This window comes from Janibacter indicus (genome assembly GCF_900176385.1).
Taxonomy (GTDB): Bacteria; Actinomycetota; Actinomycetes; order Actinomycetales; family Dermatophilaceae; genus Janibacter; species Janibacter indicus.
Genome location: NZ_FWXN01000006.1, coordinates 54,080 through 274,835 on the forward strand (window position 1 = coordinate 54,080; position 220,756 = coordinate 274,835).

At 71.4% G+C, this 220,756-nt stretch carries 207 protein-coding genes, 3 tRNA genes and 1 pseudogene (1 of these 211 only partly in view); 117 read left to right on the forward strand and 94 right to left on the reverse strand.

What is annotated here, in order from left to right; genetic code table 11:
- Window positions 1-1,048, forward strand: the 3' portion of a protein-coding gene (locus B9B60_RS08290; RefSeq protein ID WP_084450839.1) for an LLM class flavin-dependent oxidoreductase. The gene continues 116 nt to the left of window position 1, outside the view; only the last 1,048 of its 1,164 coding nucleotides appear in the window; its start codon lies beyond the left edge, outside the window; it ends in the stop codon at window positions 1,046-1,048.
- Entirely contained in the window at window positions 1,045-1,686 is a 642-nt protein-coding gene (locus B9B60_RS08295) for an FMN reductase (protein ID WP_084450841.1), read from the forward strand. The genes B9B60_RS08290 and B9B60_RS08295 overlap by 4 nt, the downstream gene beginning before the upstream one ends.
- Before the next feature lie 146 nt (window positions 1,687-1,832).
- Here B9B60_RS08295 and B9B60_RS08300 read toward each other — a convergent pair whose 3' ends face one another.
- Both B9B60_RS08300 and B9B60_RS08305 read right to left on the reverse strand, forming a co-directional pair.
- Window positions 1,833-3,317, reverse strand: coding sequence for a hypothetical protein (locus tag B9B60_RS08300; protein WP_084450843.1), 1,485 nt, complete (start codon window positions 3,315-3,317; stop codon window positions 1,833-1,835).
- 31 nt (window positions 3,318-3,348) lie between these two features.
- The gene (locus B9B60_RS08305) at window positions 3,349-4,269 is read right to left on the reverse strand and encodes an NAD(P)H-dependent flavin oxidoreductase (RefSeq protein WP_143445505.1); all 921 of its coding nucleotides are present in this window, start codon (window positions 4,267-4,269) and stop codon (window positions 3,349-3,351) included.
- A 39-nt stretch (window positions 4,270-4,308) separates the two neighbouring features.
- Here B9B60_RS08305 and B9B60_RS08310 point away from each other — a divergent pair, with 39 nt between their 5' ends.
- Together B9B60_RS08310 and B9B60_RS08315 are read left to right on the forward strand one after the other, a co-directional pair.
- A complete protein-coding gene (locus B9B60_RS08310; RefSeq protein WP_084450846.1) occupies window positions 4,309-4,980 on the forward strand; it encodes a peptidylprolyl isomerase in 672 nt (223 codons plus the stop codon).
- A 25-nt stretch (window positions 4,981-5,005) separates the two neighbouring features.
- Complete coding sequence (locus B9B60_RS08315; RefSeq protein WP_084450848.1) at window positions 5,006-5,341, forward strand: MGMT family protein; 336 nt, start codon at window positions 5,006-5,008, stop codon at window positions 5,339-5,341.
- 66 nt (window positions 5,342-5,407) lie between these two features.
- Here the strand turns inward: B9B60_RS08315 and B9B60_RS08320 are convergent, their stop codons facing one another.
- The 3 genes from B9B60_RS08320 to B9B60_RS08330 form a co-directional block, all read right to left on the reverse strand.
- Window positions 5,408-6,916: a DHA2 family efflux MFS transporter permease subunit gene (locus B9B60_RS08320; RefSeq protein ID WP_084450850.1), complete on the reverse strand. Its 1,509-nt coding sequence runs from the start codon at window positions 6,914-6,916 to the stop codon at window positions 5,408-5,410.
- 66 nt (window positions 6,917-6,982) lie between these two features.
- Complete coding sequence (locus B9B60_RS08325) at window positions 6,983-7,162, reverse strand: hypothetical protein (RefSeq protein WP_084450852.1); 180 nt, start codon at window positions 7,160-7,162, stop codon at window positions 6,983-6,985.
- Between the two features lie 102 nt (window positions 7,163-7,264).
- On the reverse strand, window positions 7,265-7,825 hold the full coding sequence (locus tag B9B60_RS08330; protein ID WP_084450853.1) for a nucleotidyltransferase family protein: 561 nt from the start codon (window positions 7,823-7,825) through the stop codon (window positions 7,265-7,267).
- A gap of 136 nt (window positions 7,826-7,961) precedes the next feature.
- Between B9B60_RS08330 and B9B60_RS08335 the strand changes: the two genes are divergently transcribed.
- From B9B60_RS08335 to B9B60_RS08370, 7 genes are all read left to right on the forward strand, one after another.
- Entirely contained in the window at window positions 7,962-8,630 is a 669-nt protein-coding gene (locus tag B9B60_RS08335; protein ID WP_084450855.1) for a TetR/AcrR family transcriptional regulator, read from the forward strand.
- Window positions 8,627-9,526, forward strand: coding sequence for an ABC transporter ATP-binding protein (locus B9B60_RS08340; protein ID WP_084450857.1), 900 nt, complete (start codon window positions 8,627-8,629; stop codon window positions 9,524-9,526). Before B9B60_RS08335 ends, B9B60_RS08340 begins: the two co-directional genes overlap by 4 nt.
- Window positions 9,523-11,103, forward strand: a complete 1,581-nt coding sequence (locus B9B60_RS08345; RefSeq protein ID WP_084450859.1) for an ABC transporter permease — start codon at window positions 9,523-9,525, stop codon at window positions 11,101-11,103. The genes B9B60_RS08340 and B9B60_RS08345 overlap by 4 nt, the downstream gene beginning before the upstream one ends.
- Before the next feature lie 933 nt (window positions 11,104-12,036).
- Window positions 12,037-13,287, forward strand: a complete 1,251-nt coding sequence (locus B9B60_RS08355; RefSeq protein WP_084450863.1) for a beta-propeller fold lactonase family protein — start codon at window positions 12,037-12,039, stop codon at window positions 13,285-13,287.
- Window positions 13,288-13,297: 10 nt separating this feature from the next.
- On the forward strand, window positions 13,298-14,191 hold the full coding sequence (locus B9B60_RS08360; RefSeq protein WP_084450864.1) for a diacylglycerol/lipid kinase family protein: 894 nt from the start codon (window positions 13,298-13,300) through the stop codon (window positions 14,189-14,191).
- 202 nt (window positions 14,192-14,393) lie between these two features.
- Complete coding sequence (locus B9B60_RS08365; protein ID WP_084450865.1) at window positions 14,394-15,458, forward strand: phosphotransferase family protein; 1,065 nt, start codon at window positions 14,394-14,396, stop codon at window positions 15,456-15,458.
- Window positions 15,459-15,489: 31 nt separating this feature from the next.
- The gene (locus B9B60_RS08370; RefSeq protein ID WP_084450867.1) at window positions 15,490-16,248 is read left to right on the forward strand and encodes an SDR family oxidoreductase; all 759 of its coding nucleotides are present in this window, start codon (window positions 15,490-15,492) and stop codon (window positions 16,246-16,248) included.
- Window positions 16,249-16,326: 78 nt separating this feature from the next.
- Here B9B60_RS08370 and B9B60_RS08375 read toward each other — a convergent pair whose 3' ends face one another.
- On the reverse strand, window positions 16,327-17,286 hold the full coding sequence (locus B9B60_RS08375; RefSeq protein ID WP_084450868.1) for a helix-turn-helix transcriptional regulator: 960 nt from the start codon (window positions 17,284-17,286) through the stop codon (window positions 16,327-16,329).
- A 127-nt stretch (window positions 17,287-17,413) separates the two neighbouring features.
- Between B9B60_RS08375 and B9B60_RS08380 the strand changes: the two genes are divergently transcribed.
- The 3 genes from B9B60_RS08380 to B9B60_RS17140 are packed head-to-tail and all read left to right on the forward strand — an operon-like array spanning window position 17,414 to window position 18,852.
- Window positions 17,414-18,004, forward strand: a complete 591-nt coding sequence (locus B9B60_RS08380) for a mycothiol transferase (protein WP_084450870.1) — start codon at window positions 17,414-17,416, stop codon at window positions 18,002-18,004.
- Window positions 18,005-18,011: 7 nt separating this feature from the next.
- Window positions 18,012-18,650 carry a VOC family protein gene (locus tag B9B60_RS08385; RefSeq protein ID WP_084450872.1) on the forward strand — a complete coding sequence of 213 codons (639 nt, stop codon included), beginning with the start codon at window positions 18,012-18,014 and terminating at the stop codon, window positions 18,648-18,650.
- A 43-nt stretch (window positions 18,651-18,693) separates the two neighbouring features.
- Window positions 18,694-18,852 carry a hypothetical protein gene (locus B9B60_RS17140; protein WP_159451176.1) on the forward strand — a complete coding sequence of 53 codons (159 nt, stop codon included), beginning with the start codon at window positions 18,694-18,696 and terminating at the stop codon, window positions 18,850-18,852.
- Here B9B60_RS17140 and B9B60_RS08390 read toward each other — a convergent pair.
- Entirely contained in the window at window positions 18,824-19,801 is a 978-nt protein-coding gene (locus B9B60_RS08390; protein ID WP_084450873.1) for a glycosyltransferase, read from the reverse strand. The two genes, B9B60_RS17140 and B9B60_RS08390, sit on opposite strands and share 29 nt — an antisense overlap.
- A gap of 170 nt (window positions 19,802-19,971) precedes the next feature.
- Between B9B60_RS08390 and B9B60_RS08395 the strand changes: the two genes are divergently transcribed.
- Both B9B60_RS08395 and B9B60_RS08400 read left to right on the forward strand, forming a co-directional pair.
- Window positions 19,972-20,484: a MarR family winged helix-turn-helix transcriptional regulator gene (locus B9B60_RS08395; RefSeq protein WP_084450875.1), complete on the forward strand. Its 513-nt coding sequence runs from the start codon at window positions 19,972-19,974 to the stop codon at window positions 20,482-20,484.
- Window positions 20,481-22,169 (forward strand): MDR family MFS transporter, encoded by a 1,689-nt coding sequence (locus tag B9B60_RS08400; protein WP_268766714.1) that lies wholly within the window; start codon window positions 20,481-20,483, stop codon window positions 22,167-22,169. Before B9B60_RS08395 ends, B9B60_RS08400 begins: the two co-directional genes overlap by 4 nt.
- Window positions 22,170-22,349: 180 nt before the next feature.
- Here B9B60_RS08400 and B9B60_RS08405 read toward each other — a convergent pair whose 3' ends face one another.
- Complete coding sequence (locus B9B60_RS08405; protein ID WP_084450877.1) at window positions 22,350-23,273, reverse strand: pseudouridine synthase; 924 nt, start codon at window positions 23,271-23,273, stop codon at window positions 22,350-22,352.
- 9 nt (window positions 23,274-23,282) lie between these two features.
- Window positions 23,283-23,807 (reverse strand): hypothetical protein, encoded by a 525-nt coding sequence (locus B9B60_RS08410; protein ID WP_143445507.1) that lies wholly within the window; start codon window positions 23,805-23,807, stop codon window positions 23,283-23,285.
- A gap of 91 nt (window positions 23,808-23,898) precedes the next feature.
- On the opposite strand from B9B60_RS08410, the gene B9B60_RS08415 reads away from it, so the two are divergent.
- A complete protein-coding gene (locus tag B9B60_RS08415) occupies window positions 23,899-24,921 on the forward strand; it encodes a pirin family protein (RefSeq protein ID WP_084450880.1) in 1,023 nt (340 codons plus the stop codon).
- Window positions 24,922-25,029: 108 nt separating this feature from the next.
- Window positions 25,030-25,878, forward strand: a complete 849-nt coding sequence (locus tag B9B60_RS08420; RefSeq protein ID WP_084450882.1) for a hypothetical protein — start codon at window positions 25,030-25,032, stop codon at window positions 25,876-25,878.
- 23 nt (window positions 25,879-25,901) lie between these two features.
- On the opposite strand, the gene rsgA is transcribed toward B9B60_RS08420, so the two are convergent.
- On the reverse strand, window positions 25,902-27,032 hold the full coding sequence (gene rsgA / locus B9B60_RS08425; RefSeq protein WP_084451152.1) for a ribosome small subunit-dependent GTPase A: 1,131 nt from the start codon (window positions 27,030-27,032) through the stop codon (window positions 25,902-25,904).
- A gap of 76 nt (window positions 27,033-27,108) precedes the next feature.
- Window positions 27,109-27,612, reverse strand: a complete 504-nt coding sequence (locus tag B9B60_RS08430; RefSeq protein ID WP_084450884.1) for a hypothetical protein — start codon at window positions 27,610-27,612, stop codon at window positions 27,109-27,111.
- 169 nt (window positions 27,613-27,781) lie between these two features.
- On the opposite strand from B9B60_RS08430, the gene B9B60_RS08435 reads away from it, so the two are divergent.
- Entirely contained in the window at window positions 27,782-28,522 is a 741-nt protein-coding gene (locus B9B60_RS08435) for a thermonuclease family protein (RefSeq protein ID WP_234993804.1), read from the forward strand.
- Here the strand turns inward: B9B60_RS08435 and B9B60_RS08440 are convergent, their stop codons facing one another.
- Window positions 28,523-29,002: an ATP-binding protein gene (locus tag B9B60_RS08440; RefSeq protein WP_084450887.1), complete on the reverse strand. Its 480-nt coding sequence runs from the start codon at window positions 29,000-29,002 to the stop codon at window positions 28,523-28,525.
- Between the two features lie 99 nt (window positions 29,003-29,101).
- Between B9B60_RS08440 and B9B60_RS08445 the strand changes: the two genes are divergently transcribed.
- The 4 genes from B9B60_RS08445 to B9B60_RS08460 all read left to right on the forward strand — a co-directional run bounded on the left by B9B60_RS08445 (window position 29,102) and on the right by B9B60_RS08460 (window position 33,165).
- Complete coding sequence (locus tag B9B60_RS08445) at window positions 29,102-29,983, forward strand: DUF5926 family protein (protein WP_084450889.1); 882 nt, start codon at window positions 29,102-29,104, stop codon at window positions 29,981-29,983.
- Between the two features lie 2 nt (window positions 29,984-29,985).
- Window positions 29,986-30,687, forward strand: a complete 702-nt coding sequence (locus tag B9B60_RS08450; protein WP_234993805.1) for a glycosyltransferase — start codon at window positions 29,986-29,988, stop codon at window positions 30,685-30,687.
- Window positions 30,684-32,198, forward strand: a complete 1,515-nt coding sequence (locus B9B60_RS08455; protein ID WP_084450891.1) for a glycosyltransferase family 87 protein — start codon at window positions 30,684-30,686, stop codon at window positions 32,196-32,198. Before B9B60_RS08450 ends, B9B60_RS08455 begins: the two co-directional genes overlap by 4 nt.
- A gap of 97 nt (window positions 32,199-32,295) precedes the next feature.
- Window positions 32,296-33,165 (forward strand): hypothetical protein, encoded by an 870-nt coding sequence (locus B9B60_RS08460; RefSeq protein ID WP_084450893.1) that lies wholly within the window; start codon window positions 32,296-32,298, stop codon window positions 33,163-33,165.
- Between the two features lie 14 nt (window positions 33,166-33,179).
- Here B9B60_RS08460 and B9B60_RS17515 read toward each other — a convergent pair whose 3' ends face one another.
- Complete coding sequence (locus tag B9B60_RS17515) at window positions 33,180-35,333, reverse strand: alkaline phosphatase family protein (protein WP_234993806.1); 2,154 nt, start codon at window positions 35,331-35,333, stop codon at window positions 33,180-33,182.
- Between the two features lie 54 nt (window positions 35,334-35,387).
- On the opposite strand from B9B60_RS17515, the gene B9B60_RS17520 reads away from it, so the two are divergent.
- Genes B9B60_RS17520 through pheA form a run of 3 tightly spaced genes read left to right on the forward strand, consistent with a single transcriptional unit; the run spans window position 35,388 to window position 37,999 of the window.
- Window positions 35,388-36,632 (forward strand): glycosyltransferase 87 family protein, encoded by a 1,245-nt coding sequence (locus B9B60_RS17520; protein ID WP_234993807.1) that lies wholly within the window; start codon window positions 35,388-35,390, stop codon window positions 36,630-36,632.
- Entirely contained in the window at window positions 36,629-37,036 is a 408-nt protein-coding gene (locus B9B60_RS08475) for a DUF4446 family protein (RefSeq protein ID WP_084450897.1), read from the forward strand. Before B9B60_RS17520 ends, B9B60_RS08475 begins: the two co-directional genes overlap by 4 nt.
- A gap of 30 nt (window positions 37,037-37,066) precedes the next feature.
- Window positions 37,067-37,999: a prephenate dehydratase gene (pheA, locus tag B9B60_RS08480; RefSeq protein ID WP_084450899.1), complete on the forward strand. Its 933-nt coding sequence runs from the start codon at window positions 37,067-37,069 to the stop codon at window positions 37,997-37,999.
- Window positions 38,000-38,182: 183 nt separating this feature from the next.
- Here pheA and B9B60_RS08485 read toward each other — a convergent pair whose 3' ends face one another.
- The 12 genes from B9B60_RS08485 to B9B60_RS08540 form a co-directional block, all read right to left on the reverse strand.
- Complete coding sequence (locus B9B60_RS08485) at window positions 38,183-39,103, reverse strand: alpha/beta hydrolase (RefSeq protein ID WP_143445508.1); 921 nt, start codon at window positions 39,101-39,103, stop codon at window positions 38,183-38,185.
- Between the two features lie 29 nt (window positions 39,104-39,132).
- Window positions 39,133-40,161, reverse strand: coding sequence for a 1-acyl-sn-glycerol-3-phosphate acyltransferase (locus tag B9B60_RS08490; protein WP_084450903.1), 1,029 nt, complete (start codon window positions 40,159-40,161; stop codon window positions 39,133-39,135).
- Window positions 40,158-40,985, reverse strand: a complete 828-nt coding sequence (locus B9B60_RS08495; protein ID WP_084450905.1) for a patatin-like phospholipase family protein — start codon at window positions 40,983-40,985, stop codon at window positions 40,158-40,160. The genes B9B60_RS08490 and B9B60_RS08495 overlap by 4 nt, the downstream gene beginning before the upstream one ends.
- A 10-nt stretch (window positions 40,986-40,995) precedes the next feature.
- Window positions 40,996-42,081 carry a transglutaminase family protein gene (locus tag B9B60_RS08500; protein WP_159451177.1) on the reverse strand — a complete coding sequence of 362 codons (1,086 nt, stop codon included), beginning with the start codon at window positions 42,079-42,081 and terminating at the stop codon, window positions 40,996-40,998.
- A complete protein-coding gene (locus B9B60_RS08505; protein WP_084450909.1) occupies window positions 42,078-44,672 on the reverse strand; it encodes a circularly permuted type 2 ATP-grasp protein in 2,595 nt (864 codons plus the stop codon). Before B9B60_RS08505 ends, B9B60_RS08500 begins: the two co-directional genes overlap by 4 nt.
- A 146-nt stretch (window positions 44,673-44,818) precedes the next feature.
- The gene (locus B9B60_RS08510) at window positions 44,819-45,178 is read right to left on the reverse strand and encodes a hypothetical protein (RefSeq protein WP_084450911.1); all 360 of its coding nucleotides are present in this window, start codon (window positions 45,176-45,178) and stop codon (window positions 44,819-44,821) included.
- A gap of 5 nt (window positions 45,179-45,183) precedes the next feature.
- Entirely contained in the window at window positions 45,184-46,329 is a 1,146-nt protein-coding gene (locus tag B9B60_RS08515) for an IS110 family RNA-guided transposase (protein WP_084450912.1), read from the reverse strand.
- Between the two features lie 96 nt (window positions 46,330-46,425).
- Window positions 46,426-47,439 (reverse strand): endonuclease/exonuclease/phosphatase family protein, encoded by a 1,014-nt coding sequence (locus tag B9B60_RS08520; RefSeq protein ID WP_234993808.1) that lies wholly within the window; start codon window positions 47,437-47,439, stop codon window positions 46,426-46,428.
- Between the two features lie 588 nt (window positions 47,440-48,027).
- Window positions 48,028-49,191 (reverse strand): acyl-CoA dehydrogenase family protein, encoded by a 1,164-nt coding sequence (locus B9B60_RS08525; protein ID WP_084450913.1) that lies wholly within the window; start codon window positions 49,189-49,191, stop codon window positions 48,028-48,030.
- Between the two features lie 124 nt (window positions 49,192-49,315).
- On the reverse strand, window positions 49,316-50,158 hold the full coding sequence (locus tag B9B60_RS08530) for a CoA transferase (RefSeq protein ID WP_084450915.1): 843 nt from the start codon (window positions 50,156-50,158) through the stop codon (window positions 49,316-49,318).
- Between the two features lies 1 nt (window position 50,159).
- Window positions 50,160-52,367 (reverse strand): 3-hydroxyacyl-CoA dehydrogenase NAD-binding domain-containing protein, encoded by a 2,208-nt coding sequence (locus B9B60_RS08535; protein ID WP_084450917.1) that lies wholly within the window; start codon window positions 52,365-52,367, stop codon window positions 50,160-50,162.
- A gap of 35 nt (window positions 52,368-52,402) precedes the next feature.
- Window positions 52,403-53,623: an acetyl-CoA C-acetyltransferase gene (locus B9B60_RS08540; RefSeq protein WP_084450918.1), complete on the reverse strand. Its 1,221-nt coding sequence runs from the start codon at window positions 53,621-53,623 to the stop codon at window positions 52,403-52,405.
- A 114-nt stretch (window positions 53,624-53,737) separates the two neighbouring features.
- On the opposite strand from B9B60_RS08540, the gene B9B60_RS08545 reads away from it, so the two are divergent.
- From B9B60_RS08545 to B9B60_RS17525, 3 genes and pseudogenes are all read left to right on the forward strand, one after another.
- On the forward strand, window positions 53,738-54,310 hold the full coding sequence (locus B9B60_RS08545) for a TetR/AcrR family transcriptional regulator (protein ID WP_159451178.1): 573 nt from the start codon (window positions 53,738-53,740) through the stop codon (window positions 54,308-54,310).
- A gap of 392 nt (window positions 54,311-54,702) precedes the next feature.
- The gene (locus B9B60_RS08550; RefSeq protein WP_084450921.1) at window positions 54,703-55,251 is read left to right on the forward strand and encodes an NYN domain-containing protein; all 549 of its coding nucleotides are present in this window, start codon (window positions 54,703-54,705) and stop codon (window positions 55,249-55,251) included.
- Window positions 55,252-55,319: 68 nt separating this feature from the next.
- Window positions 55,320-55,520 (forward strand): annotated as a pseudogene (locus B9B60_RS17525) (dihydrofolate reductase family protein); the annotation flags it as partial.
- Window positions 55,521-55,741: 221 nt separating this feature from the next.
- Here the strand turns inward: B9B60_RS17525 and B9B60_RS16875 are convergent.
- Window positions 55,742-55,945 carry a hypothetical protein gene (locus tag B9B60_RS16875; protein WP_143445509.1) on the reverse strand — a complete coding sequence of 68 codons (204 nt, stop codon included), beginning with the start codon at window positions 55,943-55,945 and terminating at the stop codon, window positions 55,742-55,744.
- A gap of 128 nt (window positions 55,946-56,073) precedes the next feature.
- Here B9B60_RS16875 and B9B60_RS08560 point away from each other — a divergent pair, with 128 nt between their 5' ends.
- On the forward strand, window positions 56,074-56,940 hold the full coding sequence (locus B9B60_RS08560; protein ID WP_084451156.1) for a M23 family metallopeptidase: 867 nt from the start codon (window positions 56,074-56,076) through the stop codon (window positions 56,938-56,940).
- Here the strand turns inward: B9B60_RS08560 and B9B60_RS08565 are convergent.
- The 4 genes from B9B60_RS08565 to B9B60_RS08580 all read right to left on the reverse strand — a co-directional run bounded on the left by B9B60_RS08565 (window position 56,922) and on the right by B9B60_RS08580 (window position 62,911).
- The gene (locus B9B60_RS08565; RefSeq protein WP_084450923.1) at window positions 56,922-57,758 is read right to left on the reverse strand and encodes a hypothetical protein; all 837 of its coding nucleotides are present in this window, start codon (window positions 57,756-57,758) and stop codon (window positions 56,922-56,924) included. The two genes, B9B60_RS08560 and B9B60_RS08565, sit on opposite strands and share 19 nt — an antisense overlap.
- 391 nt (window positions 57,759-58,149) lie before the next feature.
- Window positions 58,150-60,756: a GIY-YIG nuclease family protein gene (locus tag B9B60_RS08570; protein ID WP_200811196.1), complete on the reverse strand. Its 2,607-nt coding sequence runs from the start codon at window positions 60,754-60,756 to the stop codon at window positions 58,150-58,152.
- Window positions 60,753-62,321 (reverse strand): Eco57I restriction-modification methylase domain-containing protein, encoded by a 1,569-nt coding sequence (locus B9B60_RS08575; protein ID WP_084450927.1) that lies wholly within the window; start codon window positions 62,319-62,321, stop codon window positions 60,753-60,755. The genes B9B60_RS08570 and B9B60_RS08575 overlap by 4 nt, the downstream gene beginning before the upstream one ends.
- Complete coding sequence (locus tag B9B60_RS08580) at window positions 62,318-62,911, reverse strand: DNA methyltransferase family protein (RefSeq protein ID WP_200811197.1); 594 nt, start codon at window positions 62,909-62,911, stop codon at window positions 62,318-62,320. Before B9B60_RS08580 ends, B9B60_RS08575 begins: the two co-directional genes overlap by 4 nt.
- Window positions 62,912-63,615: 704 nt before the next feature.
- Between B9B60_RS08580 and B9B60_RS08590 the strand changes: the two genes are divergently transcribed.
- Window positions 63,616-63,954, forward strand: a complete 339-nt coding sequence (locus B9B60_RS08590; protein WP_234993809.1) for a M23 family metallopeptidase — start codon at window positions 63,616-63,618, stop codon at window positions 63,952-63,954.
- Window positions 63,955-64,013: 59 nt separating this feature from the next.
- Here B9B60_RS08590 and B9B60_RS08595 read toward each other — a convergent pair.
- Both B9B60_RS08595 and B9B60_RS08600 read right to left on the reverse strand, forming a co-directional pair.
- Window positions 64,014-64,096: transfer RNA gene (locus B9B60_RS08595), tRNA-Leu, on the reverse strand.
- Window positions 64,097-64,174: 78 nt separating this feature from the next.
- A complete protein-coding gene (locus B9B60_RS08600; RefSeq protein ID WP_084450934.1) occupies window positions 64,175-64,807 on the reverse strand; it encodes a MerR family transcriptional regulator in 633 nt (210 codons plus the stop codon).
- 84 nt (window positions 64,808-64,891) lie between these two features.
- Here B9B60_RS08600 and B9B60_RS08605 point away from each other — a divergent pair, with 84 nt between their 5' ends.
- Window positions 64,892-65,389, forward strand: coding sequence for a DUF4188 domain-containing protein (locus B9B60_RS08605; protein WP_084450935.1), 498 nt, complete (start codon window positions 64,892-64,894; stop codon window positions 65,387-65,389).
- Between the two features lie 122 nt (window positions 65,390-65,511).
- Here the strand turns inward: B9B60_RS08605 and B9B60_RS08610 are convergent, their stop codons facing one another.
- Window positions 65,512-66,426 (reverse strand): LysR family transcriptional regulator, encoded by a 915-nt coding sequence (locus B9B60_RS08610; RefSeq protein WP_084450937.1) that lies wholly within the window; start codon window positions 66,424-66,426, stop codon window positions 65,512-65,514.
- A 545-nt stretch (window positions 66,427-66,971) separates the two neighbouring features.
- On the opposite strand from B9B60_RS08610, the gene B9B60_RS08615 reads away from it, so the two are divergent.
- From B9B60_RS08615 to pknB, 6 genes are read left to right on the forward strand one after another with little or no spacing between them, the layout of a single operon-like run.
- A complete protein-coding gene (locus B9B60_RS08615) occupies window positions 66,972-67,901 on the forward strand; it encodes an FhaA domain-containing protein (protein WP_223277702.1) in 930 nt (309 codons plus the stop codon).
- A gap of 28 nt (window positions 67,902-67,929) precedes the next feature.
- Window positions 67,930-68,439, forward strand: coding sequence for an FHA domain-containing protein FhaB/FipA (locus B9B60_RS08620; protein WP_072623326.1), 510 nt, complete (start codon window positions 67,930-67,932; stop codon window positions 68,437-68,439).
- A 2-nt stretch (window positions 68,440-68,441) separates the two neighbouring features.
- On the forward strand, window positions 68,442-69,677 hold the full coding sequence (locus B9B60_RS08625) for a Stp1/IreP family PP2C-type Ser/Thr phosphatase (RefSeq protein ID WP_084450938.1): 1,236 nt from the start codon (window positions 68,442-68,444) through the stop codon (window positions 69,675-69,677).
- Entirely contained in the window at window positions 69,674-71,050 is a 1,377-nt protein-coding gene (locus tag B9B60_RS08630; protein WP_200811198.1) for an FtsW/RodA/SpoVE family cell cycle protein, read from the forward strand. The genes B9B60_RS08625 and B9B60_RS08630 overlap by 4 nt, the downstream gene beginning before the upstream one ends.
- The gene (locus B9B60_RS08635; RefSeq protein WP_084450942.1) at window positions 71,047-72,501 is read left to right on the forward strand and encodes a peptidoglycan D,D-transpeptidase FtsI family protein; all 1,455 of its coding nucleotides are present in this window, start codon (window positions 71,047-71,049) and stop codon (window positions 72,499-72,501) included. Before B9B60_RS08630 ends, B9B60_RS08635 begins: the two co-directional genes overlap by 4 nt.
- 46 nt (window positions 72,502-72,547) lie before the next feature.
- Window positions 72,548-74,440 carry a Stk1 family PASTA domain-containing Ser/Thr kinase gene (pknB, locus tag B9B60_RS08640; RefSeq protein WP_084450944.1) on the forward strand — a complete coding sequence of 631 codons (1,893 nt, stop codon included), beginning with the start codon at window positions 72,548-72,550 and terminating at the stop codon, window positions 74,438-74,440.
- Between the two features lie 257 nt (window positions 74,441-74,697).
- On the opposite strand, the gene B9B60_RS08645 is transcribed toward pknB, so the two are convergent.
- From B9B60_RS08645 to B9B60_RS08655, 3 genes are read right to left on the reverse strand one after another with little or no spacing between them, the layout of a single operon-like run.
- Window positions 74,698-75,681, reverse strand: coding sequence for a YihY/virulence factor BrkB family protein (locus B9B60_RS08645; RefSeq protein ID WP_084450946.1), 984 nt, complete (start codon window positions 75,679-75,681; stop codon window positions 74,698-74,700).
- A 17-nt stretch (window positions 75,682-75,698) separates the two neighbouring features.
- Window positions 75,699-76,355 (reverse strand): aminodeoxychorismate/anthranilate synthase component II, encoded by a 657-nt coding sequence (locus B9B60_RS08650; RefSeq protein ID WP_084450947.1) that lies wholly within the window; start codon window positions 76,353-76,355, stop codon window positions 75,699-75,701.
- Window positions 76,356-76,371: 16 nt separating this feature from the next.
- Window positions 76,372-77,148, reverse strand: a complete 777-nt coding sequence (locus tag B9B60_RS08655) for a DUF881 domain-containing protein (RefSeq protein ID WP_084450949.1) — start codon at window positions 77,146-77,148, stop codon at window positions 76,372-76,374.
- A 79-nt stretch (window positions 77,149-77,227) separates the two neighbouring features.
- On the opposite strand from B9B60_RS08655, the gene B9B60_RS08660 reads away from it, so the two are divergent.
- Entirely contained in the window at window positions 77,228-77,593 is a 366-nt protein-coding gene (locus B9B60_RS08660) for a cell division protein CrgA (RefSeq protein ID WP_234993810.1), read from the forward strand.
- 162 nt (window positions 77,594-77,755) lie between these two features.
- Here the strand turns inward: B9B60_RS08660 and B9B60_RS08665 are convergent, their stop codons facing one another.
- The gene (locus tag B9B60_RS08665) at window positions 77,756-78,676 is read right to left on the reverse strand and encodes a rhomboid family intramembrane serine protease (protein ID WP_084450950.1); all 921 of its coding nucleotides are present in this window, start codon (window positions 78,674-78,676) and stop codon (window positions 77,756-77,758) included.
- 4 nt (window positions 78,677-78,680) lie between these two features.
- Window positions 78,681-79,202, reverse strand: coding sequence for a peptidylprolyl isomerase (locus B9B60_RS08670; RefSeq protein WP_084451161.1), 522 nt, complete (start codon window positions 79,200-79,202; stop codon window positions 78,681-78,683).
- 122 nt (window positions 79,203-79,324) lie between these two features.
- Here B9B60_RS08670 and B9B60_RS17150 point away from each other — a divergent pair, with 122 nt between their 5' ends.
- Window positions 79,325-80,332 (forward strand): hypothetical protein, encoded by a 1,008-nt coding sequence (locus B9B60_RS17150; protein WP_084450952.1) that lies wholly within the window; start codon window positions 79,325-79,327, stop codon window positions 80,330-80,332.
- A 123-nt stretch (window positions 80,333-80,455) separates the two neighbouring features.
- Here the strand turns inward: B9B60_RS17150 and B9B60_RS08680 are convergent, their stop codons facing one another.
- The 8 genes from B9B60_RS08680 to gyrB all read right to left on the reverse strand — a co-directional run bounded on the left by B9B60_RS08680 (window position 80,456) and on the right by gyrB (window position 88,946).
- Window positions 80,456-81,670 (reverse strand): IS30 family transposase, encoded by a 1,215-nt coding sequence (locus tag B9B60_RS08680; RefSeq protein WP_456152091.1) that lies wholly within the window; start codon window positions 81,668-81,670, stop codon window positions 80,456-80,458.
- Window positions 81,671-81,930: 260 nt separating this feature from the next.
- Window positions 81,931-82,761, reverse strand: coding sequence for an alpha/beta fold hydrolase (locus tag B9B60_RS08685; protein WP_084450956.1), 831 nt, complete (start codon window positions 82,759-82,761; stop codon window positions 81,931-81,933).
- Between the two features lie 545 nt (window positions 82,762-83,306).
- A tRNA-Ala gene (locus B9B60_RS08690) sits at window positions 83,307-83,379 on the reverse strand.
- A 13-nt stretch (window positions 83,380-83,392) separates the two neighbouring features.
- Complete coding sequence (locus B9B60_RS17155) at window positions 83,393-83,566, reverse strand: DLW-39 family protein (RefSeq protein ID WP_159451180.1); 174 nt, start codon at window positions 83,564-83,566, stop codon at window positions 83,393-83,395.
- Between the two features lie 23 nt (window positions 83,567-83,589).
- A tRNA-Ile gene (locus B9B60_RS08695) sits at window positions 83,590-83,666 on the reverse strand.
- A gap of 85 nt (window positions 83,667-83,751) precedes the next feature.
- Window positions 83,752-84,087 carry a DUF3566 domain-containing protein gene (locus B9B60_RS08700; RefSeq protein ID WP_234993811.1) on the reverse strand — a complete coding sequence of 112 codons (336 nt, stop codon included), beginning with the start codon at window positions 84,085-84,087 and terminating at the stop codon, window positions 83,752-83,754.
- Window positions 84,088-84,221: 134 nt separating this feature from the next.
- Entirely contained in the window at window positions 84,222-86,792 is a 2,571-nt protein-coding gene (gene gyrA, locus B9B60_RS08705) for a DNA gyrase subunit A (RefSeq protein ID WP_084450958.1), read from the reverse strand.
- A 72-nt stretch (window positions 86,793-86,864) separates the two neighbouring features.
- Window positions 86,865-88,946 carry a DNA topoisomerase (ATP-hydrolyzing) subunit B gene (gene gyrB, locus B9B60_RS08710; protein ID WP_084450960.1) on the reverse strand — a complete coding sequence of 694 codons (2,082 nt, stop codon included), beginning with the start codon at window positions 88,944-88,946 and terminating at the stop codon, window positions 86,865-86,867.
- Between the two features lie 257 nt (window positions 88,947-89,203).
- Between gyrB and B9B60_RS08715 the strand changes: the two genes are divergently transcribed.
- Window positions 89,204-89,914, forward strand: a complete 711-nt coding sequence (locus B9B60_RS08715; protein ID WP_084450962.1) for a hypothetical protein — start codon at window positions 89,204-89,206, stop codon at window positions 89,912-89,914.
- Window positions 89,915-89,957: 43 nt separating this feature from the next.
- On the opposite strand, the gene B9B60_RS17160 is transcribed toward B9B60_RS08715, so the two are convergent.
- The 9 genes from B9B60_RS17160 to B9B60_RS08760 all read right to left on the reverse strand — a co-directional run bounded on the left by B9B60_RS17160 (window position 89,958) and on the right by B9B60_RS08760 (window position 98,173).
- Window positions 89,958-90,827 carry a hypothetical protein gene (locus tag B9B60_RS17160; protein ID WP_084450964.1) on the reverse strand — a complete coding sequence of 290 codons (870 nt, stop codon included), beginning with the start codon at window positions 90,825-90,827 and terminating at the stop codon, window positions 89,958-89,960.
- Window position 90,828: 1 nt separating this feature from the next.
- The gene (locus B9B60_RS08725; RefSeq protein WP_084450967.1) at window positions 90,829-91,692 is read right to left on the reverse strand and encodes a hypothetical protein; all 864 of its coding nucleotides are present in this window, start codon (window positions 91,690-91,692) and stop codon (window positions 90,829-90,831) included.
- A gap of 118 nt (window positions 91,693-91,810) precedes the next feature.
- Complete coding sequence (locus tag B9B60_RS08730; protein ID WP_084450969.1) at window positions 91,811-93,268, reverse strand: aldehyde dehydrogenase; 1,458 nt, start codon at window positions 93,266-93,268, stop codon at window positions 91,811-91,813.
- A complete protein-coding gene (locus B9B60_RS08735) occupies window positions 93,265-93,519 on the reverse strand; it encodes a tautomerase family protein (RefSeq protein WP_072623311.1) in 255 nt (84 codons plus the stop codon). The genes B9B60_RS08730 and B9B60_RS08735 overlap by 4 nt, the downstream gene beginning before the upstream one ends.
- Window position 93,520: 1 nt before the next feature.
- Window positions 93,521-94,306: a 2-keto-4-pentenoate hydratase gene (locus B9B60_RS08740; RefSeq protein ID WP_084450971.1), complete on the reverse strand. Its 786-nt coding sequence runs from the start codon at window positions 94,304-94,306 to the stop codon at window positions 93,521-93,523.
- Window positions 94,306-95,382 (reverse strand): 4-hydroxy-2-oxovalerate aldolase, encoded by a 1,077-nt coding sequence (gene dmpG / locus B9B60_RS08745; RefSeq protein ID WP_234993812.1) that lies wholly within the window; start codon window positions 95,380-95,382, stop codon window positions 94,306-94,308. Before dmpG ends, B9B60_RS08740 begins: the two co-directional genes overlap by 1 nt.
- A complete protein-coding gene (locus B9B60_RS08750) occupies window positions 95,379-96,359 on the reverse strand; it encodes an acetaldehyde dehydrogenase (acetylating) (protein ID WP_072623308.1) in 981 nt (326 codons plus the stop codon). The genes dmpG and B9B60_RS08750 overlap by 4 nt, the downstream gene beginning before the upstream one ends.
- Before the next feature lie 11 nt (window positions 96,360-96,370).
- Window positions 96,371-97,162 carry a 2-keto-4-pentenoate hydratase gene (locus B9B60_RS08755; protein ID WP_072626042.1) on the reverse strand — a complete coding sequence of 264 codons (792 nt, stop codon included), beginning with the start codon at window positions 97,160-97,162 and terminating at the stop codon, window positions 96,371-96,373.
- Between the two features lie 204 nt (window positions 97,163-97,366).
- The gene (locus B9B60_RS08760; RefSeq protein WP_084450973.1) at window positions 97,367-98,173 is read right to left on the reverse strand and encodes an IclR family transcriptional regulator; all 807 of its coding nucleotides are present in this window, start codon (window positions 98,171-98,173) and stop codon (window positions 97,367-97,369) included.
- Window positions 98,174-98,235: 62 nt separating this feature from the next.
- On the opposite strand from B9B60_RS08760, the gene B9B60_RS08765 reads away from it, so the two are divergent.
- Window positions 98,236-99,000 (forward strand): IclR family transcriptional regulator, encoded by a 765-nt coding sequence (locus tag B9B60_RS08765; protein ID WP_084450974.1) that lies wholly within the window; start codon window positions 98,236-98,238, stop codon window positions 98,998-99,000.
- Between the two features lie 35 nt (window positions 99,001-99,035).
- Here the strand turns inward: B9B60_RS08765 and B9B60_RS08770 are convergent, their stop codons facing one another.
- The 6 genes from B9B60_RS08770 to B9B60_RS17165 all read right to left on the reverse strand — a co-directional run bounded on the left by B9B60_RS08770 (window position 99,036) and on the right by B9B60_RS17165 (window position 104,069).
- Entirely contained in the window at window positions 99,036-100,133 is a 1,098-nt protein-coding gene (locus B9B60_RS08770; RefSeq protein WP_084450976.1) for an NADH:ubiquinone reductase (Na(+)-transporting) subunit F, read from the reverse strand.
- Window positions 100,134-100,249: 116 nt separating this feature from the next.
- On the reverse strand, window positions 100,250-100,576 hold the full coding sequence (locus tag B9B60_RS08775) for a phenol hydroxylase subunit P4 (RefSeq protein ID WP_084450977.1): 327 nt from the start codon (window positions 100,574-100,576) through the stop codon (window positions 100,250-100,252).
- 1 nt (window position 100,577) lies between these two features.
- Window positions 100,578-102,146, reverse strand: a complete 1,569-nt coding sequence (locus B9B60_RS08780; protein ID WP_084450979.1) for a YHS domain-containing protein — start codon at window positions 102,144-102,146, stop codon at window positions 100,578-100,580.
- 97 nt (window positions 102,147-102,243) lie between these two features.
- Entirely contained in the window at window positions 102,244-102,558 is a 315-nt protein-coding gene (locus tag B9B60_RS08785; protein WP_068319621.1) for an MmoB/DmpM family protein, read from the reverse strand.
- A 12-nt stretch (window positions 102,559-102,570) separates the two neighbouring features.
- On the reverse strand, window positions 102,571-103,578 hold the full coding sequence (locus tag B9B60_RS08790) for a ferritin family protein (RefSeq protein ID WP_084450981.1): 1,008 nt from the start codon (window positions 103,576-103,578) through the stop codon (window positions 102,571-102,573).
- Between the two features lie 38 nt (window positions 103,579-103,616).
- Window positions 103,617-104,069, reverse strand: a complete 453-nt coding sequence (locus B9B60_RS17165) for a hypothetical protein (protein WP_072623301.1) — start codon at window positions 104,067-104,069, stop codon at window positions 103,617-103,619.
- 243 nt (window positions 104,070-104,312) lie between these two features.
- On the opposite strand from B9B60_RS17165, the gene B9B60_RS08800 reads away from it, so the two are divergent.
- Entirely contained in the window at window positions 104,313-105,260 is a 948-nt protein-coding gene (locus tag B9B60_RS08800) for an AraC family transcriptional regulator (RefSeq protein WP_159451181.1), read from the forward strand.
- Window positions 105,261-105,270: 10 nt separating this feature from the next.
- On the opposite strand, the gene B9B60_RS08805 is transcribed toward B9B60_RS08800, so the two are convergent.
- The 9 genes from B9B60_RS08805 to dnaA all read right to left on the reverse strand — a co-directional run bounded on the left by B9B60_RS08805 (window position 105,271) and on the right by dnaA (window position 114,135).
- Window positions 105,271-105,702 carry a GlcG/HbpS family heme-binding protein gene (locus tag B9B60_RS08805; RefSeq protein ID WP_084450986.1) on the reverse strand — a complete coding sequence of 144 codons (432 nt, stop codon included), beginning with the start codon at window positions 105,700-105,702 and terminating at the stop codon, window positions 105,271-105,273.
- Window positions 105,703-105,704: 2 nt separating this feature from the next.
- Window positions 105,705-106,634 carry a catechol 2,3-dioxygenase gene (locus B9B60_RS08810; RefSeq protein ID WP_084450988.1) on the reverse strand — a complete coding sequence of 310 codons (930 nt, stop codon included), beginning with the start codon at window positions 106,632-106,634 and terminating at the stop codon, window positions 105,705-105,707.
- A gap of 2 nt (window positions 106,635-106,636) precedes the next feature.
- Window positions 106,637-107,005: a 2Fe-2S iron-sulfur cluster-binding protein gene (locus B9B60_RS08815; protein ID WP_072623297.1), complete on the reverse strand. Its 369-nt coding sequence runs from the start codon at window positions 107,003-107,005 to the stop codon at window positions 106,637-106,639.
- Window positions 107,006-107,157: 152 nt separating this feature from the next.
- Complete coding sequence (locus B9B60_RS08820) at window positions 107,158-107,712, reverse strand: LURP-one-related/scramblase family protein (protein ID WP_084450990.1); 555 nt, start codon at window positions 107,710-107,712, stop codon at window positions 107,158-107,160.
- 14 nt (window positions 107,713-107,726) lie between these two features.
- On the reverse strand, window positions 107,727-108,299 hold the full coding sequence (locus tag B9B60_RS08825; protein WP_084450992.1) for a DciA family protein: 573 nt from the start codon (window positions 108,297-108,299) through the stop codon (window positions 107,727-107,729).
- Window positions 108,296-109,501: a DNA replication/repair protein RecF gene (gene recF, locus B9B60_RS08830; protein WP_084450993.1), complete on the reverse strand. Its 1,206-nt coding sequence runs from the start codon at window positions 109,499-109,501 to the stop codon at window positions 108,296-108,298. The genes B9B60_RS08825 and recF overlap by 4 nt, the downstream gene beginning before the upstream one ends.
- A 142-nt stretch (window positions 109,502-109,643) precedes the next feature.
- Window positions 109,644-110,708, reverse strand: a complete 1,065-nt coding sequence (gene gnd / locus B9B60_RS08835; RefSeq protein ID WP_084450995.1) for a phosphogluconate dehydrogenase (NAD(+)-dependent, decarboxylating) — start codon at window positions 110,706-110,708, stop codon at window positions 109,644-109,646.
- 50 nt (window positions 110,709-110,758) lie between these two features.
- On the reverse strand, window positions 110,759-111,892 hold the full coding sequence (dnaN, locus tag B9B60_RS08840; RefSeq protein WP_084450997.1) for a DNA polymerase III subunit beta: 1,134 nt from the start codon (window positions 111,890-111,892) through the stop codon (window positions 110,759-110,761).
- A gap of 740 nt (window positions 111,893-112,632) precedes the next feature.
- Window positions 112,633-114,135: a chromosomal replication initiator protein DnaA gene (gene dnaA, locus B9B60_RS08845; RefSeq protein ID WP_072623292.1), complete on the reverse strand. Its 1,503-nt coding sequence runs from the start codon at window positions 114,133-114,135 to the stop codon at window positions 112,633-112,635.
- Window positions 114,136-114,587: 452 nt separating this feature from the next.
- Between dnaA and rpmH the strand changes: the two genes are divergently transcribed.
- The 8 genes from rpmH to B9B60_RS08885 all read left to right on the forward strand — a co-directional run bounded on the left by rpmH (window position 114,588) and on the right by B9B60_RS08885 (window position 120,384).
- On the forward strand, window positions 114,588-114,725 hold the full coding sequence (rpmH, locus tag B9B60_RS08850; protein ID WP_072626039.1) for a 50S ribosomal protein L34: 138 nt from the start codon (window positions 114,588-114,590) through the stop codon (window positions 114,723-114,725).
- 11 nt (window positions 114,726-114,736) lie between these two features.
- Window positions 114,737-115,111, forward strand: a complete 375-nt coding sequence (rnpA, locus tag B9B60_RS08855; protein ID WP_084450999.1) for a ribonuclease P protein component — start codon at window positions 114,737-114,739, stop codon at window positions 115,109-115,111.
- Entirely contained in the window at window positions 115,108-115,440 is a 333-nt protein-coding gene (yidD, locus tag B9B60_RS08860; protein WP_084451000.1) for a membrane protein insertion efficiency factor YidD, read from the forward strand. Before rnpA ends, yidD begins: the two co-directional genes overlap by 4 nt.
- Window positions 115,437-116,477, forward strand: coding sequence for a membrane protein insertase YidC (yidC, locus tag B9B60_RS08865; protein WP_084451002.1), 1,041 nt, complete (start codon window positions 115,437-115,439; stop codon window positions 116,475-116,477). Before yidD ends, yidC begins: the two co-directional genes overlap by 4 nt.
- A 54-nt stretch (window positions 116,478-116,531) precedes the next feature.
- A complete protein-coding gene (locus B9B60_RS08870; RefSeq protein ID WP_084451003.1) occupies window positions 116,532-117,179 on the forward strand; it encodes a Jag family protein in 648 nt (215 codons plus the stop codon).
- Between the two features lie 30 nt (window positions 117,180-117,209).
- On the forward strand, window positions 117,210-117,854 hold the full coding sequence (gene rsmG, locus B9B60_RS08875; RefSeq protein ID WP_084451005.1) for a 16S rRNA (guanine(527)-N(7))-methyltransferase RsmG: 645 nt from the start codon (window positions 117,210-117,212) through the stop codon (window positions 117,852-117,854).
- Between the two features lie 287 nt (window positions 117,855-118,141).
- Window positions 118,142-119,233, forward strand: coding sequence for a ParA family protein (locus B9B60_RS08880; RefSeq protein ID WP_327078577.1), 1,092 nt, complete (start codon window positions 118,142-118,144; stop codon window positions 119,231-119,233).
- Window positions 119,230-120,384 carry a ParB/RepB/Spo0J family partition protein gene (locus B9B60_RS08885; RefSeq protein WP_084451007.1) on the forward strand — a complete coding sequence of 385 codons (1,155 nt, stop codon included), beginning with the start codon at window positions 119,230-119,232 and terminating at the stop codon, window positions 120,382-120,384. Before B9B60_RS08880 ends, B9B60_RS08885 begins: the two co-directional genes overlap by 4 nt.
- A gap of 96 nt (window positions 120,385-120,480) precedes the next feature.
- On the opposite strand, the gene trxA is transcribed toward B9B60_RS08885, so the two are convergent.
- The 8 genes from trxA to B9B60_RS08925 all read right to left on the reverse strand — a co-directional run bounded on the left by trxA (window position 120,481) and on the right by B9B60_RS08925 (window position 129,692).
- Window positions 120,481-120,804: a thioredoxin gene (gene trxA / locus B9B60_RS08890; protein WP_084451009.1), complete on the reverse strand. Its 324-nt coding sequence runs from the start codon at window positions 120,802-120,804 to the stop codon at window positions 120,481-120,483.
- A gap of 54 nt (window positions 120,805-120,858) precedes the next feature.
- A complete protein-coding gene (gene trxB / locus B9B60_RS08895; protein ID WP_084451011.1) occupies window positions 120,859-121,878 on the reverse strand; it encodes a thioredoxin-disulfide reductase in 1,020 nt (339 codons plus the stop codon).
- A gap of 134 nt (window positions 121,879-122,012) precedes the next feature.
- Window positions 122,013-122,774: a hypothetical protein gene (locus B9B60_RS08900; RefSeq protein ID WP_084451013.1), complete on the reverse strand. Its 762-nt coding sequence runs from the start codon at window positions 122,772-122,774 to the stop codon at window positions 122,013-122,015.
- A complete protein-coding gene (sigM, locus tag B9B60_RS08905; RefSeq protein WP_072626030.1) occupies window positions 122,771-123,397 on the reverse strand; it encodes an RNA polymerase sigma factor SigM in 627 nt (208 codons plus the stop codon). The genes B9B60_RS08900 and sigM overlap by 4 nt, the downstream gene beginning before the upstream one ends.
- Before the next feature lie 11 nt (window positions 123,398-123,408).
- Entirely contained in the window at window positions 123,409-125,421 is a 2,013-nt protein-coding gene (locus tag B9B60_RS08910) for a hypothetical protein (protein ID WP_143445510.1), read from the reverse strand.
- Between the two features lie 93 nt (window positions 125,422-125,514).
- On the reverse strand, window positions 125,515-127,191 hold the full coding sequence (gene murJ / locus B9B60_RS08915) for a murein biosynthesis integral membrane protein MurJ (RefSeq protein WP_084451017.1): 1,677 nt from the start codon (window positions 127,189-127,191) through the stop codon (window positions 125,515-125,517).
- A 3-nt stretch (window positions 127,192-127,194) separates the two neighbouring features.
- On the reverse strand, window positions 127,195-129,237 hold the full coding sequence (locus tag B9B60_RS17170) for a DUF6049 family protein (RefSeq protein ID WP_084451019.1): 2,043 nt from the start codon (window positions 129,235-129,237) through the stop codon (window positions 127,195-127,197).
- The gene (locus B9B60_RS08925) at window positions 129,210-129,692 is read right to left on the reverse strand and encodes an NUDIX hydrolase (RefSeq protein ID WP_072626027.1); all 483 of its coding nucleotides are present in this window, start codon (window positions 129,690-129,692) and stop codon (window positions 129,210-129,212) included. Before B9B60_RS08925 ends, B9B60_RS17170 begins: the two co-directional genes overlap by 28 nt.
- Window positions 129,693-130,050: 358 nt before the next feature.
- On the opposite strand from B9B60_RS08925, the gene B9B60_RS08930 reads away from it, so the two are divergent.
- The 16 genes from B9B60_RS08930 (at window position 130,051) to B9B60_RS09005 (ending at window position 151,426) form a co-directional block, all read left to right on the forward strand.
- A complete protein-coding gene (locus B9B60_RS08930; protein WP_084451021.1) occupies window positions 130,051-131,517 on the forward strand; it encodes a CCA tRNA nucleotidyltransferase in 1,467 nt (488 codons plus the stop codon).
- 110 nt (window positions 131,518-131,627) lie between these two features.
- Entirely contained in the window at window positions 131,628-132,941 is a 1,314-nt protein-coding gene (locus B9B60_RS08935; protein WP_084451023.1) for a hypothetical protein, read from the forward strand.
- A gap of 67 nt (window positions 132,942-133,008) precedes the next feature.
- Window positions 133,009-133,485 carry a hypothetical protein gene (locus tag B9B60_RS08940; protein ID WP_084451025.1) on the forward strand — a complete coding sequence of 159 codons (477 nt, stop codon included), beginning with the start codon at window positions 133,009-133,011 and terminating at the stop codon, window positions 133,483-133,485.
- A gap of 16 nt (window positions 133,486-133,501) precedes the next feature.
- A complete protein-coding gene (locus B9B60_RS08945; RefSeq protein WP_072626022.1) occupies window positions 133,502-133,975 on the forward strand; it encodes a hypothetical protein in 474 nt (157 codons plus the stop codon).
- A gap of 5 nt (window positions 133,976-133,980) precedes the next feature.
- Window positions 133,981-134,811 carry a PP2C family protein-serine/threonine phosphatase gene (locus B9B60_RS08950; protein ID WP_234993814.1) on the forward strand — a complete coding sequence of 277 codons (831 nt, stop codon included), beginning with the start codon at window positions 133,981-133,983 and terminating at the stop codon, window positions 134,809-134,811.
- Between the two features lie 2 nt (window positions 134,812-134,813).
- A complete protein-coding gene (locus B9B60_RS08955; protein WP_084451028.1) occupies window positions 134,814-137,051 on the forward strand; it encodes an FHA domain-containing protein in 2,238 nt (745 codons plus the stop codon).
- Between the two features lie 7 nt (window positions 137,052-137,058).
- Complete coding sequence (locus B9B60_RS17530) at window positions 137,059-138,756, forward strand: serine/threonine-protein kinase (protein ID WP_234993815.1); 1,698 nt, start codon at window positions 137,059-137,061, stop codon at window positions 138,754-138,756.
- Between the two features lie 5 nt (window positions 138,757-138,761).
- Window positions 138,762-139,250: a hypothetical protein gene (locus B9B60_RS08965; protein WP_084451030.1), complete on the forward strand. Its 489-nt coding sequence runs from the start codon at window positions 138,762-138,764 to the stop codon at window positions 139,248-139,250.
- The gene (locus B9B60_RS08970; protein ID WP_084451032.1) at window positions 139,250-139,966 is read left to right on the forward strand and encodes an FHA domain-containing protein; all 717 of its coding nucleotides are present in this window, start codon (window positions 139,250-139,252) and stop codon (window positions 139,964-139,966) included. The genes B9B60_RS08965 and B9B60_RS08970 overlap by 1 nt, the downstream gene beginning before the upstream one ends.
- Before the next feature lie 7 nt (window positions 139,967-139,973).
- Window positions 139,974-141,392 carry a PQQ-binding-like beta-propeller repeat protein gene (locus B9B60_RS08975; protein ID WP_143445512.1) on the forward strand — a complete coding sequence of 473 codons (1,419 nt, stop codon included), beginning with the start codon at window positions 139,974-139,976 and terminating at the stop codon, window positions 141,390-141,392.
- A gap of 13 nt (window positions 141,393-141,405) precedes the next feature.
- Entirely contained in the window at window positions 141,406-142,374 is a 969-nt protein-coding gene (locus B9B60_RS08980; protein WP_072626016.1) for an AAA family ATPase, read from the forward strand.
- Between the two features lie 19 nt (window positions 142,375-142,393).
- Window positions 142,394-143,812, forward strand: coding sequence for a DUF58 domain-containing protein (locus B9B60_RS08985; protein ID WP_084451036.1), 1,419 nt, complete (start codon window positions 142,394-142,396; stop codon window positions 143,810-143,812).
- Window positions 143,809-146,238: a transglutaminase domain-containing protein gene (locus tag B9B60_RS08990; protein WP_084451038.1), complete on the forward strand. Its 2,430-nt coding sequence runs from the start codon at window positions 143,809-143,811 to the stop codon at window positions 146,236-146,238. Before B9B60_RS08985 ends, B9B60_RS08990 begins: the two co-directional genes overlap by 4 nt.
- 5 nt (window positions 146,239-146,243) lie before the next feature.
- A complete protein-coding gene (locus B9B60_RS08995; RefSeq protein WP_143445513.1) occupies window positions 146,244-150,647 on the forward strand; it encodes an FtsK/SpoIIIE domain-containing protein in 4,404 nt (1,467 codons plus the stop codon).
- A gap of 182 nt (window positions 150,648-150,829) precedes the next feature.
- Window positions 150,830-151,102 (forward strand): WXG100 family type VII secretion target, encoded by a 273-nt coding sequence (locus B9B60_RS09000; RefSeq protein ID WP_159451182.1) that lies wholly within the window; start codon window positions 150,830-150,832, stop codon window positions 151,100-151,102.
- A gap of 45 nt (window positions 151,103-151,147) precedes the next feature.
- Complete coding sequence (locus tag B9B60_RS09005; protein WP_143445515.1) at window positions 151,148-151,426, forward strand: hypothetical protein; 279 nt, start codon at window positions 151,148-151,150, stop codon at window positions 151,424-151,426.
- Window positions 151,427-151,510: 84 nt separating this feature from the next.
- Here B9B60_RS09005 and B9B60_RS09010 read toward each other — a convergent pair whose 3' ends face one another.
- Window positions 151,511-151,729, reverse strand: coding sequence for a biotin/lipoyl-binding carrier protein (locus tag B9B60_RS09010; RefSeq protein ID WP_072626011.1), 219 nt, complete (start codon window positions 151,727-151,729; stop codon window positions 151,511-151,513).
- Window positions 151,730-151,869: 140 nt separating this feature from the next.
- Here B9B60_RS09010 and B9B60_RS09015 point away from each other — a divergent pair, with 140 nt between their 5' ends.
- Window positions 151,870-152,991: a cytochrome P450 gene (locus B9B60_RS09015; RefSeq protein ID WP_200811199.1), complete on the forward strand. Its 1,122-nt coding sequence runs from the start codon at window positions 151,870-151,872 to the stop codon at window positions 152,989-152,991.
- Between the two features lie 99 nt (window positions 152,992-153,090).
- Here the strand turns inward: B9B60_RS09015 and B9B60_RS09020 are convergent, their stop codons facing one another.
- On the reverse strand, window positions 153,091-154,185 hold the full coding sequence (locus B9B60_RS09020; RefSeq protein ID WP_072626009.1) for an inositol-3-phosphate synthase: 1,095 nt from the start codon (window positions 154,183-154,185) through the stop codon (window positions 153,091-153,093).
- Complete coding sequence (locus B9B60_RS09025; RefSeq protein WP_234993816.1) at window positions 154,182-154,790, reverse strand: PadR family transcriptional regulator; 609 nt, start codon at window positions 154,788-154,790, stop codon at window positions 154,182-154,184. The genes B9B60_RS09020 and B9B60_RS09025 overlap by 4 nt, the downstream gene beginning before the upstream one ends.
- Window positions 154,791-154,975: 185 nt before the next feature.
- Between B9B60_RS09025 and B9B60_RS09030 the strand changes: the two genes are divergently transcribed.
- The 8 genes from B9B60_RS09030 (at window position 154,976) to B9B60_RS09065 (ending at window position 163,164) form a co-directional block, all read left to right on the forward strand.
- Window positions 154,976-157,351 carry a transglycosylase domain-containing protein gene (locus tag B9B60_RS09030; protein WP_084451165.1) on the forward strand — a complete coding sequence of 792 codons (2,376 nt, stop codon included), beginning with the start codon at window positions 154,976-154,978 and terminating at the stop codon, window positions 157,349-157,351.
- Window positions 157,351-158,691 carry a hypothetical protein gene (locus B9B60_RS09035; protein ID WP_084451044.1) on the forward strand — a complete coding sequence of 447 codons (1,341 nt, stop codon included), beginning with the start codon at window positions 157,351-157,353 and terminating at the stop codon, window positions 158,689-158,691. Before B9B60_RS09030 ends, B9B60_RS09035 begins: the two co-directional genes overlap by 1 nt.
- 170 nt (window positions 158,692-158,861) lie before the next feature.
- Window positions 158,862-159,149 (forward strand): 30S ribosomal protein S6, encoded by a 288-nt coding sequence (gene rpsF, locus B9B60_RS09040; RefSeq protein ID WP_084451046.1) that lies wholly within the window; start codon window positions 158,862-158,864, stop codon window positions 159,147-159,149.
- A 73-nt stretch (window positions 159,150-159,222) separates the two neighbouring features.
- On the forward strand, window positions 159,223-159,843 hold the full coding sequence (locus tag B9B60_RS09045) for a single-stranded DNA-binding protein (RefSeq protein WP_084451048.1): 621 nt from the start codon (window positions 159,223-159,225) through the stop codon (window positions 159,841-159,843).
- A 95-nt stretch (window positions 159,844-159,938) separates the two neighbouring features.
- Complete coding sequence (gene rpsR / locus B9B60_RS09050; RefSeq protein ID WP_007925814.1) at window positions 159,939-160,175, forward strand: 30S ribosomal protein S18; 237 nt, start codon at window positions 159,939-159,941, stop codon at window positions 160,173-160,175.
- 27 nt (window positions 160,176-160,202) lie between these two features.
- Complete coding sequence (gene rplI, locus B9B60_RS09055; RefSeq protein ID WP_084451050.1) at window positions 160,203-160,649, forward strand: 50S ribosomal protein L9; 447 nt, start codon at window positions 160,203-160,205, stop codon at window positions 160,647-160,649.
- A 185-nt stretch (window positions 160,650-160,834) separates the two neighbouring features.
- Window positions 160,835-162,487: a DUF3352 domain-containing protein gene (locus tag B9B60_RS09060; protein WP_084451052.1), complete on the forward strand. Its 1,653-nt coding sequence runs from the start codon at window positions 160,835-160,837 to the stop codon at window positions 162,485-162,487.
- A gap of 65 nt (window positions 162,488-162,552) precedes the next feature.
- The gene (locus B9B60_RS09065) at window positions 162,553-163,164 is read left to right on the forward strand and encodes a hypothetical protein (RefSeq protein WP_084451053.1); all 612 of its coding nucleotides are present in this window, start codon (window positions 162,553-162,555) and stop codon (window positions 163,162-163,164) included.
- An 86-nt stretch (window positions 163,165-163,250) separates the two neighbouring features.
- Here B9B60_RS09065 and B9B60_RS09070 read toward each other — a convergent pair whose 3' ends face one another.
- Window positions 163,251-164,594, reverse strand: coding sequence for an MATE family efflux transporter (locus B9B60_RS09070; protein WP_084451055.1), 1,344 nt, complete (start codon window positions 164,592-164,594; stop codon window positions 163,251-163,253).
- A gap of 166 nt (window positions 164,595-164,760) precedes the next feature.
- Window positions 164,761-164,943, reverse strand: a complete 183-nt coding sequence (locus B9B60_RS17175) for a hypothetical protein (RefSeq protein ID WP_159451183.1) — start codon at window positions 164,941-164,943, stop codon at window positions 164,761-164,763.
- 32 nt (window positions 164,944-164,975) lie between these two features.
- Between B9B60_RS17175 and B9B60_RS09075 the strand changes: the two genes are divergently transcribed.
- The 7 genes from B9B60_RS09075 (at window position 164,976) to B9B60_RS09105 (ending at window position 172,209) form a co-directional block, all read left to right on the forward strand.
- Entirely contained in the window at window positions 164,976-167,054 is a 2,079-nt protein-coding gene (locus tag B9B60_RS09075) for a discoidin domain-containing protein (RefSeq protein ID WP_084451057.1), read from the forward strand.
- A 110-nt stretch (window positions 167,055-167,164) separates the two neighbouring features.
- A complete protein-coding gene (locus B9B60_RS09080) occupies window positions 167,165-168,157 on the forward strand; it encodes an AAA family ATPase (protein ID WP_084451059.1) in 993 nt (330 codons plus the stop codon).
- Window positions 168,158-168,164: 7 nt separating this feature from the next.
- The gene (locus B9B60_RS09085; protein ID WP_084451061.1) at window positions 168,165-169,046 is read left to right on the forward strand and encodes a DUF58 domain-containing protein; all 882 of its coding nucleotides are present in this window, start codon (window positions 168,165-168,167) and stop codon (window positions 169,044-169,046) included.
- Window positions 169,036-169,509, forward strand: a complete 474-nt coding sequence (locus tag B9B60_RS09090) for a hypothetical protein (RefSeq protein ID WP_084451062.1) — start codon at window positions 169,036-169,038, stop codon at window positions 169,507-169,509. Before B9B60_RS09085 ends, B9B60_RS09090 begins: the two co-directional genes overlap by 11 nt.
- Window positions 169,509-170,492 carry a VWA domain-containing protein gene (locus B9B60_RS09095; RefSeq protein ID WP_143445516.1) on the forward strand — a complete coding sequence of 328 codons (984 nt, stop codon included), beginning with the start codon at window positions 169,509-169,511 and terminating at the stop codon, window positions 170,490-170,492. Before B9B60_RS09090 ends, B9B60_RS09095 begins: the two co-directional genes overlap by 1 nt.
- Window positions 170,489-171,472, forward strand: a complete 984-nt coding sequence (locus B9B60_RS09100) for a vWA domain-containing protein (RefSeq protein ID WP_143445517.1) — start codon at window positions 170,489-170,491, stop codon at window positions 171,470-171,472. The genes B9B60_RS09095 and B9B60_RS09100 overlap by 4 nt, the downstream gene beginning before the upstream one ends.
- Complete coding sequence (locus tag B9B60_RS09105; protein WP_084451068.1) at window positions 171,469-172,209, forward strand: hypothetical protein; 741 nt, start codon at window positions 171,469-171,471, stop codon at window positions 172,207-172,209. Before B9B60_RS09100 ends, B9B60_RS09105 begins: the two co-directional genes overlap by 4 nt.
- A gap of 19 nt (window positions 172,210-172,228) precedes the next feature.
- Here the strand turns inward: B9B60_RS09105 and B9B60_RS09110 are convergent, their stop codons facing one another.
- Entirely contained in the window at window positions 172,229-172,960 is a 732-nt protein-coding gene (locus B9B60_RS09110; protein WP_159451185.1) for a GntR family transcriptional regulator, read from the reverse strand.
- Window positions 172,961-173,101: 141 nt separating this feature from the next.
- On the opposite strand from B9B60_RS09110, the gene B9B60_RS09115 reads away from it, so the two are divergent.
- The 11 genes from B9B60_RS09115 to B9B60_RS09165 all read left to right on the forward strand — a co-directional run bounded on the left by B9B60_RS09115 (window position 173,102) and on the right by B9B60_RS09165 (window position 185,603).
- On the forward strand, window positions 173,102-174,136 hold the full coding sequence (locus B9B60_RS09115; RefSeq protein WP_084451069.1) for a Gfo/Idh/MocA family protein: 1,035 nt from the start codon (window positions 173,102-173,104) through the stop codon (window positions 174,134-174,136).
- A 2-nt stretch (window positions 174,137-174,138) separates the two neighbouring features.
- Complete coding sequence (locus B9B60_RS09120; RefSeq protein WP_084451071.1) at window positions 174,139-175,122, forward strand: TIM barrel protein; 984 nt, start codon at window positions 174,139-174,141, stop codon at window positions 175,120-175,122.
- Window positions 175,122-176,084 carry a 5-dehydro-2-deoxygluconokinase gene (gene iolC / locus B9B60_RS09125; RefSeq protein WP_084451073.1) on the forward strand — a complete coding sequence of 321 codons (963 nt, stop codon included), beginning with the start codon at window positions 175,122-175,124 and terminating at the stop codon, window positions 176,082-176,084. Before B9B60_RS09120 ends, iolC begins: the two co-directional genes overlap by 1 nt.
- Window positions 176,081-177,001, forward strand: coding sequence for a Cgl0159 family (beta/alpha)8-fold protein (locus B9B60_RS09130; protein WP_084451074.1), 921 nt, complete (start codon window positions 176,081-176,083; stop codon window positions 176,999-177,001). The genes iolC and B9B60_RS09130 overlap by 4 nt, the downstream gene beginning before the upstream one ends.
- A complete protein-coding gene (gene iolB, locus B9B60_RS09135; RefSeq protein ID WP_084451076.1) occupies window positions 176,998-177,972 on the forward strand; it encodes a 5-deoxy-glucuronate isomerase in 975 nt (324 codons plus the stop codon). The genes B9B60_RS09130 and iolB overlap by 4 nt, the downstream gene beginning before the upstream one ends.
- The gene (iolD, locus tag B9B60_RS09140; RefSeq protein ID WP_084451077.1) at window positions 177,969-179,933 is read left to right on the forward strand and encodes a 3D-(3,5/4)-trihydroxycyclohexane-1,2-dione acylhydrolase (decyclizing); all 1,965 of its coding nucleotides are present in this window, start codon (window positions 177,969-177,971) and stop codon (window positions 179,931-179,933) included. Before iolB ends, iolD begins: the two co-directional genes overlap by 4 nt.
- A 79-nt stretch (window positions 179,934-180,012) precedes the next feature.
- Window positions 180,013-180,987, forward strand: coding sequence for a substrate-binding domain-containing protein (locus tag B9B60_RS09145; RefSeq protein ID WP_084451079.1), 975 nt, complete (start codon window positions 180,013-180,015; stop codon window positions 180,985-180,987).
- A gap of 7 nt (window positions 180,988-180,994) precedes the next feature.
- On the forward strand, window positions 180,995-182,035 hold the full coding sequence (locus B9B60_RS09150; RefSeq protein WP_084451080.1) for an ABC transporter permease: 1,041 nt from the start codon (window positions 180,995-180,997) through the stop codon (window positions 182,033-182,035).
- Window positions 182,032-182,916, forward strand: coding sequence for an ATP-binding cassette domain-containing protein (locus B9B60_RS09155; RefSeq protein ID WP_084451082.1), 885 nt, complete (start codon window positions 182,032-182,034; stop codon window positions 182,914-182,916). The genes B9B60_RS09150 and B9B60_RS09155 overlap by 4 nt, the downstream gene beginning before the upstream one ends.
- A gap of 58 nt (window positions 182,917-182,974) precedes the next feature.
- Window positions 182,975-184,000, forward strand: coding sequence for a Gfo/Idh/MocA family protein (locus B9B60_RS09160; protein WP_084451083.1), 1,026 nt, complete (start codon window positions 182,975-182,977; stop codon window positions 183,998-184,000).
- Between the two features lie 94 nt (window positions 184,001-184,094).
- The gene (locus tag B9B60_RS09165; RefSeq protein ID WP_084451085.1) at window positions 184,095-185,603 is read left to right on the forward strand and encodes a CoA-acylating methylmalonate-semialdehyde dehydrogenase; all 1,509 of its coding nucleotides are present in this window, start codon (window positions 184,095-184,097) and stop codon (window positions 185,601-185,603) included.
- Between the two features lie 327 nt (window positions 185,604-185,930).
- Here the strand turns inward: B9B60_RS09165 and B9B60_RS09170 are convergent, their stop codons facing one another.
- Window positions 185,931-186,740, reverse strand: coding sequence for an alpha/beta hydrolase (locus B9B60_RS09170; protein WP_084451086.1), 810 nt, complete (start codon window positions 186,738-186,740; stop codon window positions 185,931-185,933).
- A gap of 139 nt (window positions 186,741-186,879) precedes the next feature.
- On the opposite strand from B9B60_RS09170, the gene B9B60_RS09175 reads away from it, so the two are divergent.
- Both B9B60_RS09175 and B9B60_RS09180 read left to right on the forward strand, forming a co-directional pair.
- On the forward strand, window positions 186,880-188,994 hold the full coding sequence (locus B9B60_RS09175; protein WP_234993817.1) for a HelD family protein: 2,115 nt from the start codon (window positions 186,880-186,882) through the stop codon (window positions 188,992-188,994).
- Between the two features lie 31 nt (window positions 188,995-189,025).
- Window positions 189,026-190,249 carry an NAD(P)/FAD-dependent oxidoreductase gene (locus B9B60_RS09180; RefSeq protein WP_084451090.1) on the forward strand — a complete coding sequence of 408 codons (1,224 nt, stop codon included), beginning with the start codon at window positions 189,026-189,028 and terminating at the stop codon, window positions 190,247-190,249.
- Between the two features lie 21 nt (window positions 190,250-190,270).
- On the opposite strand, the gene B9B60_RS09185 is transcribed toward B9B60_RS09180, so the two are convergent.
- The 3 genes from B9B60_RS09185 to B9B60_RS09195 are packed head-to-tail and all read right to left on the reverse strand — an operon-like array spanning window position 190,271 to window position 193,244.
- On the reverse strand, window positions 190,271-191,296 hold the full coding sequence (locus B9B60_RS09185; protein ID WP_084451092.1) for a Gfo/Idh/MocA family protein: 1,026 nt from the start codon (window positions 191,294-191,296) through the stop codon (window positions 190,271-190,273).
- Window position 191,297: 1 nt separating this feature from the next.
- A complete protein-coding gene (locus tag B9B60_RS09190; RefSeq protein WP_084451094.1) occupies window positions 191,298-192,068 on the reverse strand; it encodes an SDR family oxidoreductase in 771 nt (256 codons plus the stop codon).
- 9 nt (window positions 192,069-192,077) lie between these two features.
- Window positions 192,078-193,244: a phytanoyl-CoA dioxygenase family protein gene (locus B9B60_RS09195; RefSeq protein WP_084451096.1), complete on the reverse strand. Its 1,167-nt coding sequence runs from the start codon at window positions 193,242-193,244 to the stop codon at window positions 192,078-192,080.
- Between the two features lie 137 nt (window positions 193,245-193,381).
- Here B9B60_RS09195 and B9B60_RS09200 point away from each other — a divergent pair, with 137 nt between their 5' ends.
- Both B9B60_RS09200 and B9B60_RS09205 read left to right on the forward strand, forming a co-directional pair.
- A complete protein-coding gene (locus B9B60_RS09200) occupies window positions 193,382-193,645 on the forward strand; it encodes a type II toxin-antitoxin system VapB family antitoxin (RefSeq protein WP_084451097.1) in 264 nt (87 codons plus the stop codon).
- A complete protein-coding gene (locus B9B60_RS09205) occupies window positions 193,642-194,034 on the forward strand; it encodes a type II toxin-antitoxin system VapC family toxin (RefSeq protein ID WP_084451100.1) in 393 nt (130 codons plus the stop codon). Before B9B60_RS09200 ends, B9B60_RS09205 begins: the two co-directional genes overlap by 4 nt.
- A gap of 9 nt (window positions 194,035-194,043) precedes the next feature.
- Here the strand turns inward: B9B60_RS09205 and B9B60_RS09210 are convergent, their stop codons facing one another.
- Window positions 194,044-195,564 (reverse strand): multicopper oxidase family protein, encoded by a 1,521-nt coding sequence (locus B9B60_RS09210; protein WP_084451168.1) that lies wholly within the window; start codon window positions 195,562-195,564, stop codon window positions 194,044-194,046.
- Entirely contained in the window at window positions 195,561-195,992 is a 432-nt protein-coding gene (locus tag B9B60_RS09215) for a hypothetical protein (protein ID WP_084451101.1), read from the reverse strand. Before B9B60_RS09215 ends, B9B60_RS09210 begins: the two co-directional genes overlap by 4 nt.
- A 172-nt stretch (window positions 195,993-196,164) precedes the next feature.
- On the opposite strand from B9B60_RS09215, the gene B9B60_RS09220 reads away from it, so the two are divergent.
- A complete protein-coding gene (locus tag B9B60_RS09220; protein WP_234993818.1) occupies window positions 196,165-196,947 on the forward strand; it encodes a MerR family transcriptional regulator in 783 nt (260 codons plus the stop codon).
- Between the two features lie 86 nt (window positions 196,948-197,033).
- On the opposite strand, the gene B9B60_RS09225 is transcribed toward B9B60_RS09220, so the two are convergent.
- A complete protein-coding gene (locus B9B60_RS09225) occupies window positions 197,034-197,648 on the reverse strand; it encodes a DUF5701 family protein (protein WP_084451105.1) in 615 nt (204 codons plus the stop codon).
- Window positions 197,649-197,830: 182 nt separating this feature from the next.
- Between B9B60_RS09225 and B9B60_RS09230 the strand changes: the two genes are divergently transcribed.
- The 5 genes from B9B60_RS09230 to B9B60_RS09250 all read left to right on the forward strand — a co-directional run bounded on the left by B9B60_RS09230 (window position 197,831) and on the right by B9B60_RS09250 (window position 201,977).
- Window positions 197,831-198,223 (forward strand): YciI family protein, encoded by a 393-nt coding sequence (locus tag B9B60_RS09230; RefSeq protein ID WP_072625978.1) that lies wholly within the window; start codon window positions 197,831-197,833, stop codon window positions 198,221-198,223.
- Window positions 198,220-199,476: an RNA polymerase sigma factor gene (locus B9B60_RS09235; RefSeq protein ID WP_084451107.1), complete on the forward strand. Its 1,257-nt coding sequence runs from the start codon at window positions 198,220-198,222 to the stop codon at window positions 199,474-199,476. Before B9B60_RS09230 ends, B9B60_RS09235 begins: the two co-directional genes overlap by 4 nt.
- A gap of 86 nt (window positions 199,477-199,562) precedes the next feature.
- Complete coding sequence (locus tag B9B60_RS09240; protein WP_072625976.1) at window positions 199,563-199,907, forward strand: ArsR/SmtB family transcription factor; 345 nt, start codon at window positions 199,563-199,565, stop codon at window positions 199,905-199,907.
- A 32-nt stretch (window positions 199,908-199,939) separates the two neighbouring features.
- Window positions 199,940-200,425, forward strand: a complete 486-nt coding sequence (locus B9B60_RS09245) for an SRPBCC family protein (protein ID WP_072626392.1) — start codon at window positions 199,940-199,942, stop codon at window positions 200,423-200,425.
- 109 nt (window positions 200,426-200,534) lie between these two features.
- Window positions 200,535-201,977, forward strand: a complete 1,443-nt coding sequence (locus B9B60_RS09250; RefSeq protein WP_084451108.1) for an alkaline phosphatase PhoX — start codon at window positions 200,535-200,537, stop codon at window positions 201,975-201,977.
- A 76-nt stretch (window positions 201,978-202,053) separates the two neighbouring features.
- Here B9B60_RS09250 and B9B60_RS09255 read toward each other — a convergent pair whose 3' ends face one another.
- Window positions 202,054-202,356, reverse strand: coding sequence for a sulfurtransferase TusA family protein (locus tag B9B60_RS09255; RefSeq protein ID WP_084451110.1), 303 nt, complete (start codon window positions 202,354-202,356; stop codon window positions 202,054-202,056).
- Entirely contained in the window at window positions 202,357-202,845 is a 489-nt protein-coding gene (locus B9B60_RS09260; protein ID WP_084451112.1) for a glutathione peroxidase, read from the reverse strand.
- A 76-nt stretch (window positions 202,846-202,921) separates the two neighbouring features.
- Here B9B60_RS09260 and B9B60_RS09265 point away from each other — a divergent pair, with 76 nt between their 5' ends.
- From B9B60_RS09265 to B9B60_RS09275, 3 genes are read left to right on the forward strand one after another with little or no spacing between them, the layout of a single operon-like run.
- Entirely contained in the window at window positions 202,922-203,581 is a 660-nt protein-coding gene (locus B9B60_RS09265) for a lysoplasmalogenase family protein (RefSeq protein WP_084451114.1), read from the forward strand.
- A complete protein-coding gene (locus B9B60_RS09270) occupies window positions 203,582-204,625 on the forward strand; it encodes a LacI family DNA-binding transcriptional regulator (protein ID WP_084451120.1) in 1,044 nt (347 codons plus the stop codon).
- The gene (locus tag B9B60_RS09275) at window positions 204,622-205,839 is read left to right on the forward strand and encodes an MFS transporter (protein ID WP_084451122.1); all 1,218 of its coding nucleotides are present in this window, start codon (window positions 204,622-204,624) and stop codon (window positions 205,837-205,839) included. The genes B9B60_RS09270 and B9B60_RS09275 overlap by 4 nt, the downstream gene beginning before the upstream one ends.
- A gap of 124 nt (window positions 205,840-205,963) precedes the next feature.
- On the opposite strand, the gene B9B60_RS09280 is transcribed toward B9B60_RS09275, so the two are convergent.
- Window positions 205,964-207,412: a DHA2 family efflux MFS transporter permease subunit gene (locus B9B60_RS09280; protein WP_084451170.1), complete on the reverse strand. Its 1,449-nt coding sequence runs from the start codon at window positions 207,410-207,412 to the stop codon at window positions 205,964-205,966.
- A gap of 97 nt (window positions 207,413-207,509) precedes the next feature.
- Here B9B60_RS09280 and B9B60_RS09285 point away from each other — a divergent pair, with 97 nt between their 5' ends.
- The 10 genes from B9B60_RS09285 to B9B60_RS09325 all read left to right on the forward strand — a co-directional run bounded on the left by B9B60_RS09285 (window position 207,510) and on the right by B9B60_RS09325 (window position 220,554).
- On the forward strand, window positions 207,510-207,785 hold the full coding sequence (locus tag B9B60_RS09285) for a DUF2277 domain-containing protein (protein ID WP_072625968.1): 276 nt from the start codon (window positions 207,510-207,512) through the stop codon (window positions 207,783-207,785).
- 373 nt (window positions 207,786-208,158) lie between these two features.
- Window positions 208,159-210,828 (forward strand): replicative DNA helicase, encoded by a 2,670-nt coding sequence (locus B9B60_RS09290; protein ID WP_084451123.1) that lies wholly within the window; start codon window positions 208,159-208,161, stop codon window positions 210,826-210,828.
- Window positions 210,829-211,156: 328 nt separating this feature from the next.
- A complete protein-coding gene (locus B9B60_RS09295; protein ID WP_084451125.1) occupies window positions 211,157-211,777 on the forward strand; it encodes a TnsA-like heteromeric transposase endonuclease subunit in 621 nt (206 codons plus the stop codon).
- 2 nt (window positions 211,778-211,779) lie between these two features.
- A complete protein-coding gene (locus tag B9B60_RS09300) occupies window positions 211,780-214,098 on the forward strand; it encodes a DDE-type integrase/transposase/recombinase (protein WP_143445518.1) in 2,319 nt (772 codons plus the stop codon).
- A complete protein-coding gene (locus B9B60_RS09305) occupies window positions 214,095-215,204 on the forward strand; it encodes a TniB family NTP-binding protein (protein WP_084451129.1) in 1,110 nt (369 codons plus the stop codon). The genes B9B60_RS09300 and B9B60_RS09305 overlap by 4 nt, the downstream gene beginning before the upstream one ends.
- The gene (locus B9B60_RS09310; protein ID WP_084451131.1) at window positions 215,201-216,646 is read left to right on the forward strand and encodes a TniQ family protein; all 1,446 of its coding nucleotides are present in this window, start codon (window positions 215,201-215,203) and stop codon (window positions 216,644-216,646) included. Before B9B60_RS09305 ends, B9B60_RS09310 begins: the two co-directional genes overlap by 4 nt.
- Window positions 216,636-218,282 (forward strand): TniQ family protein, encoded by a 1,647-nt coding sequence (locus tag B9B60_RS09315; RefSeq protein ID WP_159451184.1) that lies wholly within the window; start codon window positions 216,636-216,638, stop codon window positions 218,280-218,282. Before B9B60_RS09310 ends, B9B60_RS09315 begins: the two co-directional genes overlap by 11 nt.
- The gene (locus B9B60_RS09320) at window positions 218,279-219,094 is read left to right on the forward strand and encodes an abortive infection family protein (RefSeq protein WP_084451134.1); all 816 of its coding nucleotides are present in this window, start codon (window positions 218,279-218,281) and stop codon (window positions 219,092-219,094) included. The genes B9B60_RS09315 and B9B60_RS09320 overlap by 4 nt, the downstream gene beginning before the upstream one ends.
- A gap of 407 nt (window positions 219,095-219,501) precedes the next feature.
- A complete protein-coding gene (locus B9B60_RS17845) occupies window positions 219,502-219,846 on the forward strand; it encodes a DUF6153 family protein (RefSeq protein ID WP_223277693.1) in 345 nt (114 codons plus the stop codon).
- A 90-nt stretch (window positions 219,847-219,936) separates the two neighbouring features.
- Window positions 219,937-220,554 carry a DUF305 domain-containing protein gene (locus B9B60_RS09325; protein ID WP_084451136.1) on the forward strand — a complete coding sequence of 206 codons (618 nt, stop codon included), beginning with the start codon at window positions 219,937-219,939 and terminating at the stop codon, window positions 220,552-220,554.
- The last annotated feature ends 202 nt before the right edge of the window (window positions 220,555-220,756 follow it).

Genomic DNA, 220,756 nt, shown 5'->3' on the forward strand with positions numbered 1-220,756 from the left:
GGTCGGGCTCGACGTCTTCGCCACGGGTGAGCACCACAACCCGCCCTTCGTCCCCTCCGCGCCGACGACCCACCTCGCCTACATCGCCGCCAAGACCGAGCACCTCAAGCTCTCGACCGCGACGACCCTCATCACGACGACCGACCCGGTGCGCATCGCCGAGGACTACGCCTTCCTCCAGCACCTGTCGGGCGGGCGCGTCGACCTGATGATGGGCCGCGGCAACACCGGCCCGGTCTACCCGTGGTTCGGCAAGGACATCCGCCAGGGCATCCCGCTGGCGATCGAGAACTACCACCTGCTCCGCCGCCTGTGGCGCGAGCAGAACGTCACCTGGAAGGGCCAGTTCCGCACGCCGCTGCAGGGCTTCACCGCCACCCCTGCGCCACTGGACGGCGTCGCCCCCTTCGTCTGGCACGGCTCGATCCGGTCCACCGAGATCGCCGAGCAGGCCGCCTTCTACGGCGACGGGTTCTTCCACAACAACATCTTCTGGAACATCGAGCACACCGCCCAGATGGTCGGCCTCTACCGGCAGCGCTTCGAGCGCTACGGCCACGGCGACGCAAGCCAGGCGATCGTCGGGCTCGGCGGACAGGCCTTCATGGCCGACAGCGAGGCCGAGGCCAAGCGGATCTTCCGGCCCTACTTCGACAACGCGCCGGTCTACGGGCACGGGCCCTCGCTCGAGGACTTCACCCGCCAGACGCCGCTGACCGTCGGCACGCCCGAGATGGTCATCGAGCGCACCCTCTCCTTCGCCGACCACGTCGGTGACTACCAGCGCCAGCTCTTCCTCATGGACCACGCCGGCTTGCCGCTCGAGATGGCCCTCGAGCAGGTCGAGATCCTCGGTCGCGAGGTCGTGCCGGTGCTGCGAAGGGAGTTCGAGGCACGTCGTCCCGAGGGCGTGCCGAGCGAGCCGCCGACCCACGCGTCGCTGGCGGCGGAGGGGCCCGACAGCCCGCACCGTAAGGTCGTCACCAGCCCAGTCGCCATCGCCGAGCAGGAGGCGGCAGCGCAGCGCGAGGAGGTCGCCACCCGATGAGCAGGTCCGTCGTCGTCATCACCGCTGGGCTGTCGTCGCCCTCGAGCACCCGGCTGCTCGCCGACCAGCTCGCCGACGCCATGCGCGCTGCCGTGGGCGGGCGCGGCGAGTCGGTCGACGTCGAGTTCGTCGAGCTGCGCGAGCTGGCCGTCGAGATGGCCCAGACAATGGTCTCGGGCAACCGGCCGACGCCCGGCCTGGAGACCGTCCAGGCCAAGGTCGTCGCCGCCGACGGCTTGATCGCCGTCACGCCCGTCTTCACCGCGAGCTACTCCGGCCTCTTCAAGACCTTCGTCGACCTGCTCGACAAGGACGCGCTCATCGGCAAGCCGGTGCTCATCGCGGCCACCGCCGGCACGCCCCGGCACAGCCTCGTGCTCGAGCACGCGATGCGCCCGCTCTTCGCCTACCTGCGCGCGGTCGTCGTGCCGACCGCGGTCTTCGCCGCCACCGAGGACTTCGGTGGCGAAACCGACCTCGAGCGGCGCGTGCACCGCGCGGCGGGCGAGCTCGCCGCCCTGGTCGTCGCCGAGCGCACCGGCGTCGCCGGCTTCGCGCCCACGGGTGACGAGGCGAGCGGCACGCTGGGCCCGGTGACCGACTTCAGCCAGCTGCTGCGCGGGCACGACGGGAGCTGATCCCCCTTCGTCCGGCTGGCGGTCACCTCACGCGCCACACGAATATCGGGTCACCCGGAAAACTGCCCCTTCGCCAGGGTTTCAAACTCTTGCGAAGGGGCAGATTCTCGGGTCACCCGTAAATCATGAGGCGAAGGGGGCACCCCTCACCCCCGCAGTCGCCGGCGAAGGGAGCCGGGCAGGCCGGCCACGGCGGCGACCTCGAGCGCGGTCTTGGGCTCGTAGCCCACGCGCCACAGGCCGCCGTGGGCCGCGGCCTCGCTGAAGAGCTCCTCCGGGTGCGCGCGCTGCGGGGTCTCCCGTACGAGGTCGCGCACGAGCAGCGCCGCCATGAGGGGGCGCACCGTCTCGGGGCGGAAGACCTCGACCCCGAAGTGGTGGGCGCCGCCGTAGGCCGCGCCGAGCACGGGGTTCTTGGTCACCGATCGGGTCCACGTCGCCGGCGCGACGTTGAAGGAGACGGTCTGCCCGGCGCCCTCGGCGGCGACACCCCGCCAGCGCTGCAGCCGCTTGGCGACCGCGTAGTTGGGGCCCTGCTGCGGCACGAGGACGTCGGCGATGCCGGACTCCCCCGCACGGGCGTCGCGGTAGGCCGGCGCGAAGAGCCGCCCGCGGCCCAGCGCGCGGGCCGGCGCCTGCACCCCCTTGAGCGCGAACCCCCGTGCGGCCCAACGGCGCCGGGACTCCTCGACGACCTCCGGCGGCACGACGAAGGCGTCGGTCGGCGTCGCCAGCCAGGCGAGCGCGGTCCGCGCGTCGTCGTCGGTCAGCTCGCCCATGAGCAGGTCCATCGCGGCGCTCACCCGCACGTGCACCCCCGAGTCGGCGTAGGCGTGCATGCCGACGGCGAGCGGCTCGTCGCCGCGCACCCGGCGCACCCACTCCAGGACCTGGCCGGGCTGGTGGACGACGTCGGCGCCGGAGTCGCCCGCAGCGTCGACGGGGAAGGTCAGGGTGCCGGCACCTCGGCTGGCCAGACCCTTCTTGTAGCGCCAGGCGCGGCTGCGCGGCAGGTCGATGGCGAGCACGTCGGCGCCCCACGACAGCAGCGTCTCGAGCGGCCCCATCTCGGCACCGGCCCCGACGAGCAGCGCGCGGTGGCCGGGCAGAGCCAGCCACTCCGGGTGGTCGATGACCTCACCGACCGCCTCGGCGAAGGAGGGCTCGACGAGCCCGGCGTCGACCCAGGCCCCGAGCTGACCGCGCAGCTCCTCGCCGGCGAGCTCGCGACCGCCGACGGGGACGCGCAGCTCGGTGACCGGCTCGGCCGTGCCGCGGACGCTCTCGGTGCCGAAGGGGGCCGCCCCGGTGGGCATCCCCGCGTGCGCCTCGTCGAGGGGCACCTCGCTGCCGGCGTCGTCGACGAGGACCATCCGGCGCCGCATCGAGGCGAGCCCGTCGGCGGCGATCCGGCGCGCGGCCTCGGTCGAGCGGGCGCTGGCGGCGGTGACGTCGTGGACGAGGTCGACGTAGTCGGTACGCCACTCGCGGGCGCCGTCGATGCGCTCGGCGAGCGCGGGGTCGACGCCACGGACCGAGTCCGCGAGCACTCCCTTCGTCGTCGTGGTCGTCGACCGCTTGCCCTGGTCGTCGGCCGGGAAGTGCACACCCGCGGTGGTCTCGTCGCTCATGCCCTCATCCTGTGACGGCGCTCACGTCAGATCAAATGACGTCCACGAGGGACCGCACGACGCTCGCTGCGTCGGTCTCGGCGGTGAGCCGGTCGACGCCCACCCCGGCGTAGAGCGGGGTGTAGCCGGTGTCGCCGCGCTCCCGGCCGTCGGCGTGCTCGGCGCGGGCGGCGTCGGTCATCGCGTCCTCGTCACCGGCCCACCGCTGGACGAAGGGAGTGTCCACCGCCCGCCCGCCGAACTCCCGTGGCCACGCGAGGCCCTGCGCGACGTCGTGCACGCGCGAGTAGCGGGTGACGTCGGCGGCAACGAGCGCGGCCTTGGCTGCGGAGGTGTTGTCCGCCTCGACGCAGGTGAGGAAGGGGGTGCCGCACCACACGCCGGCAGCGCCGGCACCCATGACGCGGGCGACGTCGGCGGCGGTCGTGATGCCGCCGGCAGCGAGCACCGGGCGTTCGGTCGCGGCCAGCGCCATCGCGAGCAGGTCGTCGGTGGCCACCTCGTCACGGCCGTGTCCGCCCCCTTCGCCACCGCGGGCGACGATGATGTCGGCGCGCGCCTCGATCGCCTGCTCGAGATCGGCCGCGTTGCCGACCTGGCAGGCGACGAGCAGGCCCCACTCGTGCAGGCGCCGGACGGGTTCGACGAGGTCGCCGAAGGAGACCGACACGAGCTTGGGCCGCGACAGGCCGGTGAGCGAGGTGATCGCGTCGATCTGCTCGTCGAGCTGCGGCACCCACGCCATGAGCCCGATGCCGAAGGGGGTGGCCCCCTCTCCCGCGATCGCCGCCTGCTCGGCGATCCACTCCGGCGACGAGGTGCCGCGGGCGCCGATCATTCCGAGCCCGCCCGCCGCGGAGACGGCGTGCGCGAGGCGGCCGCCGGCGACGCCGGCCATGGGGGCGCTGATGATCGGGTGGGTCGTGCCGAGCAGGTCGGTGATGGCGAACATGTCCCTCATCATGCTCCGTGCACTCCTAGACTCCGGCCCATGACCCGACGCGCCGCCGCCCTCGCCGCCTCCGCCGTGCTCGCCCTCGCCGGGTGCGGCTCCGACGACGGGTCCGGCGACGACGGGTCGTCCGGTGCCGAAACCACGGCGATCAGCGGCGAGACCGAGTGCCCGCCGGAGGGCGGCGCCGAGGTGCGGGCCACGAGCTTCGAGCAGGCGCCGCCGATGTGCATCGACGAGGCGAAGACCTACACGGCGACGATGACGACCGACGCCGGTGAGGTGACGATCGAGCTCGACGCGAAGCAGGCGCCGAAGTCGGTCAACAACTTCGTCGTGCTCTCGCGCTACAAGTACTACGACGGGCTGACCTTCCACCGGGTCATCAAGGACTTCATGGCGCAGGGCGGCGACCCCTCGGGCGACGGCAGCGGCGGGCCGGGCTACGAGTTCGACGACGAGCTGCCGGAGCAGGGCGACTACGAGATCGGGTCGGTCGCCATGGCCAATGCGGGCGCCAACACCAACGGCTCGCAGTTCTTCATCATCACCGGCGACGCGGGCGTGCAGCTGCCGCCGAGCTACAGCCTCTTCGGCAAGGTGACGCAGGGGATGGACGCCGTGGAGAAGATCGAGGCCGACGGGTCCGCCGGCGACGGCGCCCCCGCCACGGTGCACACCATCGAGAGCGTGACGATCGCGGAGAAGTAGGCCCCGGGCCGAGGACGGAGGAGCCGTGGACGACGTCCTCGTCGAGCGGGTGCTGCGGGCGGTCGAGCTCGTGCCCCGGGGCCGGGTCGTCTCCTACGGCGACCTCGCCGCACTCGTCGGCACCGGCCCGCGCCAGGTCGGCTCGATCATGCGCGTCTACGGCAGCAACGTCACGTGGTGGCGGGTGACCAATGCGTCGGGCGACCTGCCCTCGCACCTGCGGCAGGCGGCCTTCATCGAGTGGGCGGTCGAGGGCATCGAGGTCAAGCCCAATGCGCTCGGCTGCCGGATCCGTGACCACCGGGCAGATCTGGAGGCGCTGGCCGCCGCGTGGGAGGCCGCGGTCACCGACCTGGGGTGAGCGGGGCGCGCGAGCCGATGTATGAGAGTGAGTCCCAGCGCACCGAGGTACCTCAACCGAAGGGAGTCAGCCGCGCTGGTGCCGCATCTGCTCCAGAGCCAGGGCGGCCACCGCCCCGAGCACGAGGACCGCGGCGGGCAGGAGCAGCGACTCGGCGAAGGCGGACGACAGCGCTTTGGCGACCTGCGGGGGCAGGGTTGCGGGACCGGCGGCGGCGCTCCCTTCGCCCGAGCCGAAGCGCTCGGCCGCCTGCGGGCCGAGGTGGGAGGCGATGCGCGCGGACATGAGCGCCGCGATGGCCGCGGACCCGATGACCGAGCCGACCTGGCGGGTCGTGTTGTAGATGCCCGAGCCGGCGCCGGCGAGGTGGATCGGCAGGTTGCGGTTGGCCGTCGTCGCGAGCGGACCCCAGATGCACGCACCCGTGACCCCGATGAAGGTCATCGCGACGCACACCGCGACGATCGACGAGTCGGGGGTCATCAGGCGCGAGAGGACGAAGAGCGTTACGGCAAAGCCGCCCAGGCCCAGCGTCGGCAGCACCCGCGGGTGGATCCGGTCGACGAGCTGGCCGACCGGGCGGGCGAGCGCGATCGAGGCGATGGCCTGCGGGGACATGAGCAGCGCGGCCTCGGTCGGCGTGTAGCCACGCACGCTCTGCAGCCACACGAGCAGCGGGAACATCATCGCCGTCACCGACAGGCCCATCGTCGTGATCGCCAGGTTGGACAGCGAGAAGTTGCGGTCGCGGAAGAGCCCGAGCGGCACGAGCGGCTCGGCCGGCCCTCGCGCCTGCCACACGACGAAGCCGACGAGCACGAGCACCCCGGCGCCGATGAGCATCGGGACGGTGAGCGGCCCGACGATCTGGCCCCAGTCGTGGCCCTCACCCTCCTGCAGGCCGAAGATCACGAGGAAGAGCCCGACCGCCGACAGGCCGACGCCGACCCAGTCCATCTGGTGCGCGTGCTGCTGCAGCCGCGGCACGAGCCGGGCCGCGGCGACGAAGCCGATGATCCCGACGGGCACGTTGATGAAGAAGATCCACTCCCAGCCGGCCGAGTCGAGGAGCAGGCCGCCGAGCAGCGGGCCGACGAGGAAGGCGACGCCCGCGGTCGCACCCCACAGGGCCATCGCGGACCCGCGCCGCGCGGGCGGGAAGGTGCGGGTGATGACGGCCATCGTCTGCGGGGTCATCATCGACGCACCGAGGCCCTGGACGACGCGTGCGCCGATGAGCCAGCCGATGGTCGGGGCGAGCCCGCAGGCGAGCGAGGCGAGGGTGAAGATCGCCAGGCCGGTGAGGTAGAGCCGCTTGGGCCCGAAGCGGTCGCCGAAGCGCCCGGTGATGAGCAGCGGCACCGCGTAGGCGAGCAGGTAGGCGCTCGTCACCCACAGCACCGGCTCGATGCCCGTGTCGAAGGACTCCATGAGCGCCGGCGTCGCGATCGAGACGATCGAGACGTCGACGAGGATCATGAAGAAGCCGACGACCAGGGCCCACAGCGCCGGCCACGGGTTGTCGGGGAACTCGTCGTCGCTGAGCACGGGCGCCTGGCCCGCCTGGGTCGTCATGGGCCCGACGCTACGCCTCGGGCCCGACAGTCCCGCGACCGTCTCGTCGGACCTCGTCGGACCTCGTCAGTCCTCGGCCGCCGCGAGTTCCGCAGCGAGCTCGGCCCAACGATCGCTGAGCTCGTTGAGCTCGGCCATGATCTCCTGCTTGCGTCGGGGGTTGTGGGCAAAGAGTCGCTCGTCGAGCTTCGCCCGCGCCGCCCGGGTGCGCTTGAGCTCCGATTCACCGAGCGCGGTGATCTTCACGACCTTGCGCCGCCCCGACGACGAGATCGCCCGGCTCAGCTCGCTGCGCTGGGGCGGCGCGGGGTCATGGCTGTCGGACCGGGGCGGCCCGATCCACCACACTCACGCCTGAGGCCGGTCGACGTCCTGACCGGTCGCGAGGTCGGCGCACTCGACGGTCTCGGCGTCGCGCCGCCGCAGGTAGTCCGCGGCCCCCCGGTCGCCGTCGAGCTCGGCGACGAGCGGCGCCCAGTGGTCACGGCCGAGGAGCACCGGGTGACCGGGCCTCCCGGAGTACACCGCCCGTCGAAGGGAGCCGCTGCCCACCTCTCCCCCGAGCAGCCGCCGCGCCACCGCCGCGGTGACGTCCGGCAGGTCGACGAGGTGGACCAGGGCGGCATCGGCCCCACCCTCGCCGAGCACACGCAAGCCATGACGAAGGGAGTGACCCACCCCCTTCGCCCAGTCCGGGCACTGCGTCCACGAGGTGCGTGGCAGGTCCAGCTCCGCTTGCTCCCCGCTCGCTCCCAGCACGACGAGCGTTGCGGCACAGCCCCCTTCGTCCAGCACGGACACCGCCCGGGCCAGCCACGAGGTGCCGTCGGGGTCGGTGACGAGGGCCTTGGGCCGGCCCATCCGACGACCGGCGCCGGCGGCGAGGAGGAGTCCGTGGACGAGGGCCATACGGGCAGCCTAAATCTCGAGAGGCAGGGAGCGGGATCGCGCATTGCCCTACGGCAATGCCGTGTGGAGTCCGCATTGCCGTAGGGCAATGCGGACTCCTTGACCGAGTACTGAACGCGGGTTTAGCCTGCTGAACATGAGTTCAGTCGACGATCGCACCGGACGGGCGCGGGTGCGCGATGCCGCGCTCCAGCTCTTCGCCGAGCGCGGCGAGGACGCCGTGACGATGCGGCAGATCGCCGAGCGGGCCGAGGTGTCGCCGGCACTCGTGGTCCACCACTTCGGGTCCAAGGCCGGGCTGCGCGAGGCGGTGGTCGAGCACGTGCGCGCCTGGATGGACGAACTCTTCGACCTGTCGACCGACACCGACCTCGCCGCCGACATGCAGGCCGCCGAGTGGTCGTCCATTGGCGAGATGCTCCAGCAGGCGCTGCCGGAGGGCTCCCCGATCGTGCCCTACCTGCGCCGCATCCTCATGAGTGGTGACCCGCTCGCGACCGAGCTGCTCACCGCGTGGCACCGGCGCACCGTCGAGGTCTTCCGCATCTGGGACGCCGCCGGCAAGCTCGTCGCCGGCCCCGACCCCGAGATGCGCGCGGCGCTGGCGATGTCGTCCGACCTCGGCACCCTCTTCCTCGCCGACCACTGGCGCCAGATCCTCGGCGTCGACCCGCTGCGCGGCGAGGGCCTCGCCCGCTGGGGCGACGAGGCGATGCGCTTCTATGCAGCAATCTTGCCCACACCCGATACAGCCGCAGACGGCGGCATCGGGACCCCACCCCCTTCGTCCGAGGAGTCCGCATGAGCGACGCCGTCATCCATGCCGAGGGCCTGCACAAGACCTATGGCAGCACCCACGCCCTCGACGGTCTCGACCTGCACGTCGAGGCCGGCGAGGTGCACGGCTTCCTCGGCCCCAACGGTGCCGGCAAGTCGACGACGATCCGGGTCCTGCTCGGCCTGACTCGCGCCGATGCCGGCCGGATCACCGTGCTCGGCGGCGACCCGTGGCGCGATGCCGTCGCGCTGCACCGCCGGCTGGCCTACGTGCCGGCCGGCGTCACACTCTGGCCCGGCCTGACCGGCGGCCAGTGCATCGACGTCCTCGGGCGGGCGCACGGCGGCCTCGACGAAGGGCGTCGCCGTGATCTCGTCGAGCGCTTCGACCTCGACACCCGCAAGCGGACCCGCGACTACTCCACCGGCAACAAGCAGAAGGTCTCGCTCATCTCCGCCCTAGCCGCCGACGTCGACCTGCTGCTGCTCGACGAGCCGACCTCCGGCCTCGACCCGCTCATGGAGCAGGTCTTCCAGGAGGTCGTCCGCGAGCGCGTCGCCGGCGGCACGACCGTGCTGCTCTCGAGCCACATCCTCGGCGAGGTCGAGGCGCTCGCCGACCGGGTGAGCATCATCCGCGCCGGCCGCACGGTGACGACCGGCACGCTGGCCGACCTGCGCCGCAGTACGAGCAGCCGGGTCCACGCGGTCACCGACTCCTCCCCCGGGCTCACCGGGCTCGACGGCGTCACCGCCCTGGACGAAGGGAGTGTCGACGGCCGCGTCGAGACCCGCTGCCACGTCGAGGCGCACGCCGTCTCCGACGTCGTCGGGCGGCTGCACGCCGCGGGCGTGCACACCCTGACGATCCAGCCGCCGAGCCTGGACGACCTCTTCCTTGAGCAGTACCGGGTGTCGGCATGAGCATCGCCGGGGTGGGGACCAGCCTGCGGGTGCAGTGGCGCACCGGGTGGAAGGTCGTGCTCGCCTGGGTCCTCGGCCTCACCGCGGTCGTGCTGCTCACGACGACCTCGATCACCGGCCTCTACGACACCCCCGACAAGCTGCGCTCCTACGCCGAGACCACGGCGGGCCCCGGCATGCGGGTGCTCAACGGCGACGTCGCCGGCACCGACACCCTCGGCGGGGTCCTCGTCAACGAGCTCGGCTTCGTCGTCGCCTTCGCCATCCCGCTCCTCGCGACCGCGCTGACCGTCCGCGGCACCCGTCGCGAGGAGGAGGCCGGGCGGCTCGAGCTGCTCCTCGCCTCCCGCGTGGGGCGACAGGCACCGCTCGTCGCGGCGATCGGTCTCGCCCTGGCCGCCCTCGTGGGTGTCGGGGTGCTCTCGGCCCTGGCCTTCCTCGCCGCCGACGCCGACCCCACCGGTTCCCTCGTCTACGGCGCGGCCCTCGCCTGCCTCGGCGCGGTCCACGTCGGGGTCGCCGCCGTCGCTGCCCAGGCCTTCGGGCACGGGCGCACCGTCTGGGCGGCGAGCCTGGCGGTCGCCCTGGTCTCCTACCTCGTCCGTGGCGTCGGCGCCGTCGACAGCACGTGGGTGCTGTGGCTCAGCCCGCTCGGCTGGTACGACGAGGTGGCGGCCTTCGGGGAGACGCGAGCGCTCCCCTTCGTCCTGAGCCTGGCCACCGCCGCGCTGCTCATCGCCGCCGCCCTCCGCCTCTCGACCCGCCGCGACGTCGGCGGCTCGCTCGTCGCCCCCCGCACCGGGCCGCGCCGGGCGAGCGCCGGGCTCGTCGCACCCCTGGGCCTCGCGCTGCGCGAGCACCGCACGGTGACGCTCGGCTGGGCGGTGCTCGTCGCCGTGCTCATGGGCACCTACGGCTCGCTCATGCAGACGGTCATCGACGCGATCACCGGCAACCCCGACCTCGAGGTGTGGATCGGCGGGGACACGAGCAGCATCGTCGAGCCGATGGCCGCGATGTTCGTCCTGCTGCTGTCGATGCTCGTCGGCGGCTACGTGCTCCAGTCGCTCGGGTCGTTGCGCGGCGAGGAGACCTCAGGCCGCCTCGAGCTGCAGCTGAGCGAAGCCCGGAGCCGGACCGCCTGGCTGGCCCCGCACCTGCTCGTCGTCGCCGGCGGGACCCTCGTCGTCGGCGCCGCCGGCGCCATCGCCCTCGCGGTGAGCACCGCTGCGGCACTGGGCGACTCGTCCTGGGTGCCCACCCTCGTCACGGCCGCCGCCCAGCACCTGCCGGTCATGCTCCTGCTCGGTGGACTCTCGCTCGCCCTCTTCGGCTGGGTCCCGCGGTGGCAGCCGGCCGTCTGGGCGGTCTTCGCCGTGGCCGCGGTCATCGGCTACATGGGCCCGGGGCTCGACCTACCTGCGGGGCTGGTCGAGTGGGCCCCCTTCGGCCTCGTCGGCAACGTCCCGGCGGAGGCGGTCGACGTCACCGGGTCGGTCGTCGCCGGGGTCGGCGGACTGGCCCTCGCTGTGCTCGGCGTCGTCGGCTTCCGCCGCCGGGACGTCCCGCACCGCTGACGGGTCCTTGCCCGACCGCTCCTCGCTCACGCGGTCCTCGCCGGACCGGTCCGAGCCCTGCGCGGAGGGGCCCCCTGCGCCCCTCCGCGCACGCTCGGCGTCCTGGTCCTGGCGGCGCCGGATCTCGGCCCGGGCCAGGAAGAGGCCGGCGAGGATCGGGAGGATGTACTTCGCGTGGTCGAGGATCCAGACGAGCCACCCGGGCGCGGTCCAGTCCGGCCACGGGATCGCGGGCAGGTCGATCGAAGGCCACGGGATGCTCGGCAGGCCGAGGTCCGGCATCGGGATGCTCGGCAGGTCCCAGTCGGGCCACGGGATCGACACGACGAAGCGGGCCGCGAGCGCGGCGAGCAGGATCGGGATGACGACCTTGCCCACCCCGGCCGCGACGTGCCGGGCAGCGTAGAGCCGCGGCCTGGCCCGCATCCGCTCCTCACGTACCGCGGCCGGCGACCCCGGCTCGGGCACGAGGTCGAGCCCGCCGACGCCGACCTGGGCCTTGGCCTCCGCGGCCGAGCGGTCTCCCTCGAACCACGTCGCGCGGACCGGCTTGCTCAGGGTGGTGAAGCGAGCGCGCACGGCACCGACCTCGTCGGCGAGCTCGTGGCCCTCGTCCGCGACGAGGTAGAGGTTGTCGGCCGTGGAGGACCTCGCGGTGGCCAGCTCCTCGTCGTCGACCCACCACGTCGCCGAGTTGCTCCAGCCGTCGCCGACGGAGGTCTCGACGCGGTGCCGACGCCCGTCGATGACCATCTCGTAGACCTGACTGCCTCCCATGACGACGAGGCTACGAAGAGGCCGGTGGACGGCACATCGGCCGAAGGTCGCTCCCTTCGTCAGCCTTTGGGACAGGATCGGTCAGGGCCGGTGCGCCTCCCCCGGCCGCGGCCGCACCGGCCCTAGGTTGCTGGGAAACCGACTCCGAGGTGCCCCGTGAAGATCAACAACGACCCGGTCTACGTCAAGCGACGTCGTGTCGCCATGGCCGTGCTCATCGTCGTGCTCATCGTCCTCGTCGTGTGCATCGGCCGGCTCGTCGGCGGCGACGAGACCGCCTCCGCCGGCACGCCCCAGCAGGTGGCCGCCCCCGCGAAGCGCGCGGCCCCGGCCAAGGTCGAAAAGGCGGCGCCCGCGGTCAAGCCGGCGCAGAAGCAGGGCAAGGAGGCCGCACCCGCCGACTCGTCGATGGTGCGCATCCAGCGGCTCACCGGCGCCATGACGCCCAAGTCGGTCGTCGCCTCGCCCACGGGTCACGTCTTCGCGCAGAACATGATGTACAGCCACTCGGTCACCGCGCTCACCCCCGACGGCGCCATCGAGAAGACGATCTCGGACGCGGTGAAGCTCTCCGACTTCGGGGTCAAGGGCCACCCGGGCACGAGCAAGGGCGCGCCGGTCGAGATGGCCTTCAGCCCCGACGGCAAGACCGCGTGGGTGAGCAACTACGCGATGTACGGCGAGGGCTTCTCCCCCGAGGGTGCCGACGCGTGCACCGGCCCCGAGGGCATCTCCGACAGCTACCTCTACAAGATCGACACCGACAGCCTGGAGATCAAGGACGTCGTGCGGGTCGGCGCCGTGCCCAAGTACGTCGCGGCGACCCACGACGGCAGCAAGGTCCTGGTGACCAACTGGTGCTCCATGGACCTCGACGTCGTCGACACGGCGAAGGGAGAGGTCGTCACCACGATCCCCATCGACGGCAAGCACCCCCGCGGCATCGCCATCACGCCCGACGACAAGGTCGCCTTCGTCGCCGTCATGGGCTCGGACAAGACGGTGCGGGTCGACCTCGAGTCCGGCAAGGTCAGCGACTTCGCCGCGACCGGCGACGGACCGCGCCACCTGCTCGTCTCGCCCGACGGCTCGAAGCTCTACATCTCCAACAACGGCGCGGGTACCGTGAGCGAGGTGGACGCCACGACCGGCAAGACCCTGCGCGAGGTGCAGGTCGGGTCCGAGCCGCGCTCGATGGCGATCAGCCCCGACGGCGGCGCGATCTACGTCGGCAACTACGGCAGCAGCACGGTGAGCAAGATCCGGACCAAGGACTTCGAGGTCGTGCAGACCGAGAAGACCGACGCGCTGCCCATCGGCATCACCTACGAGCCCACGAAGAAGCGCGTGTGGGTCGCCAGCTACGGCGGCTCGATCATCGTCTTCGACGACTCGCGGACCCTGTGAGGACCGCGCCATGAGGGCCGCGCTCGTCCTCAACCCCTCGAAGGGGGGCTGGGAGCGCGCGCTCGAGGCGGTAGTCGCCGCGGCCCAGGCGGCCGGCTGGCCGGACCCCGACGTCCACCTGACGACCCGCGACGACTGCGGTCACGGCCAGGCCCGCGCCGCGGTCGAGGCCGGCGCCGAGCTCGTCGTCGCGGCCGGCGGCGACGGCACCGTGCGGCACGTCGCCCACGCCCTCGGCGGCACCGGGGTCGACCTGGGCATCGTGCCGATCGGCACGGCCAACCTCCTCGCCCACAACCTCGACCTGCCGCGCACCGTCGAGGGGGCCGTCGAGGTCGCGCTGACCGGCCGCGCCCGACCCGTGGACCTGGGCATCGCGCGGGTCGACGACGAGGCGAGGGACCTCCCCTTCGTCGTGCTGGCGGGGATGGGCCACGACGCGGCGACGGTGGCGGCGACCAACCCGACCCTCAAGGAGCGCATCGGCTGGCCGGCCTATGTCGCGCCGGCGGCGGTCAAGGCGCTGCGGCGCCCGGTGCCGGTGACGGTCCGTCACGACGACGGCGAGGCCGAGCACCTGCGGGTGTGGAGCGTCCTCGCAGCCAACTGCGAACGGGTGCGGGCCGGCGTGCGGATCGCGCCGGGCGGGCTCGTCGACGACGGGCTCTTCCACGTGCTCGAGGTGACGGTGCGACGTCCCGGGCAGTGGCTCGGCGTCGCGGCGAAGGGGGTCTTCCGCCTCCCCGGTGACGTCGCCGGCCTGGCGACCCGCGCGTCGCGGGAAGTCGAGGTGACGAGTGAGCAGCCGCTGCACGTGCAGCTCGACGGTGACGTGGTCGGCCCGGCCCGGCGACTGCTCGTGCGGTGCGAGGAGCACGCGCTGGCGATCCGCGTCGCGGGCTGAGCACCACTGCCCGCGGGCAGCGGGCCCCCAGCGGCTGGGTCGATGCGGCGGCCGACAGGAGCACGAAGGACAGGCCCGCCAGGGTTCGGCTTGACGCTGCGCCAACCCTCCTCGCCGTCCGCTCGATGCGCAGCCACCCCCCCTTCATCCTGCGGCAGGTAGGGTCGGGCGACATGAACCCGGGTTCAGGACAGGAGCGGCGATGAGTGCGGGAGCGGTGCGTGAGGAGGACGCCTTCGACGTGGCGCGGGTGAGCGCGTGGCTGCGCGAGCACGGCGACCCGGAGGTCGTCGGGGTGCTGGAGGGCGAGCCGGAGGTGCGGCAGTTCGACTCCGGGGCGTCCAACCTCACCTACGAGCTGCGCTGGCCCACCGGGGCGCTCGTGCTGCGTCGCCCACCCCACGGGGCCCTCGGCGGCAGCGCGCACAACATGCACCGCGAGCACGACCTGCAGGCGGCGCTGCACCCCGTCTTCCCCCACGTGCCGCGGATGGTCGGGCTGTGCACGGACCCCGAGGTCCTCGGCAGCGACTTCTACGTCATGGACAAGCTCGAGGGCACGATCCTCGGCCGCGACCTGCCCGACGGCGTCACCCTCACCCCCGAGCAGGCCACCGCCCTGTGCGAGGCCGCGCTGGCGACGCTCGTCGAGCTGCACGAGGTCGACGTCACCGCCGTGCCGCAGCTCGCGGCCCTCGACCGCGGCGACGGCTACGTCCACCGCCAGGTCGAAGGGTGGTCCTCCCGCTACCGCGCAGCGGCGACCGACGATGTCCCGGACTTCGAGGACGTCATGGCCTGGCTGGCCGAGCACGAGCCGGCCGATCGGCCGCATGCCTTGATCCACAACGACTTCCGCCTCGACAACCTCGTCCTCGACGCTGCCGACCCGACGCGCGTCGTCGGGGTCCTCGACTGGGAGCTGGCGACCGTCGGCGACCCGCTCATGGACCTCGGCGGGGCCCTCGCCTACTGGGCCCAGGCCGACGACGACGCGACGATGCGCTCCCTTCGCCTGCAGCCGACGCACCTGCCGGGCATGCTCACCCGCGCCGAGATCGTCGAGCGCTACTGCGCCGCACGGGGACTCGAGGTGAGCGCTCGGGAGTGGGCCTTCTACGAGGTCTTCGGCCTCTTCCGCCTCGCAGGCATCGCCCAGCAGATCTACGCCCGCTACGTCTCCGGCGCCACGACCAACCCGCGCTTCGCGGCCTTCGGACCGATGGTCACCTATCTCGACGCCCGCTGCCGCGCCCTCATCGGCTGATCCCCCTTTCGCCCCACACCCAGGAGTCCGCATGACCTTCACGACCCTCATCACCGGCGCCAGCTCCGGCCTCGGCGCCGAGATGGCCCGCCAGTTCGCCGCGCTCGGCCACGACCTGGCGCTCACCGCGCGCCGCACCGACCGGCTCGACGAGCTCAAGGCGCAGATCCTCGCCGCCCACCCCGGTCGCCGGGTCGAGACCTATGCCCTCGACGTCACCGACGACGACGCCGTCACCGCCGTCTTCGACCAGGCGAAGGGGGACTTCGGCCGCCTCGACCGGGTCATCGTCAACGCCGGACTCGGCAAGGGCGCGCCCTATGGCAAGGGCAGCCACTACGCCAACCGGCAGACCATCGAGACCAATGTGCTCGGCGCCGCGATCCAGACCGAGGCCGCGATGGCGATCTTCCGCGAGCAGAAGGCCGGCCACCTCGTGCTCATCGCCTCGGTCACCGCGCTGCGCGGCATGCCGAAGTCGATGACGACCTATGGCGCCTCCAAGGCCTTCCTCGCCTCGCTCGGCGAGGGCATCCGCAGCGAGATGATCGGCAAGCCCGAGCTCCACATCGACGTCACCGTCCTCTACCCGGGCTACATCCGCTCGGAGATGAACGAGAAGGTCGAGCAGAAGACGAAGTTCATGGTCGACACCGAGACCGGCGTGCGCGCGATGGTCGTCGCCATCGAGGGCCGCAAGGCCAAGGCGCTCGTCCCCGCCAAGCCCTGGGTCGCCGTCGGCTCCGCGATGAAGGTGCTGCCGCTCTCCGTCGTGCGCAAGATGCTCTGACGCCCGACTCTGCATTGCCCTACGGCAATGCGGCCTCCCGGCCGACCTGAATCTGCATTGCCCTACGGCAATGCAGACTCACGTCTGGCGGGTGGTGGCGAGGCGGATGGTGAAGTCGTCGATGGCGTCGGCGAGGCCGGGCCCTTCGAGGACCCCGAGGGTGGCGCCGAGGTCGAAGGCCGCCATCGTCAGGTGACGGGCGAGGCTCGCGAGGTCGTCGGCGCTCGACTCGAGGTCGGTGACACCGGGGCGCACCTGGGTCGCGACCCCGTAGGCCGCGGGGACGCGGCGGCGCACCGCCCCGACGTCGGCGGTCAGGCGCACCCGCACCCGGTGGGCATAGCCGGCCCGGGTCACCGCCCGCCGCACGTGCTCGACGGCATCGGGCGACGGCCGCGGCCGGAAGCGGAAGGTCGACGCCCGCACCCCCGACATCCGGTCGAGGCGGAAGGTGCGCCAGTCCTCCCTTCGCCCGTCCCACGCGAGCAGGTACCACCGCCGACCGGTCGCGACGAGGCGATAGGGCTCGACGTCGCGATCGCTCACCTCGCCCGAGCGCCCCGTGTAGCCGAAGCGCACCCGCACGTGGTCACGCACCGCGTGGGCGAGGACGACGAGCACGCCGGTGTCGACGTCGTCGGTCGCGCCGGGCAGCAGGGCGGTGGCGTCGGCGAGCGCCGCCACCTCGCCGCGCAGCCGCGGCGGCATCACCTGGTCGAGCTTGGTCAGGGCCCGCACGGCGGGTTCGCCGATCGCCGAGATCCCCTGTGCGCCAACGCGAAGTGCCACCGTCACGGCCACGACCTCGTCCTCCTCGAGGAGCAGCGGCGGCATCCGCCCGCCGCTGCCGAGCCGGTATCCGCCGCCGACCCCGGGCGTCGCCTCGACGGGATAGCCGAGCTCGCGCAGCCGCTCGACGTCGCGCCGCAGGGTGCGGGTGGTCACCCCCAGCAGCTCGACGAGCTCCGGCCCGGTCCACACCGACCGGGTCTCGAAGAGCCCCAGCAGGCGCAGCGCACGTTCGGTCGTCTCGGCCATGCCCACCATCATCCGCCGGATTGGTGACAGAAAGTGTCCGCAATGCCGTGGACAGTGGATTCCGGGCGAAGGGAGGTCCCTCCCTTCGCGGCACGAGCAGCGAGACTTCGACCGCAAGGAGCACGCCATGTACACACCGGCCGTCCACGACGAGATCACCGGCTACGCCGAGTACGTCGACCAGCAGCTCGAGAGCCTGCGCGCCAGCGCCCACGGCCTCACCGAGGAGCAGGCTCGCCTCACCCCGACCCGCTCAGCACTGTCTATCGGCGGGATCATCAAGCACACGAGCTATGTCATCGCCGCGCCGGACGACAAGGAGGCGCGCGTCGAGGAGGGCGGCGAGATCACCGAGGACGCCTACGCGGCCTTCATGGACACCTTCGCCCTGCGCGCCGACGAGACCCTCGCCGAGACGATCGCGACCTTCGACCGACGCCGGGTCGCGGTCGTCGAGTGGATCCGCAGCAGCGACCCGAGCGCGGAGCAGACCGTCCCGCCGGCCCCGTGGTACGGCCTGATGGACTCCTCGCAGGCCGCGATGCGCTACTCCTTCGGCCACTTCATCGAGGAGCTCGCCCGGCATGCGGGCCACGCCGACATCATCCGCGATCAGATCGACGGCGCGACCTCGCTCGAGCTGGTCCTCGCCGACACGGGCCGCCCGGCGACCCCCTTCGCCCAGCCGTGGTCACCGAAGGAGCCGGCGACGGCATGATGGGCAGGTGCGCATCACCGGCCTGACCATCACCAGCCCCGACGTCGCCGCCACGCAGGACGCCTGGCGGCGACTCGGCACGCTCGACCGCGAGATCGAGGTCACGCCGGGCGAAGGGGGCCTGGCCGCCGTCGTCCTCGGCGTCGACGACGTCGCGGCGACCGAACGCCTGCTCCAGCGGCGCGGCCTCGACGGTGACGCCGGCGGCTTCGACCTCGGCGGGCTGACCTGGCGACTCGCCCCCTTCGTCGAGGGCGAAGGGAGCCCCAGCAGCACCGACCTCGTCCTCGACCACGTCGTCGTGCGCACCGGTGACGCCGAGCGGGCCGCCGCCGACCTCGGCGCGCGCGTCGGCCTCGACCTGCGGCTGGACCGGCGCCTGACGGAGCACGGCTTCCGCGGGCTCTTCTTCCGCTGCGGCGACGCGGTCGTCGAAGTCGCCGCGCCGATCGAGCCAACGGGCGAGCCCGACAGCTTCGGCGGCCTCGCCTGGCGGTCCGCCAACATCGAGGCCACCCGCGAGCGCCTCGTCGCAGGCGGCGTCGAGGTCTCCGAGGTGCGCACGGGCCGCAAGCCCGGCACCCGCGTGGCGACCGTCCGCGACCGGGCCCTGGGCACCCCGACCCTGCTCATCGAGCAGGGCTGACCGTCACCCTTCGCGCCTGCCCGCCCGGGTGCAGACCGAGGGCATGGCCACGGACGCACGGCCCCTGCTCGCCGGCATCGTCGCCGACCGGCTGCACGAGCTCGGCTGCGACATCCCGCGCGCGCTCGACGTGCCCTCCCTGCGGACCGGCATCAGCGCGATGACCGTCGCCCTCATGGCCTACCTGGCGAAGGGGGCCTGACCTCCCCGGACGTGCCGGAGGCGGTGTCGGAGGCCCCGACCACGGTCGGGAAGAGGCGGGCCAGGGTCTCGTCGAGATCCGGGACGACGCGGCTCTGCGTCGGGTCCGACGCCGCCCGACCCACGTCTCGGTCCTGCTGGCCGTGAAGCAGCCGGAGGTACGACACCTGACGTGAGTCGAGCACGGTCGGCAGGTGCCGGTGCAGCACCGCGTGACTACGGGCGGACGAGGGGAAGCTCGTCCTGCCGGTGCCGTCGTGATGCCCGACGAAGGCCAGGCCCATCGAGACCATCGCCTGCACCGTCACCCCGAAGTCGGCCAGGGCTCCGTCGGTGTAGCGAGCGGTGAGGCCACGACCGAAGCTCACCGCGAACCCGTCGTGGGCCAGGGTGACGAGCGGCAGCAGCCGGTCGAGGTAGTCGGTGGCGAGCAGGTCGTCGTCGTCGACGCGCACCCAGGCGAGCGGCCCGGCAGGCACACCGCGGGCCCGCAGGTCGTCACGGATCGCGCCGATGCGCCCCTTCCACCCGCCGACCGGGTCGAGGACGAGCGCCGGGTTGGCCTCGGCCGCGGCACGAAGGGGGTCCAGCCACCGGTCGGGCAGGTCGGGACTGTGCTGCACGATGTGCCGGTAGCCGTGCCGCTCGTGGAAGCGCTGGTACACCGGCACCGCCCACTCGAGGAAGATCTGCTGGCGCGGCGCCATCCGCTCGGGGGCCCAGAGCCGGTCGCGGTACTCCGCGGCGTCCACCTGGGAGAGGCGCCAGTCCGGGCTCTCCGGCTGGAAGAGGCTGTAGCGGGTCACCCCGTAGACGGGCGGCACCACGTCCTGCGCTGCGCCGGCGCGAGCCCGCAGCAGCTCCTCCCCGAGCTCGGCGATCCGCTCGGCCCGCTCCCGCGAGCGCGCAGCGTGGTACTGCGCCTTGGCTTGCCAGTCCTGCTCCCCCATGGTCCATCCCCGTCGTTCGTTCGCGCTTCCCCGACCACGTCCACCACGCAGCCGCCGTCACCGTACTGCCACCGCCCCGCCCGCCGCGGACGCCGCACCGTGTCCCCCGTCGCATTTCCTTGAGGTCGGGCGATTTGGTTGGTTGCCTCATGCAGGCATATAGTTGATGGGTGCACACAACCACCTCCACCGTCGCAGTTCATCTGCAGGAGACCCTGGGCCAGGTCTTCGGGCTCTTCTCCAAGATGATCGCGCGCCGGCAGGCGACCGACCCCCAGGCGATGAGTCGCACCGACTACGCCCTCCTCGGGTCGCTCGCGCACTGCCCCACCGAGGCCGGCATCCGCATCTCGAAGCTCGCGGAGACCCTTGGCCACGACCTGTCGACGATCAGCCGGCGGGTCACCCACCTCGAGTCGCACGACCTCCTCGAGCGACTGCCCGACCCGAGCGACGGCCGGGCCTCGACCGTCCGCCTGACCGCCGCCGGTCACGACGCGCTCACCGACGAGCGCTCGGCCCGCACCGGCCTCCTCGGCCGGATGCTCGCCGACTGGCCGGTCGACGACCTCGAGGAGCTCGACCGTCTCCTCAGCCGACTGGCCACCGATCTTGCCGCCGAGGCGCACCCGGCGACGCACCCCCCTTCGCCCCTCCAGACCACCGGAAGGACCGCCCCGTGAGCTCCACCACGGCATCCGCCCCCTACACGTTGAGCACGGAGAACAAGCGCGTCTTCGCCGGCCTCATGCTCGGCATGCTCGTCGCCTCCGTCAGCCAGACCATCGTCGGTCCTGCCCTGCCCCGGATCGTCTCCGAGCTCGGCGGCATGGACCACTACAGCTGGGTCGCCACCGCGGCCATGCTCGTCTCGGCCGTCACCGTCCCGATCGTCGGCAAGTTCTCCGACCTCTACGGCCGGCGCGGCTTCTACCTCGGCGGCATCGTCGTCTTCATGATCGGCTCGCTCATCGCCGGCTTCTCCCAGTCCTTCTGGATGCTCGTCGCCGGCCGTGCCGTGCAGGGCCTCGGCATGGGCACGCTGATGCCGCTGTCGCAGACGATCATCGGCGACATCATCCCGCCGCGGCAGCGCGGCAAGTACCAGGGCCTGATGGGCGCGGTCTTCGGTGTCACCTCGGTCGCCGGACCGCTCCTCGGTGGCGTCATCACCGACCACCTCGGCTGGCGCTGGCTCTTCTTCGTGTCGCTGCCCATCGGCCTGATCGCCCTCTTCTTCATCGCACGCTTCCTCCACGTGCCGCACACGCCGCGCAAGGCGCCGATCGACTACCTCGGCATCACCACCCTCTCGACCGGTCTCGTCGCGCTGCTGCTCGCCGTCTCCTTCGGCGGGTCGAGCTGGGCCTGGGGCTCCACCGAGTCGATCAGCCTCTTCGTCCTGAGCGTCGTCGCCCTCACCGCCTTCGTCCTCGTCGAGCGCAAGGCCGTCGAGCCGGTGCTGCCGCTGCGCCTCTTCGCCAACCGGGCGATCAGCCTGAGCCTGGTCTCCGCCTTCGGCGTCGCGATCGTCATGTTCGGCGCGATCATCTACATCCCGGTCTTCGCCCAAGGCGTCATCGGCGTCAACGCGACCAACTCCGGCCTGATCCTCATGCCGCTCATGCTCGGCTTCATCATCTGCGGCATCCTCACCGGGATGCTCATCACCCGCACGGGCAAGTACCTGCCCTTCATGCTCACGGGCATCGCGGTCATGTCGGTCGGCGTCTTCCTGCTCACCCGCCTCGACCACACCGCCACGAGCCTCCAGCTCACCGAGGCGATGGTCGTCCTCGGTATCGGCCTCGGCATGGCGATGCAGCAGTACACCCTCGTCGTGCAAAATGCTGTCTCCCGCTCCGACATGGGCGTCGCCACCGCGTCGACCCAGTTCTTCCGCAACGTCGGCTCGACCGTGGGCATCGCGATCTTCGGCGCGGTCATGTCCAGCGGTCTGCAGGAAAAGATCGCCTCGCACCTGCCCGGCGGCATGCCCGCGCAGGCCGGCGGTCACATGGACGCCGGGGCGGTGCTCGACCCGAGCGCCCTGGCCAAGCTGCCCCCGGCCGTCGCCGACGCCGTCCGCTGGGGTCTGGCCGACAAGCTGACCGACGCCTTCGCGCTCGGCCTACCGATCCTCGCGGTCGTCTTCGTCGCGACGCTCTTCATCCCCAACACCCCGCTGCGCGAGACCAACGACGACCACCCGGTCGGAGACGCCGGCCAGCAGGTGCTCGACGCCTCTGCGTCGGAGTCCGGTGAGAGCGACCACCGCACCACGCGCGAAGGGGGCGCCGCCGCCAGCCAGTCCACCGAGCCGGGCGCGTCGGTCGACTCGGACCTGGCCGGCGCGCGCCGGGGCTGAGACCCGGTAGGCGGGTCCGGGGACCCTGTCGCGGGGAGGCCAGCGGCCGACCCGGGCCCCTACGCCACTGCTCCGTCCTCTGGGCCGACCCGAGGTACGGAGCAGTGGCGTATGCAGCCAACGGACCTGCAGAGTCAGCGGCAGCCGGCCCGCCACGAGCCGACCCAGAGGCTCGGAGGGTCAGCCCGGCGGGGCGATCGGCAGGCTCCGCCCGCTGACGAAGCGCCGCTCGCGCCCGTCGACCGGGTCGACGAGCTCGAGGGTGCTCGCGAGCAGCTGCAGCGGCGTCGAGAAGTCGTCGACCGACACGTCGAGCACCTCGGGGTAGAGCGGGTCACCGACGATCGGGAGGCCCAGGCCGTGCAGGTGCAGCCGCAGCTGGTGGGTTCGCCCGGTGTGGGGCGTCAGCCGGTAGACGGCGAGGTCCCCGGCGACCGACTCAACCTCGATGTCGGTCACCGCGTTGACCGGGGCGTCGGGGACGACCTGTGCCTGCCACACCCCGCGCGTCTTGGCGATGTGGTTGCGCACCGTGAGCGGGAAGGCCAGGTCGTCACGCCGGGGCGCGAGCGCCTCGTAGGTCTTGCGGACCCGGCGGTGCTCGAAGAGCGTCTGGTAGGGCCCGCGCCACCGCCGCTCGGTCGCGAGCAGGAGCACGCCAGAAGTCACGCGGTCGAGCCGGTGCAGCGGGGTGAGCTCCGGCAGACCGAGCTCGTCGCGCAGGCGCACCGTGACGCTCTGCATGACGTGCCGCCCACGCGGGATCGTCGAGAGGAAGGGCGGCTTGTCGACGACGACGAGTCGCTCGTCACGGTGCAGCACCGTGATCTCGCCAGGCACCGCGGGCTCCTCGCGCAGGTTGCGGTGGAACCACACGAAGGTGTGCGGCCGGTAGGCGTCGTCGGCCAGCAGCACCGAAGCGTCGTCGTAGACGAAGCGCTCGTCGGCCAGCATCCCGTCGACGTCCACCCCTTCGGGCGAGGTGTCGCGCAGCCAGTGGCCCATCGTCGACCACGGGCGCGGCCGGCCGTGGTCGTGGTCGGGGGTGCGCACCCAAGCCGCGCCGAGGCCGTGGCGCGCGGGCAGGGGCGAGCGAGGCGGCACGGGCTGGACTCAGCCGGCCAGCGGGTGCGCGCGCCGCTCGCCGGAGCGGCGCACCAGCCACAGGACGAGGCCGATGACGAAGGTCACGAAGCCCACGCACCCGAGGGCGCACCCGATGGGCAGCGGCACCCACGCATTGCCCTGGGCGTGCAGGACGAAGCCCGCGGTGCACTCGACGGCGTACTCGCCGCTCTCGTCGGCGTCGACCGTCATCACCCGGTAGAGGTCACCGGAGCCCAGGTCGATGGGCGCCGTCGGGTAGCCGTTGTTGGTCTCTCGCCCTCCGGGGCCCTCGACGGTGCACCTCGCCTGCTCGGACTCGGAGAAGACCCGAGTGCTGTCACCGGCCTCCAGCTGAACGGTCTGGGACTCGGTCTGCAGCGGGAGCGACTCGACGTCGTGCGCCTCCTTGACCATCAGACCCATCGCGAGGGCCCACGAGCCGATCGCGAGCAGCACCAGCAGCCCGCCGATGATCATCGTCCAGGGACGGCGCCGGGCCGGAGCGGTCGAAGGATCAGGAGAGGCAGCCATGCGGCGCACCCTACGTGCCCGTCCACCCGGGCGGAATGTTTGATTTTCAACTACTGTTGACCCAGGTGACCATCAACCGAAGGAGCACCAGATGCCCGCCGTGACCGTCGACAACATCCTCGCCCTCCCCCGCGTCACCCAGCCGGCACCCGAGGCGATCTCCCGCCCGGTGCTGTCGGTGAGCACCGCGCCCAAGGGCTTCGAGGGCGAGGGCTTCCCAGTCCGCCGCGCCTTCGCCGGCGTCGACATGGCGCGCCTGGACCCCTTCATCCACATGGACCAGATGGGCGAGGTCGAGTACGCCCCGGGCGAGGCGCGCGGCACCAGCTGGCACCCGCACCGCGGCTTCGAGACCGTCACCTACATCGTCGACGGCACCTTCGCCCACGAGGACACCCACGGGGGCGGCGGCCTGATCACCGACGGCGACACCCAGTGGATGACCGCCGGCTCCGGGCTGCTGCACATCGAGGCCCCGCCGGAGGAGCTCGTCGTGAGCGGTGGCGTCTTCCACGGGCTCCAGCTGTGGGTCAACCTGCCGAGCCACCAGAAGATGTCCGACCCCAGGTACCAGGACATCCGCTCGGGTCAGGTCGGCCTGCTCTCCAGCCACGACGGCGGCGCGCTGCTGCGGGTCATCGCCGGTGAGCTGGACGGCCACGAGGGCCCGGGCATCACGACGACACCGATCTCGATGATCCACACCACGGTCGCCCCTGACGCGCGGCTGCACATCCCGTGGCGCGAGGACTTCAACGGCCTGGCCTACGTGCTCTCCGGCCGGGGCACCGTCGGTCCCGACCGGCGCCCGATCCGCGAGGGCCAGCTCGCGGTCTTCGGCGCCGGTGGCGCCCTGGAGATCACCGCCGACGACCGCCAGGACTCGCGCAGCCCCTCGCTCGAGGTCGTCCTCCTCGGTGGGCGCCCGATCCGCGAGCCCGTCGCCGCCTACGGCCCCTTCGTCATGAACACCCGCGAGGAGCTCGTCACCGCCTTCGAGGACTTCCAGGCCGGCCGCCTCGGCGTCATCCCCAAGACGCCGAAGGTGCGCCCCGCCCTCGAGATCGCCGAGGCGATGGCGCAGGGCGGACACCCCGGCCACGACGTCCTCTGAGGCGTGCCGCTCCCCCCTTCGTCGGCCCCCTGACTCCCGACGAAGGGGGGCGCACCCCACCGGGCGCGTCGCCGCAGCGATGTCGCACCCGTGGGTGAGGATGATCGGGTGACCAGCCCGTCGGCGACCCGTCAGGCGGCCTCGGCCGATGCGGCCCGGCCCGCGACGAAGGGGGGAGGATCCCCCCTTCGCCACTGGCCGTGGGCGCTGGTCGCGGTGGCCCTCCTCGCCCTGGTCGAAGTCGGCTGGTCGGCGACCGCCTCCTATCCCGAGCACGCCGGCTCGTGCGCCGAACCCGGCTGCAAGGTCGCGGCCGGCCACCGGGTCCTCGCCCACTGGGGCGGCATCGCCGCCGCCGGCCTCGCGCTCGCCGTGGGGCTGATCGCCTGCCTGCGCTCACGCTCGACGCAGCCGACGACCTTCCCCGCCCGGCTGTCCCCGATGTGGCACGGCACGGTCGTCGGGATCGTCGTCATGGTGCTGGCGACCTTCACGCTGTGGCCGACGGTGCGCGTCGGCATGCTCAGCCCGCCGCTCGGGGTCGCCGTCCTCGCCGTCGAGTGGGTGCTGCTCGCCGTGGCCCTCGACCGCATGCACCTGACCGCCCGGCCCGCGAGCGCCCCGCGCCGCCGGCTGCTCCAGTCCCTCGCGGTGGCGGCGGCCGTCGTCGTCCTCGAGGTGGCGCTGCCGCTCGTCTCGCCCTTCCGGGCGCTGTCGGCCGGCATGCTGCAGATCGCGCTCGTCCAGGCCGGTCTCGCGCTGGCGCTCACGACCTGGCTGTCGCTGCGCGACCCGGCCGGTCACGGCGACGCCCACGGCGAGCGGCGCACCGCCCAGCTCGCGGCACTGGGCATGCTTGTCGTGGTCGTGACGATCTCGGTGACCGGGCTGCACCTGGGCCCGGGCAGCGCCGAGCGCTTCGGCCGGGACCTGGCCGATCTCGTCCAGCCCTGGTAGCCGGCGACCACAAGGCCCACGGCTCAGGCGACGGGGTCGCGCCCCCGCTTGAGCGCTGCCCGCGCTTTGCCCGACTTCCCGATCGCCGCCCACCGCTTGCGGGCAGCGGCCCGGGCGGCGGGGTCGGTGCGCATCGCGATCCACGCCGCCTCGCGCTGGAGCTTGCCCCAGCTGTGCCAGCGACGCTCGTCGAGCTCGCCGGAGGCCAGTGCGGCCTGCACCGCGCAGCCGGGCTCGGTCTCGTGGGCGCAGTCGGCGAAGCGGCACGACGCGATGAGCTCCTCGACGTCGGGGAAGGTCAGCGCCACGCCCTCGCCGTCGTCGTGCAGCCCGATCGAGCGCAGGCCGGGGGTGTCGATGAGCACCCCTCCGCCGGTGAGGGCGATGAGCTCGCGCGCGGTCGTCGTGTGCCGACCCTTGCCGTCCTGCCGAGTCCCGGAGACGAGCTGGACCTCTTCTCCCGCAAGGACGTTCACGAGCGTCGACTTGCCCGCGCCGGACTGGCCGACGAGGGCGGTGGTCCCGCCGGAGAGGACCGCGGCGAGGACGTCGACGCCCTCGCCGGTCTCGGCGGAGACGACGTGGACGTCGACCCCGGGCGCGGCCGTCTCGACCTCGGCGCGGGTGGCGTCCGGGTCGTAGGCGAGGTCGCACTTCGTCAGCACGACGAGCGGCTGCGCCCCGGACTCCCAGGCGACGACGAGATAGCGCTCGATGGTCGACAGGTTGACCCGGGTCTCGAAGGGCACTGCCACGAGCACGTGGTCGAGGTTGGCGGCCATGACCTGGGCGTCGGACCGCTCGCCGGCGGCCTTGCGCACGATCGCGGAGCTGCGCGGCAGGACCACGCGGACGACGTCACCGTCGGGGCGGCGCTCCAGGCCCACCCAGTCGCCGGTCGTCGGCTGGTCCTCGAGCTCGCTGCCCGCCGGCAGCCGGACGAGCGCCGGGGTCGGCCCGTCGGCGGTGTGGACGGTCACCCGCCCGCGGTCGACCCGGCCGACGCGCCCCGCCACGAGGTCGAAGGCGCCGTCCTGAGGAGCGACGGAGGAGCCACGAAGGGGGGAGCCCGTCACGGCGTCGTCGAAGGCGCCCGCGGTCGTGTCGTCCCACCCGAGGTCGGTGAGGGTGGGGACGGTGGTGGTGTCGCTCATCGGCACCACGGTGGCACCGGTGCCGGGCCGCTCGCCAGTGATTATCTGCCGGGCCCGGCACCCGGTCCGTCAGGGATCAGGCGCGTCGGCGGCGCAGCCAGACGACGAGGCCGATGACCGTGACGACGACGGCGAGGCAGCACAGTGCGCCACCGATCGAGGCCATGACGATGCTGCCGACGGACAGGTTGTCCCCGACGACGAAGGGCGCCGTGCAGCTGATCGTGTAGCCGCCACCCTGCTCGGCGTCGAAGGCCATGACCCGGTGCAACGTCTTGTCGCCTGCCGTCACCGACTGGTCGCCCGTACCGGAGTCGGACACGGCGCCGGCGGGACCGGTCACGGTGCACGATGCGGTCGCGGTCTCCGACCAGACGGCCACCGACTCACCCTCCTCGAGGGTGACCGAGTAGGACCGGGTCTGCATCGGCTCGTCGGCGAGCTCCTGGCTCTGGCCGAAGACGGAGAACCCGCCGATCCCGCACAGCACGAAGGAGATGAGGAGGATGACCAGACCGGTGACGAAGACCCAGGGGGTCCCGCGCTTCGTGGGCTGCTGGGGCGGCATCGCGTAGCTCATGGCCACACCCTAGGAGGACCGCACCCCGGCGCGTGGGACGGACTCACCACCAGACCGTTGACAGATCAATCACCCTCCGCCACGATGACGCCCGGGGGAACCGCGGGAGCGGTGCATCGCAGGGGCCTCCACTCACCCTTTCACCCCCCTTCGTCACGCGGACTCTGCCGTGATCCGCGCTACCGCCACCTTGGCTGCCGCTGCCCTGATGCTGTCCCTGCCCACCGCCGCGAGCGCCGCACCAGCTGCCGTCGCACCCTCTGCCGTCACCGTCTTCGCGCCGGCCGTCGCCTCGGCGACGAGCGCCCGACCCAAGGGCAGCTACGCGGTCAAGGTCGTGAGCGTCACCGACGGCGACACCATCCGGGTCCGGGTCAAGGGCCGCTCCACGCCCGTGCGCCTCATCGGGCTCAACGCCCCCGAGACCAACCCTCGGCAGTGCTACGGCACCCAGGCCACGAGCCGGATGAAGCAGTTGACCAAGGGCGGCACCGTCTACATCAAGGCCGACGGCTCGCAGGGCAACAAGGACACGTACGGCCGACTGCTGCGCCACGTCTACACGCCCGGCGGCACGTCGCTGGCGCTGAAGATGATCGAGGGAGGCTACGCGCGGGAGTACACCTACAACCGTAAGTACGCCGGGCAGTACTCGCACCGACGTGCCCAGAGCCGGGCCAAGTCGGCGAAGCGCGGGCTGTGGCGCTCGTGCGTGTCCACCCCGAAGCCGACGCCGGTCAGCACCAGCTGCAAGATCAAGGGCAACATCAGCAGCAGCGGCGAGCGGATCTACCACCTGCCCGGGCAGCGCTTCTACAACGTGACGAAGATCGACACGAGCAAGGGCGAGCGCTGGATCTGCACCGAGACGCAGGCGCGCAACGCCGGGTGGCGCAAGAGCAAGGTCTGATCAGGGGCCGACGCGACGCCGCGACGGGCCGCCCAGCGCCGCCCAGACCGTCGTCTGCTTGTCGTCGCGCTGGACGCCCCACTCGTGGGCGATGCTGCGCACGATCCGCAGGCCGCGGCCGGACGTGGCCCACATCTGGCGGGGCGCCGGGGCCGGCTCGGTCTCGGCGCCGCCGTCGCTCACCTCGACCTCGACGTTGTCGCCGCGGGCCTTCCAGTGGATGCGCACGGTCCGGTCGGCGAGCGGCGAGGCGTGCCGAAGGGAGTTGGTCACCAGCTCGGTGACGACGAGCTCGGCCTCGCCGATGACCTGCTCGCTGACCTCACGCGCCGCGAGGTCGAGGGCGATCGCCTCGCGCACCCGGGTGACGGTCTGCAGCTCCCAGCGGGCCCGGATCGTGCGGGCCTGGCCGCGGCCGATCTCTCCCCCGAAGGAGTCGAGCGTCGGTGCGGTCGCGGCGCCGTCCTGTGGCTGCCCCATGTCTGACGATCCCTTCGTCGCGGTCGCGGACCCGGTCATTGTCCCTGCCACGGCGGTGCGACCCAACTCCCGGGCCGTGCAGCGCCTACGCTGACCGCCATGGGTAAGGCTTCACGTCGCAAGAAGGACGCACAGGGCAAGACCAAGGTCGCCCCCGTGCCATATGTCGCACGCCCCTTCGAGGGGCTGCCGGGCGAGCCCGACTGGGTGGCCGCCTACGAGATCCTCCCGGCGGCCACGGCCACTCTGACGCTGCGGTCCGACGCGGTGCCCGCGGACTCCCCCGACACGGTGACGCTCGCGAGCGTGCTGCCGATGGCCTGGCCGGCGCTGCGCCGTCAGGACGGCAGCGTGCTCATCGCCAGCCAGTCCGGGTCGAGCAGCGGCGACCCGAGCCGCGACCTCGCGCAGGCGCTGCTCACCGCCCTGGCCGCCGAGCCGGGCGCCCCGATCCCCCAGCTGCCGCGCACGACCGCCGAGACCCCGCGGCTGCAGGACCTCGTCGACACCTCCGCCCCCTTCGACATCACCGTCCACGAGGGCTTTGACTTCTGGGTCGACGGCCAGGAGGTGAGCGGCGAGGCCGCCGCGTCCCTCGAGCGGGCCAACGAGTCCGTCGTCCCGACCACCCCGATCGCCGGCACCCCGAGCACCTACTGGTGCCGCATCGGCGAGCGCACCTACATCCGCCACGTCCTCGCCGACGACGAGGAGAGCGCGACGACCGCCCTGGCCCGACTCCACGCGAAGGGGGAGGCGCACCTCGACGAGGACCGCCGCCTGCTCGGCATGTTCCGCGCCGGCGGCCTCGTCGTCCCCGTGTGGGAGGTCGCGGCCGACTCCGAGCCCGCCGAGCACGAGGGCGCGGTGGCCGACTTCGCCACCCGCTACGCGGCCGCGGCCGCCACGACCGACGACCTCACTGCCGACGAGCGCCGGGCCCGTTCCGGTCTGCTCTCGCGGCAGGTGACCCTGCGCTGACGATGTCCGCGAGAGTGGCCGCGATCGTCCCGGCCAAGGACGAGGCCGAGCGGGTCGCCGCGACGGTCACCGCACTGCTCTCGCTCCAGGACGTCGACGTCGTGGTCGTCGTCGACGACGGGTCGACCGACGCCACGGCCAGCGAGGCCGCCGACGCCGGGGCTCTCGTCGCGCGCCACCCCGCCAACCGCGGCAAGGCGGCTGCCCTCGAGACCGGCGTCGCCCGGCTCGTCACCGAGGAGCAGCGCACCGGATCGCCCGAGCACGTGCTCCTCTTCGCCGACGCGGACCTCGCCGAGTCCGCAGCCAACCTCGAGCCCCTCCTCGTCCCGGTCCTGCTCGGGTCCGCCGACCTGACCGTCGCCAACATCCCGCGCTCGGCGTCCTCGCTCGGCTCCGGCCGCGTCGTCCGGCTGGCCCGCGCGCAGATCGAGGCGATGACCGGGCGCACGATCGAGCAGCCGCTCAACGGCATGCGGGCACTCACCCGGGCGACCTTCGCCGATGCCACCCCCTTGGCGTCCGGCTGGGGCGTCGAGGCGGCCATGCTCGTCGACGTGCTGCGGGCCGGCCGGCGGGTCGTCGAGGTGCCCGTGGAGCTGACCCACCGGCGCACCGGCAACGACATCAAGGGCCGGGTGCACCGGGCCATGCAGCTGCGCGACGTGTCGACGGCGCTGCTGGCTCGGCGCTTCCTGTCGTGAGCACCCCGGGCGAGGGGGTCTCGAGGCTTCGGCCGTGGACGGCCTCGCACCTCGACCACCGTGGAAGCGACCCGCTGGGGCTCGGCCTGCTCGTCGTCGGCATCGGCCTGCTCCTGCTCGTCGGGGCGAGCGGCACCTCGCTGGCCCTCCCTCCCCTGGGACCGAGGGGCTGGGCTCCCCCCTCGCTCCCGTGGCGGCTCGGCGGCTGGACGGTCATCGCCCTCCAGGCCACCGGCTACGCCCTGGGCGCGGTCTCGCTGTGGCGGCACGTGCGGCGGCCGACCCCCCTTCGCCTGCGGTGGTGGCACCTCGTGGTGCTCGCCGGGCTGGTGCTGCTCACCGCGCCCTTCGGGACCGCCGACCACACCAACTACGCGGCCTACGGGCGGATCCTCGTCGAGGGCGGCGACCCGTGGTCGGTCGTGCCGGCGGAGTGGCGCGGCGGGGCCGACCCCGTCGTCAGCCGGGTCCAGGACCCGTGGCGTGAGGCGACGAGCGTCTACGGGCCGGTCGGCACGTGGCTCATGGGGCTCGCGGCCGGGGTCGGCGGTGACGTCGCCCGGCAGGTCGTGTGGGTCTGGCAGGCGCTCGTCGTCGCGGCCTGGCTCGGCACCCGTGAGCTGCTCGTGCGCCTGGGCACACCCCGGCCCACCGTCGACCGGTGGTGGACGGCCAATGTCCTCGTCCTCGGCGCCGGGGTCCTCGGGGCGCACGTCGACACCCTCGCCGTCTGCGCGATGGCCGCGGCCCTCGGGCTCGGCCTCGCCCGGCGACCGCTGCTCGCCGGGCTCGCCACCGGGCTCGCCGCGAGCGTGAAGCTGACCGCCGGGGTCGTCGGCGTCGCGCTGGTGTGGGACCTGCTCTCACGGCGTGGGGGTCGGTGGGCCGGTGCCGGTGCACTCGTGCTCGGGACCCTCCTCGTGCTCGTGCCGGCTCATGCCGTCGTGGGTGCCCACGCGCTCGGTCGGATCACCGAGGCCGGCGGCGGGATCTCCTACGCGATGCCGTGGCGTGGCCTCTACACGCTGCTCGACCTCGCCACGAGCGAGCCCTTCGCGCGCACGACGACGACCTGGATCGCGGCGGGCGCGTGCCTGCTGCTCGCCATCGCCCTGTGGCGGATCACCGAGGGCCTGACCGACGTGGTCGTGGTGCGGGCGCTGTGGGTGCTCACGACGGCCTACGCGCTCGGCGCGGGCTACGTCCTGCCCTGGTACGAGCTGCCGCAGTGGCTGGCGACCGCCGTGCTCGTCGGGGTCGTGGGGCGCGAGGGGTGGCGTCGGCTCGCTCCGGTGCTGCTCCTGCTGGTGGGTCGCTCGCTCGTCCTCGCCCTGGCCTACGTCCCCGGTCGCGTCCAGCTGCCCGAGAAGATCGAGACGGTGACGCTGGGCTTCCGCTTCGTTGCGTCGCCACTGGCCACGGTCGCCGTGTGGGTCGCGATCTGGGTGCTGTGCCGGCAAGCCCGTCAGAGTCGAGTCAGGGGATGGTCAGGAAGGGGTCAACGGATCTAAGATCCAGTGATCGCGCGCGACCCGGGGGGACGAGATGGAGTGCACTTCGTGCGGGACGACGAGCACGGGGGCCTTCTGCCCCGGGTGCGGGGCCCGCATGGCGACCGATGGTGGTACGGACGACGCCGGTCGCTTCTGGCAGGACGACGAGCCAACCCGCGCCCAGGCAGCACTCGACCCCGGCCCGGGCTGGCCGCAGCCGTCGCCCGAGACCTCGGGGGACGACTGGATCGTGCAGCCGACGCCGCCCACGGGCACAGGTCCACTCCCGGTCACGCCCACTGCCGGTGCACCGACAGCGGGGGCCTCGATGGCCCCACCCCCCGGCTCGCACGGCGGCCCGCCCTGGACCGCAATCGTCGCTGCCGTCGTTGCCGGTGTCCTGCTGCTCGGTGCGGGTGGTGCAGCGTTGTGGTTCTTCGGCTCCGACGGCGAGCCCGCGGCCGGGCCCCCTTCGACCTCGACGCCGACGACGACCGTGACCTCCACACCCCCGCCCACGACGACCGTGACGAGTACCGCGACGCCGCCGCCCACGACCACGGTGACCACGACCGCGGCCCCGCCGAGTGCGGCCGAGCAGCTGAGCGACAAGCGCGACGAGTCGCTCGCCCGGCTCGACACCGACGGCGACTGGGCGGTGAGCCTCTCGGCCAAGCAGGACGGCACCCGTGACGACCGCCAGGTCACGAGCAGCGGGTCGCACGTCTTCCGACTCCCCGACATCCTCGAGCTGCACGAGGGGTACGAGTCGACCTACGCCTGGACCGACGTCTACCTGCTCAAGGCCGAAGATCTTGGCAGCACCGTGGGAGCCGACGACGACAAGATCTGGATGACCATCGTCGACCCCGGATGGCTGACCAGCCGCGAGGACGCCGAGGCATGGTGCGCGGTCGAGTTCTCGTGGCTGAGCGGAGACGACCTCGACAACGCCTGCTACCCCCGTCAGCTGCAAGCTCCCTGACGCTGAGACGCTGGTCAGTCGCCGGCACCGGCCCACAGGACGAGCAGCGCCGGCGCGAGGACGAGAGCTGCCGCAGCCGGGATCGCGGTGCCCGAGTCGTTGAGCAGGAAGCCCACGGTGAGCGCGACGACGAGACCGATGAGTCCCACGCGCAGGGCCGGGTATGCCGCCAGGACGGGCTGGATCCGTTGCCCCGCAGCGCTGTCCGGCCGCGCCAGCACCCAGATGACGGCGACGAGGACGACCGGCACGAGCAGCGCGGTCCGCTCCGGCCCGAGGAGCAGGTCGACATTGGTCTCGAGCTTGCGCACGAGGATCCCCCACGCGTCGCCAGCGAGCAGGCTGCCGAAGAAGCGTCCCAGGTGGGTGCGCGACTCCTCGGGACGCAGCCAGTCCAGCCCGGCCATCGCGAGGAAGCCGACGACCGTCGCGACCCCGATCGCCAGGACCTTGCCCCAGCCGAGCCGGACCCCCGCCACGGCCAGCACGAGGTAGCCGACGGACGGGATGAGCGCGAGCGCGCCCCCGCCGTCGGCTCCGAGCCAGGCGTCGACGACGAAGGTCGCGCCCCCCACGACCGCGACGACCAGCGCAGCCGTCCGCCGGCGCCCCGCCGCGACGAAGGGGGAGGCCAGCGCCGCCATGAGGAAGAAGGCCGCCGCGACGAAGATCGCGAAGGGCACGTTGCCGAAGCCGTGGAAGCGGCCGCCGTCGAGGGGCAGCAGACCGAGGACGGACAGCATCGTCATGCGCCCGCCGAGGAGCAGGTCGACGGCGAGCAGACCCCACGTCACGCCGGCGACGGTCCCGACGGCGACGAGCGCCGCCCGTCGTGGCCCGCCCGACGCTCCCTCGTCACCGGGCCAGCGCCGCTGGACGAGCAGCACGACCACCAGCACCAGCGCCAGCAGGGCCAGGTCGATGACGACCAGCCGCAGGACGAACCCGCCCATGGCAGAAGGCGTGTCGAACCACCGGGTGAGCGTCAGCAGGTAGGTCGAGGCGGGCACCGCCATCGCCGCCAGGGCGACGACGCCGACGGCACGACGGACGACGGGGCGGCGGGACCGCGGGCCCAGCGCCCCGCCGAGCCCGGCGATGACGAGCAGCCCGGCGAGCCCGAGGCCGAAGCCCCGGAAGAAGGGCGGGATGACCTCGTCGGCCGCGCGCAGCTGGGCGTCGTCGTCGACGAGCGAGGCGCGCCGGTCCTCGTAGGCGCCGTCGTCGAGGACCGGCACGAGCATTCGGCCGGTGACCCGGTCGGGGGGCGTCAGCCCGGCGAGCGCGAGCGTCGTGTGGGTGACGTCGGCGACCTGGGCCATCTCGTCGCGGGTCGTCGAGTCGGAGTGCAGCCAGCCCGGCTCGACGTCGGCGCCGTGCATCGCGAGCACCCGCAGCCCGGGCTTCCCGCCGTCGTCGGAGAGGCCGGCGAGGATGACGACCGTGTCGCCGTCGACCGACGCGACGACGTCGGCGACGGTGCGGTCGACCGCCGCGACCTGCTGGGCCCGGACCCCGTCGGGCACCGTGATCGCGGGGGCGCCGACGAGGGTGATCGGGCACGGCTCGTTGATCCCCGCCCTCCCGGACCAGCCGCCGCCGGCGTGGTCGACGACGGCCAGGACCGACCCCGGTCCGCTGCCGGAGACGCAGACGCCCGCCTCCTCGGCGGTCTCGCCGAGCGTCCCGATCTGCGCGTCGAAGCCCTGCTGGGAGATCCGCTGCGACAGGTCGGCCCAGTACTGCGGGTCCATCTCGACGGTCGTGAGGTCGGACGAGCTGTCGACCTGCGGCAGGGCGCTGCACGTCGGCAGCGCCCGCGGGTCGGCGCGCAGCTGGGCGCGCGTCACGTCGCGCGGCTCGGCGGCGCGGGTCCCGGCAGACAACCCGAGCCAGCCATCGCTGGGACACGACGTGAAATACGTCGACCGCACGTTGAGGTTGGCCAGGGCCGCCCCCTTCGCGAAGCTCGTGATCGCCGGCGCGCCCTCCTCGGTCACGTCGCTCCACGACAGGCCGGGGGCGCCGATGACGACGACGTCACGGGGTCCCCCTTCGTCCTGCGGGGCGGCGGAGGCCGGCGGCACGGCCAGACCCGCGAGGACGAGCAGGGCCAGCAGCAGGGCGGGCGCACCCCGGGGACGAAGGGGGTGACGTCCGCTGGCCATGGACCCACCGTAGTGATCCGGGCCGGGCGGGGAGGCGTCGGACACAATGGCGACATGCGCCGCCTGAGCCGACCCCACCTGATCCTCGGGGTCGTCCTCTTCGTGCTCGTCGCGGCCTGGCCGGTGGCGAAGTTCCTCATCTTCTTCCCGCAGGACCAATGGCAGGTCGACGTGCAGGTCTACCGCGAGGGCGGCCTGTCGGTGCTGCAGGGGCGCGACATCTACGCGCAGATGACCCAGCCGCCGCAGCTACTGCCCTTCACCTACCCGCCGATCGCGGCCTTCCTGTCCGTCCCGCTGGCCTTCGTCCCCTTCGAGGTGGCGGCCTGGGGGTGGACCATCGCCCAGCTGGCCGCCGACGTCGCGATCGTCTGGTTCGCCTGGTACCGGCTGCGCGAGCGGGTCGGGGTGTGGGCGCCGGTGCTCGTCGGGGTCGTCGCCGCCGGCTTCCTGTGGACCCAGCCGGTCGGTGACGGGATCCGCTTCGCCCAGGTCAACGCCTTCCTCGTCCTCGCCTGCCTGCTCGACCTGCAGCGGCCCCGGCAGCGCTGGCTGATGACGGTGCCACCGGGCGTGCTCGTCGGTCTCGCCATGGCGATCAAGTTGACGCCGGGCGTCTTCGTCATCCACTACCTCGTGGGCAAGCGGTGGCGCGAGGCCGGATGGGCCATCGGGACGGCGACCTTCGTCTCGCTGGCGGCATGGTTCCTCCTGCCGCAGGCCTCCTTCGCCTTCTGGGGCGGGGCGCTGTCGGACCCGACCCGGCTGGGCCCCAACGAGGGGTCGGCCAACCAGGCCTTCCGCGCGACGCTCCTGCGGCGTGGCCTCGACGGCCCCGAGCTGCTGCTCGGGTGGGCACCGTGGCTGCTCGTCGTGGGGGTCGCCGTCTACTGGGTCGCCCGCCGGGCGCACCGCCAGGGCGACTGGGTCGCCGAGGTCGCGGCCGTCGGGCTCGCCGGCTTCCTGCTCTCCCCGGTCTCGTGGGTGCACCATCTGCACTGGATCATGGTCATCGTCCCGGCGATCCTCGGCCCATGCGTCGTGCGCTGGCGCCGGCCGGACTGGCCGCGCGTCGCCGCTGCCGCCGTCGTCGTCGCGTGGTTCGTCTGCACCCTGCCCTTCTGGGGCGTGCTGTGGGTGCGCGCCGACCGGGAGCCGCGCTGGGTCGGCGACCTGCTCCAGGAGGGCAATGTCATCGGCAGCGTCGTCGTCCTCGTGCTCCTCGCGTGGGCGGTGCGGCGCAGCGACCGTGAGATGACGGCCGCGGAGCCGGAGGCAGCGCCTAGGGTGACGCCATGACCGCCGTCGAGATCGCCCTGCTGTGCGGGCTCGTCGTCGCGCTGGCACTCGCCGCCGTCGCGCTGGCCGCCTGCCGGCGGCTCGCGGCACGGGTCGCCGAGCTCGAGCACCGCTCACCCGTCGGCGAAGGCGACCTCGCCTCCCTTCGCCACGACATCGCGCAGGCGCTGCGTCACGTGGCGGTCGTGCGCTACGACGCCTTCGGCGACATGGGCGGGCGGCTGTCCTTTTCCGCGGCGATCATCGACGACGCCGGCGACGGCCTCGTCGTGAGCAGCATCCACGGCCGCGGGGAGTCGCGGACCTACGCCAAGGGCGTCGTCGGTGGCGATGCCGACGCCACGCTCACCCCGGAGGAGCGCCAGGCGCTCGCCGCGGCCCGCACCGGGTCACCGGACGCCTGACCCCCTTCGTCCGTCACCAGGAGGAGAGAGATGACCCGCTACGCCTACCTCGGCCCCGAGGGCACCTTCACCCAGCAGGCGCTGCTGTCGTGGGTGGCCGACGCGGAGCACGAGCAGGTGCCGCTCGGGTCGGTCGACGCGGCCCTCGACGCGCTGCGCTCGGGCGAGGTCGACGCGGCGGTCGTCCCGATCGAAAACTCCGTCGAAGGGGGTGTCTCGGCCACCCTCGACGCCCTCGCCTCGGGTGACCCGCTCGTCATCGTCGGCGAGGTCCTCGTGCCGATCACCTTCGTCGCATGCGCCCGGCCGGGCACCACGCTGGCCGCGGCGCGCGCCATCGGCACCCACAGCCACGCGTGGGCACAGGTCCGCGGATGGGCCGGCAAGGCTGCGCCGCAGGCGATCTACGTCCCGACGCTGTCGACGGCGTCGGCGGCCAAGGACCTGGCCGAGCACCCGGGCGAGGTCGGCTACGACGTCGCGGTGTGCGCGCCGATCGCGGCCGAGCACTTCGGGCTCGAGGTCGTCGGGCACGACATCGGTGACATGACCAATGCGGTGACCCGCTTCGTCGTCGTCTCCCGGCCCGACTGGCTCCCGGCGCCCACCGGACGCGACAAGACGACGGTCGTGCTCTACCAGCGCAGCGACCGCGCGGGCGGGCTGCTCGAGCTGCTCGAGCAGTTCGCCGTCCGCGGGATCAACATGACCCGGCTCGAGTCGCGGCCGACGAAGGAGTCGATGGGCTCCTACTGCTTCTCCATCGACCTCGAGGGGCACGTGCAGGACGAGCGGGTGGGCGCGGCGCTGATGAGCCTGCACCGGGTGTGCGCCGACGTGCGCTTCCTCGGGTCCTACCCGGCCGCCGCCGGCACCCCGATCTCGGTCGACCCGATCACGAGCGACGCGGCCTTCGTCGCCGCGCGGGAGTGGCTCGACCGGCTGCGCCGGCTGGGCGGATGAGGCTCGCGCTGCCGCAGGCGGTGAGCCGGTGCGGGCGGCGGCAGCCGCGCGTCATTGACCCACCTGGTGGAGCAGGAGCGTAGTGCGCTGGCCGGGCTCGGCTCACGTCGCCACCGCCCCCGGGTCCGGCGACCACCGGGCCCCTCAACCCACGACGCCGCTGCTCCACCAGACGGGTCACGCTCACCGACCCGCCAGCACGCCCTCGCACCAGTCGAGCAGCCGGGTCATCAGCCCGGCCGACTCGGGCAGCCGTGCGTCGGACAGGTACGAGTGCCACATCCCCTCGGCGAGCACGAGGTCCGCGTCGCCACCGGCGGCCCGCCACGCGGTGTGGATCCGGGCGGTGTCCGAGAGGAAGAGGTCGCGCGTGCCGGTCGTGAAGATCGCCGGCGGCAGCGCTTCGCCCGACCAGTCGGCGTGCACCGGGGAGACGAGCGGGTCGCGCAGGTCCGCCGACCCGGCATAGGCCCGCGCGAAGCGCTCCTGCTGCCCGCGCCAGCGCAGGTAGGCGTCGCGCCGTTCGTTGACGCGATAGGAGTCGCCCTCCCCTGCCAGGTCTCCGAAGGGGGTCAACCCCACCACCCCGAGCGGCAGCGGCAGGTCCTCGCCGGCCGCACGCTGCTGCCGGATCCGTTGCAGCACACCGAGGGCCAGGTTGGCACCGGCGGAGACGCCACCGAGCAGCACGCGCGGCCCGCGCTCGCGCACCCCGGCCTCGTAGGCCGCCAGGCAGTGCTCGATGGCCACCGGGAAGCGCGCCTCGGGCGCGAGCGGGTACTCGACCGAGACGACCGGGCGCCCGAGCCCGGCCGCGAGCCGCAGCCCGGTCCCGTCATGCGCCGACCCCCAGCAGAAGCCGCCCCCGTGCACCCACAGCACCCACGCCCCCTCAGTTCGCATTGCCCTACGGCAATGCGAACTCGTCAGCACCAGGTCCCCGCGGACATCGCGCTCGACCTCGACCCCCAGGGCAGCGCGATCCGCCTCAAATCCGGCAAGGCGGGCCTCGGCCCCCTTCGTCCGCAGCCAGCGGGTGATCCGGGGCGTGAGCGGCCACCGGTGCACGCGGTTGTCCGCCTCGTCCGCCGCCGCAACGGCCACCGAGCTCACCGTCGGCGGGAACCACGGCTTCACAGGTGCTCGCGCCCGCTGATCCGGGTGTCGACCCAGTGGTTGACCTCGCCCCACCGCGCGTCGAGCCACTCGGCGACCGCGTCGCCGTCGGTCGGCACGTCCTCGCTGCGATAGGTGCGGCCCCGGATGAGCAGCCGGTTGCGGAAGGGCACGGCCCGGATCACCGCGGCCGGCCCCGAGATCATGTCGAGCCCGGTGTGCGAGATGACCATGACATCGGCGTCGGGCGCGTGCTGACGCATCGACGCGACGCCGCGGGAGCGAGCTTCGAGCACCCACGGCCTCGAGACCGCGGTGGCGAGCCGGTCGGCCTCGCCCGCCGCCTTGAGCCTCCGCAGCTGGTCCTCGTGCCGCTCGCGGGTCCAGTTGCGCCCCTCGGGGAAGATGAGCATCGCGTCCTTGGCCGAGAGGGTCGAGGCGAGCGTCGCGACCCCCTTGGTCCGGTCGTCGCCGGCGCCGGAGCGCGAGGGCACGAAGTAGGAGTCGAGCCGCTGCAGCACCATCGCGATGCCCGGGTCCCAGAGCATCGCGTCGGCGAGGACGATCCGCGGGATCCGCCCGGCCGTGCCCGCGAGCAGCCAGGCGATGGCGAGCGAGTCGGCGGGGCCGGCGTGCCGGGAGATGACGACGAGCGGGTGGCCGGGGCGTCCCACGGTCATCTCACCCTCGATCTCGATGTGGAAGCCGACGACCTTCTTGGCCGTGTAGAGCACGTTGTTGAGGGCGCGCTGGATCAGGGCGAGGTGGTCGGCGTCCCACGTCGGGCTCGTACCGCGCGGCGAGCGCAGCCGCAGGTACCAGCACTCGACGACGAGGCCGATGTCCTCCCACATGATGTAGACGGTGAGGAAGAGGCAGCGCAGCAGCGCGAGGTGCCGGTCCCACGGCCACAGCAGCAGCAGGAAGGGCACGAGCACGAGGAAGAGCAGCGACATGACGATGCCGAAGAGCGGGTAGATCGCCTGCAGGACGATCCGCAGCCACAGCGGCGGCGCCGGGAGCGAAGGGAGGGCACTGATCCTCATCGCGTGGTCCCGTCGAGGTAGGCGCTCGTCGCGTCGAAGGCCCGGGACATCCGGTCCTCGACCTTGGCCATGGTGCCCCGGCCGAGCGGTACCGACGTCGTCGGTGCCTTGTCGGTGCCGCTCGGCAGCACGTGCAGGCGCACCGAGTCGGGAACCTCGGCGATCTCCTCGACGAAGCGGTGCCGCCGCGCGATCTCGAAGGCCACCAGACCGACGTCGAGCGGGTTGGTCGGCGCGGAGAGCAGCTGCTCGACCCGGCCGACCTGCAGCACGTGGATCTCGGTGGCGCCCAGGGCGATCGCCCGCCCGACCGGGATCGAGTGGACGAGCCCGCCGTCGTAGTAGTGCGCCCCGTCGATCTCGACCGGCGCGAAGAGACCCGGCACCGCGCAGCTCGCGGCGACCGCCGTGGCGATCGGCCCGGCGGTGAACCACCGCGAGGCCGAGCTCTCGATCTCGGCGGCGACGCACTGGAAGGGCACCGGCAGGTCCTCGATGAGGTCGACCCCGAGGTGGCGCTGGACGAGCCCGGGGATCAGCCCGCGTCGCATGACGTGGGTGCCGTGGCGCGCGAAGCGCGCGGCCTGACGGACCGGGCTCTCGCTCATCTCGCCCGAGCGGACGACGTCGCGCCACAGCTCCTCGAGCCGGGCCACGCCGTCGGCGGTGGGGTCGGCGGCGACGAAGGCGCCGTTGACCGAGCCGATGCTCGTGCCGACGACCAGGTCGGGGGTGATGCCCGCGGCGAGGAGCGCGCGCAGCATGCCGACCTGCGTGGCTCCGAGGACACCGCCTCCGCCGAGGACGAAGGCGGTCGTGGACATGGGCGTCAGATTACTGGGCGGGGGTGTCGGCCCGCGGGTCGGAACCGTCCTGGGGGATGACGTCGACGCCGACCTTGAGGCTGGAGCCACCCCCTTCGCCGAAGATCACGCCCTTGAGCGGCGAGACGTCGCGGAAGTCGCGCCCCCACCCCGTGACGATGTAGCGCGAGTCGGCGAAGTGGTTGTTGGTCGGGTCGAGGTCGACCCAGTCGCCGTCGGGCGTCATCGCCGCGACCCACGCGTGCGAGGCGTCGGAGCCCTGGAGCTTGACCTTGCCCGGCGCCGGTCGGGTCTCGATGTAGCCCGAGACGTAGCGGCCGGGGATGCCGACGGCGCGCAGGCACCCGGCGGCGAGGTGGGCGAAGTCCTGGCAGACGCCTTCGCGCTGGGCGAGCAGCTCGGGCAGCGTCGTCTTGACGCTCGTCGTGCCCTTGGCATAGCGGAAGTCGCGGTAGATGTCGGCGTAGAGCGCCACGAGAGCCTCGCCGAAGGGCCGGTCCGGCGGCAGGATGCCGGCCGAGTAGGCGACGACCTCGGGCGCGATCTCGACGAGCGCGGACGGCAGGAGGTACTGGGCGGCTTCGGCGCGGTCGATGCCCTCACCCGCCGCGAGCAGCTCGGCGGCCTCGGCGACGGTCCACTGGCCCAGCCGCTCCATGTCGGGGGCCGGCCACTCGATCTCCATGAGGCTGACCTTGTTGACGTCGAGGACCGTGTGCGGCGTGCGCACCTCGTAGAAGCTCGAGTGGTTGCCGAAGTGGTCGACGTGTTCGGTGAGGATGTGCGGCTCCGGCGAGATCTCCACCCGGTGCTCGAGGACGCGCTGCTGCCCGGTCTCCCTGGGGCGCAGCAGCGCCCGGCCGAAGGAGTCGGTGACGTACTCCTCGTAGGTGTAGGTCGTGCGGTGGCGCACCTCGTACTGACGAAGGGTGTGGTGCTCCGGCTTGATCACGGGGACCGTGGGGTCGCCGGTGGCGACCGGCTCGGGAGCCGGCGGCCGCTCGGGGACGGAGGACTCCCCCTTCGGCTTGACGACGTCAGGCGTGGACTCGTCGGCGGGGGGCTGCTCGTCGGCAGGCTGCTCGTCGGTGCTCACCAGGACTCCTCCCCACCGTTCCACTGGACCCACTGGACGTTGCGGCCCGGGGTCTTGCGCTGGAAGTAGGCCCGGTCGATGGACCGGTGCGTCTCGCGCAGGTCGGTGCCGAGCCGGGTCAGGGTGCGCACGAGGGGCGTGCGGTTGTCGGCGAAGAGCGCGTCGAGGTCGAGCCCGGCGATCTGGTCGGCGATGGCCCGCGCCTGCGGCAGCGCGGCCTCGTCGTCGATGAGCTCGAGCCCCTCGACGAGCCGGTCGACCTGGAAGGCGACCGAGCGCGGGTTGGTCCGGTCCCGCAGGAGCAGGTCGAGGGCGGCCTGCAGCGCCGACATCCCGCCGAGGCCCGCGGTGAGCCGACGGCGATAGGTGATGACCGACTCGGCGGCGAGGAGGGCTGCCTCGGTCGTCGTGCCCTCGACGACGGGGGTGCGCTCGACGGCGATGACCGAGGCGAGCAGCCGGATCGTCTGCTGGGCGCGCTCGACGCGCTTGCCGGCGTCGGCGAAGGCCCAGGCCGGGTCGCGGATGAGGGACTCGACGCCGATGCCCGCGAGCGCGAGCAGACCCTCGATCGTCTCCATGAGCAGCTCCTGCAGGTCGTCCTGGGGGAGGGCGTGCTGCAGGGTCCGCTCGAGGCGCGACATGACCAGCCAGGTGTCGAGCGACAGGCTCTCGCGCACGGCCTGGGCGGCGATGACGGCGCGGTGGGTGGCATAGGCGACCGACCCGACGATCCGCGGGTCGAGCGTCAGCTCGCGCAGGTGCGGCAGCGGGTCCGCCCGGCGCTCCTGCGCCTCCTCGCCGATGAACCCCGGGCGCACGGCCATGACCTCGGTGACCGCCCCGAGGATCGCGAGCATCGCGGCGTGGCCGGTCGTGCCGGGGCGGGCGGCGTGGTCGTCGACGAGGTTGTCGGCGACTCGCAGCAGGCGGGCGGCCGCTTCGGCGCGCTCGGCGTAGCGGCCCATCCAGTAGAGGTCGGCGGCGACACGGGGGGCCGGTGCGGCATAGCCGGCCGCGCTCGTGCCCTCGAGCAGGCTCGAGACGGGGAGGACCTCGCCCTCGGGGCGCGGGGTCTCGCTGTCGACGCGGACCCACACGTCCTTGCTCATCGCGCCGGTGAGGCTCGAGATCTCGCCGGAGTCGGCCCGCACCGAGACGCGGCCGAGGCCGCCGGGCATGACGGCGTAGTCCTCCTCGTCGGCGACGGCGAAGGTGCGCAGCACGACATGGCGCGGCTCGAGGCCACCGGCGGTGACGACCGGGGCGGTCGACATCGTCAACGGGTCCTGCGCGGTCCAGCGCCAGGGCTCCGCCTGGATGCGCATCGCGAGGTCGTCGCGTTCCTGTGCGCTCAGCTGCCAGCCGAAGACCGAGTTGGTCGCGCCGCTGCGCGAGGCCGGCTTGACGACGAGGCTGCCCAGCTGGGTGACGATGTGGCTCAGGTGGGTCGGGTCGCCGGCCCACCAGGTCTGGGTGGAGGCGAGGAGCAGGTCCTCGCCGAGGACCTGGCGGCAGATCTGCGGCAGGTAGGGGATGAGCGCCGGGTTCTCGAGGACGCCCGAGGAGATCGGGTTGACGACCGAGACATTGCCCAGCCGGGCGGCCTCGACGAGGCCGGGCAGGCCGAGGCGCGAGTCGCCGCGCAGGTCGAGCTGGTCGATGGCATCGCCCTCGACGCGGCGCATGATGACGTCGACCGGGGTCAGCCCGGAGGTCGTGCGCATCCAGATCCGCCCGTCGCGGCTGACGAGGTCCTCGGACTCGACGACGGGGACACCGAGCACGGTGGACTGCAGCGCCTCGTCGAAGGCCGCGTCGCTCAGGGCACCGGGGGTGAGGATGACGACGCGCGGCACGTCGTCGGTCTGCGGGGCGGCGGTGACGAGCGCCTTCTGCACCTGGAAGAAGAAGCCGCGCAGTCGGGCGAGGTCGACCTGGCGGTGCAGGTCGGGCAGGACGCGGGCGATGATCCGGCGGTTGGCCATCGCGTAGCCGGCGCCGCTCGGGGCCTGGGTGCGATCGGCGAAGACGCGCCAGGTGCCGTTGCGGTCCCGGGCGAGGTCCATCGCGGGCATGACGAGCTGGCGGGGACCGGGCAGCTGGATCCCGTCGGCCTGCGGCAGCCAGCCGTCGTGGCCGTAGACCGCCGCCCCGGGGACGACGCCGTCGCGCACCAGTCGCTGCTCGCCGGTGAGGTCGGTGAGCACGGCGTCGAGCAGTGCGGCCCGCTGGCGCACGCCCTGCTCGAGGGTGCTCCACTCGCCGGCGCCGAAGGTCAGCGGCAGCGGGTCGAGCTCCCACTCGCGCGGCTCGGTCGGGATCTGCCGGCCCTCGGCGGTCGCGTCCTCGTCGGGGGTGATGCTCGCGCCGTAAGTGATGCCGTCGTCGGCGACGAAGCGCCGGGCCGCAGCACGGGCCGCGAGCAGCGCCGTCAGCCCGGCCCCGCCGACCTGGTCGGCGAGCGGCTCGGAGGCCTCACGGACCCCCTCGAGCGTCACGAGCTCGTCGACGCCCTCGCTGCTCGTGACGACCTCGCGGTAGTCGTCGATCAGGCCGGAGGAGGTCTCTGCGCTGGCCGCTGCGGACATGTGGCGACACTAACGCGGTTGGGTGGGCGGGCCCGAACCTCATCCGCCCCACGATTCTCGGGTCACCCGAGAAACTGCCCCTTCGCAAGAGTTTCAAACCCTTGCGGAGGGGCAGTTTGTCTTGCTGAGTTGGCGCGAAGGGGGGGTCAGCCCCGGCCGTGCCCCCGCCCCACGGTCGTGTCGACCCACACCAGCCGGTGGTCGCTCGTCGGGAAGGGGTAGCTGCCGGTGAGTCGGTGCAGCGGGCTGTCGCTCGTGGGCCAGAAGACCCGCGCGTCCCGGATCGGCAGGTCGCTGCTCGGCAGGACGTAGTCGGCGCGGATGTTGCCCGGCGGCTCGGCGAAGTCGGCGGTGTCCTCCGCCGGGTCGCCGACGTGCTCGTCGTTGATCCCGCCCTGCTGCTCGCTCGCCTCGACGGCACCGCGGCTCGTCGGCGTCTTCGAGGTGTTGACCCGCGGGTGGTCGAGCAGCTGGTGGATCGCGTTGATGCTCCTATAGATCGTCAAGTCGATCAGGCCGCGATTTCGAGCTCTCCATTAACGGGCTTGGCGATGGCGTCCGGGGCCAGCAGCAGGCGGAAGAGCTCGCGAGCGAAGTACCGCTTCAGGCACCGGATGATCTCCCGCTTCGACATGCCCTCGGCGGTGCGACGGGCCACGTAGTCGATCGTCGGCTGATGCCAGCGCATGCGCACGATGACCACGCGATACAGCGCGGCGTTGGCCTGCCGGTTCCCGCCGCGGTACAGACGGTGCCGGCTGTTGGTCTTGCCGGATCCAGCCGGGATCGGGCACGCGCCACACATCTTGGCAAACGCTGCCTCGGACTTGATCCGGTTGGCGTTGTCGCCGGCGGTGATCAGCATCTGTGCCGCAGTGTCGTAGCCGACGCCGACGGCCTCGACGAGCTGGGGCGCAGCGGCCGCAGTGAGTGCCTTCAGTGATGCGGCGTGAGCCTTGGCCTCCTCGTGCAGCGCCAGCCAACGCTTCGCCATCGAGGACAGCACGTGTCGCATCGCCACATCCGGGTCGCCCGGCACAACAACGGCAGGTGCGCCACGGCGCACGGGCGGCAGTGGAGTCGGACCCTCCAGCGCCGCGCACGCGAGGATCAGCTTGTGGTCGGTGAGCGTCTCCAGCTCCGCCCGCAACGCCTCGCTCCCGGTCGCGAGGGTCGCCTTGAGCGTGATCATCGCGGTTGTCCGCGCTTGAACGGCACCGTCGTAGGCGATCTTGACCAGCCTGATCGTTTCGACCGCGCCGTCGGCGGTCTTGGGTGTCGACAGCCCGTGCCCAGCCAGTAGCTGGCGTGCAGCGTGCTCGGCATCGATGGTGTCGTTCTTCCCTGCGAGTCGACGTTCCGCGGCCCGTGCTGGGCGGGCGATCTCGTGGACGTCGTGACCGTGGTTGCGCAGGTAGCGCGCCAAGCCGACCCCGTAGGAGCCGGTGCCCTCGACGCCGAACCCGATCAGCCGACCGGCCGACCCGACGAAGGCCAGACAGAAGGCGAGGAGCTCCTCAAACCCGGCGATGGTGGTGGGCACGACGATGTCGCCGAGCCGGCCGCCAAAGCCGTCGATCGCGACCGCTACGTGGTTGTCCTTGTGGGTGTCGACGCCGACGATGACATCGTCACGCCGAAGCTGCATGCTGGGCATCGGGCTGTGGATCCTCTCTCGCACTTTCCGGGCGGGCTGTCCATGGCTCAGCTGGCCGGAGTGGGCGGACAGGACTGCGATGAGGCCCTGGTCGAGTCAGGCTCCTATCAGGTCACTGCCCACCCGGCCAGCAGCCTGGTGAACGCCACCACCCGGGGCCGACACGTCAACGCGAGGGCACCCGCAGGGCCGGTCATAAGCAAGGGTCAGACCCCAGGTGGTGGCGCAGTCACGATGCTCGCAGTCGGTGCTGTCGCCGTCGTCGGGGTCGGCGTTCTGGTCGCCGGCGATGACGAAGCTGGCCCCCCGCGGGAGGCCACCTCGCCTCCCTTCGTCGTCGCGGATCCAGCGCGCGTCACGACCGCCGCTCACGTAGTCGGCCCAGAGGCGGATCTCGTCGGCGTTGCGCCGGCCGTTGCGGTCCTCGGGACCGTCGAAGGTGGGCGGCGTCGGGTGGCTGGCGAGGAGGTGGACGGTCTGGCGACCGATGCGGATCGGCAGGTCCCAGTGGCTCTTGCTGCTCAGCCGCAGGTCGCGCTGCTCGGCAGGCGAGTAGTAGTCGGTGGGCATGCGGTTGCCGGGCATCGACTGCCACGTCAGCTGCTGGAAGGTGCGCACCTTGCGCGTGTCGATCGGGTACTTGCTGTAGACGACCATGCCGTACTGCCCGGGGAAGAGCCCGAAGCCGTAGGCGTCGTCGCCGCCACCGACGATCCCGTCGTTGTTGAGGTCGTGGCCGCTCGGCACGCCCGTGTTGCTCGGCGCGATGTAGTGGTACGGGTAGTCCACGGGGTCGGCGCCTCGCTGGCCGACGGCCAGGTAGTTGTCGCGGAAGAGGCGAGCGGCCTTGCGGGAGTAGTCGAACTCGTTGACCAGCACGACATCGGGGTCGACCCGCTGGATCGTCTCGGCGACATTGCGCGCCTGCTCGTTGTCCCCCGTCGAGAGGTCCTGCTCGAGCTGGCCCTCGGTGGCCCGGTTGAGCGAGGCGTTGAAGGTCGCGAAGCGCACCTCCTCGGGTCCGGGGCGGGCGGCGGCCGGCGCGGCCAGGGTCAGGGCGAGGGCAGCGGCTCCGGCGAGCGCGCCGGCCGTGCGGATGCGTGGCGTCATAGACCCGACGCTAGGACCGAAGGGAGAACACCGCCTGTCGTGCACACGAACACCTCCCTCCCCCACGTTGGTCGAGACCCACTCCCACGCTGGTCGAGGTGCGAGGCCGCCCGCGGCCGAGCCTCGAGACCCCGTGACACCACGCTGGTCTGGGTCCCACGCTCCGTGTGGGCGGTGCGAGGCCGCCCACACGTTGGTCGAGGTGCGAGGCCGCCCACACGTCGCGCACCTGCTCGCCTACACCGGCCACGGCATGCAGGGCCCTGCCTACAGCGCGCTGCTGCACCGCGAGGCGACCTCGACCAACCGTGCGACCGTGCTCTCACTGGCGTCGATGTGCGCCTTCGGCTCGACCGCCATCACCCTGCGCGCTCGCGGGCCTGCTCGCCGACGCGACCTCGACCCCCATGGCCATGGCGGCTGCGGGAGTCTTCGGTCTCGGCGGCGTCTGGTGCCTGCTGCCGGCCCTGCGCGCCGAACGTCGCCGCCCTTCGCTCGCTGAGGCCGCTCCTGCCGGCCGAGCCGAGGTGCCCACGACCGAATAAGCGGACCCGGATACCTCGACCCGCCAGCAGCGGCGCCAGGGCCTCACAGGGTCCGCGAGATCAGCTCCTTCATGATCTCGTTGGTCCCGCCGTAGATCTTCTGCACGCGCGCGCCGGCGTAGAGCCGCGCGATGGGGTACTCGAGCACGTAGCCGTAGCCGCCGAAGAGCTGAAGGCAGCGGTCGATGACCTCGCACTGGACGTCCGTCGTCCAGTACTTCGCCCGCGAGGCGGTGGCGGCGTCGAGCTTGCCGTCGACGTGCAGGGCGACGCAGTGGTCGAGGAAGGTCCGCGCCGCCATGACGTCGGTGGAGACCTCGGCGAGGGTGAATCGCGTGTTCTGGAAGGCGCTGATCGGCTTGCCGAAGGCGGTGCGCTCCTTGGTGTACGCCACCGCGAGGTCCACGGCGAGCTCGGCGGAGGCCACCGCGCCGACGGCGATCGCCAGCCGCTCCTGCGGCAGCTGCATCATCAGCTGGTAGAAGCCCTGCCCCTCCTCCTCACCGAGCAGGTTGGCCACGGGCACCCGCATGTCGGTGAAGGCCAGCTCACGGGTGTCCTGACCGTGCTGGCCGACCTTCTGCAGCACCCGACCGCGCTCGAATCCTTCGAGACCGTCGACCTCGGCCACGATGAGCGAGATCCCTTGTGCCCCTTCGCCGCCGGTGCGCGCGACGATCACGACGAGACCGGCGTGCGAGGAGTTGGTGATGAAGGTCTTCGACCCGTTGATGACGTAGTGGTCGCCCTCGCGCTTGGCGGTCGTCGTGATGTTCTGCAGGTCCGACCCGGTGCCCGGCTCGGTCATCGCGATGGCACCGATGAGCTCGCCGGAGGCCATGCGCGGCAGCCACTTCTGCTTCTGCTCCTCGGACCCGTAGGCGAGCAGGTAGTGGGCGACGATCGAGGAGTGCACGGAGTAGCCGAGCGCGTCGTCGCCGGCCCGCCCCTGCTCCCACATCACGGCCGCCTCGTGGGCGAAGCTGCCGCCACCGCCGCCGTACTCCTCGGGGATCGAGATGCACAGCAGGCCCGCGGCGCCCGCGGCCAGCCAGGTCTCCTTGTCGACCTGGTGCTGCTCGGCGAAGCGCTCCGCGTGCGGCGTCACCTCCCGTTCGAAGAAGGTGCGGGCGAGGGTGAGCACGTCGGCCACCTCGTCCTGCATCCACGGGGAGACATAGGGCTGGGGCATGAGGATCTCGGGCATCGTTGCCTCTCTCTCACGCTGGCTGAGGTGCAAGGAGCTCTGCGACGAGCCTCGAAGCCCGGCTCGGTCTCGAGGCTCGGCCGCGGGCGGCCTTTGCACCTCGACCAACGTTGGTCGGGGTCGGTCAGCTGGAGCGAAGGGGGGCGAGCGGCACGTCGTGCTCCGCAGCCCATGTGGCCCACTCGTCGGCCGTGCGGGTGGCGAAGACCTCCGCCAGCCGCTCCGTGGTCAGCTCCTCGGGCGCGATCCCGAGCGCCTCGACGACCCGCGCGGTGAAGTGCGGCTCGAGCGCGGCGAGCGCGATCGGTCGGTCGGCGGTGTCGTAGACGGCGTAGACCGGCAGGCCGCCGCCGAGCAGGGCACCGGGTGTGGTGAGCCCGTGCAGGAGCGGCCCGGCGATCGTCTGCGACACGTCCGACAGGGCCACCTCGCGGCGTACCCCTTCACCCGTGCGGGCCCGGGCCACGAGCGCGGCCGCAGCCTCCGCCGCCGCCCGCTCCGACCCGGCGAGGTCGACGACGAGGGTGGTGGGCATCCTCCCTTCGCCGAGCAGTCCGGTCACAGCCTGGTAGGTGAGGTCGTGACCGGGGGTCTCCGCGTCGTCGCCGGGGTGGCCGACGATGTCGACCTGGCAGACCTGCGGGTGCCGGCCATGCACGGACTCGAAGTCGAGCCCGAGCCGGCGCAGCGCCGACGGCCGCGAGCTCGTGACGAAGACGTCTGCGGCAGCGAGGAGCTCGTCGACCTCGGCCCGACCGGCGTCGGACTTCAGGTCGACCCGGCGCACCTCCTGACCGACGTGCAGCTCGTCGTAGTAGTCCCTCGCGAACTGCTCCATCGGGTCACCGCCCGGGGGCAGGACCGTCACGACGCTCGCCCCCTGCCCGGCCAGCCGCGCGACGGCGGCCGGCCCGGGCAGGTTGATGGCGATCGAGACGACGCGGACGCCGGTCAGGGGCCCGGACACGTCAGGCCTTGTCGACGAGGGTGCCGGCGGCGACCCGCCCGCGCAGCCACTCCGACGGGCGGAAGCGCTCGCCGTAGGCGTCGGCGAGCTCGTCCGCGCGGGCGACGAAGCCGGCCAGGCCCTTCGAGGCTCCTTCGTCGCTCCTCAGGGAGCGGTGCTCGTAGTTCGTCATGAAGGTCGCCGGCCCACCGGTGTGCGGCGGGAAGCCGATGCCGAAGATGCCACCGATGTTGGCCGACTCGGTGTCGGTGAGCACGCCGTCCTCGAAGCAGCCCGCGGTCTCCAGCGCCATGATGAAGAGGTAGCGGTCCTGCAGGTCACGAAGGGGGACCTGCGTCCCCTTCGCGAAGCGCTCGCGCAGCCCGGGCCACAGGACCTTGGGCCCGTCGGCCGGGTAGTCGTACATGCCGGCGCCGGCGGCGCGGCCCTTGCGACCCTCCGCGACCATCGTGTCGATGAGCTCCTCGCCCGGGCCCTTGGGCAGGGTCGTGCCCTCCGCGGCCGCGGCCTTGTCGGCCTCCGCGCGGATGTGCTGGGTGAGGGTCAGCGAGACCTCGTCGAGCATCGCCAGCGGCGGCGCGGGGAAGCCCGCCGTCGTCGCGGCCCGCTCGACGACCATCGGGTCGATGCCCTCGGCAACCGCCACGGCGCCCTCGAGGATCAGCGTGCCGAAGACCCGGCTGGTGTAGAAGCCGCGCCCGTCACCGACGACGACCGGGATCTTGCGGATCTGCTGGACGATGTCGATCGCGCGGGCGGTCGCCTCGTCGGAGGTCTGCTCGCCGCGGATGATCTCGACGAGCTGCATCTTGTCCACCGGGGAGAAGAAGTGCAGGCCGATGAAGTCGGCCGGGCGGCTGGAGAACTCCTGCAGCGAGGTGATCGGCAGGGTCGAGGTGTTGGAGCACAGCAGGGTGTCCGGCCCGACGACCGCTTCGACCTCGGCGAAGACCTGCTTCTTGAGGTCGTAGTCCTCGAAGACCGCCTCGATGACCGCGTCGACACCGGCGAGGTCGTTGACGTCCGCGGTCGGCGTGATGCGGGCGAGCACGGCGTCGGCCTTGGCCTGGTCCATCTTGCCGCGCTCGACACGCTTGGCGAGCAGCTTCTCGGAGTAGCTCTTGCCCTTCTGCGCGCCCTCGATCGAGACGTCCTTGAGGACGACCTCGATGCCCGACATGGCGGCGGAGTAGGCGATCCCGGCGCCCATCATCCCGGCGCCGAGGACCCCGACCTTGCCGACCTGGCGGCGCTCGACGCCCTCGGGGCGCAGCTTGCCGCTGTTGATCGCCTGCAGGTCGAAGAAAAAGGCCTGGATCATCGCCGTCGACTCGCGGCCCGCCGCGAGCTCGGTGATGTAGCGCGACTCGATCCGGCTCGCGGTGTCGAAGTCGACCTGCGAGCCCTCGACGGCCGCGGCGAGGATCGCGCGCGGCGACTTCGTCGGGGCGCCCTTGAGCGTCTTGCGCAGGTTGGCGGGGAAGGCCGGCAGGTTGGCGGCGAACTTCGGGACCGACGGGGTGCCACCGGGGATCTTGTGGCCCTTGACATCCCACGGCTTGGTGGCCGCGCCCTCGTCGCCGGCGTGCTCGCGGATCCAGGCCTTCGCGGCCGGCACGAGCTCCTCGCGGGTGGCGACGAGCTGGTCGATCACTCCCTTCGCGTGGGCCTGCGCCGGCGCGTACTGCTGGCCCTGCAGCAGCCAGCCCATGAGGGCCTCCTGGATGCCGAGCATCCGCACGAGGCGGGTGACGCCGCCGCCACCCGGCAGCAGGCCGAGGGTGACCTCGGGCAGGCCGAGCTTGATCTTGGGGTCGTCGACAGCGATGCGGTGGTGGGTCGCGAGCGCGAGCTCGAGGCCGCCGCCGAGCGCGGCGCCGTTGATCGCGGCGACGACGGGCTTGCCGAGCTGCTCGAGGCGCCGCAGCTGCGACTTGATGCCCTCGATGCCCGTGAAGAACTCCCCCGCCGTCTCGGCGGTGACCGACTGCAGGTCGGTGAGGTTGCCGCCGGCGAAGAAGGTCTTCTTGGCGGAGGTCAGCACGACACCTGTGATGTCGTCGCGCTCGGCCTCGAGGCGGTCGACGGTCTCGCCCATCGCCGCGATGTAGGTGTCGTTCATCGTGTTGGCGCCCGCACCGGGGTCGTCCATCGTCAGCGTGACGATGCCCTCGTCGTCGCGCTCGTAGCGGATCATGTTCTCGCTCATGGCTTCTCGTGCTTCCTGTCCGTGACGAAGGGGGGTCAGACGCGCTCGACGATCGTGGCGACACCCATGCCGCCGCCGATGCAGAGGGTGGCGATGCCGCGCTCGAGGTCGCGGCGCTCCAGCTCGTCGACGAGGGTGCCGAGGATCATCGCGCCGGTGGCGCCGAGTGGGTGGCCCATGGCGATCGCGCCGCCGTTGACGTTGGTCTGCTCCTCGCTCCAGCCCATGTCGCGCATGAGCTTGAGGGCGACCGCGGCGAAGGCCTCGTTGATCTCGACGAGGTCGATGTCGCTGGCCTTCATGCCGACCCGGTCGAGGGCCTTGCGGCACGACGGGGCGGGGCCCGTGAGCATGATCGTCGGCTCGGAGCCGATGACCGCGGTGGAGACGATGCGGGCGCGAGGGGTCAGGCCCATCTCCTGGCCGACGCGCTCGTTGCCGACGAGCAGCAGCGCGGCGCCGTCGACGATGCCCGAGCTGTTGCCGGCGTGGTGGACGTGGTTGATCGCGTCGACGTGCGGGTACTTCTCGGTCGCGACGAAGTCGAAGCCGCCCTGCTCGCCCATCGCGGCGAAGGAGGGACGCAGCCCGCCGAGCGACTCGGCCGTCGTCCCGGGGCGGATCGTCTCGTCGCGGTCGAGGATCGTGATGCCGCTGGCGTCCTTGACCGGGATGACGCTCTTGTCGAAGTAGCCGCCCTCCCAGGCGGCCGCCGCGCGGGCGTGGGACTGGGCGGCGAAGCGGTCGACCTCGGCGCGGTCGTAGCCCTCGATCGTCGCGATGAGGTCGGCGCTGATGCCCTGGGGCACGAAGTCGGTCTCGAGCGCGGTGCGCGGGTCCATCGCCCACGCTCCGCCGTCGCTGCCCATCGGCACGCGCGACATCGACTCGACGCCACCGGCGATGAGCAGGTCCTCGAAGCCGGAGCGCACCCGCGCCGCGACCTGGTTGACCGCCTCGAGGCCGGAGCCGCAGAAGCGGTTGAGCTGCACGCCCGCCACCGGCTCGGGGTAGCCGGCCTTGAGGGCGGCGATGCGCGGCAGCACCGCGCCCTGGTCGCCGACCGGCGAGACGATGCCCATGACGAGGTCGTCGACCTGGGCGGCGTCGAGGCCGGGGTTGCGCTCCCGGATCGCCTGCAGGAGGCCGACGGTCAGGTCGATCGGCTTGACCTCGTGGAGGGAGCCGGAGGACTTGCCCTTCCCTCGGGGCGTGCGGACGGCGTCGTAGATGATCGCCTGGGGCTGCTCGGGCATGGGCCGGCTCCTTCGCGGGTCACTGCTGGGGTTCGCCTCGCACCCTACGCAGCCGTTGAACACATGTGCAATGGTGGGTCGACTTGTTCACCGTCACACCGAAGGGAGGTCCCCGTGGGTTCACGAGAAGGCGCCGCCGGCGACACCAGCACGCGGATCCGGGACGCGGCACTGGCGCTCTTCGCCGAGCGGGGAGTCGCCGCGACGAGCCTGCGCGAAGTCGCCCGCTCCGCCGGGGTCGCCCCCGGTCTCGTCGGCCACTACTTCGGGAGCAAGGACGGGCTGCAGGAGGCGGTCGAGGACGCGGTCGTCGGGCTCTTCCACGACGCGCTCGGCTCGGTGCCGCTCGACGGACCGGTCGACGAGGTCGTCGCGGGGCGCGATGCCGCGGTCAACGCGATGTTCCGCGCCAACCCGCACGCCGTGGACTACCTGCGGCGGGTCGTCGTCACGCCCGGTGCGGGTGACGGTCGTCTGGTGCGCAAGCTCCTCGACGAGCAGATCGTGCAGACCCAGACCCTGCGCGACCACGGCATCGGCGCCAGCCGCACCCCCGTCACCGAGCAGGCGGTCCGGGTGCTCGTCCGCCAGCTCGGCACATGGCTGCTCCAGCCGGCCCTCGGCCGCCTCTGGGCCCTCTCCGGCGCCGAGGGCCCACCCCCCGAGGTCCGCGTCACCCTCCGCTGACAGTCACCCACCCCGTTGGTCGAGGTGGCCGAGCGCCGCCCCACCCGTTGGTCGAGGAGGCCGAGCGCCAGCGAGGCCCTCGAGACCGCGCAACGCACCAGGTCTCGAGGCTCGGGCGCGGGGCGCCCTCACACCTCGACCACCGTGGTCTCGGGGCTCCTCACGCCCTCGACCAGCGATGCGCGTCAGGCGTTCGGGTCGGCATTCTCCGGGCACTGGCACCACTGGTCGGCGGGCACCTGGGCCCGGACCTGGGCCACGTGCTCACCGCAGCCGCTCCACGTCGTCTTGCCGCACTGCTGGCACCGGACCGGCATGCACACGGGCGGTCACTCCCCTTCGTCGTCATGGAGCCGGCGACGTGCCGGCCCCTCTCACAGTAGGGTCCGAGCATGGCCGATCGCACCACCTACCTCCTCGTCGACGGGGAAAACATCGACGCCACGCTCGGGGTCTCCGTCCTCGGGCGGCGGCCCGAGCCGCAGGAGCGCCCGCGGTGGAACACGCTGCTGGAGTACACCGAGGCGGTGTGGGACCAGCCGGTCAAGGGGCTCTTCTTCCTCGCGGTCGCCGGTGAGCTGCCGGCCTCCTTCGTCCAGGCGCTGCTCGCCATGGGCTATCGGCCGGTGCCGCTGCGGGGCGAGGGCAAGGTCGTCGACATCGCGATCCAGCGCACCGCCGAGGCGCTGCTCGAGCGCGACGCCGACGTCATGCTCGTCAGCCACGACAACGACTTCACGCCGCAGATGGACGCGCTGGCCCAGGACGAAGGGCGTCGGCTCGGCATCGTCGGCTTCGGCGAGTTCATGGCGGGCGGGCTGCGGCAGGTCGACGGCGTGGAGTTCTTCGACCTCGAGTACGACGTGTCGGCCTTCAAGAGCCGGCTGCCGCGCGTTCGGGTCATCGAGATCGACGAGTTCGACCCGCTCGAGTTCATCTGACGAAGGGGGCCCCGCCGTGGGCATCGTCTACTCCGACGTCGCAACCTCCGCCGACGGCTTCGCCGCGGGTCCGCGGCGAGTGGGACCGTGACTGGCGGGGGGTGGTGGGGCGACGAGCCGCCCTACCACGGGCCGGTCTTCGTGCTGACGCACTTCGCCCACGAGCCGATCGAGATGCAGGGCGGCACGACCTCCACTTCGTCACCGACGGCATCGAGGTCGCGCTGAAGCGCGCCCGGGCCGCGGCCGGCGGGCGCAACATCTCCGTCGGGCAGGACCGCCGAGCCCTCGGCCCAGCCACCGATGGTGACGTCAAGGCCCTCGGCGACCGCGACGCTCGTGCTTGGCGCGGCCACCGCGGCCACCGCGATGGTCGTGGTCCGGATCAGCTGGCGCATGGACTCGTCTCCCCGTCGTCAGCACTACCCGTGCGACAGCAGGCCAGCCCTGCCGTCAGCGCGCGAGGAACACTCCGCGCCACGCCTGCTCGTCAGGCGCGAGGCCGCCGCAGGAGCAGGACGATGCCGATGACGAGCGCCGCGAGGGCGATCACGCAGGCCGCGATCCCGAGGACCAGCGACCACACGACCCACGGGTCCTCGCTCGCCTGGTCGACCATGATGGCGCCGAGGCCGCCGTAACCGACGACGCCGAGTCCGCAACATCCCAGCAGGACGCCGAGACTGATGAGCACGGCCGCCAGTGCAGACCGAGTCCCCGAGGACGCGGGTCGAGAGGCGGGCGCCGGTGCACTCATGGTGCGACCCTAGTGAGCACGGGGTCGTCGGTGGCCTTGCGCACGAGGCGAAGGGAGCCGGTCCGATGACGATCGAGCTCGCCCTCCCCTTCGTCGGGGCCTGGCAGGTGCGCAACTCGCCCGCCAATCGGGTGCCGAGCCACGGCACGACCCGCTTCGCGTCGGCCCAGGCGATCGACTTCGTCCCCGTGGGCGGGGACGAGCGGACCGCGCCCCTCACGTGGCGCAGCCTCCTGAGACCGGAGCCGCCGGAGCACTTCCCGGGCTTCGGCCGGGCCATCGTCTCGCCCGTGAATTGCGAGGTCGTCGTGGCCCACGACGGCGAGCCCGACCACGCGGCGCACCGCGGGCTGCCGTCACTCGGCTACGCCCTGACCCAGGGTCGGCGGGCTGCCGCCGGCTGGCCCGCCCTCGCCGGCAACCACGTGACGATCCGCTGCGCAGTGGGTGTGGTCGCCCTGTGCCACCTTCAGCGCGGCAGCCTGACGGTGACGGTCGGCGAGCAGGTGGGCACCGGTCAGCCCGTGGCGCGCTGCGGCAACTCGGGCAACAGCACCGAGCCCCACGTCCACGTCCAGGCCATCGACCGCCTGCCCGTCGAGGCGGCGCAGGCGGTGCCGATGACCTTCGACGGTCGGCTCCCCCCCAACGGGAGGTCGTGTCGGCCTGACCCTGAGTACGACATCTGTGGCGTGTTCACACAAAGCCCCAGGACTGGGCTGCAGGGCCACCGCGACGCGACGATGGTCACGCGATCATCCGGGTTCTGTACACGGTTCAGCGGCTGGAGCCAGTCGTGTCGTCATCGTCTCGATGGCTACGACCTCGACGCCCCCCTATCCGGCGACGGAGGTCGGTGGGCTGGCATGGCCATGACGGTCGCCTGCTCGTCGACAACGACCTGTCAGCTCCCTCAGTCGATGTCGAACTGACGGCTGCGCTCCTCGCCAGCCTCAGTCCAACTCACAACGATCGCAGCCCTGGACGTAGCCGCGCTGTAGGTCACAGGGACCTTGCGGGTCTGGCCGTGCTGGATTGTCGTCGGCCCGGACCAGTGAAGCCAGAAACTGGTGTCCGGGGCCGCTTCGACCACGACATCCTCGGCGTCGACGTCCCCCCTGTTCGTCAAGTCGACCCAACGCTTGGTCTCGTACTTCAGGCGGCCTCGGCTGTCTGTCTTGGGGAGCCGCTCGCTGGCGGGCTGGACCAGGAAGTCGACGCCGTTGTTCGTCCCGGGCGGCGCATCGACAGAGTGCTGCAACTGGGCGATGTCGTGCTCGATTGCCTGCCAAACCTTGCTTCTCAGTTCACCGGTGTTGGCGAAGGTGCTGTACAGGCCTGCCAGCTCCTCCTGAAAGTCGCGCAGCCGCTTGAGCTCGTCAACATCAACATCCCGCGGTAGCGGCTCGTCCGAGAAGAACGGGTGTACGGGCTTCCCTGCGGCATGCGCACGGTTCATCTCCTCGGCAGTGCCAGACAAGGCGCGGGAGGTCTCCCGTCCAAGTCGGCTGCCGAAAAGAGCGATGACGATGTCTGCATCGTCGACGAGCTGATGGTTGATGATCTCTTGCGCGTCCCCGCCAAGCCGTGGAACGGCGCTCGTCTCCCACTTCAACGGCAGGAGAATCACCTTACGGGTCCGCGCGCTTGCATCGTTCCACTCGGCGAGCGAGTCGTAGACGGCCTGACGAGCCTCGGGCACGTCTGAGGGCGAGGCGATCATGACGGCGAAGACCTGGGCCAGATGCATGCGGTCAATGTAACCGTCACCTCCGACACCCACCGCCGCCGAAGCAGGCCCCACGCGAGGTGGCGTCGGTAGCGCCGCAACGATCGCGAAGGCGGCTCCCGCGAGCGCCAGGAGTGCCTCCGGCATCGCCCGGCGCGGGTTGCCCCGACCGCGGCCTTACCTCGACGCGATCTGCGACCAACTCGACCTCGACGAGGACGCCAGCATCATCGTCGCCCTCCCCGAGCCGACGAACAACGAAGCCTCGGGGCATACACCGATGATGGCCAGCGCTACGAGGCCCAGTGCAATATCCTGCCGACCTTCACCCAGGCCGCTTCGCCCCTGTCCGTGGCTCGAGCGCGTGGTGGGCCCAGGGGGACCGCTCGAGCAGGGAGTGAGCTCCCTGGCCTCAGTCAACGGAGGTCGTCGACGACTCGCACTCCTGGCCGAGCTCTGACTCGTCGATCGTGGTGTCCCACAGTCCGACCTTGTGCCCGGTCTGGTCGGGGACGCTCTGGTCGGCGTAGTGCAGGCTGGCCGTCTCGAACGACTTGAACTGGTAGATGGCCGCGTTCATGTGCTGGGCGTTGAACACACCGATCTTGTTGAGCAACTGGAAGTCCTGCACGGTCAGGCCGGTGACGCGGGTGAACAGGTCCGAGTCCAGGGACTCGATGACATCCTTGAGAGCTTCCTCGCGGTAGTCCGTGACGTACATGAAGACGGGGATCTTGGCGAGGAACTTCTGGAGCTTCTCGCGGATCTGCTTCTTGACGCCGTTGGACTCCTTCTTCTCCTTCTTCTCGTCCGGCTCGAGGTTCCCCTTGCCCTTCTCACGCTCGACCTTCTTCAGTTTGCTCGTCGAGGTGACGACCTGCTGGGCCATGTTCGCCAGGTTGCGGAAGTCCTCGATCTGCTCCAGCCCCTCGAGGAGCTCCTTCTGGTCCAGCAGCGCGGTCAGCGTGTGCTCGTTGACCTCGACGAGCACCGGGGAGTTCCACCGGGCGGCCAGGGCGGAGGCCCCGACGCCGGTGGTGGCGATGTTCAGGACGTCTGCGGCGTCGAGCTGGAGCATCTGGCCGCCGGAGAACTGGAAGATCGGCAGGTAGTTCATCAGGTCGCCGATGGCCTGCTGCGGGGTCGCGTCGTCCCCGACGGTCGCCAGCTTCATGCCGTACTCGGCGACGAGACCCAAGGCCCGGTTCGGGTCAAACTCGAAGACGAACACCACGTCCTTCTGGACGTCCAGCGACCCGTCGGGCTGCCGGTAGGACCACGGTGACTGAATCCGGAACGCGGACTGGAAGTACGACTCTGGTGACTTGAGGGACCGCAGCATGAAGATCGCGCCCCACTCGCGGATGGTCACCCCGGTCATGAGTTTCCCGCACGAGAGGGTGATCGACCCAGACCGGTTCTGATCGCGGGCGGTCTTGATGGCCTTCTCCACGAGCGGCTTGGCGGCGGCGCCCATGCCGGCCTTCGGGCCGGCGGCGACGTGGATCTCGTACCCGGAGAAGTAGGGGTGAGCCTGGAGCAGGTCGCGCATCGCGAAGCACGAGGCGACGTCGGCCATATACCAGACGGAATGCGTGATGGCCTTGGCGAAGTCGGCTGACTCGTACGGGAACGGGGCCTTCTTGCTGCTCTGCCCGAGGATCTGCATCCTCATCTGCTCGGTTAACTTGCCGCGCAGCATCTCGAGGAACTCCGAGACCCTGGTGGGGTCGATGAAGACGTACTCGCCGGGGGCTGTCGACTTCGACTTCGGGTCGACGCGCTCAGCCCGGAAGTACTCGCTGAGGTTGAAACCATTGAACTCGCCGTCTTCGGCATACGCCATCGCGCCGGCCCCCATCTCGTAGGCGTACATCCGCATCTGCGGCAGGTCCACGTACGGGTTCTGCCCGACGGCAGGGTCCCACCGCTCCTTGGCGGCCTGCTCGTCGATGTACGTCCAGTTGAAGATCGCGTCCTCGGTGAACTCACCATTGGTGATCGCCCGGAACGGTGTCCCCGACAGGTACAGGTAGTTCCGTGCTGTGAAGCCCAGGTCGTCCTCGGTCACCCAGTCCTCGGGCTCCTCGAGCTCGGCCAGCTTCTTGTCGGTCGGGTCGTACAGGTCGCGAGCCGAGTCACGCCAGGCACCGAAGTGGTACTCGTCGAGGACGATGCAGTCCCAGTCGGTCAGATGGATCGTCTCGTTGTGCGCCTTGATCGTGCCGTCCGCTGACTTGCCGGTGACGTCCTGGAACGACGCGAACCACACCAGCGGGGCCGCACCGTTGACGAGCTCATCGGCGTCCTCGATCGAAGTGGCGCGGTCGACGAAGTGCCACCCTTCGAAGTCCGCGTGGGAAAGCAGGTCGTCCCGCCAGGCGGCCTGCACCGCAGGCTTGTAAGTGAGCACCAGCACCCGGTTCCAGTCCATCTCTCGGGCCAGCTGGTACGTCGTGAAGGTCTTCCCGAACCGCATCTTCGCGTTCCACAAGAACCTCGGCGCACGGGAGTCGCCAGCGTGCGCGGTGAAGTACCCGGCGGTGACCGCGACCGCATCCTCCTGCTCGGGACGCATCGGGAAGTCCAGCGTCCGGGTCGACTCAAAGGCCGTGCCTTGGCGGACCGCGACGATCGCGGCCTTCACCTCGTCCAGGGTCGCCTCGAACCACTCCTGGTCCCTCGCGATGCCCTGAGCCACGAGCTCCCGGTGAACGTCGTGATCTGAGAACCACGTACCGTCCACGCGCTGCGCCGGCTCGTCCAGCAGGATGTCGACACCCTTCAAGCCCGGGTACGCAGTGTTCAGCTGCTGCCTGATCCGGTCACGGGCCGTCGGCTTCGTCGTCTCCCCGACCTTGACCAGACCGACGCCGGTCGTGTGCGTCTGGCCGACCGTGCGCTCCCACGCCGGCTCGCTACGACCCGGCACCGTGTAGACGTAGATCCGCTTGGTCGTCAGGGGTGCTGGAGAGGTCTCCTCGACCCCCTCGTCGACGAACACTTGGCCGCCCGTCACGTGAGCGGTTCCTTTTCGGGCGCCGGCATCTCGTTGACCTGCGACTCAATGAAAGCAATCTCCTCCGGGCAGATCCCGTATCTCTCGTAGAGCGCAGCGTCCGTCCAGTGGCGGTCCAACGGGACGTCGGGGACGAAGGCATAAACGTCCTTGGTTGCGTGCTGCGATGGCTTGCGTAGTGAGACCAAGAACCGCACAAAGCGCGTGCGGAGGTATGCGGCTAGAGATTCGGCCTCGCCCTGCGTTGCAAAGCGGCCAGCGACCAAATAGGTCTCTGTGCAGGCGGTGTCTGGACCCGCAACGATAGGACGGCTGAGGAACATCGTCTCGACGGCGGCACTGGTCCCCTGGACTGCTGTCATGAGCACCTTCCAGTCGTCGCTCCAGGCACGATTCGTGACGAGCTCACTTCGACTCACCCAGGAGCGTCGCTGCGACCCGTAGAGGCGGATAGGCGAGTTCTTGCCCTCGGGTGTGGGGGAACCGTGGAAGTTCGTCGGCAGGCCGAAAGGCTTGCGGCTCGAAACCTTCGAGGACAGCGTCGCCTCACCTAGCGACCTGACCTTGTCCAGGATCGGGACTGCTTCGTTCCGTCGGATCAGGACTCCGTAGCCCCCCAGGTGTCTGGATACGGCGGGGCCGACCGGCACGCCGTCCCACATCGTCTGCACGCGGCAGGGACCCGAGTGCTCACGATCCCAGAGGAAGTAGGAGACACCGCCCCTGATCTTCACTCCCGGAAAGCAGTCGTACAACTTGGGGTAGTCGACCAACTCTGCCAGGTGAGAGTCCGACAGCATCGAGTCCCTGAACGTATCCAGCCCCTTGCCCCCCGCGAACCACCGCGAAGGGGTAATCATGACCACGTAACGAGGGTCGAGGCTGATCGCCGTGGACACGAACTCCTGATAGATCGGGGTTGCGCTCGTACCGTGTCCTCCGTCGTCGACCTGGTACGGCGGGTTCCCGACGATGACATCGAACTTCATGTCCTGCATCTCCTTGGTCGGGTAGACCCCGTGGATGAACGAGTAGGCGTGGTTCTCGCGACCTTCGCCGCGTTCGAGATCGAGAGGTGCGCCGCAGGCTGTGCAGCCACCAGTAACGGTGCCGTCCTTCTTCTTCGGGAAGGTGTGCTCGGCGCGGACGAACGGGATATTCCCGTCGGGATGGTCGAAGCGGAAGACGCTGTGCTCGCCGGACGCGTCTCGTGAGTAGTAAAGGGACCGGCGCGAGATGATCCCGGTCATCTCGGTGATCGAGGTGCCCCAGAGCATATGCTTGTAGATGTGCTCTCGGCGTTCGTCGAAATCGGGGATCTGGTCGGAGAGCCCTTCGAGGAGGCGGGCCGCAGCTTCGCGCAGGAAGACCCCCGACTTGCAGACCGGATCGAGCCACACGTAGTCGTCCTTGCCCCAGACCTCGCCCGGGAGGATGTCGAGCATCGCTCGCGCGAGCTTCGGCGGGGTTGGGACCTCGTCGTTCGAGAGTTGGGCCAGGCAGTCGAGGATGTCGGGGATGTGCTGGCCTGTCCGGATCTGCTTCGCCAGTTCGGCCTTACTCATGCGAAAGCTCCCTTGCCTGGGGTGGGCGCGGCAACCGGGTCGGGGTTGTCAGCAAGCAGACTGAAGTGGATGGGAACGGTGTCCCGCGCCGGGGCAGACTCAGACAGCGAGGTGAACAAGTCGAACTCCTGCTCGGTCTCCTCGAGCTTCGACCACTCGCGGATCACATACCCGGCCTTGCGCTGCCAGTGGTATTCGACGATGTCGATGTCCTTGGCGTCGGTGAGGGTGTTCGCTCGCACGATGTTCGACGCGAGGACCGCGTCGACGGCGCTGAAGAAGCCCGACGAGACTGCCTCTGTGCTCAACGCGATGTTCATGTGGTGCTCCATCTCGACACGCATGTAGTGCCGAGAGGCGTCGACGTTCGACTGGTCGATGTCGATCCCGTAGATGGACGACAGAGCCCGCAGGGCAGCCGCTTCGATCGTGGCTGCGGTGCGCTGGTGCGGGCGGCCGACGTACGCGAGCTTGCGGTCGAGGATCTCGACGAGGAAGTTCCCGGATCCACATGCCGGCTCGAGGAAGGTTCGGCCGATGTTCTTCGGGTCGGCCCCCGAGGGGAACATGTCGGGGACGAGGTCGAGCATGGCCTTGACCTCCCGCTCGCGCGTGTAGACCTCGGCGAGGTCACGGACGCGCTCCCGGGTCTTCGTCTGCGACGTGACGGCGTCGCGGTGGCGAATCATGAGCCGCCCACCCGGAGGTCGAGTTGTCGACGGCCGCGCTCGTCGGGCCCGTCGATGATCGGGATGAGCGTCACGCCCAGACTCCTTCTGCCCACATGCACTGATGGCAGCGGTAAACCCGCTGGTCTAATCCTACGGACGGGTAGCGACAGCGACCCCTCACCGACGGTTGTGTGCCACCACGCCGCCGCGTCAGCTGGGTGGAAGGACCCAGGTGTCCGACTGACCGTGACTCCGGAGGGCTACCGCGGCCAGCAGGTTAACGTCGAGTGCGAGACCGATAGCCACCACGTCGCCCAACTCATCCAGACCTCGCCCCGCAGGATGCGCCCTAACCGGTCCTCGGGGATCGCCGCTGCCTTGGCTAAGTCCCGCACTGTCTCACCACTCCCGGTCCAGCCACGTCGTGACTACTCGAGCCAAGGCTGCCTGCAACCAGGCAGCTCGCCCTTCAGCCGCGGGTCCGACCACCGACCTCAGACTCCGGTCCAGATCCTCTCCTACCTCGCTCTGCTGGTCTGCGACGGCTGCGGCATCAGGACCCACGACGCATGAGGACGAGCCCGAAAACTGGACGGCGGGCTGACGAACGATCGCGGCGGTCGGTGGGGGCGTACCGCGGGCTGCCGTCGCTCGGCTACGCCCTGACCCAGGGTCGGCGGGCGGCCGCCGGCTGGCCCGCCCTCGCCGGCAACCACGTGATGATCCGCTGCGCAGGGGGTGTGGTCGTCCTGTGCCACCTCCAGCGCGGCAGCCTGTCGGTGACGGTCGGCGAGCAGGTGGGCACCGGTCAGCCGGTGGCGCGCTGCGGCAACTCGGGCAACAGCACCGAGCCCCACGTCCACGTCCAGGCCATCGACCGGCTGCCCGTCGAGGTGGCGAGCGCGGTGCCGATGAGCTGCGACGGTCGGCTCCCGCACAACGGCGAGGTCATCGAGGGCTGACCCGCGCCGAGCACGACGAAGGGCGTCGCACCAGCTGGTGCGACGCCCTTCGACATGTGTGCGCGAGGGGGGATTTGAACCCCCACGCCCTTTCGGACACTGGCACCTGAAGCCAGCGCGTCTGCCGTTCCGCCACTCGCGCAAAGAGTGCGCCCATCGCCTTCCGGCGCACGAGCCGTCTCATTGTGCCCCATGACCGGGCAGATCCCCAAAGCGAGGGTCAGTCGCTCTCGCTCACGGCGATGTGCTGCTGGGCGAGGCGACGCAGCGGGGCGAGGACCCGGTCGACGAGGACGGTGCCGAGCACCACCTGCCGCACCGCGCCGGCGGCGTCCGGCGGGACGGAGTCGACGTCGACGCGGGCGATGCGCAGCACGGCGTCGGCGTACGTCGTCATCCGTGCCTCGTCGAGACCGAGGCCGGCGGCGTCGCACGCGGCCCACGCCGTGTCGAGATCGTCGATGACCGGGTCGTGGGGGTGCACCTGCCAGCCCGCCTCCGCCAGCCAGGCACGGGCCCGCGAAGGGGGGTTCCCCCCTTCGTCGGGGTCGTCACCCTCGGGACCGGCCACGAAGTCCTCGCCCAGGAGGGCCCGCTGGGCGGCGCCCAGCACGTCGACCCGGGAGGTGCCGGGGTCGGCGATGACCTCGAGGACCTGCCGGGTCGTGGCCAGGGACAGCCCGCCGACACTCGTCAGCGCGCGGATGAGACGCACCCGCTCGACGTGCGCGTCCCCGTAGGCCGCGCTGGTGCGCGACAGCGCCTCGCCCGGCGGCAGCAGGCTCTCGCGCAGGTAGTACTTGAGCGTGGCGACCGGGACGTCGGTCGCCGCGGACAGCTCGGAGATCTTCATCAGGCTCACCTCTTGCGCCGGATAGTAGTCCTACCCAATACTGGATAGCGGCACTATCCATTTGGCACCAGGGAGGCACCGACCATGCAGCACCACACCCACGCGCACGACGACGACGTCGTCGTCTTCAACATCGGCATGACCATCGCCAGGCCCCACCGCATCGACCTCTGGTGGCCGGTCTTCGTCGCCATGCCGCGGATGATCGCCGAGCTGGAGCGCAATCGCGCGGCAGCCGAGCGCGGCGAGGCCGAGGACCTCGGCTTCCTCGGCGCGACGACACTCATGGGCCGCCGCGGCCCCTGGGTCGTCCAGTACTGGCGCAGCACCGAGCAGCTCTACCGCTATGCCAGCTCCGCCGACCACGCCCACCTGCCGGCGTGGAAGGCCTTCAACGCCGCCGGCCGCAAGCACCCCGGGGCCGTCGGCATCTGGCACGAGACCTTCGCCGTGCCCGCGAGCGGTGTCGAGACCCTCTACGGCAACGGCGCGCAGATCGGCCTGGGGGCGGCAACCGGCACCGTCGAGGTGAGCCGACGTGGCGCCCGGGCCCGCACCCGCCTGGGCTCGCGGGTCGCCTGACGCGCGGCTCCCGCCGGTGGAGGTATCCGCGACCGGCTATCCGGTCGCTGCCACCTCGACCCGACCCGGGCGCCGCACGACCTTGAGGAATTGCGAAAGAAGGGCGGGCGAAGGGGGCGGCCTCAGGCGGCGCGGGCCTCGTCGACGCCGCGGGCGGCCTCGAGCAGCAGGTCGATCGCGCGCTGCGCCGCCGGGTTGGTCTCGGAGGAGTCGCGCAGCAGGGCGACGATGCGGCGGCGCGGCACCGGATCACTCACCTCGAGCACGGCGGTCCCGGCAGGGGCAGTCAGCGCCGCCAGCCGCGGCAGGACGCACACGCCGACCCCGGCAGCGACGAAGGCCATCGCCGTGTGATGGTCGTCGGAGCGGGCGACGTAGTTGGGCGTGACCCCGGCCGCGGCCGCGGCGCGGTTGATGATCTGGGTGCACATGCTCTCGACCCGGTCGTCACGGATCCACGCCTCGTCGACGAGGTCCGCCAGCCCGATCTCGCCGCGATCGGCGAGCGGGTGGTCGCGGGGCACGACGCACACGTAGGTCTCCTCGGCGAGCACGCGACGGCAGCGGCCGGGCGTCTCGGGCAGCTCGACCTCGAGATCCTCGACCCGGATGTCGATGTCGGCGCGCAACCCCTGCTGCTGCAGCGCCGTCTCGTTGAGCGCCAGGTCGACGACCAGGCCGGGGAACTCCTCGCGCAACCGGCGGACCACCGACGGCACCCACTGCTGCGCGGCCGAGCTGAAGGAGGCGATCTCCAGACCACCGGTGTGCCCGGCCCGCAAGTCGTCGACCATCCCGGTGAGCCGGGCGAGGTTGCCCATGAGCTCCTCGGACTCGGCGGCGAGCAGGCGACCGGTCGCGGTTGGCACGATGCCGCGTCCCGCCTTCTCGAAGAGGGTCAGCCCCGTCTCCCGCTGGAGGGCGGTGATGTGCTGGCTGATCGTCGACGGCGTGTAGCCGAGATGGCGGGCGGCGGCCTGCACGGAGCCGCTGGCGACGACGGCGCGGAAGACCCGGATGCGGTTGACGTCGAGCATCTCCCAACCATACGCCCGGACCGAACAATCCGTCGATAATCATCGCTTGTCCCGCACGGTCTCGGGGAGGACCGTGGAGGCATGAGCCGCTTCCGATTCCCCTTCGACCCGACCGCCCCCGCCGACCGCGACGACGTCCGGCTCGCCGCCGAGCTTCAGGCGATCGCCCAGGACGACACCCGCCGCCCCCCGGCCCCAGCAGATCTCCCGACGCACCCGCCGCGGGCACGCACTTCGCCACGCCCTCCGACCGAAGACGCTGCCCCGGCACTGACCAGGGGGAGGCGAAGGGAGGGTCCGCGCACATCAAGCCGAAGTCCGGTTGACCGACGTGACGTCGTCGACCGACGCAGGGACTTCGGCGGGCGCGGACCCTCCCTTCGCCGGACCTCCCTTCGAGACGGCCGCGGACGGCCTCCTCAGGGAGCGGGCGGCAGCTGGCCGCGAGGCGCGCATCGGCATGGGTTGCAGGCATCCCTCAGGGTCAGACGTTAGGCTCGCCGCACCGTGTGTCCGTGATGACGTCTGCCCGAAGGGAGGAGAGCGTGAGCCTCTTCGAACGCATGGAGCGCAAGCTCGAGCGCACCGTCAACGGCGTCTTCGCGCGCGCCTTCCGCGCCGAGGTCCAGCCTCTGGAGCTCGCCTCCGCCCTGCGTCGCGCCATGGACGACCGGGCGACGATGCTCGGCCGCGGCCGCACGATCGTGCCCAACCTCTTCACCATCGAGCTCGCCCCGAGCGACTACGAGCGCCTCACCGAGTTCGACCAGGAGCTCGAGGACGAGCTCGTCGCCGCCGCGCAGGAGCACGCCGAGTCCCAGCGCTACCAGCCCGGCGGCCCGCTGCAGGTCCTCTTCGACGAGGACGACGAGCTCGAGACCGGGGTCTTCCGGGTCCGCCCGGCCACCGCCCGCCAGCGCGTCGAGCGCGCCGACCAGATCCGCTCCTACGCCGACGAGCAGTCCGGCGACGACGACGCCTACGACGAGTACTCCGGCGGCTGGGAGCTCACCGACGACCAGGTGGAGGAGGCGCCGGCCCCCGTGGCCGCGCCCGAGCGGACCGTGCCTCGCCCCCCTTCGCCCCGCCCGCCGGTGGCCCCGCAGCCCGAGCCCGCCGACGACGCGCCCACGGCGGTCCACCGTCCGCAGCCGCCGCGGCAGAGCCCGACCCGCTCGGTCCACGACCGACCGTGGCTCGAGGTCGACGGCGAGCGCTACCCGCTCATCGCCGCGATGACCGTCCTCGGCCGCGACGAGAGCGCCGACGTCGTCCTCGACGACCCCGGCATCTCGCGCCGGCACTGCGAGGTCCGGGTCACCCACGACGGCCCCCACCTCGTGACCCACCTGCGCGACCTGCGCTCGACCAACGGCACCTTCGTCAACGGCGAGCCCACCGACGCCGTGCGCCTGCACGACGGTGACCGGATCACCGTCGGTCGCACGCACGCCACCTTCCACGCCGGCCGCTGAGCCGGCACACACGACAGGAGTCCCGGAGTTGAGCGAGTTGACGGTCACCGTGCTGCGCCTCGGCCTGCTCGTGCTCCTGTGGGTCTTCGTGCTCTCGGTCGCGTCCGTACTGCGCACCGACCTCTTCGGCACGCGCGTGGTCAACCGACGCCCCACGCCGCCCAAGAAGGCCGCCCGCGCGTCTCGCAGCGCGAGGTCCAAGGAGGCCCCGGAGGCGACCACCCCGCGTCCGCCGCGCAACCCCCGGACCCCGACCCACCTCGTGCTGACGACGGGGCCGCTCACGGGCACCTCCCTGCCCCTGCGCGACTCGGGCGTCCTCATCGGCCGCAACCCCGAGTGCGCGCTCGTGCTCGACGACGAGTTCGCCTCCGGGCGGCACGCCCGCATCATCCGTGGCGAGGACGGCTGGTACGTCGAGGACCTCGGCTCGACCAATGGCACCTTCCTCGGCCAGTACCGCGTCGGTGACCCTGTGCCCGTCGAGACCGGCACGTCGATCCGGATCGGCCGCACGGTCATCGAGCTGAGGAACTAGCGATGGCGCTGACCTTCCACTACGCAGCGCGCTCCGACGTCGGACTGGTCCGCAAGGACAACCAGGACTCCGGCTACGCCGGCCCCCACCTGCTCGTCGTCGCCGACGGCATGGGCGGGCACGCGGGCGGTGACCTCGCCTCGGCGACCGTCATCACCGAGCTCGTCGAGATCGACCACGACTCCCTCACCGCGGCCGAGGCCTCCTCGCAGCTGGGCCGCGCGATCACCCGGGCCAACGACGAGATCGCGCGCACCTTCGCCGACAACGCCGAGCTCGAGGGCATGGGCACGACCGTCACCGCGATCATGCGGGCGCGCAACAAGCTCATCCTCGCCCACATCGGCGACTCGCGGGCCTACCTGCTGCGCGAGGGCCGGCTGTCGCAGATCACCAAGGACCACTCCTTCGTCCAGACGCTCATCGACGAGGGTCGGATCACCGAGGAGGAGGCGAGCACCCACCCGCAGCGCTCGGTCGTCACCCGCGTGCTCACCGGGGCCGACAGCGACGAGCCCGACCTCGGGGCGCGCGAGGCACGCAAGGGCGACCGCTACCTGCTGTGCTCCGACGGCCTGTCCGGCTTCGTCGCGCTCGACACGATCGAGGAGATCCTCACCGGCGGCACGCCCCCGGGGCAGGCCGCCGACGACCTCGTCTCCCTCGCGCTGCGCGCGGGCGCCCCCGACAACGTCACGGTCATCGTCGCCGACGTCGTCGAGGCCGGCACCGCACCCTCCACCCAGCCCCAGGTCGTCGGCTCCGCGGCCCTGCGCCGCCCGCGCAAGCGGGTCGACAACTCCCCCGCCGCGCGTGCCGCCGCCCTGACCCGCGACGAGGACGACGACGAGGGCGTCGAGCTCGACGAGGAGGGCCACGGCCGACGCGGCCGGTGGCTGCGCCGTCTCGGGGGCCTCGTCGTCGCCGTGCTGCTCGTCGGCGCCGTCGCCTACGCCGGCTATGCCTGGACCCAGCAGCAGTACTACGTCGGTGCCCAGGCCGGCCACGTGACGGTCTACCGCGGCGTCGCCCAGGACCTCGGGCCCATCTCGCTCAACACGGCCGTCGACCAGACCGACATCGAGCTGTCCGAGCTGCCGTCCTTCTACCGCGACGAGGTCGAGGGCACGATCTCGGTCGAGTCGCGCAGCGCGGCCGACCAGCGCGTCGACAGCCTGCGCGTGGCGGCCAAGAAGTGCGGGCAGCTGCGGGCGACCGGGGAGCCCTGCGGACGATGAGCCGAGCCATCACGACGATCACCCCCGCGCGGGGCCGCAACGTCGAGCTGCTGCTCACGGCGCTGGCCATCGGCGTGGTGATCCTCGCCTACATCAACGTCTCGGTCGCCGAGTCGGGCGAGATCCCGCCCGACCTGCTCGGTCACACGGGCATCCTCGCGGCCATCGCCCTCGGTGTGCACCTCGTGCTGCGCTGGCGGGCCTCCTTCGCCGACCCGATCATCCTGCCGATCGTCACCCTGCTCAACGGCATCGGCCTGGTGATGATCCACCGGCTCGACCTGGCGGCCGGCCGCGACTTCAGCTCCGGGCTGGCCCTGCGCCAGCTCATCTGGACGGGTCTCGGGGTGGCCATCGCCCTCGTCGTGCTCGTCGCGCTCCGCGACCACCGGGTGCTGCGGCGCTACACCTACACGGCGGGCCTCTTCGCGCTGATCTTCATCGCCCTGCCGCTCACCCCCTTCGGGCACTCGGTCTACGGGGCGAAGATCTGGATCAAGCTCGGCGCCTTCACCTTCCAGCCCGCCGAGGTGGCCAAGATCCTGCTGGCGATCTTCTTCGCCGGCTACCTCGTGCAGACCCGCGACATGCTGGCCCTCGCCGGGCGCAAGTTCCTCGGCATCACCTTCCCCCGCGCCCGCGACCTCGGCCCCCTCGTCATCGCCTGGCTCGCCGCGGCCGCGGTCCTCGTCCTGGAAAACGACTTCGGGACCACGCTGCTGATCTTCGGGCTCTTCGTCGCGATGCTCTACATCGCCACCGAGCGCACCTCGTGGATCGTCCTGGGTCTGGGCATGGCGGCCGCCGGCGCGTTCGTCGTCTACCAGTTCGCCAGCCACGTGCAGACCCGCATCCTGTGCTGGACCGACACCTTCTCCGAGGAGGGCGTCGAGCAGTGCGGGCAGATCGGCGCCGGCATCATGGGCATGGCCGCCGGCGGCATCTCCGGCACCGGTCTGGGGCGCGGGCGGCCGTGGCTGACCCCGCTGCCCGAGTCGGACTTCATCTTCACCAGCATCGCCGAGGAGCTCGGCCTGATCGGCGTCTTCGCGATCATCATGCTCTACGCGCTGCTCGTCGAGCGCGGCCTGCGCTCGGCCATCGGCCTGCGCGACGGCTTCGGCAAGCTCCTCGCGAGCGGACTGACCTTCGTCCTGGCCATCCAGGTCTTCGTCGTCATCGGTGGCGTCACCAGGGTCATCCCGCTCACCGGGCTCACCCTCCCCTTCGTCGCCTACGGCGGATCCTCACTCCTGACGAACTGGACCCTCATCGCCATCCTGCTGCGCATCAGCGACCACGCCCGCCGCCCCGAGCCGGAGTTCGACCCCGCCTCGATGGACGCCCCGACGCAGGTGGTGAAGGCGCGATGAACCAGCCCATCCGCAGGCTGTCGACGCTCGTGGCCGTGATGTTCGTGCTGCTGCTCGGCGCGAGCACGTGGATCCAGGTGCTCGGCAGCCAGGACATCAACGACCGCCCCGGCAACCGCCGCACCCAGCTCGAGAGCTACGCCCGCGAGCGCGGCCAGATCCTCCTCGGTGGCCGCGCCATCGCCTCGTCGTCGCCCACCGACGACGACCTGCAGTGGCAGCGCACCTACAGCGACCCGCAGCTCTACTCCCACGTCACCGGCTGGAACTCCTTCACCTACGGTCCCGGGGGTGGCGTCGAGTTCGCCGCCGACGGCCTGCTGTCCGGGCGCGACGACCGCCTCTTCTACGACCGGCTCACCAGCACCATCGCCGGGCGCACCCCGAAGGGGGCGAGCCTGGAGCTGACCATCGACCCGCGCGTGCAGCGCGCCGCCGACGAGGCCCTGGGCGACCAGCGCGGCGCCGTCGTCGCGCTCGACCCGCGCACGGGCGAGATCCTCGCGTTGGTCTCCCACCCCGACTTCGACCCGACGCCGCTCGTCAGCCACAACACGTCCACGGAGAAGAAGGCCTGGGAGGAGCTCAACTCCGACTCCAGCCGCCCACTCGTCAACCGCGCGATCTCCGGCAACCTCTACCCCCCGGGCTCGGTCTTCAAGATCGTCACCGCCGCCGCCGCCATCGAGGACGGCCAGTGGGACGAGAACTCCTCCATCCCCGGGCCCGCCGTGCTCGACCTGCCGCAGACCGAGGTCGGGCTACCCAACTCGCACGCGGGTGCCTGCGGACCCAACGACATGGTCACGCTGGCCGTCGCCATGCAGGACTCCTGCAACACCGCCTTCGGTTGGCTCGGCATGGAGCTCGGCGGCGACGCCGTCCGGGACCAGGCCGCGAAGTTCGGCTTCGGCGACGACCTCGAGATCCCGATGAACGTCACGCCGTCGACGGTGCCCGACGAGCTGAGCCCCCCGCAGGAGGCCCAGGTCGGCATCGGCCAGTACGACGTGCGCGTCACCCCGCTGCAGGTCGCCATGGTGAGCGCCGCCGTCGCCAACGACGGTGTCGTCATGACCCCGCACCTCGTCCAGTCGGTCCTCGGGCAGGACCTGTCGGAGATCAGCGAGACCAAGCCCGAGCAGCTGTCGAAGGCCATGGAGCCGGAGACCGCCGACCAGCTGACCGACATGATGAAGCTCGTCGTCGAGCAGGGCACCGGCACGCAGGCCGCCGTGCCGGGCGTCAGCGTCGCCGGCAAGACCGGGACGGCCGAGCACGCGACCGACGCCCCTCCGCACGCCTGGTTCACCGGCTTCGCGCCGGCCGACAACCCCAAGGTCGCCGTCGCCGTCGTCGTCGAGGACGGCGGCCGCGAGGGCAACGAGGCCTACGGCGGATCGGTCGCCGGACCGATCAGCTCGGCTGTGATGAAGGCGGCCCTGCAGTGAACCCCGTCCTGAGCACCCCACCCACCCGCGAGTCCAGGGGGACAGCATGAGCAGCTCGACACCCCGCCTGCTCGGCGGCCGCTACGAGGTCGGTGAGCTCATCGGACGCGGCGGCATGGCCGAGGTCCACCTGGGACACGACGCCCGGCTCGGCCGACCCGTCGCGATCAAGATCCTGCGCACCGACCACGCGCGCGATGCGGCCTTCCTCGGCCGCTTCCGGCGCGAGGCGCAGTCCGTCGCCGGCCTCAACCACCGCTCGATCGTCGCCGTCTACGACTCCGGCGAGGACCGCATCACCGAGACCGGCGGCGCCACGCTCGACATCCCCTACATCGTCATGGAGTACGTCGACGGCCGGACCCTGCGCGAGGTCCTCAACGACTCCGAGACCGGCACGATCGAGCCCGACGAGGCGGCGCGGATCGTCCAGCAGGTCCTCGAGGCCCTCGACTACAGCCACGAGATGGGCATCGTCCACCGCGACATCAAGCCCGGCAACGTCATGCTCGCCGACGACGGCAGTGTCAAAGTCATGGACTTCGGCATCGCCCGCGCGATCGCCGACACCCAGGCCACGATGACCCAGACCCAGGCGGTCATCGGCACGGCGCAGTACATCTCCCCCGAGCAGGCCCGGGGCGAGACGGTCGACAAGCGCAGCGACGTCTACTCGACCGGCTGCCTGCTCTTCGAGCTGCTCACCGGACGCACGCCCTACACGGGCGAGCCGATCTCGCTGACCTACCAGCACGTCAACGCCGACATCCCGCTCCCTTCGTCCGTCAACCCGAGCGTGCCGCCGGAGCTCGACGCGATCGTCCTGCACGCCCTGACCAAGGACCGCGACGAGCGCTACCCGGATGCCCGGGCGATGGCCGAGGACCTCGGCGCCTTCCGCGGGGGCATGCCCATCAGCCCGGTCGTCACCGAGCACCTCGACGCCGCGACGACCGCGCTGCCCGTCGCCGCCGCCCGGCCCGAAGGAGCGCCCCTGCGCACCGAGCCCGACACCGCGTCGATGCCGGCGGCACCGCCGCGACGCCGACGCTCCGGGCTGGGCTGGGTCATCGCCGCACTCCTGCTCATCCCGCTCGCCCTGCTCGGGTGGTACGCGTGGAGTGCCAGCCAGGGCGACGACGTCGTCGAGGTGGCCGTGCCACGGGTCGTCGGCATGGACGAGGACGCCGCCCGCGCCGAGCTGGACAAGGCCGGGCTGCGCACCGACGTCGAGACGGTGACCAACGACGCGACCGTCGGCGAGGTCGTCGCACAGAACCCTGGCGAGGGCACCAGCGTGGCCGAGGGCGAGACGGTGACCATCGAGGTCTCCGGCGGGCCTGACGAGGTGACGGTCCCGAGCATCGTCGGGATGAGCCGCGGCGAGGCCAAGAGCGCGCTCGAGGCCCAGGGGCTCGAGCTCGGCACGGTGACCAAGGAGGACAGCCCCGACCAGTCGGCCAACCACGTCATCAGCACCAGCCCCGGTGTGGCCGAGTCCGTCGCCCGCGGCAGCAAGGTCGACGTCGTCGTCGCCAGCGGTGACGTCGAGCTCAAGGACTATACCGGTCAGCAGATCGACGAGGTGCGCAATGAGATCTTCGCGCTCGGCCTCGACGTCAAGGTCGAGTCGGAGACCTCGAGCGAGGAGCCGGGCACGGTGCTGGGGCAGAACCCCGGCGCGGGCAAGATCAAGCAGGGGCGCACGGTGACCTTCACCGTCGCGACCGAGCCGGAGTCGACGACGACGGTCACCGAGACACCTTCGACGACGTCCGACGAGACGACCGACGAGACGACCGACGAGCCGACGACGGACGAGCCGACGAGCGACCCGACGTCGACGAGCGAGCCCACGGGCGGGACCCTAAGCCCCTCGCCCACCTCGACGGACCGACCCACGACCGACCGGACCACGCAGTCGCCCGCGAGTCCGTGAGGCAGGAGCCCGTGAGGGCGGCCGGTGCGCGGGCGCGGGGTGGCCGGTCGGTGCGCGCGTGCAGCCGGTCCGCGAGAGCGGGCAGGGCGGGGCGATCGGACCCCTGGCGGTCGGATCTGGGTGACTCACCGTTGCTCCACAGGACGGGTCACGACCCAGACCACGGAGCAACGGCGTAGCGCAGCCGAGCCGGCTGCCCTGTCCCACTGAATCTGCCCGACAACCTGCCGGCCGTTCGGCCAGCTGGCCCCGAGAGGTCAGTCGTCGCCGTCGCGCCCGCGCGTCTCGTCGAAGAAGACGTCGATCCGCTGGAACCCCTTGAGCCGCTGCGCCTCCGCGTGCCGGGCGTAGGCGCGCTGGTCGGCGCTGGTGAGCACCACCTGGTCGGTGAAGGGCGTGAGCAGCGCGCGGGGCCACAGGTGCTCCTTGCGCACGACATTGACCTCGGCGCAGAGCATGATCGCCACCGACATCGTGTAGAGGAAGACGAGCAGGCCCAGGACGATCGCGAAGACCGAGTTGAGGTTACTCGCCCGCTCGATGACGGTGCTGACGTACACCGCACCGACCGTCTGCATCCCCTGCCAGGCGAGCGCCGCGAGGGTCGCTCCCGGCAGCACGTCGGCCAGGCTGAGCGCCCGGGTGGTGGCGATGATGAAGATCAGTGAGATGACGAGCGTGTTGAGCACGATCGAGGCGATGGTGATCGCCCACCCGGCGTAGCCACCGGAGACGAGTCGCTGCAGATAGGTCGTCAGGCCGGTGGTGAGCACGATGGTCATGCCGGCCACGAGCAGGAGCAGCATCCCCCGGCCACGACTGGCGAAGGGGTTGGGCCGGCTGTTGCGCGGAACCATCCACGCGGTGTTGTTGGCGTACTGCAGGGCCTGACCCACGCCGAGCCCACCGTAGAGCGCGGCGAGTCCACCGACGACCAGACCGACGGGGCCACCACCCAGGGTGCCGGTCGTGCGCAGCTCGTCACCGACGATCGGGAACTCCGACAGCGCCGAGTCGAGGATCCGGTCCTGCCACTCGGGCTGCCCCTGCAGGACGAAGCCGACGACGGTCGACAGCAGCAGCAGCCCGGGGAAGAGCGAGAGGAAGCCGTAGTAGGTCAGCAGCGCGCACAGGTAGCCGCCGAAGTCGTCGAAGAACTTGTAGACGACCGCGAGCGGGAAGCCGAGCACCGGGTGCCGGCGCTGGATCCGGTCCAGCGGGCCGACCGTCGGCTCGCCCATGCTCCCCCCTTCGCCCGTCAGCCGGCCGCGACGGCCCGGGCCACGCCCTCGACGTCACGCACGAGCGGGGACATGCCCGCACTGCGCTCGACGGCGCCGGCGTCGCCGGTCATGGCCAGCCAGTTGGCGAGGATGCGGTGCCCGCCCTCGGTGAGGACCGACTCGGCGTGGAACTGCACGCCGTGCAGCGGCAGGTCGCGGTGGTGCGCGGCCATGATGACCCCGGACTCGGTGTGGCCGTTGGGCACGAGGGTGTCGGGCACGGTCGCCGGGTCGATGGTCAACGAGTGGTAGCGGGTGGCGGTGAAGGGCGAGGCGAGCCCCGCCAGCACCCCCGTCTGGTCGTGCAGGACCCGGCTCGTCTTGCCGTGTAGCAGCTCCGGCGCCCGCCCGACCGTCGCCCCGAGGACGAGACCGAGGGCCTGGTGGCCGAGGCAGACGCCGAGCATCGGCTGGGCCCGCTCGGCACAGGCCTCGATCATCGCCGTGGAGACACCGGCCTCCTCGGGCGTGCCGGGGCCGGGCGAGATGAGGACGCCGTCGAAGTCGGCGCCGTCGGCGGGAGCGACGGCGTCGTTGCGCACGACCGTCGTCTCGGCCCCCAGCTGCTGCAGGTAGCCCACGATCGTGAAGACGAAGCTGTCGTAGTTGTCGACGACGAGGATGCGGCTCACCGGAACAGTATGTCCCTCATCGTCGGGACGAGAGCGGTCGGGCGTGGTCGAGCGTCGTGCGCCCGTCGAAGGGGGGCAGCTCGGTCTCGTCGTCGTGCTCGACCTCGTAGCCCAGGCCGACGGCGTCGACGTACTGCTTGTAGACGCTCACGGCGGGGTCCTCGTCGAGGGCGGCCTGGAGGTCCTCCTGGTCGCCGATCGCGGTGATCGTGAAGGGCGGCGAGTAGACCCTGCCCTGGAGGATCAGGGTGTTGCCGACGCAGCGGACCGCACTGGTGGAGACGACCCGCTGGTCCATGATCTGCATCGACTCGGCACCGCCGCGCCACAGGGCGTTGACCACGCCCTGCACGTCCTGCTGGTGGACCACGACGTCGTCGACGGTGAACCCCTCCGGCACCTCGCTCGCCTTGAGATGGGCGTCGTCGAGCGTCACCGTCACCGACGGGCCCTGCACGGCGGTCATGCCGGCGGAGCGCGCATTGGCCCGGCTCTCCTCGTCGATGGCGCGCAGCCGCGAGCTGCCGGGGGCGGCGGACTTCGTCAGCTGGTCGACCTCGCTACGCAGGGTCTGCACCCGCTGCGCGGAGCGCTCGTTGTCGAGGGTGCGCTCACGGATGACGTCGGGCACCCCCGTCGCCTCGCTGCGCAGGTCGGTCCCACGGGCCGTCGTGCTCGAGGTCGCGAAGAGCAGGCCGGCGCCGGCGGCGATGACGGGCACGAGGGCCGACCACCGGCTCGGCCGATGGGTCAGCCAGGTGCGCACTCGGCTGCGCAGGTCACGGTCCGGCACGGGGCACCCCCTTCGGTCGGTGGATCGGTGCTCGGCATCTACGCTAGGCCACGACCCCCGTAGACCCGAGGAGCACCCAGTGGCGAAGTCCGCCGACGACGCGAAGGACACGACCGAGGCCCCGGCCGACAAGACCACGGCCACGGCCAGGGCGAAGGCCGCGAGCAAGAGCGCCGCCCGCTCCGGCAACCCGAGCAAGCGCGCGGCAGCGGCCGAGGCCGGCGAGGCCAGCCGTTCGCGACACAAGGTCAAGGCCCAGCGGGTGGGCAACCCGAGCTGGTTCGTGCCGGTGATGCTCGGCCTGATGCTCATCGGGCTCGTGTGGGTCGTGACCTTCTACATCACGCAGGAGCAGTACCCCGTCGAGTCGTGGGGCCGGTGGAACCTCGGCGCCGGGTTCGCCTTCATCCTCGCCGGCTTCGCCATGACGACGCGCTGGCGATGACGCGCTGACCGGCAGGTTCCCCCTGTGGGAATCTGCCGGTTTCCCCCACAAGCCTGTGGACAACTCGAGTTGTCCACAGGCTTTTTCACATCTGGGGACAAATGACACGCGTGTAACTCGGCGTTGTCCACAGCCTGCGATGGCCCGGGACCGCCGGTGTCATCACCCGAAGGGAGCCTCGAACCCGCTCGGGGACAGGGCATAGCGCGCCAGCCCGAGGACGACGACGAGCGCGAGCACCGCGCCGACCCCGACCCACGCCAGGCCCGGCCGACCGCGGCTGCGCGAGAGGGCGATGACACCCGCGAGGACACCACCGGCGACGAGGCCACCGAGGTGCGCCTCCCACGCGACATTGGGGACGAGGAAGCCGATGACGGCGTTGATGCCGATCGTGGCGACCATCGACGAGCTGTCGCGGCCGAGGTGCCGGTTGAGCACGATGACGGCGGCGAAGAGGCCGAAGACCGCGCCGGACGCCCCGACGATCGGCACGTAGGCCTCGGGGTCGGCCGGGTCGACGGGCTGGAAGAGCAGCCAGGTCACCGAGCCGGCCAGCGCGGTGACGAGGTAGATCGCGAGGTAGCGGGCCCAGCCGAGCATCCGCTCGAGGTAGCCGCCGACGAGCCACAGCGCGAGCATGTTGAACAGGATGTGCATCGGCTGGTTGGGGCTGTGGGCGAAGGCCGAGGTCAGCAGGCGCCAGGGCTCGGTGGTGCCGAGGGCGGGCGCGAAGGCGACCTCCTGGAAGACCCGCGGCGAGAGCAGCTCGCCGATCCACACGAGGGCGCAGATCGCGATGATCGCGATGGTGAGACGCGGCGCGTCGCCACCGCTGCCTGCGCGGCCGCCGAAGACGGTGCGCTGGGGGCGGTCCCCCTTCGACCCCTGACGGACGCAGTCGACGCACTGGACGCCGACGGCGGCCGATCGCTGGCACTCGGGGCACACCGGTCGGTGGCACCGCTGGCAGCGGATGTAGGAGACCCGGTCAGGGTGCCGGGGGCACGTGGGGGTCTCGGGGGTGGCGCCGGTGCCGCCGTCCGTGGACGAACCGCCCCAGCCGGACGGCGGCAGCGACACGGGATCAGTCCTGGACGATCTCGACGGACTCGATGGTCACCGGCTCGACCGGCTTGTCCATCGCACCCGTCTGGACGCCGGCGATCTTGTCGACGACCTCGCGGCTCGGGCCGTCGGCCACCTCGCCGAAGATCGTGTGCTTGCCGTTGAGCCAGGGGGTCTCGCCGACGGTGACGAAGAACTGCGAGCCGTTGGTCCCGCGGCCCATCTGCTTGCCGGCGTTGGCCATGGCGAGCAGGTAGGGCTTGGAGAAGGTCAGGTCGGGGTGGATCTCGTCGTCGAACACGTAGCCGGGGCCGCCGACGCCCTGACCCAGCGGGCAGCCGCCCTGGATCATGAAGCCGGAGATGACCCGGTGGAAGCCGAGACCGTCGTAGAACTTCGTCGGGTTGGTGCGACCCGCGTCGTCCTGGTACTCCTTCTCGCCCGTGGCGAGGCCGACGAAGTTGTCGACGGTCTTGGGAGCGTGGTTGGGGAACAGCTCGATGGAGATGTCGCCGTGGTTGGTGTGCAGGATCGCCTTCATGCCGCCCATGCTATCGACCGGGGCCGAAGGGGGGACGTGGCGGGCCTCATCGCCGCTCGCGGTTTCATCGCCCGGCGATCCGGTGCAGGATGGGTGTGTACCCCAATGGCGCAGGAGGAAGTGTGTTCCAGAAGAACAGCAAGGTCGAGGACGGCCGCGTCCGGGCCCACGAGACCGCCGAGGCGGCCTCGCTCAAGGTGCACGAGATCATCGACAAGGTCGCCGAGCACACCGAGCACGGCAACGAGCGGGCGCAGGAGCTCAAGGTCGCCGCGAGCCAGCAGGCGAGCGCCACTCGCGAGAGCGCCGCCGCCAAGGCCGACGAGCTGCGCGACGCCGCCGAGGAGGCCAGGAAGCAGGCCGCCAAGGACGCGAAGAAGGGCAAGAAGACCGCCCGCAAGCAGGTCCGCAAGACGAGCAAGCAGGCGCGCAAGCAGGGCAAGCAGGCCGGCAAGGACGTGCAGGACGTGCGCGACACCTTCGTCGACGAGGTGCTGCCCAAGGTCGTCACCACGGCGAGCGGCCTGGCCGCCGCCGGTGCCGCCGCGAGCCGCAAGGCCGCCGACGAGGCCGCTACCCGCGCCCCCGAGGTCGTCGCCGCTCTGCGTGACGACCGCGACCCGCAGCTGGCCCTGGCCGCCGCCAAGGGCGAGCAGCCGAAGAAGAAGCGCCGCGGGCTCAAGCTCCTCCTCCTTGCTCTCGTCGCCGGTGGCATCGCTGCCGTCGTCGCGAAGCAGAAGCAGGGCCCGAAGAAGGACCCGTGGGCCGTCCCCGCCGGCGACCCCTACAAGGCGCCCGCCTCGGGCCGCGCCTCTACGGTCTCCACCCCGGCCGCTGCCGGTGCCGCTGGTGCTGCCGCCACGACGTCCGAGGCCCCGGCCGCCGACCCGCTGGCCGCGCCGGCCGCGATCGACGAGGACCCGCTGGCCGCGCCGGCGGCCCCCGTCGAGGACACCGCCGAGGCCCGCGCCCAGGACGAGTCCGTCGAGGGCACCGACGCGTGGAGCTCCGCCCGCGACTGGGCCGACAGCTCGGCCGTCCCGTCGACGACCGAGACCTCCGAGGGCAGCGACGTCACGCCGCACAACCTCGGTGGCGACCTGCCGGTCGAGGACGACGGCAAGGCCTGATCGAGGCCGGTCCCTGAGGAGGGCGCCCCGCGCCCGTCTCAGGGCCATACGAGGGGGGCCGGTTCCGCTGCTGGGCGGATTCATGGGGTGTTCGCAACACCGTGTGGATTTCGGCCTGGGTGGTTAGGCCTCTTGGAGTAGATCACGAAGACGCTCGGCTGGGGTTGCCCAGTCGAGCGTCTTTCGTGGTCTGGCGTTGAGTTCTTGGGCGACGTACTCCAGCTCTTCGGGGCCGTGGACGCTCAGGTCGGTGCCTTTGGGGAAGTACTGGCGCAGCAGCCCGTTGGTGTTCTCGTTCGAGCCGCGCTGCCAGGGCGATGCCGGGTCGCAGAAGTAGACGGGCATGTCGGTCGCGGTGGTGAACGAGGCGTGCGCGGCCATCTCGGCGCCTTGGTCCCAGGTCAGCGACCCGCGCAGGTGATCGGGCAGGCGTCGCATCGCGGCGACCAGTTGGTTACGCACCGTGATCGCGTCGTGGGTGCCCGGCAGGTGCAGCAGCATCACGTACCGGGTCGAGCGCTCGACCAACGTTCCGATCGCTGAGCCGTTGTTCTTGCCGGTGATCAGGTCGCCTTCCCAGTGCCCGGGAACGGCGCGGTCCTCAACCGCGGCAGGCCGGTCGCTGATCATGATCATCTCGTCGACGAACCGCGGCCGCCGCACCCCGTGGGCTTGGGGTTTGCGGATCGTACGACCGGTGCGCAACGCGGTCTGGACCTCACGTTTGAGGCCGCCACGAGCCTGGAAGTACAGGGCCTGGTAGATCGTCTCGTGGCTCACACGCATGCTCTCGTCGTCGGGGTGATCGACCTTGAGCCTGTTACTGATCTGCTCCGGTGACAACTTCCGTGACAACCCGTCCACGACGTACTCGCGTAGCGCTCCCGGCCGCGCCAGCTTTGATGCCTTCGGCCGGGCCCGGGTATCCGCGGCGTCACGATGCGCCCGGTGGGGCGCGTACCGGCCCTGCTCATCGCGGTGGGCGGCGACCTCACGTGTGACCGTCGAGGTCGGCCGGCCCAGCCGGGCAGCGATCGAACGCATCGACTCCCGGTTGATCAGCCCGTCGGCGATCACCAGACGATCCTGCAATGACAGCAACCTGCCCGTACCCACGACCTCGATCATGGGCCTGTTCCTAGCCGCTCGCTTGGCCGGCGGGCCCGTGACGCGCCCATCGGGATAGATCGTGCGGCCATGACTCTTACGCACGCCCCGCATCCAATACCGGCCCGTGTCGAGCGTGACCCCAACCCGACGAGCGGCCACGGCGTTGTGGACCCCGGACGCGATCAGCTCGTCAAACTCGGCCCGCTGACGCGGCTTGCCCAACGGCATCGGCTCGGCCTGCACCAACCCCGCCCGAACCAGATGCCGACGAGCTGTGGAGTGAGCACATCCAGCCGCCCTGGCTGCGGCACCAATCGATCTTTCCCGTTCGAAGGCAGCCACCATCACAGCAACTACCTCCGCAGAGACCTCAACACGACGCCGCTTTTGGCTCGAAATGACCATGGTCCTCGCAACTCCTCAGATCGAGGTGTTGCGAGGACCATGTGAACCGAAGCTGCGGAACCGGCCCCCTTCGTCATGCCCACTCAGCCCAGGAAGTCCCCGACGAGCCGCGCGAAGCCCTCCGCGTGCTCGATCTGCACCCAGTGACCGCACCGGCCGAAGACGTGCAGCTGCGAGTCGTCGATGAGCTCGTGCAGTCGCATCGAGGTGCTCAGTGGGATCACCTCGTCGTCGCGGCCGTGGAGGATCAGCGCGGGCTGCGTGAGAGCGCGGATGTCGGCGTCGGGCACGGCCAACGCCTCGACCCAACGCTGCCGCGGGGCGGGGAACATCGCGCTGAAGGCCTCGTGGACCCCCGGCCGAGTCGCCGCGTCGAGCCGCAGCTGGGCCAGGTCCTCGGTGAGCAGCGACTTGTCATACGCGAAGACGTCCATGAGCTCGATCATGTTGGGCAGCGACGGCTCGAAGCCCCACACCTTGTCCAGGCCCTCGGTGATCTCGAAGGGCACACCCGCCGCGCCCATGAGGACGAGCCGGCTCACGCGGTCGGGGTGGTGCGTCGCGATGTTGAGCGCGAGCGCCCCGCCGAAGCTGTTGCCGACGACCGCGACCCGCTCCAGGCCGAGCGCGTCGAGCAGCCCGACGAGGTGCTGGGTCCACGTCGCCATGTCGTAGGTGACGCCCTCCGGCCGCTCGGTGTACCCGAAGCCGAGCACATCGGGCGCGATGACCCGGTGCTCCTGCGACAGCGCCGGCAGCACGCCGCGCCAGTTGGCCCAGGCACTCACGCCGGGACCGGAGCCGTGGATGAGCAGGACGGGGTCGCCCTCGCCGACGTCGTGGTAGTTGGTGGCGATGCCGCCGACGTCGATCGTCGAGGCGACCTCGGGGTTGGTGGTCTGCACAGCGTTCATGTCGGCAACCTATGGCCCCGGAGGCCGCGCGAAGGGGGGCGCTCCGCTGTGCGGAACACCCCCCTGCCCCGGTCCCTGAGGAGCGAGTCCGCGCAGCGGGCGAGCGTCTCGAAGGGCCGGAAGCCCCGCGCGAGCGCCGGGCCACCCACGCTGGTTGAGGTGCGGGCGCCAGGCCACCCACGCTGGTTGAGGTGCGAGCGCCAGCGAGCCTCGAAACCTGCCACGCTGGCCCCATGAGCGCCGACGCCGTCCGTGAGCACGCCCTGTCGCTACCGGGCGCTTGGCCCGACGAGCCGTGGGAGGGCGACCTCGTCGCCAAGGTGGGCCCCGGCGAGCGGGGCAAGATCTTCGCCTTCCTCGGCGGCACGAGCGTGAGCTGCTCGAGGCCGTCGACGACTCCTACGAGGCGATCGTGGCCAAGCTGCCGAAGAAGCACCGACCCCAGACATGACGAAGGGGGGCGGTCCGCTCGTGCGGGCCGCCCCTCCTTCGTGGTTCGCGCCCGGGGGCGCTCACGCCTCAGGACGGCGCTTCGTTCATCTCGGTGGAGGCGATCGGACTCGAACCGACAACCCTCTGCTTGCAAAGCAGATGCGCTACCAATTGCGCCACGCCCCCGAGGGCTGGTGGATCAGGTGGGACGGTCGGTGGCCTCGGCCCAGGCTCCGCCACCGGCGGGCTTGGGAGATCTGGACATCCGACTGGTGGCGGCGTGGAGGTCCTTCTCCGACCGCTGCTGCTCGACCTTGCGCCGGGCGTATACCGCGCCGACCGCGGCCGCGACGAGTACGAGAACCTTCTTCACAGGACTCTCCTCACCGTGTGTGTTGGTGGGCCCAGGAGGACTTGAACCTCCGACCTCTTCGTTATCAGCGAAGCGCTCTAACCGCCTGAGCTATGGGCCCGAGTGCACCGGGATCTCTCCGTGGCGCGACGCCCGAGGTTACCCCACACCGGCCGCCGAAACCAAAACGGTGGCCGGGATGCGGATCAGTCGTCGGTGAGCGTCATGTGCACGCCGCCGACGAGGCTGGCGACGATGTTGTAGAGGAAGGCGCCGAGGGTCGCGATCGCCGTGAGCAGGAAGACGTCGACGACCGCGATGACGATCGACAGGGACAGCACCCGGCCGAAGCCGAGGAAGTCCATGACGTCGAAGGTCTCGCCCGACCCGTCGCCGATGATCTGGCCGGCGAGCTCGTTGATCGAGTCGAAGACGCCCATCGCGGACAGCAGAGCCCACATGACGCCGGTCATGACGACCATGGCGATGCCCATGGCCACCGAGACGAGGAAGCCGACCTTCATCACCGAGAAGGGGTCCACCCTCGAGACCATGAGCTTGACCCGGCGCCCGGCACGGGGGGCCGGTCGGGCCGCAGCCGGAGCGGCCGGGCTCCGTCCTGTCGCCTGGGACGAGCCCCCGGCCGTGCGGACGGCCGTGGTGTCTCCTGTCGTGCTCACTCCTGATCACCTCCGGGGGCATCCCCCTGCTGGGCGGTCTCCGCCGTGTCCTCGACGGGTGCGTCAGGGTCTGACGCTACATCGTCACCCTCGGAGTCCGTTTCTTCGCCACGGTCGACGTTGCGCGCGACCGCGACGATCGCGTCACCCTTGCGCGGCGAGGCGAAGTTCACGCCCTGGGTGTTGCGGCTCGTGCGGTTGACCTCGGACACCGCCGACCGGACGATGTTGCCCTTTTCCATGACGACCATGACCTCGTCGCTCTCGTCGACGACGAGGGCACCGACGAGCTGACCGCCCTTCTCGGAGTTCGCGGCGAGCACCCCGAGACCCGCGCGGCCCTTGGCGGTCCACTGCGAGGCGGCGGTGCGCTTGGCGACGCCCTTCTCGAAGACGACGAAGACGTCGGGGTCAGTGCCGGCCGGGATGACGTTGAGCGCGAGGAGCGAGTCGTCACCGCGGAACTTCATGCCGGTGACGCCGCTCGTCGAGCGCCCCATCGGGCGCAGCACGTCGTCGGTGGCGTGGAAGCGCACCGACATCGCATTGCGCGAGACGAGCAGCAGGTCGTCCTCGGCCGACACGAGGCCGACCCCGATGAGCTCGTCGTCCTCCCGCAGCTTGATCGCGATGAGGCCGCCGCTGCGGGGTGAGTCGTACTCGGTCAGGCGGGTCTTCTTGACCAGGCCGCGCTTCGTCGCGAGGACGAGGTAGGGCGCCGCCTCGTAGTCCTTGATCGCGTAGACCGCGGCGATCTGCTCGTCCGGCTGGAAGGCGAGCAGATTGGCCACGTGCTGGCCCTTGCCGTCGCGGGCGGCCTCGGGCAGCTCGTAGGCCTTGACCCGGTAGACCCGGCCGAGGTTGGTGAAGAAGAGCAGCCAGTGGTGCGAGGTCGTGGTGAAGAAGTTGCGCACGACGTCCTCGCCGCGCAGGGAGGCACCGCGCACGCCCTTGCCGCCGCGCTTCTGCGCGCGGTACTCGTCGACCCGGGTGCGCTTGGCGTAGCCACCCCGGGTGATCGTCACGACGACGTCCTCCTCGGGGATGAGGTCCTCCATCGCGACGTCACCGTCGTAGGGCAGGATCCGGGTGCGCCGGTCGTCGCCGTAGCGGTCGACGATCTCGGCGAGCTCCTCGGAGACGATCTGCCGCTGCCGCTCGGGGCGGGCGAGGATGTCCTTGTAGTCGACGATGCGGGCTTCGATCTCGTCGTGCTCGTCGATGATCTTCTGCCGCTCCAGGGCCGCGAGACGGCGCAGCTGGAGGTTGAGGATCGCCATCGCCTGCAGCTCATCGATGTCGAGCAGCTTGATCAGGCCCTCGCGGGCCTCCTCGACCGTCGGCGAGCGACGGATGAGCGCGATGACCTCGTCGAGCATGTCGAGGGCCTTGAGGTAGCCGCGCAGGATGTGGATCGCGGCCTCGTCCTTGCGCAGGCGGTACTCGGTGCGCCGGACGATGACGTCGATCTGGTGCTCGACCCAGTAGCGGATGAAGGCCGAGATCGGCAGGGTGCGCGGCACCCCGTCGACGAGGGCCAGCATGTTGGCGCCGAAGGTCGTCTGCAGCTGGGTGTGCTTGTAGAGGTTGTTGAGGACGACCTTGGCGACGGCGTCGCGCTTGAGGACGATGACGAGGCGCTGACCGGTGCGACCGGAGGACTCGTCGCGGATGTCGGCGATGCCGGAGAGGCGACCCTCCTTGGTCATCTCGGCGATCTTCTGCGCCAGGGCGTCGGGGTTGACCTGGTAGGGCAGCTCGGTGACGACGAGGCAGGTGCGCCCCTGGATCTCCTCGACCTCGACGACGGCCCGCATGATGATCGACCCGCGGCCCGTGCGGTAGGCCTCGTCGATCCCGCGGGTGCCCATGATGAGCGCGCCGGTGGGGAAGTCGGGGCCCTTGATGAAGCCCATGACCGCCTCGAGAGCCTCCTCGCGGGGCACGTCGGGGTGCTCGAGCATCCACTGGGCGGCGTCGGCGACCTCGCGCAGGTTGTGCGGCGGGATCTGCGTGGCCATGCCGACGGCGATGCCGGCGGAGCCGTTGGCGAGGAGGTTGGGGAAGCGCGCCGGCAGCACGTCGGGCTGCAGCGTCTTGCCGTCGTAGTTGGGGACGAAGTCGACCGTCTCCTGGTCGATGTCGCGCACGAGCTCCATCGACAGCGGCGCCATCTTGCACTCGGTGTACCGCGGGGCGGCCGCGCCGTCGTTGCCGGCGGAGCCGAAATTGCCCTGCCCGTCGATGAGCGGGTAGCGCAACGACCAGGGCTGCACGAGGCGGACCATGGCGTCGTAGATCGCGGAGTCACCGTGCGGGTGGTACTGACCCATGACGTCGCCGACGACCCGCGAGCACTTGTTGTAGCCGCGGTCGGGGCGGTAGCCGCCGTCGTACATCGCGTAGACGATGCGGCGGTGCACGGGCTTGAGCCCGTCGCGCACGTCGGGCAGCGCGCGGGAGACGATGACGCTCATCGCGTACTCGATGTAGCTGCGCTGCATCTCCGCGTTGAGGTCGACCGGCTCGGTCCGGTCGGTCTCGGGCGTGGTGGGGGTGTCGGTCATGTGGTCAGGTCACCTCGGGGTCGTGCCGAAGGGGGGCGAAGGCGGGGTCTGCGCGAAGGCGCGCCGGACGGCCTAGATGTCGAGGAAGCGCACGTCGCGCGCATTCTTCTGGATGAAGCTGCGGCGGGACTCGACGTCCTCGCCCATGAGGACGGCGAAGATCTCGTCGGCCGCGGCCGCGTCGTCGAGCGTCACCTGGAGCAGGACCCGGGTGTCGGGGTCCATCGTCGTCTCCCACAGCTCCTGGTAGTTCATCTCGCCGAGACCCTTGTAGCGCTGGACCGGGTTGTCCTTGGGCAGGCGCCAGCCCTTCGACTGGCCCTCGGCGATCATCGCGTCGCGCTCACGGTCGCTGAAGGCGAACTCATGGTCGTGGTTCGACCACTTGAGCCGGTACAGCGGCGGCTGGGCGAGGTAGACGTAGCCGGCCTCGATGAGCGGCTTCATGAAGCGGAAGAGCAGCGTCAGCAGCAGCGTGCGAATGTGCATGCCGTCGACATCGGCATCGGCCATGAGGACGATCTTGTGGTACCTCGCCTTGGCCAGGTCGAAGTCCTCGCCGATGCCGGTGCCGAAGGCCGAGATGAGGGCCTGGACCTCGGTGTTGGCGAGGATCTTGTCGATCCGCGCCTTCTCGACGTTGAGGATCTTGCCGCGGATCGGCAGGATCGCCTGGTTCTCCGGGTTGCGGCCGGCCTTGGCCGAGCCACCAGCTGAGTCGCCCTCGACGATGAAGACCTCGGAGACCGTCGGGTCCTTGCTCTGGCAGTCGGACAGCTTGCCCGGCAGGCCGCCGGACTCGAGCAGGCCCTTGCGGCGGGTCGCCTCGCGCGCCTTGCGGGCGGCCATGCGCGCCGCCGCGGCCTGGACGGCCTTGCGGACGATGTCCTTGCCCTCGTTGGGGTGGGTCTCGAGCCAGTGGCCGAACTCGTCGGTCATCGCCCGCTGGACGAAGCCCTTGACCTCGGAGTTGCCGAGCTTGGTCTTGGTCTGGCCCTCGAACTGCGGCTCGCCGAGCTTGACCGAGACGACAGCTGTCAGGCCCTCACGGATGTCGTCACCGGTGAGGTTGTCGTCCTTGTCCTTGAGCAGGCCCTGCTTGCGGGCGAAGTCGTTGATGAGCTTGGTCAACGCCGCGCGGAAGCCCTCCTCGTGGGTGCCGCCCTCGTGGGTGTTGATGGCATTGGCGTAGGTGTGGACCGACTCGCTGTAGGCGGTCGTCCACTGCATCGCCAGCTCGAGGGAGAGCGAGCGCTCGGGGTCCTCGTTGTCGATGGCGATGATCTCGTTGGTCACCGGCTCGGACTTCTTCGACCCGACGAGGTGCGTGACGTAGTCGACGATGCCGTTGTCGTAGCGGTAGGAGACCTTGCGGGCCTTCTTGGGGGCCGCCTCGGCGCCGTCCTCGGGGTCGACGACCTCGGTGATGTCGTCGTCGACGTGGTCGAGGTCCTCGGCCTGCTCGGTCTCGGTGGGCTCCTCGACGCGCTCGTCGACGAGGTTGATCGTCAGGCCCTTGTTGAGGAAGGCCATCTGCTGGAAGCGCGCGCGGATGGTCTCGTAGTCGTAGGTCGTCGTCTCGAAGATCTCGGGGCTGGCCCAGAAGGTGATCGTCGTGCCGGTGGCATCGGTCTCCTCCTCGCGGCGAAGGGGGCCGGTCGGCACCCCTCCCTCGAAGGACATCCGGTGGGCGTGGCCCTTCTGCCGGACGCAGACGTCGAGGCGGGTCGACAGGGCGTTGACGACCGACGAGCCGACACCGTGCAGGCCACCGGAGACCTTGTAGCCGCCGCCGCCGAACTTGCCGCCGGCGTGCAGCTGGGTGAGCACGAGCTCGACCGCGGAGACGCCCTCGGCCTCGTGGATGTCGGTGGGGATGCCACGGCCGTTGTCCTTGACGCGGACCGCGCCGTCCTCCATGAGGGTGACGTCGATCGTGTCGGCGTAGCCGGCCATCGACTCGTCGACGGAGTTGTCGACGATCTCCCAGACGAGGTGGTGCAGGCCGCGCTCGCCCGTCGAGCCGATGTACATGCCGGGGCGCTTGCGCACCGCCTCCAGGCCCTCGAGGACCGTGATGGCGCTCGCGTCGTACTCGGGGCTCCCCGGGTCCGGGGTGCTCGGCTGGGTGTCTGGCGACTGCTCGTCTGCCACGGTGCTCCTCGAGTGCGGTGCATGGATCGCCGCGGGCTGGCCCCACAGGGCTGACACCGCGGCCTCAACCCTGTGATTCTACCCTCTCGACGCCACGGACGACGCATCTTGGACGCCCGTGGCGGCGCCTCTCGCCGCCGGCCGGGGCGCCGCACGACTCCCGGTACGCGCACCGGCCCCCCACGGGCTCTCAGGACCGCTCTCGGGGTTCACGCTCCGGCCACCCGGCGAGCCGCCTCGGCCCATACGATCGAGGCATGAGCCCACTCCACGGACCCCGTGCCCTCGCCGCCCTCGCGACCGCTGCCGTCCTGGCCCTCTCGGCCTGCGGTGGTGACTCGGAGCAGACCGACACCTCCAGCAGCTCCGCCTCGAGCGAGTCCACCTCCCCCGAGGACAGCGCGACCTCCGAGTCCACCGAGGCCTCCGAGGACCAGTCCTCGGACGACGAGGCCGAAGGGAGCGACGACGGCACCGCCACGGCGAAGAAGTCCGGCGTGAGCTTCGACGTGCCCGACGGCTGGACGGCCGTCGACCCGGCCGAGGTCGCGAGCAGCGGCGAGGCCCCGGACGCCCTCAAGGAGATGGCCGAGGCCCAGGGCACCACCACCGACCAGCTCCTCGAGGCCATGAAGAACATGGACCTGATGCTCGTCGGCGAGACCACCAACGACTTCGCCGACAACGTCAACGTCCTGGCCTCGCCGGCGATGCCGACCGAGGCGGACCTGAAGTCCCAGCTCGAGCAGATCAGCGCCAAGGTCGAGGGCACCGAGACGGTCGAGACCGACCTCGGCGAGGCGCTCGACACGACCTACTCCCTGTCGGCGGGCGGCACCACGGTCCAGGGTCGGATGCTCGCCGTCCCCACGGACTCCGGCGCGGCGATGATCACCGTCTCCGCCTCCGACGCCGGCACCGCCGACGAGGTGGCCACCGAGATCCTCGAGAGCGTCGACAAGGCCTGACGCACGACCTGACGCACGACCCCGTCGAGGCCGGCCGCGGCGATCAGCAGCGGCCGGCTTCGAGCGTGCCGCGGTGCAGCCGCACCGACCGGGCCAGCTCGTCGGCGATCGCGGTGCCCTCCTCATGGGTGCCGGTGCGCACCTGCAGGGTGACGGCCAGGTCCCCCTTCGTCCCGGGCACGATGCCCAGCTGCCGCACGACATAGCCCTCGGGGGTCGAGCCCCAGCCCCCCTTGAAGCGGGCGCCGGGGATCGTGCCCAGCCCCCAGCGCTGGCCGTCGACGACGCGGCCCATGGCCTCGGTGACGCTCGACGACCCGGCCAGGCAGGGCAGGGCGGCGGTGAAGCGGGTCTGGTCGGTCAACCGCCACCGGGACTGACCGAAGGCCGAGTAGCCGGGCACCGTGACCTCGGCCGGCACCTCGGTGCGGGTGTCGTGACCGCGACGCAGCTGGGTCTCGACGGCCCCGGCAGCCGCCTCACCCGCGCCCAGGCGCTGCCAGAGCGAGTCCGCGGCCGCGTTGTCGGAGGCGGTGAGGGCCCTCTCGACGTCACCCGACCAGTCGCCGCCGTCGGCCGAGCGGATGACCGCGAGCGCGAGCGGGACCTTGATCGTCGACCACGCGACGAGGGTCGTCGGGTGGCCGTGGACCTCGACGGGGCCCCGGGCCCCGACGGGGGCGTGCGCCAGCGCGATGTCGGCCTCGGGGTGCGCCCGGGCCACCTTGGCGACCGAGCGCGCCAGCTCCCGGTCGGCCCCGGCCGCGGCGGGTCGCGGCGTGGCCGCTGGGCGGCTCGACGTCGCGGTCGTCGATGTGGTGGTGCCGGTGGCCGGCGCCGGGTCGTCGCTGCAGGCGGGCAGCGTGAGCAGCGCGGCACCCAGGGCTGCGGCCGCCAGGCGGCGGGTGGTCACGTCAGTAGAGGACGACGACCGCGTCGTTGCCGCCGGTGCAGCGCGTGACGCCCTCACCGGAGCAGGTCATCGTGTAGGCCTTGTCGGTCACCGGGCTGGTGACGCGCAAGGTGGCCTTGCCGTTCTCGGGGTCGGCAGCGAGGTAGGCATCGCGCACCGCCGTGGCGAACTCGCAGCTCGTCACGGTGGTCCCGGCGCCCACCTTGGTGCCCTGCGAGGGTCCGGCGCACTGCTTGACCCCGGCGGGCGCGACACCCGGGCGGGTGGGGGAGGAGCTGGTGCTCTTCGACGACGTCGAGCTCGAGCTCGACGTCTCCTCGCTCGTCGACGAGCTGCTCGACGTCTCGCTCTGCGGGGAGCTGGTCTTGGTCACCGTCGTCTGCGCGGTCGGCTCGTCGTCGCCACCGCCCATCGCCATGACGGTGCCACCGACGCACAGCCCGCCGAGGAGCACGCCACCGACGAGCAGGGCCACGAGACCCAGCGGGGAGCCGGACCGGCCGGACCCACCACGGCGAGACGGCTGCTCGTGGTACGGGCTCGGCTCACCGACCGGCTGGGACTGCTGCCAGGTGCTCGCAGCGGCCACGGGCGCCGCCGGGGTGGTCACGGGCTCGGGGTCCCACCAGTCGTCCGGCAGCGCTCCCTGGGGGGTCGGCTCGGGCTGGATGGGGGGCACGGGCGCAGCAGCCTGCGTGGGCTGCTGCGTCCGTCGGCGCAGCTCGACGTCCTGGGTCGGCTCGTCCTCGGCGAAGGGGGCAGCGTCCGACGCGTGGGACACGGGGCCCATCCGTCCGGACGGCGTCGGGTCGCCGAAGAAGTCGTCGAAGGCGTCGCCGCCTCGCGGGTTCTCCGGTCCGCTCATGGTTGCTCTCCTCGAAGGCATAGGTCCGCCCTCTGGATCAAGAGCGACATCTCACGATGCCATAACAACCCGGGGGGTCCGCCAATCGACGAGGTGACGTGGACCCCCCTTCGGACTGTCAGGAGGCACCCTCGACGGTGCGGTCGATCTGCATGACGACGGCCTTGGGCTCGGTGAAGAACTCGCGGCTGAAGTTGCCGCCCTCCCGGCCCACACCCGAGTCACCGACCCCACCGAAGGGGGTGCGCAGGTCGCGGATGAAGAAGCAGTTGACCCACACCGTGCCGGCCCGCAGGTGTGAGGAGACGCGGTGCGCCCGCGAGAGGTTCTCGGTGAAGAGCATCGCGTTGAGCCCGTAGCGGGTGTCATTGGCCAGGTGGATCGTCTCGGCCTCGGTCTCGAAGCGGTTGACGACGCACACCGGGCCGAAGATCTCCTCGCAGTACTGGCGGGAGTCCAGAGGCAGGTCGGTGAGGATCGTCGGCCTGACCAGCCAGCGGCCCCCCTCGTCCACGCCGCCGGTGAGGACCGTGCCGCCCTGCTCCTCGACGTCCTCGAGATAGCCCGACACCTTGTCGAAGTGCTTCTTGCTCGCGAGCGAGGAGAACGCCACCTCCGGGTCGAAGGGGTCACCGATCGTCAGGGCCTCGGCCGCGGCGACGAAACGCTCCATGAACTCGTCGTAGATGCCCGACTGGACATACAGGCGCGAGCCGGCGAGGCAGATCTGGCCGGAGTTGCGGAAGATCGCCTCGACCGCCCAGTACACGGCGTTGTCGATGTCCGCGTCGTCGAAGACGATGTTGGCGCCCTTGCCGCCGAGCTCGAGCGAGACCGGGGCGAGGTGGGTCGAGGCCGAGGCCATGACCGCCTTGCCCGTGACGGACGACCCGGTGAAGGTCACCCGGTCGACCCGGTCGTCGGCGGTCAGGGTCGAGCCCGCGGGGGCGCCGTGGCCATTGAGCACGTTGAGCACGCCCGGCGGGAAGCCCGCTTCGACGGCCAGGCGCCCGAGCAGGGTCACCGAGGCCGGCGTGTCCTCGCTCGGCTTGATGATGCACGTGTTGCCCCAGGCGATCGCCGGGGCGATCTTCCACGTCGCCATCATCAGCGGGAAGTTCCACGGCGAGATCGCCGCGACGACCCCGGCGGGGCCGAACTCGCTGTAGGTGTGGTGCCCCGACGGCATCGGGTAGACCTCGCCCGTGTGGTCGCGCTGGTGGTCGGCGAAGAAACGGAAGTTGGCCACGGACCGGCCGACGTCGTGCTTGGCCTGGGCAAAGGGCTTGGCCATGTTCGTCGAGTCGAGCGTCGCCAGCTCGTCGGCCCGCTCCTCCATGAGGTCGGCGAGCTTGTGGATCGCGGCGGCCCGCTCGGGATGGGTCATCCGCGGCCACGGACCCTCGTCGAAGGCCTTGCGGGCGCTGGCGATGGCACGCTCGGCGTCCTCGGCGCCGCCTTCGGCGGCCTGAGCGAAGACCTCCTGCGTCCACGGGTTCCACACGTCGAAGCGCTCGCCCGAGATGGACTCGACCTCTTCGTTGTCGATGATGTGGCCGAAGAACTGGGTGCTCACGGTGTCTCCTGCGGTGGGGTGGTGGGAGCCGCCGCGGGGTCACCCGTTGCGGCCGTCTGGGCTGCCTTGCGCTCGGCGATCGTCACGTCGCCTGCGGCGAAGTGCTCGGTGGGGATCTCGGTGACGAGCACGCGCACGTTCTCCTTCGGCGCGACGCCGGTGTCGGCGAGCGCCTGGGTCACCGCGGAGATCATCGAGCGGATCGTCTCGGGGCTGCGCCCCTGGGTCAGGGTCACCTGCACGACGGGCACGTCACTCGCCCCCGTGGATCCGGACCGAGCCGAGGTTGGTGAAGTGGCACGAGATCGAGCTGCCCGGGGTCGCGAAGTAGGCGTCGGTCATGCCGCCGGTGAGGACGATCCAGCCGGGCTCGATGGCGTGGCCCCGCGTGGCGAGGTCGTTGGCCGCGAGGGCGAGCGCCTCGCCGGGATGTCCCTGCACGGCGGCACCGGTCGCCGAGTCGACGACCTGCCCGTCGACCTCGACGAGGACTGCCTCGAGGGAGAGGTCGAGCTCGCTCGGCGGGAGGGCCACCGGCCCGGTGACGAAGGCGCCGGAACTCGCGTTGTCGGCGATGACGTCACCGGCGGCGAACTTGAAGTCGCGGTAGCGGCTGTCGATGACCTCGGCCCCGCCGAGGACGTGGTCGACGGCCGCCATCGCCTGGGCAGCGGTGACGCCGGGGCCCTCGAGCCGCTCACCCATGACGAAGACGAGCTCCGGCTCGATCCGCGGGTGGATGAGTTGGTCCTGGGGGACCGGGTCACCGGCCGGCAGCACCATGGCGTCGGTGAGCCAGGCGACGAAGGGGGTGTCGACCCCCATGCGCTGCTGCTTGGCCCGTGAGGTGAGGCCGAGCTTGATGCCGACGACCTTCTCGCCGCGGTCGAGGCGGCGCTGAAGGGTGAGGTCCTGGATCTCGTAGCCGGTGGCCACGTCGAGCTCGGGCCACTCGTCGGTGAACTTCGTGCGGTCGCGGCGCTCGTCCTCGCAGGCGAGGAGCTCGGTGGCGACCGACTCGACGTCCCAGGCGGCCATCAGGCACCCACCGTCGCGCCGGCGCGCTGCTGCTGCTCCCGCAGCTCGAGGGCCACGTCGATGATCATGTCCTCCTGGCCGCCGACGTAGCCGTACTCACCGACCTTCATGAGGATCTCGTGTGCCGGGACACCGTAGCGCTCGGCGGCCCGCTCGGCGTGGAGCAGGAAGGAGCTGTAGACGCCCGCGTAGCCCTGGGTGATCGAGGAGCGGTCCATGATCGGCATCCGGCGGATGAAGGGCTTGACGACGTCCTCGGCCGCCCCGAGGACACCACCGACGTCGATGCCCGTAGTGATGCCCAGACGCTCGAAGGAGGTCGCGAGGACCTCGGTCGGCGAGTTGCCCGCACCGGCACCGAGGGCGCACAGCGAGCCGTCGATCTGGCGGGCGCCGGCCCGGTGGGCGAGCACCGAGTTGGCGACGCCGAAGGACATGTTCTGGTGGCCGTGGTAGCCGACCTGGGCGTCCTGGCCGATCTCGGCGATGATCGCCGAGACGCGGTCCGAGACGTCCTCGAGGATGAGCGCGCCGGCGCTGTCGACGACGTAGACGCACTGGCAGCCCGCGTCGACCATGATCCGGGCCTGCTTGGCCAGCTCCTCCGGGCCGATCATGTGGCTGAGCATGAGGAAGCCGACGGTCTCCATGCCGAGCTCGCGCGCGGCGCCGAAGTGCTGGATCGAGACATCGGCCTCGGTGCAGTGGGTCGCGATCCGGGCGATCTGGGCGCCCATCTGGTGTGCCTCGTGGAGCTTGTCCACGGTGCCCAGGCCCGGGAGCATGAGCACGGCGATCTTCGCCCGGTGGGCCTCGGCGACGGCCGCTTTGATGAGTGACATCTCGTCGACGGCGGAGAAGCCGTAGTTGAAGGAGGAGCCGCCGAGGCCGTCGCCGTGGGTCACCTCGATGACCTGGACGCCGGCGTCGTCGAGAGCGCGGACCGTGGTGCGCACCTGCTCCTCGGTGAACTGGTGCGACATCGCGTGCGAGCCGTCACGCAGCGTCGTGTCGGTGATTCGCACGTCGACGTCACCGGAGAACTGGGGGATGGGGTGGGTCATCTCGGTGCTCATGCCGTCGCCTCCTGGACGCTCGTGCTGTCGGTGTCCGCGGGGACCCAGCCGGAGTCGACCCCCAGGCGGTGGGCCACCATCATGTCGCCCACGCGGGCAGCGGCGGACGTGATGATGTCGAGGTTGCCGGCGTACTCCGGCAGGTAGTCGCCGCGACCCTTGACCTCGATCGGAACGGTGACCCGGGCCATGCCCTGCCACAGGTCCCGGGCGTGGTCGAACTGCGGGTCGGCGCGCAGGTGGTAACCGGGGACGTACTCCTGCACGCGGGCGACCATGGCCGCGATGGACTCCTGCACCTTGTCGTGGAGCGCTCCCGCCTCGGCGGCCTCCTGCGGGATGGCGCAGAAGACGGTGTTGCGCATCATCAGCGGCGGCTCGACGGGGTTGAGGATGATGATCGCCTTGCCCGACCTCGCCCCGCCGACGACCTCGAGCGCCTCGCTCGTCGTCTCGGTGAACTCGTCGATGTTGGCCCGGGTGCCGGGGCCGGCGGACTTGCTCGAGATCGAGGCGACGATCTCGGCGTAGGGCACGTCGACGACCGAGGAGACGGCCGCGACGATCGGGGTCGTCGCCTGGCCACCGCAGGTGATCATGTTGACGTTGGTCGCGTCGAGGTTGAAGTCGAGGTTGACCGGCGGGCAGAGGTACGGGCCGACGGCAGCAGGGGTGAGGTCGACGGCGAGGATGCCGGCCTCGGCGTACTTCGGCGCATTGGCCTCGTGGGCCTTGGCCGAGGTGCACTCGAAGACGACGTCGGGCAGCTCGTCCTGGGCGAGCAGCCAGTCGACGCCCTCGTGGCTGGCCTCGAGGCCGAGCGTCTTCGCCCGGCGCAGACCGTCGCTGCTCGGGTCGACGCCCACCATGTAGCGCGGCTCGAGGACCTCGGAGCGGCGCATGAGCTTGAACATCAGGTCGGTCCCGATGTTGCCGGGGCCGACGATGGCGGCGGTTCCCTTGGTGCGGGTGGTCATGGGTTCACCTTTCACTTCGACGCGAAGCACGCCGTGACGCTGCCGAGACCACCGAAGGTCGCGGTGAAGACGTCGCCGGGTGCCACGGGGACCATCGAGGTGACGGACCCGGGGAGGATGACGTGGCCGGCCTCGAGCGTCGTGCCGAGCGCACCGACGGTGTTGGCCAGCCAGACGAGGCTGTTGATGGGGGAGCCGAGCACCGCTCCGCCGGCACCGGTGCCGACGACCTGGCTGTTGCGGGTGAAGACGCACCCGGTGAGGCGCAGGTCGACGTCGGTGAGGCGGGTCGGCGTGCTGCCGAGGACGAAGCCACCGGAGCTGGCGTTGTCGGCGATGGTGTCGGCGAGTTTGATCTTCCAGTCCGCGACCCGGCTGTCGACGACCTCGAGGGCCGGCAGCACGTAGTCGACGGCGTCGATCGCCTGGGTGAGGGTGACCCCGGGGCCGGTGAGCGGCTTGCGCAGGACGAAGGCGATCTCCGGCTCGACGCGCGGCTGGAGGTAGGTGTCGAGGGCGATCGGCTCGTGCTCGAGGTGGGCGAAGTCGTCGGTGAGGTGACCGAAGTCGGGCTGGTCGACGCCGAGCTGCTTCTGCATCGCCAGCGAGGTCAGGCCGACCTTGTGGCCGATGATCCGGCGGCCGGCGTCGGTCCAGGAGCGGACCTGCTCGAGCTGGATGGCGTAGGCGTCCTCGACGGTCAGGCCGTCGAACTGCTCGGTGAGCGGCGCGACCGGCGTGCCGGTGGCATAGGCCTCGAGGAGGATCTGCGCCGCCCGGGTCCGGGTTGAGGAGTCGGTCATGGTCGTCACGCTAGGTCCGTCCTTCGTGGGTCGGTGGGGCCGTTCCCGGCACGGGAACGTCAGGTGGGGGTGGACGAAGGGGGCTCCCCCCTTCGTCCATCCAGTGGTGCCACGGCCCCCTGAGGCTGCATTGCCGTAGGGCAATGCGGCCTCCTCGCGCATTGCCATAGGGCAATGCGGCCTCGCGGAGCGTGGGACGGGTGGTCAGGACTGGTACTGCCGGGCGATGCGGTTGGCGGCGGCGGTGAGCAGCGGGACGACCCGCCGCACGTCCGCCTCGATGAGGGGCGTCGGGCCGAAGACCGACAAGGAGCCGATGGCACGCCCCTGGGAGCGGATCGGGACGGCGACCGAGCTGGCCCCGGCGATGGAGCCGGAGTGCAGCACCGCATAGCCGCGCTGGCGGACCACGCCGAGTGCCTCCTCCCACTCCTCGACCCGACGCACGGTGCCGCGCGTGCGGGGCGGGAAGCCGGCCTCGCGACGGGCGCGGTCGACGTCGGGGTTGAAGGCCGCGATGGCCAGGCCCGAGCTGACGCAGTGGGCTGCCTGCCGCCGCCCGCTGTGCCCGAGGATGCGCACGCCGTCGACGGACTCGATGCGCTCGATGAAGACGACGTCGCCTCCGTCGGGCACGCCCAGGTTGACGGTGTGCCTGGTCTGCTCGGCGACGGCCTGCATGACAGGCAAGGCTGCATGGCGCAGACCGTTGCGGGCGTGGGAGAGCATCCCGAGGTCGTAGAGGTGCAGCCCGAGCCGGTAGAGCCCCTGGCTGTCCTGCTCGATGAAACCGCGGCTCGCGAGGGTGGTGAGCACGCGGTGGGCGGTCGACTTCGCGACGCCGAGGCGGCGCGCGACGTCGGAGACGCCCAGGGCGGAGTCGACGGCGAAGCACTCGAGCACGTCGAGCGCGGTCCCGACCGAGCGCAGTCCGCCACCCGTGGCCCGCGTGGGCTTCGGCGTGCACCAGGCGTCGGCCTCGGTTTGGGGGTCGTGCGTCGCAGCGGTCATCGTCGTCCACTCCTTCGGTTCGATGCTGCACTGTGGGCCCGGGGATCGGGCATGATCAAGGAATGCGTTCCGCTGAGTCGAACGACCCACCCACCTCCGTCGTCGGGCGGGTCGCGGCCGTCCTCGGTGCCCTCGAAGGGGCCGACACCCCGCTCGGCATCAGCGAGCTCGCGACCCGCACCGGCCTGGCGAAGGGGAGCGTGCACCGGCTCGTCGGGCAGCTCGTCGATGAGCGCCTCCTCGAGCGCACCCCCGACGGTCGCCTCGTCCTCGGCGTACGGCTCTTCGAGATCGGCTCGAGCGTCCCGCTGCCGCGCTCGCTCAGCCAGGTCGCCCGGCCGCTCATGGTCGACCTGCACCAGGCGACCGAGCGCCAGGTGCACCTGGCGACCCTCGACGGGATCGACGTCGTCTACATCGAGATCGTCCGGGGCCAGGGACCGCGGCTGACCTCCCAGGTGGGTGGCCGGCTGCCGGCCCATGCCACGGGGGTGGGCAAGGCGATGCTCGCCTACTCGCCCAGGGCCGTCCTCGCGCAGCGGGTCGAAGCCGGCCTGCCCGCGATGACGCCGCGCACGCTCGTCACCCCGGGAGCGCTGGCCCGCAACCTCCAGGACATCCGTACCGAGGGCACCTCCTACGACCACGAGGAGTCCCACGTCGGCGTCTCGTGCGTCGCCGCCCCGGTCTTCGGCGCGGACTCGAAGATCCGCGCGGCGCTCTCGGTGACCGGTCCGACCCAGCGCATGGACCTGCAGCGCCTGGGGGTGGCGGTGCGGACCGCGGCCTTCGCCATCTCGCGACAGCTGCGGGATGCCGACCTGTAGGTCATCGAGCCAGCCGGCCTTCGATCGGGCCACGCTCAGCGCTTGATGAGCGGACTCTTCAGGCCTGTGGAGTTCTTGTCCGACTCGTCGAAGAAGTCCTCGCGGAAGATGTCCCGGGGGAAGAGGCGTCGGCTCATCAGGGTCTTCAGGGCCGCGTCGACCATCTGCGGCGGGCCGCAGAGGTAGCCGCGGCAGCCGGAGAGCTTCGCGTGGTCGGCCTCGATGACATCGGTGACCATGCCGAAGGCGTAGTCGTCCGGGTCCTCGCCGTCGGCCTCGACCTGCTCGGGCGTCTCGTCGGAGAGGCAGGGCCGGTAGGTGAACTCGTCGTACTCGTCGGCGAGCGCCCGGAAGACGTCGACGTCGTAGAGGTGGGCTCGCGTGCGCCCTCCGGCGTAGAGGGTGAGGTCTCCCTCGTACTCGCCCGCCTCGAGGGCGTGCCGGACCATCGACTTCAGCGGCGCGACACCCGTGCCGCCACCGACGAGGATCGCGTGCTTGTCGTCACCCGTCTTGAGCACGAAGCGCCCGTAGGGCCCCGACAACCGGACCTCGTCCCCCGTCGCCAGGGTGGAGAAGACCCAGCCGTCCGTCCCGCGCCCGCCGGGCACGTTGCGGATGTGGAACTCCAGCCGGGAGCTCTCTCCGGGGGGCGAGCCGATCGACCACGTGCGGTCGCACGGCTCGGCCCCGTCCGCGCCGGGCACGGTGAACTTCATGTACTGGCCGGCGTTGAAACCGACCTCACGATCGAGCTCGACGACGAGCCGCTTGGTGTCCTGCGCGATGTCCTCGAGGACGACGACGGTGCCCGTGTAGTCCTCGACCGGGTGCACCTCCATGTCCTCGTCGACGTCGAGGTCGGCCTCGATCGTCACGTCCCCGCGGGGCTTCGCGCAGCAGGTGAGCAGCTTGCCCTCGTCCCGCTCGAAGTCCATGAGGGCGAAGGAGCTCGCCTCGCCCAGGTCCACCTCGCCGTCGAGCTTGTCGACCTTGCAGGTCGCGCAGGTGCCGTGGGTGCAGCTGTGCGGCAGCCACACCCCCGCCCGCAGGCAGGCGTCGAGGATCGTCTGGTCCTCGCCGCACTCGACCTCGCGGCCGACGGGTTCGACGGTGATCGTGTGGGTGGTCATGGGTCTCTCCTCGAGCGGGACGAAGGGGGGAGCTGACGGCGTGTGCGGGACGTGTGGGAGACGACGATTCCCCGGAGCGCCACGCAGGAGCGCCTCAGGGAATCGTCGTCTCCACCTCAGGCGGCCACGCGGGTGCCGATGACGTCCTTGTGACGGACGCCGAGCTCGGCGAGCGTCTGGTCGTCACGCGGCTCGAAGGGGGCGCCGTGCAGCGTCCACGTGCGGGGAGCAGCGGGGTCGTAGTCGGGGTCCTCTTCGGCGAAGGGCACGAACATCTGGTCCCGGAAGTCGGCCCAGGTCATCGCCCTCGGTGCCCGGAACATCGCCGGGGCGGCGAACCACATCGTGTCCTGGAACCACACGGAGACGAGCTGGTCGTCGCCGTAGAGCTCCTGCCGGGAGCGGGAGGGGAAGTCGTACGCGCCCAGGCTCTTGATCGCCATGTCAGGCACCTGCCTTCGTGTCGTCGGGGGTGGCGGTGTCGGCTGCGGCCTCGTCGTGCCAGGCCAGCCAGTTGCGGTGGTCGCGCGATCCGATGTACTCACCGGCGTCGCCGTCCTGCAGGCCGTACCACTCGAGCACCTCCGGCACGGTCGGACCCCCGCAGTTGCCCTGGTAGATCTGGTGCACGGGCAGCCAGGCCTGGCGGTACTTCTCCGGCTCGCGCTCGAAGATCCACTGACAGCCGTTGGAGCAGGTGTGGTAGATCTCGCCCTCGAACTCGGACTCACGCTGGGCGAAGGTGGTCGGGTCGCCGGGCTCGGTGAAGAGCATCGGCACCTGGCAGACCTGGCACAGCTGGGGCAGGCCCGGCGCGAAATGCCGTCCGCCGGCCTCGATGTTCTTCTTCTCCTTCTCCCAGAGCGGTCGGTAGTGGGTGTCGAAGGTGTCGGGGTAGGCCTGCGAGAGCCAGTCCATGTGCTCCTCGCTCGGAGCGCTCGTCGTGAAGGCGGCCGCGAAGGAGAACTGGTAGAGGGTCCAGTACACCTGGTGGGAGAGGATCTCCTTCTCCTTGATGGCGTCCTCGACGTGGCGCGGAGGCGTGATGCCGTAGAAGGCGAGGTCCTCGAAGAGGCCTCCGAGCATCTGCTCCTCGAAGTACAGCTCGAAGGACTCCTTCCAGCTCATGACCTTGCGCGGGAGCATGTAGTCGAGCATCTGGGCGACGAGTGCGGTGACGCGGTAGGAGCGCCAGAACCACTTGTCGATCCAGCCCTGGACGATTGGGACGTTGGCCTCGTCCTGCTCGAGGAGGAACTTGATCGCCTCGAGGCCCAGGGTCATGTGCCGCGACTCGTCGGACTGCGCCGAGAAGCCGAAGGTCATCGTCGGCAGGTCGCCGTTGAAGGACGACCCGGACATGAAGGGCACGAAGAGCAGGTTGGTCAGCAGGTACTCGAAGGAGAAGCCGATCGCGATGAGGAACTCGAAGGGCCCGCAGGACAGTGCGTCCTCCATGAAGCTCTTGGGCACCGACAGGTACCAGACCCGGTCGTACTGCTCCGGCCAGTTGTGCAGGCCCGAGTAGTACTTGTTGTAGTTGGACAGGGTGTGGATCTCGGTCTGCATGTGACGGATCTCGTCGATCGACTGGCACAGTGCCGCAAACCGCGGGCCGGGTCCGGCGAAGTGCCGCGCCAGGTAGGAGAAGTGCCGGTGGGCGCCGTACTCGAGCGGGGTGACGCCCTGGATGAAGATCTTCATCGCGTTGAGGTAGCTCGCATCGGTCAGGCCGAGGTGGCCCTGCCCCTGCGCGAAGCCGTCGAGGACGGCGTAGAGGCGCTTGTCCTTTTCGGCCTGGTACTTGCAGTAGGCGTCGATCGTCAGGCGGAAGGGGTCCTCCCAGGCCGCCCAGTCGTGGATCTTGATGCCCTCGTAGTCGAGGTGCGGGAACATCTCGTCCTTCTCGACGTAGGACGGCTCCCAGTCGAGGCCGCGGGTGAGGGCCTCGTAGCGGGCCTTCATCGACAGCTTCTTGGCCTTCTTCGTCTTCTTCTCCGGTGCCAGTGTCATCGTGGGTCTCTCCTGTGGTCAACGGTGGTCGAGGTGTGAGGGCGCCGGGCGCCCGAGCCTCGAGACCTGATGCGGTCGGTTGGTCTGTCTGTCTGTCTCAGTGGTCCCAGGCGATGACGATCTCGTCGTCGTCCCACTCCTGGATGTTGCCGAAGTAGCTGACGATCGCCATCTGGAACTCGTGCGTCTCCCACTCCCGGCCGAGCTTCTCCTCGACGGTCTCCTGGGTGACCACGATGCGGCCCGGGGCGGTGATGCGGACGAGTCCGGGGGTGTGCATCACGCTGCACCCGGGGTTGTCGGCCTCGATGGCCTCGATGACGGGCCGGTTGTTCTCCGACTCCTGGATGACGACGCCGACGTCGCGGACACCCTTCGTCTGCGGATCGTCTGCCGTGGTCTGCTCCTGCATGGTGCTCTCCTCTCAGGCGGCCGCGCCGGTGTGCGCAGCGCGCACCTCGGCGGCGGTCGTGGTGATCCGGTCGACGGCCGAGCTACCGCCGAGCAGCTCGTCGATGCGGGCGGCGAAGGGGGTGACGACCTCGAGCGCCGTGTCGACGGCGGCCGCACCGTGCTCCGCGATGAGGGCCGCATTGGTCGCACCGAGCTCGGGGTCCTCGCGCCAGGCCGTGTACAGCGCGTCGATCCACCTGCGGTTGTCGGCGAACCAGCTCGCCATGTGCTGCGCGACGAGCGAGTAGGCCGGCGCACCGCTGACGACGGCCTGGTCATCGAGGTGCTGGTACAGCAGGTCGTACACGAGCCGGTCGACGGCGTCGAGACGCAAGAGCGCCAGGCCCCAGTCGGTCTCGACGATGGTCTCCTCGGCCATCCGGCGCAGCTCCTGCAGGGGCGCGTCCTGCAGCCAGTGCTCCTTGGCCTCGGCGAGCAGGTCCGCCGTGCCGCCGCCGAGGGCGATGCCGACCCGGCTGAGGACCTGAGCGTTGCCGACCCGGTCGAAGGCCGAGTAGGCAGCCGCCTGGGTCACCGTCGCGCCCCAGCCGAAGCGGGCCATCCCGCAGAGGATCAGCTGGCCGGCGCTCTCGAGGTGCCGCAGGGGCAGCACGAGCTCGGTGAGGACGCTGCGCCAGCCGTCGGGCAGACGCTCGAGCAGCCCACGTGCCTCGATGTACTCGAGCGAGGTCGCGAAGGCCTCGTGGTGGCCGGAGCGGGCGGTGACGTAGGGGGCGTAGTAGTACTGCCGCGGGTCGAGGTAGCTGTAGGCATCGGTCAGCCGGAAGACGCTGTAGGAGTCGTCGAAGATCTCCCGCGTCGGGTCCCACGTCGGTCGGTACTGGAAGTTCTCCTTGGGCTGCACGTCGATGCTGCCCTCGATGTAGCGCGAGGCGGGCTTGTCGCCATAGCGCTTCGCGATGTGGGTGAAGGTCTGCCGCTGGGGTTCGATGACCTGGGTCTTGAGCTCGTACTGCACTGGACGTTCTCCTTGGTCTGGTGGACTGGCGAAGGGGGTCAGCTCGGCTGCGCGGTGCGCGTCGCCTGCGTCGGGGCGGTCTCCAGGAGCCGGACGAGCAGATCCGGCAGGGCGTCGGGACCGTCGAGCTCACGCTCGTCACCCCCTTCGTCGAAGGTGCCGACGAGACGACCGACCGCTCGGCCGTCGGCGAAGGTCGTGGAGCACCGGGCACCGGCGTCACCGAAGGTCACGGTGAACGCCAGCTCGTTCGGGAGGGTCTCGTCGACGAGGCCGAGATGCTCGCGCTCGGACCCGAGGACGGCATTCGCCTCGCAGACGTACTGCTCGGCGAGCGACCGCAGGGCGACGTGCCGGTCGGCGCCGGTCCCGGTCGCCACCCGCTCGCTGATCCGGGTCCGCGGCACGGTGGTCGGCCCCTGGGCCAGCTCGCCGTGGTGCTGATGGGGCGTGCCGACGAGCTCGGCGACGCGAGTCATGAAGGGCGTCATGGCACCTCTCCTCGGTGGTCCGGGGACGAGGAGCGAGGTCCGCCCCACCACCCCGGCGTGGTCTGTCGTGGAGGCAACGTAGGCCGGGTGTGGCGCCCGCCACGATCCGATGAACGCAGTCGCTGTCCGCTCGACGCAGGCACCCGGAAGCACACCGTCGTTCCCCGCTGCGGAACGCCACCGGGACCCGTCACCCTGGGGGGTCATCATCGGGCGATCACGGATGATCGCGAGAGGAGTGCGATGAGGCACCTTCTGCAGTCGGCACCCCGGTTCGAGGACTGGGAGGGGGTGCACGACGCCCTGTCCAATGCCTATTTCCCGCACGCGATGCACCCCAAGGCCGTGCCCGGGGCTTCTGCATCGGGCATCGAGGTCGTCGACCTCGACAGCTGTCGGCTGGCCCGCATCACGTTCGGCGCGACCGTGGGGATCGACTCGGACCACCCCGGTGCCGTGGCGGTCAACATCCCGCTGAGCGGTCACCTCGCCTCCCGCATCGGCAGCAAGAACTACGACGCCGCACCCGGTCGGGCCACGGCCTTCCCGGCCGACACCCCCGCACACATGCCGGCCTGGGCTCCTGACCTCGTCGTCCTGGGCCTGCGCATCGACAGCGCGCACCTGCACCGTGAGAGCGAGCGGGTCTTCGCCCGCAAGGACGTGCGGTTGCCGACCGACATCGACCTGCGCACCCCGGCGGGGGCTGCGTGGTTCCGGATGGCGCGCACGACCTTCGACAACGCCCGCGACTGCGGCGGCGTCCTCTACCGCGACCCGCAGGTCGCCGACTCCGTGGCGAGCATGCTCGTCACGGGGCTGCTCCTGGCCGCGGTCCCGGACGAACCCACCGCTCGCAACGCGCTGCGGCCGCGCCCCGTCCACCGTGTCGTCGAGGCGATGGAAGCCGATCCGACGCGTCCCTGGACCCCGGTCGACCTCGCCGAGATCGCCGGCGTCAGCGTGCGCCGGCTCCAGCAGGCATTCCGCGAGCACCTGGGCACGACACCCTTGGCCCATCTGCACGACCTGCGGCTCGACCGCATCCACGACGACCTCGTCCACGGGCGCGGGGGCACGGTGACTGAGGTCGCCCTCTCGTGGGGCATCACCCACCTCGGGCGATTCGCCGCTGCCTACCGGGAGCGCTTCGGGGAACTGCCGAGCCAGACCCTGGCCCGGGCTGCCTGACGCCCCGAGGCTAGGTCCCGGTGATCGCCACCGCTCCGGCCGCGGCCACCTGCTCGTCCTCGGCTGCCGAGCCGCCGGAGGCGCCGACCGCACCGACGAGCTCGCCGTCGACGCGTACCGGGACCCCGCCGCCGAAGGCGGCCACCCCCGGCCGGTTGCCGATACCGCGGATCACCGCGTCCTCGCCGGCGAGCGCCTCGTAGAGGCCGGAGGTCGGTGCCCCGCCGAAGCGGACGACGGTCCGCGCCTTGTCGATCGCGATCTCGCCAGAGGCGGCGAAGGCGCCGTCCATGCGGGCGAAGGCGAGCAGCGTGCCGCCGGGGTCGACGACGGCGACGTTCATCCGCAGGTCGTGCTCACGGGCGTGCGCCAGAGCAGCGGCGAGCGCCGCCTCGGCCCCCTCGAGGGTCAAGACGGCGCTGCCGCGGGTGTGCTCGCCCATGCTCAGGTGAGCACCGTGGTGAAGCGTTCGTTGAGCTCGCGGTCGTGGTAGAAGATCCCCTTGCCGAGCTGGTCGACGGTCCACACGTTCGTCGGGCGGTCGGGGAAGGCGAGGTACCCGCCGGAGAAGACCTCGTTGCGGTTGCCGCTCGGGTCGAAGAAGTAGACCGTCTGGCCGCGGGTGATGCCGTGGCGGGTCGGGCCGATGTCGATCGGCACGTCGTCCATCGTCATCAGGTCGGCCGCGCGCCCCACGCTGTTCCAGTCCTCGAGGCGGAAGGCGAAGTGGTGCAGCTTGCCCTGGGGACCACCGATGACCGCGAGCTGGTGGATCTGGTTGTTGGAGGTCATCCACGTGCCGACGCACTCGTGGTCGTCCTCGAGGCTCGTCTGCACCCGCTCGGTCGCGTAGAAGCCGAAGACGTCCGAGAGCATCCGCTCCATCGTGCCCACGTCCCCGGTCGTGATGAGGGAGTGGTCGAGGGCCGGGGCGCCGATACCGACGAGGTGGCGGGGGAAGACCTCGGGGTTGTGCGTGCCCAGCTCGGTGCCGATCGCGGTCGCCTGGTGGTAGACCTCGAAGACGTGCTCGCTCGGCGTGACGAAGCGGATGCCGTCGCCGATCTCCGGGTTGTCCCCCTTCGACATGCGCTCGACGGTCAGGCCGAAGGTCCTGGCCTTGGCCTCGACGTCGTCGATGTCAGCCTCGTGCTCGACCTTCCAGCCGTACTTGACGACGCCGACGCCCCCCTCCTCGAGGACGACCGAGTGGTGGTCCCACTCGTCCCAGCCCTTGTAGAAGACGCGCTTGTTGCCCTCCGGGGAGGTGTCCTCGAGGGTCTCGTAGAGACCCATCGTCGAGGCATAGTGGTTCTTCGCCTCGGTCATGTCGGTGACACGCACGTGGGCGTAACCCATCCGCATGATGCCCATGTCTACTGCTCCTCCAGTGGGGTGCCCGCAGACCGCTCGCGGTCGCAGCGCGCCGCGTTGATCTTGCCGAGCAGGGGGTTGACGAGCCGCAGGGACGCGTCTCGCATCTCGATGACCAGGTCCTCGTCGGCGACCGCGCGGCAGCTCAAGCAGGTGCCGTCGGTGCGCTCGTCCTCGGAGACGACCGAGTCGGCCACGGGTCGGTTGTAGGAGAAGTCGCCGTCGACGACATCCACCTTGCAGATTCCGCAGCCGCCACGGCGGCAACCCACCGTGTAGGCATAACCGGCCTTGTGCAGGCCGGAGAGCAGCGTCTCGCCGGGCTCGATGTGGATCTGCGTGCCCGACGGCTGCACGATGATCGTCGTCATCGAGCACTCCTTCGTGGTCGTGCCGGGTCGCCGACGACCCGGTGGGTCCACTGTGGGCGAGACCACGGACGAAGGGGGCGAACGTTCCCCTTCGCGGAACGGCCGGCCGGTCTCGGCCGGTCGGTCGGTGGCCGGCGCCGGTGGCGCTCGGCTCAACCGTTGTTGCGCTCCTTGGCCCGGATGAGGTCGAGCGCGATGACCGCACCGATGGTGCCCAGCTTTTCGGGGACCGGGACCTGCGGGCTGAAGCCGAGGACATAGCGCTCGCGCCCGAGGAGGGCCTCGGCGACGCCCGGCCAGTGCCGGCTCGCGGTCGCGGCCACACCTCCGGGGCCGGTCACCTGGAACTCGCGGTCCCACATCGACCCCTCGAGCCGCAGCTGCGGGCCGGTCGCGAGCTCGATGCGCAGGGCCTTCGTGAAGAAGGTGAACTCCTTGACGATGCGGGCGACGACCTGACCCTGCCCGTCGTGCACCTCGTAACGGTCGAGACCGATGCCCGGCGGGTCGATGACCCGCATGAGCAGCGTGCCGTCGGTGTCGACGATCGCCAGCTGCCGGTTGCCCATGAGCAGCCGGGATCCGGCCCCTCCCTCGGTGACGATGCGCCCCATCGGCGCACCCGTCAGGTCGTGGATGCCGAAGTCGTTGCTCAGGAAGGAGCGCACCTGGTCCAGGACGAGGGCGTCGGTCTGCAGGATCCCCATGAGGTCAGTGTGCGCTAGCCGTAGGTGTCCCGGGGCCCCCGGCCGTCGCTCGTGCGCCGCGGTCCGCGCGACCACGACGGGGCGCTCGGCCCGTGCACCCGCAGCTCGTGCACGACATCGGGCCCGACGGCCTCGGCGATGCTGCCGAGCAGCGAGCTCGACAGCAGCCGGATCTGCGTCGCCCAGGCCGTCGAGTCGGCCCGGACCGAGAGCACCCCGGCCTCGAAGCTCACCGGCTCGCAGTGCTCGGCGACCTGGCGACCGACGATCTCGGGCCACCGGCCCATGACCGACCCGGCGGCGACGTCGACCTGCCACCCGCGGTCGCCGACGAGTCGCTCGACCTGCTCGCCGACGGTCATCGGGTCGCGGCCGGTGCCGGCGAGCACGCCGCGGGGCTGCCACTTCCGCTTGGGCCGCGGCTTCATGCCGGGCCGCAGCCCCTTCGTCGCGGCGACCGCGCGAGCACGGGCCAGGGCGGCAGCCGCCGCGTCCTGCTCCTCCTCCGCGGGGGCCGGCGTCGTCGAGGGCTGCGTCTCGTCCCCGCCGTCTCCCGACGAAGGGGGTGGGACCTCCCCTTCGCTCATGGGCCGGACACCTCGCCGAGCGTGACGGAGTAGCGGCGGCCGGCCATCGACTCGGGCACGTCCTCGGGGACGGCAGCGGTGATGAGCACCTGCTCGCAGTCGACGATCATCGCCGCGAGCCGCTCGCGGCGGCCGCTGTCGAGCTCGGCGAAGACGTCGTCGAGCACGAGCACGGGGTCGTCACCGAGGTCGTGGCGCAGCAGGTGGTAGGCGGCCAGGCGCAGCCCGAGGGCGAAGGACCACGACTCGCCGTGGGAGGCATAGCCCTTCGCCGGCATCGGCCCCAGGCCCAGGACGAGGTCGTCGCGGTGGGGCCCGACGAGGTTGACCCCGCGCTCGATCTCCTGGTCACGCCGCTCACCGAGGGTGTCGAGGAGCATCTGCCGCAGCTCGTCGGGCTCGGGCACCTCGCCGCCGGCGATCGCCTCGGCCGCCTCGTCGTGGAGCGAGCTGCGGTAGACCGCCGTGGCCTCCGACTGGTTGGCGCTGACCTCGCGATAGGCCTGCTGCAGGTGCGGGACGAGGTCACGCAGCAGGCGCAGCCGCGCATAGAGCAACTGGCCGCCGACCGTCGCGAGATGGTCGTCCCAGATGTCGAGGGTGCGCACGGCGTCCTCGGCCGCGGCCCGGGGGTCGACCCCCTCCGGAGCGGCGGAGCTGCGACGGCCGCGACCGCGCTTGCCGCCCAGGAGTGCGGCGGCGGACTTCAGCAGGGCCCCGCGCTGCTTGAGGATCTTGTCGTAGTCGGAGCGCACGCCCGACCACCGGGGCTGCCGCTGGACGAGCAGGTCGTCGAGGAAGCGGCGTCGCTCGCCCGGGTCGCCCTTGATGAGCGCGAGGTCCTCCGGCGCGAAGAGCACCGTGCGCAGGGTGCCCAGGACGTCGCGCGTGCGCGGCAGGGGAGAGCGGTTGAGCTTGGCGCGGTTGGCCCGCCCGGGGGTGATCTCCAGCTCGACGAGGCTCTCGCGCTCGTCGCGCACGACGGCGGCACGCACGATCGCCCGGTCGGCGCCGAAGCGCACGAGCGGCTGGTCGGTCGCGACCCGGTGGCTGGAGAGCGAGGCGACGTAGCCGATCGCCTCGACGAGGTTGGTCTTGCCCTGACCGTTGAGCCCGACGAGGGTCGTCACCCCCGGCTCGAGGGCCAGCTCGGCCGCGGGATAGCTGCGGAAGTCGCCGATGCTCAGGTGTCGGACGTACACGGGTCAGGACGCCGGGGGCCGGCCGGCCATCAGAAGACCCCCATGAGGAGCATCACGACGCCGACGGAGCCGGCGAAGGCCATCTTGAGCATGATCGGGTGGGTCTGGAAGTGCTCGCCGATGAGACCGATGAAGCCGAACATCAGTCTCCCGAGGCCCCACCGGAGGTCTCGCCCGACCCGCTCGTCGGGCCGGCCTGGCTGGCGTCGCCCTTCGATGCCTGCGCCGGCGTCGTCGGCTTGTCGACCTTCTTCTCCTCCTGGGCGTGGCTCGCCGCGGGGGAGGCCACTCCCTTCGCTGCCTCGGCTCGCAGGTCCTCGCCCTCGGCCACGGTCATCACCTGGTGACCACCGAACTGCCCGCGCAGTGCGGCGACGGCCTGCATCGCCGGACTGACCTGCTGCCTCGAGGCGAAGCGCGCGAAGAGCGAGGCCGAGATGACCGGCATCGGCACGGAGTTGGCGATGCCCTCCTCGACGGTCCAGCGACCCTCGCCCGAGTCTGCGGTGTAGTCACTGACGTCGTCGAGCGTGGGGTTGTCCTCGAGGGCCTTGACCATGAGGTCGAGCAGCCACGAGCGCACGACGGTGCCGCGGCTCCACGCCTTGAAGGCACCCGGCACGTCGGTGACGATGTCCTTGCGCTCGAGCAGCTCGTAGCCCTCGGCGTAGGCGTGCATCAGGCCGTACTCGATGCCGTTGTGGACCATCTTGACGTAGTGGCCGGCACCGACGGCGCCGGCGTGCACGAAGCCCTCGTCGCGCGGACCCTCGGGGCGCAGCGCGTCGAAGATCGGCATCGCCTGCTCGACGTGCTGCGCGTCGCCACCGACCATGAGGCCGTAGCCGTTGTCCAGTCCCCAGATGCCACCGGAGACGCCGCAGTCGAGGTAGCCGACCCCCTTCGCGCCCAGCAGCTCGGCATTGGGGCCGTCGTCGCTGAAGCGCGAGTTGCCGCCGTCGATGACGAGGTCACCGGGCTCGAGGCGCTCGGCGAGGTCGGCGACGACCGAGCGGGTCACCTCGCCCGCGGGCACCATGACCCACACGACCCGCGGCGCCTGCAGCGCGTCGACCATCGCCTGGACCGACTCGGCGTCGGAGACCTCGGGGTTGGTGTCGTAGCCGACGACCTCGTGGCCGGCGCGGCGGATGCGCTCGCGCATGTTGCCGCCCATCTTGCCGAGTCCGATGAGACCGATCTGCATGACTGAGCCTTCCTGACGGTGGCACCCCACGACCGGGGCGACGGGGGGGATCAGCCGGCGAGACGCACCGGCTGCAGGACGTAGCGGTAGGTCGTGTCGATCTCGCCGTCCTGGGTGTCCTGACCGGTGATCATCGCCGGCTTGAGGGGGGCGGTGAAGGACAACCGGGTGAAGGTCGTACCGAGGACGCCGAGCCCGTCGAGCAGGTAGCCGGGGTTGAAGGCGACCTCGATGTCGGGGCCGTCGACCTTGGCCTCGACGGCCTCGGAGGCCTGGGCGTCGTCACCGGCGCCCGCCTCGATCGTCACCTGGCCGTCGCTGAAGCGCAGCCGCACCGGGGTGTTGCGCTCGGTGACGAGGGCGACGCGCTTGACGGCCTCGGTGAGCACCTCGGTGTCGACGACCGCCTCGGTCTCGCTCGCGGTGGGGAAGATCTTCGACACCTTGGGGTACTCGCCGTCGAGGAGCCGGCTCGTCGTGTGCCGCTGACCGGCCTCGAAGCCGACGAGGCCCGAGCCACCGGCGGCCGCGCCGAGCGAGACCTCGACCGAGCCGGAGGCGCCGAGCGCCTTGGCGGTGTCGGACAGGGTGCGGGCGGGGATGAGCGCGATGTGGCTCGCGTCGGAGGTGTTGGGGCTCCACGTCAGCTCACGCATCGCGAGGCGGTAGCGGTCGGTCGCCAGGAGGGTCACCTTCTCGCCCTCGATCTCCACCCGGACGCCGGTGAGGATCGGCAGGGTGTCGCCGCGGTCGGCGGCGATCTGCACCTGCTGGACCGCCTGGGTGAAGACCGTGCCGTCGATGCTCCCGCTCCCCTCGGGGGAGGTCGGCAGCGTGGGGTACTCGTCAGCGGGCATCTGCAGCAGGGCGAAGCGCGAGCTGCCGCAGGTCACCTGGACCTTGGCGCCCTCGGTCGTGATGTCGACCGGCTTGCCCGGGAGGTTGCGCGAGATGTCGGCGAGCAGGCGTCCGAGCACGAGGACGGTGCCGGGCTCGGAGACCTCAGCGGCCACCGTGATGCGGGCCGAGACCTCGTAGTCGAAGGTCGAGAGGGTGAGCGTGCCGTCATCGGTGGCCTCGATGAGGACACCGGCCAGGACAGGGACCGGCGGACGGTTCGGCAGACCACGGGCCACCCAGGTGACCGCCTCGGCCAGCACATCGCGCTCGACGCGGAACTTCACGACAGACCTACCCTTCGACGCGCTCGAGCGCGAGGTCATGGGAATGACACGGATCCACGCGCATGGACGCGTGGGTTCCTGACATTACGTGGTCGGGGGCCGGTTCGGGAACCGAGGGTGACCTTGTGATTCGTCAGGGCTCGTACGTCCACAGGCAGGGCAGCAGCCATGCGTGGGGGAGGGAATGGATGGAGAGAGGACTCATCATCTTCTTCGGCGGTGTGGACACCGTGGACAACCGCCTGCAACCCGCTGCTGGCGCGGATCTCGGGTGTGGATGTCGACGTGGACAGCGTGTCGACAAGCTGGCACGGGGTGTGGACGCAGATGCGTCGTCCCAAGGCTGTCGGGCTCGTGCACAGTCTGTCCACAGCGTCGTCCGCAGCGTCGTCCCCGCGAATGTGGATGGGCGGTGGGTGCCAGGTCCTCGGGGTGCGGTCGACGGCCCGACTCGGGGCGGAGGTGGTGTGTGCTGTGGGTCGTCCGGGGTGCGTCTGTGGACGGTGCCGGGCGTGTTGCCCGGTATGCCGGGGGTGAGCACTACCCACAAGACTGTCCACAGCCTGTGGATCTGTGGACGAACGGGGCCGGGACGAGCTACCTGACGGTAGGTCACGGACGGGTCGCGGAGCGACACACAGGTGGGGAGAAGCCTGTGGACAACGCTGGATTGCCGGATATCGATGGGTATCGAATGATCCGTAGACATCCGGATACGACCGGATCGGGCGAAGGGGGAGTCAGCCGGCCTGCTGCTTGATCCGGTTGGTCAGCTCGGTGACCTGGTTGTAGATCGCGCGGCGCTCGCCCATGAGCTCGCGGATCTTGCGCTCGGCGTGCATGACCGTCGTGTGGTCGCGGCCGCCGAACTGCTCGCCGATACGCGGTAGCGACATCTCGGTCAGCTCCCGGCACAGGTACATCGCGATCTGGCGTGCCGTCGTCAGCTTGCGGGTGCGCGAGGCGCTCTGCAGGTCCTCGATCGTCAGCGAGAAGTAGTCGGCGGTCTGGGCCATGATCGTCGCGCTCGAGATCTCGCTCGACTGCTCGGTCGGGATGAGGTCCTTGAGGACGATCTGCGCCAGGCCGATGTCGACCGCCTGACGGTTGAGGCTGGCGAAGGCCGTGACCCGGATGAGCGCTCCCTCGAGCTCACGGATGTTGGTGCTGATCCGGCTGGCGATGAACTCGAGGACGTCGGCCGGCACGGAGAGCTTTTCCTGGATGGCCTTCTTGCGCAGGATCGCGATCCGGGTCTCGAGGTCCGGGGGCTGCACGTCGGTGAGCAGACCCCACTCGAAGCGGCTGCGCATGCGCTCCTCGAAGCCGGAGAGCAGCTTGGGTGCCACGTCGGAGGTGATGACCACCTGCTTGTTGGCGTTGTGCAGCGTGTTGAAGGTGTGGAAGAACTCCTCCTGCGTCTGCATCTTGCCCTGGAGGAACTGGATGTCGTCGATGAGCAGGACGTCGACGTCGCGGTAGCGGCGCTGGAAGTTGGCGGCCTTGTCATCGCGGATGGAGTTGATGAAGTCGTTGGTGAACTCCTCGGAGTTCACGTAGCGCACCTTGACGTGGGGGTAGAGGCTGCGGGCGTAGTGGCCGATCGCGTGGAGCAGGTGGGTCTTGCCCAGCCCGGACTCCCCGTAGATGAAGAGCGGGTTGTAGGCCTTGGCCGGGGCCTCGGCGACGGCGACGGCAGCGGCATTGGCGAAGCGGTTGCTCGCACCGATGACGAAGGTGTCGAAGGTGTACTTGGGGTTGAGCCGGGTCAGCTCGACCTGCTCGGGCTCGGGGCGGCCGCGCCGCGCGCGCACCGGCGCCGGCTCGGGGTCGTCGTCGACGAGCCCGTCGTCACGGCCCTCGACCGGGAGCGTGGAGGACAGGCCCTGGGGAGTGGGCTGGACGACCGGGTCGGCGGGGGCGGCCACCGAGTCGTCCTCGGCCAGGCCCTGGGTCGGCGGCAGCGGCTCGCCGTCGGCGAGGTCGGGGTCGACCGTGACGGCCAGTCGGACCTCACGACCCAGCTGCTCCGACAGGGCCTGGGTGACGTGCATGCGCAGTCGCTGCTCGACGAAGTTCTTCGAGAAGTCGTCGGGCACGGCGATCAGGGCGGTGTCGTCGAGGAGGCCGACGAGGCGGGCCATGCTGAGGAAGGCGCGACGGGTGACGGGAACGCCGTCGGCATCGAGGGTGTTGAGGGTGGTTCGCCAGACCTCACCGAAGTCGACCTCGCCTCCGGCCACGGGCGCACACCTCAACTTTTCTGCGGCTCGGCGGCCGATCGGGACTGATGTCGACGGTCATCCTCCCACTGCCGAAGGGTGCATCCACAACGTTGTCCACAGACTGTGGAGATGCACGTCAGGCAGGGTGGTGAGGTGCGACGCTAACAACACACTCCGGTGGCGGCAACCTGACGTCGCGACTTTCTTCGCGCTCCCGGCGTGTCGCGCTGGACAGTCTTCCCCGGGTTGGCATCCTGATCAGTTTCGTCGCGTGCGCGAGGGCCCCCGTCATGGTTTGACCCCGCGCAGAGGCGTCCCGTACCGTGGACGTCGGCCTGTCGGCCGCTTTCGCATGCCCACGATCTCGCTCGGGACTCCTTCGGTGCCGGACGTGGGTTTCCGATCGCGGCCGAAGCCGCCCACCAGACCTCAGCACCGGGCCCTGGGCCCACTGATCATCGGAGACTGCCATGAGCAAGCGCACCTTCCAGCCCAACAACCGTCGCCGCGCCAAGACGCACGGTTTCCGTCTGCGCATGCGCACCCGCGCCGGCCGGGCCATCCTCAGCAACCGCCGCGCCAAGGGCCGCTCGAAGATCTCTGCCTGACGAGCCGCCCGGTGCTGCCCACGCGGCACCGCCTGACGGAGCGTAGGGACTTCGCGACGACGATCCGGGGCCGCGGCGCTCGACGCCAGGGCTCCTCGTTGCTCGTGGTCCACGCCCGAGTGGCGGACGCGACCCAGACCGACGCCCGGGGGGACGACTCCCCGCGCGTCGGTCTCGTCGTGTCCACGGCCGTGGGCAATGCGGTGACCCGCACCCGGGTCAAGCGCAGGCTGCGGGCCCAGGTGGCACCGCTCCTGACGGACCTGCCGCCCGGCACCGACGTCGTGATCCGGGCCAACCCCGCGGCCGCCGACGCCGACTCGCACGAGCTGGGCGCCGCCCTTCGGCACTGTCTGCGCTCGGTGCTCGTTGAGCGGGCGAGATGACTCTCCTCGCCCAGCCCCTCATCTGGCTCGTTCGCGGCTACCAGGTGCTCGTGTCCCCGCTGCTGCCGCAGTCCTGCCGCTACTTCCCGAGCTGCTCCGCCTACGGGCTGACCGCCCTGCGGCGCTTCGGGTTGGTGCGAGGCGGCTACCTGACCGTGCACCGCATCGTGCGGTGCAACCCCTGGTCCGCCGGGGGCATCGACCACGTGCCCGAGACCTGGGCGCAGCGCGGATCGCCTGACCTGGCCAGGCCGCGCTTCGCCGATGTCGAGGGCCACGACGACGGCGTCGGCACCGACGCCACCGACCGAAGGACGTTCACCACGTGAGCTTCAGCGACATCATGTACCCCTTCGAGTGGCTCGTCGCCTGGATCATGTATCTGTGGCACGGGGCGCTCACGGCGATCGGGCTGCCCGAGGCCGGCGGCTGGACCTGGACCCTGTCCATCGTCGGTCTCGTGATCGTCATGCGGGCGGCGCTCATCCCGCTCTTCGTCAAGCAGATCCACGCCTCGCGCAAGATGCAGCTCATCCAGCCCGAGATGCAGAAGATCCAGGCGAAGTACAAGGGCAAGACCGACCCCGACTCCCGGCAGAAGATGACCGAGGAGACGATGGCGCTGTACAAGGACAGCGGCACCAACCCCTTCTCCTCGTGTCTGCCGATCTTCGTGCAGATGCCCTTCTTCTTCGGCCTCTTCCGCGTCCTGAACAGCCTCGACGAGATCGGCTCCGGCGCCAAGGCCGGCATCGGCCCGATCACCCAGCAGGTGGCCGCCCAGGCGGAGTCCTCGTCGATCTTCGGCGCCCAGCTGTCCGCGCAGTTCCTCGGGACCGGGGGCGGGATCAGCGTCAAGGTCGTGACGATCACGCTGATCATCCTCATGTCGCTGACGACCTTCACCACGCAGTACCAGCTGATGCGCAAGAACATGCCCGCGGCGGCTCTCGAGGGGCCCTTCGCGCAGCAGCAGAAGATGATGCTGTACCTCTTCCCGATCATCTTCGCTGTCTCTGGCGTGTACTTCCCGATCGGTGTGCTCATCTACTGGTTCACGACCAACGTGTGGACCATGTGCCAGCAGTTCTACGTGATCCGGCGCATGCCGGCCCCGGGCTCCGCGGCTGAGAAGGCCATGCAGGACCGCCGGCGCAAGGCCGGGAAGTCGATCGACACCCCGGAGGAGACGCGCGAGCGCAAGCACGACGCCGAGATGGCCCAGGAGCTGGAGGCCAAGGGCGTCATCTCCGGGCAGCGCCAGCAGCCGACCTCGAAGAAGCGGGCCAAGAAGAAGGGCGGCCCGCCGCCGAAGGCCGGCTCGAGCTCCGCGGTGGACGAAGACCGCCCCCGGACCGACAACTGACCCCCGATGGGCCCGGAGGTCCGGGCCCGTCGACCGCCACACGCAGGAGAGACCATGAGCGACAACCTGACGACCGAGGTCGTCGAGGACCAGGCCGACGCGCCCGCAGAGCAGGCGCCGGTCCCGAAGAAGAACCGACGCCAGCTCCTGGAGCGCGAGGGGGAGGTCGCAGCCGACTTCCTCGAGACGCTTCTCGACATCGCCGACCTCGACGGCGACATCGACCTGGACATCGACGGCGACCGCGCCGCCGTGGCCATCGTCGACTCCGACGAGGGCCGCGTGCCACGCCGCCTCGTCGGGCAGGACGGCAAAGTGCTCGAGGCACTGCAGGAGCTGACGCGCCTGGCCGTGCAGTCGGCCACGGGTGACCGCAGCCGCCTCATGCTCGACGTCGCCGGTCACCGCGCAGCCCGTCGGGCCGAGCTCGTCGAGATCGCCCGCACCGCGATCGAGGAGGTCAAGACCTCCGGCGATTCGGTCGACCTCGAGCCGATGAGTGCCTTCGAGCGCAAGGTCGTCCACGACGAGGTGCTCGCCGCGGGCCTCAAGTCGGACTCCTCCGGCACCGAGCCGCGACGATTCGTCGTCGTCCACACCGCACAGGTGGCCCCTGCCGACGGCGAGAGCGCCGAGCCCGCCGACGGGGAGTCCGGGGCGGACACCGCGGGCGAGGCCGTGCCTGATGCATCCGAGGTGTGAGCACCCCGTTTCACGTGAAACGCTAGGGGCATGACGATCGACATCCCCGCGGCACCCGAGGGCGCCCGCCGATTCTTCGGCGGGCGCCTTCCTCGTGCCGAAACATTCGCCGCAGTGCTCGCGGACACGGGCGTGAGTCACGGACTCATCGGTCCGCGCGAGGTCCCGATCCTGTGGGAGCGGCACATCCTCAACTGTGCCGTCATCGAGGACGCCTTCACCGAGGGGGCGAAGGTCATCGACGTCGGCTCGGGAGCGGGCCTTCCGGGCCTCGCCGTGGCCATCGCCCGGCCCGACCTCGACGTGCACCTGGTCGAGCCCATGCAACGGCGCACGGAGTGGTTGGGTGCCGCGACCGAGGCCATCGGCCTGGACAACGTCACGGTGCACCGGGGTCGCGCCGAGGAGTTCCACGGGGTGCTGTCCGCTCCGTATGTCACCGCACGTGCGGTGGCGGCCCTCGACAAGCTGGCGCGCTGGTGCTGCCCGATGGTGGCTCCTGGCGGGCGGCTCGTGGCGATGAAGGGGCAGTCGGCCTCGGCCGAGATCGACAAGGCGACCATGGTGCTGCGGCGACTGGGTGTCACCGCAACCACGATCACCGAGCACGGCGCGGACGTCCTCCCCACCCCCACGCTCACGGTCGACTGCACCGTCGGGACCGCGCGGACCTGAGGCGCGCGCTCCTGACGGCCGCGCGTTTCACGTGAAACGCAGGGCCGCGACGATCGCCTCGTTTCACGTGAAACGCATCTGGCGATGGGTGTGCCATCCCTCGATGAGCTCCTGCTGGCCGTGAACACCCATCCAGTTGTCCACTGATTCTGTGGACAACACGACTGATTCGGTGGAAAACCCTCGAATTGCCCCCCACTTGTCCACAGCCCGCTCCCCGATTGGCGTGTCGTCCCGGTCTGGGGTTGTATGGCTGGGCTCGCAGTCCCTTGAGGAGGAATGTCTCGGTGACCACACCACGCACCGTCATCCCGGGTATCGGGTGGCCGGCCCTCGAGGTCCCCACCGACACCGCACCGATCGGCTGGTTCGGAGTGCGCCCAGCGTCCTCGGAGACCGTGCCCGAGACACCCGACGCGAGCGCCGTCGGCACGCTGGTACCGGATGACAGGGTCCACGAGGCCAACGATGACGAGGAGTGCCCAGTGGACCCCACGACCAGCCCACCGGAGGTCGTCGACGGCTCCTCCACGGCACCACCTGTCACCACGGCGCTGCCCCGCCCTCCGCAGCCGCGCATCATCACGGTGTCCAACCAGAAGGGTGGGGTCGGCAAGACGACGACCGCGGTGAACATCGCAGCGGCTCTGGCTGACGCGGGGCTGCAGGTCCTGCTCATCGACACCGACCCCCAGGGCAACGCCAGCACGGCCCTCAACATCGATCACCACGCCGAGGTGCCGAGCATCTACGACGTGCTCGTCGACGGCACACCCATCTCCGAGGTCATGCAGGCCTGCCCCGACGTCGACAACCTCTGGTGCGTCCCCGCGACGATCGACCTCGCCGGTGCCGAGATCGAGCTGGTCTCCCTCGTCGCCCGCGAGGGCCGTCTGACCAAGGCCATCGCGGCGTGGATGGCCGAGCGTGAGGAGGCCGGGGATCCTCGTATCGACTACGTCCTCATCGACTGCCCGCCGAGTCTCGGGCTGCTCACGGTCAACGCCTTCGTGGCCGCGCGTGAGGTGCTCATTCCGATCCAGTGCGAGTACTACGCCCTCGAGGGCCTGAGTCAGCTGCTGAAGAACATCGACCTCATCCGCACGCACCTCAACCCGGCGTTGCACGTGTCGACGATCCTGCTGACCATGTACGACGGCCGCACCCGGCTGTCCGCCCAGGTCGCCCAGGAGGTGCGCGAGCACTTCCCCGAGCAGGTCCTCAGCTCCACCGTCCCCCGATCCGTTCGCGTCTCCGAGGCGCCAAGTCACGGGCAGACGGTCATCACCTACGACCCCCAGAGCACGGGCGCCCGGTCCTACACCGACGCGGCCACCGAGATCGCCCGCCGCGGCGCAGAGCAGAAGGACAACGCATGAGTGACAAGCGACGCGGACTCGGACGTGGCCTCGGCGCCCTGATCCCTGACTCGGGGGTCGCCGGCCGGTCTGCAGAGCGACCGGTGGACGTCTTCTTCCGTGACCAGGAGCGGCCCACTGCCCTGCCCAACACCGTCGCCGGCAAGATCGCCGAGGCGACCGCCCAGGCGCCGGCCACTCCGGTCCCCGCGGACCATGACGCCGTGACCATGGACGTCTCGCCCGAGACGGGTGCTGAGGGCTCGGTGAGCGGCCCCTCGACCGCCGACGAGGTCCCGGCCACCTCGGCCACGACGGACGACCCCGTGGACGGCCTCGCGCCCGTCCCCGGCGCCAGCTTCGCGGAGATCCCGCTTGACGCGATCCGGCCCAACCCGCGCCAGCCGCGCACCGTCTTCGACGAGGACGACATGAGCGAGCTGGTCCACTCGATCCGGGAGATCGGGGTCCTGCAGCCGATCGTCGTGCGCCGGGTGAGCGATGGTGACGACGGCGTCGACTTCGAGCTCATCATGGGTGAGCGTCGCTGGCGTGCCAGCCGAGCCGCGGAGCGCGAGAGCATCCCGGCGATCGTCAAGGCCACCGAGGACGATGACCTCCTGCGTGACGCGCTCCTCGAAAACCTCCACCGCAGCAACCTCAACCCCCTGGAGGAGGCGGCCGCCTACCAGCAGCTCCTCGACGACTTCGGCTGCACCAAGGAAGAGCTCGCCGGCCGCATCGGCCGGTCGCGGCCACAGATCTCCAACACGCTGCGCCTGCTGCGGCTGCCGCCGATGGTGGCTCGCCGCGTGGCGGCGGGTGTGCTCAGCGCTGGTCACGCACGAGCGCTCCTCACCCTCGACGACGGGGAGCAGATGGAGCGGCTGGCGCAGCGCATCGTCGCCGAGGGCCTGTCCGTGCGCAGCGTCGAGGAGATCGTCGCTCTGGGCCTGGCCCCGGAGAAGGAGCGGCGGACGGCTCCGCGCGCCGGGCGCCACCACCCCCAGCTCGACGACCTCGCCGGTCGGGTGAGTGACCGCCTGGACACCCGGGTCAAGATCAACCTCGGGCAGCGCAAGGGCCGGATGACGATCGAGTTCGCCTCGATGGAGGACCTGCATCGCGTCCTCGGTCAGATGGGCGTGGCCTCCGAGGACGTCGACGGCTGAGCTGGACCACGACATGCGAGAGGGCCCCACGGTGACATCACCGTAGGGCCCTCTCACATGGTCAACGAGACGAATCTCGTTGTGCCACAAGCAAACTCAGCCGACGAAGGGCTCGAGCTCCTTGACCAGCTTGGGCTTGGGCATGGCGCCCACAAGGGTCTTGACGATCTCGCCGTCCTTGAAGACGTGCATCGTCGGGATCGACGTGATGCCGTAGCGCGCCGTGATCTGCGGGTTGGCGTCGGTGTCGAGCTTGACGATCTTCAGCTTGCCGTCGTACTGACCGGACAGCTCCTCGAGGACGGGCGCGACAGCGCGGCACGGGCCGCACCAGGTGGCCCAGAAGTCGACGAGGACCGGGGTGTCGCTCTTGAGGACGTCCTGGTCGAAGGTGGCGTCGGTGGTGGGGGAGGTGGCCATGGGGGTCCTTCTCTCTCGGTGGGTGTGGTCTGGGGGTCGGTGCGGCAGGACCGCTCAGCGGGCGCCGACGGTGCCGGCGACGGGGTTGTCCTGGGCGGTCAGGGCCTGGTCCACGGCGGGAGCCGCAGCCTCCTCGTGGGCCGCGAGCCAGCGCTCGGCGTCGAGCGCGGCTGCGCAGCCGGAGCCGGCGGCCGTGATCGCCTGACGATAGGTGTGGTCGACGAGGTCACCGGCGGCGAAGACGCCGTCGAGGTTGGTCCGGGAGGACCGGCCCTCGGTGAGCACGTAGCCCTCGTCGTCGAGGTCGACGACGCCCTGGACGAGCTCGTTGCGCGGGTCGTGGCCGATGGCCACGAAGAGCCCGGTGGCCTCGATCTCGCGGGTCTCGCCGGTGACGGTGTCGCGCAGGGTCAGGCCGGTGACCTTGTCGTCGCCGTGGATCGCGGCGACCTCGGAGTTCCACGCGAAGCGGATCTTGTCGTTGGAGTGGGCACGGTCGGCCATGATCTTGCTGGCGCGCAGCTCGTCGCGGCGGTGGACGATGGTCACCGAACGGGCGAACTTCGTCAGGAAGGTGGCCTCCTCGACGGCGGAGTCCCCGCCGCCGACGACGACGATGTCCTGCTCGCGGAAGAAGAAGCCGTCGCACGTCGCGCACCAGCTGACGCCGTGCCCGGACAGGCGCTTCTCGTCGGGGAGACCGAGCTCGCGGTAGGCCGACCCCATCGCGAGGATGACGGCGCGGGCCCGGTGGGTGTTGCCCTCACCGTCGGTGACCACCTTGACCGGGCCGGTGAGCTCGACCGCGGTCACGTCGTCGGTGACGATCTCGGTGCCGAAGCGCTCGGCCTGGGCGCGCATGTTGAGCATGAGGTCGGGGCCCATGATGCCCTCGGTGAAGCCGGGGAAGTTCTCGACGTCGGTCGTGTTCATCAGGGCGCCGCCGGCGGTGACGGACCCCTCGAACATCAACGGCTCGAGGTTGGCGCGGGCGGCGTAGACGGCCGCGGTGTATCCCGCGGGGCCGGAACCGATGATGATGACATTGCGGATGTCGGTGCTGGCGTCGGCCACGGGGTGAGTCCTTGGGGTCGGGTGAAGTCGGTCTGAGGTGACAACGTCATCGTAGGCGCGGTCTGTTCCATGGTCGCCCACTGCACGACGAAGGGGGATCACCTCACCGCCCGCACACCCGCCCGCGGGTCGGGCTACTGCGGGACGGCGAAGGAGTCGGGCCAGATCGGCTCGCACCCGGAGGTGATCGCCCAGGCCCGGGCCTCGCCGTCGGGCGGGGTCTGCGCGATGAGCAGCAACCCGTCCTTGCCCTCGAAGGTCGCCACGTCGATGACGACGGCCTGCAGCTGTGGCTGACCCAGGCGGGTGAGGCAGTCCGTCGCCCCGGCCGCGGTCGTCAGGGTGCCGAGGACCTTGTCGTTCTTGGGCTCGGGGGCCTGCGTCGGGTCCTCGAGCAGCGTGGCCGCCTCGGACCCCAGCGACGAGCGCGTGTAGTCGGTGCCGCTGGCGGTGATCGAGAAGGCCGGGACCTCACCCCCAGCTTCGCTGCCGTCCGCGGCCGCCGAGCTCTCGGTGGCCGAGCTCTGGGTCGTGGACTGCATCGGCGCGGCGTCTCCGGCGCTGCCGGTCTCGTCGGACCCGCTCTGCGAGAGCATCAACCCGCCCACGCCCAGCGCGACGACCGTCGCCGCAGCCGCACCGAGGATCCACGGGGCGACCGAGCGGCGCCGGCGGGGACCGTCGGGCTCGCTCATCGTGCTCCAGAAGCCGGAGCCCTCGTCCTCGGCCAGGGAGTCCTCGCCGGGCGCGCCCGCACGGTCGGGATCGGTGCGGGCGGCCTGCTCGTCCGCGAGCGTGGCGCGGATGCGCTCGGCCAGGTCGTCGGGCATCGGCCCGCTCTCCCGGAGGGAGGCGAGGAGGTGACGCATCCCGGTGGGGTCCTGGTCCTGGATCATGGCCGCCTCCCTTCGTCTGTCTGGTGGCCTGTTGTGTCTGACGAGGCAGCGGCGCCTGAGGTTCCGTCGACGCCCACACCTGCGGCCGCGAGGATCTTGCCGAGGGCCTCACGGCCCCGCGAGCAGCGGGACTTGACCGTGCCCGTGGGGATGTCGAGGATCTGCGCGGCCTCGGCCACGGGGAGCCCGTGCATGTCGACGAGCACGAGCGCGACCCGGTGCTCGTCGGACAGGCGGGTGAGCGCCTCGTGCACCGCCAGCCGGGTGTCGACCTTGCCCGTCGCGTCGGCGGCCGGGGGCACCGACGCGATGACCTCGTCGGTGAGCTCGCTCGTCGGGCGGACCTTGCGGGTCAGGTCGATGCAGGCGTTGACGACGATGCGGTGCAGCCACGTGGTGACCGCGGCGTCACCGCGGTAGGAGCCGGCCCGTCGGAAGGCGGAGACGAAGCCCTCCTGGACGGCCTCGGCCGCGATCTCGCGGTCGCCGCACACGCCGACCGCCACGGCCCACATGCGATCGCGGTGGCGGCGGTAGATCTCACCGAAGGCTTCGGCATCGCCCTCGACGTGCCGGCGCATGAGCAGCCGGTCGTCGATCTCGGCGAGGGATGCGTCGCTCATCTGGTGGCCCCTCAGCGGACGGTGATCTCGCCGAGCGCCGCGCGGTAGCGTCCGTCGTCGCTCGGGGTCAGGGAGGTGAACCACACCGTGACGTAGCGGCCGTTGACCGCCGAGGAGGGCTGCAGCTCCACCTCGCCGGTGCGGCCCTGGGTGCGGCCGACCTCGGTACCGGAGTTGGCCGGCTGCTCGCCGGCGAAGACGGTGGCCTGGGCGCTCGTCGGCAGCTGCAGGGTCACCGAGCTGATCGACTGGGACTGGCCTAGGTCGACGGTGATGCCGACGCCCTGCTTGACGCCGCCGAAGGCCTCGCTGCCGTAGCCCTCGGTCGTCCAGGTGGTGTCGGGGTTGCCGTCGTAGACGCGCGGTGCCTCGGCATTGTGCTCGACCCCGTCACCCGGGGCCGGGTCGTAGCCGGCGGCATTGGCGATGGCGAGCGGCTCGCCACCACCCGAGGGGCTGCCCGAGCCGCCGGTGTCCTCGCTCGTGGCGACCGCGGTGGTCTCGTCACCGCCGAGGATGCGGCCCAGGTCGGAGCCGGAGCCGATCCGCGAGGCGCCGATCCCGCCGAAGAGGCAGGCGAGCGCGACGAAGCCCGCCATGACCACGAGCACGAGGTTGGCCTGGCGGCGGCTCGGCGGTGCGCCCGCCTCGGCCGGCAGCAGCGGTGCCGGGGCCTCGACCTCGGCGGTCGTCGGCGCCGAGCCGAGAGAGCTGCGGGTGCGCTGGTCGGCCCGGATGGCCTCGCGGCGGGCCCGGGCGTCGTGGATGGCCTCGCGGGAGCGGCCACCAGCCGTCTTGGCCGCCTTGCCGAGTCGGTCGCCGAGGACCTTGCCCCCGGTGCCGACGGCGCCGGCGGCGGCAGCAGCAGCTGCGGCGGCCGCCGCGGTCCGGCGGCCGTGGGCGCTGTCGTCGCGGGAGCCCTCGTCGCGGGAGCGCTCTCGGGGCAGTCGCTGCGTGCTGTCGTCGTCGCGGGCGGCCCGGCTGCGCTGGCTGCGCCCGGCCGGCGTATCGTCGCCCCGGGTGATCGTGGCGGTGACTCCCTCGCGCTGACGGAGGTTGATCTCGCGGGTCACCTCGTCGTCGCTCTCGCGCGGGATGGCCGTCGTCTCGTCGCCGTCGGCAGCGGACGCCACGGCGGCGCCGCCGGCGAGCGCCCCACCGGCGACGGCGGCACCCGTGCCACCCGCTTCGTCGGGAGTCTCGGTGTCGGACCGGGAGCCTGTCGGCACGGTCTGCGTGGTCTCGTCGGCAGCGGACGGCGCGGTGCGCAGGGCCCCGGCGAGCGGGATGCGCGACCAGGGGGCGATCTGGGCGGCGTAGTCGCCGGGTGAGTCCGGACCGGTGCCCTCGCCGAGCGTCTCGCGGCAGATCGTGTCGAGGTCACCGGGGACCCCGACCGCCACGCGCGAAGGGGGTGGCGGTCCGCTGCCGTCGCGGGTGGCGGTGGGCAGTCCGCTGGGCCGATCGAGCGGCCAGGTGCCGGTGAGGCCGGCATAGGCCAGGGCCACGACGCCGGTCGCGTCGTCGCGGTCGGCCTCCTCACCCTCGGTCTCGATGCCGGCGAGGGCGGCGGCGGTGGCCAGCCCCTGGACCTTGACCCGGCCGTCGCCGGTGAGGAGCACCAGGTCGGGGGTCAGAGCCAGGTGGTGCAGGCCTCGGGCCCGGGCGGCCTCGATGCCCGTGGCCACCTCGCCGGTGATCCGGCGGACCTCCTCGGCGGGCAGCCCGTCGGTGCCGATGGCCTCGGTGTAGGTCGTCGCGTCGCCCACGGCGTCTTCGGCGATGAAGGACAGCCCGTCCTCGCTGCCGACGTCGAGGATGCGCACCAGCTGGGCCGCCTCGACACCGGCGGCCCGCCGGGCCGCGTCGAGTGCGGCAGCGGTCGAGTCTGCGTCGCTGGGCATGACGACGAGCGTCACGTCTCGGTCGAGCGTCGTGTCGCGCGCCGCCCAGCGCTCGCCGCCGGGGATCTCCTCGATCCGCGTCTCGACGGTGTAGCGACCGAGCTCCGTCCCCGGGTTCACCCCGTGCACGCTGCCCCTCTCGTCGGTGTGTGCCTGCCGCGCCATCCTAGGTCCACCCGGCGGCCCATCCGGGGAGCCGGGTCCGGGGGCGCGTCAGCCACGTCGCAGGCGCCGGGTCAGCGGGGCGAGGAGCTCGTTGACCTCCTCCACCCGCAGGCGGAGGGAGACCGCCAGTGCCACGGCGACGACGACGACGCCCACGAGGGCGGTGATGGCGAGGGCACCGACCCAGGTGCCGCCGTCGACCACGACCAGCAGGCCGCGCAGCACGCCCCAGCCCACGAGGGTCCCGAGCGCGGTCGCGATGCCCATGCGCGCGAACTGCCGGACCACGCGGGCCAGCCCCAACGACCCGAGCCGGCCACGTAGCAGCCACAGGCCGATGATCGCGGCGGCGAGGTTGGAGACGGTCTGCCCGAGCCCGACCCAGGTGGCGGCGTGGACGGGGGCGCCGATGCTGCCGACGAAGGTGAAGGTCAGGGCGACCCCGGTGAGGACGAGCTGCAGGACGAAGGGGGTGCGACCGTCCTCGTAGGCGTAGAACGCGCGCTGCACGAGGAAGAACCAGCCGTAGGGCACGAGCCCGATCATCATGGCGACGAGGACACCGACGGAGGCGTCCGTCTGGTCGCGCGGGGTGCCCGGGAGGACGGCCGCGAGCAGCCACGGGGAGACGAGGAGGATCGCCGCGGTCCCCGGCAGCAGGATCGCGCCGGGCAGCGTCAGACCGCGGCGCAGGTCGGCGGCCACCGCTCGCGTGTCGCCGTCGTGCGCGGCGTGCGAGATTCGGGTGAAGAGGGCGGTGACGAGGGAGACGGTGATGATGCCGTGCGGCAGCATGAAGAGCAGGAAGGCGTTGGCGTAGGCGGTCAGGCCGGCGCCCTCGACGCCCTGGGCATCGGCGGCGTGCAGGGCGCCGGTGAGCACCCGGGAGTTGACGAGGTATGCGCCCTGCCCGACGACGACGGCGGCGAAGGCCCACATCGCCATCCGCGAGGCCCCGCGGAGGCCACTGCCGCGCAGCCCCCAGACCGGGCGGAAGCGCAGGCCGGTGCTGCGCAGGGCCGGGACGAGCGCGAAGGCCTGCAGGGCGATCGAGACGGTCGCCGAACCGCCGAGCACGGCGATCATCGTGGGGGTCCACTCGTCGACGGAGCCCTGGCGGGTCTGGTCGGTGACGACGAACCACAGCAGGCCACCGATGGCGACGAGGTTGGCCAGCGCCGGTGACCACATGAAGGCACCGAACTTGTGGTGGGCCGTGAGGACCTGGCCGAGCAGCGTGTAGAGCCCGTAGAAGAAGACCTGTGGCAGGCACAGCACGGCGAAGGCGGTCGCCAGGGTGCGTGCCTCGGGCGGCCAGCTGCTCGAGACGACGAGCGAGACGAGCAGCGGCGCCGCGAGCATGAGCAGCAGGGTGATGACGGCCAAGGCCGTCACCGACAGCGTGAGCAGCCGGTTGATGTAGGTCGTCCCGCCGTCGGCGTCGCGCATCGCCCGGGTGATCTGGGGGACGATGACGGCATTGAGCACGCCACCAGCGATGAGCAGGTGGAAGATGTTGGGCAGCGTGTTGGCGGCATTCCACGCGTCGGCGGCGATGATCGTCAGGCCGACGACATAGGCCGTGAGGCTGTTGCGGGCGAAGCCGAGCACCCGGGAGAAGAGGGTGCCCGAGGCCATGATCGCGCTGGACCGGCCGATGTCAGGGCCGGAGCGGTGCTCGGCGTCGTCGCCGAGGTCCTCCTGCGGGGTCGCGGCCTCGCTCATGCGTCATGTCCCCTCGGGGTCCGTGGTCTCGGGCGCGGCCGCCCGTGCGCGACGGCCGCCCCGCACGGTACGCCACGTGCCTGCCGCGAGCAGGAGCGCGGCCGCGCCGCCGATGACCCAGTAGATCGAGTCCCCCGTGGGCCGGACCTTGACCTGGAGGGACGCCGGTGCGGCGATCTCGCGCCCTCCGGGCGTGGTCACCGCGACGTCGACCGGGACCTGCCCGGCCGCCAGGGCGGAGGCCTGCACGGTGACGGTCTGCCGCCCGCCGGGCCCGATGGTCACGGGTTCGGGCTGCTCGTCGATGCGCAACGAGTGGTTGCCGGGGGTGAGGCGCACGGCGAGGTTGGACAGCTGGACGTCGGTGTTGTTGACGACGGTGATCTGCAGTCGACCCGTGTCGGCGAAGAAGTTGACGTCGCCCGACGAGACGACGAGGTCGTCCCGGGCGAGGGTCACCTCCTGCTCGATCTCGTCGTGCATCCGGATGAAGCCGTAGCCATTGCCCCGCCACCGCGTCGACGTCAGCTGCTGGAGCGAGGTCTGCATCTGCGACCGCCAGCCGGTGCCGTCGGAGCGTACCGAGGCGAAGGTGGCCATCGACCGGGCGTCGCGCAGCAGTCGCTGGGCGCGGCTCTCGGCGAGCATCGGGCCGGGAGTCGCCGCGGGCCGGGTCGCGTCGGCGATCTGGCCGCGCGTGCGCGGCGTCTGCGAGGCCTCGGCGTCCCGGGCGTGGTCGAGCGTCGACCGCAGGTCGCCGCCACCGAGCCACGGGATGTCGTCGGCGCTGTCGCGCAGCTCCTGCCAGGCAGTCGCCGAGGGGGTGCTGCCCCGGTCGGGGACGATGACGACGGTGCGGGGGGTGCCGGGGCGCTCGCGGAGCACGGCCGCGGTCTCGGCGACGAGCTGCTGGCGGGCCAGGGTCACGTCGGCGTCGGAGGCCAGGCCCTCGACGACCTGGGACAGCGGCCCGTCGCGCACGACGACCGGGCTCCCGGCGGAGGTGCGCTCGCCACCCGTCGGGGTGAAGCCCGACGGCTCCAGGCTCGTGCTCGGGACGAGCAGCGTCGGGTCGACGCCGCCGGGCCGCAGCTCGTGCAGGGCCTCGGCGCGCTCGCCGGTGGCCAGCCCGTCGGCCGGCCAGAGCACGTCGCTGCGTGCCCCGAGGGCCTGCGCGACCCGCGCGCCGTCGGCGAGCCGGGCCGAGACGAGGCGCCCCGCGGGCTCGGACTCGGCGCCTGCGGCGACGTCGGCGTCGGCGTCGGCGAGCACGAGGGTCCGCGAGCCGACGATCCGCTCGCGCAGGGTGGCGGCGAACTCCCTTCGCACGTCCCGCTCGGCGTCCTGGACGTCACCACCGGTCCTGGGCACGTCGAGCAGGGAGGGGTCGACGAGCCAGAACTCGTCGTCGGCGGGCTCCTCGGCGGTGAGCGCAGCCAGCCGCGAGTCCTCGCCGAGGGTCTCCTGCCAGGCCCGGGTCCGGTCGTCGCGCCCGGTGCTCCACAGGCGGCGGTCGGCGGGCAGGAGGAGCGGGACGCCCCAGAGCACGTCGAGCGGTTCGTACTCCTTGGTCCGGTGCACCCCGATGAAGGTGTGGACGGCGCGCGCATCGGTCTGGATGCTCACCCAGGCGGCGCCGGCGGAGGTGCCCGGCAGCAGGTCGGTGCCGTCGACCTGCAGGGTGAAGGTCGCCGAGCCACCGGCCGGCACGTCGTCGAGGGTCGTCTCGGCGAGCGCCGTCCCGGAGACGGGGGTGTCCCCCTTCGCCCACTCCGCGATGTCGGACCGGCCGGAGCCGGCCTCCCGGGGGACCACGGCGACCCGCGGCCCGTCGAGGGTCTCGCTGCCGGTGTTGCTCACCCGGCCACGGACGGTGGCGGTGCCGTCGCCGTCGACGACCGGGGTGATCGAGGTGATCGTGATCCGGGCATCGCCCGGAGCGGCGGGGGCGACGGCGGGTGCGGCAGCGACGGGGAGTGCGACGAGCAGGGCGAGCAGCAGGCCCGCGATGCCCGCGCTCAGGCGTCGCCGGCGAGCCGCTGCCACGCCTCCCTCGCGATGCGTCGTTCGTTGGGGAAGGTCAGGTGCCGGTGCGCCTCGCGCAGGGGAAGCCAGGCGACGTCGACGGCCTCGTGGTCGGGATCGTTGTCGATCGTCAGGTACCCACCGATGGCCTCGAGCAGGTAGTGGTGGACGAACTTGTGGATGCGTCGGTCGGGGGTGGCGAACCAGTAGTCGATGGTCCCGAGCTCGACGAGGACCCGCGCCTCGATGCCGGTCTCCTCGGCGACCTCGCGGGCAGCGGTCTCGACGAGCGTCTCCTCGCCCTCGATGTGCCCCTTGGGCAGGCACCACTCGAGACGACCGGCCCGGTTGCGTCGGGCGATGACGGCGATCCGCGCCTCGCCCTCGTGGACGTCGACGACCACCCCGCCCGCGCTGCGCTCCTCGACCGCGGGCAGACGGCGCTGCGGTCCGGAGGTGGGAGCGGGGTGACTCATGTGGTCACTGTAGCCATGCGACCTCGGGTGCCTCCTCGGGTGGCGAACCCTGCCCTTCCCGCACTGCGGGGTCGCGCCGTCGTCACTACTGTCTGGTAGGTCCGTCAATGAGGACGGACCGCGTCGACGACGACGCCCAGCCGCAGGGCGTCCGGCTGGGGTGCACCCCCCGGGCGGGGGAGAACCCCGTGGTCCTCGTCCACGGCACCTATGTCAACCAGTACGTGCGCGATCGACTTCATCGACATCACCAAGCGCGCGCTCAAGGCCGACGGCTCGGGCACCCTGCGCTGCCTGCCCAACGCCCCGGTGCTGTGATGTCGGGTCGGGGGACGGCGCCCACGTAACCTTGGGCCCCATGTCCCCCGACCTGCCCCCGGAGATCCTGCGTGCCGCCGTGGCCCACCTGGCCCCGACGGTGCCGCTGCTCACCGACCTGGGTGAGCGCTTTGCGAAGGGGGGGCACGACCTGGCCCTCGTCGGCGGCCCGGTCCGTGACACCTTCCTCGGACGCACCAGCGGTGACCTCGACTTCACGACCTCCGCCTCCCCGGAGCAGACCGAGGCGATCCTCGCCGACTGGGGCGACGCGCACTGGGACATGGGGCGCGAGTTCGGCACCATCGGCGCCCGCAAGGGGTCGGACACGGTCGAGGTGACGACCTACCGTGCCGACGCCTACGACGGGGTGACCCGCAAGCCGGTCGTCGCCTTCGGCGACAACCTCGAGGACGATCTCGTGCGCCGCGACTTCACCGTCAACGCCATGGCGCTACGCCTGCCCGACCTCGAGCTCGTCGACCCGCACGGGGGCATGCTCGACCTCGCCGCCGGTCGGCTGCGCACGCCGTCGACCCCCGAGGTCTCCTTCAGCGACGACCCGCTGCGGATGATGCGGGCGGCGCGCTTCGTCGCCCAGCTCGGGGTCGTCCCGGCTCCCGAGGTGCTCGAGGCGATGACCGCGGCGGCCGGCACCCTCGAGATCGTCTCGGCCGAGCGGGTGCGTGACGAGCTCGTCAAGCTCCTCCTCGCGGACGACCCGGTGGCCGGTCTGCGGGTCCTCGTCGACACCGGGCTCGCCGAGCAGGTGCTGCCGGAGCTGCCCGCCCTTCGCCTGGAGATCGACGAGCACCACCGGCACAAGGACGTCTACGAGCACTCGCTCACCGTGCTGCAGCAGGCGATCGACCTCGAGGGGCCCCCGCTGTCGGGCCCCGACGCCGACCCCGACCACCCGGTGCCGGCACCGGACCTCGTGCTGCGCCTGGCGGCGCTGCTGCACGACATCGGCAAGCCGCGCACCCGGCGCTTCGAGGCGGGGGGCGGCGTCTCCTTCCACCACCACGACGTCGTGGGTGCCAAGCTCACGGCCAAGCGGATGAAGGCGCTGCGCTTCGACAAGGACACGACCAAGGCCGTGGCCCGTCTCGTCGAGCTGCACCTGCGCTTCCACGGCTACGGCGAGGGCCAGTGGACCGACTCCGCGGTCCGGCGCTACGTCACCGACGCCGGCCCGCTGCTCGAGCGGCTGCACCGCCTGACCCGCGCCGACTGCACGACGCGCAACCAGCGCAAGGCCACCCGCCTGCGCCGCGCCTACGACGACCTCGAGGAGCGGATCGCCGTCCTGCGCGAGCAGGAGGAGCTGGACAAGGTGCGCCCCGAGCTCGACGGCAACCAGATCGCCGCGGTCTTGGGGATCGAGCCGGGCCCGGTCCTCGGCGAGGCCTACCGCTACCTGCTCCAGGTGCGGCTCGACGAGGGGCCGATCGGCGCCGAGGCCGCCCAGGAGCGGCTGCGGCAGTGGTGGGCGCAGCGCTCCTGACGCCTGCCGGGCGAAGGGGGGAGTGCTCCCCATGTCCTCCCCGACCGGACCTGCCTAGGTTGGGGTGCTGACCGCACTCGAGGCCCGCGGGGCCATCAGGGGAGAGACACATGAGCGTCCAGCACGGCATGGACTCGGGCCGCGTCCGCCAGATCGCGGGTCAGCTGCGGGGCGAGGTCCAGGCCCTCACGGACGTCCTCGGCGAGGGCAATGCGAGTGCCGAGCGCCTGCGCGAGCACTGGCTCGGTGACGACGGGCAGGAGCTCGTCGTGCGCTGGACCTCCGACGCCGCCAAGCAGATCGGCGCCGCGAGCGAGACCCTCCGTGCGCTCGCCACCGGGCTGGAGCGCCAGGCCGAGGACCAGGACCGGGCCTCGGGGGCCGGCGGGAGCGGTGGACCGGGGGCGGGCGGGTCGCGCGGCGCCGGCACGGTCGGGAACGGTGCCGGCCAGGACGGCCCGCGGCGCACCTACGACCGCCCGAGCGGCTACGACATCTTCGAGCGTGACCCGGGGTCGATGGGCGTTCGGACCAACCGCGACGAACACGGCAACCTCCACCACTACGACCCGCTCACCGGCCGGACCTGGCAGGAGGGGGCGGACGGCACCTGGCGCGACAGCCAGGGCATCTTCGGCGACACGCACACCGACATCCGCACGACCGAGCACGACGGCGGGTGGGAGACCACCCGCGAGAGCACGCGGAGCACCGCCGGACGAGGTGAGTGGGGCGAGTCCTGGTCGCACGAGCGCTCCTTCGACCACGAGGGCCTCGCGACCACCCAGGCCGTCCTCGACGAGGTCCAGAGCGAGCCGATCGTCGAGCAGGACCTGTGGGACGCCGGGGTGAGCGACCGGGTCGCCGGTGGGCACGTCGGCGACGACCAGACCGGCGCCAGCGGCGAGGTCCTGTCCTACAACGCCGAGAGCCAGGGCTCGATGGGCGTCGACGCGACCCGCGGTGCCTATGTCGAGGCCAACGCCGAGGCCGGTGCCTACCTGGCCCGTGGCGAGGCCCACTGGGGCAACGACCATGGGACGACGGCCAACGCCGAGGGCTACATCGGCGCGGAGGCCGAGGCCGGCGCCAGCGGGCAGATCGGCCCGGCCGGCGCCCAGGTGGAGGCCGGCTTCGAGGCCTTCGCCGGCGGCAGCATCGAGGGCGGCGTGAGCCAGGACCTCGGTCCCGCCGATGTCGGGGTCTCCGGGTCGCTGTCCTACGGCATCGGCGTCGAGGCCGACGTCGGCGCCGAGGTCTCCATGGAGGAGATCAGCATCTCCGCCGACATCGGCGCGACCCTCGGCGTCGGTGGGTCGCTGTCCTTCGACGTGTCGATCTCCCCCAACGAGATCGTCGACGGCCTGGCCGACGCCGGTCAGGCGCTCGCGGACTCACCGATCAACCCCGGCAACTGGTGGTGACCCCCCTTCGACCGAGATGGCAGGCTGGGCCGCAGCCCCGCCGCCCTCATGACCACAGGAGAGCAGCATGACCCGCATCAGCTACCCGAGCGAGGTCGTCCCCGGCCCGCCGCCGGTGAGCCTCGACATGCCCGAGGGATGGACCCAGGTCTGGGCCCCCGACACGCTCATCGCCATCCGTGACGACGCGCAGGGCGCCGACCACTTCCTGGCCAACGTCGTCGTCCGCTTCTACCAGCGGCTCGCCCCCTTCGGGCCCGACGAGATCCACGCCGAGCTGACCCAGTACGCACAGCAGCGTCGCGACGGTCGGGTCGGGGCCCTCAAGCAGCTGTCCGTCGGTGGCCGCGAGTGGCTCGGTGCCGACCTGGCCTTCGTCGACGACCAGGCCGGGACCGTCGGCCAGGTCCACTGGTTCACCGCGCAGCAGCACAACGACGTCTTCGACGTCGTCCAGGTGACCGGGTCGTACGCCGGCTCGCGACGAGAGCAGGACTACGCGACCATTGACGCCATCGTGGACTCCGTCCGCGTCAACCCGTGAGGTAGGACTCTTACCCATGCCAGAGCTGAAGTACCCCAGCGAGGTCTTCCCGGGACCCCCCGGGGTCACCGTCGACGTACCCGAGACCTGGGCGCCCGTGCGCGTCGGAGGGACCCTGCTGTCCTGTCGGCGCATCGACAGCGACCAGGGCTTCGCACCCAATGTCGTCGTCCGCGGCTTCCAGCGCACCGCCGACTTCACCATGCGGCACGCCCTGCAGGAGCTGCGGGGCTTCGTCAGCGACCAGCAGGACGGCCACGTCGACGAGCCCTTCGAACTGACCCTCGGTGAGGTCCCCTTCCTCGGCGTCAACGTCTCGTGGACCGACCCCGAGATCGGGACGATCGTGCAGATCCACCTCTTCGCCGGGTCGCGCCGGGGTCGGATCGTCGACCTCGTGCAGGCCACGGGGTCGGTGGGGGGCGGCGACGCGCAGAGCGCCTATGCTGAGGTGCAGCAGATCCTGCAGACCATCCGGGTCACGAAGTGACTGCGGTGGCGCACCCTGACGAACGCCCCGGCCTGATGCTCCGTGTGGGAGCCGCGACCGACACCGGGCGGGTCCGTGACCACAACGAGGACTCGGCGCTGGCCGAGGGCGGGATCTTCGTCGTCGCCGACGGCATGGGCGGACACGCGGCCGGCGAGGTCGCGAGCGGCATCGCCGTCGAGACGATGCGGGAGCTCGTCACGCGTGGCGAGCTGACCTCCGACGACGTCACCCGCCAGCTGCTCGTGGCCAACGAGCGCATCCTCGAGGGGGTCGCGTCGCACCCCGAGCAGCGCGGCATGGGCACGACCGCCACCGGGATCGTGCTCGTCACCGCCGGCGGGTCCGACCACTGGGCCGTCTTCAACGTCGGCGACTCACGGGTCTACCGGTGGATCGACGGGACCCTCAGCCAGGTGACCGTCGACCACTCCGAGGTGCAGGAGCTCGTCGACGCCGGCGTCATCACCGCCGAGGAGGCCCGGGTGCACCCGGCCCGCAACGTCGTCACCCGCTCCCTGGGCACCGACTACGCCTACCACTCCGACGTCTGGGTCCTGCCGCCCTACGCCGGTGAGCGCTTCGTCATCTGCAGCGACGGCCTGACCAACGAGATCACCGACGAGCGGTTGCGTGAGATCCTGCAGCAGTGCCCCGACCCCCAGGTCGCGGCCGAGGAGCTCGTCCGCGCCGCGGTCGAGGCCGGGGGCAGGGACAATGTGACCGTCGTCGTCGTCAACCTCGACGGCGACGTCGGGGACGACCTGTCGGAGACGAGCCCGCGGCAGCCGGGTGACGACACCACCCCGCGAGAGATCGTCAGCGAGGAGAAGTGACCATGCAGAGCAGGATCGAGGGTCGAGACGGCTGGGTCGAGGTCACCCGCGACGGGGTGGCCGTCCTGGCGAAGGGGGACGACGCCCTCGCCGAGCGCATCGGCGCCGCGCTCGACGCGGCCGACGGTGACGAGCTCGCCGACGTCGTCACCGATGAGCTGAGCTCCGGCGGGGTCCGACGGACCCCGGACTTCGCCGTCGTCGACCACGCCTCCGGTCGGGTCCTCGTGCGCGGCACCGCCTCGGTGCAGGTCGTCGCCGCCGACGGCTCGACCCGCGAGTTCCTCGCTCCTGCCCGCGGCCCGTGGGCCGACGAGGACGCCGTCCTCGACGGCGAGGTCGTGCTCGTCACGGGCGAGCCCGAGCCCGCGGCCGAGTCCGGAGCCGCCGAGCCGGAGGTTGCCGAGGCCTCGGGGGCCACGGAAGACACCCCCGCCGATCCGATGAGCCCTCAGGTGGCCCACCCCGAGGCCACCGACGCCGAGCCGACGCCGTCTGAGCCGGCGGAGGCCGGGGCACTCGCGCCCGAGGAGGAGCCGGCCCCGGAGCCGGCCGCCGAGGAGCCCGTCGCCGCGGAGCCGCCGGCTGCCCAGCCGACCGGCTGGGCGGTGCCCTCGGTCTTCGGCGGCGCCCCTGGCGCCTCGGGGGCGGCGACCGGTCGGCCGCAGCTGTCGGTCGTCCCCGACCCCGCGCCCGGGCCGGACTCCAGTGGCCAGCCTGCCCGGGACCCGGCACCCACCGCCCCCACCGACCAGCAGCCGGTCGAGGCCGGCGAGGTCGTTGAGACACCCGCACCGCAGGCGCAGGAGATCAGCGAGCCGGAGGCTGCGCCGTCCGAACCCGCCCCGGTGGCCGCGACCACCGCGCCCAGTGACACCCCGGCCGGTGACACCCCGGCCGGTGAGGCCCCGGGAGCACCGGCCCCTGCCGCCGCGCGTGGCGACGACGAGGAGGAGCTGCCGAGCTTCGACTTCCTCTTCGGCAACACCCACAGCCACCGCAGCTCGCTGCTCGCCGGTCTCGAGGAGGAGGAGGAGGAGGCGCAGGAGTCCATCGACTCCGGTCCCGTGGCGGCCGCCGGTGGCTTCCAGGCGCAGGACAACCCTGCCAACGCGACCCTCGCCCCGCCGACGGAGGAGGACGAGGCCCCGGCTCCCGCGCGCCCGCAGGGGCCGACCGTGGGGGCCCTCCCGGGCGGGTTGCCGCCCATGCCCGGCAGCGCGCCCGCGCAGCAGGACGACCACGGCGATGCCGGCTGGTCGCCCGAGCAGGCGATGGCGGACGGGCCGGCGGTGCCCCCGCAGGAGCCGGCTGCTGCGGCCCCCGAGGCCCCGACAGCTGCCGAGGACCCTGCGGTCGACAACCGTCCCGAGGTCGTCGGCGCCTCGACCGGCCGGGGGGACACCCCGGCCCCGCAGCCCTTCGCCGGGTCCGGCCCCTCGCGGGTCCAGGCGGCCCGCGACGACGCCTCCGGCCACGAGCCCGGCGTCGTGCGTCCGCAGTTCGCCGACGGTCACCTCGTCGGCTCGCGCGTGCCGACGAGCACTCCGGCGGCCGCCCCGACGACGGAGGCGGCACCCCCTTCGTCCGCAGCCGAGCCTGCCGCCGACGACGGTGGCGTCATCTCCGCCGTCCCGTGGGGTGGCGGGGCCGCAGCCCCCGGCATGCCCGGCGGACTGCCGCCGCTGCCGACCCCCGACCACGGAGCTGCCGAGCCGGTCCCGGCAGGGGCGGCGCCCGAGGAGGTCGGCGTCGACACCGGTGAGATCCCGAGCGGTCCGATGGTCCTCGCGGTCCGGTGCTCGCTCGGCCACCACAACGCCCCGCACGCGACCCGCTGCCGCGTGTGCGGCCAGGACCTGCCGTCCCAGACGCCCGAGCAGACGCCTCGCCCCGCGCTCGGCCTGCTGCGCCTGTCCACCGGAGACGTCGTGACTCTCGACCGCGGGGTGCTCATCGGCCGCGCGCCCCGCGCGTCGGCCGAGGCGAGCGGCGCCCGCGCCCCGCACCTGGTGCGGATCTCCAGCCCGGACAACGAGATCTCTCGCAACCACGTCGAGATCGTCCTCGACGGCTGGCACGTGCTCGTCCGCGACCTCGGCTCGACCAACGGCACGACCGTCGCCCTGCCGGGGTCCTCGCCGGTGCGCGTGCGCCCGGGTGACCAGCAGACGATCGAGCCGGGCACGACGGTCACCCTCGCCGACCAGGTCTCGATGGTCTTCGAGGTCACGGGATGATGCCTGAGTGAGCAGCGCACTTCCTCCGGAGCTGCCCGGGCTGGACTACGTCCAGCCCCTCGGGTCGGGCGGCTATGCCGACGTCTTCCTCTACGAGCAGCAGATGCCGCGGATGAAGGTCGCGGTCAAGGTGCTCAAGACCGAGGGCCTGACCCAGGCGATCCAGCAGCAGTTCATCGACGAGGCCAACACCATGGCCCAGCTCGCCGACCACCCCTACATCGTCCAGGTCTTCCGCTCGGACACCAGCGACGACGGCCGGCCGTACCTCATCATGAAGTACTACCCGCCGCCCAACCTCGCCCAGCGGGCGCGGGCGGCGCGCTTCTCCGTCGAGGAGGTGCTGCGCACCGGGATCCAGCTCTCGAGCGCTGTCGAGACGGCCCACCGGGCTGGCGTCATCCACCGCGACATCAAGCCGGCCAACGTGCTCGTCAGTCAGTACGGCTCGCCGGGCCTGACCGACTTCGGCATCGCCGGTCGCGGTGGTGCGCTCGAGGAGCTCGACGACGACATCGGCGTCTCCATCCCGTGGGCCCCGCCGGAGGTGCTCTTCGGGCAGAGCAACGGCGACGCGCGGGCCGACGTCTACTCGCTCTCGGCCACCCTGTGGCAGCTGCTCGTCGGGCGCTCGCCCTTCGAGGTGCCGGGCGGGGACAACTCCGCCTATGCGCTCATGCCACGCATCCGCTCCAACCCGCCGCCGACGACGGGCCGGGCCGACGTGCCGCAGTCGCTCGAGCGACTGCTGGCGCAGGCGATGAGCAAGAACCCCCTCGCCCGGCCGGCGAGCGCCATCGAGTTCGCCCGCAGCCTTCAGGCGATCGAGCAGGACGAGCGTTTTTCGCGCACGGCGATCGTCGTCCTCGACGAGCTCGGCCACTCCGGGGACTCCGGCGCGAGCCACGCCGACTCACCCGACCGCACCCAGCTGCGCGCGAACTCCGGCTCGGGGTCGGGCGGCGGTCCGCGACCCGTGCCGGGCGCGCCCCCGCCCCCGCTGGGCCAGCCGGTCATCGGCGGCCAGCTGAGCGGCGGACGCACGATCGGCGGGACCGGCCCGGTGCCCATCGCCGAGGGCGTCGCGGCCCGGGCGACGGGCGGCCCGCCGCCTCCCACGGTCTCCGGCCCGCGGCCGTCGCAGCGCAGTGCCCCGCGACCCGGCCACGCCGGCCCGCCGCAGGCTTCGGGACCGCGCCCGCCGCAGGCCTCCGGGCCCCGGCCGACGCAGTCCCCGGGCCCGCAGCCGCCACCATCCACCCGTCGGCGGTGGGTGCCGGTGGCGGCCGTGGCGGCCGCCGTCGTCGTGCTCGCCGGCGTCATCGGCACCACGATCGCCGTGACCGGCGACGGTGGTGGGGAGCAGACCACCGGTGGCACCTCGGGCAGCACCGGTGACGGGTCCTTCGGGGCGACGGTCCCCACCGCCGACCTGAAGCAGGAGGGGTCCAGCGCCGTCTTCGTCATGTCGGTCGACGGCTACGAGGACGGCGACAAGTACTTCGTCCGGATGGCGCCCGAACGTGGCGACCTCGACCGGGCGACCGCCTACGGGGTGCAGCAGATCGCGGACGGAACGGGGACCTTCTCCCAGGAGTTCGGCACGGCCGACCAGCTGTGCGGTCAGGCACAGGCGCGGCGCGGCGAGGAGCCTGACGAGGTGCGGACCCCGTGGAGCGACGTCAAGTGCGTGGACAAGGAATGAGTGGGATGTCAGGTCGTGTCCCGCCGCCGGGCCAGCCCGCGGCGCCCGAGCCGCCGTCGAAGGGGATCGAGGTGGGCTTGATCCCCTTCGTCGCCAGCATCGTCGGGGTGCTCCTCGTCATCGGCATCATCGGGGGCGTCCTGTGGGTCACCCGCGACGGCGAGGAGGTCAGCTCGTCCACGAGCACCGGGGCCGAGACCCCCGGCGGCGCCCTGTCGGGGCGGCCCACGCTCAAGGTGAGCGTCGAGGGCAACCAGCTCACGTGGACGATGGACTACGAGGGCCTGCGGGAGGGCGACTACTTCAGGATCAAGACCGGTGGTGCCCCCGACGCCATCACGGGAGATGGGACGCCGGTCCCACGTGGCCAGACGGAGTACGAGCAGACGATCTCCCCGGGGGTGCGGCAGTGTGGCATGGTGCAGGTCGTCCGGGGTGGCGGGACGCAGACCTCAGGGTGGTCGGCGGTCCAGTGCGAGGAGGCAGGTAGCTGATGAGTGACAGCGTCGTGACGGTGGACTTCTGCGGAGAGGTCCACGAGGCACCGCGGGAGGGGACGCTGACGATCGGCCGCGAGGGCGACGTCGAGATCGACGACAACCCCTTCCTCCACCGCCACTTCCTGCAGATCACCCACGAGGGCGGCTGGTGGTGGCTGACCAACATCGGCTCGACCCTCACGGCGACCGTCGCCGACAAGAAGGGCCTCTTCCAGGCCTGGCTCAACCCCGGCGCCCGCATCCCGCTCGCCTTCGAGCGGGTCACCGTGTGGTTCACCGCCGGACCGACGACCTACGACTTCGACGTCCTCGTCGGCAACCCCAGCTTCACGTCCGTCGACCACGAGGTGCTGCTGCCGCAGCAGGGCGGCGAGACCACCGTGGGGCGAGTCGCCTTCACCCCTGACCAGAAGCTGCTCGTCGTCGCGCTGTGCGAGGACTTCCTGCGTCGTGACGGCGCCGGCCAGGGGACGATCCCGTCCTCCGCCGTGGCCGCCGAGCGGCTGGGGTGGAAGGTCACGAAGTTCAACCGCAAGCTCGACAACGTCTGCCAGAAGCTCGCCGACGCCGGGATCCGCGGCCTGCACGGCGGCCCGGGCAAGCTCGCGAGCAACCGCAAGTCACGGCTCGTCGAGCACGCCCTGTCCACGCGCATGGTGACCGACGAGGACCTCGTCCTGCTCGACGACCCCGAGACAGTGGAGGGCTGAGCGCCGGATGAGCTCGCAGGGGGAGCAGAGCAGGGGCACCGGCAGACGTCGCCGTCCGGTGTGGCTGCGGGTCGTGTCCGGTGGCATCGTCTCGCTGCTGGTCGTCGTCGCGGCGATCTTCGCCACCCGATCCGACGGTCAGCCGGTGCACGACGTCGCGCTGACCGACGGTGGTCTGTGGGTCTCCGGCGGTCGGACCGGCTACTGGGGGCGGGTCAACACGGGCGCCCACCAGTTCGACCTCGTGCTGAGCGGCGCGGGTGACGCCGGGACCGGCGAGGACGTGCTGCGCGCCGACGTGCTCCAGGACGGCCGCAATGCCGTCGGGGTCACCGCCGACCGTCGCCTCATCGCCTTCGACACGCGGACGGGGGATCGGATCAAGGGCGAGGTGCAGGTGCCCGAACCCACCTCGGTGACCGGAGTCGACATCCACGAGCCCGACCGGGTCGCCCTCGGTGGTGACACCCTCGCGGTCGTCGACCACGACACCGGCCGGATCTGGGGCAAGCGCCTCGACCCCGCGGGCGGCACCCCGATCGCCGACCTGCTCGACACCGGCGAGCTCGACACGGTGGGCAAGCAGGCCGCGGTGACCGTCGACCTCGACGGCGACATCATGGCGGTCTCTGCCGACAGCGGCCGGGTCGTCGAGATCCCCGCGGAGGGTGACGGCTTCGGCCAGCCGATCCGCACCGACCTGGACTTCTCGGGCCGCGCTGCCGACATCACCGCCGTCGGCGACGAGTGGGTCGTCCTCGACCTCGAGACCGGAGAGGTGATGTCCGAGCACCTGCAGGACCCGCAGCCCATCGCGGGCAGCGGCCAGGACAACGCCGGCGAGGACCTGGCCATGGTCGCCCTGCAGCAGCCCGGGCCGGCGAGCGACGTCGTCGGCTACCAGACCCTCGAGCGGGCCGGCTACGCGCGCATCACCGAGGACAGCGACCACGACGGCGCCGACGTGGGCGTCGTGTCGGGCCTCGACGAGGGCGACGAGCGCCCGCAGGCGCAGTTCAACAAGATCTCCCGCCCGGTGATCAACGGCGACTGCCTCTACGCCGCGTGGGGGATGGGCGGCACGATCCTGTGGGGTCGAGCGTGCGGCCAGACCCAGGCGCAGACGAGCCAGCTGCCCGTCGCCGGCAACCTCACCCGTCGCAACGGCGTCGCCGTGCGGCACGACCGTGGCCAGCTCGTCCTCAACGACCTCGACACCGGCCGGGTCTACGACCTGACCCTGCCCGGTGACCTGCGCATCGACACCTGGCCCGGAGGCGCCCCGCGTGGCGACCCGGAGCGCTACGACCCCTCCGGGTGGGGCGACGACCCCAGCCCGAGCAGCACGACGAGCACCCGGCGACCCGGCAGCAGCCCGAGCACGTCGCGCACGAGCAGCCCCACGACATCGACGAAGACCGGATGAGGAAGCAGGAACGATGAGCGTCTCCCAGGAGCAGGCCAGCTGGTTCAGCCAGGCCTTCCAGCAGATGGTCGGCAACGTCGACCAGGTCGTCCTCGGCAAGCAGCACACCGTGCGGCTGGCCCTCACCTGCCTGCTCTCCGAGGGGCACCTGCTCCTCGAGGACTATCCCGGCACGGGCAAGACCCAGCTCGCCCGTGCCGTCGCGGGCACGGTCCAGGGCTCGTCGAGCCGGATCCAGTTCACCCCGGACCTGCTGCCCAGCGACGTCACCGGCGTGACGATCTACGACCAGCAGACCAAGAAGTTCGACTTCCACCGCGGCCCGGTCTTCGCGACCATCGTGCTCGCCGACGAGATCAACCGCGCCTCGCCCAAGACGCAGTCCGCGCTCCTCGAGGTCATGGAGGAGGGCCGGGTCACCGTCGACGGCACGACCCACGAGGTCGGCCGGCCCTTCATGGTCGTCGCCACGCAGAACCCCATCGAGCAGGCCGGGACCTACCGGCTACCCGAGGCGCAGCTCGACCGTTTCCTCATGAAGACCTCGCTCGGTTACCCCGACCACGAGGCGACCGTCGCGGTCCTCGCCGACGCGGCCCGCCGCGACCGTACCCAGGGTCTGCGGCCCGTCGTCACGGCCAAGGTCGTGCAGGACATGGCGGGCCTGGCCGACCAGGTGCACATCGACCCGGCGATCCTCGCCTACGTCTCGCGGATCGCCGAGGAGACCCGACGACACCGCAACATCCGCCTGGGCCTGTCGGTGCGTGGTTGTCTGGCCTTCGTGCGCTGTGCCAAGACCTGGGCCGCGAGCCAGGGCCGCACCCACGTGGTGCCCGACGACATCAAGGTCCTCGCGGAGCCCGTCATGACGCACCGGCTGCTGCTCACCGCCGAGGCCGAGTTCGCAGGCGTGCGCACGAGCGAGGTCATCGCCCAGATCCTCGGCGAGGTCGCCCCGCCGACCGAGCGGGTCGCCTGACCCACGAGGGACACCAGCGATGACGACAGGACTGCCCACACCCCCGCCGCAGGCCCCGCGCGGGCGCGGCCGGGTGCGCGAGGGCGGTGCCATGCCGGGCGGCACCCGGCAGGAGGACTCCCGTCTGGAGCAGATGGCGACCTCGGCCCGGCTGCGGTCGACGGGTACCAAGCGCACGGTGACCCTGCCCGGGGCCTCGGTCGTCAACGCCGGTCGCGGCGCGACCCGAGCCGTGCGGCGCGGCGTGACGGCGACGGACGAGCGGGTCCGGCGCCAGTGGTTCGGTGGGCGGCTCGACTGGATCACGCCTCTCGGCTGGACCCTCCTGGGCCTGTCCGTCGTGCTGTGGGTGCTCTCGGCCCTGCTCGGCTGGGCCGAGCCGGCGATCATCGCCGCGACGATGCTCGCGCTCGTCGTCGTGTGCGTCCTGCTGTCGATCGGGAGCCACCGGGCCGACGTCGAGCTCGTCGTCGAACCTCTGCGGGCGGAGATCGGGGACCTGGCGCAGGCCCACGTCGTGCTCACCAACTCGACGCGGCGCACGATGCTCCCTTCGCTCGTGCGGTTGCCCGTCGGTGACCACGAGGAGGTGCTGCCGGTCCCGCTCCTGCGCAAGGGGGCCAGCCACCGCACCGCCTTCCCCATCGCGACGCCGCGCCGCGGCGTCATCCCCGTCGGTCCGGCGACGACCGTGCAGGGCGACCCGCTGGGGATCACCCGCCGGACCGTGACCTTCGGCGGCGTGCAGCTCATGCACGTGCACCCGCGTCGGATCGCCCTCGAGTCCGGGGCCCACGGCCTCCTGCGCGACCTCGAGGGCGAGGTCACCCCCGAGCTGTCCATGGCCGACATCGACTTCCACGCGCTGCGCGAGTACGAGCCCGGCGACGACCGGCGCTACGTGCACTGGCGCTCCTCGGCCAAGCACGACCGTCTCCTCGTGCGCCAGTTCCAGGAGACCCGGCGCTCGCACCTCGGGATCGTCGTCGACACCGACCCCGCGATGTACCCCGGGGGCGAAGGGGACGTGGAGACGGCCATCGCCGCGGCGGCCTCGCTCATGGTCCAGTCGATCACCGACGAGCAGGAGGCCTCCGTCGTGTGCAACGACGGCTTCGCCTCCCGCACCACCGTCCCGCTCGTCCTCGACACGCTGACGACCGCAACCGTCGGCCGGGTCGACCTCGTGCGCTCCGCGCGGCTGCTCGTCCAGCAGGCGCCGGACTCCTCGGTCGCCGTCCTCGTCACCGGCCCGGGCCGGGCCTTCCTCGAGATCCAGCAGTGCCTCGGCGAGTTCGAGACCGAGGTGCACAAGGTGGCCGTCATCGTCGACTCCGCGGCCGACGCGAGCCTGCGACGCCTGCGGGGGCTGAGCATCGTGACCATCGGTGAGCTCACCGACCTGTCCACCGTCTCCGGGGGGCTGGTGCCGGCATGAGCGGCGGACGGACCACCGACGTCAACGTCATCGGGGCCCCCAAGGAGGGGATGATCAAGCCCCAGCTGACCGCCAAGGAGCAGGTCCGGGCGACGCTCGGCCGGATGCGTCCGGGGCCGGCGCACTGGGTCGACACCGTCTTCACCATCGCGGTCGTCGCCTGCGGGCTCGTCGGGCTGCGCACCGTCGTCTTCGGGTGGGAGTGGTGGCGCGCCGCCGCCGTCGGCGTCGTCCTCGGCCTCGTGCTCGGGCACATCCAGGGGACCTACCGCTGGCCGCTCGTCGCGACCACCGCGCTGGGCGCGGTCATGTACTTCCTCCTCGGCGGCCTCCTCGCGGTGCGCGACGACGTCAAGTGGGGCGTGCTGCCCACGGGGCAGACCTTCAAGGACCTGGCCGCAGGCCCGATCTCCGGCTGGATGGACCTGCTGACGCTCGTGCCACCCGTCGACGCGCGCGGGCACATCCTCGCCGTGCCGCTCTTCATCGCCCTCGTCGCCACGACGCTGACGTACGCGACCGCCCGCATCACCCGCTCCCGACTGCGGCTCGTCGCGACCCCCTTCGCCCTGCTCGCCGTGACCACTGCGCTCGGCACGACGGAGCCGGCCTCACTCCTCGTCCAGGGGCTGCTCCTCGCGCTGCTGCTCATCGGCTGGGTCGTCGCCCGCGACCACCTCGACCCCGACATCGGCATCGCCCGGCCGGGGATGCGCCGACCGGCTCTCTCGCGGGTCGTCTCCGGCACCCTGATCCTGCTCGTCGCGGCGCTCGTCGGCGGCACGCTCGGGCCCTACCTGCCCGGTCGCGACCACGAGGACGAGCGTCGGGTCGTGCGCACGGGCGTCGTGCCGGGCCACGACACGACGATCATGGCCTCGCCGCTCAGCCGCTTCCGCAACTTCACCGAGGACAGCCCCTCGCAGCTCTACAACCGCGAGATCCTCCGCGTCGAGGGGGTGCCCCGCAACACCCCGATGCGCCTGGCGACGCTCGACACCTGGGACGGCTCGACCTGGGGCATCGCCGGGCGCGGCGACACCCGGGCCGACGCCGGCCGCTCCTTCCAGCAGTTCGGGCGGCGTGTCGGCGTGCTCGCGAGCGGGCGCCCCACGCAGGTCAAGGTCACCGTGCCCGAGGAGGGCTACACGGGCGGCTGGCTGCTCACCTCGGGCCGGGTCGAGGGCATCGAGTTCCTCGGTGCCGCGCAGAAGCGCCTGCAGGACAAGGCCTGGCTCAACCTCAGCACCAACACCGTCCTCGTGCCGCCGGGGCTGCGCCCCGGCGACACCTACGAGGTGCGCACCGCGCTGCCGCCGGAGGGGTCCGGCGCCCTGCCCGAGAGCCTGCCCGTGTCGCGGGGCGACATGCCCATGACCGGCGACACCACCTTCGTCGATGCCCGGATCCAGGTGTGGAAGGGCGACTCGCAGGACCCGTGGCAGCAGTTCCGCCAGATCGCCACGACGATGCGCGAGGAGGGCACCTACACCGACGGCACCCCGGCCACCGGGTCGGAGGCACCGAGCGACAAGGAGCGGGCCGCGACCGCGCGGACCGCCCTGCTCTACCCGGCCGGTCACGGTCAAGGCCGCCTCGACCGCTTCCTCAACTCCGAGGTGCTCGCCGGCAACGACGAGCAGTACGCCGCGACCCTCGGCATCATCGGCAACCGCCTCGGCATCCCCACCCGCGTCGTCGTCGGCGCCACGGCGACCGACGACGGGCTCCTGCGCGGCCGTGACATCCACGCGTGGGTCGAGGTGCGGCTGCGCGACGGCAGCTGGTACCAGGTGCTGCCGCCGACCTTCGTCCCCGACCGGGCCGAGCAGGCCACCCCCGCCGACAACGAGCCCCAGGAGTGGGACAAGCCGGCGGCCGAGCCCCCGCCGCCCCCGCCGGAGGAGCCTGCCCCGCCGCCCGAGCCGGTCGTCGACTGGAGCTCGCCGTCGACCTGGCCGCTGTGGGCCCAGCTCCTCGCCGTCTTCGTCCTGCTGCCGCTGCTCGTGCTGCTGCTCACCCCGGTCGTCACCGCGGTCCGCCGCGCCGTGCGGCTGCGGCGGGGCACGCCGGACCAGCGGGTCGGTCGCGCGTGGAACGACCTGCTCGAGGAGGCCCGCGTCCTCGGGGTGCCGCTGCCGGCCGGTGGCACCCGCATGGAGCAGGCCCGGGCCCTCGGCCCGCAGGTCGACGCCGCACCCGCCGCGATGCGGGCCGACGCGCTCGTCTTCGGCCCCGCCCCAGCGGACCCGACGGCCGTGGGGCACTGGCAGGGTGAGCTGCGGCAGGTGCGGCGACGACTGCGGCGCACCGCCCCCTTCGGCAGTCGCGTGCGGGCGACCTTCGACCCCCGCTCCCTGCTGTCCCGCCACGAGGACATCGGGATGTACGACACGACCACCTCCACCCGTAAGGCGCTGAGATGAAGCTGATGTTCACCCTGCGAGGGTCGGGCAACGAGGACACCGACCTCGTCGCCACGGTCGACGGCCGCACGACCGTCGGCGACCTCGCCGAGCACCTGGTCCTGTCCGACCCGGAGCGGCAGCGCAGCGGCGGTGCGGCGCACGAGCGCTCGGACCTCGGCGAGCACACGCTCGCCCTCGTCGACGAGAACTACCGCGCGGTCGACCCCAACACCACGGTCCAGGAGTCGGGCCTGCGGTCCGGCGCGCACCTCACCGTCACCCGCCGCTCGTCGGGCTACAAGGACACCGAGGCCCCGATCGCCGTCGCCAAGGTCGTCGCCGGCCCGGACGCGGGCCGGGAGTACCAGCTGCAGCGAGGGACCTCGCACGTCGGCCGCGGACGCGACTGCGAGGTGCAGATCAACGACGCGTCCGTCTCGCGCAAGCACGCCAAGCTCCTCGTGGCCGACGTCGTCGAGGTGACCGACCTCGGCTCGTCCAACGGCGTCATCGTGGGTGACGAGCAGGTCGACCGGGCGATCCTGCGCGAGGGCGAGACCTTCACGATCGGCGACACGACCTTCGAGATCTCCGCCAAGACGCGGGCCGCAGGCGTGACGACGACCGACTCCGGCGACGTGGCCTTCACCCGGTCGCCGCGCATCGCGCCGATCTACCAGGGGCTGCAGTTCGAGGTGCCCGAGCTGCCCGAGCGCGGCAAGCCGCAGCGCATCCCGCTGGCGATGATGCTCGTGCCGGTCTTCATGGGCGCGACCCTCTTCGCCATCACCCGCTCGCGCTTCACGATCATGTTCATGCTCATGATGCCGATGATGATGCTCGCCAACACGTGGGAGTCCAAGCGGCGCGTGCGGCTGGACTTCGAGGAGGCGATGGAGGACTTCCGCGAGGACGTGGGCTACCTCGTCGAGGACATCGAGGTCGAGCTCGACCGCGAGCACGACATCCGGCGGCAGGAGCACCCGGCCGTCACCGACTTCGCCCGGGCGGTCGCCGTCCACCACCCGCTGATGTGGACCCGACGGCCCAACGACCCGGGCTTCCTCGAGTACCGGCTCGGTCTGGGCGTGCGCCCCAGCCGCAGCGAGATCAAGCTGCCCAAGATGGGACGCACCCGGGCCGAGGCCTGGCTCGAGGTCTCGCAGCTCATGCAGGGCCTGGGCGTCGTCGCCGACGTCCCGGTCACCGCGCACCCGCTGCTCGACGGCGCGATCGGCGTCTCCGGTCCGCGCGAGGCCGCGCTCGGGCTCGCCCGCTCGCTCGTCGTGCAGACGATGGCCGCGCACTCGCCGGCCGAGGTGGTCCTGTGCGCCCTGGCGTCGACGACCTCCGCGCGCGACTGGGACTGGCTCAAGTGGTCCCCGCACACCTCGTCCCCGCAGAGTCCGCTCGACGTGCAGCACACCGCGAGCTCCGGCCCGGGGTGCGCGGCGATCATGGAGCAGCTCGAGGGGCTCGTGGCCGCCGGCTCCGAGCGCGACAGCTCGACGCCGACGACCGGCCCGGCCGTCGTCGTGCTCGTCGAGAACGACGCCCCCGTGGAGCGGGCGCGCCTCGTCCAGCTCGCCGAGGCCGGGTGGCGCCACCGCATCGTCGTCATCTGGGTCGCCCCGGTGACCGAGCAACTGCCCGCCGCGTGCCGCACCTTCGTCGAGGTCGCCGAGGACGGCAGCTGCCAGGTCGGCTGGGTCGGACCGGCCCAGGTGGCCAGCGGGGTGCAGACCGACCTCATCCGGGTCGAGGATGCCGTCGCGGCAGCCCGCAACCTGGCCCCGATGACCGACTCCAGCGCGGTCTCCCAGGACGACTCCGACATCCCGCGCTCGGTCTCCTACCTGGCGCTCGTCGGCACCGAGATCGCCCACTCCGAGATGGCGGTCATCGAGCGGTGGAACGAGAACCGCTCGATCCTCACGGGGCGGCACGCTCCGCCCACCCCGAGCCGCAAGCCGGGCTCCCTTCGCGCCGTCATCGGGCAGTCCGCGATGGGCACGCACAGCGTCGACCTGCGCACCGACGGCCCGCACGCGCTCGTCGGTGGTACCACCGGCGCCGGCAAGTCCGAGCTGCTCCAGGCCTGGATCCTCGGCATGGCGACGGCCAACAGCCCGCAGCGGGTGACCTTCCTGCTCGTCGACTACAAGGGTGGTTCGGCCTTCCGCGACTGCGTCGAGCTGCCGCACACCGTCGGCATGGTCACCGACCTGTCGCCGCACCTCGTGCGGCGAGCGCTCGCGTCGCTGTCGGCGGAGCTGCACTACCGAGAGCACCTGCTGGCGCGCTTCAAGGCCAAGGACCTCGTCGAGCTCGAGCGCCGCGGTGAGGTCGAGGCACCACCGAGCCTGATCATCATCGTCGACGAGTTCGCCGCGCTCGTGCAGGAGGTGCCCGACTTCGTCGACGGCGTCGTCAACATCGCCCAGCGTGGCCGCTCGCTCGGCATCCACCTGATCCTCGCGACGCAGCGTCCCGCCGGCGTCATCAAGGACAACCTGCGCGCCAACACCAACCTGCGCATGGCCCTGCGCATGGCGGACGAGGACGACTCGTCCGACGTGCTCGGCACCAAGGACGCCGCCTACTTCGACCCGGGTCTGCCCGGGCGTGCGATGGCCAAGTCCGGTCCCGGACGTCTCGTGCCCTTCCAGACCGGCTACGCCGGTGGCTGGACGAGCAACACCCCACCCCCGCCGGACATGCTCGTCTCCACGCTCACCTTCGGTGCGCCCGTCACCTGGGAGCTGCCCGCCAAGCCGAAGGGGGACGAGGACGCCGACCTCGGCCCGACCGACATCCAGCGCGTCGTCGAGACGGTCGAGAAGGCTCGCGTCGAGTCGGAGATCCCCATCCCGCGCAAGCCGTGGCTGCCCGAGCTCGCCGAGGTCTACGACCTCGCGAAGCTGCCGACCGAGCGCCGCGACGACGAGCTGGTCATCGGCATCGCCGACAACCCCGAGAACCAGAGCCAGCCGACGATCTCCTTCCGCCCGGACGCCGAGGGCAACCTCGCGGTCTTCGGCGCGTCCGGGTCGGGCAAGAGCTCCTTCCTGCGGACGATCGCCATCGCGGCCGGCTTCACCGTGCGCGGTGGTCCCTGCCACGTCTACGGGCTCGACTTCGGCAACCGCGGTCTGGCCATGCTCGAGGAGCTGCCGCACGTCGGCAGCATCATCTCCGGCCAGGACGAGGAGCGCGTCAAGCGGCTCATCACGATGCTGCGGGAGATCATCGAGGAGCGGGCCGTGCGCTACTCCAAGGCCAATGCCACGACGATCACCCAGTACCGCCGGCTCACCGGCAACACCTCCGAGCCGCGGATCTTCGTGCTCGTCGACGGCCTGACCGCCTTCCGCAATGCCTACGAGTCGGCCGGCGCGCTGATGAAGTGGCTCGACGCCTTCACCTCGCTGCTCGCGGACGGCCGACCGGTCGGGGTGCACTTCGTCCTGTCGGTCGACGCCCGCAACGGCCTGCCGGTGTCGATGGGCTCGTCGGTGCAGTCGCGCTTCTCGCTGCGGATGGCGACCGAGGACGACTACTCCTTCCTCGGGCTGCCCACCGACGTGCTCACCCCCGACTCGCCGCCCGGGCGCGGTCTGTTCAAGAAGCGTGAGGTCCAGGTCGCCGTCCTCGGCGGCACGTCCGACGCGTCGGAGCAGTCCCGCATGGTGCGCGGCTTCGCCGAGACGATGGCCAAGTCCGGGGTGCCCAGGGCGCCCGAGGTCGCCTCGCTGCCCGAGATCGTGCCGGCGGCGGACCTGCCGGCGCAGGTCGACGAGCTGCCGGTCATCGCGATGAACTCCGACGACCTCGCACCGATGGCCATCGACCCACGCGGTGGCTTCGTCGTCACGGGTCCGCCCGGGAGCGGGCGGACCACGACGATGGTCCAGCTGGCCAAGGCCATCAAGCGGTGGCGGCCCAGCGCCCAGCTGCACCTCATCACGCTGCGGCGCAACTCCGAGCTGACCGCACTGCCGGAGTTCGATCGCACGGCCACACGCGAGGACGACATCAAGGAGCTGTGCGAGCTGCTCAAGGAGCGGGCGCTCGACGAGAGCTCGCCGCTTCAGGTGCTCATGGTCGAAAAGCTCGACGACCTGAACACCTCGCCCTACCAGAGCCCGCTGCAGGACGCGATCAAGCCACTCGTCGACAACGACCACTTCGTCGTGGCCGAGGCGGACCCGAGCGCCATGACCACGAGCATGGGTCTGCCGGGCCTGGTCAAGGCGGCACGCTCGGGGATGGCGCTGGCCCCCGACGGGTCCGAGTCCTCGATGATCTTCAAGACCAACTTCCCGCCGCTCGCGCGGGTCTTCATGCCCGAGGGGCGGGGGGTCCTGGTGCGCAAGGGCAAGGCGGAAATCGTCCAGATCGCGCGCCCGGAGATGGCCGTTCGATGACGAATGTCGTTGTGCGACAAGGCAATTGGCTTCTCCTCTGTTAGTTGGGGAGTGGGTGGGGAGTCCTCCCCATGTACCTCGCGGGCACGTTGTCCCTAGTGTTGACCTCAGTCGGGCAGGGGAACAGCAGCCCGCAGGGAACACAACAGACCAGCAGCAACACCTACACTCAGGAGGACAAGATGGCTTGGCTCGGAATGAACCTCGAGACCGTCAAGGGCGAGCTGCCGAAGTGGCAGAACCTCGCTGAGGAGCTCAACGGCGTCATCAACAACGTCAACACCCAGGTGCAGCAGGCCAACGAGGCCTGGAACGGCCCGGACTCGGAGAAGTTCGTCTCGGAGTGGGAGGGTCAGCACCGCCCGGCGCTCGAGAAGATCAAGGCCCTCATCGAGCAGCTCTGCGAGCAGCTCCAGAGCGACATCCAGCAGCAGGCCGAGGTCTCCGGCTCCTGAGCCGCGACCCAGACGACGACACACGAGACTTAAGGAGAGATTGACATGGGTGCAAACCTGACCGACGGAATGGACACTGGCAGGGTCAAGGAGGTCGCGGGTCAGCTCAACACCGAGGCCGGCCGCGTGGGCGAGATCAGCTCCAACGGCACCTCGCAGGCGGGCACGCTCAAGGAGAACTGGCTCGGCCCGGACTCCGAGCAGTTCGGTGACGCCTGGGGCGACGCCGCCAAGGCCCTCCAGCAGGCCCAGGACGCGCTGCAGGCCTACTCCAAGGCCGCCATCCAGCAGGCCGACCAGCAGGAGAAGGGCTCCGGCGCCTGATCCGGCTGGCACGTCGAGGGGGCGGATCCGACCACACGGTCGGGTCCGCCCCCTTCGTCATGCCGTGGGGTGCAGCAGCGCAGATCAGTCGTCGATGACGACGAGCACCTCGCCCTCCTGGACCACGTCGCCGGCGGCCACCTTGACCTCGAGGACGCGACCGGAGCGGTCCGCCAGGACCGGGATCTCCATCTTCATCGACTCGAGGAGCACGAGCTCGTCGCCCACGGCGACCTGCTGGTCGGCAGCGACCTGCACGGCGATGACATTGGCGACCAGCTCTGACTCGACTCTGTGACCCATGCCACTGAGGTTAGTCGGGCGGGGGTGTGGTGGACACCGCCGGTCCGTGGGTGGCCATGATGGCGGCATGACCACGGTGGACCTCCTCGACCCGGCCCTTGTCGACGACCCCTACCCGCTGCTGGCGGGCTGCCGGGCCCGTGCTCCGGGCCACCGACGGGCGCTGGGTGGCGACGACGCACGCGGCGGTGAGTGCCACCCTTCGGCACCGGGCACTCGGGCGGATCTGGACGGACTGGCAGCCGGCCGAGCAGATGGAGCCCTTCAACACGCTGCACCGCAACCAGCTCATGGAGAACGAACCGCCCGAGCACACCCGCATGCGCCGCCTCCTCGCCGGGGCCTTCGCCAAGGGGCACGTCGAGCGGATGCGTCCGCGGATCGAGACCCTCGCCGACGCGCTCCTCGACGAGCTCGACCCGACCGGCCCCGTCGACGTCCTGGCCGCCTACGCCGAGCCGATGCCCGTCTACGTCATCGCCGACCTGCTCGGGGTCCCCCGCGAGGACCACGTCCGCCTGCGCGACTGGTCGCAGGCCATCGTGCACATGTACGAGCAGGGCGTCGACGAGGCGATCCGGGAGGCCGCCGTGTGCGCGAGCGCGGACTTCGCCGACTACGTGCGCGGCGTCGTGGAGCTGCGTCGCGCGCAGCCGGGCGAGGACCTCGTGAGTGACCTCATCGCCGAGCGTGACGGTGGCAGCGGGTTCAGCGAGGAGGAGCTCGTCGCGACGGTCGTCCTGCTGCTCAACGCCGGCCACGAGGCCTCGGTCAACACCTTCGGCAACGGCCTCCACGCCCTGCTGCGCCACCCCGACCAGCTGGAGCGCATCACGGGCGGGGAGGTCACGCCCGCGACCGCGCTCGAGGAGCTGATCCGCTTCGACGCGCCGCTGCAGCTCTTCGAGAGGACCGCCACCGCGCAGGTCGAGATCGCGGGCGCCACGGTGGCGAAGGGGGAGACCGTCGCCTGCCTCATGGGCTCGGCCAACCGCGACGCTGCCGTCTTCGGCGCCGACCCGGCGACGGGTGCCGACGCCTTCGACGTCGCGCGCAATCCCAACCCGCACGTCGGCTTCGGCCTCGGTCGCCACTTCTGCCTCGGCGCACCGCTCGCCCGGGTCGAGCTCGAGATCACCCTGCGACGGCTGCTCGAGCGATTCCCCGACATCGCCCTCGCTGGCGCCCCGCCCCGCCGCCCGACCTGGGTCCTGCGGGGTCTGGCCGCGCTGCCGGTCACCGTGGGGCCCGCTGGCCGCTGAGCAAGACAAACACCCCCTTCGCAAGGGTTTCAAACCCTTGCGAAGGGGGTGTTTGTCGGGTGACCCGGAAAACGCGGGGCGGGTGGGTCAGCGCTCTGGTCAGCGCTCCTCGGTGCCGGCGATGAAGGCCTCGAGCTTCGCGCGGCCCTCGGTGTCCTCGCGCTGCTCCGGCGGGGACTTCATGAGGTAGCTGCTCGCGGAGAGCAGGGCGCCGCCGATACCGCGGTCCTTGGCGATCTTGGCCGCGCGGATCGCGTCGATGATGATGCCCGCCGAGTTGGGCGAGTCCCAGACCTCGAGCTTGTACTCGAGGTTGAGCGGGACGTCGCCGAAGGCGCGACCCTCGAGGCGCACGTAGGCCCACTTGCGGTCGTCGAGCCAAGCGACGTAGTCCGACGGGCCGATGTGGACATTGCGGTCGTCGGCCCCGACCCCGGCGAGCGGGCCGTCGAGGTTGGAGGTCACGGCCTGGGTCTTGGAGATCTTCTTCGACTCCAGGCGCTCGCGCTCGAGCATGTTCTTGAAGTCCATGTTGCCGCCGACGTTGAGCTGGTAGGTGCGGTCGAGGACCACGCCGCGCTGCTCGAAGAGCTTGGCCATGACGCGGTGGGTGATCGTCGCGCCGACCTGGCTCTTGATGTCGTCGCCGATGATCGGGACGCCGGCGTCGGCGAACTTCTGCGCCCACTCCGGGTCGGAGGCGATGAAGACCGGCAGCGCGTTGACGAAGGCGACGCCCGCGTCGATGGCGCACTGGGCGTAGAACTTGTCGGCCTCCTCCGAACCCACCGGCAGGTAGGAGACGAGGACGTCGACCTCGGCGTCGCGCAGCGCCTGGACGACGTCGACCGGCTCGGCCGGCGACTCGTCGATCGTCAGGGCGTAGTACTTTCCGATGCCGTCGAGGGTGTGTCCGCGCTGGACCGTCACGCCGGTCGTCGGGACCTCGGCGATCTTGATCGTGTTGTTCTCCGAGCTGTTGATCGCCTCGGCGAGGTCCTTGCCGACCTTCTTGTCGTCGACGTCGAAGGCAGCCACGAACTGCACGTCGGAGACGTGATAGTCGCCGAAGGTCACGTGCATCAGGCCGGGCACGGTGCCCTGCGGGTCGGCGTCCTTGTAGTACTCGACTCCCTGGACGAGCGAGCTCGCGCAGTTGCCGACGCCGACGATGGCGACGCGGATGGCGGTCATGGGTTCTCCTTGGTGGGGGGCGGGTTGAAGGCGGGATGGGCGGGGTCGCTCAGCGAGCCCGGTCGCACCTGGGGTGCGCGACGCTCGGCGTCGATGAGCTCGTCGAGCCAGGCGACGGCACGCTCGGTCGCGTCCTCGCCGTGGCTGTGGAGTGCGGCGGTCCACCGGTCGAGGCGCTCGCCCTGCTCGGCGGCGCGCATCGCGCCCAGCTGCTCGGCCAGGCGGGCGCGGCGACCCTCGAGGATGCGCAGGCGCACCTCGCGCTCGGTGCGGGCGAAGAAGGCCAGGCGCACGTCGAAGGCGTCGTCGGCCCAGCTGCTCGGGTCGGTGCGCCCGGCGATCGCGGCGAAGGCCTCACGGCCGGCATCGGTGATCGTGTAGGTGATCCGCTGCCGGCGGCTGCCCGCGGCGCGCGGCTCGTCACGGTCGACGCTCACCAGCTCCTGCCCCTGCAGGCTCGCGAGGCAGGGGTAGAGCGTGCCGAAGGACAGCGCGCGGAAGGCGCCGAGCCGGGTGTTGAGCCGACGCCGCAGCTCGTAGCCGTGCAGCGGGCTCTCGTGGAGCAGGCCGAGGACGGCGAACTCGAGCATCTCTCGACGGCGCACGTCAGCTCCCTTCGCTCCATCGGTGGACCCGGCCGAAGGGGGCAGCCCGGGTCGGGCGTCGATCGGCGCGGTGTTCGAAGGTTACCCGATGTATCGGACGGATACATCGGGTTGGCGTTGGAGCGGCGCGTCGCCGTGCCCCCATACTGGAAGGAGCCGTACCGACCCGTCCCACCGAGGTGCTCATGTCCAACGCCCCCCGCTCGCGCGCCGAGGCGCGCTCTCGCCGCACGCGCTCTCGCGGCCGCGGTCGACGTGGGCGCCGCGGCATCCTGCGCAAGCTCCTGCTGGGTCTGGCGGCCCTCGTCGCCCTGGGGATCGCTGCCATCGTGGCGGCCTACCTGCTCATCGACATCCCGAAGCCCAACGACCGGGCGGTCTCGCAGGCCTCGGTCCTCTACTACTCCGACGGCAAGACCGAGATGGACCGCATCGCCACGGTCAACCGTGAGTCGGTGGAGCTCGAGGAGGTGCCCGAGGGGGTGCAGCACGCCTTCATCGCCGCCGAGGACCGCAGCTTCTACGACAACCGGGGCATCTCGCCCAAGGGCATCTTCCGCGCCGTGAGCGGCGCGGTCGCCGGCGAGGACCGCGGGGGTGGCTCGACGATCACCCAGCAGTACGTCAAGAACTACTTCCTCACCCAGGACCAGACCCTCGAGCGCAAGGGCCGCGAGATCCTGCTGTCGATCAAGATCGACGGCGAGCTGAGCAAGGACGAGATCCTCGCCAACTACCTCAACACCATCTACTTCGGCCGCGGCGCCGACGGCATCCAGACCGCCTCCAAGGCCTACTTCGGCAAGGACGTCAGCAAGCTGACCCCGTCGGAGGGTGCCCTGCTCGCCAGCGTCATCCGCGGACCCTCGCTCTACGACCCCGCTCTCGGCGAGCAGCAGACCCAGTCGGCCAAGGACCGCTGGGCCTACGTCCTCGACGGCATGGTCGCCGAGGGGTGGATGACCCCCGCAGAGCGGGAGAAGCAGGCCTTCCCCAAGACGATCGCCCCCAAGCAGCGCTCGCAGGCCGGGTCCGACGACATCGGCTTCATCACCGAGGAGGTGCGCGAGGAGCTGCGCAACCGCCTCAAGCTGTCCGACGCCGACATCGACCGCGGCGGCTTCAAGATCGTCACGACGATCGACCGCAAGGCGCAGCGCTCCGCGGCCGAGGCGGTCGAGGAGTCGCGACCGACCGGTGAGGGAACCTCCGACCTGCACATCGGTCTGGCCTCGATCCAGCCCGGCGACGGCGCGATCCGGGCGATGTACGGCGGACCGAAGTACGGCAAGGGCCGCTACGGGTACTTCAACTCCGCGGTCGACGGCAAGATGCAGGCCGGCTCGACGATGAAGCCCTTCACGATGATCGCTGCTCTGCGCAAGGGGATCCCGCTGTCGACGACCTACAGCGGGGCGAGCCCCTACTACAACCGTGCCTTCATCTACGACGGTGCCGATGCCTCGGACATCCAGCGCCAGGGTGGCATCGTCAACTTCGGCAACAGCTCCTACGGCCCGGTCAACATGCGCACGGCGACCCAGAAGTCGGTCAACACCTACTACGCGCAGCTCAATCTGGCCGCCAAGCCCAAGGCCACGGCCGAGTCGGCCAAGGACGCCGGCGTCGTCGCCTACGACGGCGACAAGCGCACCGGCCTGTCGACCGGTCCGGGCAATGTCTTCGGCACCGACGCGGTCCGGGTCATCGACATGGCCAACGCCTACGCGACGATCGCCGCCGAGGGGCGGCGGGCCACGCCCTACTACATCTCCACGGTGACGAGCACCGGCGAGCACGACCTCGAGTACGAGGTGAAGAAGGACGTGCGCCGCGCCTTCCCGCAGGACGTCGCGCGCGACGCCATCCAGGCCATGAGCCTCGTGGGTCAGCCCGGCGGCACCGGGTACCCGACGGTCGCCGACCTCGGTCGGCCGGTGGGAGGCAAGACCGGCACGACCTCCAACAACTACGCGGCGTGGTTCGACGGCTTCACGCCGGGACAGCTGGCGACCGCGGTCGGCATGTACAAGGGCGACGGTCGTCTCGTCGAGAAGAACCAGCTGAAGAACATCGGCGGCTTCGCCGAGGTCACCGGCGGCACGATCCCGGCCCGGATCTGGACGGACTACATGATCGGGGCACTCGAGGGCGAGCCGGTCAAGAAGCTCCCCCCGGCCGGCAATGTCACCTACCGCCCGCAGACGGACAACACCACCGCGCCGGCGCCGATCACGACGACGCAGACGCCCGTCCCGGAGCCGACGACGACCCGGTCGACGACCCAGGAGCCGGAGCCCACGTCGACCTCCTCCTCCTCGTCGACGTCGTCCAGCTCCAGCAGCTCGAGCTCGTCGTCCACCTCCTCGACGACGAGCAGCACGACCCGGACCACGCCGCCGACGAGGACGACGCCGCCGACGAGGACCACGACGTCCACGCCTCGGCCCACGACGGAGGAGCCACCGCCGCCGACGACGACATCGGAGCCGACGCTCCCGACGTCGCCGGTGCCGAGCTTCACCCCCAACGGCGGTGCCACCACCGGGCAGCGTGACTAGTGCCTCGTGAGTGGACGGCGCGCGACCTGCTGCCGCCGGAGTCGAGCGCGGTCCTGGGCGGGCCCCTGGGTCGCCGGGCGTCGAGTCGTGAGCGCTCGCTGCCCCGGCTGCTGCCCCTCGTCGTCGCCCTCGTCGTGCTGCCGATGGCCGGCGCCTTCCTGCGTCAGGGGCACTGCGTCGTCAACGGCTGGAACGGCAACGACCAGTTCTGGCGCGGGTGCTTCTCCGACCTGCCGGCGCAGTACCAGCTCGCCGGGCTCGACCGTGGACTCGGCGGCTGGCTCACCGGCGAGGCCCGCCTCGACCAGATGCCCCTGCTGTCGGGTCTGATGGCCTTCGTCGGTGGTCTGGTCCCCGATGCCGGGTGGCTCGACGAGTCGCGGTGGTACCTCACCCTGTGGACGGTGATCATCGCGCTGTGCCTCGTCGTCGCGGTGTGGTGCGTCGCCCTGCTGCGGCCCGAGCGACTCGACCTGGCGACCCAGCTGGCCCTGTCGCCGGTCCACGTCGTCGCCGCGCTGCTGTCTCCCGACCTCGTCGTCGTCACCCTCCTCGTCGCCGCGATGCTGGCCGACACCCGACGTCGCCCGGTCCTCGCCGGGGTGCTCCTCGGCCTCGCGCTGCTCGGTCATGCCTGGGTGGGGCTGGCCGCCGTCGCCCTGGTCATCGCCGCCCGTCGGGTCGGGCACGAGGCCGCGGCGGTGCGGACCGTCCTCGTCGCGCTCGGGACCGCGGTCTCGCTCGCGGTCGTGCTCGCGCTCTCCGCCCCCGCGATCGTCACCGGCCCGTTGCGGGCGTGGTGGGGTGAGAAGCCGGGCTACGGGTCGGTCCTGCTCATCCCCGAGCTCGCCGGTCACCCGCTGCCGGACCGGGTCGCCCCGCTCGTCTCGCTCCTCGGTGTCGCCGTCGCGGTGTGGGCCTGCGTCGTCATGGCCCGACGGGCGTGGCGACCGGCCACGTGGGCGCAGGTCGCGGCCTTCGGGGTGCCGGTCATGGCCCTCACGAGCACCTCGGTGCCGGTCCAGGCTGCCCTGTGGGTCCTGCCGCTGGCGATCCTCGCCGGGATCTCCTGGCGCACCCACCTGGGTTTCGCCGCGGTGGAGGCCGCGCACGCGACCGCACTGTGGCTGCACATCGGTGCGGCCGCGGACCCCGACAAGGGACTGCCGGCCCAGTGGTACGCGGTCGTCGTCCTCGGCCGGGCCATCGCGTGGGGCTTCCTGCTGTGGTCCGTCTGGTACACCCCCGTCGACAACCCGGTCGGGCGGCCGGCGCCCGCCGACCGTCCCCAGACGCCGCGGGCCCGACCCCACGATCCACAGCACGCGGCCATGGTCTGAGGCGCCCCCCTTCGTCCGGCACGCTTTGGTGCGAAGGGAGTGCAGCCGATACCCTGAACCGTCCCCCCTCCAGGTCGTCACCCGACGACGTGTCGGGGGGTACCGATGCACCAACCCTCCTGTCACGGAGAGACCGTGACCGCACAGACCGAAGGAGGCGGGTTATCAGCATGCGTCAGTACGAGCTCATGGTCATCTTCGACCCCGAGACCGACGAGCGGGCCGTTCAGCCGCTGTTCGACAAGTTCCTCACCGTCGTCACCAAGGACGGCGGTAGCGTGGACAAGATCGACCACTGGGGCCGTCGTCGTCTCGCCTACGAGATCAACAAGAAGGCCGAGGGCCTCTACGCCGTCGCCAACCTGACCTGCACGCCGGCCACGAGCAAGGAGCTCGACCGCCAGCTGGGTCTCTCCGAGCAGGTCCTGCGGACCAAGCTCATGCGCGTCGACGCCTGAGGCGTCCACTTCCAGCCTGTCGGTCCCGGCTGACAGGCTCACCTGAGAGATCACCGATCGACAAGGAATCCCCATGGCAGGCGAGACCCCCATCACCGTAATCGGCAACCTCACGGCGGACCCGGAGCTGCGGTTCACGCCGAGCGGCGCGGCCGTGGCCAACTTCACCGTGGCCTCGACCCCGCGCACCTTCGACCGTCAGACCAACGAGTGGAAGGACGCGGAGACGCTCTTCATGCGCTGCTCCGTGTGGCGTGAGGCCGCCGAAAACGTGGCGGAGTCGCTCACCCGCGGGACCCGCGTCGTCGTCACCGGTCGTCTCGTCTCCCGCTCGTGGGAGGACAAGGAGACCGGGCAGAAGCGCTCCGTCATGGAGATGCAGGTCGACGAGGTCGGCCCCTCGCTGCGCTACGCCACGGCCAAGGTCACCAAGACCCAGCGTGGCGGCGGTGGCGGCGGTCAGGGCGGCGGCTCCTGGGGCGGCGGCGGTGGCCAGGGTGGTTCCGGTGGCGGCTTCGGCGGCCAGCAGGACGACCCGTGGGCGACCGGCGGCGGCCAGGGTGGCGGCCAGCAGGGTGGCGGCGCGTGGGGCGGTGGCCAGCAGGCCCCGGCCCAGGGTGGCGCTCCCCAGGGCGGCGGCCAGGGCGGCGGTGGCTGGGGCAATGCCCCGAGCTACGACGAGCCCCCCTTCTGATCGATCTCTGACGCCTGACCCCGGTCGGGCACTGACACCACTTCCATCCCGAGGACCAACCTCGGGCTCTCATTGACACGAAGGAGAGCACCACGATGGCCAAGCCCGTAGTGCGCAAGCCCAAGAAGAAGGCCAACCCGCTCAAGGCGGCGAAGGTCGAGAACATCGACTACAAGGACGCGAACCTGCTGCGCAAGTTCATCTCCGACCGCGGGAAGATCCGTGCGCGTCGCGTCACCGGCGTCTCCGTCCAGGAGCAGCGTCGCATCGCGACCGCCGTCAAGAACGCCCGGGAGATGGCGCTGCTGCCCTACTCCTCGTCCAACCGCTGATCCGCGGCCGAGAAGCAAGGAGCAGACATGAAGGTCATCCTCACCCACGAGGTCACCGGCCTCGGTACCGCCGGTGACGTCGTCGACGTCAAGCCGGGCTACGCCCGCAACTTCCTCTTCCGCCGTGGCCTGGCCACCGCGTGGACCAAGGGTGCGCAGAAGCAGGTCGAGGCGATCGCCGCCGGCCGCGCCGCTCGCGCCGTGAAGTCCCTGGAGGAGGCCCAGTCGATCAAGGGCAACCTCGAGGCCCAGCAGGTCACGATCAGCGCCCACGCCGGTGACTCCGGTCGCCTCTTCGGCGCCGTGACCAGCCGCGAGGTCGCCGAGGCCGTCAAGGCCGGCGGTGGCCCCGAGCTCGACCGCCGCACCATCGAGATCCCGACGCCGATCAAGTCGGTCGGCCCGGCCCAGGCGCTCGTGCATCTGCACCCCGAGGTGCAGGCCACGGTCGCTCTCGAGGTCGTCGCCGGCTGAGTCCGCGAGATCTCGGGTCGCGCCCTCGGGCGTGATCAGGCCGAAGGGGGGCGCCCACCGCACGGTGGGCGCCCCCCTTCGTCATGCCCTCCCGGGGTGCTGATGGGTAGTCCTCCCCATGGTCTGCGCAGCCCCGTCGACCGTAAGGTTCCGGTAAGGACACCACGAGCACGGGGAGACCCACCATGTCGCAGCCACCCTTCGGTCAGCAGCCGCCCACGCCCGGGCCCGGTCAGCCGCCGCCCCCGCCCGGCTACGGGCCGGCCCAAGGCCAGCAGCCCCCGCCGCCTGCCGGTTACGGGCAGCCCGGTGGGCAGTACCAGCAGGGCTACGCCCAGCAGGGGTACCAGCCCGGTCACCCGCAGCAGCCCGGCCAGTGGGGCCAGGCGCCGGTGCAGCCGCCGGCCCCGAAGTCCACCAAGGCCCTCAAGTGGGGGGCCTTCGGCGTGGCGGGCGTCGTCGCCCTCGGCGTCGTCGGTGGTGGCGCGGTCTTCGCCTACAGCAAGCTCAACGGTGGCGGGGCCCAGCCGGAGGAGGCCCTGCCGGCCACCTCGGTCGCCTTCGCCAAGATCGACCTCGACCCCTCGGCGAACCAGAAGGTCGACGCCTTCCGCTTCGCCCGCAAGTTCCCCGGCATGCGCGACTCCCTCGAGGGCGTCGACGAGAACGGCGACCTGCGCAAGGAGATCTTCGACGCGATCAAGGAGGACGGCGGGCTTGAGGGCGTCGACTACGCCCAGGACGTCGAGCCGTGGCTCGGCCAGCGCTTCGGTGTCGCGCTCCTGCCCGCAGCCGACGGTGGCACCGAGCCCGAGGTCGTCGTCGCCCTCGCGAGCACCGACCAGGACGCCGCCAAGGAGGGCCTGTCCAAGGTCACCAACGGCGAGGGTGGCTACTGCTCGGTCCAGGCCGACTTCGCGATCTGCGGCGAGGAGCAGTCGGTCGTCGACAAGGCGGTCAACGACGCCGCGGGCGCCAACCTCGCCGACAGCGACACCTTCCGGCAGGACATGGACGACCTCGGCGAGGACGGCATGATGACCGGCTGGATGGACGCCAGCCGGGTGAGCGAGCTCGGGCTCTCGACGGGCACCGTCCAGGCCGACCAGCAGGGCCGGATCGCCGCGGCCGTCCGCTTCGACGGGCCGACCCTCGAGGTCGCCGGTCGGGTCAACGGCCTGCCGGCGGGCAGCGTCCCGTCGGGCGAGGGCACGATGGTCGGCGACCTGCCGGCCGACACCCTCGGGGTCTTCGCCGTCACCGGTCTCGACGAGTCGCTGCGCAAGGCCTGGCCCGAGCTCGACAAGAACGCCAAGAGCATCCTCGGTGACGACTGGCAGGAGGGTCTGGACTCCTTCACCAACGAGACCGGCGTCTCGGTGCCGGACGACCTCGCCAAGGCCGTCGGCAGCGACACCGCGATCACCGTCGGCGCGTCGGCCGACGAGCCCAAGGTCGCGCTCGTCACCAACGGCGACCGCGGCATCATCGACAAGCTCACCGGCGCGGTCGACTCCGGGGGCACCTCCGGCGCCCCGCAGATTACGGTCAAGGACGCCGGTGACAACCGCACCGTCGTCGCCACGCCGGCCGGCTACGCCGACGAGGTCGCTCGCGGCTCCGGCCTCGGTGACAGCGATGCCTTCAAGGACGCCGTGCCCGAGGCCGACGACGCGAGCAGCGTGCTCTACGTCGACATCAGCAAGGCTGTCGAGCTCTTCGGCGACGAGCTCGACGACGAGGAGCGGGCCAACATCGAGCCGCTCTCGGCGCTGGGCTTCTCGATGACCGGCGAGGACGACCACGCCGAGTTCGCGCTGCGCCTGACGACGAAGTGACCCGCCTGCCCGGCACCGGACTTTCGCCGGTGCCGGGCAGCAGGCAGGATGCAGGGGTGACTTCCATGGGGCAGACGGACGGCAGCACGCGCGAGGACTACTGGCGCACGGTCGGGCAGGTCGGCGCGCAGCGTCGGCCGCTCGGTGACACCGACGAGCCGGCGCAGTGGCCGGGCGGGTCGTCGACCTACCGGCACGTGACGACCCCGCACTCGGGGATCATCGCGACCGACGGGCTGTCCGACGGCGCCGGCGACTCGCTGGGCCTCGAGATCTACGTCGAGGGCCGCGAGCTCGTGCAGGACCCCGACGGCGAGGGCCGCTGGCTCGTCGCGGCGCTCGAGGAGGCCGCTGGTGCGCTCGCCGCTGCGGGGGCCGAGCAGGTCGACGCCGCGCTGCGCGACCACACCCTGCTCTCGCTCGAGATCTCCGCCGGCGAGGCGCCGTCCGACTGGGCCGACGCCGGGCGCTTGGGTGTGCTCGTGGGCGTCGAGCTGCCGGGGCGCCCCCAGTCCATCGGTTCCGACGTGCGGGTCCTGGCGATCACGCCGCTGCGCCCGAGCGAGCTGGCCGTGGTGACCAGCGAGGGCCCCGGTGGGCGTCGCCGCATCGCCGAGGCCCTGGCGGGCCAGGGGTGGTACTCCTACGCCGACAGCACCCGCCCGCCCGTCGCCTGACGTCGTCGGCACACGTCGCCGGACCGCCCGACCGGAGCGAGGTACCCCCCACCGGATAGGCGGTCGCGACCACCTCGACCCGTGGATCAGCGGGTCGCGCCGGTGACCGCCCACGCGTCGCCCCGGATGCGCCAGGCCATGCAGGCCCCGCGCAGCACCATGAAGGCCGTGAAGGCCAACCACAGCGTCACCACGGCCGCCTCGGGACCGTGGTCGCCGCCGACGACCCGGGCCAGGAGCACGACGGGGACGTAGGCGAGCAGCACGAGGCTCATCGACCCGGCGAGCCAGCGACCGTCGCCGGCCCCGATGAGCACCCCGTCGACGACGAAGACGTAGCCGGACAGCGGCTGGCACAGGGCGACGACGACCAGACCCGCGGCGATCGCGCTGCGCACGGCGGGGTCGTCGGTGAAGAGCGCGGGCAGGACCCGGTGCAGCGAGAGCAGCCCGACACCGAGCACGACGCCACCCCAGATGCCCCACCGGACCATGAGCGCCGTCGCGGCGCGGGCACCGGCCGCGTCACCACTGCCGAGCTGGGCTCCGGTGAGGGCCTGGCCGGCGATGGCGAGGGCGTCGAGGGCGAAGACGAGCAGTGACCAGATCGTCGTCGTCACCTGGTAGGCGGCGAGCGGCACGTCGCCGAAGGCCGCGGCGGTCGCCACGGTGAGCAGGATGATCGCGCGCAGCGCGAGCGTGCGCACGAGGAGGGGGACCCCGTCGAGGGCCGCGGACACCACCCGTCCGACGTGCGGGCGAAGGGAGGCCCCCGCGCCTCGTCCCTGCCGCAGGATGACCGCGAGCAGCGCGAACGCCATGCCGCACTGGGCGATGACCGTGCCCCACGCGGCACCGCCGATGCCCATCCCCGCCCCGAGGACGAGGGCGATCGACAGCACGGCATTGGCACCGAAGCCGATCGCGGAGACGACGAGCGGGGTGCGGGTGTCCTGCAGGCCGCGCAGGATCCCGGTCGCGGCGAGCACGAGGAGCATTGCGGGCAGACCGAGGGCGCTGATCCGCAGGTAGACGACGGCCTCGTCGAGGGCGGCCGGGGAGGAGCCGAAGGCCTGGGCGAGCGGCCGGGCCCCCAGCCCGACGACGATCGCCGCAAGCGCCCCGAGGCCCGCAGCGAGCCAGATCCCCCCGACCCCGACCTCGATCGCACCGCGCCATGAACCGGCGCCGAACTGCCGGGCGACGACGCTCGTCGTGCCGTAGGCGAGGAAGACGAAGACCCCGGCTGCGGTGAGCAGCACCGAGCTCGCCGCCCCCAGGCCGGCGAGCGGGACGACGCCGAGCCGGCCGACGACAGCAGCGTCGACCATGAGGAAAAGCGGCTCGGCGACGAGCGCGAGGAAGGCGGGGACGGCGAGCGAGAGGATCTGCCGCGGCCCGACCTGGGCTGCGGGTGCGGGTGAGGTCACCCCCGCACCCTACGAGCGCCCCGCCGGCCCGGGTTTCGCGCCCGCGCGACCCCGCCCGAACCTGCATTGCCGTAGGGCAATGCAGATTAAGGTGGCATGAGGGCGCATTGCCGTAGGGCAATGCGGGTTCAGGTGGGCTCGGGTTGGGTCAGGGGGGTCGGGTGGATCAGGCGGTCCAGGCGGCCCAGAGGCGGGCGTAGCGGCCGCCGGCGGCGACGAGTTCGTCGTGGGTGCCGGCGGAGCGGTACCCCCGCCGTCGCGGGAGGGGCCGGCTGCTCGATCGCCGCCCCATGAGAGCGCATCGGCGCTCGGCCGCCATCACGGGCGAGGGAGCGCTATTGTCGGTCAAGCGTCCCAGTTACTCGCGAGTAGGAGCTTGGCATGACCGCACCGCACCGCCGCACGAGGCGAGGGTTGATCCCCTTCGTCCTGCTCCTGCTCGTCGCCCTGCTCGGCGGCAGCGCCAGGGGGGCGGGAGCGGACCCGCAGCCCTGGTACGAGCAGAGCGACCCGCTGCCGGAGGACTCCGAGCTCGGCGTCACCGGGGCGCCGTTCACGGGGACCGGGCCGAAGGAAGAGGTGCGTGGCCTCATCGACGCGCACACGCACCTGATGTCCGACGAGGGCTTCGGCGGCGACATCGTCTGCGGCAAGACCTTCAGCGAGCTCGGCATCGAGGACGCCCTCACCGACTGCCACAGCCACGGCAGCGACGGCCGCACCGGCCTCATCGAGAACGTCACCCACCTCGAGGGCAAGGGGCCGCTCGACCCGCACGACACCGATCTCTACCCGACCTTCAAGGACGCCCCGAAGTGGTCCTCCCTCACCCACCAGCAGATGTACTACCGGTGGGTGGAGCGGGCCTGGCGCGGTGGCCAGCGGATCATGGTCGCCGACACGGTCAACAACTCCGTCCTGTGCTCGCTGCCGACCCAGGTCAACACCAGCTCGTGCAACGACATGGACGTCGTGCGTCGCCAGGTGAAGAAGACCAAGGAGCTCGAGGCCTTCGTCGACGCGCGCCACGGCGGCCCGGGCAAGGGCTGGTTCCGCATCGCCTACTCGCCGGAGGAGGCCCGGCGCTATGTCGAGCAGGGCAAGATGGCCGTCATCCTCGGCATGGAGGTCTCCGCTCCCTTCGGCTGCGGCATGACCCTGGGCGTCTCGCACTGCTCCAAGGCCAAGATCGACGCCGGTCTCGACGAGGCCAAGAAGCTCGGGATCCGCTCGATGTACCTGTGCCACAAGTTCGACAACGCGCTGTGCGGGGTGCGCTTCGACTCCGGGACCCAGGGCATCGTCGTCAACGTCGGCAACTTCCTGACGACCGGGCAGTTCTGGCAGGTGGAGCGGTGCCGGACGCAGCTGCACGACAACACCGTCGAGGGCGGGGTCATCCCGCCCAAGGTCGCCGAGCTCGTCCCCGGACAGGTGCTGCCGATCTACCCGGAGGGGCCGCACTGCAACCGGCGCGGGCTGACCTCGCTGGGCGAGTACGCCCTGCGCGGGATGATGGACCGCGACCTCATGGTCGAGATCGACCACCAGAGCGTCAAGGCGGCCTCGCGGACGATGGAGATCCTCGAGTCCGAGGCCTACCCCGGCGTCATCTCGAGCCACTCGTGGATGGACAAGCACTTCACCGAGCGGGTCTACCGGCTCGGCGGGTTCATCACCCAGTACGGCCACGGTGCCGAGGAGTTCGTCGAGGAGGGGCACGCCGAGCGGCCGGTCCGGCAGAAGTACGACGTCGGCTACGGCTTCGGCATGGACATGAACGGCTTCGGCGGGACGCCGCCGCCCCGTGACGACGCGGCCGACACACCGCTCGTCTACCCCTTCGCCCCCGTGACGGGCTCCGGGAGCGTCGACCGGCAGGTGACCGGTCAGCGGATCTGGGACTACAACCGGGACGGCGTCGCCCACTACGGGATGGTCCCTGACTGGGTCGAGGACATGCGCAGCAACCACGGCACGGAGGGCCGGCAGGTCGTCGACGACCTGCTGCGCGGTCCCGAGTCCTACCTGCGCACCTGGGCGGCGACGACCGGCTGGGAGCAGGGTGCCGACCTGACGAAGGGAGCGGTCGCCACCGCGAGCAGCACGGAGTGGAGCCTCACCGGCAAGCTGCGCCCCGGCAGTGCCATCGACGACGACGCCGCGACTCGCTGGTCGAGCCGGTGGGGCGACGACGCCTGGTGGGCGGTCGACCTCGGCACCCCGCGGATCGTGCGCCGGGTGAGCCTGGACCAGGAGGCCGCCCACGCCTCGCGCTACCGCGTGCAGACCAGCCTCGACGGGCAGTCGTGGACGACCGTGGCGACGGTGACCGACGGCGACGGCGGGCTCGACACCCACACCATCGGCCCGACGTCCGCGCGGCACGTGCGGGTGGTCACCGACGAGCGGGCCACGACGTACGGCGTCTCGCTGCACGAGGTGCGGGTGACGAGCTAGGTCGCCGGGTCTCGACCACCGTGGCCGGGGGAGTGCTCCCCAGTGCCCCGGCCCCGGTGACTCCGTAGAGTGGCGCCGTCACCACGGACACCACAGCGAAGGGGAGCGACGTGCCGCCCACGAGCAGGATCAGCAAGGACCAGCTGGAGCGGGCCCGGAGCCTCGTCGCCTCGGTCGACAAGGGCTTCGAGTCCAAGGTCGTCGGCCAGCGACGGCTGCGCGAGACCCTCCTCATCGGTCTGCTCACAGGCGGTCACGTGCTGCTGGAGTCGGTGCCCGGCCTGGCCAAGACGACGGCCGCGCACGCGCTCGCGACGGCCATCGGTGGCTCCTTCAAGCGAATCCAGTGCACCCCCGACCTGCTGCCGAGCGACATCGTCGGCACCCAGGTCTACGACGCCAGCCAGGGCAAGTTCGTCACCCAGCTCGGCCCCGTGCACGCCAACTTCGTCCTGCTCGACGAGATCAACCGCAGCTCGGCCAAGACGCAGTCGGCGATGCTCGAGGCGATGCAGGAGCGGCAGACCTCCATCGGCGGCCAGGTCTTCAAGGTGCCCGAGCCCTTCCTCGTCCTCGCGACGCAGAACCCCATCGAGCAGGAGGGCACCTACGTCCTGCCCGAGGCCCAGCTCGACCGCTTCATGCTCAAGGACCTGCTCGACTACCCCAGCCCGGCCGAGGAGGCCGAGGTCGTGCGCCGCATCGACGCCGGCGTCTTCGAGCAGCCCGAGCGGGCGATGATCGACATCGCCGACGCCCGCGAGCTGCAGCGTCTGGCGGGGTCGGTCTACCTCGACAAGGCGATCCTCGACTACATCACCTTCCTCGTGGCGGCGACCCGCACCCCGCACAAGGTCATGCCCCCGGAGCTGGCCCGCTACGTCGAGATCGGCGCCAGCCCGCGAGCCTCGATCGCCTTCGCCAAGGCCGCCCGGGCCGCCGCGCTCCTCCAGGCGCGCGACCACGTCATCCCCGAGGACGTGCGCCACCTGGCCCATCGCGTCCTGCGCCACCGCGTGCTCCTCACCTACGAGGCCACCGCCGACGACGTGCGCGTCGAGACGATCATCGACGCCATCGTGCGCTCCGTGCGCACCCCGTAAGGACGTCATGACGCGTCTGGTCCACAAGGTCAAGGGCAAGCTGTCGATCCACGTCCGACGCCGGTCGGTCGCGCTGCTCGACGGCGGCTACGCCTCTGTCCACAAGGGCCGCTCGATGGACTTCGACGACCTGCGCGAGTACGCGGTCGGCGACGACATCCGGGACATCGACTGGAAGGCATCGGCCCGGCACGGCTCGATGCTCATCAAGCGTTATGTCGCCGAACGCCACTTCTCGCTCATCATCGTCATGCCCGCCGGCCGGGAGATGGCCGCGACGGCCGCCGGTGGTGAGCCCAAGCGCGACATCGCCGTCCTCGCCGCCGGGGTCCTGGGCTGGCTCGCGATCCGGCACGGCGACGACGTCGCGATGATCAGCGGTGCCCCCGGACGCATCCACGCGACCCGCGCCCGCAGCTCCGAGGGTCACCTCGAGCACCTGCTGCAGGAGACCCTGGCGCGCTCGCAACCGGACTCGCCCTCCTCGGACCTGCCCGGGCTCCTGCGGCACATCACCCGCAACGTCAAGGGCCGCAAGGTGCTGCTCGTCGTCGCCGACGACGGCGTCGAGCCCGCCGAGGTCGAGGACACGCTGCGCTCCCTTCGCCTGCGGCACGAGGTGATCTGGGTCGACGTCGCCGACCTCGACCCGCTCGGGGTCGACCCCGAGACCCTCGTGCGCGATGTGGCCGTCGACCACCCGCTGCCCGACCTGCTGCTCTCCGACCGGGAGCTCGCGGCCGCCTTCACCCGGTCCGAGAGCACCCGCCGCCACGACATCGAGGCGATGCTGCGGCGCACCGACGTCTCGTCGGCCCGCGCCGGTCACACCGACGAGGTCGTCCCGATGATCGTCAAGATGCTCGAGAGGAGGCGTCGTGGACGCTGACCCGATCTACCTCGAGCCGCAGGGCTACTCGGTCATCTGGCCCGTGCTCGGCTTCTTCATCATCTTCGGGCTGCTCGTGTGGGCCGTGTGGATCTGGCTGCTCACCCGCGCCCCCGAGTCCGAGGGAGGCTCCGGCTCGCTGCCGCCCGCCGCGCTGCTCAAGCTGCGCCGCGACGCCCTCGCCCGGATCGACAAGGTCGAGGCGGCGGTCGCCGCCAAGAAGACCTCGCCGCGCGCCGGTCACCACGAGCTGTCGCAGATCGTGCGCGGCTTCGTCAGCAAGGCGAGCGGGCTCAAGGCCGAGACGATGACCGCCGCCGACCTGCGTGAGCGAGGTCCGGCGCACCTGGCCCAGCTCATCGAGGAGTACTACCCGCGGCAGTTCGGTCAGGCCGAGGCCGACCCGCCGAGCTTCGCCCGCTCCGCCAAGGCCGCGCGTGACGTCGTCGGGGGGTGGTCGTGATGGGTCTGGCCTTCTGGTGGCTCACCCTGCTCCTGGTCCTCGCCGTCCTCGCGGTTGCCGGCCTCGGCTGGTGGCGCGCCGGGCGCGACACCGCCGCCCGCGACGCGGTGCTCGTCGCCCACTCACGGCGACTGACCCGGCTGCCGGCCTACCGCGCCGCGATCGGGCGGCAGAAGGTGCGCCTCGCGAGCATCGCCGCGCTGCTGGCCGTCGTGCTCCTGCCGCTCGCCGTCGCCGCCGGTCGCCCCGGTACGACCGAGACGATCGACCCGGAGAAGAACAACCGCGACATCATGCTCTGCCTCGACGTCTCCGGCTCGATGTACTCGACCGACCGGGCCGTGCTCGAGAACTTCTCCGAGATCGTCAAGAGCTTCCGTGGCGAGCGGATCGGGCTGGTGCTCTTCAACAACCAGGCCGTCACCGCCTTCCCGCTCACCGACGACTACGACCTCGTCTCGGAGCAGCTGGCCGGCTACGCCGAGGGCTTCACGCTCTTCGGCGGCAGCGAGTACGACCCGACCTCGGGCACCTTCAACGAGCGCATCCTCGCCAGCTCGCTCGTGCCCGATGGACTCGCCAGCTGTGTGCAGAACTTCGACCACGCCGAGGAGGACCGCCCTCGCGCGATCATCCTCGGCACCGACAACGACGTGCACGGCGACGGGGTCTACACCCTCGACGAGGCGACCGAGCTGGCCAAGGAGCGCAAGATCCGCGTTTACGCGCTCAACCCGCTCGCCATCGGCAGCGACCACACCGAGCTCTCGGCCGCGACCGAGGAGACCGGGGGCCGGACCTGGGGGCTCGACCAGCCCGGGGCGACCGAAGAGGTGACCAAGAACATCGAGAAGCTCGAGGCCGCCCGGCTGCCCGATGTCGCGCCGGTCCATGTCCGCACCGACCTGCCGCGGGTGTGGCTCGTGCTCAGCCTCATCGGCCTGGTCGTGCTCTACCCGCTGCTGTGGAGGTGGCGCCGATGAGCTGGCACCCTGTCCTGCCCTGGCCAATCGTCGTCGTCCTCGGGCTGCTCCTCGTCGGCTTCACCCTGTGGCGCCTGCTCGTCGACTCCCACCACCGGGTGCGCTGGGGGCTGCGGCTCGCGACCGCCGTGGCGATGGTCGTCGCCCTCATGGGCCCGGCCGTCAACGGCGCGATCGCCCGTCAGGCCGCCTCCGACGTCAGCGTCTTCTTCGTCGTCGACACGACGACCTCGGCGATGGCGCGCGACCACAACGGTGACAAGACCCGCCTCGAGGGCTATCGCGAGGACATGGCCAAGATCCAGGAGGAGATGCCCGGGGCACGCTTCGCCATCATCACCTTCGACTACACCGCCCGCGTGACGATGCCGCTCACGACCGACACCAATGCGCTGAAGACGGCCGCCAACAACCTCCGGGCCGAGAACAGCCTCTACTCCGGCGGGTCGTCGGTGACCGTCGCCCAGGAGCGGCTGAAGCTCACCCTCGAGGGGGCCAAGGAGCGCCAGCCCGAGCGCTCGCGCGTCGTCTTCTACCTCGGCGACGGCGAGCAGACCGCGAGCGAGGAGCCGACCCCCTTCGACCTGGGTGACCTCGTCGACGGTGGCGCCGTCCTCGGCTACGGGACCGAGGCGGGCGGCCGGATGGCGTCGACCTCGGCGGACGGCACGACCGGTGAGGACATCAAGGACAGCCAGGGCAACCCCGGCGTCAGCAAGATCGACGAGAAGCAGCTCGAGGAGATCGCCGACCAGCTCGGCGTGCCCTACACCCACCGCGCCGGCGGCGACATCGCCCCGGCCCTCGAGGACGCCGACCCCGGCACGACGGTCGAAGGGGAGGGCGCGGCCATCGAGACCTACACCTCGCTCATCTGGGTCTTCGCCCTGCTCATGTCGCTGCTGCTGCTCATCGACCTCTTCGTCACCACGCGCGAGATCGGCCGACTGCGGCGGGTCGAGGCAGGAGGCACGCCATGACGGCACCCATCGAGCCGCGGCTGCGGCGCCGCCGCCGGATGATCCTCGCGACCATCCTCCCGGCGATCGTCCTGGTCGTCCTGGCCATCCGCTTCCTCACCCTGCCCGTCTTCATCGGGCAGGCGCAGGACGCCCACGGCGGCGACGACGGCCCCGGCATGGTCAAGGCGGCCGACCGCCTCCACCCGCTCAACATCGTCGAGCGGTGGCGGGCGCCCTTCGTCGAGGGGACCGGCAAGTCGATCGACGGTGACCTCGAGGGCGGCCGGGCCGACCTCGAGACCGCGCTGGATCGCACCAAGAACCCGCAGGACGACTGCACGGTGCGCACCAACCTCGTCATCACGATCTCCCAGCAGGCCGATGCCGCCAAGGAGGCCGGTGACGAGGACGAGGAGAAGTCGCTGGCCGAGGAAGCCCTGAAGCTCATCGAGGAGGGCCCCGAGGGCTGTCTCGACGGCAGCGACGACGGCAACGGCGGTGAGGCCGGCCGCAAGCAGCAGGAGCAGAAGGACAAGCTCGAGGAGCAGACCGGCAGGTCCCAGCCCGAGGAGCCGCAGGAGCCCGAGGACAAGGGCGACGACGGCGAGGGCGAGGACGAGGAGAAGAAGGACCCGAAGCAGAAGGAGCTCGAGGAGCGCAACCAGCAGGGTCAGCGCCAGTCCGAGACCGACCGCCGCGAGGAAGAGGGCGAGGAGAAGGGCAGCTCCGGCGCCGGCGTCGATAAGCCCTGGTGACTCAGCAAGCCCTGGTGACTCAGCGCTCGTCGAGCATGAGGTCGATGGTGTAGTCCTCGGCGCGGTAGGCGTGGTCGCCGAACTCGATGGCGGCCCCCGAGGCGTCGAAGGCCATGCGGGTCATCGTCAGCACCGGCTGGCCGGAGCGCAGCCCGAGCGCCCGCCGCTCGGCGGCCGTCGGCATGCGCGCACCGATCGACTGGCGCGCGACGACCGGCTTGACCCCCCGCTTGCGCAGCAGCGCGTAGAGCCCCTGGGCCTCGAGGCTCTCGAGGGTGATCTCGGCGTGGGCCGGCGGCAGCCAGTTGTGCATGATCGCCAGCGGCTGGTCGCCGGCGGAGCGCACCCGCACCACCGAGAGCATCTCGGTGTCGGCCGCGAGGTCGAGTGCCGCGGCGGCCCGCTCGTCGGTGCGCATCTCCATCTCGATGACGCTCGTGCGCGGCTCGCGCCCCTCGGCCTCGAGGTCGTCGAAGAGCGAGGACAGCCGGGCCTTGCGGTGCACCTTGCGGTTGGCGACGGTCGTGCCCAGCCCCCGGCGGCGCACGAGCAGCCCCTGGTCGACCATCTCCTGGATCGCCCGGCGGACGGTCGGCCGGGAGAGCGAGAGGCGCCCCGCGAGGGCGACCTCGTTTTCGAAAGGGTCGCCGGGCTCGAGGCGTCCGTCGTCGATCGCGGCGGTCAGCTGCTCGGCGAGCTGGTGGTACAGCGGCACCGGGGACTCCCGGTCGATGACCACCTCGAGCTGCATCGCTGACATGGTCGGAGCATACGCGGCGGGGTGCATGACAGCCATACGTCAGTATGTCCTGACAAACTGTTGACAGGCGTGTGGGCGTGGGGAAGAGTGACCCGCACACCCCGCACGAACCACGCAAAGGAGCGTCCCCGGATGCGGATCGGACTCGTCGGCCTCGGCCGGATCGGCGCCTTCCACGCCGAGACCCTCGTCGGGCTGCCGGAGGTCGACACCCTCGTCATCACCGACGCCCGCGACGGCATCGCCGACGAGGTCGCCTCCCGGCTGCGGGCGGCCGGCTCGGGGGCGCAGGTCGAGGTCGTCGATCCTGACGCGCTGCTCGCCGCGAACCTCGACGGCCTCGTCGTCGCCACCGCCACCAATGGTCACGCCGAGTGGATCCGCCGCGGTGTCGAAGGGGGCGTCCCCACCTTCTGCGAGAAGCCCGCTGCCGGCAGCCTCGACGAGACGATCGAGCTGGCCCGTCTCGAGGCGAGCAGCGGGGTCCCGGTGCACATCGGGCACCAGCGGCGCTTCGACGTCGGCTTCCGCCGGGCGCAGGAGGCCGTCGCCTCCGGCGAGCTCGGCTTCGTCCACACGATCCGGGCCAACACCCACGACCAGGCGCCCCCGCCGGCGGAGTTCATCCCGACCTCGGGCGGCATCTTCCGCGACTGCGGGGTCCACGACTTCGACGCGGTCCGCTTCGTCACCGGCCGCGAGATCGCGAGCGTCTACGCGGTGGGCGCCAACAAGGGCGCCAACAAGGGCGCCGACTTCTTCGCCGAGGCCGGCGACGTCGACACCGGGGCGGCGGTGCTCACCCTCGACGACGACACCCTCGTCCTGATGTCGACGACCCGCTACAACGGCGGCGGCCACGACGTGCGCATGGAGGTCATGGGCGAGCGCGGCACGATCACCGCCGGCCTCGACCACTCGCTGGCCATGGTGAGCGCCGAGCCGGACGTCGACTTCCCCCGCGGCCCGCAGCGCTGGTCCTTCATGGAGCGCTTCCTGCCGGCCTACCGGGCCGAGCTCACCGCCTTCTTCGAGGTGGCCGCCGGCCGCCGCGAGAGCCCCTGCACGATCGCCGACGCGCTCGAGGCCTATCGCACCGCCGAGGCGTGCGAGCTCTCGCGCGCCGAGCGCCGCCCCGTCGCCATGACCGAGATCCGAGGACTGTGACCATGATCGCCGCCACCACGCGCCCCCCGCTCACCGAGCGCATCGCCGCCGCCCCGATCTCCTGGGGCGTGTGCGAGGTCCCCGGCTGGGGCTGGCAGCACGAGCCGCCGACCGTGCTGACCCAGATGCGTGACCTCGGCATCGCGGCGACCGAGTTCGGGCCCGACGGGTTCCTCCCCGACGACCCGCAGGCCAAGGCTGACACGCTGGCCGACTACGGACTGGCGGCGGTCGGGCAGTTCGTGCCGGTGGTCCTGCACGACCCGGCGATCGACCCCCTTCGCACCGTCGAGACCGCGATGGCCGGCCTCGTCGCGGCCCGGGCGACCACGGTCGTCATCGCCGCCGCGACCGGCGCGGAGGGCTACGACGCCCGCCCCGAGCTCGACGAGCAGGGCTGGACCACGCTCTTGGCCAACCTCGACCGGATCGCCGATGCCGCTGCGGCGCAAGGCCTCACGGCCACGCTGCACCCGCACGTGGGGACGATGGTCGAGTCCGGCGAGGAGACCGACCGGGTGCTCGCCGGCTCCCGCATCGGGCTCTGCCTCGACACCGGTCACCTGCTCATCGGCGGGGGTGACCCAGTGCGAGTCGCCCGGGAGCACCCGCAACGGATCGCCCACATGCACCTCAAGGACGTCGACCTCGCCTGGGCCCGCAAGGTGCAGGACGGCTCGGCCAGCTACACCGATGCCGTCGCGGCCGGCATGTACGTCGCCCTCGGTCGCGGTGACGTCGACATCGCCGCCATCGTCGCCTCCCTCGAGACCGCCGGCTACGGCGGCTGGTACGTCCTCGAGCAGGACACCGTCCTGGCCGGTGACCCCGCCGACCCCGTCACGCCGCAGGGGGCCGCGGACCCGGTCGCCGACGTGCGCGAGTCGGTGGGGTACCTGAGTGAGGTCGCGCGGGTGGTCGAGGGGTCTCGAGGCTCGTCGCAGAGCTCCTCGCACCTCGACCAGCGAGAGGGGGGGCTGGCCTGATGCACGACCTCATCACCATGGGCCGGACGGGGGTGGACATCTACCCCCTCGACCACGGGGTCCCGCTGGAGGAGGTGCGCACCTTCGAGAAGTTCCTCGGCGGGTCGGCGACCAATGTCGCCGTCGCCGCCGCGCGCCACGGCCGGTCGGCCGCCCTCATCACCAAGACGGGGGCCGACGCCTTCGGCCGCTACGTGCGCGCCGAGGCCGAGCGCCTCGGTGTCGCCGGTGACTTCATCACCCCGATCACTGGGGACGGGCCACCGACCCCGGTGACCTTCTGCGAGGTGCACCCGCCCGACGACTTCCCGCTGTACTTCTACCGCTACCCGACCGCGCCCGACCTCATGCTCACCGAGGAGGACCTGCCGCTCGAGGCGATCCGCGGCGCGCGGGTCTTCTGGACCACGGTCACCGGGCTGAGCGCCGAGCCCTCGCGGGCGACCCACCACGTGGCCTACGCCGCGCGTGGCCGGGCCGAGCACACCGTCCTCGACCTCGACTACCGGCCGATGTTCTGGGCCGATCCGAGCGAGGCGACCCACGAGGTCGGCCGCGCCCTGGAGCACGCGACCATCGCCGTCGGCAACCGCGAGGAGTGCTTGGTCGCCGTCGGCGAGACCGACCCCCAGCGCGCTGCCGACGCCCTGCTCGAGCGCGGACTCGAGCTGGCGATCGTCAAGCAGGGCCCCCGCGGGGTGCTCGCCGCGACCGCCGACGAGCGGGTGGAGTTTCCCCCCTTCGCCGTCGAGGTGGTCAACGGACTGGGTGCCGGTGACGCCTTCGGCGGGGCCCTCGTCCACGGGCTGCTCGAGGGCTGGGACCTGCGGCGGATCCTCGAGTTCGCCAACGTCGCGGGAGCGATCGTCGCCTCCCGGCTCGAGTGCAGCACCGCGATGCCCACGGTCGCCGAGGTCGAGGCCGGCCTGGCGACGTGGGCCACGAAGGGAGCCCGGGCATGAGCACGCAGCCGGTCACCGGGGCGACGCGCCCCGTCGCGGTCGACATCGCCGACATCACCGGCACCCGGGCCACCGACCCCGGCGCGATCGCCCGCGGCTGGGCCGCCCGCACCCGACGCCCGCTCCTCGCCGACGACGGCCGGATGCTCCTCGTCGCCGCCGACCACCCGGCCCGCGGCGCCCTGGGCGTGCGGGGTCAGGCGATGGCCATGGCCTCGCGCTCGGACCTGCTGCGCCGCCTGGCCACCGCGCTGTCGCGGCCGGGCGTCGACGGGGTGCTGGGCACCCCCGACGTCCTCGACGACCTGCTGCTCATGGGGGCGCTCGAGGGCAAGGTCGCCATCGGGTCGATGAACCGCGGTGGCCTGCAGGGCTCCTCCTTCGAGTTCGACGACCGCTTCACCGGCCACACGGCCGCCGAGATCGTCGCCCGCGGCATCGACGGCGGCAAGATGCTCACCCGCATCGACCTCGACGACCCGGCGAGCGTCGCCACCCTCGAGGCGAGTGCCCGGGCGGTCACCGAGCTCGCCGCGCACTCGACCATGGCGATGGTCGAGCCCTTCTGGTCGACCCGTCGCGACGGCAAGGTCGTCAACCTCCTCGACCCCGACTCGACGATCCGCTCGATCACCGTCGCCTCCGGGCTCGGCGCCACGAGCGCGTACACCTGGCTCAAGCTGCCCGTCGTCGACGAGCTGGAGCGGGTCATGGACGCCACGACCCTGCCCTCGCTGCTCCTCGGCGGCGACCCCCAGGGCGACCCCCGCGACACCTACGCCTCATGGGGCCGCTCGCTGACCCTCCCGCAGGTGCGCGGGCTCGTCGTCGGGCGCGCCCTGCTCTACCCGCCCGACGGCGACGTCGCGACCGCCGTCGACATCGCCGCCGACCTCGTCCACGGAGGCGCCGCATGAGCCACGCCCCTCGCACCGGAGCCGACAACGACCGGTGGTACCTCCCCTTCGCGCCGAAGGGAGGTGCCTGGGCCGTCGAGGTCACCGACGAGATCGACGGCTGGCAGCACACCAGCCTGCGGGTGGCCGTGCTCGCGCCGGGTGCGTCCGTCGGCCACCGGCTCGACGGTCAGGAGGCGCTCGTCGTGCCGCTCGTCGGCGGGGTGAGCGTGACCGTTGACGGCGCCGAGCACGTGCTGGCCGGTCGCCCGAGCGTCTTCGCTGGCCCCACCGACGTGCTCTACGCCCCTGCGGGGACAGCCCTGGAGCTGACCAACACCGGCGCCGCAGAGGCGCGCGTCGCGGTCTGCGGCGCCCGGGTCGACGACCCGAGCGGTGGGGGCCGCGAGGTCGCCGTGCTCGGCGCCGACGGGGTGCCCGTCGAGCAGCGCGGAGCGGGGGCGTGCCGCCGCGAGGTGCGCGGTCTCGGCATGCTCGACACGCTGCCGGGCGCCGAGCAGATCCTCGTCTGCGAGGTCGTGACGCCTGCCGCCGGCTGGTCCTCCTACCCGCCGCACAAGCACGACACCGACCGGCCCGGTCAGGAGAGCGAGCTGGAGGAGATCTACTACTTCGAGACCCAGTCCGTCGGTGACGCCGACGCTGGGCGGGCGCCGCTCACCCGGGGCACCGACCGCGAGGACGGCCGCCAGCCCGTCGGCTACCAGCAGGTCTACGGAGCGGAGGGGCGACCCATCGACGTGCTCGTCGAGGTGGCCACCGGTGACACCGTGCTCGTCCCGCACGGCTGGCACGGCCCTGCGATGGCCGCGCCCGACGCCGACCTCTACTACCTCAACGTCATGGCCGGCCCCGGCCCCGAGCGGGCCTGGCTGATCTGCGACGACCCGGCGCACGGCGCGATCCGGGAGACCTGGGCCCTTCGAGACAGTCGCTGCGCGACTTCCTCAGGAACCGAGGAGGCGCGATGACGACCGTGCGGTTGACCGTGGCGCAGGCGGTGGTGCGCTTCCTCGGCGCGCAGTGGAGCGAGCGCGACGGGGAGCGCCAGCGCCTCTTCGCCGGGGTGCTCGGCATCTTCGGCCACGGCAACGTGGCCGGCGTCGGCCAGGCCCTGCTCCAGGAGGAGCTCGCCGCCGGCGAGGGCGGGCCCGCGCTGCCCTACGTGCTCGCCCGCAACGAGCAGGCGATGGTCCACACCTCCGTCGCCTACGCCAAGCAGCGCGACCGGCTCCAGACCTGGGCGTGCACCGCCTCGGTCGGCCCCGGCAGCACCAACATGCTCACCGGAGCCGCGCTCGCGACGATCAACCGGCTGCCGGTGCTCCTCCTGCCGAGCTCGACCTTCGCCACCCGGGCCGCGGGGCCGCTGCTGCAGGAGCTCGAGCAGCCGCACGGCGGCGACCTCACCGTCAACGACGCCTTCCGCCCGCTCTCGCGCTTCTACGACGAGGTGCGCCGGCCCGAGCAGCTGCCGGCGATCCTCCTCGCCGCGATGCGGGTGCTCACCGACCCAGCCGAGACCGGCGCGGTGACGGTCTCGCTGCCGCAGGACGTGCAGGCCGAGGCCTTCGACTGGCCGGTCGAGCTCTTCGCCGAGCGCACCCACCACATCGCCCGGCCGCCGGCCGAGGCCTCGCGGATCGCGGCCGCCGCCGAGATCATCCGCTCGGCGCAGCGCCCGATGATCGTCGCCGGCGGTGGGGTGCACTACTCCGGCGCAGAGGACGCCCTCGCCGCGCTGTGCGAGGCGACCGGGATTCCCGTCGGCGAGACGCAGGCGGGCAAGGGGTCGCTCCTCCACGGCCACCCGCAGCTCCTCGGAGCGGTCGGGTCGACCGGCACGACGGCCGCCAATGCCGTTGCGGCGCAGGCCGATGTCGTCATCGGCATCGGCACCCGCTACCAGGACTTCACGACGGCGAGCCGGACCGCCTTCGCCGCCGACGGGGTGCGCTTCGTCAACCTCAACATCACCCCCTTCGACGCGGTGAAGCACTCCGGCCTGACCGTCGTCGGTGACGCCCGCGAGGCGATCACGGCCCTGACCGCCGCCCTCGACGGCTGGTCCGTCGCCGACGACCACCGGCAGGAGCAGGCCCGGCTGTGGGCGGAGTGGGACGCGCAGGTCGAGGCGGCGCACCACCCGTCGCCCGAGGTCACCGATGCGCTCGCCGACGGGCTGCTCACCCAGGGCGAGGTGCTGGGACTGGTCAACGAGCTCTCCGACGCGCGCGACGTCGTGCTCTGCGCGGCCGGGTCGATGCCCGGCGACCTGCACAAGACGTGGCGGGTGCGCGACCGGCGCGGCTACCACGTCGAGTACGGCTACTCCTGCATGGGCTACGAGGTGCCCGCCTCCATCGGCATCCGGTGGGCCGACCCGACCCGTGAGGTCTGGGCGATGGTCGGCGACGGCGGCTACCTGATGATGCCGACCGAGCTCGTCACGGCCGTGCAGGAGCGGACCAAGGTCATCGTCGTGCTCGTGCAGAACCACGGCTTCCACTCCATCGGGTCGCTGTCGGCCTCGCTCGGCAGCCAGCGCTACGGCACCGCCTACCGGGCCCGGGGCGACGGGGGCCGCCTCGACGGCGACCGGCTGCCCGTCGACCTCGCCGCCAATGCCCGCTCGCTCGGCGCGCACGTCATCGAGGTGCACGACCGGGCGGGCCTCGAGGCCGCCATCCGCGAGGCCAAGGCGGCCCCGGCCGACGGCGGACCCGTCGTCATCCACGTCGAGACCGACCCCATGGTCTTCGGGCCCGACTCGCGCTCGTGGTGGGACGTGCCCGTCGGCGAGGTGAGCGAGCTCGAGAGCACCCGCGCCGCGCGGGCCGAGTACGAGCAGGCGAAGTCCCGGCAACGAACGCATCTCGCCCCGGCGGATCTCCCGCCGTCCGGCACACCGGACAGCGACACTCACAACTGAATCGAAGCCGGCGCCACCCGGGCGCCGCTCCCCGACGTCCCCCGCAACGGAGCGGGAGAGATGAAGAAAGGCTGGACCCATGTCCCGTATCACCCGCGTCAGCGTCGTCGCGACATCGGCCGTGGCCGCTCTCGCCCTGGCTGCCTGCTCCTCCTCCTCCGGGGGCAAGCAGACGGACGAGGGAGGCGGCGGTGGCGGTGGCGGCGTCGACACCCCTGAGATGACGGTCGCCTTCATCACCCACGCCGAGCCCGGAGACACCTTCTGGGACCAGGTCCGTGCGGGGGCCGAGGACGCCGCGAAGAAGAACAACGTCAAGCTCGAGTACACCGCCAACCCCGAGGGGGCCGGGCAGTCCAACCTCGTCCAGCAGGCCACGGACAAGAAGGTCGACGGCATCGCCGTCACCCTCGCCAAGCCCGAGGCGATGAAGGGCAATGTCGAGAAGGCCGTCGCCGCCGACATCCCCGTCGTCGCGCTCAACGCGGGCATGGACGACTGGAAGGAGATGGGCGCGCTGTCCTTCTTCGGCCAGGACGACGAGCTCGCCGGCGAGGCCGCCGGTGAGCGGCTCACGGAGGAAAAGGCGGGCACGACCCTCTGCGTCATCCAGGAGCAGGGCCACGTCGGCCTCGAGTCCCGGTGCAAGGGCGTCGCCGCGACCTTCGACAAGTCGGAGAAGATCTACGTCAAGGGCACCGACACCGCCAACGTCCAGTCGACGATCACCGCCAAGCTGCAGCAGGACAAGGACATCACCCACGTCCTGACGCTCGGGGCCCCCTTCGCCCTCATCGCCCAGAAGTCCGTCGACGAGGCCGGCAGCAAGGCCAAGGTCGCGACCTTCGACCTCAACGACGAGGCGCTGCAGCAGATCAAGGACGGCAACATCGAGTGGGCCGTCGACCAGCAGCCCTACGTCCAGGGCTACCAGGCCGTCGACTCGCTGTGGCTGCGCGTCAACAAGGGCGCGTCCGTCGGCGGTGGCGAGCCGAGCTTCACCGGCCCCGCCTTCGTCGATGACAAGAACGTCGATCTGCTGCTCGAGGACTGATCCACCGATGACCGCACCTTCGATCGCCCCCGAGGCCGATGACCGGGTCGTGGCGAAGGGGAGGATGGGCCTCCTCTTCGCCCGACCGGAGGTCGGGGCCCTCATCGGGGCCCTGGCCGTCATGGCCCTCTTCCTCGCCGTCGCCCCGTCCTTCCGCAGCCTGGGCAACACCGGCACGATCCTCTACGAGGCCTCGGCCATCGGGATCATGGCCGTCGGCGTCTCGCTGCTCATGGTCGGTGGCGAGTTCGACCTGTCGACCGGTGTCGCCGCCACCGCGTCGGGCATCTGCGCGGCCCTCACGGCGTGGAACTTCGGGCTCAACGTCTGGATGGGGGTGATCGCGGCCCTCGTCTTCTCGCTCGCCGTCGGTGCCTTCAACGGCTGGCTGCTCATGCGCACCGGGCTGCCGAGCTTCCTCGTGACGCTCGGGACCTTCTTCGTCCTCCAGGGCGCCAACCTCGCGGTCACCCGACTCGTCGGTGGGACCGTCTCGACGCCGACGATCTCGGACATGGACGGCTTCGAGTCGGCCCAGCGGGTCTTCGCGTGGAGCGTGTCGATCGGGCCGGTCAACATCAAGGCCCTCGTCGTCTACTGGCTCGTCATGGTCGTCATCGGCGCCCTCGTCCTGCAGCGCACGCGCATCGGCAACTGGATCTTCGCCGTCGGTGGTGACGCCGACGCCGCCCGCGCCGTCGGTGTCCCCGTCAAGGCGGTGAAGATCGGGCTCTTCATGACCGTCGGCTTCTGCGCGTGGATGCTCGGCATGCACCTGCTCTTCAACTACCAGGTGATGCAGTCCGGCGAGGGTGTCGGCAACGAGTTCATCTACATCATCGCCGCGGTGGTCGGTGGCTGCCTGCTCACCGGTGGCTACGGCTCGGTCGTCGGTGCGGCCCTCGGCGCGCTGATCTTCGGCATGACCCGCCTGGGCATCAACTACGCGGGGTGGAACGTCGACTGGTTCTACACCTTCCTCGGCGCGATGCTCCTGCTCGCCACCCTGGTCAACCTCTACGTCAAGAAGAAGGCGGATGCGCGATGAGCACGCAGACCGGGCCGCGGCGCGCGGCCGACGTCCAGCCCCTCGTCGTCATGCAGGACGTCGGCAAGTCCTACGGCAACGTCAACGCACTGCAGGGCGTCAACCTCGAGGTCTACCCGGGTGAGGTGACCTGCGTTCTCGGCGACAACGGCGCGGGCAAGTCGACGCTCATCAAGATCATGGCCGGCCTGCACGAGCACACCGCGGGCACCTTCGAGATCAACGGGGTGAGCCGAAACCTCGCCTCGCCGCGCGCGGCGCAGGCCCTGGGCATCGCGACGGTCTACCAGGACCTCGCCCTGGCGCCGCTCATGTCGGTGTGGCGCAACTTCTTCATGGGCAACGAGATCCGCAAGGGTCCCTTCCTCGACTCGCGGGCGATGCGACGCATCGCCGACGAGGAGCTGCAGAAGATGGGGATCCACATCGGGGACCTCGACCGGCCCGTCGGTGGCCTCTCGGGTGGGCAGAAGCAGTGCATCGCCATCGCCCGCGCGATCTACTTCGGCGCCAAGGTCATCATCCTCGACGAGCCGACCGCGGCCCTGGGCGTCAAGCAGTCGGGGGTGGTCCTCAAGTACATCGCCAAGGCTCGCGATGCCGGCCTCGGGGTCGTCTTCATCACCCACAACCCGCACCACGCCTACCTCGTCGGCAACCACTTCATCATCCTCAAGCTCGGTCGGCTCACCCTCGACGCGCACCGCGACGAGCTGACGCTCGACCAGCTGACCGCGGAGATGGCCGGTGGCCAGGAGCTCGACGCGCTCAAGCACGAGCTCGGCGACGTCGACCCCGGCAAGACCGTCGACCCGGACAACCCGGAGGTCCAGCTCGCCGGACCGGGCAAGCCCCAGGTGCAGGAGGAGGAGCCGCAGTGACCTCTCTTCGCCCACCGGTCCCTGAGGTGCGACGAAGCAGCCTCGAAGGGAGCCTGCGGTGACCTCTCTTCGCGTCGGGGTCGTCGGCGTCGGCCTCATGGGGGCCGACCACGCCCGCCGCCTGGCCACCCGCATCGCCGGCGCGAGCCTGGTGGCGCTCGCCGACCCCGACGTCGAGCGGGCGCAGGCGCTCGCCGACGAGCTCGGCGGGGCCGGCGGCCCGGTGCGGGTGCACGCCGACCCGCTCGACCTCGTCGCCGACGAGGGTGTCGACGCGGTGCTGCTCGCCTCGCCCGGGTCAGTCCACGAGGAGCAGCTCCTCGCGTGCATCGAGCGCGGGGTCCACGTCCTGTGCGAGAAGCCGCTCACCATGGACGGCGACTCGTCGCGGCGGGTCGTCGAGGCCGAGCGCGCCGGTGGACGTGACCTGGTGCAGGTGGGCTTCATGCGGCGCTTCGACCCGGAGTACGTGCGGCTGCACGAGATGCTCGCGGACGGGCGCTTCGGTCGCCCGCTCGTGCTGCACCAGACGCACCGCAACCTGTCCGTGCCCAACCCCGACTTCCGCTCCGAGATGATCGTGCGCGACTCCCTCGTGCACGAGGTCGACTGCGCGCGCTGGCTGCTCGGCGAGGAGATCGCCTCGGTCCAGGTCATCGGCCCGACGCCGACGCGGCACGCCCTCGACGGGGTGGTCGACCCGCAGATCTCGATCTTCCGGATGGCGTCGGGCGCGGTGGTGACCAACGAGGTCTTCGTCAACAGCCGCACCGGCTACGAGGTCCGCGTCGAGGCCGTCGGTGAGGACGGCAGCGCGATCATCGGCCGCCCGTGGGGCGAGGTCTACACGACGACCGCGGGCCACGACGGCGCGGCCGGCACGTGGGGTGGGCCGATCGTGCCCGACTACCGCGTGCGCTTCGAGCGGGCGTACGACCTCGAGGTCCAGGCCTGGATCGACGCGAGCCTGCGTGGCGAGGTCGTGGGTGCCACGAGCCGGGACGGGTGGATCTCGACGCTCGTCTGCTCCGCCGGCATGGAGTCCCTGGCGAGCGGACGACCGGTCGACGTCGCCCTGCCCTGAGGCTCCCCTTCGCCCGACGAAGGGGGGTGACGCCCCCTTCGGTAGTTGTTAGTATGTAAGGACAAAGTCCGCCGTTGCCCAAAGGAGGGCACAGATGAGCGCCACCACGACCGCGCCCGGTCGCATCACCCACCTCGTCGGTCACCAGTCGTGGCAGGGGGAGCCCGGCCGCACCAGCGAGGTCTACAACCCCGCGACCGGTGAGGTCACCGGCACCCTCGACCTGGCCAGCGCCGACACGGTCGACGAGGTCGTGGCCAAGGCCAAGGCGGCGGCACAGGAGTGGGGCCACGTCTCGCTCGCCCGTCGCGTCCGGGCGCTCTTCGCCTTCCGGCAGCTGCTCGAGGAGCGCAAGGACGAGATCGCCAAGGCGATCACCGCGGAGCACGGCAAGACCTATGAGGACGCCAAGGCGGAGATCTCGCGCGGCCAGGAGGTCGTCGAGTTCGCCTGCGGCATCCCGCAGCTGCTCAAGGGCGGCTTCTCCGAAAACGTCTCGACGAGCATTGACGCCTACTCGATCCTGCAGCCGCTCGGGGTCGTCGCGATCATCTCGCCCTTCAACTTCCCGGCCATGGTGCCGCTCTGGTTCGTCCCCGTGGCTGTCGCGACGGGCAACACCGTCGTCATCAAGCCGAGCGAGAAGGACCCGACCGCGGTCAACCTCATCGCCGACCTGTGGCGCGAGGCCGGGGTCCCCGACGGCGTGGTCAATGTCGTCCACGGCGACAAGGAGGCGGTCGACGCGCTGCTCGACCACACCGACGTCAAGGCGGTCTCCTTCGTCGGGTCGACGCCGATCGCCCGCTACGTCTACGAGCGCGGGGTCGCCGCCGGCAAGCGCGTCCAGGCGCTCGGCGGCGCGAAGAACCACATGCTCGTGCTGCCCGACGCCGACCTCGACCTGGCCGCCGACGCCGCGGTCAACGCCGGCTACGGTGCGGCGGGAGAGCGGTGCATGGCCATCTCGGTCGTGCTCGCGACCGACGCGATCGCCGACGAGCTCGTCGCCAAGATCGCCGAGCGCACCCGCACCCTGCGCACCGGTGACGGCATGGGCGAGTCCGACATGGGCCCGCTCGTCACCCGCGCGCACCTGGACAAGGTCACCGGCTACGTCGAGGAGGGGGTCGCCGCCGGCGCGGAGCTCGTCATCGACGGGCGCGAGGGTGCGGGGGACCTGGGTGGGGGCTTCTTCCTGAAGCCGACGCTCTTCGACCGGGTGACGCCGGAGATGTCGATCTACACCGACGAGATCTTCGGCCCGGTGCTCTCGGTCGTGCGGGTGGGCTCCTACGACGATGGCCTGCAGCTGATCAACGACAACCCCTACGGCAACGGCACGACGATCTTCACCAACGACGGTGGTGCCGCCCGGCGCTTCCAGCACGAGGTCGAGGTCGGCATGGTCGGCATCAACGTGCCGATCCCCACGCCGATGGCCTACTACTCCTTCGGCGGGTGGAAGAACTCCCTCTTCGGCGACACCCACGCCCACGGCATCGAGGGCGTGCACTTCTTCACCCGGACCAAGGCGGTCACCCAGCGCTGGCTCGACCCGAGCCACGGGGGCCTCAACCTCGGGTTCCCGCAGAACGACTGACGACCCTCCGCGGGTGGAGGTATGAGCGACCGCCTATCCGGTCGCGGATACCTCCACCCGGACGAAGGGGGTGCCTGGCCGGCGGCGTTGGCGCCACCTGGCGTCGTTGGTGTCACCTGGTAGCCCCTCTCCGGGGGACCAGGTGACATCAACGCCGTTCAGGCCGCCAGCCGCTCGAGCAGGCCGGCGGTTCCCCCTTCGAGCGGAGGGCCGGGAAGAGCTGAGACGGCCGGGATGTCGGACAATGACCGCGCAATTGCTCGGCCATCTCCGGATATCCCGGCCATCCGCGGGTATCCCGGCCGCCCGCCTCGCCGGGAACCCCGATCAGCCGATGTGCTCGTGCACGAAGGCGAGGACGTCGTCGAGGACCTCTTCGCGGTTGGTCTCGTTGAAGATCTCGTGGCGGGCGCCGGGGTAGCGCTTCGAGAGGGCGCCGTCAGGGGCGATGTGCGCCCAGCCCTCGTCGGAGCGGTCGATCGGCACGAGCTGGTCGTCGGCGCCGTGCAGCCAGATCGTCGGGACCGTGAGGCGCCCACCGCGGGTGATCGCCTCGAGGCAGGCGCGCAGCGCGAGCAGGGTCGGGCGCTTGAAGTCGCCGTGCCAGACGAGCTCGTCGGCCTCGTAAGCGCGGCCGACGTCGGGTTCGCGGCTGAGGGTGGTGATGTCGATCGGCGTCGGCGGGATCTCGTCGAGGTCGGCCAGGGCGGTCGGCTCCCAGGAGCCGAGCACCGGGCCGGAGAGCACCGTTGCCGTGAGCGTCTCGGGGTGGCGCTGGGTGTAGCGGGCGGCGATCATGCCGCCCATCGAGTGCCCGATGAGCACGAGCGGCAGGTCGGGCTGCTCCTCGTGCGCGCGCTGCACGAGCAGGTGCAGGTCGTCGACGACACCCTCGAAGTCGTCGACGAGCACTCGCTCGCCCTCGCTGCGTCCGTGGCCGATGTGGTCGTGCGCGTAGACGACTGCGCCGTCGGCGGTGAGCCGCTCGGCCACCCACTGGTAGCGCCCGACGTGCTCGCCGTAGCCGTGGGCGATGACAGCCACCCACGTCGGATCGGCAGGGGGGCTCCACTGCGAGCCGATGAGCAGGCCGGCGTGGCCCTGGGTCTCGATGTCCTCGGGCGGGATGGAGCTCACGGGGTCCTCCTGGGTGACGTCGGTGTCCGGCTCCAGTCTGTCAGCGGACCCGCTCGAAGGGGGACGACGTCCTGTCCGCGGGAACACATCCCTGTCCCGGGTGCGTTGGACAGGGCCGCACTCGACGACGGGGGACCGCGTGACCGCAGGCAGGACCGACCAGATGACCGGGCAGGACGCGATCGGTGAGGAGCAGGAGGCACTCGACGCGGCACACGTGCGCCGCCTCGAGATCCAGGCAGAGCTCGAGCAGCGGTTGAGGGGCAGCGCCGAGGAGGGCTCGGTGGTCGCGGCGGCGATGCGCTCGACGCAGACCCGGCTGCACGAGCTGACGCAGGCCGAGCAGGGACTGGTCTTCGGGCGGCTCGACAGCCGCGACGGCGACGTGCTGCGGGTCGGCCGGGTCGGTGTGCCGTCGGCCGACGACGACGCGGACCCCCTCGTCGTCGACTGGCGGGCCGAGGCATCCCGCCCCTTCTACACCGCGACCGCCGTTGCGCCGCAGGGGCAGTCGCGGCGCAGGCACATCCGCAGCGAAGGCAGCACGGTCGTTGGCGTCGACGACGAGCTCCTCGACGGGTCGACCGACGGTGACCTCGTCGGTGAGGGCGCGCTGCTCGCAGCGCTCGACGAGCGCCGCACCGGCCGGATGGGCACGGCGGTCGCCACGCTCCAGCGCGAGCAGGACGACATCGTGCGGGCCGACGCGCGAGGCGCTCTCGTCGTCCAGGGTGGTCCGGGCACGGGCAAGACCGTCGTCGCGCTGCACCGCGTCGCCTACCTGCTCTTCGCGCACCCTCAGCTCGCCCGCTCGGGTGTCCTCGTCCTCGGGCCGTCCCAGCGGTTCCTCGACTACATCGGCCAGGTGCTTCCCGCCCTCGGCGAGACCGCGGTCGTCGCCGCGACCTGCGAGAGTCTCGTCCCCGGTGTCCGACCGGAGCGAAGGGAGAGTCGCACCCTCGCGGAGATCAAGGGCCGGGCGCTGTGGCAGCGCGCGCTCGCCGACCACGTGGCCGGGCTGGTGCCGCCCCCTTCGGACCTGACGCTCCACTGGGACGGCGAGGACCACGTCGTGCCGGCCGAGGGGATCGAGCGGCTGCAGCGCGGCGCGCTGTCGGGACGCTCCTACCACCACGCCCGGCGGGTGCTCACCGCTCAGCTCGTCGACGTGCTCACCGAGCTCGTCGCCGACCGCGCGGTCGAGCTGTTGGCCTCGGCGGAGGAGGGCTTCGAGGAGATCCTTGACCGCGTGGACAAGAGCCTGGCCCGCCAGGACGACCGCGGCGCGCGGACCCAGGGCTCGAGCGGCTCGGTCGACGGCGAGCTCAGCGAGGACGAGGTCGAGGGGCTGCGGCAGCGGATCGAGGCCGATCCCGGCATCGCCGCCCGGCTGGCGCTCCGCTGGCCGGACCGGGACCCGGCCGACGAGCTGCGCGGGCTGCTCGCGGACCGTGCCGCCCTCGCCGGGGCACCGGGCCTGACCGATGCCGAGCGCGACCTCGTGGCCGCCGAGCCGGCCCCCTTCGCCCCCAGCGACATCGCGCTCCTCGACGCGCTCGCCGACCTCCTCGGTGAGGCGGAGCAGCGCGAGCGGCAGGGCGAGTTCACCGCCGATCGTGCTGCGGCACAGCGGGACTGGGTCTACGGGCATGTCGTCGTCGACGAGGCGCAGGAGCTCTCCGCGATGGAGTGGCAGATGGTCGCGCGCCGCTGCCCTGCCTACTCGATCACCGCCGTGGGCGACATCGACCAGACCGAGGCGCCGCACGCCCACACGACCTGGGAGGGCGCCGTCGGCGAGGTGCTCACCGACCGGTGGCGTCGCGCCGACCTGACGATCTGCTACCGCACCCCGCGCGAGGTCATGGAGCTCACCGGGCCGGTCCTCGAAGCCGCCGGCAGCACCAACGAGCCGCCGCGGGCGGTGCGCAGCAGCGGGGTCGAGCCGTGGCTGCGCAGCGTGCCTGCGGACGACCTCGCCGCCACCGTCGCGACCGAGCACGCCGCGCTCCTCGAGCGCTGGGCAGGCGGCTCGGTCGGCGTCGTCGCGCCGGTCGAGCAGGTCGCCGACCTCGCCGCAGCGCTCGGCCCCGACGCGATCGTCATGTCCGCCACCCAGGCCAAGGGGCTGGAGTGGGACGCCGCCCTCGTCGTCGACCCCGACGGCATCGTCGCCGAGCCGCGCGGGTGGAATGGCCTCTACGTCGCCCTCACCCGCTGCACCCAGGAGCTCGGCCGGGTGAAGATCGCGTGACCGCCGCCGGGCCCTGTGCGAAGGTCGGGACATGAGCGAGAGCACGCGCGGGCCGGAGCAGGTCGTCGTCGTCGGGGCCGGCGAGTGCGGCACCCGGGCGGCGATGGCGCTGCGCGAGCGCGGCTTCACCGGCGAGATCACCCTGCTCGGCCGCGAGGAGGTCATCGCCTACGAGCGCCCGCCGCTGTCCAAGGCAGCCCTCGCCGCCGACGACCCCGAGCTCGTCCACCCGTGGACCGAGGAGGCGCTCGCGGAGGCGGGGATCTCCCTTCGTCTCGGGGTGGAGGTCACCGCCATCGACCGCGAGGGGCGGACCGTCGAGACGACCGACGGCCCCGTGCCCTACGACCGGCTCGTGCTCGCGACCGGCGCCGGGCCCCGCCGGCTGGGCCTGGACCACGTGCACTACCTGCGCACCCACGCCGATGCCGCGACGCTGCGCGACCTCGTGCGCCGAGGGGGTCGGCTCCTCGTCGTCGGGGCCGGCTTCATCGGGCTCGAGATCGCTGCGGGTGCCCGGGAGCGGGGCATGGAGGTCGTCGTCGTCGAGGCCGCCGACCGGGCCCTGGCCCGGATGGTGCCGCCGGTCGTCGCCGACAGGGTCGTCGCCCTCCACGCCGAGCACGGGGTGACGGTGCGCACGGGTACGACCGTGACCTCGGTGGAGCGGCACGCCGAGGGTCTGCGCGCAGCCCTGTCCACCGGCGAGGGCCTCGAGGTGGACGCCGTCGTCGCCGGGGTCGGTGCCGCACCGCACACCGAGATCGCCTCTGCCGCAGGGCTGCTCGTCGAGGACGGCATCGTCGTCGACGAGCAGCTGCGGACGAGCGACCCGCGGATCTGGGCGGCCGGCGACTGCGCGGCCTTCCCCGACGCCCGCAGCGGTCACCGTGTGCGCGTCGAGTCCTGGCGCAGCGCCCACGACCAGGCGGTCACCGTCGCCGCCTCGATGACCGGCGGGCAGGAGCCGCACGTCGCCGTCCCGTGGTTCTGGTCCGACCAGTACGACGAGATGCTCCAGACGGCCGGCCTGCCGACGACCGCTGTCACCGAGGTCGTGCGCGAGCGCGCTGACGGCTCGCTGATCCACTTCGGGCTCGATGCCGGTGGGCGGCTCGTCGCGGCCACCTCGCTCGGCCGCGGCCCGGTCGTCGCCAAGGACATCCGCGTCGCCGAGCAGCTCATCGCGACGCGAGCGACCCCCGACCCCGCGGCACTCGCGGACCCGGGGGTCGCCCTTCGCTCCCTGCGGTGACTCAGGGCTCGCTGCGGTGACTCAGGCGCCGGCGGCGGCGCGCGCCTCGTCGATCGTCACGGGCCGGTGCTCGGCCAGCGACAGCGTCGCGGCCTCGGCGGCCCAAGCGGTGCCCATGGCGTCGGTGACGGTGCAGGGGTTGTCGACCTCTCCGGCGGCGACGCGGGTGAAGACGCCGAGCTCGATGCGGAAGGCCTCGGCAAGCCGGTCCATGAAGAACCCGTGGGCCGGGCCCGCGGGCCAGGTCGCGCCCGGCGTCGTCGAGCGAAGGGGGAGCCCCTCGTCGAGTCCCGCGGCGACGGCATCGGCCACGCCGTGGACCTCCAACCTCACGTCGTAGCCGCGGCCATTGGTGCGGGTGTTGGACACGACGCCGATGGTGCTGTCGGAGAGGGTGAGCAGCGCCGAGACGGTGGAGTGGTCGCCGTGGGCGGCGTACATCTGCGCCGGGGCATCGGGGTCGACCGCGCCGGTGGCGTAGACCTCGACGACCTCCTGGCCGGTCACCCAGCGCACCGCGTCGAGGTCGTGCACGGAGCAGTCGCGGAAGATGCCACCGCTCACCGCGAGGTAGGCGGCCGGTGGCGGGGCCGGGTCGAGAGTCGTCGAGCGGACCGTCGTCACCCGCCCGAGCTCGCCGGAGCGCACCGCGTCACGCGCGGCGACGAAGGCCGGGTCGAAGCGGCGCGGGTAGCCGATCTGGACCGGCACGTCGCTGCCTGCGACGGCGGCCTCGACGGCGAGCGACTCGGCGATCGTGCCGGCGACCGGCTTCTCGCAGAAGGTCGGGACCCCCTTCGCCACGGCCGCGCGGATGAGGTCGGCGTGGGCATTGGTGGCCGCCGCGATGACGACGCCGTCGACGCCCGACGCGAGCAGGGCGTCGGGGTCGACGACCGCGGTGGCCTTGCCGATCCGGCCGGTGACGGCCTCGACGGCCGCGGCGACCGGGTCGGTGACGACGAGCTCGTCGACGTGGTCGAGCCCCGCGAGGGTGTCGGCGTGGAAGGCGCCGATGCGCCCGAGTCCGATGAGTCCGATGCGCATCTCAGTCCTGTCCTCCGATGACCTGCTGGTCCCAGTCGATGACGGAGCCGGTGACGACTCCGCTGCGGTCCGAGAGCAGGAAGACGACCGCGTCCGCGATCTCGTCGACCTGCCCGAGCTTGCCCATGGGCAGGCGGGCGTTGGCCTGCTCCACCCAGTCGTCGCCGGCGTCGTGGAACCGGCGCTGCGTCGCGTCCTCGCCCGCGGTCTGCGTCCACCCGATGTTGAGCGCGTTGACCCGGATGCGGTCGAAGCGGTGGGCGTGGGCGACGTTCTTCGTCAGGCCGAGCAGGCCGGCCTTTGCGGCGACATAGGGCGCGAGATAGGGCTGGCCGCCCTGGGCGCTGATGCTCGCGATGTTGACGATCGTGCCCGGCGCCGAGCGTGCGGTCATGTCGGCGATCGCGGCCTGCATGGTGAAGAAGGGGCCGCGCAGGTTGGTCGCGATGTGCGCGTCGAAGAGCTCGGGCGTGGTGTCGAGGACCGAGCCGCGGTCGGTGAGTCCGGCGCAGTTGACGAGGCAGTCGACGCGGCCGTGCCGCTCGATGGTCGCGGCGACGACTCCCTTCGCCTGCTCGGGGTCGGAGACGTCGCCGGTCACGGCGCTCGCGCGCTCGCCCAGCTCGGCCGCCAGGGCCTCGCCCGGCTCCGGTCGGCGCCCGGAGACGACGACGGTCGCGCCCTCGCGGACGGCGGCGCGGGCGATGCCGGCGCCGACGCCGGACGTGCCTCCCGCGACGAGGACGATCTTGTCGGTGAGCAGCTGCTGCATCGGGCTCCTTCAGGAGGTGCGGCGGGCGGCGGCATGCCCGGCGAGTCGGGTGGTGAGGTCGGCGGGCGAGGCGCCGTCGGCCAGAGCCTGCCGCACGATGTCGGCCTGCGAAGGGGGCGACATGCCGTCGACCGGCTGGTCCAGGTCGAGGTTGGTCGGGAAGGCGTAGCCCTCCGCGCTCGCGCTCACCGCGTGGTCGACGTCGTGCCCAGCAGCCTTGCGGGACAGGAGCGTCGGGTAGATCGCGGTGACCACGCGCTCGCGGTCCACAGCCTCCATGGCGCGGCCGAAGGCCGAGCTGATCTGCAGCAGGTTGGCCACGCGGCGCACGTCGCTCGTCGTGTTGGACCCGGCGGCGTGGAAGAGCGCGGGGTTGAAGAAGACGGCATCCCCCTTCGCCAGCGGCAGCTGCACGTGGTGCCGGGTGAAGTACTCCTGGAACTCGTCGAGCCAGTAGGCGAGGTAACCGTGCGGGTACTTCTGCGAGTGCGGCAGGTAGAGGGTCGGCCCGGTCTCGATCGGCATGTCGCAGTGGGCGATCGCGCCCTGGAGGGTGAGCACGGAGGAGAGGGCGTGCACGTGCGCGGGGTAGCGCTCGGTGACCTCCGGCGAGGCGAAGCCGAGGTGGTAGTCGCGGTGCACGGTCTGCCCGACACCACCGGGGTTGACGACGTTGACCTGACTGGTCACCTGGTATCCGGGGCCGAGCCAGGCGCGGGCGGCGAGGGCGATGAGGTCGTCGCTGTAGTAGTCGACGAAGTCCTCGGGGTGGTCGACCGCGAGCTTCTCGAGGGCATTCCAGATGCGGTCGTTGACGCCGCCGGCGGCGAAGTGGTCGCCGACCTCGCCCCCCTTCGCCCGCTCGGTGGTGATGATCTCCTCGAAGGCCGCGGACACGCGGTCGACGACGGGGTGGGCCAGCGCGCCGGTCATGACGAAGATGCCGGGTCCGTCGGCGAGGACGTGCGCCAGCTCGGACTCGACTGCGGCACAACCCTCCTCGGTGCCGATGGCCGCCCGCAGGGTGGCCGCGTCGTAGACCGGCACCTGCTGCTCGATGCGATCGGTGAAGGCCAGCTGCGGGTCGGGCTGGGTCTCGAGGAGCTCACGCAGGTCCTCGACCCGGCAGTCGGCCTGCCGCAGCCGTCCGGCGAAGGGGGTGGACGTCGGTGTCATGCGCTCCAGCCTTCACTGTCCGGCCGGGCCGCGTAAGGGTCAAAAGACCTCAAAAACCCCTCAGAAGGCCCCGGGTGAGTGCGGTCGCACGACACCGCGGGTAGATTGGTGGACCTGAGGGTAGAAGGGAGTCGACGATGGGTCTGAACATCAAGAACCAGCGTGTCCATGACCTCGCGAGGGAGGTCGCGCAGCGCACGGGCACCACGCAGACGAGCGCGATCGAGGAGGCTCTGCAGCGCAGGCTGGAGGCGCTGCGGGCGGCCGATGACGACGACGCCCGCCGCCGGCGGCTGCTGCGTCTCATGGACGAGATCGAGTCCGACACGACGGACGCGGACCGTGCCCGGACCGCGCAGATCCAGGAGGAGCTCTACGACGACCGTGGGCTGCCGGCGTGATCGTCGATACGTCGGTGCTCGTCTGCATCCACGACGGTGAGCCCGAGGCCCGCCGCTACCTGGAGGTGCTGCTCGACGAGCCCTCGCCACGCATCTCCGCCGGGTCGCTCCTCGAGGCCTCGATCGTCCTCGACGCGCGCCAGCCCCTGCGGACCTCTCGACGCCTCGACCGACTCGTGGCCGACCTGCGCCTCGACGTGGTGCCGGTGGACGAGCAGCAGGTCAGCGCTGCGCGAGCGGCCTACCGCGACTACGGCAAGGGGTCCGGGCACGCGGCCGGGCTCAACTTCGGCGACTGCTTCGCCTATGCCCTGGCCGCCACGACGGGAGAGCCCCTGCTCTTCAAGGGAGACGACTTCACCCACACGGACGTGCTGCCCGTGGTGTGACGCAGGGCCTCACACCACCGAAAAATCGGCCATCATCATCCGGTCCTCGTGCTCGAGGTTGTGACAGTGCAGGACGTAGCGCCCGCGATAGCCCTCGATCGGCACGAGCACCTCGGCGCGCGAGGTCGGGCCGACGTCGATCGTGTCCTTCCAGACCGGCGCGCCGTCCTGCTCGACCTGGAAGCCCACGAGGTGCGCGTGCACCGGGTGGTGCACGTCGGTCGTGAAGCGCCACCTCTCGAGGGTCCCGAGGCGGGGTCGGGCGATGTCGACCCCCGGCCGGTAGGGCTGGTCGTTGACCGTCCACATCGCGAGGTTGCCGCCGCCGCTGCCGTCGCGACCCCCGCCGCTGCTGCCACTGCCCGTGCTGCCACCGCTCGACCCGTGCGACCCGTGCCCCTGACCACGCGCGCCGAGCGAGAGCTTGAAGTCGCGCGTGACGACGACGTCGGCCGGGTCGAGCCGCTCGATGCTCGCCAGCCGTGAGGGCACGCGCGAGTCGTCCTTCGCCCGGCGCGCCACGTCGAAGCGCAGGACCTCACCCATCGCCCCGTCGTCGAGACGGTTGACGAGGGTCACCTGAGAGCCGACCTCGTGGTCCGAGAAGTCGACGACGACGTCCGCGCGCTCGGCCGGTGCGAGCGTGAGGGTGGAGCGTCGGTGCGGACGGGTCATCAGGCCGAGGTCGGTGGCGACCTGGACGAGGTCACCGCCGGGGTCGAGGGCCAGCTCGAGCCGACGGGCGTTGCAGGCGTTGAGGATCCGCAGTCGGTAGCGGGCGGCGTCGACGTCGGTCCGCGGCCAGGGCGCTCCGTTGACGAGCATGACGTCGCCGAGCAGGCCGCCGTGGTAGCGCGAGTCGATGACGCCGTCGGTCACCGGGTAGACCAGCTCCGCGTCGTCACCGAAGCTCCGGTCGGTGATCACGAGGGTCAGCTCGCGCTCCTCTCGCGGCAGTCCGACGTCCTCCTCGGCCGGGTCGCGCAGCACGAAGGCCCCGGCCATGCCGGCGTAGACATTCGGTCCCGTGAGGTCCATCGCGTGGTCGTGGTACCAGAGTGTCGCCGCGCGCTGGTCGAGCGGGTACTCGTAGACCCGCGAGGCGCTCGGCTGGACGAAGTCCGTCGGATAGCCGTCGTGCTCCGGCGGCACGACGCCGCCGTGCAGGTGGTTGACGATCGGGACGTCGAGCTCGTTGGCCACGGTCAGGTGCAGCGGGGCCCCCTTCGTCGCCTCGATGGTGGGTCCGGGGAAGAGGCCGTCGTAGCCGGCGATCTCCGTCGTGCGCCCGGGCAGGATCTCGACTCCCTTGCGCCGCACCGTCACTCGCGCCCGACCGTCACGATCAGGACGAAGGGGGGTCAGCCGCGGCAGGTCCGTGCTGAAGGGTCGCGGCAGGGGGACCGAGCTCGTGAGGAGGGTCCCGGTGGACCCGCCCGGCGAGGTCATCGCGATGCCGCAGGCGGTGAGGGCGACGCCAGAGACGATGCCGCCGGAGAGGCCGAAGAGCTGGCGACGGGACAGGCTCATCGTCGCACCCCCCTCGCGCCGCGGGTCCACGGCCAGATCGCCAGCCACAGGGCGAGCGCCACGAGGGCGACGCCGAGCGGGACGTGCAGGACGAGGAGGCGGGTCGAGCCGAGCGCCACCTGCATCGTCGTGAGGAACCCGAGGGCCACCGAGGCCGCGACCAGCCACCAGTGCCGACCGACGACTCCGAGGGCCAGGCCGCACACCCCCGTCATCCACGTGACGACGACGAGGATCCCGCCGGTGATGAGGTGCACGTCGAGCGCCGCCCACGTCCCCTGGAGGAAGGAGCCGATCGAGATCGGTTGCAGCACAAAGGCGATCGCCTGCGGCAGCATGACCAGTCGGGTCAGCCACAGCAGCGCGGTGTGCAGCCCGGACCGGGGTGCGGCCGGCGGCGCAGAGGGGGCGAGGGTGGGCGTCGTCATGGTCTTCGACGCTATGGATCGGCGCGACCGGCCACCATGGGCCGGGCACCCCAGGGCGAAGGGGGGCTGCCCCCACCTCGCCCAACGCTCCCTGAGGTGCGAGGCCGCTCGCGGCCGAGCCTCGAAGGGTGGGGCTTGACCCTCACGCGACGTGAGGCACCACGCTCATCCCATGACCAACGCGCACACTGGCCTCATGGAGGCGTTCACGGTGGGGCAGGTGGCCGAGACCTTCGGCGTGACGGTGCGGACGCTGCACCACTACGACGAGGTCGGGCTGCTGCACCCGAGCGAGCGCACTCCGGCGGGCTACCGGCTCTACACCGGTGAGGACCTGCAGCGGCTGAGCACGATCGTCGTCTACCGGCGGCTGGACTTCAGCCTCGAGGAGATCGGTGAGCTGCTCGACGCCGACGGTGCCGAGGTGATCGACCACCTGCGGCGGCAGCGCGAGGAGGTCAGGGCCAGGTTGGCGCAGATGTCCGACCTGGTCGACGCGATCGACCGACGACTGGAGGCAGAGATGGACAACCAGCCCGCGACGACCGAGGACCTCAAGGAGCTTTTCGGCGACGGCTACCAGGAGGAGTACCAGGACGAGGCGGAGCGCCGCTGGGGCGACACGGACATGTGGAAGCAGTCCCAGGAGCGCACGGCCCACTGGACCAAGGAGGACTGGTCCCGCGTCAAGGAGCAGGTCGAGGACTTCGAGTCGCGCCTGGGTGCCGCGGTCCGCGAGGGCGTGGCCGTCGACGGCGACCGCGCGGCGGGGCTGGCCGAGGAGCACCGCGCGAGCATCGGGCAGTACTACGACTGCACGCACGAGTTCCAGGTCTGCCTGGCGCAGATGTACCTGTCGGACCCGCGCTTCACCGAGCACTACGAGCAGATCGAGCCCGGCACGGCGCAGTGGCTGCACGACGCGATCGTTGCCAACGCCGCCAACGCTGGCTGACCGAGCGTGCACAAGAGGTCGTCCTGAGGCGCGGACGTGGCTGCGAGTGCCATGAGATGCACGAGGACGACCTGTTGTGCACGCCCTCAGTGGCGGGCGGCCGCCGAGGCGAAGCCCAGCCAGGTGTGCCGGTTGCCCGCCCAGCACCAGCCGACCTTGGGCGCGCCCTTGCGCTCACGCCCGTCGCGGCCGGTGCCGTTGCTGATCCAGATGGCGGGGGTGCGGGCGTCCAGGCCCTTGGCCTTCGGCTTGCGGGAGGCGATCGTCATGAAGCACCGGTTGCGCTCGAGCCGCTCCGGCTCCTGCAGCAGCCAGCTGATGCCCTCGCTCACCGTGAGCGGGTGGCGGCCGCGCTCGCGGATCGCCGGCAGCGCCTCGTCGGGTGACCAGCCCGCCATCTCGTCACCGCGCTCGATGTCGGTGATCCAGTAGAGCGGTGCATCGGGCACGACCTCATCGGGCAGCGGCACGAAGTCGGCCAGGTCGGTCATGTCCGTCACGACGAACCCGGGCTGGTCCCCCTTCGTCAGCAGCGGGGCGAGGTCTGACGCCGGCACGAGCGAAGGGGAGACCACGAGCACGCCGTCACCCTCCGGGGCGTCGGGGACGAGGTCGGCGAAGGCGGTGGCGTTGAGGCCGGCGAGGTCGTGGACCCCGAGGGCGATGAGGCGGGCGGTCTCGGCGGCGGCATCGGCAGTCATCGGGTGGGGGAACGACGAGGTGAGCGAAAACCTTCCGGCACCCTTCGAGACGCTTGCTGCGCAAGCTCCTCAGGGAGCGGGGTGGGGGAGGATGTCGAGGCGCGCCCCGCGGCTCCGACGTCCGTGGTGTCATGGCCAGCAGGCCGCATCCCGAGGCCGCCCCGGCGGCAGGAGGCAGCATCATGAAGTTCGTCATCCTCGTCCACTCCACGCCCCAGCCCTGGGGGCACCCCACGGGCGACTTCGTCGCCGCACACCAGGCGCTGCCGGCGCAGCAGCGCGAGCAGATGGAGCGCGACTTCGAGCAGCTGCTCACCGAGATGCAGGAGGCGGGCGAGCTCCTCGGCGGTGAGGCCCTCGGTGACCCGGCGACGGCGCGGCTCTACCGCTGGGCCGACGGCGAGCCGATCGCCACCGACGGGCCCTACGCCGAAACCAAGGAGCAGTTCGCCGGCTTCTTCCTCGTCGACGTCGCCGACCGGGAGCGGGCCGAGGAGCTGGGCCGGGCCTTCGCCGGCCCCGGCGAGACCATCGAGATCCGTCCGACGATGTGGCCCGGCGGCGAGGAGCAGTGACCGGGGCCGAGGACGTCTGGCGGGAGTACACCGCCGACGTCCTTGCCGCCCTGCTGCGGCGCAGCGGCGACTTCGGGGCCTGCGAGGACGCGGTCCAGGAGGCGCTGCTCGCCGCGGCGGAGCAGTGGCCGCGCGAGGGCCGGCCCGACGACCCGAAGGCGTGGCTCGTCCGGGTGGCCTCCCGCCGGCTCATCGACGCCCAGCGCTCCGCGGGTGCCCGTGAGCGCCGGGAGGAGGGCGAGTCCCGCTCCGCCGCACCGCTGCTCGAAGGGAGCAGGGCCGCCGTCGGCGACCCCGGAGGCCTCGTCGACGGGTCGCCGGTCGATGACGACACCCTGCGGATGGCGATGCTCTGCGCCCACCCCGACCTGTCCGATGCCACCCGGGTGGGGCTCACCCTGCGGGCCGTCGCCGGCCTGACGACCGCGCAGGTCGCGGCCTGCTTCCTCGTGCCCGAGGCGACGATGGCGCAGCGGATCAGCCGGGCCAAGGCGACGATCAGGGCGAGCGAGGCTCCCTTCGCCCCGCCGACGCAGGAGGACGCCGTGGCGCGCCTGCACGCGGTGCGGCACGTCGTCTACCTCGCCTTCACCGCCGGCCACACGAGCGCCGCCGGCGACGCGCTCGTCGACGTCGACCTCCAGCGCGAGGCGCTGCGCCTCGCCGAGCGGCTCCACCGGGCGCTGCCGCGTGATCCCGAGACCGCCGGCCTGCTCGCCCTGCTGCTGATCGACCACGCGCGCTCGGCGGCACGAGCGGACGCCGCTGGCGACCTCGTCCCGCTCGACGCCCAGGACCGCTCGCTGTGGGACCACGGTGCGATCGCGCGCGGCGTGCGCCTCGTCGAGGAGGCGCTGGTGCGCGGGGCGGTCGGGCCCTTCCAGCTGCAGGCGGCGATCGCGGCGGTCCACGGCGAGGCGCCGACCGCGGCGGATACCGACTGGGAGCAGGTCGTCGTCCTCTACCGGATGCTCCTGCGCATCGCGCCCTCGCCGGTCGTCGAGCTCAACCTCGCCGCGGCCGTCGGGATGGCGCAGGGGGCGGCAGCCGGTCTGGTCGCGCTCGAGCCGCTGCTCGAGGACCCGGCGCTCGCACGAGGGCACCGGGTGCACGCCGTCCACGCCCACCTGCTCGAGCGGGCCGGTCGACGCGAAGAAGCCCGTGCCGCATACCTGCTCGCGGCCAGCCGCACCCAGAGCATCCCCGAGCAGCGCTACCTCAACCGCCGCGCCTCCGAGTCTGCATTGCCGTAGGGCAATGCGGCCGGGGTCTGCATTGCCGTAGGGCAATGCAGACTGAGGGTTGACAACGTACAACCATCTGGTTGTACGTTGGAGCCGTGGCACCGACGGACGAGGAGAGGGCAGACGCCTTCTTCCACGCGCTCTCCGACAGCACGAGGCGGGACATCCTGCGTCGCGTGCTGGCGGGGGAGCACTCGGTGTCCGCCCTGGCCGCCGACTACCCGATGAGCTTCGCCGCCGTGCAGAAGCACGTGGCGGTGCTCGAGCGCGCGGGGCTGATCACCAAGCGCCGCAGCGGACGAGAGTCGCTGGCGAGCGGGGACGTCGAGGCCGTGCGTGCCGTCGGTGCCCTGCTCGCCGAGCTCGAGGCCGTGTGGCGTGGCCGGGTCGCGGGGATCGACGCCCTGCTGGCCAACGACAGCACCACCCCCACCGCATGACCCAGGCTGCACGAGCCACCAAGGAGATCACCATGCCCATCATCGACGTCACCACCGACCTCGACACCCGCACCCTCGTCATGACGACCGAGTTCCCCGTCAGCGTCGAGCGCCTCTGGCAGGTGTGGGCCGACCCGCGCCAGCTCGAGCAGTGGTGGGGTCCCGAGGGCTACCCGGCCACCGTGACCGAGCACGACCTCACCCCCGGCGGCACCGTGAGCTACCACATGACCAGCCCCGAGGGGGAGAAGTTCCCCGGCGGCTGGACCGTCGTCGCCGTCGACGAGCCGCGCCGCCTCGAGCTGCGTGACTACTTCGCCGACGCCGATGGCAACCCCGTCGACACCGCCCCGACCTCCACGATGGTCGTCGAGTTCGTCGCGGTCGACGGTGGCGCCCGGATGGTCAACACCTCCACCTGGGAGTCCGCCGACGACATGCAGAAGGTGCTCGACATGGGCGTCGTCGAGGGCTCGACGTCCGCGGTCAGCCAGCTCGACGCGCTGCTCGCCGCCTGAGCGCCGACGTTTCACCCACCGTTCGCCCGGGGGACCCGTGAGGGTCGCCCCGGGCGAACACCTGCTTGCTGGACTGCGGGCGTCCCCTCGACCGATCCCAGGAGTCCTTATGTCCACCCCCGCCCCCCTCGACCGCCGCACCCTGCTCGGCGGCTCCGCCGGCGCCCTCGGCCTGCTGGTCGCCGGCAGCTCGGCCCCCTTCGCCGCGCACGCCACCGCCGCGCAGACCACCCGCCTGGCCGCCGGCTACGGCCCCCTTCGTCCCGCTGGTGAGCTGCTCGCCCTGCCGGAGGGCTTCAGCTACACGGTCCTCGCCGAGTCCGGCACGACCACGGTCGGCGGCTACGCCGTGGCCGGCAGCCAGGACGCGATGGGTGCCTTCGCCCGTGCCGGCGGCGGCTCGACGATCGTCTGCAACCACGAGATCGGTGGTGCCGACGACGGCGCCGTCCCGCACGTCGACGGACTGGTCTACGACCGCGGGGCGAAGGGGGGAACCTCCACCCTCGTCGTGGACGCCGACAACACCGTGCTCGAGCACTACACCTCCGTGGCCGGCACCGTCGACAACTGCGCCGGCGGCATCACGCCGTGGGGCACGTGGCTGACCTGCGAGGAGACCGACGAGCGCGCCGGCACCCACGAGGACGACGGCGTCACCTACACCTTCGAGCAGGACCACGGCTACGTCTTCGAGGTCGACCCGACCAGCCAGACGGCCAACATCGGCAAGGCCAACATCCCGCTGAAGTTCCTCGGGCGCTTCGAGCACGAGGCCGCCGTCGTCGAGGAGGCGACCGGCCGGATCTACCTCACCGAGGACGCCGACGAGCCCAACGGCCTCTTCTACCGCTGGACCCCGCCCGCCGGCTACCGCCAGGGCAAGGGCGCACTCCACGCGCTCGCGGCCGATGGCGCTGTCGAGGTCGGCACCCTCGAGGCGCTCGTCGCCTTCGAGCGCAACGGCACCCACGTCACCGACCTCTCGAAGGCGACGAAGACCAACACCACCTACACCGTGCGCTGGGTCGAGGTCCCCGACCGCGACGCCCGGGCGACCCCGATCCGTGAGCAGCTCGCCGACGACGAGGTGACCCGCGCGCGCAAGCTCGAGGGTCAGTGGTGGGGCGACGGCGGCGTCTACGTCGTCTCGAGCTATGCCCGCAGCGACGACGGCTCGCTCCACGAGCACGACGGCCAGGTGTGGTTCTTCGACCCCCGCAAGCAGACGATCACGCTGACGACGATCTTCGCGGTCAACGAGGACGGCGCCGGCGTCGACGGCCCGGACAACATCACCGTCTCGCCCCACGGTGGGCTCGTCCTCGCCGAGGACGGCGAGGGCGCCTCGCAGCTCATCGGCGTCACCGACCAGGGCAAGGCCTACCGCCTCGCGCTCAACCTCGTCGACGACAGCGAGTGGGCGGGCCCGACCTTCGACGCTGCGGGCACGACCCTCTTCGCCAACATCCAGGGCGACCCGGGCCGCACCTTTGCGATCACCGGGCCGTGGGGTCGTCCGTCCAACGCCCGGGAGTCGGCCCGCGGCTGACCCCCCTTCGCGCTCAGCAAGAGAAACCCGCGGTTCGCAAGAGTTTCAAACCCTTGCGAACCGCGGGTTTCTCGGGTCACCCGGAAATCGTGGGGTCAATGGGGTGCCACGGCCGGTCCGGTCGGGTCTCGACCGGGCTGGCCCCCACCCGCACCGCGTAGACCGGGGGCGGGCCGGGCTCGGCGACGCCCAAGTAGTCGTGGCCGGTGATCCGGCACCACGCCGGCAGGTCGATGGGCGCCACCGGGTCGGTGGTGCTCAGGTGCACGATGCTGTCGGCGGGCAGCTCGGTGACCCGCGCGCGCAGCAGGACGAGCAGCCGCGCGCAGGACAGGTCGCCGCCGTCGATGGTCTCGGCCGGCTGCTCCGTCGCGTCCACTCAGCCGATGGCGGAGCGAAGGGAGGTCAGCACCCGCTCGTCGTCGGGCGTGACCTGCGGGCTGAAGCGGGCGAGCGGCGTCCCGTCCGCGCTGATGACGAACTTCTCGAAGTTCCACCGGATGTCGCCGCTCTCGCCGGCCTCGTCCGGGGTGTCGACCAGGCCCGCGTAGACGGCGTGGCGGCCGGGGCCGTTGACCTCGACCTTTTCGCTCATCGGGAAGGTCACGCCGTAGGTGGCGGAGCAGAACTCGGCGATCTCCTCAGCCGTGCCCGGCTCCTGCCCGCCGAACTGGTTGCACGGCAGCCCGACGACGGTGAACCCCTGCGCGGCGTACTCCTCGTGCAGCGCCTCGAGCGCGGTGTACTGCGGGGTGAGGCCGCACTTGCTGGCGACGTTGACGAGGAGCGCAGGCCGGCCGCCGGTGAGGTCGCGCAGCGTGCCGGGGGTGCCGTCGAGGCGGGCGATGGGGGCGTCGAGGAGGCTCATGGCCCGACGATAGACCGTCGGGTGTCGAGGCTCCTTCGTCGCACCTCCACCAGCGGGGTCGCCGTAGGCTCGGGCCATGCCCGCGCTCGCCGCCCTCGTGGTCGTCACCCTCGTCCACCTGGCATCCCAGGCGGTGGCCCCGGGGGGTGTGCTCGCCGACCTCACCCAGGTGCTGCTCATGCCCGTGCTCGCGTGGCTGCTGTGGACCACCACCCCGGACCCGAAGTCGCAGCTCGCACGCCTGGCCCTCGCGGCGCTCGGCCTCTCGTGGCTCGGCGACACGCTCCCGCGTTTCTTCGAGGACGGCAGCGACGCCGGCTTCTGGGCGATGGTCGTGCCCTTCCTGCTCGCCCAGATCGCCTATGCCGCAGCCTTCCTGCCCTTCGTCGACCGGAGTATCGCGCGCACCCGACCGGTCCTCGTCGCCCCCTGTGTCGTGGCGATGCTCGCCGTGCTGGTCTTCACCGCGCTGCGCACGGGAGCGATCTGGCCGGTCCTCGTCTACGGGGCCGCCATCGTCACCATGGCCGTCCTCGCGACCGGGCTCGACCGGGTCGCGACGGTCGGCGCCGTCGTCTTCCTCGTCTCCGACGGGCTCATCGCGCTGCGCACCTTCGGTGGGGTCGAGCTGCCGCTCCACAGCGTGCTCGTCATGCTCACCTATGTGATCGCCCAGTTCCTCCTCGTCGCCTCGATCGCGCACCACGACCGAGCGGCCCGACCGCTGCGGGGCTGAGTGCGCAGCCACCGCGTCGCCGACATCGCCGAGCAGGCCGGCCTGTCCGAGGCCACCGTCGACCGGGTCCTCCACGGCCGGCCGGGTGCCAGTCCCCGCGCCGTCCGCGCGGTGGAGCAGGCGGTCGCCGAGCTCGACCGGCAGGCGAGCGCCCTGCGCCTGGGGGCCCGCTCGCTCGTCCTCGACGTCGTCATGCAGGCTCCCGACCGCTTCAGCGGAGAGGTCACGGCGGCGCTGGAGTCCCAGCTGAGCGGGCTGCGGCCGGCCGCCGTGCGCGCCCGCTACCACCTGCGGGAGTCGGGCACGGTCGACGACGTCGTCGCCACGCTCGAGGGCATCGGGCGAAGGGGGCGGACCAGCCACGGCGTGCTCCTCAAGGTCCCCGACGAGCCGGCCGTCGCGGCCGCGATCGACGACCTCGCCGACCGCGGGATCCCCGCGGTCACCCTCGTCACCGACGTGCACGGATCGCGGCGCATCGCCTATGCCGGGCCGGACCACGTCTCGGCCGGCCGCACCGCCGCGCACCTCGTGCAGCACTGGGGCAGAGGCGATCTCGCGAACGTCCTCGTCACGCTGAGCCGATCCTCCTTCGTCGGCGAGCGGACCCGGGTCGAGGCCTTCGTCGAGCAGATGAGCGCCACCGCACCGCACGTCGAGGTGCGCCGGGTCGCCGATGCCGACGGGCTCGACGCTGCGACCGCGGCCGTCGTCGCCGCCGAGCTCCAGGACGTCAGGGCACCCCTCGGGGTGTACTCCGTCGGAGGCGCCAACCGGGCGATCCTCGCGACGCTCCGCGCGAAGGGGGTCCCCCCTTCGGTCTACGTCGGGCACGACCTCGACGCCGACAACCTCGGGCTGCTGCGCACGGGCGAGATCGACCTCGTGCTCCACCACGACCTGCGCGAGGACGCGCGCGCCGCGATCACCGCTGTGCTCCAGCACCACCGGCTCGTCCCGGGGGCGCCGACCTCACTCGCGTCGGGGGTGCAGGTCGTCACCCGGCACAACATCCCCGCGCGGATGGTCCGGGGGTCGGCGTGAGGCACGAGGGCTACCTGCCGGGCAGCAGCGGCTACCGGCGGATCGTCTGGTCGCTCTTCGCGGCGGGACTCGCGACCTTCACCCTGCTGTACTCGACGCAAGCACTGCTGCCCGACCTGCGGCGCGACTTCGACGTCTCGACGGGTGCCTCGACCCTCAGCGTGTCGCTGGCGATGTTCGGCATCGGCGCCGGGTTGCTCATCGCCGGTCCGCTCTCCGACGTCGTCGGACGCACCCGCCTGATCCACCTCTCGCTGGGGGCCTCGGTCGTCATCGGCTTCGCCTCGGCGCTCGCGCCGACCTGGGAGGCGCTGCTCGCGCTGCGCTTTGCGGACGGCTTCGCGCTCGCCGGGCTGCCCGCGGTCGCCACGGCCTACCTGCGCGAGGAGCTGCACCCCTCGAGCCAGGGGCGCGCCGCCGGGCTCTACGTCGGGGGCACGGCCTTCGGCGGGATGTCGGGCCGACTCGTCTCCGGATTCGGCGCGGAGCTGGGCGGCGGGTGGCGCTGGGGCATCGCCGCGACGGTGCTCGTCGGCCTGGCGTGCGCGGTCCTCGTGCGGCTCGCACTGCCGGCCTCGCGGGGCTTTGAGCCGGCGCCGGGCAACCCGCGTGCGCTGGCGGCGATGACCCGACGGGCCCTGTCGGACCCCGCGCTGCTCGCCCTCTACGCCATCGGCGGCTGCTCGCTCGGGGCGATGGTCGCGCTCTTCAACACCATCGGCTTCCGGCTGGCGGATCCCCCCTTCGCGCTGGGGATCGGTGCGGCGAGCCTCGTCTTCCTCGTCTACCCGCTGGGGACGGTCAGCTCGACGTGGTTCGGCGACCTCGCCGACCGTCACGGCCGGCGCACGGTCATCCCGATCGGGGCGGCCGTCGCGATCGTCGGGGCGCTGCTCACGCTGCCCGACGTGCTGTCGCTCGTCGTCGCCGGGATGGGCCTGCTCGTCATCGGCTTCTTCGCCGTGCACGGGGTGGCGAGCGGCTGGGTGCCGCTGCGGGCCCACCTCGGCGGGACGAGCGCCGGCCAGGCGGCCTCGCTGTACCTCTTCACGTACTCCCTCGGGTCCGCGGTCTTCGGCACCGCCTCCGGCGCCGCGTGGACCCGGGCCGGCTGGCCGGGCTCGGTGGCGCTGTCCGTGGTGCTCATGCTGCTCGTCGTGGTGCTGGCGGTGCTGCTGCGGCGCACGCCGTCGCTCGTGCCCGGGATGCGCTGACCGGGACCGGGGCCCGGCAGGGTGGGCCGGCGCGGGCCGCTACGCCCCTGACTCGTGCCGTGAATCATGATCCACGGCACGAGTCAGGGGCGTAGCCCTCGCAAGGACCCCGCACTCCCCGCGGCTACTCGTCGGCCGGGTCCTCGACCGGTGTGCTGACCATGAGGCAGGTCGCGACGCTCACCGCCGCGGCCACCGCGAGCATGACGAAGGCGGCCTGGACGCCCGAGGTGCGCTCGGCCGTGCTCGGGTCGGACCCGGCGACGAGGGACATGACGGCGATGCTCGTCGCGGTGCCGGCGGCGCCGAAGACCTGCTGCGAGGAGCCGAGCAGCGCCGACCCGTGGGCGTGCAGGGAGTGCGGCAGCGACCCCAGGCCCGCGGTGAAGAGCGGGGTGAAGAGCAGGGCGAGCGAGAGGCTGAGCAGCACGTGCAGGACGAGCACGGTCCACATGCCGACGTGCGGCAGCAGCACGGCGAAGAGCGTCAGCGACAGGGTCATGCCGACCGCGCCGGGGACGACGAGGGGTCGGGCGCCGATGCGGTCGTAGAGCCGTCCGATCGACGGCCCGAGCAGGCCCATGGCCAGGCCGCCGGGGATGAGCAGCAGCCCGGTCTCGAGGGTGCTCAGGCCCAGCCCGCGCTGGAGGTGGATCGGCAGCAGGATGACCGAGCTGATGAGCGCGGCGAAGCCGAGGCACATCGTGACGAAGGCACCGGTGAAGCTGCGGTGCCGGAAGGCGCGCAGGTCCATGAGCGGGTCGCTGGTGCGGGCGAGGGTCAGCTGTCGCCAGGCGAAGACCGCGAGGGCGAGGGCTGCGACGCCGGCCGCGAGAAGGGGGTCGACGACGGGCTCGGGAGCGGGACCCCCTTCGCCGCCGTGGCCGCCACCGAGGCTCGAGAGGCCGTAGACGATGCCGCCGAAGCCGACGACCGCCAGGGCGACGCTCGGCAGGTCGAGGCGGCTGTGCTCGCGCTCGCCGGTGTCGGGCAGCAGGCGCAGGCCGAGGGCGAGGGAGGCGGCGGCGATCGGCAGCACGGCGAGGAAGATCAGCCGCCACGTGCCGAGCTCGAGCAGGACCCCGGAGACGGCCGGGCCCATCGCGGGGGCGACGGCGATGACGAGCGAGACATTGCCCATGGTGCGGCCGCGGTCGGCGACGGGCACGAGGTCCATGAGGGTGGTCATGAGCAGCGGGATCATCACCGCGGTGCCGCCGGCCTGCACGACGCGGGCGGCGACGAGCACCTCGAAGGTCGGGGCGGCCGCGGCGATCGTCGTGCCGACCGTGAAAAGGCCCATCGCCAGGGCGAAGGTGCGCCGCGTCGCCAGGCGTCGCATGATCCAGCCGGTCATCGGGATGACGACGGCCATCGTCAGCATGAAGGCGGTCGTCAGCCACTGCGCGGACGTCTCGACGACGCCGAAGTCGTCCATGAGCCGCGGGATGGCGTTGTTCATGATCGTCTCGTTGAGGATCACGACGAAGGTGGCCACCGTCAGCACGCGCAGGATCAGCGTCGTCTGGGCAGGGGTGGTCACGGGGTGCGGCGCCGCCGCGGTGATGGGCATGTCCTCCATGGTCCGCCAGCCCACCGGCAGCGACCAAATGCCTTGTGACCGGCGAAGGGGGGTGCTCCTGTCGGTCGGCAGGAGGAGACTGGATGGCATGTGCCGAAACATCCGACAGCTGCACAACTTCGAGCCCCCGGCCACGACCGACGAGGTGCGCGCCGCCGCCCTCCAGTACGTGCGCAAGGTGAGCGGGTCGACGAAGCCGAGCCAGGCCAACCAGGCCGCCTTCGACGAGGCGGTCGAGGAGATCGCGCAGGTGACCCAGCACCTGCTCGACCACCTCGTGACCAATGCGCCGCCGAAGGACCGCGAGGTCGAGGCGGCCAAGGCCAAGGAGCGGGCGCGGGCCCGCTACGAGCGCGCCGGCTGATCGCTCCCGTGACCCGTGTGACCGGGCGGGCCATCCGGCGATACGGGGCTTGCGGGATCGGCCCCGATGTGTCGTGGAGCACGTCGTGGTCTGTGGATGGTGGACTGGCTGATCTTTTTGGGGTCCACACCTGTTCGTCGGTGTTTGCGCAGGTCAGAGGCGGTGTCGGTGCTGGTCCGGACCGGAGATCCACAGACTTGTCCACGGGCTGTGCACAGACCAGTGGCGCGTCGTCCACACCCGGTCCACACCTTTGTCCACAGGGCCGTTTGGCGTTGTCGGCACCGGGTGCGACAGTGCTCTGACGTCCCCTCGCGGGGGCGCGCGGACCCCCTTCGGCCGGGTCCGGTGCAGGAGACGGAGGGTAGCCCGGGTGACGACGTTCGAGCAGGACACGAGGTCATTCGGCGACTCTGACTCCTACTCGTCCGGGCCTCCCGCCGACCGGCTGCCCCCGCAGGACCTGGGCGCCGAGCAGTCGGTCCTCGGCGGCATGCTGCTGTCCAAGGACGCGATCGCCGATGTCGGTGAGGCGGTGCGCGGGCACGACTTCTACAAGCCGGCCCACGAGCTGATCTTCGACGCGGTCATCGACCTCTACAGCCGCGGCGAGCCGGCCGACGCGATCACCGTCTCCGACGAGCTGAGCAAGCGCGGCGATCTGCAGCGCGCCGGCGGCCAGGCCTATCTGCACGACCTCATCCAGTCGGTGCCGACCGCGGCCAATGCCGGCTACTACGCGCAGATCGTCGCCGAGCGGGCGGTGCTGCGCCGCCTCGTCGAGGCCGGGACCAAGATCGTCCAGATGGGCTACGCCCAGGGCGGCGGCGACGTGGAGGAGATCGTCAACGCCGCGCAGGCCGAGGTCTACACCGTCGCCGAGAAGCGTGGCGGCGAGGACTACGCCCCGCTGTGGGACACGCTCAACGAGACGATGACCGAGATCGAGGTCGCCGCCGGTCGCACCGACGAGATGACCGGTGTGCCGACGGGCTTCACCGACCTCGACGAACTGACGCACGGCCTGCACCCGGGGCAGATGATCGTCGTCGCGGCCAGGCCGGCAATCGGCAAATCCACGCTGGGTGTGGACATCGCCCGCGCGGCGGCGATCCACCACCAGATGGCGACCGCGATCTTCTCCCTCGAGATGAGCCGCAGCGAGATCACCATGCGTGTCCTCGCGGCGGAGGCGAGCATCCAACTGCAGCACCTGCGGCGGGGCAAGATGAGCGACCCCGACTGGCGCAAGCTCTCCCGCGTCGTCGGCCGAATCAGCGACAGCCCGCTCTACATCGACGACTCGCCCAACCTCGCGCTCATGGAGATCCGCGCCAAGGCGCGGCGCTTGAAGCAGCAGCACAACCTCAAACTCATCGTCATCGACTACCTGCAGCTGATGACCTCGGGCAAGAAGGTCGAGTCCCGCCAGCAGGAGGTCTCCGAGTTTTCCCGAGCCCTCAAGCTGCTGGCCAAGGAGCTGCAGGTCCCGGTCATCGCGATCAGCCAGCTCAACCGTGGTCCAGAGCAGCGCACCGACAAGCGTCCGGCGATGAGTGACCTTCGTGAGTCCGGTTGCCTGCCCGCCGAGACGCGCATCCTGCGTGCGGACACCGGTGCAGAGACGACGATCGGAGAGCTGGTCGAGACGGGCGCCAAGGACATCGACCTGTGGGCGCTCGACGACTCCCTGCGCTACGTGAAGCGCAAGATGACGCACGCCTTCTCCACCGGCACGGCCGTCGTCTTCAAGCTGACCCTCGCCTCGGGCAAGACGGTGCGCGCGACGGAGAACCACCCCTTCCTTGCCTACGAAGGGTGGACCCCCCTCGCCCAGCTGCGGCAGGGCGATCGTGTGGCAGTGCCCCGCCACGTCCCCTCACCGCGGGCGCTCACCGAGTGGGAGGACGCGCGCGTCATCCTGCTGGCGCACATGCTGGGCGACGGGTCCTTCGTGAAGCGTCAGCCACTGCGCTACGCGAGCGTCGACGAGGCGAACCTCGAGGTCGTCACCAAGTCCGCGCTCGCCTTCGGCATCACCACGGTCCGTGACGACTACGCGGCAGCGCGGGTCAGCACGCTGCGGCTGCGATCCCCGTTCCCCGTCGCCAGGGGCAAGCGCAATCCCTTGGCGGAGTGGCTCGACGGGCTCGGGCTCTTCGGGCTGCGCTCGCACGAGAAGTTCCTCCCCGACGAGATCTTCAGCCTGCCCAAGGTGCAGATCGCCCTCTTCATCAAGCACATCTGGGCGACCGACGGCTCGGTCACGGTCAACAAGAACGGTCGAGGGGGCCGGATCTACTACGCCTCGACCTCGCGCCGACTGGTCGACGACCTCAGCCGGCTGCTCCTGCGCTTCGGCATCCAGACGCGCCTGCGGACGACCCACAAGGACGGGTATCGCGACGGCTACACGATCGACATCTCGGGTGTCGACTCGCAGCGCAGGTTCCTGCAGGAGATCGGTGTCTTCGGCGCGCGCGGAGCGAACGCCGAGCGACTCCTCGAGATCGTCCGCGACGTCAAGGCCAACACCAATGTCGACACGATCCCCAAGCAGGTGTGGGCGGACGTCAAGGACGTCATGTCGGACGCCGGGATGACGACGCGTGAGTTCCAGGCCGCACTCGGGACTCAGTACTGCGGCTCGGCGCTCTACGCCTCGGCTCCCTCGCGGGAGCGGCTGACCCGCGTCGCGCAGGTCCTCGACTCCGCGGAGCTGGAGCTCATGGCTGTCAACGACGTCTTCTGGGACACGGTGGTGGCGGTGGAGGCCGACGGCGTCGAAGAGGTCTATGACGCGACGGTTCTCGGTCGTCACAACTTCGTCGCCAACGGCATCGCGGTGCACAACTCGATCGAGCAAGATGCTGACCTGGTGATCCTGCTCCACCGCGACCGCGACCCCGGGTCCGAGCGCGAAGGGGAGGCCGACGTCATCGTGGCCAAGCACCGAAACGGCCCGACCGCCGACATCGTCCTCGGCTTCCAGGGTCACTACGCCCGCTTCTCGAACCTGGCGAAGGACTCCGGCGGGTTCTGATTGTAGAGAGGGGGCCTAGTTTGTACAAACGGCTCTGTACATTGTTTACGGCCACTTGCGGCGTGTCGTTAGGAGTTTCGCCCACGGCGTGGTATTGGAGCGCCAGCGTTCGATAGTGTCGCTGTGCAGACAAAGTTCGAGGGCGTCCCGTTGGCCCGGGACGCCCTCGTGAACAACTACCTGATCCCTTGGCTGGGTGGCAGGAGGAGTCGTTGTGTCCACAGTAGATGTTGCGGTGCCCGAAACTCAATCTTCGGACCCGGAGTGGTCTTTCGCTGTGGGAGGCCAGGTCGTCTCTGGCTGGGACTGGGGTGCTGGACCTCCAGATGTGCGGCAGCTGGGGTCGGTCCGCAAGGTTCGCTCCTCGACGTACTCGCGCAACGTTCCGGTGCATGCCTTCTCGATGACAATCGGGGACGATCTGACACTGGAGTCGGGCCTGGAGCATCAGTTGATGATGATGCTCGACCGCGACCGGGACGTCGCGTGGCTGGTGGCCCAACCGTTCCTCCTTCGGTGGTCACCGAAGAAGTCGCACTATCCCGACCTGCTCAGCGTGGGCGTCGACGGGTCGGTGACGGTGTGGGATGCGCGCCCGGCCGAGTTACAGGACATCGACTTCAATTGGAAGGTCGAGAAGACTGCTGAGGCGTGCACCGCCCGGGGGTGGAGGCACCGGGTCTTTCCCGGACTCTCTGGCGAGGAGGAGGTCAACCTGCGGTGGCTGTCGATGGCCCGCAGGCAGCAGCCGTGGATGCCAGCCGCGACGTCACGTCTACGCGAAATCACCCACGGCGCCGGCGTGACCTTCGGGGACATCGCCGCAGCCGATGAGGGCGGCTATCTGTTGTCGACACTGTGGCACCTGGCTTGGCGGGGCGACGTCGAGTTGGACCTTGCCGACCGGTGGAGCGAAGACACTCCTGTGGTCTGGGCGGGACGGTCGTGAGCGTGCGTGTCGCGCTGCACGACGGCGCGACCATCCAAGGTGAAGATGGCCGCCCGCTGCTGGTGGTGGGTGTCCGCCCGCTGAGCGTGCGCGTCGAGACCATCCACGGCGAAGTTCTCGACATTCGGTTCGAGGACCTCGAGGTCGCCGTCGGGATGCTCGATGGCCGCGTTGATGCCGTGGCGGGGCCCTTCCGGCACAAGTTCGAGAGCGTCCGTGAGGCCGCGCGCCAGTTGGCGCTCGACCGCGAGGAGATCGTCCTGACCGTCGAGACGGGCTTCGCGCGGGGACATCGTGCCTTGGCGCGCGAGGGTGAGCCCTTCTGGCCGTTCGATCCGGCAGACGGAATCTCGCTGGCTCGCAAGCTCTCGGCGATGGTCGAGCAACTGGCAGCCGAGGATGATCTGGATCGTCAGGCTAGTCGTGACCGTGAGGCAGGTCGCTCGACGCGGCCGGGTCGGATCGGGTCCCCGACCGCCAACGCCATCCGGAACTGGCACCGGGACTACTTCGGGGAACCGGGGGGACTGTTCGAGCTGGTCGATGGCCGCAGCCGGAAGGGCCGGTCGCAGTTCGACTCGTTGGACGAGGAGATCAAGGACGTGTGCAAGGGGGTCGTGGGCCGGTTCGACGGGACGGAGTCCGCAAAGCGGCAGAAGGACATCTACCGCCAGGTCCTGTCCAAGCTCAGTGCGGACGGCTTCGTGATGGAGGAGCTGCCTCGGGACACGCTGCGCAGGTACATCGCGCACGTGGTCAAGCCGTTGGGACGCACGACGCGGGCGCACAAGACGAACAAGCTGCGGACCACTGCCTCGTATTCGTCGTTCGCGACGGTCGGTGTGGGGCAGGTGGTGGCGATCGATGTGACCCGCGCGGACAACTTTTGCTTCGACCCGTTCACCGGGTCCGCGGTCAGCGTGGAGGTGATGACGGCGATCGACCTGGCCAGCCGGGTGATCGTGGGGACGAGGGTCTTCCCCCGCAGCCCGACCGGGTTCGAGGCCGGCCTGCTGCTGGTCGACATCCTGCGGCCCTACAGCCTCGCGGTGGATCCGGCCCGGGTGGATGACTGGCGGTGGGCCGGGGTCCCGGAGCACATCGGGTTGTTCCCGCATGCACTGGCCGAAGCCGAGCGCATCGATGGGCTCGCGGGCCGGCCGTTGGTCGGTGAGCACGGCATCCCCGGTGTGCTGCCGGATGCGATCCGAGCGGATCGGGGCAGTATTTTCACCGGGACGCATTTTCGGGCGTTGTGTCGCCAGTTCGGGATCAACTTGCTGCTCTCCCGTGGTGCGCACCCGACCGACAACGCGGTCATGGAGCGCTTCTGGGAGACCCTGCAGGCCTGTTTCCAGGCCGCGCCTGGGTACAAGGGCCACAACGTATCCGAGCGGGGCTCGAAGGTCGGGCGTATCACCTTGGACAAGGCCGGTCAGCCGGTCTTCCACGGCGGTGCCCCGGCGCTGACGCCGCGGGAATTGGAGCGGCACATCCGGGAGTGGATCGCCACGACGTATCACCGCAGCCCGCACTCCAGCCTGGTGCTGGCCGACAAGAGCATCACCGCCGAGGATGCCCGGATGCGGCTGACCCCACTGGACGTCTACGACAGCCTGATGGCCGCCCAGGGGCGCATCCACGTGCTCCAGCGTGCGGACCTGATCTACGACGCGATGCCCATCCGGTGGGGCCAGATCGGCGCCAACGGCGTCGAGTTCGACGACTTGTACTACGACTGCCGAGAGCTGGATGAGTTCCGCAACGTGCGGGACTGGACCTTCCGCTCACCTGACCAGACCGGGCACACCGGTGATCGGCGTGCCTGGGCCGGAGCGAAGGCGGCGCCGTTCTACTACGACCCTCGGGATGTCTCGGCGTACTGGCTGCGTCACCCCGACACCGACCGGATCATCCGGGTGCCGTGGCGCCGGGAGCACGAGTTGCGGGCACCGATGACCGGGGTGACGTTGCGGCATGCGAAAGGCCTGATGAAGAAGCGCGGCGCCTACCGGGACCTCTCCCGCGACGGCATCGAGGAAGAGGTCCTGACCACCCTGAACACGGCTGACGGGTACGACCGGTTGCGGGGGGACCCGGACCTGGCGGACTGGCACGGCAACATGCTCACCGCCGCCGCCATGCGCTCGGGCCAGTCCAAGCACGACCACGGCGAGGCGGCCTCCGCCGCCGGCGGTCGCACCCCATCGACCGGCGGAGCGCCACGCCCGCGGTCGCGCCCCGCACCGCCGGCGAAGACGACCAGGGCGCCCTGGGAGACCGACGCCGCCGACTGGTCGAACTTGGAGGAGCAAGAATGAAGGCCGACCTGCTGCACTCCCTGGCCTTCACTCCGCCGATCGGGCCACCGCCGATGATCACCACCCGCGAGGCCAACTGCATGTCCGGCGAGGAGCGACGCGCCCGTGCGAGCGAGGTGCGCCGCTTCCTGGCGGGCCGCTACTTCGACTCCGACCGCGACCGCGGCATCCGGCAGCGCCTGACTGCCCTGATCGAGGGCAACGCGCAGTCGCTGACCGGGACCAAGGACGTGGCGATCGTGACCGGCGACAACGTTCTGGGCAAGTCCACGATGCTCTACCAAGTCGCCTTCGAGGCGCACCGACGCCTGGTCGCCCCGCACACCGACCCTGATGTCCGTCCCGTGACCACCGCCCGCACCATCACCGGACGCAGGGTCGAGAACCTCGAGGTCGACCACGTGCCCGTCCTCTTCCTGTCCCTGGCGGCCGGCACGACGGTGGCGAAGTTCAACGCGCAGATCGTCCAGGCCTTGGGCTACCCGCCCGGTGTCGAGAAACGCGTGCGCTACCTCGATCTCCTTGAACGACACGGTGTCCGCCTGCTGATCGTGGACGACCTGCACCTGCTGAAAACCTCACTGAAACTGGGCCGCGAGGCGCTGGACCACCTCAAAGCCGTGGTCACCGCTGTCGGCGAGCTCGGGGCTACCGTCATCCTCGCCGGCGCGAATCTGCACACACATCCGGTCATGGACGACCCGCAGGTGACCGGGCGGGCCTACGAGATCCCCGTCGCGCCCTATTCGGGCACCACGAAGGCCGACAGGCTGGCCTTCCAACAGTTCCTGCGTGAGTGTGCGAAGCACGCCCAGCCCTACCTTCCGGCCGGTCGGCCCGACCACATCTGGAAGGAACTGCCACACATCTGGCTCGAACGCAGCGCCGGCTACCACCGCGACCTGCTCCAGCTGCTGCGCGACGCCACGACCGCCGCCATCGAGGACGGAACCTGGGCCATCACCGAGAAGCACCTCGCCGGCGTCACGCTGGCTGCGCGAGCCGAACGACGAAACGCAGACGCTCACGCCACGCGGCGGCGAGCGACCGCCCCGGTCGGTGACCCTTCGGCTACCGCTGCCCCAAGGTCAGGAGCCTCGGCATGACCGAGCCAGCGCCGCCGCCGCTGCCCGCTCGTCCAGACCTGCGACCCGGCGAGGACATCGCGGCCCTTCTGGCGCGCACCGCCAGCGCGAACCACACCACCGTCCGCGAGCTGACCGGCCTGCAGGTCCACTCGCGGGTCTGGGAAGAGCCCCCGGATGACCTGCTGCACCGCGTCGCGGCACTCACCTCGACCGCCGTGGACGAGCTGAGGCCAGCGACCCTGCGTGGCGCCTACCCGGGGATGGCGCCGGAGCGAGCCCGCACCGGCCGGCGGTATGCCGGTCAACCCGCCACTTGCCCCCAGTGCCAGATTGCGACCGTCGCCGCGCGGCTGAACATTGTCGTGCTGTGCCCCAACTGCGGCTGCTTCCTGCACGACGCCTACTTCCCGCACCCCAGCCACCCGGGACCCGACATCGAGGCGGTCCACCGTGAGATGCTCGCCACCCTCTGCTCAGCCGGTGAGTCTCAGCGTGCTCGAGACCGGCTGACGCGACTCGAATCTCTGATGGCCGGTCTCGAGCACGCGTTGTGGACCAACTGGCCCCCACTCCTACCCGGAGAGTCCACCCTCTGGCGTGAGGCCGTGGTGGATTTCCTGCGCTGGGGGCTGCAACCGGGCCGGGTCGTTGCCAGGCCGCCGTACATCAGCGCGACGACCCTGGCGCTGACCTGGGCCGCTTCCGCCACACAGGCCGCGGCCCGTGACCTCGCCGACCAGATCGCCATCATGGGCGACCCGTGGTTGCCCGCCAGGGACCTGGTGCCGCGATGGCCCGACGCTCACACGGGGTGCGAGGCCGTGCTCTCCCTGATCCTGGACCACGGCATCCACGTCGGGCACATCCCTACGACCATGCGCCGCAACCACGACCTCCTCGTGCTGCCCGAAGCGACCCGCACCATCCGCACCGCCGAGGCAGTCGCCCTGACCTCACTCGTCGCCCAGGCCCGGAACAGCGACCTCTCGATCCGCGACATCCACACGCTGCACGCAGCCACGATCAACCCTCAGGTGGCCCGGCTCGCCGAGCACATCACCGAAGACGTGGACACCTACCGCCGCCTGGCGGCCCACCTGGCCTTCCTCCTCGAAGAAGGGCTGCCGCCGCTGGCGCAGCGTCGCGAGGCGCTGCGCAACGTCAAGATGATTCCCCACGGCGTCATCGAAGAGCTGCCGGCCGCTGCGGCGCACACGCCCGATGCCGGGAGGCTGGCAGCGGCTTGGGTGTGGCTGGATGCCACCCTCGGGCGTCCGGCTGGTGGACCACATGCCCAGATGGCCCCTCGGCTGCTGTTGGCCTTCGACCACGACATGAACCCCGAAGGCCGACTGCTCCTGCGCGACTGGTGGCAGCACCACCTGCAGCTCAGCGCCACGGTCGCCGTCGACGCCCTCCCGCGACTAGGCCGTGATCACGGTGAGCGTCGTGTCTCCTGACCCCGGCCGCAACCTGCCGGCCCGCCCGACCCTGCACGCCGGCCAAGCCCTGGACTGCTACCTCGAGCACGCCGCCGACGCCAACCACATACCGGCGGCCACGGTCATGCGCGCCATCACCGACGCGTGCGACACCACCCGCTACGTGCTGCTGCGCCCCACCCCCCGCACCCTCGAGGTCCTCTCGGGCCTGACCGGCCAGTCGACCGCGGCGCTGACCGCGGCGACGCTCGCCGCCGTCGACGGGACGCTGCTGGACCTGTCCGGTCTCGACCCGCACCACCAGCCCAGCTACCGCGCCGTCGCCGCCCGAGGCTGGGCACCCGGTCAAGGCACCCAGATCTGTCCCCGCTGCCTCGCCGAGACCGGCACCTGGGACATCTCGTGGCGAATCCCCACCACCACCGTCTGCCTCCGCCACGGCTGCTACCTGCTCTCGACGTGCCCGGGCTGCCAGCGGCCCTTCCGCGCCACCAGATCCACGCTCCTGCGCCCGATCGGCGCAAAGACCCGCTGTGGCAATGCCCTGGGTCGACGCGGCCATTACTGCCCAACGGACCTCAGCACGCTCCCGATGGAGCCGGCCGACCCCGGCTGCGTCGACCGGCAAGCACGTACCCAGGCCCAGTCGCTGGTGGCGCGACCACCCCAGGTCTTCGGTGAAGGCACCACGGCCCGCCGGTTCATGGCGGACGTCCATGGCCTGACCGCCCTGCTGCTGCACATCGCCACCGCCACCACCCGTCCCGGCCTGCTGCCCGAATGGGCGGGACAGGTCCACGCTGCGACCCATACACAGCAGCGGGCACCCCGATGGGGCCTGAAACTACCCGCGGACATCTCCACCCGATCCCAGGCGCTGACTACGACTGCGGACATCCTCACCAGTAGCGGCATCGAGGAGGCCGTCACGCGCTTCGCGCCGTGGGTGGAGGCGATCCCGCGCACCCCGGACGGTTTGCTGGGCTGGGTCGGCGACCACACCCGGCACACCAGCTCCACGACCCGCCTGGTCATGGCCACACATGCGCCACGCCGGCGCCTCTCGCGCCTACTCGACGCGACGCCGCCGCTGACGGTCTCCACCCGGCAGATCCCCCAGGTCCTGCCGGTCGAGCTCTACGAGGAGCACTTGGGCATTCTGTTCACCTCCCGACCCGAAACCGTCCAGCTGTTCGCTTCCCTGACCATGGCCCTCACCCACCCCGGCATCACCACCTGGGCCGCGGCCGCACAAGCCCTCGGACTGCCTCCAGATCTCGGATCGCGGTGCGCCGCAGCCGCCGCGGCCAGCCAGACCGCTTCACCCGCGGCCGTCCTCGAGGCCATAACCGCCGCCGCGGGCGATCTCGACCGGCGGGATTACCGAGCCCTGGAAGACCAGGTCCATGCCCTCGCCGCATCGACCTCGTGGTTCATCGCCTGGGCACGTAGATACCGGCCAGGCACCCGGGCCTCAAACTGGTCTCTGGCCGTGCAGTGGCTATGGGTCAAGGCGGCCCATGCCCACCCGGGGACCGCGCCTCTGGCAGATCCAGCACGAATGCGGAGATTCTCCGCCACCCTCAGTACCGCGCAACAGGTCAGCCTGCGACAGGTCCTAGACCAGCCCACATCAGAAGCGGAGAGTCCATGAGCCCACGCAGCGCCGCGCCGATCACCGACGACGTCATCGCCGCGATCGCAAAGTTCTTTCACGGCGGAGCCGGACCCAGTCACAGCGAGATCAGCCGAGTGCTCACCGGCACCGGCTACAGCGACGACTACACCTATGACCCCGACGTTCAAGGGCCCAACAAGGAGAAGCGTGTCCTGCGGGGCCTAGCTCTGGCCAAGCGACAACCTGCCCGGGCTCGGGAGCTCGTCGACGGCCTGCTGTCCCTGCTGCGCGTCAACGGCCTGATCGGTGAAGGCGCGGCAGGTGAGGACGTCGACCGCCTCCGGCGAGCTCTCGGGTCCGCCGGTTGGCGCCTCACCCAAGAGGGCCATGTTCATCCGTTCGGCCAGGTCGACCTGGACACCGGGGGCAGGGCCGCTCTCGACGAACAGGTCGACCGGCTACGCCGCTCCACCAGCGATCCGGCGCTGCTGATCGGGACGGCCAAGGAGCTGCTGGAGTCCGTCTCGAAGTTCGTCCTTGAAGAGACGGGCTTCCCGGTCAACGAGAAGATGGACTACAACCAGCTGTGGCACCTCGCCCGCGAACGCCTCGGTGTCCTGCCCCAGCAGGTTGACCCGAACGTCCCAGGCGCCAACGCGATCCGCGCGATCCACCAGTCAACCTGGAACATCGCCGACCAGATCAACGCGCTACGCAACCTCCAAGGCACCGGCCACGGACGGACCCTGCCATCAGGGGTATCTGAAGATCTCGCGATGCTCGTCGTCCGCGAAGCCGCCACCGTCGCCGACTACATGCTCGCCAGACTCGAACGCGAGAAGGGATGACCGCCAGCTCGACCCGCCCTGGGGCGGCCGCACGTCCCTGTCAACGCTGCTCGAGGTCTGACGGTGCGCGCGAGACCCCAGCCCACAGGGCATCCAGATGGTCGCGACTTGTCCCACGACGAGGTTGGGGACGCGGTAGCACGCACCGTCCCGGCCTTGCAATAGCTAACGAGCGCAATTACACCGTCTCTGGCATGGACCTGCGGAGGCTGCGCGAACAAACCGACGAGGCCGTTCACGCGACGATCGAGCAGGCTGGGTAGACCACCGCAGCCAGCGCCTGACATCTCACGGCAGGGTGACTCATAGACTGTGGGTCATGGGCCCTCGACTGCCGAGCCCGCGCGCGGGCTGGTCGCGCGCTTCAGCCTCGATGGGGCCTGCTGATTCTGGGGCTGGTCACCGCGGTGGTCGCCGGCATCCTTGCCATGCACGGATTCTCCGTCGGCCATCAGATGCCGGGCGAGGCGTCCACACAGCAAGTGGAGGCGAGCGCGGGTCACCCCACGCACCTTGACCCAGCGAGCTCGGGCGCACATTCATGTCCGTCCCCCGGCTGCGACGAGCACGGCGCGATGGCCGCGATGTGCTTGTTCATGCTGCTGTGGCTGGTGCCCCTCGTGCCACGGCGTGGTGGCTCCTCGTGGCGATGGCAGCCCCCGTGGGTGACCTGGCTCGCTGCCCAGTCACCGCCCCCACCGGGGCACCTGTCACGCGTGTCGTTGATTCGGCTGTGCATCATCCGAACGTGAGCAGGCGTCTCGCGTCCGAGCACGCCACACGGCGTCGCCGGACGCAGTCCTGCCCGATCAACGACACCAGACAAGGAATCGCGATTTCGCATGCGCAAGAACACCATCACCAAGACATTGGCGACCGCCGCGGCAGCCACCCTCATCGTCAGTGGCTGCTCCCAAGGCAGTAGCAGCCACGACTCCCACGGCGGCAGCGAGAGCGGCAGTAGCCAGGCGTCGGCACAGTTCAACGACGCCGACGTCACCTACGCCGAAGGCATGATCATGCATCACCAGCAGGCCGTGGAGATGTCCGACATCATCCTCGACAAGTCCGGGGTCAACCCCGACGTGGTGGAGATGGCCAAACAGATCAAGAAGGCCCAAGGGCCAGAGATCAAGGAGATGCAGACCTGGCTCAAGGACTGGGGTCAGGACGACTCGGGCCACGAGGGCCACGGTGGCGACTCCGGCTCCGGAGACGAGATGAGCCATGACGGCATGTTCAGCCCCGAGGACATCAAGAAGCTCAAGGCAGCCGACGGCGAACAAGCCTCTACGCTGTTCCTCGACCAGATGATCGAGCACCACCAAGGCGCCGTGAAGATGGCCAAGGACCACCGCCAGGACGGGGAGAACCCCGACGCGGTGGAGCTGTCCAAGAACGTCATCAGCGACCAGAACGCCGAGATCAAGGAGATGCGGACCTTGCGCTCCTCGCTCTGATTTCTCGCAACGGGCCCTGATCGACACCAGTTCACGCACCCCCAACGATCAGCCGACGCAGTCTGCTCCTGGTCGGCATCGGGTCGGCGTGTCAGTGACGGACTAGATGTACTGACCCGGGACGTTAGGTACGGGATGGGCGAGTCGGCGTGACATGAGGAAGACCTCCGAGTGAGGTGTGGAGCTGTTCAGGAACACACAC

Coding starts and splice junctions, on each gene's coding strand:
- B9B60_RS08295 (WP_084450841.1), top strand. CDS start 1,045: ATGAGCAGGTCCGTCGTCGTCATCACCGCTGGGCTGTCGTCGCCCTCG.
- B9B60_RS08300 (WP_084450843.1), bottom strand. CDS start 3,317: ATGAGCGACGAGACCACCGCGGGTGTGCACTTCCCGGCCGACGACCAG.
- B9B60_RS08305 (WP_143445505.1), bottom strand. CDS start 4,269: ATGTTCGCCATCACCGACCTGCTCGGCACGACCCACCCGATCATCAGC.
- B9B60_RS08310 (WP_084450846.1), top strand. CDS start 4,309: ATGACCCGACGCGCCGCCGCCCTCGCCGCCTCCGCCGTGCTCGCCCTC.
- B9B60_RS08320 (WP_084450850.1), bottom strand. CDS start 6,916: ATGACGACCCAGGCGGGCCAGGCGCCCGTGCTCAGCGACGACGAGTTC.
- B9B60_RS08330 (WP_084450853.1), bottom strand. CDS start 7,825: ATGGCCCTCGTCCACGGACTCCTCCTCGCCGCCGGCGCCGGTCGTCGG.
- B9B60_RS08335 (WP_084450855.1), top strand. CDS start 7,962: ATGAGTTCAGTCGACGATCGCACCGGACGGGCGCGGGTGCGCGATGCC.
- B9B60_RS08340 (WP_084450857.1), top strand. CDS start 8,627: ATGAGCGACGCCGTCATCCATGCCGAGGGCCTGCACAAGACCTATGGC.
- B9B60_RS08345 (WP_084450859.1), top strand. CDS start 9,523: ATGAGCATCGCCGGGGTGGGGACCAGCCTGCGGGTGCAGTGGCGCACC.
- B9B60_RS08360 (WP_084450864.1), top strand. CDS start 13,298: ATGAGGGCCGCGCTCGTCCTCAACCCCTCGAAGGGGGGCTGGGAGCGC.
- B9B60_RS08365 (WP_084450865.1), top strand. CDS start 14,394: ATGAGTGCGGGAGCGGTGCGTGAGGAGGACGCCTTCGACGTGGCGCGG.
- B9B60_RS08370 (WP_084450867.1), top strand. CDS start 15,490: ATGACCTTCACGACCCTCATCACCGGCGCCAGCTCCGGCCTCGGCGCC.
- B9B60_RS08375 (WP_084450868.1), bottom strand. CDS start 17,286: ATGGCCGAGACGACCGAACGTGCGCTGCGCCTGCTGGGGCTCTTCGAG.
- B9B60_RS08380 (WP_084450870.1), top strand. CDS start 17,414: ATGTACACACCGGCCGTCCACGACGAGATCACCGGCTACGCCGAGTAC.
- B9B60_RS17140 (WP_159451176.1), top strand. CDS start 18,694: ATGGCCACGGACGCACGGCCCCTGCTCGCCGGCATCGTCGCCGACCGG.
- B9B60_RS08390 (WP_084450873.1), bottom strand. CDS start 19,801: ATGGGGGAGCAGGACTGGCAAGCCAAGGCGCAGTACCACGCTGCGCGC.
- B9B60_RS08410 (WP_143445507.1), bottom strand. CDS start 23,807: ATGGCTGCCTCTCCTGATCCTTCGACCGCTCCGGCCCGGCGCCGTCCC.
- B9B60_RS08415 (WP_084450880.1), top strand. CDS start 23,899: ATGCCCGCCGTGACCGTCGACAACATCCTCGCCCTCCCCCGCGTCACC.
- rsgA (WP_084451152.1), bottom strand. CDS start 27,032: ATGAGCGACACCACCACCGTCCCCACCCTCACCGACCTCGGGTGGGAC.
- B9B60_RS08430 (WP_084450884.1), bottom strand. CDS start 27,612: ATGAGCTACGCGATGCCGCCCCAGCAGCCCACGAAGCGCGGGACCCCC.
- B9B60_RS08440 (WP_084450887.1), bottom strand. CDS start 29,002: ATGGGGCAGCCACAGGACGGCGCCGCGACCGCACCGACGCTCGACTCC.
- B9B60_RS08445 (WP_084450889.1), top strand. CDS start 29,102: ATGGGTAAGGCTTCACGTCGCAAGAAGGACGCACAGGGCAAGACCAAG.
- B9B60_RS08450 (WP_234993805.1), top strand. CDS start 29,986: ATGTCCGCGAGAGTGGCCGCGATCGTCCCGGCCAAGGACGAGGCCGAG.
- B9B60_RS08460 (WP_084450893.1), top strand. CDS start 32,296: ATGGCGACCGATGGTGGTACGGACGACGCCGGTCGCTTCTGGCAGGAC.
- B9B60_RS17515 (WP_234993806.1), bottom strand. CDS start 35,333: ATGGCCAGCGGACGTCACCCCCTTCGTCCCCGGGGTGCGCCCGCCCTG.
- B9B60_RS17520 (WP_234993807.1), top strand. CDS start 35,388: ATGCGCCGCCTGAGCCGACCCCACCTGATCCTCGGGGTCGTCCTCTTC.
- B9B60_RS08475 (WP_084450897.1), top strand. CDS start 36,629: ATGACCGCCGTCGAGATCGCCCTGCTGTGCGGGCTCGTCGTCGCGCTG.
- pheA (WP_084450899.1), top strand. CDS start 37,067: ATGACCCGCTACGCCTACCTCGGCCCCGAGGGCACCTTCACCCAGCAG.
- B9B60_RS08490 (WP_084450903.1), bottom strand. CDS start 40,161: ATGAGGATCAGTGCCCTCCCTTCGCTCCCGGCGCCGCCGCTGTGGCTG.
- B9B60_RS08495 (WP_084450905.1), bottom strand. CDS start 40,985: ATGTCCACGACCGCCTTCGTCCTCGGCGGAGGCGGTGTCCTCGGAGCC.
- B9B60_RS08505 (WP_084450909.1), bottom strand. CDS start 44,672: ATGTCCGCAGCGGCCAGCGCAGAGACCTCCTCCGGCCTGATCGACGAC.
- B9B60_RS08515 (WP_084450912.1), bottom strand. CDS start 46,329: ATGCCCAGCATGCAGCTTCGGCGTGACGATGTCATCGTCGGCGTCGAC.
- B9B60_RS08520 (WP_234993808.1), bottom strand. CDS start 47,439: ATGACGCCACGCATCCGCACGGCCGGCGCGCTCGCCGGAGCCGCTGCC.
- B9B60_RS08525 (WP_084450913.1), bottom strand. CDS start 49,191: ATGCCCGAGATCCTCATGCCCCAGCCCTATGTCTCCCCGTGGATGCAG.
- B9B60_RS08535 (WP_084450917.1), bottom strand. CDS start 52,367: ATGAGCGAGAACATGATCCGCTACGAGCGCGACGACGAGGGCATCGTC.
- B9B60_RS08540 (WP_084450918.1), bottom strand. CDS start 53,623: ATGCCCGAGCAGCCCCAGGCGATCATCTACGACGCCGTCCGCACGCCC.
- B9B60_RS08550 (WP_084450921.1), top strand. CDS start 54,703: ATGGCCGATCGCACCACCTACCTCCTCGTCGACGGGGAAAACATCGAC.
- B9B60_RS08560 (WP_084451156.1), top strand. CDS start 56,074: ATGACGATCGAGCTCGCCCTCCCCTTCGTCGGGGCCTGGCAGGTGCGC.
- B9B60_RS08565 (WP_084450923.1), bottom strand. CDS start 57,758: ATGCATCTGGCCCAGGTCTTCGCCGTCATGATCGCCTCGCCCTCAGAC.
- B9B60_RS08575 (WP_084450927.1), bottom strand. CDS start 62,321: ATGAGTAAGGCCGAACTGGCGAAGCAGATCCGGACAGGCCAGCACATC.
- B9B60_RS08580 (WP_200811197.1), bottom strand. CDS start 62,911: ATGCTCGACCTCGTCCCCGACATGTTCCCCTCGGGGGCCGACCCGAAG.
- B9B60_RS08600 (WP_084450934.1), bottom strand. CDS start 64,807: ATGAAGATCTCCGAGCTGTCCGCGGCGACCGACGTCCCGGTCGCCACG.
- B9B60_RS08605 (WP_084450935.1), top strand. CDS start 64,892: ATGCAGCACCACACCCACGCGCACGACGACGACGTCGTCGTCTTCAAC.
- B9B60_RS08610 (WP_084450937.1), bottom strand. CDS start 66,426: ATGCTCGACGTCAACCGCATCCGGGTCTTCCGCGCCGTCGTCGCCAGC.
- B9B60_RS08625 (WP_084450938.1), top strand. CDS start 68,442: ATGGCGCTGACCTTCCACTACGCAGCGCGCTCCGACGTCGGACTGGTC.
- B9B60_RS08630 (WP_200811198.1), top strand. CDS start 69,674: ATGAGCCGAGCCATCACGACGATCACCCCCGCGCGGGGCCGCAACGTC.
- B9B60_RS08635 (WP_084450942.1), top strand. CDS start 71,047: ATGAACCAGCCCATCCGCAGGCTGTCGACGCTCGTGGCCGTGATGTTC.
- pknB (WP_084450944.1), top strand. CDS start 72,548: ATGAGCAGCTCGACACCCCGCCTGCTCGGCGGCCGCTACGAGGTCGGT.
- B9B60_RS08645 (WP_084450946.1), bottom strand. CDS start 75,681: ATGGGCGAGCCGACGGTCGGCCCGCTGGACCGGATCCAGCGCCGGCAC.
- B9B60_RS08670 (WP_084451161.1), bottom strand. CDS start 79,202: ATGAAGGCGATCCTGCACACCAACCACGGCGACATCTCCATCGAGCTG.
- B9B60_RS08680 (WP_456152091.1), bottom strand. CDS start 81,670: ATGCCGTTGGGCAAGCCGCGTCAGCGGGCCGAGTTTGACGAGCTGATC.
- B9B60_RS08685 (WP_084450956.1), bottom strand. CDS start 82,761: ATGAACGCTGTGCAGACCACCAACCCCGAGGTCGCCTCGACGATCGAC.
- gyrA (WP_084450958.1), bottom strand. CDS start 86,792: ATGACCGACACCCCCACCACGCCCGAGACCGACCGGACCGAGCCGGTC.
- B9B60_RS08715 (WP_084450962.1), top strand. CDS start 89,204: ATGAGCCCACTCCACGGACCCCGTGCCCTCGCCGCCCTCGCGACCGCT.
- B9B60_RS08725 (WP_084450967.1), bottom strand. CDS start 91,692: ATGAGCGGACCGGAGAACCCGCGAGGCGGCGACGCCTTCGACGACTTC.
- B9B60_RS08740 (WP_084450971.1), bottom strand. CDS start 94,306: ATGGCCGCCTGGGACGTCGAGTCGGTCGCCACCGAGCTCCTCGCCTGC.
- dmpG (WP_234993812.1), bottom strand. CDS start 95,382: ATGAGCACCGAGATGACCCACCCCATCCCCCAGTTCTCCGGTGACGTC.
- B9B60_RS08750 (WP_072623308.1), bottom strand. CDS start 96,359: ATGACCACCCGCACCAAGGGAACCGCCGCCATCGTCGGCCCCGGCAAC.
- B9B60_RS08755 (WP_072626042.1), bottom strand. CDS start 97,162: ATGACCGACTCCTCAACCCGGACCCGGGCGGCGCAGATCCTCCTCGAG.
- B9B60_RS08760 (WP_084450973.1), bottom strand. CDS start 98,173: ATGACCGCTGCGACGCACGACCCCCAAACCGAGGCCGACGCCTGGTGC.
- B9B60_RS08765 (WP_084450974.1), top strand. CDS start 98,236: ATGCGTTCCGCTGAGTCGAACGACCCACCCACCTCCGTCGTCGGGCGG.
- B9B60_RS08770 (WP_084450976.1), bottom strand. CDS start 100,133: ATGACCACCCACACGATCACCGTCGAACCCGTCGGCCGCGAGGTCGAG.
- B9B60_RS08775 (WP_084450977.1), bottom strand. CDS start 100,576: ATGGCGATCAAGAGCCTGGGCGCGTACGACTTCCCCTCCCGCTCCCGG.
- B9B60_RS08780 (WP_084450979.1), bottom strand. CDS start 102,146: ATGACACTGGCACCGGAGAAGAAGACGAAGAAGGCCAAGAAGCTGTCG.
- B9B60_RS08785 (WP_068319621.1), bottom strand. CDS start 102,558: ATGCAGGAGCAGACCACGGCAGACGATCCGCAGACGAAGGGTGTCCGC.
- B9B60_RS17165 (WP_072623301.1), bottom strand. CDS start 104,069: ATGACGCCCTTCATGACTCGCGTCGCCGAGCTCGTCGGCACGCCCCAT.
- B9B60_RS08800 (WP_159451181.1), top strand. CDS start 104,313: ATGAGGCACCTTCTGCAGTCGGCACCCCGGTTCGAGGACTGGGAGGGG.
- B9B60_RS08805 (WP_084450986.1), bottom strand. CDS start 105,702: ATGGGCGAGCACACCCGCGGCAGCGCCGTCTTGACCCTCGAGGGGGCC.
- B9B60_RS08810 (WP_084450988.1), bottom strand. CDS start 106,634: ATGGGCATCATGCGGATGGGTTACGCCCACGTGCGTGTCACCGACATG.
- B9B60_RS08815 (WP_072623297.1), bottom strand. CDS start 107,005: ATGACGACGATCATCGTGCAGCCGTCGGGCACGCAGATCCACATCGAG.
- B9B60_RS08820 (WP_084450990.1), bottom strand. CDS start 107,712: ATGGGGATCCTGCAGACCGACGCCCTCGTCCTGGACCAGGTGCGCTCC.
- B9B60_RS08825 (WP_084450992.1), bottom strand. CDS start 108,299: ATGAGCGAAGGGGAGGTCCCACCCCCTTCGTCGGGAGACGGCGGGGAC.
- gnd (WP_084450995.1), bottom strand. CDS start 110,708: ATGCAGATCGGTCTCATCGGACTCGGCAAGATGGGCGGCAACATGCGC.
- rpmH (WP_072626039.1), top strand. CDS start 114,588: ATGAGCAAGCGCACCTTCCAGCCCAACAACCGTCGCCGCGCCAAGACG.
- yidD (WP_084451000.1), top strand. CDS start 115,108: ATGACTCTCCTCGCCCAGCCCCTCATCTGGCTCGTTCGCGGCTACCAG.
- B9B60_RS08870 (WP_084451003.1), top strand. CDS start 116,532: ATGAGCGACAACCTGACGACCGAGGTCGTCGAGGACCAGGCCGACGCG.
- rsmG (WP_084451005.1), top strand. CDS start 117,210: ATGACGATCGACATCCCCGCGGCACCCGAGGGCGCCCGCCGATTCTTC.
- B9B60_RS08885 (WP_084451007.1), top strand. CDS start 119,230: ATGAGTGACAAGCGACGCGGACTCGGACGTGGCCTCGGCGCCCTGATC.
- trxA (WP_084451009.1), bottom strand. CDS start 120,804: ATGGCCACCTCCCCCACCACCGACGCCACCTTCGACCAGGACGTCCTC.
- B9B60_RS08900 (WP_084451013.1), bottom strand. CDS start 122,774: ATGATCCAGGACCAGGACCCCACCGGGATGCGTCACCTCCTCGCCTCC.
- sigM (WP_072626030.1), bottom strand. CDS start 123,397: ATGAGCGACGCATCCCTCGCCGAGATCGACGACCGGCTGCTCATGCGC.
- murJ (WP_084451017.1), bottom strand. CDS start 127,191: ATGAGCGAGGCCGCGACCCCGCAGGAGGACCTCGGCGACGACGCCGAG.
- B9B60_RS08925 (WP_072626027.1), bottom strand. CDS start 129,692: ATGAGTCACCCCGCTCCCACCTCCGGACCGCAGCGCCGTCTGCCCGCG.
- B9B60_RS08930 (WP_084451021.1), top strand. CDS start 130,051: ATGTCCCCCGACCTGCCCCCGGAGATCCTGCGTGCCGCCGTGGCCCAC.
- B9B60_RS08935 (WP_084451023.1), top strand. CDS start 131,628: ATGAGCGTCCAGCACGGCATGGACTCGGGCCGCGTCCGCCAGATCGCG.
- B9B60_RS08940 (WP_084451025.1), top strand. CDS start 133,009: ATGACCCGCATCAGCTACCCGAGCGAGGTCGTCCCCGGCCCGCCGCCG.
- B9B60_RS08945 (WP_072626022.1), top strand. CDS start 133,502: ATGCCAGAGCTGAAGTACCCCAGCGAGGTCTTCCCGGGACCCCCCGGG.
- B9B60_RS08955 (WP_084451028.1), top strand. CDS start 134,814: ATGCAGAGCAGGATCGAGGGTCGAGACGGCTGGGTCGAGGTCACCCGC.
- B9B60_RS08965 (WP_084451030.1), top strand. CDS start 138,762: ATGTCAGGTCGTGTCCCGCCGCCGGGCCAGCCCGCGGCGCCCGAGCCG.
- B9B60_RS08970 (WP_084451032.1), top strand. CDS start 139,250: ATGAGTGACAGCGTCGTGACGGTGGACTTCTGCGGAGAGGTCCACGAG.
- B9B60_RS08975 (WP_143445512.1), top strand. CDS start 139,974: ATGAGCTCGCAGGGGGAGCAGAGCAGGGGCACCGGCAGACGTCGCCGT.
- B9B60_RS08980 (WP_072626016.1), top strand. CDS start 141,406: ATGAGCGTCTCCCAGGAGCAGGCCAGCTGGTTCAGCCAGGCCTTCCAG.
- B9B60_RS08985 (WP_084451036.1), top strand. CDS start 142,394: ATGACGACAGGACTGCCCACACCCCCGCCGCAGGCCCCGCGCGGGCGC.
- B9B60_RS08990 (WP_084451038.1), top strand. CDS start 143,809: ATGAGCGGCGGACGGACCACCGACGTCAACGTCATCGGGGCCCCCAAG.
- B9B60_RS08995 (WP_143445513.1), top strand. CDS start 146,244: ATGTTCACCCTGCGAGGGTCGGGCAACGAGGACACCGACCTCGTCGCC.
- B9B60_RS09000 (WP_159451182.1), top strand. CDS start 150,830: ATGGCTTGGCTCGGAATGAACCTCGAGACCGTCAAGGGCGAGCTGCCG.
- B9B60_RS09005 (WP_143445515.1), top strand. CDS start 151,148: ATGGGTGCAAACCTGACCGACGGAATGGACACTGGCAGGGTCAAGGAG.
- B9B60_RS09010 (WP_072626011.1), bottom strand. CDS start 151,729: ATGGGTCACAGAGTCGAGTCAGAGCTGGTCGCCAATGTCATCGCCGTG.
- B9B60_RS09020 (WP_072626009.1), bottom strand. CDS start 154,185: ATGACCGCCATCCGCGTCGCCATCGTCGGCGTCGGCAACTGCGCGAGC.
- B9B60_RS09030 (WP_084451165.1), top strand. CDS start 154,976: ATGTCCAACGCCCCCCGCTCGCGCGCCGAGGCGCGCTCTCGCCGCACG.
- rpsF (WP_084451046.1), top strand. CDS start 158,862: ATGCGTCAGTACGAGCTCATGGTCATCTTCGACCCCGAGACCGACGAG.
- B9B60_RS09045 (WP_084451048.1), top strand. CDS start 159,223: ATGGCAGGCGAGACCCCCATCACCGTAATCGGCAACCTCACGGCGGAC.
- rpsR (WP_007925814.1), top strand. CDS start 159,939: ATGGCCAAGCCCGTAGTGCGCAAGCCCAAGAAGAAGGCCAACCCGCTC.
- rplI (WP_084451050.1), top strand. CDS start 160,203: ATGAAGGTCATCCTCACCCACGAGGTCACCGGCCTCGGTACCGCCGGT.
- B9B60_RS09060 (WP_084451052.1), top strand. CDS start 160,835: ATGTCGCAGCCACCCTTCGGTCAGCAGCCGCCCACGCCCGGGCCCGGT.
- B9B60_RS09065 (WP_084451053.1), top strand. CDS start 162,553: ATGGGGCAGACGGACGGCAGCACGCGCGAGGACTACTGGCGCACGGTC.
- B9B60_RS09075 (WP_084451057.1), top strand. CDS start 164,976: ATGACCGCACCGCACCGCCGCACGAGGCGAGGGTTGATCCCCTTCGTC.
- B9B60_RS09085 (WP_084451061.1), top strand. CDS start 168,165: ATGACGCGTCTGGTCCACAAGGTCAAGGGCAAGCTGTCGATCCACGTC.
- B9B60_RS09095 (WP_143445516.1), top strand. CDS start 169,509: ATGGGTCTGGCCTTCTGGTGGCTCACCCTGCTCCTGGTCCTCGCCGTC.
- B9B60_RS09100 (WP_143445517.1), top strand. CDS start 170,489: ATGAGCTGGCACCCTGTCCTGCCCTGGCCAATCGTCGTCGTCCTCGGG.
- B9B60_RS09105 (WP_084451068.1), top strand. CDS start 171,469: ATGACGGCACCCATCGAGCCGCGGCTGCGGCGCCGCCGCCGGATGATC.
- B9B60_RS09110 (WP_159451185.1), bottom strand. CDS start 172,960: ATGCAGCTCGAGGTGGTCATCGACCGGGAGTCCCCGGTGCCGCTGTAC.
- B9B60_RS09115 (WP_084451069.1), top strand. CDS start 173,102: ATGCGGATCGGACTCGTCGGCCTCGGCCGGATCGGCGCCTTCCACGCC.
- B9B60_RS09120 (WP_084451071.1), top strand. CDS start 174,139: ATGATCGCCGCCACCACGCGCCCCCCGCTCACCGAGCGCATCGCCGCC.
- iolC (WP_084451073.1), top strand. CDS start 175,122: ATGCACGACCTCATCACCATGGGCCGGACGGGGGTGGACATCTACCCC.
- B9B60_RS09130 (WP_084451074.1), top strand. CDS start 176,081: ATGAGCACGCAGCCGGTCACCGGGGCGACGCGCCCCGTCGCGGTCGAC.
- iolB (WP_084451076.1), top strand. CDS start 176,998: ATGAGCCACGCCCCTCGCACCGGAGCCGACAACGACCGGTGGTACCTC.
- iolD (WP_084451077.1), top strand. CDS start 177,969: ATGACGACCGTGCGGTTGACCGTGGCGCAGGCGGTGGTGCGCTTCCTC.
- B9B60_RS09145 (WP_084451079.1), top strand. CDS start 180,013: ATGTCCCGTATCACCCGCGTCAGCGTCGTCGCGACATCGGCCGTGGCC.
- B9B60_RS09150 (WP_084451080.1), top strand. CDS start 180,995: ATGACCGCACCTTCGATCGCCCCCGAGGCCGATGACCGGGTCGTGGCG.
- B9B60_RS09155 (WP_084451082.1), top strand. CDS start 182,032: ATGAGCACGCAGACCGGGCCGCGGCGCGCGGCCGACGTCCAGCCCCTC.
- B9B60_RS09165 (WP_084451085.1), top strand. CDS start 184,095: ATGAGCGCCACCACGACCGCGCCCGGTCGCATCACCCACCTCGTCGGT.
- B9B60_RS09180 (WP_084451090.1), top strand. CDS start 189,026: ATGAGCGAGAGCACGCGCGGGCCGGAGCAGGTCGTCGTCGTCGGGGCC.
- B9B60_RS09185 (WP_084451092.1), bottom strand. CDS start 191,296: ATGCGCATCGGACTCATCGGACTCGGGCGCATCGGCGCCTTCCACGCC.
- B9B60_RS09190 (WP_084451094.1), bottom strand. CDS start 192,068: ATGCAGCAGCTGCTCACCGACAAGATCGTCCTCGTCGCGGGAGGCACG.
- B9B60_RS09195 (WP_084451096.1), bottom strand. CDS start 193,244: ATGACACCGACGTCCACCCCCTTCGCCGGACGGCTGCGGCAGGCCGAC.
- B9B60_RS09200 (WP_084451097.1), top strand. CDS start 193,382: ATGGGTCTGAACATCAAGAACCAGCGTGTCCATGACCTCGCGAGGGAG.
- B9B60_RS09210 (WP_084451168.1), bottom strand. CDS start 195,564: ATGAGCCTGTCCCGTCGCCAGCTCTTCGGCCTCTCCGGCGGCATCGTC.
- B9B60_RS09215 (WP_084451101.1), bottom strand. CDS start 195,992: ATGACGACGCCCACCCTCGCCCCCTCTGCGCCGCCGGCCGCACCCCGG.
- B9B60_RS09220 (WP_234993818.1), top strand. CDS start 196,165: ATGACCAACGCGCACACTGGCCTCATGGAGGCGTTCACGGTGGGGCAG.
- B9B60_RS09225 (WP_084451105.1), bottom strand. CDS start 197,648: ATGACTGCCGATGCCGCCGCCGAGACCGCCCGCCTCATCGCCCTCGGG.
- B9B60_RS09230 (WP_072625978.1), top strand. CDS start 197,831: ATGAAGTTCGTCATCCTCGTCCACTCCACGCCCCAGCCCTGGGGGCAC.
- B9B60_RS09245 (WP_072626392.1), top strand. CDS start 199,940: ATGCCCATCATCGACGTCACCACCGACCTCGACACCCGCACCCTCGTC.
- B9B60_RS09250 (WP_084451108.1), top strand. CDS start 200,535: ATGTCCACCCCCGCCCCCCTCGACCGCCGCACCCTGCTCGGCGGCTCC.
- B9B60_RS09260 (WP_084451112.1), bottom strand. CDS start 202,845: ATGAGCCTCCTCGACGCCCCCATCGCCCGCCTCGACGGCACCCCCGGC.
- B9B60_RS09265 (WP_084451114.1), top strand. CDS start 202,922: ATGCCCGCGCTCGCCGCCCTCGTGGTCGTCACCCTCGTCCACCTGGCA.
- B9B60_RS09280 (WP_084451170.1), bottom strand. CDS start 207,412: ATGCCCATCACCGCGGCGGCGCCGCACCCCGTGACCACCCCTGCCCAG.
- B9B60_RS09285 (WP_072625968.1), top strand. CDS start 207,510: ATGTGCCGAAACATCCGACAGCTGCACAACTTCGAGCCCCCGGCCACG.
- B9B60_RS09305 (WP_084451129.1), top strand. CDS start 214,095: ATGAAGGCCGACCTGCTGCACTCCCTGGCCTTCACTCCGCCGATCGGG.
- B9B60_RS09310 (WP_084451131.1), top strand. CDS start 215,201: ATGACCGAGCCAGCGCCGCCGCCGCTGCCCGCTCGTCCAGACCTGCGA.
- B9B60_RS09320 (WP_084451134.1), top strand. CDS start 218,279: ATGAGCCCACGCAGCGCCGCGCCGATCACCGACGACGTCATCGCCGCG.
- B9B60_RS09325 (WP_084451136.1), top strand. CDS start 219,937: ATGCGCAAGAACACCATCACCAAGACATTGGCGACCGCCGCGGCAGCC.